The organism is Flavobacterium sp. 103 (assembly GCF_003096795.1).
Taxonomy (GTDB): domain Bacteria; phylum Bacteroidota; class Bacteroidia; order Flavobacteriales; family Flavobacteriaceae; genus Flavobacterium.
The window spans coordinates 2,076,176-2,306,861 of the sequence record NZ_QENX01000001.1; the positions used below are offsets into that span (position 1 = coordinate 2,076,176).

Annotated in this window: 181 protein-coding genes and 2 tRNA genes (1 of these 183 only partly in view); 83 read left to right on the forward strand and 100 right to left on the reverse strand. The window is 34.8% G+C overall.

All coding sequences use genetic code 11. The features are described 5' to 3' along the window. Positions 1-243 precede the first annotated feature (243 nt). Positions 244-1,101 carry an MBL fold metallo-hydrolase gene (locus C8C85_RS08405; RefSeq protein ID WP_116796669.1) on the forward strand — a complete coding sequence of 286 codons (858 nt, stop codon included), beginning with the start codon at positions 244-246 and terminating at the stop codon, positions 1,099-1,101. Positions 1,102-1,167: 66 nt separating this feature from the next. Here C8C85_RS08405 and C8C85_RS08410 read toward each other — a convergent pair whose 3' ends face one another. The 4 genes from C8C85_RS08410 to C8C85_RS08425 form a co-directional block, all read right to left on the reverse strand. Continuing rightward, the gene (locus C8C85_RS08410) at positions 1,168-2,475 is read right to left on the reverse strand and encodes an NCS2 family permease (protein ID WP_116796670.1); all 1,308 of its coding nucleotides are present in this window, start codon (positions 2,473-2,475) and stop codon (positions 1,168-1,170) included. A 130-nt stretch (positions 2,476-2,605) separates the two neighbouring features. Then, on the reverse strand, positions 2,606-6,805 hold the full coding sequence (locus C8C85_RS08415; RefSeq protein ID WP_116796671.1) for a T9SS type A sorting domain-containing protein: 4,200 nt from the start codon (positions 6,803-6,805) through the stop codon (positions 2,606-2,608). A gap of 283 nt (positions 6,806-7,088) precedes the next feature. Then, positions 7,089-7,793, reverse strand: a complete 705-nt coding sequence (locus C8C85_RS08420) for a hypothetical protein (protein WP_116796672.1) — start codon at positions 7,791-7,793, stop codon at positions 7,089-7,091. A 4-nt stretch (positions 7,794-7,797) separates the two neighbouring features. Next, complete coding sequence (locus C8C85_RS08425; protein WP_116796673.1) at positions 7,798-13,632, reverse strand: T9SS type A sorting domain-containing protein; 5,835 nt, start codon at positions 13,630-13,632, stop codon at positions 7,798-7,800. Positions 13,633-13,845: 213 nt separating this feature from the next. Here C8C85_RS08425 and C8C85_RS08430 point away from each other — a divergent pair, with 213 nt between their 5' ends. Further along, entirely contained in the window at positions 13,846-15,441 is a 1,596-nt protein-coding gene (locus C8C85_RS08430) for a S8 family peptidase (protein WP_116796674.1), read from the forward strand. A 62-nt stretch (positions 15,442-15,503) separates the two neighbouring features. Next, positions 15,504-17,378, forward strand: coding sequence for a M1 family metallopeptidase (locus tag C8C85_RS08435; protein ID WP_116796675.1), 1,875 nt, complete (start codon positions 15,504-15,506; stop codon positions 17,376-17,378). 259 nt (positions 17,379-17,637) lie between these two features. Here C8C85_RS08435 and C8C85_RS08440 read toward each other — a convergent pair whose 3' ends face one another. From C8C85_RS08440 to C8C85_RS08470, 7 genes are all read right to left on the reverse strand, one after another. Beyond that, a complete protein-coding gene (locus C8C85_RS08440) occupies positions 17,638-18,852 on the reverse strand; it encodes a DUF418 domain-containing protein (protein WP_116796676.1) in 1,215 nt (404 codons plus the stop codon). Between the two features lie 124 nt (positions 18,853-18,976). Then, the gene (locus C8C85_RS08445; protein WP_116796677.1) at positions 18,977-21,637 is read right to left on the reverse strand and encodes an MGH1-like glycoside hydrolase domain-containing protein; all 2,661 of its coding nucleotides are present in this window, start codon (positions 21,635-21,637) and stop codon (positions 18,977-18,979) included. 282 nt (positions 21,638-21,919) lie between these two features. After that, entirely contained in the window at positions 21,920-22,516 is a 597-nt protein-coding gene (locus C8C85_RS08450) for a hypothetical protein (protein WP_133243378.1), read from the reverse strand. 169 nt (positions 22,517-22,685) lie between these two features. Further along, entirely contained in the window at positions 22,686-23,393 is a 708-nt protein-coding gene (locus C8C85_RS08455; protein WP_116796679.1) for a DUF6090 family protein, read from the reverse strand. Between the two features lie 209 nt (positions 23,394-23,602). Beyond that, a complete protein-coding gene (locus tag C8C85_RS08460; RefSeq protein WP_116796680.1) occupies positions 23,603-24,217 on the reverse strand; it encodes a hypothetical protein in 615 nt (204 codons plus the stop codon). A 185-nt stretch (positions 24,218-24,402) separates the two neighbouring features. Continuing rightward, the gene (locus C8C85_RS08465; RefSeq protein WP_116796681.1) at positions 24,403-25,089 is read right to left on the reverse strand and encodes a hypothetical protein; all 687 of its coding nucleotides are present in this window, start codon (positions 25,087-25,089) and stop codon (positions 24,403-24,405) included. 212 nt (positions 25,090-25,301) lie between these two features. Then, positions 25,302-25,976: a hypothetical protein gene (locus C8C85_RS08470; protein ID WP_116796682.1), complete on the reverse strand. Its 675-nt coding sequence runs from the start codon at positions 25,974-25,976 to the stop codon at positions 25,302-25,304. Positions 25,977-26,154: 178 nt separating this feature from the next. On the opposite strand from C8C85_RS08470, the gene C8C85_RS08475 reads away from it, so the two are divergent. Continuing rightward, positions 26,155-27,225, forward strand: a complete 1,071-nt coding sequence (locus C8C85_RS08475) for an IS110 family transposase (protein ID WP_116795533.1) — start codon at positions 26,155-26,157, stop codon at positions 27,223-27,225. 414 nt (positions 27,226-27,639) lie between these two features. Here the strand turns inward: C8C85_RS08475 and C8C85_RS08480 are convergent, their stop codons facing one another. Then, positions 27,640-28,230 (reverse strand): hypothetical protein, encoded by a 591-nt coding sequence (locus tag C8C85_RS08480; RefSeq protein ID WP_133243379.1) that lies wholly within the window; start codon positions 28,228-28,230, stop codon positions 27,640-27,642. 334 nt (positions 28,231-28,564) lie between these two features. Then, on the reverse strand, positions 28,565-29,527 hold the full coding sequence (locus C8C85_RS08485; RefSeq protein ID WP_116796684.1) for an L-threonine 3-dehydrogenase: 963 nt from the start codon (positions 29,525-29,527) through the stop codon (positions 28,565-28,567). Positions 29,528-29,789: 262 nt separating this feature from the next. Here C8C85_RS08485 and C8C85_RS08490 point away from each other — a divergent pair, with 262 nt between their 5' ends. Both C8C85_RS08490 and mfd read left to right on the forward strand, forming a co-directional pair. Beyond that, positions 29,790-30,503 (forward strand): hypothetical protein, encoded by a 714-nt coding sequence (locus C8C85_RS08490; RefSeq protein ID WP_173503086.1) that lies wholly within the window; start codon positions 29,790-29,792, stop codon positions 30,501-30,503. After that, the gene (gene mfd, locus C8C85_RS08495; RefSeq protein WP_243412092.1) at positions 30,484-33,864 is read left to right on the forward strand and encodes a transcription-repair coupling factor; all 3,381 of its coding nucleotides are present in this window, start codon (positions 30,484-30,486) and stop codon (positions 33,862-33,864) included. The genes C8C85_RS08490 and mfd overlap by 20 nt, the downstream gene beginning before the upstream one ends. Before the next feature lie 160 nt (positions 33,865-34,024). Here mfd and C8C85_RS08500 read toward each other — a convergent pair whose 3' ends face one another. After that, positions 34,025-34,522: a hypothetical protein gene (locus tag C8C85_RS08500; protein WP_116796685.1), complete on the reverse strand. Its 498-nt coding sequence runs from the start codon at positions 34,520-34,522 to the stop codon at positions 34,025-34,027. A 128-nt stretch (positions 34,523-34,650) separates the two neighbouring features. On the opposite strand from C8C85_RS08500, the gene C8C85_RS08505 reads away from it, so the two are divergent. Continuing rightward, a complete protein-coding gene (locus tag C8C85_RS08505) occupies positions 34,651-35,580 on the forward strand; it encodes a helix-turn-helix domain-containing protein (RefSeq protein ID WP_116796686.1) in 930 nt (309 codons plus the stop codon). A 292-nt stretch (positions 35,581-35,872) separates the two neighbouring features. Continuing rightward, entirely contained in the window at positions 35,873-36,640 is a 768-nt protein-coding gene (locus C8C85_RS08510) for an SDR family NAD(P)-dependent oxidoreductase (protein ID WP_116798440.1), read from the forward strand. Between the two features lie 108 nt (positions 36,641-36,748). Here C8C85_RS08510 and C8C85_RS08515 read toward each other — a convergent pair whose 3' ends face one another. From C8C85_RS08515 to C8C85_RS08540, 6 genes are all read right to left on the reverse strand, one after another. Beyond that, positions 36,749-37,465 (reverse strand): (Fe-S)-binding protein, encoded by a 717-nt coding sequence (locus tag C8C85_RS08515; protein WP_116796687.1) that lies wholly within the window; start codon positions 37,463-37,465, stop codon positions 36,749-36,751. Between the two features lie 127 nt (positions 37,466-37,592). Beyond that, entirely contained in the window at positions 37,593-39,698 is a 2,106-nt protein-coding gene (locus tag C8C85_RS08520) for an FAD-binding and (Fe-S)-binding domain-containing protein (RefSeq protein ID WP_116796688.1), read from the reverse strand. 20 nt (positions 39,699-39,718) lie between these two features. Next, positions 39,719-41,233 carry an L-lactate permease gene (locus C8C85_RS08525; protein WP_116796689.1) on the reverse strand — a complete coding sequence of 505 codons (1,515 nt, stop codon included), beginning with the start codon at positions 41,231-41,233 and terminating at the stop codon, positions 39,719-39,721. 157 nt (positions 41,234-41,390) lie between these two features. Next, entirely contained in the window at positions 41,391-42,047 is a 657-nt protein-coding gene (locus tag C8C85_RS08530) for an aspartate kinase (protein ID WP_116796690.1), read from the reverse strand. Between the two features lie 106 nt (positions 42,048-42,153). Further along, positions 42,154-42,513: a YraN family protein gene (locus tag C8C85_RS08535; RefSeq protein WP_116796691.1), complete on the reverse strand. Its 360-nt coding sequence runs from the start codon at positions 42,511-42,513 to the stop codon at positions 42,154-42,156. A gap of 88 nt (positions 42,514-42,601) precedes the next feature. Beyond that, a complete protein-coding gene (locus tag C8C85_RS08540; RefSeq protein ID WP_410501037.1) occupies positions 42,602-43,609 on the reverse strand; it encodes an LD-carboxypeptidase in 1,008 nt (335 codons plus the stop codon). A 131-nt stretch (positions 43,610-43,740) separates the two neighbouring features. Between C8C85_RS08540 and C8C85_RS08545 the strand changes: the two genes are divergently transcribed. After that, the gene (locus C8C85_RS08545) at positions 43,741-44,856 is read left to right on the forward strand and encodes an endonuclease/exonuclease/phosphatase family protein (RefSeq protein ID WP_116796692.1); all 1,116 of its coding nucleotides are present in this window, start codon (positions 43,741-43,743) and stop codon (positions 44,854-44,856) included. Positions 44,857-44,954: 98 nt separating this feature from the next. On the opposite strand, the gene C8C85_RS08550 is transcribed toward C8C85_RS08545, so the two are convergent. Further along, positions 44,955-45,905 (reverse strand): MBL fold metallo-hydrolase, encoded by a 951-nt coding sequence (locus C8C85_RS08550; RefSeq protein ID WP_116796693.1) that lies wholly within the window; start codon positions 45,903-45,905, stop codon positions 44,955-44,957. A 257-nt stretch (positions 45,906-46,162) separates the two neighbouring features. Here C8C85_RS08550 and C8C85_RS08555 point away from each other — a divergent pair, with 257 nt between their 5' ends. Further along, positions 46,163-47,716 carry an aldehyde dehydrogenase family protein gene (locus C8C85_RS08555; protein ID WP_116796694.1) on the forward strand — a complete coding sequence of 518 codons (1,554 nt, stop codon included), beginning with the start codon at positions 46,163-46,165 and terminating at the stop codon, positions 47,714-47,716. 62 nt (positions 47,717-47,778) lie between these two features. On the opposite strand, the gene C8C85_RS08560 is transcribed toward C8C85_RS08555, so the two are convergent. The 4 genes from C8C85_RS08560 to C8C85_RS08575 all read right to left on the reverse strand — a co-directional run bounded on the left by C8C85_RS08560 (position 47,779) and on the right by C8C85_RS08575 (position 51,759). Then, on the reverse strand, positions 47,779-48,303 hold the full coding sequence (locus C8C85_RS08560) for a DUF6646 family protein (protein WP_116796695.1): 525 nt from the start codon (positions 48,301-48,303) through the stop codon (positions 47,779-47,781). 39 nt (positions 48,304-48,342) lie between these two features. Beyond that, the gene (locus C8C85_RS08565) at positions 48,343-49,074 is read right to left on the reverse strand and encodes a metallophosphoesterase family protein (protein ID WP_116796696.1); all 732 of its coding nucleotides are present in this window, start codon (positions 49,072-49,074) and stop codon (positions 48,343-48,345) included. 401 nt (positions 49,075-49,475) lie between these two features. Then, a complete protein-coding gene (locus C8C85_RS08570) occupies positions 49,476-50,615 on the reverse strand; it encodes an ATP-binding protein (protein ID WP_116796697.1) in 1,140 nt (379 codons plus the stop codon). 271 nt (positions 50,616-50,886) lie between these two features. Beyond that, on the reverse strand, positions 50,887-51,759 hold the full coding sequence (locus tag C8C85_RS08575; protein ID WP_116796698.1) for an aldo/keto reductase family oxidoreductase: 873 nt from the start codon (positions 51,757-51,759) through the stop codon (positions 50,887-50,889). A gap of 225 nt (positions 51,760-51,984) precedes the next feature. Here C8C85_RS08575 and C8C85_RS08580 point away from each other — a divergent pair, with 225 nt between their 5' ends. From C8C85_RS08580 to C8C85_RS08620, 9 genes are all read left to right on the forward strand, one after another. Next, on the forward strand, positions 51,985-52,989 hold the full coding sequence (locus tag C8C85_RS08580; protein ID WP_116796699.1) for an AAA family ATPase: 1,005 nt from the start codon (positions 51,985-51,987) through the stop codon (positions 52,987-52,989). Between the two features lie 82 nt (positions 52,990-53,071). After that, on the forward strand, positions 53,072-53,935 hold the full coding sequence (locus C8C85_RS08585) for a DUF58 domain-containing protein (RefSeq protein WP_116796700.1): 864 nt from the start codon (positions 53,072-53,074) through the stop codon (positions 53,933-53,935). 111 nt (positions 53,936-54,046) lie between these two features. Continuing rightward, the gene (locus C8C85_RS08590) at positions 54,047-54,406 is read left to right on the forward strand and encodes a four helix bundle protein (protein WP_116796701.1); all 360 of its coding nucleotides are present in this window, start codon (positions 54,047-54,049) and stop codon (positions 54,404-54,406) included. Between the two features lie 95 nt (positions 54,407-54,501). Next, positions 54,502-56,127 carry a hypothetical protein gene (locus tag C8C85_RS08595; RefSeq protein WP_116796702.1) on the forward strand — a complete coding sequence of 542 codons (1,626 nt, stop codon included), beginning with the start codon at positions 54,502-54,504 and terminating at the stop codon, positions 56,125-56,127. Then, positions 56,127-57,128: a vWA domain-containing protein gene (locus tag C8C85_RS08600; protein WP_116796703.1), complete on the forward strand. Its 1,002-nt coding sequence runs from the start codon at positions 56,127-56,129 to the stop codon at positions 57,126-57,128. The genes C8C85_RS08595 and C8C85_RS08600 overlap by 1 nt, the downstream gene beginning before the upstream one ends. A 90-nt stretch (positions 57,129-57,218) precedes the next feature. Beyond that, positions 57,219-58,253: a VWA domain-containing protein gene (locus C8C85_RS08605; RefSeq protein WP_116796704.1), complete on the forward strand. Its 1,035-nt coding sequence runs from the start codon at positions 57,219-57,221 to the stop codon at positions 58,251-58,253. 70 nt (positions 58,254-58,323) lie between these two features. After that, a complete protein-coding gene (locus C8C85_RS08610; protein ID WP_116798442.1) occupies positions 58,324-59,091 on the forward strand; it encodes a tetratricopeptide repeat protein in 768 nt (255 codons plus the stop codon). 77 nt (positions 59,092-59,168) lie between these two features. Further along, the gene (locus C8C85_RS08615; protein WP_116796705.1) at positions 59,169-60,914 is read left to right on the forward strand and encodes a BatD family protein; all 1,746 of its coding nucleotides are present in this window, start codon (positions 59,169-59,171) and stop codon (positions 60,912-60,914) included. 140 nt (positions 60,915-61,054) lie between these two features. Further along, complete coding sequence (locus C8C85_RS08620; RefSeq protein WP_116796706.1) at positions 61,055-61,801, forward strand: tetratricopeptide repeat protein; 747 nt, start codon at positions 61,055-61,057, stop codon at positions 61,799-61,801. A gap of 215 nt (positions 61,802-62,016) precedes the next feature. Here the strand turns inward: C8C85_RS08620 and C8C85_RS08625 are convergent, their stop codons facing one another. Beyond that, positions 62,017-62,517, reverse strand: a complete 501-nt coding sequence (locus C8C85_RS08625; protein ID WP_116796707.1) for a CvpA family protein — start codon at positions 62,515-62,517, stop codon at positions 62,017-62,019. A gap of 162 nt (positions 62,518-62,679) precedes the next feature. On the opposite strand from C8C85_RS08625, the gene C8C85_RS08630 reads away from it, so the two are divergent. The 3 genes from C8C85_RS08630 to C8C85_RS08640 all read left to right on the forward strand — a co-directional run bounded on the left by C8C85_RS08630 (position 62,680) and on the right by C8C85_RS08640 (position 64,835). Further along, a complete protein-coding gene (locus C8C85_RS08630; protein WP_111408279.1) occupies positions 62,680-63,036 on the forward strand; it encodes a hypothetical protein in 357 nt (118 codons plus the stop codon). A gap of 173 nt (positions 63,037-63,209) precedes the next feature. Then, positions 63,210-64,229, forward strand: coding sequence for a phenylalanine--tRNA ligase subunit alpha (gene pheS / locus C8C85_RS08635; RefSeq protein WP_116796708.1), 1,020 nt, complete (start codon positions 63,210-63,212; stop codon positions 64,227-64,229). 198 nt (positions 64,230-64,427) lie between these two features. Next, positions 64,428-64,835 (forward strand): hypothetical protein, encoded by a 408-nt coding sequence (locus C8C85_RS08640; RefSeq protein WP_116796709.1) that lies wholly within the window; start codon positions 64,428-64,430, stop codon positions 64,833-64,835. Between the two features lie 121 nt (positions 64,836-64,956). On the opposite strand, the gene C8C85_RS08645 is transcribed toward C8C85_RS08640, so the two are convergent. The 3 genes from C8C85_RS08645 to C8C85_RS08655 form a co-directional block, all read right to left on the reverse strand. Continuing rightward, positions 64,957-65,952, reverse strand: coding sequence for an NAD(P)H-dependent glycerol-3-phosphate dehydrogenase (locus tag C8C85_RS08645; RefSeq protein ID WP_116798443.1), 996 nt, complete (start codon positions 65,950-65,952; stop codon positions 64,957-64,959). A 295-nt stretch (positions 65,953-66,247) separates the two neighbouring features. After that, positions 66,248-67,411, reverse strand: coding sequence for an iron-containing alcohol dehydrogenase (locus C8C85_RS08650; RefSeq protein ID WP_116796710.1), 1,164 nt, complete (start codon positions 67,409-67,411; stop codon positions 66,248-66,250). Positions 67,412-67,512: 101 nt separating this feature from the next. Then, a complete protein-coding gene (locus C8C85_RS08655; protein WP_165818107.1) occupies positions 67,513-68,283 on the reverse strand; it encodes a type 1 glutamine amidotransferase domain-containing protein in 771 nt (256 codons plus the stop codon). Between the two features lie 89 nt (positions 68,284-68,372). On the opposite strand from C8C85_RS08655, the gene C8C85_RS08660 reads away from it, so the two are divergent. Next, on the forward strand, positions 68,373-69,269 hold the full coding sequence (locus C8C85_RS08660; RefSeq protein ID WP_116796711.1) for a LysR family transcriptional regulator: 897 nt from the start codon (positions 68,373-68,375) through the stop codon (positions 69,267-69,269). On the opposite strand, the gene nadD is transcribed toward C8C85_RS08660, so the two are convergent. From nadD to C8C85_RS08690, 6 genes are all read right to left on the reverse strand, one after another. Next, positions 69,270-69,851 carry a nicotinate (nicotinamide) nucleotide adenylyltransferase gene (gene nadD, locus C8C85_RS08665; RefSeq protein WP_116796712.1) on the reverse strand — a complete coding sequence of 194 codons (582 nt, stop codon included), beginning with the start codon at positions 69,849-69,851 and terminating at the stop codon, positions 69,270-69,272. Positions 69,852-69,912: 61 nt separating this feature from the next. Further along, entirely contained in the window at positions 69,913-70,497 is a 585-nt protein-coding gene (gene gmk, locus C8C85_RS08670; RefSeq protein ID WP_116796713.1) for a guanylate kinase, read from the reverse strand. A gap of 95 nt (positions 70,498-70,592) precedes the next feature. Further along, positions 70,593-71,453, reverse strand: coding sequence for a YicC/YloC family endoribonuclease (locus tag C8C85_RS08675; protein ID WP_116796714.1), 861 nt, complete (start codon positions 71,451-71,453; stop codon positions 70,593-70,595). A gap of 101 nt (positions 71,454-71,554) precedes the next feature. Further along, positions 71,555-72,223: a potassium channel family protein gene (locus C8C85_RS08680; protein ID WP_116796715.1), complete on the reverse strand. Its 669-nt coding sequence runs from the start codon at positions 72,221-72,223 to the stop codon at positions 71,555-71,557. 75 nt (positions 72,224-72,298) lie between these two features. Beyond that, positions 72,299-73,180, reverse strand: a complete 882-nt coding sequence (locus tag C8C85_RS08685; RefSeq protein WP_116796716.1) for a DMT family transporter — start codon at positions 73,178-73,180, stop codon at positions 72,299-72,301. After that, positions 73,180-73,530 (reverse strand): arsenate reductase family protein, encoded by a 351-nt coding sequence (locus C8C85_RS08690; RefSeq protein ID WP_116796717.1) that lies wholly within the window; start codon positions 73,528-73,530, stop codon positions 73,180-73,182. Before C8C85_RS08690 ends, C8C85_RS08685 begins: the two co-directional genes overlap by 1 nt. 74 nt (positions 73,531-73,604) lie before the next feature. Between C8C85_RS08690 and C8C85_RS08695 the strand changes: the two genes are divergently transcribed. Together C8C85_RS08695 and C8C85_RS08700 are read left to right on the forward strand one after the other, a co-directional pair. Beyond that, a complete protein-coding gene (locus tag C8C85_RS08695; protein WP_116796718.1) occupies positions 73,605-74,060 on the forward strand; it encodes a DinB family protein in 456 nt (151 codons plus the stop codon). 57 nt (positions 74,061-74,117) lie between these two features. After that, positions 74,118-75,263 carry a cystathionine gamma-synthase gene (locus tag C8C85_RS08700; protein ID WP_116796719.1) on the forward strand — a complete coding sequence of 382 codons (1,146 nt, stop codon included), beginning with the start codon at positions 74,118-74,120 and terminating at the stop codon, positions 75,261-75,263. Positions 75,264-75,315: 52 nt separating this feature from the next. Here C8C85_RS08700 and C8C85_RS08705 read toward each other — a convergent pair whose 3' ends face one another. Continuing rightward, a complete protein-coding gene (locus C8C85_RS08705) occupies positions 75,316-76,101 on the reverse strand; it encodes a THC0290_0291 family protein (RefSeq protein WP_116796720.1) in 786 nt (261 codons plus the stop codon). A gap of 278 nt (positions 76,102-76,379) precedes the next feature. On the opposite strand from C8C85_RS08705, the gene gdhA reads away from it, so the two are divergent. From gdhA to C8C85_RS08740, 6 genes are all read left to right on the forward strand, one after another. Then, positions 76,380-77,723 carry an NADP-specific glutamate dehydrogenase gene (gdhA, locus tag C8C85_RS08710; protein ID WP_116796721.1) on the forward strand — a complete coding sequence of 448 codons (1,344 nt, stop codon included), beginning with the start codon at positions 76,380-76,382 and terminating at the stop codon, positions 77,721-77,723. A gap of 1,199 nt (positions 77,724-78,922) precedes the next feature. After that, positions 78,923-79,444 carry a GNAT family N-acetyltransferase gene (locus C8C85_RS08720; protein WP_116796723.1) on the forward strand — a complete coding sequence of 174 codons (522 nt, stop codon included), beginning with the start codon at positions 78,923-78,925 and terminating at the stop codon, positions 79,442-79,444. Between the two features lie 95 nt (positions 79,445-79,539). Continuing rightward, a complete protein-coding gene (locus tag C8C85_RS08725; protein WP_317046336.1) occupies positions 79,540-81,798 on the forward strand; it encodes a T9SS type A sorting domain-containing protein in 2,259 nt (752 codons plus the stop codon). Between the two features lie 72 nt (positions 81,799-81,870). After that, complete coding sequence (gene recO, locus C8C85_RS08730; protein ID WP_116796725.1) at positions 81,871-82,584, forward strand: DNA repair protein RecO; 714 nt, start codon at positions 81,871-81,873, stop codon at positions 82,582-82,584. Between the two features lie 106 nt (positions 82,585-82,690). Next, the gene (locus tag C8C85_RS08735) at positions 82,691-84,577 is read left to right on the forward strand and encodes a PQQ-binding-like beta-propeller repeat protein (protein ID WP_116796726.1); all 1,887 of its coding nucleotides are present in this window, start codon (positions 82,691-82,693) and stop codon (positions 84,575-84,577) included. A gap of 148 nt (positions 84,578-84,725) precedes the next feature. Then, positions 84,726-86,642, forward strand: coding sequence for a hypothetical protein (locus C8C85_RS08740; protein WP_116796727.1), 1,917 nt, complete (start codon positions 84,726-84,728; stop codon positions 86,640-86,642). 70 nt (positions 86,643-86,712) lie between these two features. Here the strand turns inward: C8C85_RS08740 and C8C85_RS08745 are convergent, their stop codons facing one another. The 17 genes from C8C85_RS08745 to C8C85_RS08820 form a co-directional block, all read right to left on the reverse strand. Further along, on the reverse strand, positions 86,713-87,531 hold the full coding sequence (locus C8C85_RS08745) for a peptidoglycan-binding protein (RefSeq protein WP_116796728.1): 819 nt from the start codon (positions 87,529-87,531) through the stop codon (positions 86,713-86,715). 52 nt (positions 87,532-87,583) lie between these two features. After that, a complete protein-coding gene (locus C8C85_RS08750; RefSeq protein WP_116796729.1) occupies positions 87,584-88,891 on the reverse strand; it encodes an ATP-binding protein in 1,308 nt (435 codons plus the stop codon). Positions 88,892-88,927: 36 nt separating this feature from the next. Continuing rightward, entirely contained in the window at positions 88,928-92,248 is a 3,321-nt protein-coding gene (locus C8C85_RS08755) for a DNA/RNA non-specific endonuclease (RefSeq protein WP_116796730.1), read from the reverse strand. 31 nt (positions 92,249-92,279) lie between these two features. Beyond that, positions 92,280-93,743, reverse strand: coding sequence for a contractile injection system tape measure protein (locus C8C85_RS08760; protein ID WP_116796731.1), 1,464 nt, complete (start codon positions 93,741-93,743; stop codon positions 92,280-92,282). 5 nt (positions 93,744-93,748) lie between these two features. Then, a complete protein-coding gene (locus tag C8C85_RS08765) occupies positions 93,749-94,459 on the reverse strand; it encodes a hypothetical protein (RefSeq protein WP_116796732.1) in 711 nt (236 codons plus the stop codon). Between the two features lie 25 nt (positions 94,460-94,484). Continuing rightward, entirely contained in the window at positions 94,485-96,983 is a 2,499-nt protein-coding gene (locus C8C85_RS08770; RefSeq protein ID WP_116796733.1) for a hypothetical protein, read from the reverse strand. 10 nt (positions 96,984-96,993) lie between these two features. Then, complete coding sequence (locus tag C8C85_RS08775; protein WP_116796734.1) at positions 96,994-99,996, reverse strand: hypothetical protein; 3,003 nt, start codon at positions 99,994-99,996, stop codon at positions 96,994-96,996. Positions 99,997-100,001: 5 nt separating this feature from the next. Beyond that, positions 100,002-103,094 (reverse strand): baseplate J/gp47 family protein, encoded by a 3,093-nt coding sequence (locus C8C85_RS08780; RefSeq protein WP_116796735.1) that lies wholly within the window; start codon positions 103,092-103,094, stop codon positions 100,002-100,004. Positions 103,095-103,136: 42 nt separating this feature from the next. Next, positions 103,137-103,547, reverse strand: coding sequence for a GPW/gp25 family protein (locus tag C8C85_RS08785; protein ID WP_116796736.1), 411 nt, complete (start codon positions 103,545-103,547; stop codon positions 103,137-103,139). Positions 103,548-103,551: 4 nt separating this feature from the next. After that, entirely contained in the window at positions 103,552-103,842 is a 291-nt protein-coding gene (locus C8C85_RS08790; protein ID WP_116796737.1) for a PAAR domain-containing protein, read from the reverse strand. A 1-nt stretch (position 103,843) separates the two neighbouring features. After that, on the reverse strand, positions 103,844-105,511 hold the full coding sequence (locus C8C85_RS08795; RefSeq protein WP_116796738.1) for a phage baseplate assembly protein V: 1,668 nt from the start codon (positions 105,509-105,511) through the stop codon (positions 103,844-103,846). A gap of 6 nt (positions 105,512-105,517) precedes the next feature. Beyond that, the gene (locus C8C85_RS08800; RefSeq protein ID WP_116796739.1) at positions 105,518-106,288 is read right to left on the reverse strand and encodes a hypothetical protein; all 771 of its coding nucleotides are present in this window, start codon (positions 106,286-106,288) and stop codon (positions 105,518-105,520) included. Then, entirely contained in the window at positions 106,285-106,458 is a 174-nt protein-coding gene (locus C8C85_RS18450; protein ID WP_165818108.1) for a DUF5908 family protein, read from the reverse strand. Before C8C85_RS18450 ends, C8C85_RS08800 begins: the two co-directional genes overlap by 4 nt. 19 nt (positions 106,459-106,477) lie before the next feature. Then, positions 106,478-106,936 (reverse strand): phage tail protein, encoded by a 459-nt coding sequence (locus tag C8C85_RS08805; RefSeq protein WP_116796740.1) that lies wholly within the window; start codon positions 106,934-106,936, stop codon positions 106,478-106,480. 4 nt (positions 106,937-106,940) lie between these two features. Further along, entirely contained in the window at positions 106,941-107,381 is a 441-nt protein-coding gene (locus tag C8C85_RS08810; protein WP_111408249.1) for a phage tail protein, read from the reverse strand. A 65-nt stretch (positions 107,382-107,446) separates the two neighbouring features. Continuing rightward, a complete protein-coding gene (locus C8C85_RS08815) occupies positions 107,447-109,402 on the reverse strand; it encodes a phage tail sheath C-terminal domain-containing protein (RefSeq protein WP_116796741.1) in 1,956 nt (651 codons plus the stop codon). A 46-nt stretch (positions 109,403-109,448) separates the two neighbouring features. After that, a complete protein-coding gene (locus C8C85_RS08820; RefSeq protein WP_165818109.1) occupies positions 109,449-110,123 on the reverse strand; it encodes a DUF4255 domain-containing protein in 675 nt (224 codons plus the stop codon). 257 nt (positions 110,124-110,380) lie between these two features. Here C8C85_RS08820 and ileS point away from each other — a divergent pair, with 257 nt between their 5' ends. From ileS to C8C85_RS08835, 3 genes are all read left to right on the forward strand, one after another. After that, positions 110,381-113,848 carry an isoleucine--tRNA ligase gene (gene ileS / locus C8C85_RS08825; protein ID WP_116796743.1) on the forward strand — a complete coding sequence of 1,156 codons (3,468 nt, stop codon included), beginning with the start codon at positions 110,381-110,383 and terminating at the stop codon, positions 113,846-113,848. 4 nt (positions 113,849-113,852) lie between these two features. Next, on the forward strand, positions 113,853-114,233 hold the full coding sequence (locus C8C85_RS08830; RefSeq protein WP_077372364.1) for a TraR/DksA family transcriptional regulator: 381 nt from the start codon (positions 113,853-113,855) through the stop codon (positions 114,231-114,233). An 85-nt stretch (positions 114,234-114,318) separates the two neighbouring features. Continuing rightward, on the forward strand, positions 114,319-114,921 hold the full coding sequence (locus C8C85_RS08835) for a lipoprotein signal peptidase (RefSeq protein WP_116796744.1): 603 nt from the start codon (positions 114,319-114,321) through the stop codon (positions 114,919-114,921). Positions 114,922-114,983: 62 nt separating this feature from the next. On the opposite strand, the gene C8C85_RS08840 is transcribed toward C8C85_RS08835, so the two are convergent. From C8C85_RS08840 to C8C85_RS08855, 4 genes are all read right to left on the reverse strand, one after another. After that, complete coding sequence (locus C8C85_RS08840) at positions 114,984-115,178, reverse strand: hypothetical protein (RefSeq protein WP_116796745.1); 195 nt, start codon at positions 115,176-115,178, stop codon at positions 114,984-114,986. Positions 115,179-115,222: 44 nt separating this feature from the next. Further along, positions 115,223-115,786, reverse strand: coding sequence for a 5-formyltetrahydrofolate cyclo-ligase (locus C8C85_RS08845; RefSeq protein WP_116796746.1), 564 nt, complete (start codon positions 115,784-115,786; stop codon positions 115,223-115,225). After that, a complete protein-coding gene (locus tag C8C85_RS08850; RefSeq protein ID WP_116796747.1) occupies positions 115,755-117,017 on the reverse strand; it encodes a pyridoxal-dependent decarboxylase in 1,263 nt (420 codons plus the stop codon). Before C8C85_RS08850 ends, C8C85_RS08845 begins: the two co-directional genes overlap by 32 nt. Before the next feature lie 63 nt (positions 117,018-117,080). Beyond that, a complete protein-coding gene (locus C8C85_RS08855) occupies positions 117,081-118,058 on the reverse strand; it encodes a succinylglutamate desuccinylase/aspartoacylase family protein (RefSeq protein WP_116796748.1) in 978 nt (325 codons plus the stop codon). Between the two features lie 150 nt (positions 118,059-118,208). Here C8C85_RS08855 and uvrC point away from each other — a divergent pair, with 150 nt between their 5' ends. From uvrC to C8C85_RS08915, 12 genes are all read left to right on the forward strand, one after another. Continuing rightward, entirely contained in the window at positions 118,209-120,002 is a 1,794-nt protein-coding gene (gene uvrC, locus C8C85_RS08860) for an excinuclease ABC subunit UvrC (protein ID WP_116796749.1), read from the forward strand. A gap of 10 nt (positions 120,003-120,012) precedes the next feature. Further along, the gene (locus C8C85_RS08865; RefSeq protein WP_116796750.1) at positions 120,013-122,208 is read left to right on the forward strand and encodes a patatin-like phospholipase family protein; all 2,196 of its coding nucleotides are present in this window, start codon (positions 120,013-120,015) and stop codon (positions 122,206-122,208) included. A gap of 242 nt (positions 122,209-122,450) precedes the next feature. Next, entirely contained in the window at positions 122,451-123,608 is a 1,158-nt protein-coding gene (locus tag C8C85_RS08870; protein WP_116796751.1) for a homogentisate 1,2-dioxygenase, read from the forward strand. 225 nt (positions 123,609-123,833) lie between these two features. Then, a complete protein-coding gene (gene hppD / locus C8C85_RS08875) occupies positions 123,834-124,994 on the forward strand; it encodes a 4-hydroxyphenylpyruvate dioxygenase (RefSeq protein WP_116796752.1) in 1,161 nt (386 codons plus the stop codon). Positions 124,995-125,275: 281 nt separating this feature from the next. Further along, positions 125,276-126,049 carry a DUF3108 domain-containing protein gene (locus C8C85_RS08880; protein WP_116796753.1) on the forward strand — a complete coding sequence of 258 codons (774 nt, stop codon included), beginning with the start codon at positions 125,276-125,278 and terminating at the stop codon, positions 126,047-126,049. Then, positions 126,046-126,978, forward strand: a complete 933-nt coding sequence (locus C8C85_RS08885) for a tryptophan 2,3-dioxygenase family protein (RefSeq protein WP_116796754.1) — start codon at positions 126,046-126,048, stop codon at positions 126,976-126,978. The genes C8C85_RS08880 and C8C85_RS08885 overlap by 4 nt, the downstream gene beginning before the upstream one ends. Positions 126,979-126,996: 18 nt before the next feature. Beyond that, positions 126,997-128,214 (forward strand): M23 family metallopeptidase, encoded by a 1,218-nt coding sequence (locus C8C85_RS08890; RefSeq protein WP_116796755.1) that lies wholly within the window; start codon positions 126,997-126,999, stop codon positions 128,212-128,214. A 139-nt stretch (positions 128,215-128,353) separates the two neighbouring features. Beyond that, positions 128,354-129,997 carry a glucose-6-phosphate isomerase gene (gene pgi, locus C8C85_RS08895; protein WP_116796756.1) on the forward strand — a complete coding sequence of 548 codons (1,644 nt, stop codon included), beginning with the start codon at positions 128,354-128,356 and terminating at the stop codon, positions 129,995-129,997. 302 nt (positions 129,998-130,299) lie between these two features. Continuing rightward, positions 130,300-133,650 carry a TonB-dependent receptor gene (locus C8C85_RS08900; RefSeq protein WP_116796757.1) on the forward strand — a complete coding sequence of 1,117 codons (3,351 nt, stop codon included), beginning with the start codon at positions 130,300-130,302 and terminating at the stop codon, positions 133,648-133,650. A 50-nt stretch (positions 133,651-133,700) separates the two neighbouring features. Then, a complete protein-coding gene (locus C8C85_RS08905; RefSeq protein ID WP_116796758.1) occupies positions 133,701-134,735 on the forward strand; it encodes a fasciclin domain-containing protein in 1,035 nt (344 codons plus the stop codon). 165 nt (positions 134,736-134,900) lie between these two features. Beyond that, positions 134,901-135,323: a hypothetical protein gene (locus C8C85_RS08910; protein ID WP_116796759.1), complete on the forward strand. Its 423-nt coding sequence runs from the start codon at positions 134,901-134,903 to the stop codon at positions 135,321-135,323. A gap of 83 nt (positions 135,324-135,406) precedes the next feature. Continuing rightward, the gene (locus C8C85_RS08915; RefSeq protein WP_116796760.1) at positions 135,407-135,901 is read left to right on the forward strand and encodes a septal ring lytic transglycosylase RlpA family protein; all 495 of its coding nucleotides are present in this window, start codon (positions 135,407-135,409) and stop codon (positions 135,899-135,901) included. Between the two features lie 2 nt (positions 135,902-135,903). Here the strand turns inward: C8C85_RS08915 and C8C85_RS08920 are convergent, their stop codons facing one another. After that, positions 135,904-136,371 carry a CYTH domain-containing protein gene (locus C8C85_RS08920; protein ID WP_116796761.1) on the reverse strand — a complete coding sequence of 156 codons (468 nt, stop codon included), beginning with the start codon at positions 136,369-136,371 and terminating at the stop codon, positions 135,904-135,906. A gap of 177 nt (positions 136,372-136,548) precedes the next feature. Here C8C85_RS08920 and dinB point away from each other — a divergent pair, with 177 nt between their 5' ends. Beyond that, entirely contained in the window at positions 136,549-137,631 is a 1,083-nt protein-coding gene (dinB, locus tag C8C85_RS08925) for a DNA polymerase IV (protein ID WP_116796762.1), read from the forward strand. A gap of 94 nt (positions 137,632-137,725) precedes the next feature. Next, positions 137,726-138,241 (forward strand): PAS domain-containing protein, encoded by a 516-nt coding sequence (locus tag C8C85_RS08930; protein ID WP_116796763.1) that lies wholly within the window; start codon positions 137,726-137,728, stop codon positions 138,239-138,241. Between the two features lie 16 nt (positions 138,242-138,257). Here C8C85_RS08930 and C8C85_RS08935 read toward each other — a convergent pair whose 3' ends face one another. From C8C85_RS08935 to rseP, 9 genes are all read right to left on the reverse strand, one after another. Continuing rightward, the gene (locus C8C85_RS08935) at positions 138,258-139,205 is read right to left on the reverse strand and encodes a transglutaminase domain-containing protein (protein WP_116796764.1); all 948 of its coding nucleotides are present in this window, start codon (positions 139,203-139,205) and stop codon (positions 138,258-138,260) included. A gap of 6 nt (positions 139,206-139,211) precedes the next feature. Then, positions 139,212-140,165, reverse strand: a complete 954-nt coding sequence (locus tag C8C85_RS08940; protein WP_116796765.1) for an alpha-E domain-containing protein — start codon at positions 140,163-140,165, stop codon at positions 139,212-139,214. A gap of 273 nt (positions 140,166-140,438) precedes the next feature. Beyond that, positions 140,439-140,567 (reverse strand): hypothetical protein, encoded by a 129-nt coding sequence (locus C8C85_RS18645; RefSeq protein WP_256412695.1) that lies wholly within the window; start codon positions 140,565-140,567, stop codon positions 140,439-140,441. Positions 140,568-140,590: 23 nt separating this feature from the next. After that, positions 140,591-140,914 (reverse strand): hypothetical protein, encoded by a 324-nt coding sequence (locus C8C85_RS08945; protein ID WP_116796766.1) that lies wholly within the window; start codon positions 140,912-140,914, stop codon positions 140,591-140,593. Between the two features lie 29 nt (positions 140,915-140,943). Beyond that, the gene (locus C8C85_RS08950; RefSeq protein WP_116796767.1) at positions 140,944-142,380 is read right to left on the reverse strand and encodes a circularly permuted type 2 ATP-grasp protein; all 1,437 of its coding nucleotides are present in this window, start codon (positions 142,378-142,380) and stop codon (positions 140,944-140,946) included. Positions 142,381-142,796: 416 nt separating this feature from the next. After that, the gene (locus tag C8C85_RS08955; RefSeq protein ID WP_116796768.1) at positions 142,797-144,155 is read right to left on the reverse strand and encodes an alpha-amylase family glycosyl hydrolase; all 1,359 of its coding nucleotides are present in this window, start codon (positions 144,153-144,155) and stop codon (positions 142,797-142,799) included. Between the two features lie 330 nt (positions 144,156-144,485). After that, positions 144,486-144,559 (reverse strand) — tRNA-Asn (locus tag C8C85_RS08960). 38 nt (positions 144,560-144,597) lie between these two features. After that, positions 144,598-144,671, reverse strand: a tRNA-Asn gene (locus C8C85_RS08965). A gap of 82 nt (positions 144,672-144,753) precedes the next feature. Next, positions 144,754-146,097, reverse strand: a complete 1,344-nt coding sequence (gene rseP / locus C8C85_RS08970; protein ID WP_116796769.1) for an RIP metalloprotease RseP — start codon at positions 146,095-146,097, stop codon at positions 144,754-144,756. A 200-nt stretch (positions 146,098-146,297) separates the two neighbouring features. On the opposite strand from rseP, the gene C8C85_RS08975 reads away from it, so the two are divergent. From C8C85_RS08975 to C8C85_RS08995, 5 genes are all read left to right on the forward strand, one after another. After that, positions 146,298-147,368, forward strand: coding sequence for an NADH:flavin oxidoreductase/NADH oxidase (locus tag C8C85_RS08975; RefSeq protein WP_116796770.1), 1,071 nt, complete (start codon positions 146,298-146,300; stop codon positions 147,366-147,368). A 118-nt stretch (positions 147,369-147,486) separates the two neighbouring features. After that, the gene (locus C8C85_RS08980) at positions 147,487-148,527 is read left to right on the forward strand and encodes a Gfo/Idh/MocA family oxidoreductase (RefSeq protein ID WP_116796771.1); all 1,041 of its coding nucleotides are present in this window, start codon (positions 147,487-147,489) and stop codon (positions 148,525-148,527) included. Positions 148,528-148,823: 296 nt separating this feature from the next. Then, on the forward strand, positions 148,824-150,035 hold the full coding sequence (locus tag C8C85_RS08985) for an MFS transporter (protein ID WP_116796772.1): 1,212 nt from the start codon (positions 148,824-148,826) through the stop codon (positions 150,033-150,035). Between the two features lie 234 nt (positions 150,036-150,269). After that, positions 150,270-153,107, forward strand: coding sequence for a carboxypeptidase-like regulatory domain-containing protein (locus C8C85_RS08990; protein WP_116796773.1), 2,838 nt, complete (start codon positions 150,270-150,272; stop codon positions 153,105-153,107). An 18-nt stretch (positions 153,108-153,125) separates the two neighbouring features. Continuing rightward, on the forward strand, positions 153,126-154,475 hold the full coding sequence (locus tag C8C85_RS08995; protein ID WP_116796774.1) for a DUF5689 domain-containing protein: 1,350 nt from the start codon (positions 153,126-153,128) through the stop codon (positions 154,473-154,475). A gap of 96 nt (positions 154,476-154,571) precedes the next feature. On the opposite strand, the gene C8C85_RS09000 is transcribed toward C8C85_RS08995, so the two are convergent. From C8C85_RS09000 to C8C85_RS09030, 7 genes are all read right to left on the reverse strand, one after another. After that, positions 154,572-156,689, reverse strand: coding sequence for a glycoside hydrolase family 97 protein (locus tag C8C85_RS09000; protein WP_116796775.1), 2,118 nt, complete (start codon positions 156,687-156,689; stop codon positions 154,572-154,574). A 289-nt stretch (positions 156,690-156,978) separates the two neighbouring features. Then, positions 156,979-158,625 carry a DUF6377 domain-containing protein gene (locus C8C85_RS09005; RefSeq protein ID WP_116796776.1) on the reverse strand — a complete coding sequence of 549 codons (1,647 nt, stop codon included), beginning with the start codon at positions 158,623-158,625 and terminating at the stop codon, positions 156,979-156,981. Positions 158,626-158,731: 106 nt separating this feature from the next. Next, entirely contained in the window at positions 158,732-160,162 is a 1,431-nt protein-coding gene (pyk, locus tag C8C85_RS09010; protein WP_116796777.1) for a pyruvate kinase, read from the reverse strand. Between the two features lie 5 nt (positions 160,163-160,167). Next, positions 160,168-160,656, reverse strand: coding sequence for an IPExxxVDY family protein (locus C8C85_RS09015; protein ID WP_116796778.1), 489 nt, complete (start codon positions 160,654-160,656; stop codon positions 160,168-160,170). Positions 160,657-160,770: 114 nt separating this feature from the next. Further along, complete coding sequence (gene rnc / locus C8C85_RS09020) at positions 160,771-161,511, reverse strand: ribonuclease III (RefSeq protein ID WP_116796779.1); 741 nt, start codon at positions 161,509-161,511, stop codon at positions 160,771-160,773. Further along, positions 161,512-162,771: a beta-ketoacyl-ACP synthase II gene (gene fabF, locus C8C85_RS09025; protein WP_116796780.1), complete on the reverse strand. Its 1,260-nt coding sequence runs from the start codon at positions 162,769-162,771 to the stop codon at positions 161,512-161,514. Between the two features lie 191 nt (positions 162,772-162,962). Then, positions 162,963-163,199, reverse strand: a complete 237-nt coding sequence (locus C8C85_RS09030) for an acyl carrier protein (protein ID WP_007137004.1) — start codon at positions 163,197-163,199, stop codon at positions 162,963-162,965. Between the two features lie 178 nt (positions 163,200-163,377). On the opposite strand from C8C85_RS09030, the gene C8C85_RS09035 reads away from it, so the two are divergent. The 4 genes from C8C85_RS09035 (at position 163,378) to C8C85_RS09050 (ending at position 167,475) form a co-directional block, all read left to right on the forward strand. Next, a complete protein-coding gene (locus C8C85_RS09035) occupies positions 163,378-163,947 on the forward strand; it encodes a phosphoribosylglycinamide formyltransferase (RefSeq protein ID WP_116796781.1) in 570 nt (189 codons plus the stop codon). Positions 163,948-163,956: 9 nt separating this feature from the next. Further along, positions 163,957-164,436: a ribonuclease HI gene (gene rnhA / locus C8C85_RS09040; RefSeq protein WP_116796782.1), complete on the forward strand. Its 480-nt coding sequence runs from the start codon at positions 163,957-163,959 to the stop codon at positions 164,434-164,436. A gap of 75 nt (positions 164,437-164,511) precedes the next feature. Continuing rightward, positions 164,512-165,435 carry a PfkB family carbohydrate kinase gene (locus C8C85_RS09045; protein WP_116796783.1) on the forward strand — a complete coding sequence of 308 codons (924 nt, stop codon included), beginning with the start codon at positions 164,512-164,514 and terminating at the stop codon, positions 165,433-165,435. 141 nt (positions 165,436-165,576) lie between these two features. Further along, complete coding sequence (locus C8C85_RS09050) at positions 165,577-167,475, forward strand: amidophosphoribosyltransferase (protein ID WP_116796784.1); 1,899 nt, start codon at positions 165,577-165,579, stop codon at positions 167,473-167,475. Between the two features lie 925 nt (positions 167,476-168,400). Here the strand turns inward: C8C85_RS09050 and C8C85_RS09055 are convergent. Further along, complete coding sequence (locus C8C85_RS09055) at positions 168,401-169,009, reverse strand: superoxide dismutase (protein WP_116796785.1); 609 nt, start codon at positions 169,007-169,009, stop codon at positions 168,401-168,403. Positions 169,010-169,298: 289 nt separating this feature from the next. On the opposite strand from C8C85_RS09055, the gene C8C85_RS09060 reads away from it, so the two are divergent. From C8C85_RS09060 to C8C85_RS09085, 5 genes are all read left to right on the forward strand, one after another. Further along, positions 169,299-172,472 carry a UvrD-helicase domain-containing protein gene (locus C8C85_RS09060; protein ID WP_116796786.1) on the forward strand — a complete coding sequence of 1,058 codons (3,174 nt, stop codon included), beginning with the start codon at positions 169,299-169,301 and terminating at the stop codon, positions 172,470-172,472. Positions 172,473-172,547: 75 nt separating this feature from the next. Next, on the forward strand, positions 172,548-173,741 hold the full coding sequence (gene kbl / locus C8C85_RS09065) for a glycine C-acetyltransferase (protein WP_116796787.1): 1,194 nt from the start codon (positions 172,548-172,550) through the stop codon (positions 173,739-173,741). A 111-nt stretch (positions 173,742-173,852) separates the two neighbouring features. Further along, a complete protein-coding gene (locus C8C85_RS09070; RefSeq protein WP_116796788.1) occupies positions 173,853-175,310 on the forward strand; it encodes an OmpA family protein in 1,458 nt (485 codons plus the stop codon). Between the two features lie 63 nt (positions 175,311-175,373). After that, positions 175,374-178,139: a PD-(D/E)XK nuclease family protein gene (locus C8C85_RS09075; protein ID WP_116796789.1), complete on the forward strand. Its 2,766-nt coding sequence runs from the start codon at positions 175,374-175,376 to the stop codon at positions 178,137-178,139. A gap of 296 nt (positions 178,140-178,435) precedes the next feature. Next, positions 178,436-179,128, forward strand: coding sequence for an ATP-binding cassette domain-containing protein (locus tag C8C85_RS09085; RefSeq protein WP_116796791.1), 693 nt, complete (start codon positions 178,436-178,438; stop codon positions 179,126-179,128). Here C8C85_RS09085 and C8C85_RS09090 read toward each other — a convergent pair. From C8C85_RS09090 to aceB, 6 genes are all read right to left on the reverse strand, one after another. After that, complete coding sequence (locus C8C85_RS09090) at positions 179,102-179,884, reverse strand: alpha/beta fold hydrolase (RefSeq protein WP_116796792.1); 783 nt, start codon at positions 179,882-179,884, stop codon at positions 179,102-179,104. The genes C8C85_RS09085 and C8C85_RS09090 overlap by 27 nt on opposite strands. Before the next feature lie 141 nt (positions 179,885-180,025). Next, on the reverse strand, positions 180,026-180,832 hold the full coding sequence (locus C8C85_RS09095; protein ID WP_116796793.1) for a TIGR00266 family protein: 807 nt from the start codon (positions 180,830-180,832) through the stop codon (positions 180,026-180,028). 133 nt (positions 180,833-180,965) lie between these two features. After that, positions 180,966-181,868, reverse strand: a complete 903-nt coding sequence (locus C8C85_RS09100; protein WP_116796794.1) for an alpha/beta fold hydrolase — start codon at positions 181,866-181,868, stop codon at positions 180,966-180,968. 5 nt (positions 181,869-181,873) lie between these two features. Next, positions 181,874-183,166: an aminopeptidase P family protein gene (locus tag C8C85_RS09105; protein WP_116796795.1), complete on the reverse strand. Its 1,293-nt coding sequence runs from the start codon at positions 183,164-183,166 to the stop codon at positions 181,874-181,876. A 537-nt stretch (positions 183,167-183,703) separates the two neighbouring features. Next, a complete protein-coding gene (aceA, locus tag C8C85_RS09110; RefSeq protein WP_116796796.1) occupies positions 183,704-184,984 on the reverse strand; it encodes an isocitrate lyase in 1,281 nt (426 codons plus the stop codon). A gap of 84 nt (positions 184,985-185,068) precedes the next feature. Continuing rightward, positions 185,069-186,670, reverse strand: a complete 1,602-nt coding sequence (gene aceB / locus C8C85_RS09115; protein WP_116796797.1) for a malate synthase A — start codon at positions 186,668-186,670, stop codon at positions 185,069-185,071. A 120-nt stretch (positions 186,671-186,790) separates the two neighbouring features. Between aceB and C8C85_RS09120 the strand changes: the two genes are divergently transcribed. Then, complete coding sequence (locus tag C8C85_RS09120; protein WP_116796798.1) at positions 186,791-188,272, forward strand: helix-turn-helix domain-containing protein; 1,482 nt, start codon at positions 186,791-186,793, stop codon at positions 188,270-188,272. 138 nt (positions 188,273-188,410) lie between these two features. On the opposite strand, the gene C8C85_RS09125 is transcribed toward C8C85_RS09120, so the two are convergent. Further along, a complete protein-coding gene (locus C8C85_RS09125) occupies positions 188,411-189,772 on the reverse strand; it encodes a hydroxymethylglutaryl-CoA synthase family protein (protein WP_116796799.1) in 1,362 nt (453 codons plus the stop codon). A 383-nt stretch (positions 189,773-190,155) separates the two neighbouring features. Here C8C85_RS09125 and C8C85_RS09130 point away from each other — a divergent pair, with 383 nt between their 5' ends. From C8C85_RS09130 to C8C85_RS09145, 4 genes are all read left to right on the forward strand, one after another. Continuing rightward, positions 190,156-190,821 (forward strand): succinate dehydrogenase cytochrome b subunit, encoded by a 666-nt coding sequence (locus tag C8C85_RS09130; RefSeq protein WP_116796800.1) that lies wholly within the window; start codon positions 190,156-190,158, stop codon positions 190,819-190,821. Positions 190,822-190,922: 101 nt separating this feature from the next. After that, positions 190,923-192,932, forward strand: coding sequence for a fumarate reductase/succinate dehydrogenase flavoprotein subunit (locus C8C85_RS09135; RefSeq protein WP_116796801.1), 2,010 nt, complete (start codon positions 190,923-190,925; stop codon positions 192,930-192,932). Between the two features lie 7 nt (positions 192,933-192,939). Continuing rightward, complete coding sequence (locus C8C85_RS09140) at positions 192,940-193,701, forward strand: succinate dehydrogenase/fumarate reductase iron-sulfur subunit (RefSeq protein WP_116796802.1); 762 nt, start codon at positions 192,940-192,942, stop codon at positions 193,699-193,701. A gap of 120 nt (positions 193,702-193,821) precedes the next feature. After that, positions 193,822-194,586, forward strand: a complete 765-nt coding sequence (locus tag C8C85_RS09145) for an amidohydrolase (RefSeq protein WP_116796803.1) — start codon at positions 193,822-193,824, stop codon at positions 194,584-194,586. Here C8C85_RS09145 and C8C85_RS09150 read toward each other — a convergent pair. Beyond that, entirely contained in the window at positions 194,578-196,260 is a 1,683-nt protein-coding gene (locus tag C8C85_RS09150) for an Ig-like domain-containing protein (RefSeq protein WP_116796804.1), read from the reverse strand. The two genes, C8C85_RS09145 and C8C85_RS09150, sit on opposite strands and share 9 nt — an antisense overlap. Before the next feature lie 460 nt (positions 196,261-196,720). Between C8C85_RS09150 and C8C85_RS09155 the strand changes: the two genes are divergently transcribed. Genes C8C85_RS09155 through C8C85_RS09165 form a run of 3 tightly spaced genes read left to right on the forward strand, consistent with a single transcriptional unit; the run spans position 196,721 to position 198,673 of the window. Further along, complete coding sequence (locus C8C85_RS09155; protein WP_116796805.1) at positions 196,721-197,173, forward strand: 6-pyruvoyl trahydropterin synthase family protein; 453 nt, start codon at positions 196,721-196,723, stop codon at positions 197,171-197,173. Positions 197,174-197,187: 14 nt separating this feature from the next. Then, entirely contained in the window at positions 197,188-197,943 is a 756-nt protein-coding gene (locus tag C8C85_RS09160; protein ID WP_116796806.1) for a UDP-2,3-diacylglucosamine diphosphatase, read from the forward strand. A 49-nt stretch (positions 197,944-197,992) separates the two neighbouring features. Continuing rightward, positions 197,993-198,673, forward strand: a complete 681-nt coding sequence (locus tag C8C85_RS09165) for a GNAT family N-acetyltransferase (protein WP_116796807.1) — start codon at positions 197,993-197,995, stop codon at positions 198,671-198,673. 8 nt (positions 198,674-198,681) lie between these two features. Here C8C85_RS09165 and C8C85_RS09170 read toward each other — a convergent pair whose 3' ends face one another. From C8C85_RS09170 to C8C85_RS09195, 6 genes are all read right to left on the reverse strand, one after another. After that, complete coding sequence (locus tag C8C85_RS09170; protein ID WP_116796808.1) at positions 198,682-199,896, reverse strand: cytochrome c3 family protein; 1,215 nt, start codon at positions 199,894-199,896, stop codon at positions 198,682-198,684. A gap of 45 nt (positions 199,897-199,941) precedes the next feature. Then, on the reverse strand, positions 199,942-201,210 hold the full coding sequence (locus tag C8C85_RS09175) for an MFS transporter (RefSeq protein WP_116796809.1): 1,269 nt from the start codon (positions 201,208-201,210) through the stop codon (positions 199,942-199,944). A gap of 12 nt (positions 201,211-201,222) precedes the next feature. After that, the gene (gene recJ / locus C8C85_RS09180) at positions 201,223-202,911 is read right to left on the reverse strand and encodes a single-stranded-DNA-specific exonuclease RecJ (protein WP_116796810.1); all 1,689 of its coding nucleotides are present in this window, start codon (positions 202,909-202,911) and stop codon (positions 201,223-201,225) included. A gap of 37 nt (positions 202,912-202,948) precedes the next feature. Beyond that, positions 202,949-203,293, reverse strand: a complete 345-nt coding sequence (locus C8C85_RS09185) for a HopJ type III effector protein (RefSeq protein ID WP_116796811.1) — start codon at positions 203,291-203,293, stop codon at positions 202,949-202,951. A gap of 4 nt (positions 203,294-203,297) precedes the next feature. After that, complete coding sequence (gene rsmI / locus C8C85_RS09190) at positions 203,298-204,014, reverse strand: 16S rRNA (cytidine(1402)-2'-O)-methyltransferase (RefSeq protein ID WP_116796812.1); 717 nt, start codon at positions 204,012-204,014, stop codon at positions 203,298-203,300. A gap of 63 nt (positions 204,015-204,077) precedes the next feature. After that, entirely contained in the window at positions 204,078-205,106 is a 1,029-nt protein-coding gene (locus C8C85_RS09195; RefSeq protein ID WP_116796813.1) for a hypothetical protein, read from the reverse strand. Positions 205,107-205,500: 394 nt separating this feature from the next. Between C8C85_RS09195 and C8C85_RS09200 the strand changes: the two genes are divergently transcribed. From C8C85_RS09200 to C8C85_RS09245, 9 genes are all read left to right on the forward strand, one after another. Then, positions 205,501-206,091: a thymidine kinase gene (locus tag C8C85_RS09200; protein WP_116796814.1), complete on the forward strand. Its 591-nt coding sequence runs from the start codon at positions 205,501-205,503 to the stop codon at positions 206,089-206,091. A 103-nt stretch (positions 206,092-206,194) separates the two neighbouring features. After that, entirely contained in the window at positions 206,195-206,437 is a 243-nt protein-coding gene (locus C8C85_RS09205) for a hypothetical protein (RefSeq protein ID WP_116796815.1), read from the forward strand. Continuing rightward, positions 206,428-206,745 (forward strand): type II toxin-antitoxin system RelE/ParE family toxin, encoded by a 318-nt coding sequence (locus C8C85_RS09210; protein WP_116796816.1) that lies wholly within the window; start codon positions 206,428-206,430, stop codon positions 206,743-206,745. The genes C8C85_RS09205 and C8C85_RS09210 overlap by 10 nt, the downstream gene beginning before the upstream one ends. Before the next feature lie 31 nt (positions 206,746-206,776). Beyond that, positions 206,777-209,251, forward strand: coding sequence for a bifunctional UDP-N-acetylmuramoyl-tripeptide:D-alanyl-D-alanine ligase/alanine racemase (locus tag C8C85_RS09215; protein WP_116796817.1), 2,475 nt, complete (start codon positions 206,777-206,779; stop codon positions 209,249-209,251). A 65-nt stretch (positions 209,252-209,316) separates the two neighbouring features. After that, on the forward strand, positions 209,317-209,745 hold the full coding sequence (gene mscL / locus C8C85_RS09220) for a large-conductance mechanosensitive channel protein MscL (protein WP_116796818.1): 429 nt from the start codon (positions 209,317-209,319) through the stop codon (positions 209,743-209,745). A 272-nt stretch (positions 209,746-210,017) separates the two neighbouring features. Further along, complete coding sequence (locus C8C85_RS09225; protein ID WP_116796819.1) at positions 210,018-211,007, forward strand: aspartate-semialdehyde dehydrogenase; 990 nt, start codon at positions 210,018-210,020, stop codon at positions 211,005-211,007. An 81-nt stretch (positions 211,008-211,088) separates the two neighbouring features. Next, positions 211,089-211,433, forward strand: a complete 345-nt coding sequence (locus C8C85_RS09230; protein WP_116796820.1) for a hypothetical protein — start codon at positions 211,089-211,091, stop codon at positions 211,431-211,433. Positions 211,434-211,784: 351 nt separating this feature from the next. Further along, positions 211,785-213,992 (forward strand): TonB-dependent receptor, encoded by a 2,208-nt coding sequence (locus C8C85_RS09240; RefSeq protein WP_116796822.1) that lies wholly within the window; start codon positions 211,785-211,787, stop codon positions 213,990-213,992. A 100-nt stretch (positions 213,993-214,092) separates the two neighbouring features. After that, positions 214,093-214,506 carry a hypothetical protein gene (locus tag C8C85_RS09245; RefSeq protein ID WP_116796823.1) on the forward strand — a complete coding sequence of 138 codons (414 nt, stop codon included), beginning with the start codon at positions 214,093-214,095 and terminating at the stop codon, positions 214,504-214,506. Positions 214,507-214,579: 73 nt separating this feature from the next. Here C8C85_RS09245 and mtgA read toward each other — a convergent pair whose 3' ends face one another. Together mtgA and C8C85_RS09255 are read right to left on the reverse strand one after the other, a co-directional pair. Further along, complete coding sequence (gene mtgA, locus C8C85_RS09250) at positions 214,580-215,326, reverse strand: monofunctional biosynthetic peptidoglycan transglycosylase (RefSeq protein WP_116796824.1); 747 nt, start codon at positions 215,324-215,326, stop codon at positions 214,580-214,582. A 3-nt stretch (positions 215,327-215,329) separates the two neighbouring features. Further along, positions 215,330-216,442 carry an NAD(P)/FAD-dependent oxidoreductase gene (locus C8C85_RS09255; protein WP_116796825.1) on the reverse strand — a complete coding sequence of 371 codons (1,113 nt, stop codon included), beginning with the start codon at positions 216,440-216,442 and terminating at the stop codon, positions 215,330-215,332. A gap of 253 nt (positions 216,443-216,695) precedes the next feature. Between C8C85_RS09255 and C8C85_RS09260 the strand changes: the two genes are divergently transcribed. From C8C85_RS09260 to C8C85_RS09270, 3 genes are all read left to right on the forward strand, one after another. Next, a complete protein-coding gene (locus C8C85_RS09260) occupies positions 216,696-217,109 on the forward strand; it encodes a hypothetical protein (RefSeq protein WP_116796826.1) in 414 nt (137 codons plus the stop codon). 125 nt (positions 217,110-217,234) lie between these two features. Continuing rightward, positions 217,235-219,163, forward strand: a complete 1,929-nt coding sequence (locus tag C8C85_RS09265) for an alpha/beta hydrolase family protein (protein WP_116796827.1) — start codon at positions 217,235-217,237, stop codon at positions 219,161-219,163. Between the two features lie 50 nt (positions 219,164-219,213). Beyond that, positions 219,214-220,410 carry an aminopeptidase C gene (locus C8C85_RS09270; RefSeq protein ID WP_116796828.1) on the forward strand — a complete coding sequence of 399 codons (1,197 nt, stop codon included), beginning with the start codon at positions 219,214-219,216 and terminating at the stop codon, positions 220,408-220,410. 492 nt (positions 220,411-220,902) lie between these two features. On the opposite strand, the gene C8C85_RS09275 is transcribed toward C8C85_RS09270, so the two are convergent. From C8C85_RS09275 to C8C85_RS09285, 3 genes are all read right to left on the reverse strand, one after another. Continuing rightward, a complete protein-coding gene (locus C8C85_RS09275) occupies positions 220,903-222,018 on the reverse strand; it encodes an alpha/beta hydrolase family protein (protein ID WP_165818110.1) in 1,116 nt (371 codons plus the stop codon). A 157-nt stretch (positions 222,019-222,175) separates the two neighbouring features. Beyond that, positions 222,176-223,084 carry a helix-turn-helix domain-containing protein gene (locus C8C85_RS09280; RefSeq protein ID WP_243412093.1) on the reverse strand — a complete coding sequence of 303 codons (909 nt, stop codon included), beginning with the start codon at positions 223,082-223,084 and terminating at the stop codon, positions 222,176-222,178. Between the two features lie 494 nt (positions 223,085-223,578). Then, positions 223,579-224,028, reverse strand: a complete 450-nt coding sequence (locus C8C85_RS09285) for an RDD family protein (protein ID WP_243412094.1) — start codon at positions 224,026-224,028, stop codon at positions 223,579-223,581. Between the two features lie 390 nt (positions 224,029-224,418). Here C8C85_RS09285 and C8C85_RS09295 point away from each other — a divergent pair, with 390 nt between their 5' ends. Then, positions 224,419-225,489 (forward strand): IS110 family transposase, encoded by a 1,071-nt coding sequence (locus tag C8C85_RS09295; RefSeq protein ID WP_116795533.1) that lies wholly within the window; start codon positions 224,419-224,421, stop codon positions 225,487-225,489. Between the two features lie 413 nt (positions 225,490-225,902). Here the strand turns inward: C8C85_RS09295 and C8C85_RS09300 are convergent, their stop codons facing one another. From C8C85_RS09300 to C8C85_RS09325, 6 genes are all read right to left on the reverse strand, one after another. Beyond that, complete coding sequence (locus tag C8C85_RS09300) at positions 225,903-226,523, reverse strand: hypothetical protein (protein WP_116796833.1); 621 nt, start codon at positions 226,521-226,523, stop codon at positions 225,903-225,905. 378 nt (positions 226,524-226,901) lie between these two features. After that, positions 226,902-228,248, reverse strand: coding sequence for an acetyl-CoA carboxylase biotin carboxylase subunit (gene accC / locus C8C85_RS09305; protein ID WP_116796834.1), 1,347 nt, complete (start codon positions 228,246-228,248; stop codon positions 226,902-226,904). Between the two features lie 88 nt (positions 228,249-228,336). Then, a complete protein-coding gene (accB, locus tag C8C85_RS09310; protein ID WP_116796835.1) occupies positions 228,337-228,816 on the reverse strand; it encodes an acetyl-CoA carboxylase biotin carboxyl carrier protein in 480 nt (159 codons plus the stop codon). Between the two features lie 22 nt (positions 228,817-228,838). Beyond that, a complete protein-coding gene (locus tag C8C85_RS09315; protein WP_116796836.1) occupies positions 228,839-229,837 on the reverse strand; it encodes a beta-ketoacyl-ACP synthase III in 999 nt (332 codons plus the stop codon). A gap of 172 nt (positions 229,838-230,009) precedes the next feature. After that, positions 230,010-230,207 carry a 50S ribosomal protein L32 gene (rpmF, locus tag C8C85_RS09320; RefSeq protein ID WP_100432852.1) on the reverse strand — a complete coding sequence of 66 codons (198 nt, stop codon included), beginning with the start codon at positions 230,205-230,207 and terminating at the stop codon, positions 230,010-230,012. 9 nt (positions 230,208-230,216) lie between these two features. Further along, positions 230,217-230,686, reverse strand: the 3' portion of a protein-coding gene (locus tag C8C85_RS09325; protein WP_116796837.1) for a YceD family protein. The gene runs 79 nt beyond the window's last position; 470 of the gene's 549 nt are visible here — the last part of the coding sequence; the start codon falls outside the window, past its right edge; it ends in the stop codon at positions 230,217-230,219.

Sequence of the window (230,686 nt, forward strand, 5' to 3'; positions counted from 1 at the left end):
TGTTTTTGACATAAATGGCTTAAAATGAATCTCTAAAAAGAGAACATAATTCTGTAAAGCTCATTTATGCGCTATCTTTATTTCGTCTAAATTAACTGCAAAGATACTATATAAAATGCTTTTTCCCATAAGTGATAACATTTATATAACTAATGCCAAAATAGAAATTTGTTATATATGGTAGAATTAAGCCATTGGATTTTGCTAAATTGCAGGTTCTCTTTAAACATATAAAATATAATAATGAAACTTTATCCAATAGAAACAGGCAATTTTAAACTCGATGGTGGGGCAATGTTTGGTGTAGTACCCAAAACCATTTGGAACAAAACCAATCCTGCCGACGAAAACAATCTGATAGATATTGCCGCCCGCTGTTTGTTGATTGAAGACGGAAACCGATTAATTTTGATTGACACCGGAATGGGAAACAAACAATCCGACAAGTTTTTTGGATATTACTCACTTTGGGGCACTCATTCTATGGACAAATCATTGGCTCAATACGGTTTTCATCGCGATGATATTACCGATGTTTTTATGACGCATTTGCATTTTGATCATTGCGGCGGTAGTGTACAATGGAACAAGGACAAAACAGGTTATGAACCGGCGTTTAAAAATGCTAAATTCTGGAGCAACGAAAATCATTGGGAGTGGGCGACAAAACCGAACGCCAGAGAGAAAGCCTCTTTTTTGTCAGAGAATATTTTGCCAATGCAGGAAAGCGGACAGTTGAATTTTGTTGCTAAACCTGACGGAGATTTTGGGTTTTCAAATGAATTGGGATTTGGCATTTTTTATGCCGATGGTCATACCGAAAAGCAAATGATTCCGCACATTCAGTATCAAGATAAAACTATTGTTTTTTGTGCTGATTTATTGGCGACAGTTGGACACTTGCCTTTGCCCTATGTCATGGGATATGATACGAGACCATTATTGACTATGCCCGAGAAATCAAAATTCTTGAACGCAGCCGCTGATAACAATTACTACTTGTTTCTGGAACACGATGCACATAACGAAATCATAACAGTTCAACATACCGAAAAAGGAGTGAGATTGAAAGAGGTATTTAGTTGTTCGGATATTTTTTAAAATCCAAAATAAGTGAGCCAAAAGAAATCCCCATTTTCAAATCGATAAAAATGGGGATTTCTTTTGTTATTTCATTTGTGCAATTATAATGCTTAGGATTGAAAATATACCAACACCCCACATCATTGGAGTTACTTCTTTGGTGTTTTTAGTAAATAAAGCCAAGATAATATAGCAGGCAAATCCATAAGCTATTCCATTACTGATACTATAAGTGAGAGGCATCATAATCATGGTTAAAAAGGCTGGAACACCTATATGTAAATCAGTAAAATTGATTCTGGATAAATGTTTGGACATATAGATTCCAACCAGAACTAGAGCAGGTGCGGTTGCATAAGCAGGAACGATTGTGATAATAGGAGAGAAAAACAAGGCTAAAAAGAAAAATAACGCCACAAATACCGAACTTAATCCGGTTTTGGCTCCATTGGCAATTCCTGTAGCCGATTCAATAAACACCACTGTGTTGCTTGTGCCCAAAATTCCACTGCACATAGTTGCAATACCATCGGCTTCCAATACTTTTTTGAGATGAGGCATTTTACCATTTTTGCCAACCAGATTTGCCTCATACGAACAGGCTATTGCAGTTCCAATAGAATCAAACAAGCTTACAAAAAGGAAAGAGAAGATGGCTGAGGCAAAACTTAATTTTAAGACTCCCAAAATATTTAATTGCCAAAAAATAGGAGCAATGGATGGTGGTAACGAAAAAACGTGGGTTGGTAAATGTACATTGGGGTCAAATCCAATTCCTAAGCAAGTTCCTATTAGGATTCCAATCAAGATGGCTCCTTTTACTTTGTAAATTTCTAAGATCACAGTGATAAAAAGGGTAAGTAAACCAATTACAACAGCTGGAGTAAATTTGCCTAATGTTACTAAAGTGTCTGGATGAGCCACAATAAGTCCTAATTGTTTGAACCCAATAAAGGCAATAAAAAAACCAACACCACAGCCCATAGCCACCTGCAAGGAGGGAGGAATGGCTTCTACGATTTTATGACGAACTCCAAAAAAGGATATTATTGTAAAAAATACTCCAGATAAGAAAACAACTCCCAAAGCATCTTGCCAGGAAACCCCTTGTCCCAAAACCAGTGTAAAGGCAAACATGGCATTTAGTCCCATACCGGGAGCCATTGCAAAAGGGACTTTGGCCCAAATTCCAACTAACAAAGTTCCAAAAATGGCTGCAATGCAAGTCACCGAAATGAGTGCTTCTTTTGGCATACCGGTCATGGACAGTATGTTTGGGTTTACAAAAATAATGTAAGCCATAGACAAGAAAGTAACCAAACCACCAAGAGCTTCTTGCTTTACTGAAGTTTCACGTTCTTTTATTTTAAAGTAATCTTGTATTTTGCCCATGTGGTCTTGGATTTATTGCTGCTGAAACGTATAATTGTTTTCCCGAAGAACTCAAATTTACAATAAAAAATAAAACCCCCATTTTCAAATGAATGAAAAATGGGGGTTATTGATTACTATAAATGATAAACTATTTCACTATGACTTTTTTGGCAGTATTGGCTCCTTCGCTTTCTAAATAGATATAGTAAATGCCCCTAGGGAGACCCTCTAAATGTATTGTATGGTCTTTGGCCCCTGAAGTAAATGTTGTTGTTTTTATTAATTTCCCTAAAGCATCATAAACGGTTACTTTTTCAAGCACAATATTATCAATGTGTAATTCTCCTTTGGTTGGATTTGGGAAAATTGCAACTTTATCAAAAACTGAATCTTCGATTCCTAATTTGGAACAAGTTGAGGAATAGGTAGCTGTTGCATCTTTTATTTGACTCCAATTTTGATTGGAATAGGCTACATTGTCAACCTTGATACACGAAAGATTTGGGTTGTTTGAAAAGCTGGTGTACACAACCGTTTGGGATATTTTATTAGTAGGTTTTGCTAACACAAAATTAGCATTATTTCCATTTTGTAGATTTAATGATGTCAGTTGATTAAACTCAACATTTAGCGATTTTATTTTTGGATTTTGTGAAATATCAAGCGCGGTCAATTGATTTCCTAGCGCATTTAAAACTGTTAATTCTTTATTTTGAGAAAGATCTATTTGCATTACTTTATTGTTGCTAAAATCCAATTCTGAAAGATTTGTGTTTTTAGAGACATCTAAGCTTGTTAGATTATTTCCACTAATGGAGACATATTGAAGCATCAGGTTTTTGCTAAAATCTACGGACGTTAAGTTAGTACCGTTAGCCGTAAAATACTTTAGAGCTGTGAAGTTTTCAATTCCGGTTAAATCTTTAATATTAGTATTTGAAAGATCTAAAGAGGTAATTGATTCGATGCTAGTAGTAGAAATTTTTCCATTTAAACCATCTGTGTCAATTCCTAAATCAATTAGTTTTTGTTCAAAACTTGAATTTGGAATGAGTGTGTAAACAAGATTACAATCTGTTGAATAATTAGCTGTAATATCTTTTAAATTTGCCCAATTGGTATTTGAATAAGCGATATCATCGACTTGGATACAAGTTAAGTTCGGATTTCCTGTGAAATTCAAAAACCTAGTATCGAAAAGAGCTTTGTTTCCATTATTTTTTAGGTTCAGATTTAATAATTTGTTATTCTGACAAAGTAAAAAGACGACGGAATTATTTTTGGAAATATCCAATGAGGTTATTTGGTTGTCATTACAAAATAAAGAGTTCAATATTAAATTATGAGAAAGATCTAAATTTGTAAGTTGATTTGATTGACAGTTTAAAAATCCAAGCGAACTGTTTTTTGAAACATCGATAGTGGTTATATTATTGGAAGAGAAAGTTAGAGCGCCTAATTTGGAGTTTTTAGAAACATCAATAGAGGATATTTTATTATAATCAAAAAATAGTTCGATAAGTAAAAGGTTTTTGGAGACATCTAAATCAGAAAGTTGATTTGTGTTGCAAGCTAAAGTTTCCAAAGATAGATTATTTGAAATATCTAAAGAAGTTATGTTGTTGGCAGAACATCTTAAACTTTCCAAAGATAAGTTCTTAGACACATCTAGAGTAGATAATTTATTGTTACTGCATTCTAAGCTAATTAGTGCCAGATTTTTAGAAGTATTGAGAGTAGTCAATTCATTTTGAGAACAATTCAAATTAGTCAAAGCGACAAAATCCTGAATACCTGTCAAATCTGAAATTGAATTTGACGAAACATCCAATGAAGTGAGTTTGTCCACGTTTGCGGTCAGAACTTTCCCATCTGCAACACCAGAATCGATACCGAGAGAAATCAACTTGTTCTCAAACTTAACATCGGATATATAAGTATATAGATTTGAGGTGGAGCAGTCTGTATTAAAATTTGCAGTATCGTCTTTAATTGAGCTCCAATTTGCATTAGAATAAATCGCATCATCAACTTGGATGCAAGTTAACTTTGGATTTCCGGTAAAATTCAGATAGTTATTTGCGAAATGAGTTTGGTTTCCATTTTTTAAATTTAAATCTAATAACTTGTTATTCTGACAAAACAAATAACCTAAAGAGCCATTTTTGGAAACATCTAATGAGGTTATTTGATTGTCATTACAATATAAGGTGCCTAATTGCAAATTATGTGAGATATCTAGGTCAGTAAATTGATTTGATTGACAGTTTAAGAAACCAAGACTATTATTATTTGAAACATCTATACCAGTTAAATTATTAAAAGAGAAACCAAGCGTATTTAATGATTTGTTTTTAGAAACATCTATCGTGGTTAACTTATTATAATCAAATATTAAGACTGATAATGCAAGGTTTTTGGAAACATCTAGATCTGTAAGTTGATTCGTGTCACACATTAAAGTCGTTAAGGAAAGATTATTCGAAACATCTAATGAAGTTATATGATTATGAGAGCATTTTAAACTTTCTAATGACAAGTTCTTTGATAGATCTAAAGCAGATAACTTATTGACATTACATTGTAAACTAAGTAGTGCCGAGTTTTTAGAAATATCCAGTGTTGTTAAATAGTTAGCGGTACAAATTAGTTCTTTTAAAGACGTAAAATCTTGAATTCCGGTTAAATCTGCAATTGAACTTAACGAAACATCTAAAGAAGTTAGTTTGTCCACATTGGCGGTAGGTACCTTTCCATCAGTAATTCCTGAGTCGATACCAAGAGCAATTAATTTGTTTTCAAAATTCACATCCGGAATCAATGTATAGGCTGTACAGTCTATATTATAGGTAGCAGTTGCATCTTTTTTGGTTGACCAATTCGCATTAGAATAAATTGGATCATCAACTTGGATGCATTTTAGATTAGGGTTGTTTATAAAACTTATATCGGCAAGTAGTGTGTTTGTCCCATTTTTAATGTTTAAATCGTTTAAAAGATTATCTTGGCAGTACAAAATAGTCAGTGCCTTATTCTTGGAAACATCTAAAGTTGTAAGTTGTCCATTTCCGCAATACAATTCCTTAAGTGCTGTATTTTTAGAAACATCAAGAGTGGAGACATTAATATTTTCGCACAATAGAGATTCCAGTTTGAGATTCTTAGAAATATCCAGATTACTGAATTGATTTCCGGAACAAGCTAAAGATGTTAGATTAGTAAGCATAGAAACATCTAATGATGTCAGCTTATTGTTATGACAATTTAAATAAAAGATAGATAGATTATTGGAAATATCCAAAGATGTCAGTTGATTGAATCCACAGTCTAAATATCGCAGTATTTTGTTTTGTGATACATCTAAAGTTTTTATTTGATTACTATTACAGCCAAACCAATCCAAATACAAATTCTTAGTCACATCAAGATTGGTTAATTTATTATCAACACATAATAATGCCTTAAGAGCGAGTAAGTTAGAGACGTCAAGTGCTGTGATATGATTAAAAATACAGTCTAATGAAGTTAAATTTGTATTTGCTGATACATCTAAAGCTGTTAGGTTATTATACCTGCAAATAAGTTCGTTTAAATTTTTGCTATTTGAAACATTAAGTGTTGAAAGTTTATTATATCCACAATCCAATTTCTTCAAAGAAGTAAAACTTTCTATTCCCGCTAAATTTGTGATATTACTATTGGTGACATCCAAAGACGTAATTGAAGACACATTTGAAGTTAGTACTTTCCCGTCTGCAACACCAGAATCAATACCAAGTGCAATCAACTTGTTCTCAAAATTTACATCTGGAATCAGTGTGTATTGCGCTCCAATTGTCGCTACATCAATCACGGAAACATTGTCAACCAGAATCTCTGAATTTAACGTTCCGGTAGTCCAAATATCTACCTCTATATTTTCGCTTACCGCAGGAGTGTAGTCAAATTCAACTTGTCTCCATTCACTATTAGAAAATGTAGCGTCTGTTTTTTTGATGATTTCCTCTTTAAAAGCACCAGGTTTGTGGTATAAACTAAGGTCAATAGCAGAAAAACTGCCCGAAACTAATTTGTGATACAAAGTAATACGGTAGGTTTTGTTGGCCACAACAGGAAAATATTCACTGTTGATGTAATTAAATGTTCCATCAGCAATCATCATGTTGGTGCTTGATAAACCATTTTGAGCCGAAGTACTTTGTGAGACAAAACCACTGAAATACCGGAACCAATTATCAGGCTGTGAGGAAGAAGTCCAATTTTCGAAATCCCCATTGGGAACCAAATTGGTTTGTGCGTTAATGATCAGTGAGAATAGCGTTAAAAATAAAAGTAATTTTGTTTTCATAGGTTATTTGGCTTTAGTTGTAAGGCAAATACAAGAGTACGAAACTTAATTAACTTTCCTACATTAATTTTTCGGAATATCCTACGTTTTTTATTTTTTTGAAAATATTTCTTTACAAGTTTAAAACTGGAAAACATCAACGACTATAAATCGCTAGGATTATAAAAATAGTAAAGAGAATGGAGAATAGAAATACTATGTTCCAATAAAAACAAAACCCCCATTTTCAAATGAATGAAAAATGGGGGCGTTTTAAGAGTAATTTTTTTGTGCTTTTAAGAAGTTAATTGGTTTTAAACTTCCAAACTTGTCCAACAGTTTCTCCTCCTTTATTGTCTTTGACAACTACTTTCCAAAAATATTCTTTGGCAAGTTCTAATTGAACATCAAGCGTTTTTGAGGTAGCATTTTCTTTTATTTTATCGGTCGGAGGATTACTAGTTCCAAAATATACATCATAAGTCAAAACATCTGTTGCATCTACATCTGTTGCATTCCATTTTAAAGCGGCTGTAGTTGTGCTCAAAACTGTGTTTATAGCCGGTTCTACTATTTCTGGAGAGAAAGGCAAGTGGTTCACTACAGCATCACCCGAAGTATAAAATTTGTATGTAGCCGAATAATCACTCGATAATCCTTTACTGTCGGTTGCTTTAATTCTCCAATAATAGGCTGTGTTCTTTTCTAATGCAATAGTTTGAGCTGCAGTAGATGACTCAGCCGTTTTTACAATTTGTGAAAATGTATTGTCTTTAGCGATTTGAATTTGATAGACTATAGCATCTTTGTTTGCATCGGTAGCAGTATTCCATTGAAAAGCAACTGTATTATCTACACATAATTTGTTATCCGTTGGAGTAACCAATGCAGGTATTGTTGGAGCAACATTTTTAACTTCTGGAGTGGGAGTAGGTGCTGGATCATCCCCACCTCCGCTACAAGAAATAAATAAAAGACCAACGATTGATAGGTATATAAAATTCTTCATTTTTTTAATTTTTTATAATTTTTAGATAGTCTGGAGTGTCTAACTCAATTTTGGCAACATAAATTCCTGTAGCTTGATTTTCAAGAGAAAGTTGCGCTTTACCGTTTTCTACAGTATAGGTTTTAGTTGAAATCATTTGACCATCCAAAGTGTATAAGGTTATAACCACTTCTTTCTTAGCAGTTGGTAATTCAATTTCAAAACTTCCTGAAGTTGGATTTGGATAAGCAGAAATCGCTCCATCTAAACGGGCAATATCTTTGGCATAAATTCCCTCACAGGCTTTTGCGGTTTTTACTTGCAATAAACCTCCCTTTTTGGTATCTACAGTAAAGTTAGAATCAGTGGTTTCAAATTGTTCTACACCATCTACAAAAACAGTATATGGAGCAGTTCCTTCAGTAATTTCTACAGAAACTTTATTAGCGGCAACACTCGATTTTCCAGTAATTGTTGCTCCTTTAGGAATAATTACCGTAAAGCTTTGTTCGAATGTTTCACCAGGAATAGTAATGGAAATAGTATAGGTTCCGGGAGTTAAATTTGGAACTTTTAAACTGTTATTGGTAAAAGAATAAGAGCCTGCATTTATTTTTGCTTTATATCCAAAAGTCGCAGTAGCTGTAATATTTATTTCTCCATTATTAGAGTTAAGGCAGGTTTCGCCTTTTGACTCAACGTTGAAATTGTTTACAGGCAATGACAATGCTTTGCATTCTACACTATTAAAAGAGGCAGTTGCATCTTTATTAGTTGCCCAATTGGTATTAGAATATGCCACATCATCTACCAAAATACAGTATAAGTTTGGATTATTATAAAGAGATAAAGTTGATTTATCGATTAAAGTATTTTTACCATTTTTAAGATTTAAAGCCAAAAGGTTGTTTGAATGACATTGCATTATTATTAAAGCCACATTTTTAGAAACATCCAAAAAGGTTAATTTATTGGTTTGACAAGAGAGAGTAGTCAAAACTGTATTTTTTGAAACGTCTAGAATAGTTAATTTGTTATTACTAATATATAAATTAACTAAAGCCAAATTTTTTGAAACATCTACTGAAGTTAATTGGTTGGCGTAACAATTTAAAGTAATCAAAGCCAGGTTTTTAGACACATCAAGTGCTGTTAATTGGTTGTTGTTACATTTTAAAGTAGTCAAGGACACAAAATCCTGTATTCCTGTCAAATCAGTGATCGAACTTGAAGAAACGTCAAGTGAGCTTACAGATGCTATGCTTCCAGTTAAAACTTTTCCGTTTTTACCATCAGTGTCAATGCCCAATGCAATCAATTTGTCTTCAAACATAGCATCTGGAATTGCCGTAGAGTAGGCACAGTCGAAACTATAACTCGCTGTAGCGTCTTTATAAAAAGACCAGTTTGTATTGGAATAATTGACATCATCAACTTGTATGCAGTTTAAATCTGGATTATTGGTAAAATTTTTGATACTTGGTCCATTATTAACTGTATTGTTTCCATTCTTTAAATTTAGTGAAACTAGTTTGTTGTTTGGGCAATAGATTTCGGTCAAGTTTGTATTCTTAGAAAAATCAAGTGTTCTAAATAAATTGTCATTACAATGAATCAGTTGTAGTTTAGTATTGTACACTAAATTTAACATTGTTAATTTATTAAAAGCAACATTTAAACTCTCTAGATTATGATTATAAGACAGATTTAGCTTTGTTAACTCATTATTGTTACAACTTAAACTCTGTAATGATGTAAAATCTTCAATTCCTGTTAAATCTGAAATCCCAACATTTGATACATCCAAAGAGGTTAAAGTAGTAATATTTGCTGTGAGAACTTTACCGTTTTTTCCATCAGTATCAATGCCTAAGGCAATCAATTTATCTTCAAACTTAGGGTCAGGTATTAAAGTTGAGTTAGCACAATTATTACTGTAATTTGCACTAGAATCTTTGTAATTTTTCCAATTAGAATTTGAAAAAGTAATATCATCTACTTCAATACAACTTAAATAAGGATTATTTTGAAAATTTGAATAGCCTAATTTAAGATTATTTCCGTTTTTAAGATTCAAACTTTTTAATTGATTATAGTCACAAAATAATTGACTTAGTTTAGTGTGTTTTGATAAATCTAAATCTCTCAATTGATTGGCACGACATCCCAAAATATTTAACTGTAGATTTTTAGAAACATCTAATCTTGTTAATTTGTTGCTATCACAACTTAAATAATTTAATAAATTGTTATTTGAAACATCGATATTGGTTAATAGATTAACATCACATTCTAGATTTCCCAGAGAAATGTTATTGGAAACATTTAAGTCTGTTATATAATTTTCCGAACATTTTAAATATTCTAAATTTATGTTTTTGGAAACATCCAATACTTTTATTTTATTTTGCTGACAATAAAGTGTTTTTAAAGCTATGTTTTTTGAAACATCAATCGATTCGAATTTCCCTTTTCCTGACGCCCCTGTATTTTTAGGGAAATAAGAAATTGATAAATATTCTAATGCTGTGTTTTTTGTTACATCTAAACTTGACATTAAGTTTGCACTACAATCTAATTTTTGTAATAAAGTATTATTAGAAACATTAATTTCAGGTAATTTATTTGAATAACATTCTAATACAGTCAAAGATGAATTTTTGGTAACGTCTAGTGTTGTTAATTGATTGTAATAACAATACAAATAAGTCAAAGCTACATTTTTGGAAATATCTAGACTTGTTAATTTATTATTGTAACAATTTAAAGTTTTCAATGCGACAAAATCTTGAATACCTGTTAAGTCAGCAATAGAGCTATTTGATACATCCAAACTTGTTAATTTCGAAATACTTTCAGTAGTCACTTTACCATTTTTACCATCTTTGTCTATTTCTAATGCAATTAGTTTGTCTTCAAACTTAGAGTCAGGAATTAGTGTATAAATAGTACAATCGAGACTGAAATTAGCTGTTGCATCTTTGGTAGTAGCCCAATTGGAAGCAGCTGTAACATCAGCTACTTGTATGCAAACCAATGTTGGATTATTAGAGCAATTTAGGGTTGTAATTGAAGCGTTTTTAGAAAGATCTATTTTGACAAACAAATTTCCGGAACAATTAAGAGTTGTCAATGCAGTAAATCCTTCAATTCCTTTCAAATTGGCAATAGAACCATTAGATACATCCAATGTGCTAATAGATGCTATACTTGAATTTAATACAAAACCGTTTTTGCCATCTGTATCAATACCTGATGCAATTAATTTGTCTTCAAATTTAGCATCTGGAATTGCTGTAATTGTTGAACAGTCATAAGCGGAATAAAATGCAGTAGTATCTTTTTTATTAGCCCAATTGGTATTTGAATAGGAAACATCATCAACAGCAATACACCTTAAATCTGGATTGGATGAAAGAGTTATATCATTCAATAAAGTGTTTTTACCATTTTTTAGATTCAAGTTAGTCAATCTGTTTGAGTAACAATTAAAATAAGTCAAAGCTACATTTTTAGAAATATCTAATGTCGTTAGTTTATTTGTGCTACAACCTAAAGAAGTTAAATCGATGTTTTTAGAAACATCCAAAGAAGTTATTTGATTATTCCAACATTGTAAATTAACTAAAGCAAGATTTTGGGAAACATCTAGAGTCGTCAACTGATTTCTAGAAGGATACAAATTAGTCAAAGCCTTATTTTTTGTAACATCTAAACTGGTTAATTCATTATAATCACAATTTAAAGTTTTCAATGCCACAAAATCCTGAATCCCCGTTAGGTCAGCAATAGAACTATATGAAACATCTAGTGATGTTAAAGAAGCTATGCTTTCAGTAGCTACTTTTCCATTTTTACCATCTCTATCTATACCTAAAGCGATTAGTTTGTCTTCAAATTTGGCGTTAGGGATAAGTGTAAAAATGGTACAATCTAGACTAAAACTTGCTGTTGTATCTTTGGTTGTAGCCCAGTTTGCAGCTGCTGCGATATCAGCCACTTGGATACAGATTAGGTTTGGGTTATTAATACAATTTAAAGTAGCGATTACAGTGTTTTTTGAAACATCTACTTTTTTTAATAAATTTCCGGAACAATTTAAAGTTGTCAAAGCCGTGAATGCTTGTATCCCTGTTAAATCGCCAATGGAACTATTGGATACATCTAGTGAAGTTATAGCTGCAATGCTCGAATTTAATACAATACCATTTTTACCATCGGTATCTATTCCAAGTGCTATAAGTTTGTCTTCAAATTTTGCATCTGGAATTTTTGTAATGGTCGAGCAGACAAAAGGAGAATAAAAAGCAAAAGAATCTTTTTTATTTGCCCAATTGTTGTTTGAATAGGAAACATCATCAACAGTAATGCATCTTAGGTTAGGATTTAATGAAAGATCTATAGATGTTAATAAAGTGTTTTTTCCGTTTTTTAGATTTAAACTGTTTAAAAAATTTGATCTACATGATAGTGATGTTAGATTCACATTTTTGGTAAGATCCAATACAGTAATTGGGTTGTTGTCGCAAATAAATCTTGTTAAAGCTATATTTTGGGACAAATCTATAGATGTTATCTTTCCCATTTCACTGCCACTAGTGAAACTAAGATAATGAGCGATCTCTAAATATTTTAATGCTATATTTTTAGTAACATCAATAGTTGATAATAAGGTTCCTCTACAAATTAATTCGGTAAGAGCAATATTATTGGTAATGTCTAAATTGCTAATTGAATTTGATTGACAATTTAATGATTTTAGATTTACATTTTTAGAAAGATCTATAGCAGTTAATTTTGTAGTTGCACAGGATAAATATGTTAACGCTAAATTCTTGGATAAATCTAATGTTGTAATAGGATTGTTGTCGCAAATAAAACTTGTTAATCCTGTGTTTTGCGATAAATCTATAGAAGTAAACTTTCCTGTTGGACCACCGCCCATTGTGCCATAAGCATACAATGCAATATCTAAAGATTGCAATTGAATGTTTTTAGTAATATCTAGAGTTGGTATTGAATTTGCTCTACAAATAAGAACAGTTAAAGCTACATTTTTAGACACATCTAAACTGGTTAATTTATTGGAGTAACAATAAAGTTCGGTTAAAGTCACATTTTTAGACACATCTAAACTGGTTAATTTGTTATTATCACAATGTAAAATTTTCAAAGCCACAAAATCCTGAATTCCTGTCAAATCACTTATTGTGCTTGAAGAAATATTCAGGGAAGTTAGTTTATTGATGCTGTTGGTTAGTACTTTACCGTCTGCAGCTCCATAATCAATCCCCATTGCAATCAACTTGTTCTCAAAATTCACATCTGGAATAGTTGTATATTGTTCTGTTCCTTGAACGTACACTTGCACATCGTCAATCAAAACATTGAATGCTGCTGCATCAAAAGTATATAACGAAATACTCAAATCATAAGACAGGTTTTGGTCTGGTGTAAAAGTGGTTTCTTTTACGGTCCAATTGTTGTCTGTTGCAAAAGTGCTACTGGATAGTGTTGTTGCACTGCCGTTTTGACTAATGTTTAAACTTATCGGATGTTGACCGCTATAGTTACCACTAACATACTTATACTTAAATTTTACAGTATAAGTAGTTCCTGCGGTCATTGGTACTAGAGCAGTGATTTTTGGTTTAGTGGTGCTGTTTGCGATAGACAGTTGTGCACTCTTACTTCCTTCAATGTAAGAAGAAGTGTTTTGGGTGACATTGTTTTCTATCGTCCAGTTGGATAATGTGGTGCTATTCGTCCAAGTTTCAAATCCACCATTGGGAACCAAATTGGTTTGAGCATAAGTAGATAATGATGCTAAAAATAGCAAAATAAGTAATTTTGTTTTCATAGATTTTGGCTTTAGTTATAAGGCAATGCAAGAGTACAAAATTTAATTTATTTTCTTACAATATTTTTTAAGAATATCCTACGCCTTTTATTTTTTCTAACAAAATTCCTATACAGAGGCATATTATCCTAAAAAACCGTTAATGATTGCTTAATATCTAAATTACTTCCACTATTTTTGAAATAAATTAGTAAAACTGGAAAACTTCTACCTATGAAAAAAATAAATTTAACGTCATTGACATTACTTGCGGCTTTGTCTTTTTGTCTTTCGGCCAATGCGCAAACTGCCACCAACTATATTGGTAAAAAAGGAGAACTAAGTGAACCTGAATTGCAAAGATGGTCACACTTGGATTTGGCCAAAGACAGTATTCCGGGGATGAGCGTGGATAAGGCTTATGCCGAATTGCTTAAAGGTAAAAAAGGAGTCAAAGTGATTGTAGGTGTTGTGGATTCCGGAGTTGATATTGACCACGAAGATTTGAAAGCAGTGATTTGGACCAATAAAAAAGAGATTGCCGGAAACGGAATCGATGACGATAAAAACGGTTATATCGATGATATTCATGGTTGGAATTTTCTAGGGAATGATTTACATGAAACTTTAGAGATGACCCGTATTATAAAAAAGGGTGATGACGGTTCGGCAACCTACAAAAGCGCATTGGCAGCTTATGATGAAAAATACGATAAGGCGATGAAAGACAAGAAGCAGGTAGATTTCTTGATTGCTACTGATAAAGCCATTCAAAAGCATTTGAATAAAGAAAATTATACCATTGAAGATCTGAACGGAATCGTTACTACCGATGCTGATTTGACCAAAAGCAAAATGATCATGACTCGTATTTTAACCAATGCGGGACCTACTTTCAGAGCTGAAATTGAAGATTACTCAAAATACGTTTACGGACAGCTTAACTATAATTTGAACAAAGAGTTAGATGGTAGAAAAGCGGTAGGTGACAATCCAGAAGATATTAAAGATACCAAATACGGAAACAACACTGTTTATGGTCCAGACAAAGAAGAAGCCCTTCATGGGACTCACGTTTCCGGAATCATTGCGCAAGTAAGAGGTAATAATATCGGTGGTGACGGAATTGCCAATAATGTGGAAATTATGGCCGTTAGAGCTGTTCCAGATGGAGATGAATATGACAAAGATATTGCATTGGCGATTCGTTATGCTGTAGATAATGGTGCTAAAGTAATTAATGGAAGTTTTGGAAAGAGTTATTCGCCACACAAACAATGGGTTTTTGATGCTATAAAATATGCCGAAAAGAAAGATGTTTTATTTGTACATGCAGCAGGAAATGACGGAAATAATATTGACTTGGACGAAAATATAAACTTCCCAAATGACTCTGAAGACAATAAAAAAGAATTCGCTTCTAATGTGTTGACTGTTGGCGCTTTGAATAATAAATATGGTGAAAATGTAATTGCAGATTTTTCAAATTATGGCACAATCAACGTTGATGTTTATGCTCCTGGAACTGAAATTTATGCAACGGTTCCAAATAACAAATACAAATACGAACAAGGAACTTCTATGGCTTCACCAAATGCTGCCGGAGTGGCTGCTTTGATACGTTCGTATTACCCAAAATTATCGGCCAAGCAAGTGAAGCAAATCTTGATGGATTCTGGAACACCACTTCCTGCAATGGTTGCTTTGGGTGAAAGTCCAAATCCTAATGAAAAACCTGTACCCGTTTCATCGGCTCAATCATCAAAATCAGCAAAAATGGTAAATGCTTACAACGCATTATTGATGGCCGAAAAAATGTCTAAAAAATAATTTAACTACTATTAATCCAATGGAAGAGTTTTTGGCTCTTCCATTTTTTTATTTCAAATAACATGCGCAAACTCTTTCTATTTGTATTTTTTTCAGTAAGTCTAGGTAATTTATTTGCCCAAAAAGCGGGTTACTGGCAACAACAGGTTGATTACAAAATGGACGTCAATATGGATGTCAAAAATTATCAGTATAAAGGAAAACAAGAACTGGTTTACACCAATAATTCTTCAGATACATTGAAGAAAGTGTATTATCATTTATATACAAACGCTTTTCAACCTGGAAGCGAAATGGATGCCAGACTGCAATCAATCAAAGATCCTGATGGTCGTATGGTAAACAAAATAAAAGTGGACGGTATTGACGTAAAAGAAAGCCGAATCAAAAACCTTAAGCCGAATGAGATTGGGTATTTGAAAATTTCTAATTTCAAGCAGGATGGTGTTACGGCTGTTGCCAAAGAAGTAGGTACTATTTTGGAAGTGACTTTGGCAAAACCTATTTTACCAAATTCAAAAACAACTTTCACACTGGATTTTGACGGTCAAGTGCCTGTGCAAATTCGTCGTACAGGGCGAAATAGTGTGGAAGGTATCGAATTGTCAATGGCACAATGGTACCCAAAAATGGCTGAGTTTGACTTTGAAGGTTGGCACGCCGATCCCTATATTGCCAGAGAATTTCATGGTGTTTGGGGGAATTTTGATGTGAACATCACAATCGACAAAGATTATACTTTGGGAGGTTCAGGATATTTGCAAAACCCTAACGAAATAGGTCATGGTTACCAAGACGAAGGAGTCACTGTAGTTTATCCGAAAAAAGCAAAGACCTTGACTTGGCATTTTATAGCGCCGATGGTACATGATTTCACTTGGGCTGCAGATAAAAATTACCAACACGATATAGTAAAAGGACCAAATAATGTCGATTTGCATTTCTTTTATAAAAACACGCCAGAGGTTGCCGATAATTGGAAAAAATTAGAACCATTGATGGTAAAAGTTATGGATTATTACAATAATACAGTTGGAAATTATCCATACAAGCAATACTCGTTTATACAAGGAGGTGATGGCGGAATGGAGTATGCCATGTGTACTTTAATGCTAGGCAACGGAAAACTAGAAGGACTTTTAGGAACAGCAACACACGAAATGGGACACTCTTGGTTTCAACATATTTTGGCTTCCAACGAATCCAAACACCCTTGGATGGACGAAGGCTTTACCACTTATATTGAAGATTCTGCTCTGAATGAATTGAAAGACAAAAAAGAAGATAACCCATTCAAGGGGAATTATGCCGCTTACTATAAATTAGTGGAATCCGGGAAGGAACAACCACTGTCAACTCATGGAGATCGTTATGATGAAAACCGTTCCTATAGTATTGCGTCTTATGTAAAAGGAAGTATATTCCTTTCCCAATTGGTTTATGTGATTGGTCAGGACAACTTGAACAAAACCTTGAAAAAATACTATCAAGATTTCAAATTCAAGCACCCAACACCAAACGATATTAAGAGAACTGCCGAGCGTGTTTCGGGAGCTAACTTAGACTGGTACTTGGTAGATTGGACCGAAACATTAAACACTATCGATTACGGAATAAAAGACGTTAAAGAAAACGCAGACAAAACAACAGTAACCTTAGAGCGCATCGGTAGAATGCCAATGCCTATTGATTTATTGGTAGAGTATGCAGATGGTACTAAAGAGAGTTTCTACATTCCGTTGCGCATGATGAGTTTCGAAAAAGAAAATCCAACTCCAGCAATTACAAGAACCGTTCTCAATGATTGGGCTTGGGCATATCCTACTTTTGAGTTTAACATTTCAAAATCTAAGGCAACTATCAAGAAAATCACGATTGACCCAAGCGGTTTAATGGCTGATGTTAAACAAAACAATAATGTTTACGAACTGAAATAATTTTTTGAAAATAAACATAAAAGGCTCTTTTAAAATGTAAGGTTTTAAAAGAGCCTTTTTTAGTTAGTATTTTTAGGAGGTGCCCCCGTTGAGTAAAGGGCTAACTTGTTGCATCGATTATAAAGCCCTTTTACTCAACGGGGTCGGGCTATACGCGCTACTTCGGTAGCTTGCTGCTATCCCTCACCCGTCATAACAGCATTAGTATAAACTTAGAAATTTAGTTTTTCAATGAGATTATGGGAGTCTTTGAATTGCCTTAAACCTCAATAACAAGAGCTTCCACTTCTTTTGAGATCAATTCGGATTTGGTTTTCTTGAACGTAAATATTTTTCTGTAACTCAATACTCTCCATAGCCATTCCACAGGGCCATAATTGAATTTGGAAAGCCACCATTTGCTGACAAACAATTGAATAATGAATACCGAAATAGCCAGTATAAAGTAGAACCAAAAAGGCATAGTATTGTATAATTTCAATCCAACGCCCGAGAAAATAAGAAAAGCCAATAGGTTTTGAACGATGTAATTGGTCAAGGTCATTTTGCCCGAAAATCTAAAATAGGCAAAAACGGTTTGTAGTTTATTATGATAATACAGCAAGCAAATTCCTGAAGCAATACAAATCATTGTACTTAATATTAACCAATAGCCAGGTCTGAAATAAGTTGGGAAAACCAAATCTATTGAAAAAACAATTTCAAAAATAGAAATGAGTAGAAGCGTAATTACCAGACTGATGAAGAATGTCTTTTTTAAAGTTTTTTTCATTTCGGGCAGACGATTAAAAAAAGCTGTTTTTTGAGCATAAAACCCCAATAACATACAAGCAAACATCATTATGTGGACTGTTATTGCATAAGTTAAATTTAGTATTTGACCATAATATGTACCCAATAGATTGTACTCAAACACATCGAACCAGTTGGCAGAATGATACAATTGTAAATATTTAGGATCCGAATACACATCTGGAACACTATATTCTAACGTATTAACATAACCGGAAACGAAAGGAATAGTTAGTAAAAGGAACAGACTCACCCTAAGAATTGTTTTTGCAGAACATTTATAAAACAATAATAAAATAAGACCCAGAAAAGCATAATCTTTCAAAATGTCACCCAGCCAAATAGCCGAATTAAGAAAAGCCAGCACAAAAAGAATCAACATTCGCCAAGCAAAAAAGCCAACAGGATTCTTGCCTTTGCTTTCTACATTTTGAATTAAAACAGCAAAACCATAACCAAATAAAACACTTAATAATGTCCAAGATTTGGCTGCAAAAACATATTGATGAATATTTCCAAGAATTGTTGTTACTATATTTTTAGCATTAGAATCTGAAGGTAAGCCAATGAACTTATAATCGACATAATTACCAATGACAACACCAAGTAAAGCCCAGCCTCTCAGAATATCAACAATTGTGGTTCTTTTATTATCTTCAATCGGTTTGTAGGTGTTGTTCATGTTTTAAAATTAAGAAGTGGTTTAGTTTTGGTTTTTAAAAGCACCCAAATGTAGGAAAAATAAAAAATCACCAAGTAAGATTTTTAAATATCTTGTTGGTGATTTTTATGTTGTATGTTAAACGTTATTCTGCTACCTCATGCAAATGCCGGATAATTTCAGAGATAAGTCCAGTCCATCCCGTCTGGTGGTTAGCTCCTAAACCTTTACCGCTATCTCCATCAAAATATTCAAAAAACAAATGGTTTTTATTGAAAAGAGGGTCTTCCTGAAATTTTTTGTATTCGCCATACATTGGGATTTTTTTATTGGCATCGGGAACAAATAGCGCTAATAATCTTTCGGCTACACCTTCGGCGGCTTCTTGTAAATTCACCAATTTACCCGATTCGGTCGGAAATTCGACCTTGAAGTCTTTGCCATAATAGCTGTGGAATTTTTCCAGTGAATCCAAAATCAAATAATTCATAGGAAACCAAATAGGACCTCTCCAATTGGAATTTCCGCCAAACATGTCTCCGGTGGCTTCGGCTGGCGTATAATCTACTTGAATGGTTCCGCCATCATGTTTGAATTTATAAGGTTGGTCTTTATGGTATTTGGATAAAGAGCGAACTCCATAATCGGACAAAAATTCCTTTTCGTCAAACATACGTTTGAGTATCATTTTCATTCTATGTCCTCTAAGCGTAGAAAGTAAACGGGTTTCACCTTTCCCTGGATTGTACCAACTGGAAACTAAACCAGCTAGGTCAGGACGGTTTTTCAAAACCCATTCGACGCGGCGCTTGAAGATGGGCAATTTTTCCAGTAATTCGGGCGTTAAAACTTCGACGGCAAATAGAGGAATTAATCCAACCATTGAACGAATTTTTAGTAGTTGGGCATCACCGTTTTCTTTATGGAGCATGTCATAATAAAACTGATCTTCTTCATCCCAAAGGTTCAATTTATTATCCCCCAAAGATTGCATGGCTCCCGAAATTTGGAGAAAATGCTCAAAGAATTTGGATGCCATATCTTGATAAACAGGATTTTTTAGCGATATTTCACAGGCTATTCGCAGCATGTTCAGGCAGTACATTGCCATCCAACCCGTACCATCGGCTTGTTCGAGATGACCTCCTGTGGGTAAATCGGCGGAGCGGTCAAATACTCCAATATTATCCATTCCGAGGAATCCACCCCCAAAGATGTTATTTCCGTTTTTATCCTTCAAGTTTACCCACCACGTAAAATTGAGCAGCAGTTTGTGAAAAATACGTTCCAAGAAAACAGTGTCACCAACACCATTATTGGCTTCTTTGTCAATTTCATATACTTTCCAGGTTGCCCAGGCATGAACGGGCGGATTGACATCCGAGAACGACCATTCATAAGCCGGGATTTGTCCATTGGGATGCATGTAATATTCCCTAAGAATAACCGATAATTGCCTTTTGGCAAAATCAGGATCCAATCTGGCCAAGGGCAAGGTATGAAAAGCCAGATCCCACGCGGCAAACCAAGGGTATTCCCATTTGTCCGGCATCGAGAGAATATTGGACGTATACATGTGTTTCCATGCACTGTTGCGCCCCTCTTTTCGATTGGCATCGGGTCGGGGAGTTGATGGATCGCCTTTTAACCATTCAAAAACATTATAGTAATACCATTGTTTGGTCCAAAGCATACCTGCGTATGCTTGTCGCTGAATGGATTTTAATTTTTCGTCTTTTACCCCTTTTTGAAGTGGTGCATAAAATTCGTCGGCTTCCTCAAGTCTTTGTTTAAAAACAGCATCAAAATCTTCAAAGGGTTTATCCGGATTGGTATTTGTAAATCGAAGGCGGTATTCTTTTTTGCCAAGTGGCGGAATGTAATCATCATAATGTACCGATGCTTTGGTACCAATGGCTTCTGGATTTATGCTAGTTCGTTTTTGATTGATAATATAATCGTTTATTCCATCTTTGGCATAAGTAGATTGAGCGGGCGATTTATATAATTTTTCAAAATTAGTCTTGTTGTCACAAAACAAAAGATCTTTGGCATTTTCGGCGTACAAATTGAAGTGACCCACCAATCGGTGATTGACTTCTATGTGTGATTTGTCGACTCCAATTAAAGTAGGTTTGTGTTTGTAATTTTCATATCCCCAACTCCATGTATTCCTGAACCAGATAGTAGGTAATACCGTAATGGGAGCCATTATTTTGGAACGATTTTCTACCGTTACCTTGATTAATATGTCTTGTTCATCGGCTTTGGCATATTCAATAGTGATATCAAAATATTCATCTTTGTCAAAAACCCCCGTGTCCAGCAATTCATATTCGGGTTCCAGACGGCTACGCTTTTTACTTTCCTCAATTAATTTTTCATAGGGAAAAACGGCATGAGGATACTTATAAAGCATCTTTTGGTAAGAATGTGTAGGAGTAGAATCTTGATAAAAGTAAATTTCTTTGACATCCTCGCCATGATTTGATTCGGCTGGAGTTAACCCAAAAAAGCGCTCTTTTAAGATACGGTCTTTATGGTTCCAAAATGCAAAAGCAAAGCAGATGTGTTGTTTGTTGTCGGAAATACCCCCAATCCCTTCTTCACCCCAGCGATACGCTTTGGAACGAGCCATGTCATGAGTAGTGCTGCCCCAGGCATAACCACTTTGGGAATAATCTTCTCTCACGGTACCCCATTGTCTTTCGGTTAAATAGGGACCCCATTTTTTCCAGCCTTTATTATCGGTTCTTAGTTGTAAACGTGCTTTTTCGGCGTTTTTTTCTGGATCTCTTTCTGGCATACCCTGTCTAATTTATTTCTAGTCGCAATTTAGACAAAACACGTATAAAAATCGGTATATAATTGGCAAAAATCATCGGAGATAATTAATGAAAAGTTATTTATGAATTGTTTTATTATTTTATTTACAGAATCGGCCTAAAACGGGAATTTGTTTAGCTTTTGTTTTTTGTGAAGAGGTGAATAAATTCTGTTAAAGGGGTTTGATTATTGATTTTTGGAGGAACAACTTTTCATTAAGCTTATTGCCCAAATTTGTTGTAGTAGGTGTTGGGCGGCTTTACTACTTTATTGACTTTTTTTTAATATCTCTTATTAGTTTATTATATGCGCCAATTATTAAACTTCTTGAAGGCTTAGAAAAATGAACATCAGAGTTATCTTTTGGTTTTCCTACAGAAGCTACTACTTTTTGAGTGTAAATAATTTGAGAATTTTTTAAATCGTAGATTTCGATTGTTACTTCATTACTGTTCATGCCTTCTCTGCTCATTCTATGTGGAGTCAAATCAATTGAACCAAAATCATTTCTTGTTTGGGTAGCTTTAATGTTTATGAAAAAGTCATAGTTAGTTCCTTTTTTAATATCTGCAATGATTTGCTTACTTGGATTCAAAGGAATTTTTTTCTGTGTCAAAAGTAAACCAGAAACATCGGTCACATAATTTAATCTTTCGCCGAGAAGAATCTTAAAGTCACGTATTGAAGTTTCTTTAAGATATTTTGTGCAATCTGCCGGCGCATCTACCTCATTAAGAAGCCATTTTCCGTTGGTGAAATCGACACCTGTTGTTTGTCCGGGATTGTAGAAAACATAAGAAGGTAAGTTGCAAGAACTAAGTACTACCATGCAAAAGGCAAGAAATAGAATTTTCTTCATGAATCAATGTTTAAGATTTGTTATGATAATGTCGCCCAAGGTTCTGGTACTACTGCGGATTTGCCACCCGATAGCGAACAGGCGAAACAAATCATTCCAAATACAAAACCATTTTCAAATTAAGCCCAATGCCCAAATTCGTTGTAGTAGGTGTTGTGCGTTCGCTTTTTTATTTATTCTCTTTCTTGTCAATTTCTTTTATAATTTCTCTTGCTTGTTTAATAGCATTTCCATAAGATTTTTGGCTGTATTTGGTAAAATTATCAATACCCGACAAAATAATCTTTGTCTTCTGTTTCAATAAAGCCTTATTGATATCTTCATCTTCTTTTCCATTCATCAATAAATCTATATATCTTGAAGTAAGTTTTTCGTATGACTCTTCGACATGTGCTATCTGTGGAATAGTTTGCTGATAATAACTCAAAACCATATTCCTTAAGTTTTGATTTTCTATGGTATTTATTTTTCCACTAGATTTAAAGCCTTCATATCTACCATTATTTACTACTGTATTAATGATATTTGTACCTGAATTAATCTGTTGATGATTAGCTTTAATACTGTCTATTTTTTTTGGTGTAAGATGTAAAATAAATAAAACTTGTTGTTGAGTTTTATGAAATGTTTTTTTTGAGTCTTCCAGGTTTGAAATGTCACTTTGTAAATCTTCTTTCAACCCAATTAAAAATGTTTGTGCCTCTTTATGCTGATGTCTTTCTTCGCTCCAAGAATGAAGCCAAATTGAAAGTGTAACTGCAAATACAATAATTAAAATTTCAGCAAGTATTTCTTTTGCTTTTTCTTTGAAAGAATGTTTTTTATTGTTCATCTCCGAATATATTTTTTTTGTGTGTTTTATTATTTCGTCTTGCATATTTTAGTTTTGTAATTTTAAATGTTGATTAGTTATTTCTATCGCTCGAAAGTGACGCACAACGTCCCCGCGCTACAAGCAGTTTGGAACTAAATTTAGCTCTATTTTCGGATTTGCCACCCGAGCGATAGCGAACAGGCGAAGCAAATCTTCCAAATACAAAACCAACTTTTCATTAAGCCTATTACCCGAATCCGTTGTACTAGCTGTTAGCCGACGTTTTTATTAAAACCAATTTCTTTTTTATCAAAATTGAACATGGTTTTTAGTTCTTGATATTTTTCATCAAATTCTTGCTTTGAAATAGCCTCAACTCTCCATAACCACTTCAAATTTTCATATTGGTTTTCATAACTAAGATTTTTATCTAAATACATATAATTTTCCCTTAAATATTTGTCTCTAGATGTGAAAATATTCTCTATGAATTCATTTACAACTTGCTCGTTTGGAATTTTTTTATATATAAAAACGGCGGTATTATTTTTTGGAATTTTAATTTTCCACGATTTTTCTTTATTAATTAAAAAGATAACCAATAAAACTGTAGCTATTAAAGAAAAGAATTTCCAAATATCGGGATCGTAATCTTTATCATTTCTACTTATGAAAGATATAAAAGCTAAAAAATATATAAAAACCGAAAATATTATAAAAAGGATGTTTGAATTTTCATGAGAAGCTTTATTATTTGACAAATCTTCAAAAGGGATTAGTGCTTCAAGATTACTTTTTCCTGGTATAATTTCTTTATACGATAATTTTGACTCTAAAATTTCAAATTCTCTTTTGTGAAAAAATCTATTCTGTTTCAATGTTTGCATAATTACTCTATAAATTGTCAGCTAACGTTCTGGAACTACAGCGGGTTTGGGACTAAATTAAGCCCATTATTCGGATTTGCCACCCGAGCGATAGCGAACAGGCGAAGCAAATCTTCCAAATACAAACCAATTTTTCGATTAAGCCTAATACCCAAATTGCTTGTAGCGTGTGTTGGGGATCGTTTTTATTTTCCAAATAGTGAATTCCAAAGACCTCTAGGCTTATCTTCAATTTTAATTTTGGAATTATTTATCTCAGAATTATCATTTGTTAAGTTTCTGATTCCACTATACAATGGTTCTCCTTGTTTTGGAATAGGTGTAATAGTTTCAAGAGGATAGAAGTTATTATAACCATCCATTCCTACTGGAAAATCTGTTCTTTCGGTCCATCTTTTTTCCAATAACTCTGGAATAGGATTCATTTCAATTTTATCATCAAAACTTTTTTTAGCCTTATCAATAAATTGTTGATCAAAATTGGAAGAAACTTTAGAAAAATAATCTAGACCGTTGGCAGGTATATGCAAAAGAAAAATTTGTGTTTTATCCTTTAATTGGTATATATTCAAAACTTTAAAATAGCTATTTGCATTAATGCAACAATGCCCATATTTTTCAACATCTGGATTGATTTCGTGTAATTTTGCAGCTTTAGATGATGCAATAATAAATCGTGTGTTTTTAACAATTCCTGCGCCTTTCCAACTTACATCAAGGAAGTATCCATTTCTTAAAATTTGGCCTTCTTTAAATTGGTTAAGTACATTACTTTTTAAGTCACAATCTTTATAGTACAAAGTTGCACCTGGATAAGTCCAATTGAAAATTTCTTCTGAATTTTCCAAAAACTTTTTATCGTTTTCTATCATTTGTTAAATTATTAATGAATTTTCTTTGGTATTCTATAATTATCGCCAACGTCTTGGCACTACAGGGGGGTTGGGACTAAATTAAGCCCTATTTTCGGATTTGCCACCCGAGCGATAGCGAACAGGCGAAGCAAATCTTCCAAGTATAAAACCATCTTTCCATTAAGCTCAATGCCCAAATTGCTTGTAGTGACTGTTACCTGCTGGCTTTATTAATTAAATCCAAATTCGATAAATTTGGATCCTATTTCATTTATACTATAAATCAGTTTAGGTTGAATATCTTCTCCTTTTCCTCCAATTCTGATTTGCATCTGTTTTTCTCTTTTTATGTCAGAAATTGATTGTTTTATAAGTCCTATTTGGTGTAAGTTTGACTTAACATCATCATCTATTCTTCCAAGATGGTAATTGTTTTCCAATAACTTTAAGTCTTCTATATACGCATTATCAATAATGTGGGTCAGTCTTATAAAATCATTATATTCCAATTTTCCAATAATTGTTTTTTTAAATAGTCTTCCTATGAAGGTCGCTTTTTCATCATCGTTTAATCTATTTAGTGTTATAAGTAGTTTTTCTCCAGCTTTATTTGTTTCCTTTCTGGACTCCAACTCATTAATAAACTTTTCTCGGTGAGTTAGCTCAATATCCTTTAATTCAAACAGGAATTTGAGTAGTTTTTTGGTAAAAAAAGATTCTGTTATCTTTTGGTATAAGCTATAACCTTTAAAGCCTATTCCGAATATAGGAATATCTTTTAAAACTTCTGATTCTGTGATTAAATCTAGACTGGTTTCAAGAATTTCAGGTGTTAATTCAGTTATTGCTTCTGATTTAACAGATTTAAAAATATCAACTTGATTTTTCTCGTTTTTATCTCTCATTTTTGATGCTTGCAGGTAACGTCTTGGCACTACAGCGGGTTTGGGACTAAATTAAGCCCTATTTTCGGATTTGCCAAATCATCCCAAATACAAAACCATTTTTCCATTAAGCCAAATGCCCAAATCCGTTGTAGCATCTATGTAAAAGCATAACTTAGAATTACTAAAAACAAAGATTATGCAATTACAAGATGCCTTAATAAAACCAAAGATATTCATTGGTTTAGATATTCACAAAAAAAGCTGGACAGTTTCCATTCAAACTGATTTGTTCTTTCACAGAACGTACTCGATGCCTTCCGTTGCCGAGGATTTATTTCAATATGTGGAGCAAACATTTCCTGATTACGAAGTGGATTTAGTTTATGAAGCAGGCTGTTGCGGGTTTTGCGCCGCCCGCTATTTTTTAAACTTAGGTTGGAGTGTTTTGGTTGTCAATCCATCCGATGTCAAGACAGGAGACAAGGAACGATATCAAAAAACAGACGCCTTAGATTCGAGAAATCTGTCCAATCAATTAAAGGCGGGTGTTCTGCGGGGAGTTTATATTCCTACTGAAGAACACGAACAGTTTACGACTTTGGCCCGTCATAGAACCCAAGTCACCAAGAAACTCCGACAAAGCAAATTGCATATTAAAAGTATGTTGCTCTTTCATGGCATAACAATACCTCAAGAGTTTGATAATTCAAATTGGAGCAAAGATTTTATTGTCTGGCTAGAAAATATAAAATTCAGCAATACTTGTGGAGAATTGGCTTTGCAGGGCAAAATACGGATGTATAAATTTATCAAGTCAGAGTATTTGGAAATTGCGAATCAAATGCGTGCTCATTGCCGAAAGACCCATAAGAAAGATTATAATCTCTTGAAGAGCATTCCAGGAATTGGGGGTTATCTGGCAAGCGTGATTCTGGCCGAGTGTGGTGATTTGCGCCGATTCAATAACGAGGGACAATTCAGCTCTTACATCGGATTGGTTCCTGGGATTTATAATAGCGGCGGTTCGGAAAAGTGTTTGGGAATAACTCCCAGAAGCCGTTCACAATTACGGAGTTATTTAGTGGAAGCCGCCTGGGTTGCCATTAGAAAAGATACCGAAATGCAAAACTATTACCGCAAACATCAAGGCAAGAACGTAAAGAGTATCATCATTAAAATAGCCCATAAAATGGCACGAAGAATACTCTCGGTCATTAAAACGGAAACACCCTATCAAATCAATAGAAATTTAGTGTTAGAAAAATAAAAACAACCTTCTTAAAAAGCTCAATTATAACAGAAGATAGACTGCAAAACAGCTAAGGTGGTTCTATAAAACGAAGCCACATTTTGTAGCAGGCAGCTATTTTTTATTCTTACAATCATACAGATGCTGGTGGTCTCGTTCTGAAAACGAGAACCACATATAGGAGTGTGAGCCTTAAGAATTTTAAAAAGAAAGACTATGAAATAAAAGAGACATGAATTCCTGGCATTATTGAAAAAGTTAGAATAACTTTTTCAGTCCAAGCCTTCGGCGGACAAAAAGTTGTTTCCAACTTTTTCAACAAGCCGCTGGTATGGAATTCTATACTCGAAAAATAACCGACATATAACCCTCTCAAAAGTTGTGAATAACTTTACGATGCTTTACATAGGAGTGGCTGTTGGCGGTAGTTTTTTAATATACAATACAATCTTTACTTTTCAGATAAAATCCTAAATTTTCTAATTGCTTTAATTTTCCAAGAGAATCTATAGAAACTAAAAATGATTCTTTAGATTCTGGACAACTATTATATTTCATAACTTTTAATTTGTACCCATTCTCTGTTTGAGTATAAGACCTACCTTTTTTGTCATTGGAATCTATATCATATTCATTTATTCTTGCAATTAAGAAAGCTTCTTCTACATTATCTATTTTGTTAATGAACCTTGCTAATTCTTTTTCTTCTTTTATGTAATGCCATTTTCCGTTTTCTAAAAAATTGATGTTATAATTGCAATATCCAGGTTGACAGCCTGTAAAGAAGCCTCCATTGTTTTCTTCAAAATTATATTTTTTCTTTAATTCTTTTTTTCCTTTAGAAAATATTACTTTAGGAGTAAACCCATAAACATAATTGATTTCCCAATACTCATAATTCTTGTTTGGAATAATTTTTTTTAATAAATTTTCAATACCTGTTTTTTCTGAATCTAAAGATTTATATTTTAAATCTTCGCAAGAGAGAAAAATTAAAAAAACAACAAGAATAATTTTTTTCATATGTTTGAAATTGTTCATTTTCGGAGGCAAAATTACCGCCAACTTATTCATATGTGTAACAAAATCACACAAAGCCATCCAAATTTGGTCGGTTTTGAGTGATATGCGTCACGTTTCTCTTTTTTTCAAATGTAGAAAATAATAATTAGAATCCTACACAGTATAATTTGCAACAAAAATATCTTTTGAACACCGAAGCCGCGTGAGGGACAGAAGTTAGCTACCGAAGTAGCGCGGATAGCCCGGCAGCATAAAGAAAAGGGACCGAATCACCGTATAGTGATTTGGTCCCTTTTCTTTATGGTGGCACGCCCAAGAAATATTAATTGGTGTGTTATTGTAAATCGGTGTTGTATTGAGGTGCTAGATTTTTCAGCATATCGACGGTCATCATTTCCAGGTCAAATTCGTGGTTCCAACCCCAGTCTTCTCTGGCGCGGGAGTCATCAATACTGGCAGGCCAGCTGTCGGCAATCTTTTGACGAAAGTCTGGTGCGTATGTTATTTCCAGTTCCGGAATGTGCTTTTTGATTTCGGCAGCAATTTCGGTTGGAGTGAAACTCATGGCGGCCAAATTATAGGAAGAGCGTATCTTAATTTGTTCAACAGGTGCTTTCATGATATTGATGGTGGCGGCAATAGCGTCGTCCATATACATCATTGGCATTTTGGTTTCGGAGTTCAAAAAGCACTCGTATTTTCCATCGCTTAATGCTTTGTGGTAAATGTCTACGGCATAATCGGTGGTTCCTCCGCCGGGTAATGTTGTCCAGCTGATTAATCCTGGGTAACGGACGCTTCTTACATCGACCCCAAAAATGTTGTGGTAGTATTCACACCATCTTTCACCGGCCTGTTTGCTGATTCCATAGACGGTTGAAGGTTCCATAATGGTGTATTGTGGCGTGTTTTCCTTTGGGGTTGTAGGGCCAAAAACGGCGATACTCGAAGGCCAGAATATTTTTTTTATTTTTCCGGCTTTCGCCAAATTCAAAACGTGAAACAATGAATTCATATTTAAATCCCAAGCAAAGGCAGGGTTTTTTTCGGCAGTTGCAGAGAGTAAGGCAGCCATCAAATACACGTCGGTAATTTGGTGAAGTTCTACCAAATGTTCGATTTGGTTAAAATCCAAGGCATTTATTACCTCAAATGGGCCAGAATTCACGACATCGTTATTCAGCTTTCGAATGTCAGAAGCAATAACATTCTCGGTTCCATAAATGGCTCTGAGTTCGTGGGTCAATTCGGTACCGATTTGCCCGCAAGCACCAATAATTAAGATCTTTGGATTCATTGTGTGTTGTTTTGAAATGCAAATATAACGATTTCGTAAATTATCAGGAATAAAGATAATCGTTTTTGTGGATATTGTAAAAAAATAGCTAAAATCAACAAAAGGTCGTAATTGTTGGTGTTAATATTCTGTCATTAAAATTATGATTGATATTGGCATTGAAATTGATATTGCCATTGAATTTTGCCATTGATATTGTCATTGAAATTGAAATTGCCATTGTAAATTTACTTTGTAACTTTGTGACTCAAATAATTTAGAAATGAACAATAAATTAACGCTACTTTTTTTGGTGCTTTTGATGCAGTTTTCGTGTAAAGACGACAATGATGTAAGACTTGCCGATAATTTAAGGGATGCAAAAAAGAAAGAATTAATTTTTAAAACAATAGATAAAGGGTGGAATTTTATTGATACCCCTATCAACACAACTTCAGAAGCTACTATGAAGACTTGGCCAGAGTGGAGAGCTTTTATGGAAGAGTTGTCCGTTAAGCCAAAGAAAACAATTACGGCTTTTCAAAAGAAAGCCAAGGCGCTATCGACCAAAGTGATGGCTTTGAACACCAATATTCCCACTCAATTTGACAACCCACAGATAAGAAGCCGAATTGCAACTTTGATTACCCAAGTTCGAATGTTGGATTTATATATTAATCTTGATAAAGTTTCGGATAAAAAAGTAACCGAACGTCTTGCAGAAATTAATTTGGAGCTGGTTTCATTGCAAAGACAAATGGATAAAATTGTTGAGAAAAGCAAAATTCCATTGGAAGTTGGAGAATCCGAATTATTGATGATGCTTGACACTACAAGAGCGATACAAGCAGGAAATCCAGCAATGCCAGGAAGTACGGCAACGCCCGGAAACCCAACATTACGCGGAAATCCGAAAATGCCAGGGAATCAGACAATACCTGGGAATCCGGGAGGTGCGACCAGTCCAAAAAATTCAAATGAACCACGCGTTGAGTAAAGCAACTATATATTCGGTTTATGATTCTTCTCCAAAAACGGCTCAGATTGTGGCGCGTTTGTTGGAAAACAATCAGGTAAAAATGCAATTGGACGGTTTGTTGGGATCTGCGGCTTCCTTTGTGATTCAGTCTGTTTTCAAGAAATCGGAACTTCCTTTTTTGGTGGTTTTGAACAACAAGGAAGAAGCGGCGTATTATTTGAACGATTTGGAACAAATGATAGGCGAGCAGGATGTATTGTTTTATCCGGGTTCTTTCCGTCGTCCATACCAAATTGAAGAAACGGACAATGCCAATGTTTTGCTTCGCGCTGAGGTACTCAACCGAATCAATTCCCGCAAAAAACCAGCAATCATCATTACCTATCCCGAGGCGCTTTTTGAAAAAGTGGTGACCCGAAAAAACTTGGATCAAAACACTTTAAAAGTAAGTTTAGGCGATAAGATTTCGATTGATTTCTTGAACGAAGTGCTGTTTGAATACGAATTTAAAAGGGTAGATTTTATCACGGAACCCGGCGAATTCTCTGTTCGTGGTGGAATTGTCGATGTGTTTTCGTTTTCCAATGACAATCCGTACCGAATAGAATTTTTTGGGAATGAAGTCGAAAGTATCCGCAGTTTTGATGTTGGCACACAATTGTCATTAGAGAAACAGAAAAAAATTACCATTATTCCGAATGTCGAGAATAAAGTTTTTCAGGAAAACAGAGAGAGTTTTCTAGATTATATAGCTGAAAGAACGGTTTTGTTTTTTCAAAACACCGAGAATCTTTTATACGAATTGGATAAGCAATTTGGCAGAGCCGAAGAAGCTTTTGAGAAATTATCCAAAGATATCAAGCACGCCACGCCAGAACAATTATTTCTGAACCAAAAGGAATTTGTAAAAAGAGCGTTGGATTTTTCGGTTGTCGAATTCAATTCTAAGCCTGTTTTTAAAACGACCAAAAAGTTTGAATTTCACATTCAGCCGCAACCGTCGTTCAATAAGCAGTTTGATTTGTTGTTGAATAATTTGAGCGATAACCATTTTAATGGGTATCAAAATTATTTGCTTTGTTCGAATGAGGCGCAGACAAAGCGTTTTCACGATATATTCGAATCTTTGGATGAAGCTAATTCCGAAAATATTCGCAAGCAATACAAGACGATTGTTTTGCCATTGTACCAAGGTTTCATCGATCAGGAAAATCAAATTACTTGTTATACTGATCATCAGATTTTTGAGCGCTACCATAAATTCAGCATCAAAAACGGTTATTCCAAAAAGCAGAATTTAACCTTAAAAGAACTCACGACTTTGTCCGTTGGTGATTATGTAACGCATATTGACCACGGAATCGGGAAGTTTGGCGGGTTACAAAAAATACAGGTCGAAGGCAAAACACAGGAAGCAATCAAGCTCGTTTATGCCGATAATGACATCGTGTATGTGAGCATTCACTCGCTACACAAAATTTCAAAATACAACGGAAAAGACGGAACACCACCCAAAATTTATAAATTAGGGTCTAGTGCTTGGAAGACTTTAAAACAAAAAACCAAAGCAAGAGTCAAACATATTGCATTCAATTTGATTCAGTTGTATGCCAAACGCCGATTGGAAAAAGGATTCCAGTTTGCTCCCGACAGTTACCTGCAAAACGAGTTGGAAAGTTCGTTTATCTACGAAGACACGCCGGACCAAATCAAATCGACCCAAGAAGTCAAAGCCGATATGCAAAGCGAGCGCCCGATGGATCGTTTGGTTTGCGGGGATGTGGGATTTGGAAAAACCGAGGTGGCGATTCGTGCGGCTTTCAAGGCTGTGGACAATTCAAAACAAGTGGCAATTCTAGTTCCAACGACTATCTTGGCGTATCAGCATTACCGTACTTTTAGCGAAAGGCTGAAAGATATGCCGGTTTCTATTGGTTATTTGAACCGCTTTAGAACCGCCAAACAAAAGGCTGAAACCTTAAAACAACTAGCAGAAGGCAAACTAGATATCGTCATAGGAACACACCAATTGGTTAACAAAAATGTGGTTTTCAAAGACCTTGGATTGTTGATTGTCGATGAGGAACAGAAATTTGGTGTTAACGTAAAAGACAAACTTAAAACCATCGCTGCCAATGTCGATACTTTGACATTGACGGCAACCCCAATCCCGAGAACTTTGCAGTTTTCGTTGATGGCAGCGCGGGATTTATCGGTAATTACAACACCTCCGCCAAACAGATATCCTATAGAAACGAATGTGGTTGGGTTTAATGAAGAGCTGATTCGCGATGCGATTTCGTATGAAATTCAGCGCAACGGACAGGTTTTCTTCATCAATAACCGAATTGAAAATATCAAGGAATTTGCCGGAATGATTCAGCGTCTGGTGCCAAATGCCAGAGTGGGAATTGGACACGGACAAATGGAAGGCGCTAAACTAGAGGAGTTAATGCTCGCCTTTATGAACGGTGAATTCGATGTTTTGGTGGCGACAACAATTATCGAAAGCGGATTGGACGTCCCGAATGCGAATACCATTTTTATCAATAATGCGAATAATTTTGGTTTGTCTGATTTGCATCAAATGCGTGGTCGGGTAGGGCGTAGCAACAAGAAAGCATTTTGCTATTTCATCTGTCCGCCGTATTCACACATGACCGAAGATGCAAGGAAACGAATTCAGGCTTTGGAGCAATTCAGCGAATTGGGAAGCGGTTTGAATATTGCGATGAAAGATCTTGAGATTCGTGGTGCAGGAGATTTATTGGGAGGAGAACAAAGTGGTTTCATCAATGATATTGGTTTTGATACCTACCAAAAAATCATGAACGAGGCCATCGAGGAATTAAAGGAAAACGAATTCAAAGATTTATACCCTGAAGAGAATAATATCGAAACCAAGGAGTATGTAAAAGACCTGCAAATCGACACCGACTTTGAATTGTTGTTTTCAGATGAATATATCAATAATGTCACGGAGCGTTTGAGCTTGTACAACGAATTGGCAGACGTGAAAAACGAGGAAGAACTGGTTGTTTTCCAAAACAAACTAATCGACCGTTTTGGTCCAATGCCTCCAAGAGCCTTAGCCTTAATGAACAGTATCCGCATCAAATGGATTGCCACTCGAGTAGGAATCGAAAAACTGGTAATGAAAAAAGGCAAGATGATTGGCTATTTTGTCTCCGATCAACAATCCGATTTTTATCATTCCAAACGTTTCCATAAAGTGATTCAGTTTGTGCAAACCCACAGCAATATTTGTGTTATGAAAGAAAAGCAAACCCCAAACGGTTTACGACTGTTATTGACTTTTGATAATGTGAAATCTACCAGAAGAGCTTTGGAATTGATGGAGTTGTTGGGCTGGGAGTAGAATAAAAATTTTGTTTAATGTTTGAAAACGAAACGATTAGTTAAACTCCAGCATTTGTTTTTAAAAGCCAATAAAAAAGATTGGTATGACGATTTACTTTTTAGATTAAATAAAATAACCGCTGATATTTCAACGGTTATTTTTATAATGTAAAGGGTTTTTAAGCTTCTGGTTGTTCGTATTGCCAACCTTCCTCAAGGAATTCTTGAACGATTACGCTGTATTCAGCGCCGACTTTTTCAGAAAGAATATCGGTATTAAAAACTATTTTTTCAGTAATATAATTTTTAAGCAAAAAACCGGCAACTAAAACAATTAAAGCAGGTATAATTGCGCTTGTTAAAGTATCCAAACTGAAAGAGAACAACATTGGCAAAACAAGTATTATACCAGCTGCGATAAAAATATATTTTTTGGCCTTTGTTCCCGATTCATCATGTATGGATTTGCAACTTTCACATCTGGGAACACCAATAGATACTTTGTTAAAATTTACTTTTCGTACCACAAGATAATTAGCTCTTTTTTGTTCAAGATAAAGGGTTTGGAAAAAACAGCTGTCCATCAATGACATTTCTTTTTTTCGGCAGAAGCTGCACTTCTTTTCAATAGGTTCAATCCTTTTTAATGTTTGATTAACAACGTATTTTTCTTCCATAATTTATTTGGTTGTAGGTTAATAATTTAAGCTAAAATATGAAAAATGTTTGACTTTATTAATTTTAAAATGGGGAAAGCAGTTAGTTGTAAATAATCGTATATTTGATTTTTACAAATTCATTTTCCATGAAATCAAAATCAATAGAGGATTTCTACCAGGAAATTTCCGGTGACTCCAGTATAGAAACAAGCTCATTATTACCCAAGGATATTCAAAAAGAAATTGGACATTTCAATGTTTTCAATATCAAAGAACTTTATGAAAGGCTAAAGGAAAAGTCTTTTATGCCTTATGACCGAAGAGCCTATTATAAAATAAGCTTGATTCGAGGCAAAAACAGAGTGGAGTATGCCGACCGCATAGTCGAAATAGAAGAAAATGCACTTTTATTTGCTACACCCAAAATTCCTTATAATTATGTTCCGCAGGAGACCCAACAATCCGGACATTTCTGTGTTTTTACCACAGAGTTTTTAACCAAGGACAAAAGCGGGATAGATTTGGATAAACTACCTATTTTTAAAACGGATGGTTATCCCATTTTTCAGTTAACGGAAGAAGATACTGTTGCTGTTGATTTGATTTTCAAAAAAATACATCAAGAAATCAATTCGGATTATGTGTATAAATATGATTTGATTCGGAACTATGTGGCGGAGCTGATTCATTTTGGACAAAAGCTGCAACCTGTGACGGCATTATATTCCAAACATAATTCGGCGGCTAGGGTTTCTTCCTTATTTGCAGAATTACTCGAAAGACAATTCCCTATTGAATCGCCTCGTCAACGCTTGGAATTAAAATCGGCTAAAGATTTTGCAGCTCGTTTGGGCATTCACGTCAATCATCTCAATAAAGTTCTAAAGGAAAATACAGGAAAAACAACCACCGAATTAATAAGCGACCGGTTGATTCATGAGGCCAAAATTTTATTGAAAGAAACGGATTGGAACATTTCGGAAATAGCCTATTCACTAGGTTTTGAAGAGCTGGCACATTTTTCTAATTTTTTCAAAAAGCAAACAGCATTTACTCCTATAGCTTTTAGAGTTTAAACAAATAAGAGATGTAAGGCCAACCCTTTTTTTTACCAGATAAGGAATATAAGTTCGTTTAAGTTGGATGATTATTTAATAAGGAATTCGAAAAATAAAATCTGTCGAATCTGCTTGAAAATAATATAATGGCACGCAGATTTTGCAGATTTAAAAGGATGTTTTTAGCTGTCTTCTTTTTTGGCTAAGGAATTATACTATTTGAATTTTGCAAACTCTCGATTGATATTTGCAATTGGAGAGCTTCACTTCTGAAGTAATTTTGTCCTATCAATTTAAAACAAAATATAAGATGGTAAATTCAAACAATAAAATAGCATTAGTTACAGGAGGAAGCCGCGGTTTAGGAAAAGATATGGCTTTGAATCTTGCCAAAAAAGGGCTTGACCTTGTACTAACTTACAACAGCAAAAAGGAAGAAGCGGACATTGTTGTAAACGAAATCGAAAAACTGGGACAAAAAGCAGTAGCCATTCAATTGAATGTTGCTGAAGTAAACAGTTTTGAGTTATTTTTTCAAAAGGTTGAGACGGCTTTGAAAGACACATTCGCAACCGATAAAATCGATTTTTTAGTCAACAATGCAGGTGTTGGTCTTCACGAAAGTTTTTCGACAACCACCACAAGTCAATTTGATGACTTGGTTAATATTCAGTTCAAAGGACCATTTTTTCTAACTCAAAAAGCATTAGGAGTTATGAACGATGGTGGAGGAATTGTAAACATTTCGTCAGGATTGACCCGTTTTTCATTTCCAGGATATGCTACTTATGCAAGTATGAAAGGAGCTATGGAAACATTGACCAAATATCAGGCAAAAGAATTGGGAGCTAGAAAAATCAGAGTGAATATTGTTGCGCCAGGTGCCATTGAAACTGATTTTGGCGGTGGAGTAGTTCGTGACAACGAGCAATTAAATCAGCAGATTGCTTCAGTAACGGCATTGGGACGAGTAGGTTTACCCGATGATATTGGAAGTGTAGTTGCCTTTTTGTGCACTGATGAAGCCAAATGGGTGAATGGACAACGCATCGAAGTTTCGGGAGGAATGAATTTGTAGAAAAGGAAAAAGGATAAAGAAATCAAAAACTCTTTATCCTTTTTTAATTTATGAAAATTAGTGACCCGAGGGAAAGGGAACAAACGAGGCAAATAGGTATTGAATCTTTTACCGCGTTACTTCCTCAATCAAATAAAAAATCGATTTAAAATCGATGCCACTCATTTTCTCAAAACCTATTTCACAGGTTCTACTGGTGGAATAGCCTTCTTTGCAGTTGGTAGGAATCTGAGCTTTTAATTCACGCAATCCGTGTTCATTCAATTCTGGGATAAGGAAACCTCTGTCTCCGGCAAAACCGCAACAATTGCTGTCAATTAAGGTGACTTTCTCGGCACAAAGTTTAGACAAGGTCACCAATTGTTCTGTTTTTCCAATTTTTTTGACGGAACAAACCGGGAAAACCGCTATCGTATCTTTTTTGTTTTTTACTACTAATTGTGGCATCACATAATCCAACATAAATTCGATAGGATCAACAATTTTTAAGGCTTTCGAAAATTCTTCTTTCGAATGGTAAAAACAAGGGCTCATGTCATACAAAATTGGATATTTTCCGTTTTCTGAAGCGTTCAAAAGGTTGTTTTCCAATGCCTCGGATTGTTCATGGTTGGCTTCGGCAAAACCCTTGCTTGAAAAAGGCATACCACAGCAATGAGTATCTATGGATTCAGGATAAATTATAGTGAATCCGGCACGAACCAATAACTGATGTGTCAGTTCGGTCAATTGAAGATCATCAGAGTCTTGGAAACGATTTTTTCCCATGCTTCTGTTGATGCAGGAAGGGAAGTAAACGACTTTTAAATCAGCGGTTGTATTCATTGCTTTTTCATTAAAGGTTTTGACCGCAGATTGCTGCGCCTATTCGCTATTGCTCGGGTCGCAGATTTTCAATTATAATTTTTCAAATCTTTGACTAAAAATTAAAAAATAATCTGCGAATCTGTGGTTAATTTTTCGTGTTAATTTTATCGGCTCCTTTTGGCATTTCGGGAATCCATTTCGGGATTTTCCCAAAAGTGATAAAATGGGACACATTGGACAATGCCGTCATAATAGTGGTTCCAAGAATAGCGTGAAAAAAGGAAACGATTTTTAATCCCGTTCTCACAATTGATGTAGTTCCTGCCATGTGTGAGCCAATGTATGCTGCGACTTTTTTATTGCCGGAATTCAATTCATTGGCACGCCAGGTTTTCACAAATTTTCCGGTGTCGATATGTACGGGGCATGCCAAGGCGCAAAGACCGTCGGTGGCGCAGGTCTCATCCAGTTGATAGGTAACATCTTTTCGGATGTCGGCCAATCGCTGCAGGTCGTCATTTGTTTCTTCCAATCGACTGATTTCTCTGGCAATCACAATACGTTGACGTGGAGACAAAGTCAAGCCTTCGGATACGCAATGCGGTTCACAAAAACCACACTCCATACATTTGTCAACAATATCGTTGCATTCCGGAAGCGGTTTTAAATTTTTGAGATGTGCTTTTGGATCAGGATTGATCAGTACGTCTGGGTTAATTTTATTATTGGGGTCAAAAATATTTTTGATGCGTTTCATGATTTCGTAGGCCGTAGATCCCCATTCTTTTTCCACAAATGGAGCCATGTTGCGACCCGTTCCGTGTTCGGCTTTTAGGGAACCGTTAAAACGATCAACAACCAAAACTGCCAACTCGGACATTAGTTTTTCGTAACGATCCACTTCGGCTTGGTTCGAAAAGTCTTGTGAGAACACAAAATGCAGGTTTCCTTCCAAGGCGTGGCCAAACAAAACAGCATCGTGGTATTCGAATTTTTTGAACAAATCTTTCAGTTCCAAACAGGCATCGGCCAGTTGTGGCAAAGGGAAAGCGACGTCTTCAATAATTACCGTTGTTCCATTTTTTCGCAGCCCTCCAACTGTTGGTAATAAACCTTTTCGGGCTTTCCAGTTAAAATAATATTGTTTGGGATCGCTCGTAAATTTATACTCTGTATAAGTTGGAATGGATTGAATTTGCAATCGAATTTGTTCTTGTTTTTGTTTTAAAACAACCAAATCATTGTCTCGACATTCCACCAATAAAGCACAAGCAGATTCAGGTAAAGTTTTGAAATAATCAGGCGCATCATCGTCATTCTCGACTGAGCGAATGGATTCTCTGTCCAATAATTCTACTGCTGCAACAGGACTTGATTTCAACAAAATAGTGGCATTACAGGCATCCTGAATCGTGTTGAAAAAAATCAATGAACAGGATTTGTATTTTTCGTCAATGACTGTTTTGAAAGTTACATTCGAAATAAAAGCCAAAGTTCCTTCAGACCCCACCATTAGATGTTTTATGATATCTATTGGCTCCTGATAATCGACCAAGGCATTGATACTATAACCAGTCGTATTTTTTATTTTAAATTTATTTTTGATTTGATTGTAAAGCGTTTCATTGCCTTTAATTTCATCTCTAAGACTTTCGATTTCTTGAATTAAAGCAGTTTGATTTTTCTTGAAAGCTGTAATGCTTTGCGCATCGGCGGTGTCCAAAATAGTTCCGTCATGCAATACAATTCGAATATCCGCTATGGTTTGATAGGAGTTTTGCGCTGTTCCGCAACACATTCCGCTGGCATTATTGGCTACTATACCACCAATCATACAGGCGCCGATCGAAGCTGGATCTGGTCCGATTTTTAAACCATGCGGTGCCAGAAAAATATTGGCTCTGGCACCAATGATTCCAGGTTCTAGTTTTATTTTTTGATTGTTGTCAAAAAGCTCCTGATTTTTCCAGCCGTGAGTTGCAACTACCAAAACTGAATCGGTAATGGCCTGGCCGGACAAACTGGTTCCGGCAGCACGAAATGTCAAAGCAATATCGAGTAATTTAGCCTGTTTTATAATTTCGATTACTTCGGTTTCGTTATGCGCCAGAATCACAATTTTTGGAATCAGTCTGTAAAAACTGGCATCGGTTCCATAAGCAAGTGTTTGTAATGGATTGGTCAAAATACGTTTGGGATCAATAGAGACTGATAAAATGTCTTTTAACTTTTGATAAGAAGGAGCTAACATAGCATTTGTATTTTAAATATTTATTTTCCAAAGAAGTACACCATTAAACTGGCGACAATTATGTAAAATATGGCATAAGGTAGTGCTTTTTTCATAATTTCCCCTTCTTTTCCTTGTTGATTACAGGCTGAAGTGGCGATAGCAATACTTTGTGGAGAGATGATTTTTCCGCCTGTCGCTCCAACTGTATTTGCGGCAGCAAACCAGCTAGGTTCTCCTCCAATTTGTTGGGCAACATGGGCCTGAAGTTTACCAAATAGTATATTGGAAGAAGTGTCGCTACCAGTCAAAAAGGCACCTAGACAGCCAATTGCCGGCGCAAACAGCGGATAAAAAGTACCCGTTGCAGTGGCGATTGCGGTTCCCAACACTACAATCATACCGGATAAATCCATTATGGTGGAAAGTACAATTAGACTGGTTACTGTTATATATGTTTTCTTTAATTGAAGAAACGTTTTTCCAAGAACCCCTAATAGCTCTTTTAACTTTGCTCCCTGCAATAATCCGCCAATTACCGAACCTAAAAACAGCAGGACTCCACCATCTGTCAACCAAAATATCTTGATAGTTTTTACGGATCCATTTATGGTTAGCTCTATTGGAGTTGCTGCTATAGATTGCAGAAAAGTCCTAAAGTTGTTGAACAAAGGACTAGTGCCAATAATGAACAGCAAAATCAAGCCATAGACAGCCCAAGCGTTCATAATCTCTTTGGAACTTTTGCTTTCCAAGATAGTATTATCATCTTTTTTGGCGGTTAATTTTGCCCAAATAACGATTACAATAATCGAGGCTATACTTCCCAAAACGGCTGGAGTTTCTATCCCGATATAGATAACCGAATAGTATTGAACAGCAATCGAAACTGCTCCTACGACCAAACTTAAGGCAATATTTTTCGGTAATGATTTTATGCTGGGATCAGTTAGAAATACAATAATAAAAGGAATAATTATCATTAAGGGAGACAATTGGAACACGACTTCGCTCCCCAAACTTTGTAAATCGGTATGGCCTATTTCTATGGCAACGGCTTTTACGGGTATTCCAACAGCGCCAAAAGCGGTGGGAACACTATTGGACAATAGACTAACTAATGCAGAAAACAAAGGTTTGTATCCTAAACCAATCAGTATCGCTGCCGGTATGGCAACCGCCGTCCCAAAGCCGGCCATTCCTTCGAGCAATCCACCAAAACCCCAAGTCAGCAATAGAACCTGAATGCTCTTATCTGTGGAAATGTTGGAAAATTGAAATTTTAAAACTTCCATTTTCTTGGTATAAACCAATACATTATAGCTGTAAATTGCCATTATGATGATTAAAATTATCGGAAAAATAGCTTTTAGTGTGCCGTAAACTATTGAGAGGCCAATAGAAGATGTTGAAAACTTAAACCCAAATGCTGCCAAAAGAATTGTGACTATCAAAGTATATAAAGCACTTTTGTCACCAGAAATTTTAAGAAAACCTAGTAAAATTATTAAAAGAAAAACAGGAGTTAAGGCAAGGAAAATAGCTAAATAATCCATAGGCGTAAATTTTAACGAAAAAATTAGTCTTATAAAATTAATGAAAAAAGAATCATATAATCAATTCATTTATAATATTTTACTTAAAAAGTATAAATAAAAAAAAGGCAAAACTATGAGTCTCGCCTTTGAACTATTTACCTAAATTAATTAAGATTTAGTTTTTCAAATCTTTAATCACTTTGAAAGCTACGTCTACTTCATTTTCACTAACCATAATCGTAAATTCATTAGAAGTTGAAATTACCTCGTTGATGATAATTCCCTCCCAAGCCAAACGTTGGAAAATGAAATAATAAATTCCAGGAACTACAATATTCTCTTTAGGTAATTTTACTGTTATTGAAGCTAAATTATCCAATTTCTGAATTAATTTTTCAGAAGCAAAATGTTTTTCAACCAAGTGATTGACACTATTGCTCACTACAATATTAGTTTCATTTACTCCTTTGGATGAGGTATAGAAAATATCTGGTAACGAGTTGATGTCAGTAATCAAATCGGCTTGTTTGTTCAAAACAGTATCTGAAACTGCATATGTATAATCCGTCAAAGCAGATCGTACGGTGATTTCACCTATGTTTTTTATTACTTTATTTATTTTATGATTTAGTCTAAAATCTAACTCTTCGGTCAAACGTTTCAAAGCCATCACCACAGCTCCTTGTTTTACTTCTTTTCCAAATTCACTTTCCAATTCGGTCATAATATTTCGTGACAAAGAAGTCAAATTGATAATACCAAGTGACAATGCATTCAGCAAAAAGGGCTTTGTTTTGATGTAATTTTCAACGATTGAGGAAACTGTTTTCATAATGTATAGTGGTTTTTACGTAGTTAGTACTTAGTTTTCGGTTTTAAAACTGATGCAAATATACATAAAAAACAATTTGTTACAAATATAACATTGTTAAATTTCTTTAAAAATGAAAAAAAGCGTCTATAAGGTGTTCAATGGCAAAGGATTTACCTTCTTTGTAGATTGCGATGATATCGAAGCGGACATCAGTATCCAAATCTTTTTCGTTTACGTATGCGTCTACGGCTTTTACCAAAAGTTGAATTTTTTTTGGTTTTACAAAATCTTGTGGTAAACCAAATTCGAGAGATGAACGTGTTTTTACTTCTACAATGGCAAGTGTATTTTCTATTTGAGCAATAATATCAATTTCGGCTTTTTGATAGGTCCAATTGGTTTCAAGTATTGAATAACCATTTTTTTTGAGATACTCTACTGCTAACTCTTCTCCGAGTTTTCCAAGTTCATTGTGTGAAGCCATAGTGATTTTAGATTAGCCCCCCAACCCCCGAAGGGGGTTGTTGTTGTGTAAAATATTTTCAGGTTTCTAGGAATTCCCCCTTCGGGGGTTAGGGGGCTTCAAAAACTACCGTATTACAACTCTCATTAACATCCATACTCACGATATTACCCATAATTAAGGCTCTGTTGTCGTGAACGTGTCCTGCTGGGAAATTATAAAGAATAGGAATGTTATATTTTTGCGTTACATCTTGAACAATTTCATTTGCGTTTTTCCCCCAAGGAATATCATTGTCTTTCATCTTGGTCATCCCGCCCACAATAATTCCTTTGATGCTTTCAAGACAACCATTGCGTTTCAGGTTCATCATCATTCGGTCAATGTGGTAAAGATATTCGTCAAGATCTTCTATGAACAAAATTTTATCGGTACAATCAATAGAAGATTTGGATCCCAATAAACTATATAAAATGGATAAATTTCCACCCACCAATTCACCGGTAGCTTTTCCAAAACGATTCATCGGGAACGGATCGATTTGATATGCCAAAGGATCACCAAACAATGCTGTTCTCAAAGATGAAATCGACTCGGGAGCTGTTCTTTCAACGCTAACAGGCATTGTGCCGTGAATGGATTTGTAGCCCATTGTATTGAGATGATTGTGTAAAACCGTAACATCACTAAAGCCCACAATCCATTTTGGGTGCTGTTTGAATTTGGTAAAATCCAATAAATCAATCATTCGAACCGTACCATATCCGCCACGGGCACACCAAATTGCTTTGATATTTGAATTATCCATTTGATGCTGAAAATCGGCGGCGCGTTGTTCATCGGTTCCTGCCAATTGATTCAAATCCAATCCGATGGTGCTTCCAACAACGACTTCCAAACCCCATGAATGCAATAAATCTATAGTAGGTTTTAGGTTGTCATCAACGTTTTTTCTGGCGGTTGCCACAATGGCAACGGTATCTCCTTTTTGTAAATAAGGTGGTGTGATCATAGTAGTTTGAGCTTGACTGTTTATAGATTGTAAAACAAAAATAAGCAATAGCATTGGATACAAAGCACCTTGTTTTTGGATAAAAGAAAATGGATTGGTATACATGCGGAACTTTTTTTCGAAATGAATTGTTATATGGATTCTGTCTTAAAGCAAAGATATACATTTCTTAAAGACAATAAATAATTGTAATCAAATTACTATATTTACTAAACTAGAATCTATTTAAGAAAATAATGACTATCAAAAAAACCTGTTTCTACCTGATTTTATTTTTTTTAATTTCAAAAAGCAATGCGCAAACCAAAGCTTTTGCGATACATACAGTGGCTTTCTACAATTTTGAAAATTGCTTTGACACCATCAATGATCCGGTTACCAATGACGAGGAATGGACGCCAACAGGAAGTCAACATTGGGACACAAAAAAATATCACCAAAAATTAGAAAATTTAGCTCGGGTTTTATCTGAAATTGGTACAGGTGAAAATCCAAATTCCCCAACATTCATAGGTGGCGCAGAAATTGAAAATCAAGACGTGCTCGAAGATTTAATCAAGCAGCCCAAATTGATTGACAAAGAATATGGAATTATCCATTTTGATTCACCCGACAAAAGAGGAATAGACGTTGCTTTGTTGTACCAAAAGAAACAATTCCAGCCCACGAGTTACATTAATATTCCATTGTATGTGTATAAAGGAGAACAGCCAGTTAAAGAGACTCCAAAAACAGATGCTGTGGAGAATATAGAAACTGAGGATGTCATCCAAGTGAACACCAAAAACTATCGGGTTTATACCAGAGACCAATTGCTGGTAACCGGTTTTTTAAATGGGGAAGAAATTCATATTATTGTCAATCACTGGCCATCACGATCTGGTGGGGAAAAGAAAACAAGTCCATTTCGAGAAGCGGCGGGAGCTTTGAACAGAAAAATTATTGATTCTTTGCAACACATTAATCCTAATGCCAAAGTGATTACGATGGGAGATTTAAACGATAGTCCTTTTAATAATAGTGTAAAAAAAGCGCTTGGAGCCCGAGGAAAAATGCAGGAAGTTGGGGAACTTGGGATTTACAACCCATTCGAAGAAATGGCCAACAAAGGATTGGGAACGATTGCTTTTCGAGATTCTTGGGATATATTTGACCAAGTGATGGTTTCGGGTTCGCTGTTGCAAAAGGATTACAGTTCTTTTCAATATTGGAAAGCGGGAATTTATAACAAACCTTTTTTAATCCAAAAAAGCGGAAAATATAAAGGCTATCCGTTACGCCATTCACTTACCGAAATTGGTTTCAGCGATCACTTTCCTGTTTATATTTATTTGATAAAGGAGAAAAGGTAAAGATTTTAACCGCAAAGGACGCAAAGGTTAATAGTTTGAATGTAAAGTTAAGTACGCAAAGCTTTGCGTACTTCGCGGTTAATTTTTTTCTCTAGGATCTACAATTCAAAACGTTTTCCTTGTTCAGGGAATAAAATTTGTACTCCTAAATCATTTCCTTTTTGTAATTGCTCTTTAATTTTTACAATGTTTTGACTTGGCGGTTTCAAATGGGTGATGATAATTTTGAAGTTTTTCATAGCTCCTTTCCCAGTCAAATCTTCCAATTTGTGGAGTTCTTTCATTAAATGTTTGGGAGTTAAATGTCCGAATAATGAAGAATCTGGCTGTTCATTTGGAAAAGAGACTTCAATAAAAATTCCTCTCAATTGCTTGCTTTTAACCAAAGGAGCGATTGTTTTCCATAATTCGCCTAAATCATTGCTCTTCTCAACGGAATCAGGTCCTGTATCGCCCAAATACAAAACAGCATCTTTTCCGTTTTTGATTAAAAAAGCAGTACTTTCAAAAGGATTCACATGACTTAGCGGAAATGCTTTTACAGTCATTGTGGTATTCGTAATTTTGGTTTCTTCTCCAATAGTAAGAGTTTGGAAGTGATATTTTTTCAATTGAAAACCAGGTCCTTCATCACCAAAATTCACCCAAGTCTCTTCATTAAAATAATGCTTTTCCATTGACTCCATACATTTTTTTGTAGCATAAACAGTTTTGGAAGAATCAGCAGGAGAATTAATAATCAAACCCGAAACGTGATCCAAATGCGCATGGGAAATGCAATATCCTTTGATGTATTTCCTTAAAACTTCACTTGTTGAAACATTGAATACTTTATTCGAAATTGCTTTTTCAATCCCTGCGTTTATAGTTCCCGCATCGAGACAGATATAATCGTGAGTATTTATGGGAGTAACCAAATAGGCCGAAAGATTTTTTTCGTCAATACCGCCTTTTACGCCCAAAGGAACTACATCAAAAGCAGCTTTTTGTGCAAATAGTTGTGCTGATATCAAAAATACAACGATGAAGTATCGATTGAAAGAAGTCATGTTTAAGTGGTTTTTAAAATTTTTATTTCAGATTATAAAATTACTTCCTTCTTTTTTAATGGATGTGTTTTTTTGAAAAAATCGATAGGAACCCATTAAAATGCTATAATTTTACTATTGCATAATTTAAGGTTTGGATGTTTATAAAAAAGTCGATTTTATTCCAATTTTGATTTTAACATCCTGAGAGTATCAAAATTGACCTTAAAATAATATCTTTACGCAAAAATATAACAATTTTAACTAAAAAAGTTACAATGACAACAATAGCAGATCAATTTGGGATGAAAGAGGCATTAGCGCAATTGGGAGTTAAAGCCATAAACGAAGGAACTTCGACAGGTATTAATCATTTTTCAAACGGAGCAATCCTAGAAAGTTTTTCGCCAGTAGATGGTAAATTAATTGCTTCTGTAAAAATGAGCACACCTGCAGATTACGAAAAAGTAATGCAAACTGCTACCGAAGCTTTCAAAACATTTCGATTGATGCCAGCACCACAACGTGGAGAAATTGTGCGTCAGTTTGGAGAGAAATTGCGTCAAAATAAAGAAGCTTTAGGTAAATTGGTTTCTTATGAAATGGGGAAATCATTGCAAGAAGGATACGGTGAAGTTCAAGAGATGATTGATATCTGTGATTTTGCAGTAGGATTATCACGTCAATTGCACGGATTAACGATGCATTCTGAGCGTCCAGGACACAGAATGTATGAGCAATACCATTCTTTGGGAGTTGTGGGAATCATTTCAGCTTTTAACTTTCCGGTAGCTGTTTGGGCTTGGAATACAGCACTGGCTTGGATTTGTGGTGATGTTTGCGTTTGGAAACCATCAGAGAAAACACCGTTGTGTGGAATCGCCTGTCAAAATATTATCGCTGAGGTAATCAGAGAAAATAACCTTCCAGAAGGAATTTCTTGTTTGATTAATGGAGATTATACAATAGGTCAATTAATGACTGCCGACAAACGTGTGCCTTTAATATCGGCTACGGGTTCTACTCGTATGGGTAAAATTGTGGCTCAAACTGTTGCAGGTCGTTTAGGAAGATCATTATTAGAATTGGGTGGAAACAATGCAATCATTGTAACGCCAGATGCCGATATCAAAATGACGGTTATTGGAGCTGTTTTTGGAGCAGTGGGAACTGCAGGACAAAGATGTACTTCTACTCGTCGTTTGATTATTCACGAAAGTATTTACGATAAAGTGAAAGATGCTGTTGTATCAGCTTACGGACAATTGCGAATTGGAAATCCATTGGACGAGAAAAATCACGTTGGGCCATTAATTGATACACACGCAGTTGAAATGTATAATAATGCATTAACCAAAGTTGTTGCCGAAGGCGGAAAAATTCTGGTTGAAGGAGGAGTACTTTCTGGAGAAGGTTACGAAAGCGGTTGTTATGTAAAACCAGCTATTGCCGAAGCGCAAAATTCATTCGAAATCGTACAACACGAAACTTTTGCTCCGGTTTTATATTTGATCAAATATTCTGGAACCGTTGAGAATGCAATCAACGTTCAAAATGGAGTAGCTCAGGGACTGTCATCTGCGATTATGACCAACAATTTGCGTGAAGCGGAACATTTCTTATCTGTTGTAGGATCTGATTGTGGAATTGCCAATGTTAATATTGGAACTTCTGGAGCCGAAATCGGTGGTGCTTTTGGAGGAGAAAAAGAAACAGGTGGAGGTAGAGAATCTGGTTCTGATGCCTGGAAAGTGTATATGCGTCGTCAAACAAATACAATCAATTATACGACCAGTTTGCCTTTGGCACAAGGAATAAAATTTGATTTGTAGGTAATTATAATTCATAAAAAAAGTGGCTTGTTTTTGTTAACAAGCCACTTTTTATTTGGAATTTAATCTAAATTAAACGAAGCTCCTAAACTAAAGGTAACCTGATTGTTTAAATGATCAAATACTTCTTTATCATTGCTGTATTTTGCAATTGGAAAGCCAAGTTCAGTAAAAACACCAAAACCTTCAGTAAAAAAGTAACGACCACCAAGATGACCCCCAAAATTGTGCAATCCTAAACTCAAACCTGGATAGATATCCAATTGTTCAACACCAATTACACTGCTTAAATTAGCATTAATTCTAAATTTTGCATCAAAACGATCTTGAAATTCTGGTTTTACGTTAACATAAGTGTTTTCGCCATAGATCCCTGAAAATTCATCTACTCCTAATAAATAAGTTGCTACAAATCCATAAGAGAAATTTTCACCAAGACCAAAATCAGCAGATGCCTGAATCCCGGAACCTCCGTCTTGAAAGTTTGCACCCACATTAAATTTAGCATCGCCTTTTCCCTTAAAAGCCTGTTGTGCATTTGTTAAACCAAAAGAAGCCAAAAACAAAAGTGTTATAATCTTTTTCATAATATAAAATAGGTAATAAATTTTTGGCAAATATAGTATTTAGATTTTATTCCTCCCTTTTTCAGTAGGATATAAACTAGGCAGGGGTTCGCTTTGCCAAAATTCTTTAGTGTCAACATCCATAATAGTCAGCGGGCCTTTGAAGGCGGCGCTGGTGTCAATGTTCCAGATATTCGCTTTTCGGACAGGAGTGGTTTTTCCGATACGCGAGACAGGGGTATGACCAATATAAATTTCTTTGTACAGCGTAAATCGTTTTGGATAGTATTGATGATCCGTTTTCATGTTTGGATCTAATGCCAATGCAGCCTCCCAAAGTGTTCGATCCCAATAAAACAATTTAGGAAAATACTCAAAATTAACGCCGTTCATATTGGTAAAACCCGCGTGAATAAACATCCGATTTTGTTCATCCAAGTAATAATCCTCTAATGACTCCAAGAATTTTATATGTTTGTTCTTAGTTTCTCCATTTACACTTTGGTAGGCCAAAACAGTAGCTTCTCCACCATGTTGATACCATTGTTCATTGTCTTTGCTGTCTTTTAGCCACTCTCTTAGTAATTCATCATGGTTGCCACGAATGCAGATAACATCATGGGTAGTTTTTAGTTCTATCAAAAAATCAATAACTTGCGGGGATTGACTCCATCCATCTACATAATCTCCCAGAAAAATGAGTTTGTCTTTTGGACTTACCTTAGCTCTTTCAAAAATTTGATGTAGAGCTCTCAAACCACCATGTATGTCACCGATAACTAATGTTCTCATTTATTCTCAATTTATTCTTTTACAAAAATAAGAGAAAAGAAGTGTTGGTTTGTTATTTTTTTGAAAGAGATGATAGAAGTGCCTCAATTAAAATGGTTTTAAGTTTTTATTAAGAATAAAACCGTCGAATAGCTATTTATATCCGTTGAATTCCAAGTTGATGTCGGGTTGTGGTATCGTATTTTTAACTACTTTTGAGTTTCAAAAAAATCATTGTTTTTGGTGATTGTATGCTGTATTGAAACATTGTAATTTTACTTAAAATTTTTAAAATGAATGCACTTCTCACTTTATTGCTTTTAATGACCAATTTTATTTGTCAAATTATAATTGATGTGGTTGTTTGGGTAACAGGTTTGTTTAGCTAATTAAGGCTGAGCAAATTGCAATAAGAAACTTCCTTATTGTACGTCATATTTCATTTTCCTTAAAATTCGTAATGCTTCTTTAAACGAAAGATAGACTTGTGTAAACGGTTTTAATAACGTTTTGGCATCAATCAATTTTTGTTTGGCATCTTCAAAACCATTGAGATAACAAATCATAAAAGTGGAAGGCAAATGATCCAAATCTTTTCTTTCCCGTTCCGATAATTTGATGTTTTTTTCAAGTTTATTTAAAAGAGCCACATTCGAATTATAAATATGGTACAACATTTTCTTATTATATTCGGGTGGTTCAAAAAGCATTTTTCTGTCAATTTTATAATACCCGTTATCATGAAAATGGATTTTTTGTTCCTCCAAAGGATAATAACTGGTTCTGTCATTCAAGCCCAAAGGAACATATTCAATAATCGTAAAACTATCGTCGTCATAGGTAATTTCAACTACATCTTGAGCCGAATAGAATAACTTGATTTGTTCGTTAATCAGTTCAATATCGACTCTTGAAAGAAAGGTTTTGTTTCTGGATTTTTTGGCAATTCCAGCCCAACAAATGACAAACAACTCTTTGAAAACTTTATATTTTGGAGCCATGTCCTTATGGCGATAATTCATAAAATCAATTACACCATCAAGAGTGTATTCGATGCTGTTTCTTGAATTATTTTCGATACCAATTACTGTTTCAGTATTCTGAAAATTTTTCTCTACTTCACCTTCAATTGGCATCGTATTACTGCCCCGACGAATGAAAACACTATTGGCAGGAATCGTATGTATACCTTTTTTGAAAGAAGATATTTTGCTGTTGGGCTTAATGGTTACGAGTCCAATTACTTTGTCTTTTGGCAAATTAGGGAAAGGAACATTTTCGTATTGAATTTTGGGCGGATTTTCAAGAAAAGCGTTTACTAAATTCTGAATTCTGCTGTCATCAAAAAAATCGTCTCCCACAATTTGATTGTTCTCGTCTTCAACCCCTACAACTATATAGGAATTATTGGTTGGATTTGAATTAGATAGCGCGCAAATATGCTTCAAAAATTTAGCTTTTCCTTCTCTGGAATGCAAATTTAGTTGTCGCTTTTTATCATAAAAGCTGGACTCATCATTATGAGCCAAAAGGTTTTTGATAAGAATACGCTTGTTTATCATTTGATTTTAGAATGAAGATTAACGATTTTTGATCTCAGATGTATTACAAGAAACCCTATGAATTTTTGAATTATATTTTTTAAAAAAATAATAGTTAAATACTCTCCTTATGGCAATGATATTAAGGTTTTTGATTTGAGTATCGAAATTTTAGAGAAAAAAAATATGTAAATTATCAATAAAATTGCCGATTTTAATTTACGTCTTACTAAATCTTAAATCAAAAATCGTTAATCTGCAATCAAAAATCATTTAACCTTAATACTGTCAGTTATGGAACAGGATTTCCAGTACTCGCTGTCCAAAGTGAAAACCAATCCTGTAGTTCCATTTCAATAGTGGAGGCATGCATTAAACGGGCAAGTCTGTTTTTGTCTGAAGTGCCACAAACCGGTAAAATTCCAGCAGGATGTTTCAGTATCCAGGCCAATAAAATGAGATCATTGGAGACATCATATTTGGAAGCCAATTCATTTGCAACTTTTTGAATACGTTGTGATTGCTCATCCTCTTTTCTAAAAACAGTTCCAAGAGGTGACCAGCACATGGGAGTGATTCGGTTGGTTTGCATATGATCCAAACTTCCATTAATCATTGGTTCCAAATGCGTAACAGAAAACTCAATTTGGTTGTAGTTTATTTTGGTTTTTGTCTCAATCAAATCGCTTTGGCTTGGAGTAAAATTAGAGACACCAAAATCTAAAATTTTACCTTCAATTTTTAACTTTTCGACTGCTTCTGCAATTTCATCTGCCTGTATCAACGGACTTGGCCGATGCAATAGCAAAAGATCCAAATAATCAGTTTGTAAATTTTTTAAAGACTGCTCGGCGGAGGCTATAATGTAGTCTTTAGAATAAGCATAATGTTTGATGGTATTGTTTCTTTTTTCAGACATCATTTGAATACCGCATTTAGAAATCAACTGAATATCTTTACGGTCAATCTGGCTTTCGCCAAAGGCTTTTCCAAAGGCTTCTTCTGTAGTATAACCTCCATAAATATCGGCATGATCAAAGGTGGAAATACCACTTTCGAGACATGAATTCATTAGTTCTATCATTTGTGGAGTAGAGCAGTTTTTGCCCCAAACACCCCAAGTCATCGTGCCTGCAATTATTTTTGAAAATGGAATTTTACTCATGGTTTTATTTTGTTATTCCCCCCAGTGATTTTTGGGGTAAATCTATGAATTTGATGTTTATTTTTTTTAGTTCTTAAAAATAGGTAAATACTATCATAATTCGTCCTTAAAATTAGGGGATTGGTCGAAGTTTTAACCATTTTTTAACATCTTACTTCTAAAAAAAAATTCAATTTGCACCATCAAATAGAAGAGATAAAAATTTAAGGGAATAAATATATAAAAATGGAAGAAAATACAACGACTTTAGACATTAGAGCAATCAATGAAAAAATCGAAAGAGAGAGTGCTTTTATAGACCTTCTCACTATGGAAATGAACAAAGTTATTGTGGGACAAAAACACATGGTCGAAAGATTGTTAATTGGACTGTTGGGCCAAGGACACATTTTGTTGGAAGGAGTTCCAGGATTGGCAAAAACATTAGCCATCAACACTCTTTCACAAGCCATTCACGGTTCTTTTAGCAGAATCCAGTTTACTCCCGATTTATTGCCTGCGGATGTTATTGGAACCATGATTTATAATATTAAGCAAAATGAATTTTCTATTAAAAAAGGACCAATTTTTGCTAATTTCGTTCTTGCCGATGAGATTAACCGTGCTCCTGCCAAAGTGCAATCGGCTTTATTGGAGGCGATGCAGGAAAAACAAGTGACCATTGGCGATACCACATTCAAATTAGACAGACCATTTTTAGTTTTGGCAACTCAAAACCCTATTGAGCAAGAAGGAACATACCAATTGCCAGAAGCGCAAGTCGATCGTTTTATGTTGAAAACAGTTATCGATTATCCAAAAATGGAAGACGAGCGTTTGGTTATTCGTCAAAACCTTAAAGGAAGTTATGAAAAAGTAAATCAAGTAGTATCTGTAGAACAAATTCTACGTGCTCAAGAAGCGGTTCGTGAGGTTTACATGGATGAAAAAATCGAGAAATACATACTGGATATTATTTTTGCAACTCGTTATCCAGAGAAATATAAATTGGCTGATTTGAAACCTTTAATCAGTTTTGGAGCATCACCACGTGGAAGTATTAATCTTGCTACAGCCGCCAAATGTTATGCTTTTATCAAACGTCGTGGATATGTAATTCCTGAAGATGTTCGTGCCGTAGTTCATGATATTTTACGTCATAGAATCGGAGTTACCTATGAAGCCGAAGCCGAAAATATTACATCGGTTGACATTATCAATAAAATCATAAACGAAATCGAAGTACCTTAAAAATTTGTTTAATGTTTAAAGTTTCAAGTTGTTTGGAAACGGACTTGAAACCTTAAACTTTTAAACTTTAAACAAATTAACAATGGATACAAAAGAGCTTTTAAAAAAAGTACGTAAAATAGAAATCAAGACCCGAAGGTTGAGCGATCATATCTTCTCGGGGGAATATCATACATCGTTCAAAGGACGCGGAATGACTTTCAGTGAGGTGCGTCAATATCAATTTGGCGACGATATACGTTCCATCGATTGGAATGTGACCGCTAGGTACAACGAAGCTCATGTCAAGGTTTTTGAGGAAGAAAGAGAATTGACCATGATGTTAATGGTCGATATTTCGGGTTCAGAAAGCTTTGGTTCCAAGAACCAGTTTAAAAAAGAAATTGTTACCGAAATTGCTGCAACAATGGCATTTTCGGCTACTCAGAATAATGATAAAATAGGATTGATTTTGTTTTCGGACCAAATTGAATTGTATATTCCACCCAAAAAAGGGCGTTCGCACGTGTTGCGTATCATTCGTGAATTGATAGAATTTGAACCAAAGAGTTACAAAACTGATATTGCACAAGCTTTGAAGTTTCTATCGGGAACTCAAAAAAAGAAAGCCATTGTATTTGTCATTTCCGATTTCATGTCGGAAGACTACGAGCAAACTTTGAAGATTGCCTCAAAGAAACACGATATCACAGGTATTCGCGTGTATGACATTCGAGAAGAGAAAATGCCAGACTTAGGAATGGTATCGATGATTGACGCAGAGACTGGTGAAACGCGATTGATTAATACAGGTTCAAAATCAGTGCGAACAAATTATGAGAAGCACTATCATGATAATGTGAACTATTTCAAAGAAACTTTCAGTAAGTCGGGTTCAGGTGTTGTAAACACGAGAGTGGATGAAAGTTATGTGACCAAATTATTAGGCTATTTTAAATCACGATAAAAATTTCAGATTGAGGATTAACGATTTTTGATTTCAGATTTGTTTGAATGAGGTAAAGATTTTTGATTCTTGAATCGTGAAAAAGATTTGTTGATAAACTAAATATATAGAATGAATAAACAAGAACTTGAAAATAGATTAATAGATTTTGCGGCTACTATAATAATTTCAGCTAGTACTTTTAAAGTAAACTACGCTGGGAATCATTTAGGAGGGCAAATTATTAGATCTGGAACTTCTCCCGCATTAAATTATGGAGAGGCTCAAAGTGCAGAAAGCACAAAGGATTTTATTCATAAGATGGGTATTTGTTTAAAAGAATTAAGAGAAACTTTCGTGTGTTTAAAAATAGTAGAAAAAGCAAATTTAAGTTCAGATTTAAATAATTTAAGTATGGCAAAGACAGAAGTAAATGAGTTGATTTCTATTTTCGTATCAAGTATAAAAACTGCAAAAACAAATTTGAAATAATATATTTTCTAGATTGAAAACAATTTTATGTTCGGTGGAAAATCTGAAATCAAAAATCGTTAATCTTCAATCTTCAATCAAATTTCCCAAAATCGATGTTTAAAAAAATATTAATATTCTTACTGCTGTTTTCGACTTCTATTTTTGCACAGCAAAAAGTAGTTACCAGTATCGATACCACAAAAAATAAAATTGGAGCTGAGTTTAAATTGACTTTAAAAACTTCGGTAGATACTTTCTCCAAAGTTGTTTTTCCAAAACTAAAAAACATTGGAGCACTGGAAGTAATTCAATCGTATCCAATTGACACCATCAAAAAAGACGACCGATACGAATTAATTAAAAAGTATGGCTTGACTCAATTTGATTCGGGGAAATATACCATTCCAAGCATAAAGATTCTGATAAATAATAAAGAGTTTTTGACTGACTCCATAAAAGTTGAGGTTGCCAATGTTCAGGTTGATACGTTAAGACAAAAAATGTATGATATCAAAGATATTGTAAAGGCAGAAGATTCTTCAGATTGGTGGAAATATCTTTTGGGAATTTTATTGATTTTAGGAATTGGAGCTTTCGTTTATTGGTACACAAAAATTCGTCAAAAGAAAAAAATTGAAGAAGAAGTTTATAAAACACCAATAGAAAAAGCGACAAGTTTACTTAATACTTTGGAGAAAAAAGAGCTTTGGCAACATGGTGAGGTTAAAGCATATTATAGTGAATTGACGGATATTACCAGAAATTATATCGAAGAAGCGATAGAGATTCCGGCCATGGAAAGTACGACTTCAGAATTGATTGAGGGTCTTAAAGCGGCGTCATTGAAGAAAAAAATGAAGCTTTCACAAGAAACGATTGAGAATTTGTTTACCGTTTTGAAACAAGCCGATTTAGTGAAATTTGCCAAATCAAAACCTTTGGAATTTGAAATCACCGAAGATAGAAATAGAATTCAAAAAGCAATTTTAACATTGGATGAAGCGATTCCAGTTGAAGTGCCAATAGAAGAAGATACTATATTGAACGAAGCCCAAAAGCAAAGACAAATTCAAATTTTGCTTAGAAAAAAGAGAAATCAGCGTATTGCAATTGCAGTTGGATCTGTTGTTTTTTTACTTTTTGCGACAACTACTTTCTTCATAGCAACCAAAGGATTTGACTACGTTAAAGACAATATTCTTGGACATCCAACAAAAGAATTGCTGGAAGGAGAATGGGTTAAGAGCGAGTATGGAAATCCAGGAGTTATTATAGAAACCCCAAAAGTCTTGAAGCGAATAGATTTGACAAAATCATTGCCAAAAGACGGAATGGCTCTTATAAAAGAGATGCAGTCCTTTGGGTATGGAAGTCTTTTGGACAATTTTTACATTATGGTTTCGACCATGAAATATAAAAAGGAAGGAGCACTGGATTTATCTAAGGCAATTGAAGGTTCTTTGAAAGTCTTGGAATCGCAAGGAGCACAAAACATGATAGTTAAAGAAGAGGATTTTCAAACCAATAATGGGGTAACCGGCAAAAAAGGATACGGTACTTTTTCAAGAATAGATGGTAACAGTCAAACTAGTTCCAAAATATATTATGAAATCTTGCTTTTTGGACAAGAAGGCGGATTACAGCAAATTATGATTCTTCACGAAGAAGGAGATAGATATGCCACGGAATTGACAGACCGCATTATGAATTCGGTAGAACTTAAATCAGCTAGTAACTAATGGAAAAAATAACCTTTTTAAATCCAGAATTTTTTTGGTTGTTCCTTTTAATTCCATTAGCAATTGTCTGGCTAGTTTGGAAAAGAAATCAGCAATCGGCTACTTTGAAAATGAGTTCTCTTCAAGGGTTCAAAGGAACAGAATCTTTATTGGCAAAATTAAAACCGGGTTTAGACGTTTTGCGATTATTGTCATTGTCATTATTAATTGTGGCAATGGCTAGACCAAGAACAGTTGACATTAGCAATAAAACAAAAACCACAAAAGGAATTGATATTGTGGTGGCGGTCGATGTATCCGGGAGTATGCTTGCCAAGGATTTTAAGCCAAATAGAATGGAAGCGCTAAAAAGAGTGGCTTCAGTTTTTGTTGACGAAAGACCCAACGACAGAATTGGACTTGTGGTTTATGCTTCTGAAGCGTATACCAAATCACCGGTAACGAGTGACAAAGCAGTTATTCAAGAAGCCATTGCCAGTATTAAATACGATAATGTTTTACAGGACGGAACTGGAATTGGAATGGGATTGGCGACAGCCGTAAACCGACTTAAAGACAGTAAGGCCAAAAGTAAAGTGATTATTTTAATGACAGATGGTGTCAATAATGCAGGATTTATCGAACCGGAAACTGCTTCGGATATTGCACAACAATACGGTATAAAAGTTTACACGATTGGTATTGGTACCAATGGAATGGCTGAATCGCCTTATGCGCTTGGACCAAACGGACAATTGATTTTCCGAATGATGAAGGTTGAGATTGATGAACAATTGATGAGAAATATCGCCAGAAAAACGGGAGGAAAGTATTTTAGAGCGACTAGTAATGACAAATTAGCTCAAATTTATAGTGAAATCAATAAATTGGAAACTACTGAAATCGAAGAATTGAAATTCTATGATTATGACGAAAAGTTCAGACCTTTTGTATTGTTGGCTGGGTTTTTATTGTTACTGGAAATAGGTTTGCGAAATACAGTGTATAGAAGTTTTATATAAAAAGATTGATGAATGAAGATTAACGATTTGTGATTTCTGATTTATTGCTATCTGCATTCAAAAATCGTTAATCCAAAATCAAAAATTATTATGGAATTAGACGAACAAAAATATTTATACTTACTTTTTTTACTGCCAGTTGTGGCGGTACTTTTTCTATTTAATTTATATTGGAAAAGAAAGAAGCAACGCGAATTTGGGGATTTGGAAGTTATCAAAAGACTAAGTCCAGAACGTTCTATTTTCAAACCATTTTTGAAATTGGGCGTTTTGCTTTTGGCACTAATTGCCTTGATTTTTGGATTGGTAAACCCTAAAATTGGAACCAAAGTTGAAACTGTAAAAAGAGAAGGAATAGACATTGTTTTTGCGATGGACGTTTCCAAAAGTATGCTTTGCGAAGATGTTGCTCCTAGTCGTTTGGAAAAAAGCAAGCAAATTGTATCTCAAATTATCAATCAATTAGGAAGTGACAGAATAGGAATTGTGGCTTATGCCGGAAGCGCGTTTCCAGTGCTGCCGATAACTACGGATTATAGCGTAGCAAAAATGTTCTTGCAAAGTATGGGACCAGGAATGGTTTCGTCCCAAGGAACATCGCTGGATGAGGCGATAAAATTATCTGGAACTTATTTTGACGATAAAAGTAAGACCAGCAAACTGATGATCATGATTTCGGATGGGGAAGACCATTCTGAAGGAGCAGAATCCGCAGCGGAGGAAGCGAAGAAGCTAGGAATGAAAATTGTCACCATTGGACTGGGTACGGAGAAAGGTGGAACTATCCCTCTGAAAAAAAATGGAATCGTCGAAAGCTACCAAAGGGATAATAATGGTGAAATAGTGATAACCAAATTAAACCCAAACAGTCTGGCGACTATAGCAAAAATTACCGGTGGCGGTTATGTAAACGGAAACAATACCAAAGAAGTTTTGGAATACATAAAAGCAACATTGGATAAAATTCAAAAAACAGAATTTGAAGCCACCCAAATGGCCGATTTTCAATCACAATTTCAATGGTTTTTAGGAATTGGGTTTGTGTTGTTGTTTTTGGATGTTTTCTTTTTGGAAAGAAAAACTAGCTGGGTAAATAAGTTGAATTTATTTAACGAGAATAAATAAAGTATTAAAATCAAGGTAAACTAAGGACGCAATTATTCGCAAATACTTTGAAAGGAACATTTAAATGAAAATGAAAAATAGAATTATATACTTACTACTATTGCTTTTAACTTTTGTGGCCAACGCCCAAGAGAAAGACAAAGTTTTGCCTAAAGCAAATGAGGAATATGTGGCAAAGAATTTTGTGGATGCCGAAGCCAACTATAGAATTTCACATTCTAAATTCCCTAGCAGAACAGTTGCTACGTATAATTTAGGAAATTCTATTTACAGACAAAATCAATTTTCGGAATCCAAATTTGTGTATGCGAATGCGTTGAAAAGTTTGAAAACAAGATCCCAAAAGCACAAAGCTTTTCATAATTTGGGAAATGTTTTTATGAAAGAGAAGGATTATACCCAAGCTGTGGAAGCCTATAAAAATGCCTTAAGAAACGATCCTAAAGATGAAGAAACACGATACAACTATGCTTTGGCTAAAAAAATGCTAAAAGACAATCCACCTCCAAAAGACGATAAAAATAAAGATAAGAATAAAGACAAAGACAAAAATAAGGACAAAGATAAAGACAAGGACAAGGATAAAAATAAAAAGGACGACAAGAAAGACGGCGATAAAGACAAAAAGGACGACAAGAAAGACGGTGACAAAGATAAAAAAGATGATGGTAAACCCAAAGACGACAAAGGGCAACCAAAACCAAAACCGGGAGGTATTTCGAAACAACGAACCGAAAATCTTTTGGATGCCGTAAACAATGAGGAAAAGAAAATTCAGGATAAGGTAAATGCCAATAAAGAAAAAGGCTCGCCTAGAAGAACTGAGAAAGATTGGTAGAATTTTAAACGGTCAATAAGAAATTAAAGTTTTTAAATTTTCGATTAAACGTTAAATACAAAAAGATTAAACAAGTAATGAAAAGATATTTAATTCTATTCCTATTAAGTTTTCAGGGACTTTTGGCTCAAGTACAATTTGAGGCAAGAGTAAGCAAAACGACGCTTGGACTCAACGAGAGACTGCGTATCGATTTTGTGATGAATATTGATGGAGATAATTTTGTGCAACCTTCTTTTGACGGCTTTAGAATTATTGCAGGGCCCAGTCAGCAGGTAAGCCAATCTTGGATAAATGGAAAAACATCTTTCGAGAAAAGCTATTCTTATTTTTTGCTGCCAAATCAAAAAGGAGCTTTGGTCATCAAACAGGCAATGATTGAGTATAATGGACAGATTTACAAAACGCAACCCATCAAGATCAATGTAACAGCAGCTACGGAACAACCAAGAGACCCTAATGATTCACAAGTTTCTGCTGATAGTAATTTATATCTGGTTGCTGATATCTCGAACACAAATCCATACATTAATCAACCTATTACGGTAGTATATAAATTGTATTTCAACAACATAGGGATTAATGGTTTTGAAGAAGTAAGCAAGCCAAAATATAATGATTTTTGGAATCAGAACATTGATATCAAACGATTGGTTCCTGAAGAGGGAATGTTCAAAGGTGAGCAATACCGTTATGTTGTTTTGCGAAAAACAGTTTTATACCCTCAAAAATCAGGAAAACTGGTTATAGAACCACTTTCGTTAAATATTGGAGTTCAATTACCAACGAATCGTAGAGATATATTCGGTCGAGTTATATTGGTTGAAGATAGCAAAAGAGTTTCTGCCGGAGCCAAAACCATTAATGTAAAACCTTTGCCGGAAGCTGGTAAACCACTAGATTTTACTGGTGCAGTAGGAAAATTTGATTTCAAGGCAATTCCATCTAAAACTACATTGAAGAATGGAGAAAGTTTGGATTTAGTTTTGAGTGTGGTTGGAACTGGAAATCTTAAATTGTTTACTTTGCCTAAGCCTGAAGTGCCTAATGCATTAGAAATGTATGATGCAGTGCATGACGAAAAAGTAAACACACCACTATCTGGAATGACCGGTAAAATATCGGATTCTTATACTATTATACCACAATACAAGGGAGACTATGTCATAAAACCGTTGCATTTTTCGTATTTTGATTTAGGGACTGGAACCTACAAAACAATAAGTTCTTCTGAAATTAAAATCAATGTTCTTGACGGACCTACGCAAACAGCAGAGGCATCTGCAACGGCCAGTGTTGGGAAAAATAAAATAGATGGAGTTGAGCAATTTAAATATATTGACTTAAAAACAAAATTGGTCACAAGAGATGAACCTGTGTTTTTTGGTTCTGATAAATTCTATGGATTATTGTTTTTGCCATTTTTGTTGCTTCCTATAATTGTGTTGTTCAAAAAGAAAAAAGAAGCAATTGACAGTGATGTTTTTGGAAACCGAATCAAAATGAACAACAAATTGGCTAAGAAATATTTATCGGAAGCCAAAAAACAAATCAACAACAAAGAACCTTTCTACGTTGCCTTGGAGAAAGCGATGCATAATTTCTTAAAAGCCAAGTTGCATATCGAGACTTCAGAAATGAGTAAAGATAATATTAAGGAACTGTTGTTGTCCAGAAAAGCCAAACCGGAAGTGGTCAATGATTTTATTGCACTTACTGAGAATTGCGAGATTGCGAGATATGCACCGTCATCAAGTGCAACGATACAACATGATTTTGATAAAGCGGTAGCCATCATTTCTGAATTGGAAAAACAAATCTAAGTTACTAAGCTGCTAAGCCTCTTAGATACTTAGATAAAGCTGATGATTTTAAAAAAGAATATAGTTTTCTAAAATTCTTTAGATACAAACAAAACTTAGAATCTTAGTCACTTAGATTCTTAGAAACTAAAAAAAGGGAAATGAAAAAGATTTTTTACATACTATTATTAATCTCACAAGTTTTCTATGCCCAAACGGGTTTTGAAAAAGGAAATATTTTGTACCAAAACGGGAAGTATGAAGAGGCTGCCAAAGCCTATGAATCTGTTTTGGCCGCCAACAAAGAGTCTGTCGAAGTATATTTTAATTTAGGGAATTGTTATTATAAGTTGCACCAAATAGCTCCAGCAATTTATAATTATGAGAAAGCTTTGGTTTTGAACCCTTCCGACAAAGATGCTTTAAACAATATAAAATTTGCCCAAAAACAAACTATAGACGAAATCAAAGAAGTTCCAAAAGTAGGTTTCGGGAAAATGCTGCGCGACTTTACGGGGATTTATCCTTTCGATACTTGGGCCTGGATTACCATTAGTTTTGCTTTCTTGTTCTTGTTGTTTTTTATGGGGTATTATTTTTATCAAACAGTAGTTGTAAAAAGAGTTTTCTTTGTGGGAATGTTTGTAATATTATTGCTTCTAGTAATGAGTATCTCGGCAGCTTTTTTCGAAAAAAGCCATTTCGACAATGAAAGACCAGCCATCGTTTTTGCTGAAGTTGCAGATGTAAGAAGCGAACCCCAAAACGCAAGCGCAACTACTTTTGTCCTGCACGCAGGGACTAAAGTTTATGTGGAGGAAACATTAGGATACTGGAAAAAAATTCAATTGACCGATGGAACCGAAGGGTGGATTGATGCCAGGTCGATTAAAGAAGTGAAGGATTAGTGTTCAGATTTCAGAAAGCAGATTCAAGTTCTATTAATATTTTGATTTCAAAATAAATAAACAATAACTAGATTTATAAAATAAAAATAGAGTAGTCCACAGTTTTCAACTGTCGGCTACTCTATTTTTTGGTATTAGGTATTATTCGTTAAAAAATAATCTTATGGGATTAAAGAAATCTAAAATCCGCAGTCTAAAATCTGCTATCTCAAAAACTACTTCCTTGCTTTATCGTACCATTTTTCAATAGAAGGAAAAACAAACGCAGCAACTTTTTGAATGGGGTTAAAGAAAATAGATTTATCAAGTGTTTCTTTTTTGGCCAAATAGTTATGGTAGTTCATTTTTTCAAAAAGCGTAAAAAATATGCTGATGATCAAAATGGTTTTCAATACCCTGAAAAAACCGCCACCAAGACTGTTTATCCAGCCTAAAAAGGCAAAATCGGCTATATTGGTCAAGAGCTTTCCAAGCATATAAACACCAATAACCACGACAATAAAAGTTAGGATAAATGCAAACACCTGAATAGTATAAGGATTCCAATGCAGCGATCCCGATATAACACTTTTCAGTACGTCAGAAAATTTTATGGCAATGTAAATTCCCAAAATAAGAGAAATTAGGGAAGCCAATTCAACAAAAAGTCCATTTCTGATTCCTTTATAAAAAGAGAAGCACAAGAAACCACCTATGATAATATCAAAAAAACTCATTTATTTATTTTAAATATTAAAGGCGCAAAGATAAAAGAATTGTTCGGTAACCATTGTCAATTTTCAAGTTCTTATCTTTGTCAAAATAACTCGATTTCATTTTTGAAAATGTGCGGAATAAATCTGCAATCAAAAATCGTTAATCTACAATCAAAAATAATAATGTCAAGAGACACACAATTAAAAGAACGCTGGGAACGGCTTGTCGATATACTTTCCAATCAATTTTCACAAGGAGAAGATTTGGATTTGGATGCTATTATTTATCTAATAGGAGTACAGGAATTGGGAAAAGTACATCGCGAATACAAAAAAGACGAGAAACTAAATTTGATGCATATCGCCATTTGCCGATTGTTGGAACCCTATGGATTCTACGAATTCGAATTTTTTGATGAAGAAGGCTGGCCACATTATAAAGTAAAGGAGCAATTACCGCCTCTAAAAGCAGGAGAACAATCCGTTTTAATGAAAGAAGCAATCGTCAATTATTTTCTGGAAAGAGAAGTGATAGATTAGTATTCAGTAAGCAGTTTTTAGTATTCAGTTTATTAAAATGGCTACAAATTTTTAGTTTTTAAAATAAAGTAAATATTTTTCTCTATAAACCCGAATTTATAAGGGAAACTTTAAACTTTTAAACCTTAAACTTTAAACAAATTTCTTAAATTTGCACCCTTAGTAAAAGACAGATGATAGACAAGATAAAAGAATATATTGGTGAAGCTCAGGCGTTCTCCACACAAAATACAGCAGAATTAGAAGCATTTAGAATAAAATTTCTAGGAACCAAAGGTTTATTGAAAGATCTTTTTGCTGAATTCAAAAACGTGCCCAATGACCAAAAAAAGGAATTTGGACAAGTAATCAATTTACTTAAAACTTCTGCTGAAGAGAAAGTAAAATCCATTCAGGAAGCTTTGGCTGATAAAGAAGAATCCAAAGGAATTTACGGCGATTTGACTCGTACGGCCGAACCAACAATTATTGGTTCCCGTCATCCTATTTCGTTGGTAAAAAACCAAATTATAGATGTCTTTTCAAACATCGGGTTCAACGTTTCCGAAGGTCCGGAAATTGAGGACGATTGGCACAATTTTACAGCATTGAATCTACCGGAATACCACCCGGCTCGTGATATGCAGGATACCTTTTTCATTCAGACGAATCCTGATATTTTGTTGCGTACGCACACTTCATCTGTCCAGGTGCGTTATATGGAGAACAACAAACCGCCAATTAGAACTATTTCTCCTGGTAGAGTTTTCCGTAACGAGGCCGTTTCGTCGCGCTCGCACTGTATCTTTCACCAAGTGGAAGGATTGTATATCGACAAGGACGTTTCTTTTGCTGACCTGAAACAAACCCTTTTGTATTTCACCAAAGAGATGTTCGGGAAATCAAAAATTCGTTTGAGACCTTCATACTTTCCTTTTACGGAACCAAGCGCCGAGGTTGATATTTATTGGGGTTTAAAAACCGAAACCGATTACCGTATCACCAAAGGAACCGGTTGGTTGGAAATTATGGGTTGCGGAATGGTAGATCCAAACGTACTTAAAAACTGCGACATCAATCCAGACGAATACAATGGTTTTGCTTTCGGAATGGGAATCGAGCGTATCGCGATGTTACTGTACCAAATTGGCGACATCCGTATGTTTTATGAAAATGACGTGCGTTTCTTGGAACAATTTAAATCAAGCATATAAATTATAAGGAGCTATTTCCAGCTGTCCACTATATCTTTTTCTTTTTAAAGGAAAAAGAAAAAGGATGCCGTTTCCATCTGGGCTAGGGCATTCCGTATTCAAGATATTTAGTTTAATACAACAATAAATAATTAACGATTTTTAATTTTAGAAGTTAAATCTGCAATCAACAATCGTTAATCAAGAATCAACAATCAAATGAAATCCGACATCACCATCCCCGAAGTAGAAAACGTATTCCTTGCTGCCGTCCAAGAATGGAGCGACGATTTTATGGAAAAAGTGTGGTATGCCTATTTAATAAACGATAGTGATTTCCAACTTGACAGCGTTATGGTAGTTTCTAAAGCTTTTGGAACCATCGACGGAGAAATGAAAAAAACCTCTCTTTTGCGTCATGCTTTTATGGAGGTTCCAGCTGTTTCAGTTGTGAAAATCGAAATGATGGAAAAAAGTGTATTGGCACTTAACAATGAGTTTATGGTAACCTATTTCATCGGAAACACATTATACGATAAAAAATTTATTTTCAAAGCCAACAGCATCAATGAAACCAACGTGGAAGAAGTGCCACTCTTGTTTGTTGATGGAGTAATGGTAAAATAAAAGATTTTATAATAACAACAAAAAAGGCATTTTCTTAAATTAGAAAATGCCTTTTTTGTTGTTTTTTCTCAATCTGAATTGCTCCGCCAGTTCGCTTTCGCTCGGGTCTGCAGACTGAAATTTAATCAAGTTCTTCAGTCAGTTTTTTGAACACGGCTTTAGCTTCTTTTCCTTCATACAAAATGGCATAAACAGCATCAATAATAGGAGTTTTGGCACCATAACCTTGGTTGAGTTTGTAGGCACTTTTTACGGCATAATAACCCTCGGCAACCATGCTCATCTCCATTTGTGCAGCTTGTACTGTATAACCTTTTCCAATCATATTGCCGAACATTCTGTTTCTCGAAAAAACAGAATAACCCGTAACCAATAAATCGCCCAAATAGGCCGAATCATTGATGTTACGCTTCATTTTGTGCACTTTCTTGATGAATTTCTTCATCTCGCGAATGGCATTACTCATTATAACCGATTGGAAATTATCGCCATAACCCAATCCATGTGCAATTCCTGCGGCAATAGAATAAATGTTTTTAAGCATTGCGGCATATTCAGTTCCAATAATGTCGTCTGATATTTTTGCTTTGATATAATTTCCGGATAAATTTTTGGCTACTATTGAGGCTTTGTCCGGATCACCACAGGCAATGGTTAAGTACGAAAGTCTTTCCAATGCTACTTCTTCAGCGTGACAAGGCCCTGTAATTACACCAATATTATAATAAGGGATGTCGTATTTGTAATGAAAATGTTCTCCCACAATCAAACTGGTTTCAGGAACAATTCCTTTTATGGCAGAAAAAATTATTTTGTCTTTAAGAGAAACCGTTAGTTTTTCGAGCTCGCTATTCAAAAAAGCGGAAGGAATTGCAAATATGATATAATCTGCATAAGCAACGGCTTCGTTGATATCGTTGGTAAGTTTTAGTTTTTTGTTGTCAAACTCAACAGAGCTTAAGTAATTGGGATTGTGTTTGTGGGTTTTAATGTGTTCTATAGCAGCATCATTTCGCATATACCATGAAATCTCGGGAAGATTTACGCACAACATCTTAGCGATAGCAGTAGCCCAGCTTCCGCCGCCAATCACTGCAAATTTTAAATTATCGGCCATTTTTTTATTAAATTTCATCAAAAGTACTTAAAAATATACCAATAACACAAATTAATTTTTTAAACAAGGCTTGAATTTATAGGGCCTTATAAAGTTTTTAATAAAAAAATAAATTATTTGCAATATTTTTTGATTTTACACAATATAAATACAATACTTGCGTTGTAAGTCATTATAAATAAATTGTTTAGAATTTAAATATGAAGATTGAGTTAGTTAGTTTTGTTTTAGTATTTTAAAAAGGCGTTCTTATTGGTTAAGTGAACGCCTTTTTTATGCAGTATTTTTACTAAAATCAATAACTCATTAAAACAATCTCTTTCACTTTTTCTAAAGTAATATTTTGTTTTTCTCCCAAAGCTTTCCAACCTCTTTTTTCAAAACGGTCTACTATAAAATCAGCTGTTTTTTCAAAATTTTCAGCATTTTCAGAAAGCAAGGTTTTCATTCCCATAGTATGAAAGAAGGCTACTGTTTTTTCTATGGCTGCCGAAGCAATTTCTTCCTCTGTTCCTGTTAAATTAAACACGCGTTTTCCGTATTGTGCCAATTTTTCTTTTTTGGTTTCAAACATTACTTTGTATAAGTTTGGTCCAATAATTGCCAACGTTCGGGCATGGTCAATTCCGTAAAGCGCTGTCAATTCGTGCCCAATCATATGAGTTGCCCAGTCACTTGGAACTCCTTTTTGGATTAACCCGTTTAAAGCCATGGTACAGCTCCACATAAAATTGGAAGCTAGAGCATAATCGGTTGGGTTTTCTACCACATCTGGTCCTATTTGAATTAGGGTTTGCAAAATGCTTTCGGCAATTCTATCTTGCAAATAACCTTCGTGCACATAGGTTAGGTATTGCTCCAAAACGTGAGTGTAAGCATCTACAACTCCATTTTGCAATTGTCTTTTTGGTAGTGAAGCAATTACGGTAGGATCACAAATTGAAAACTTAGGAAATAAAGCAGATCCACCAAAATCTAATTTTTCCTGAGTCGCTGCAATAGTCACCACCGAACCGGAATTCATTTCACTTCCCGTTGCAGGCAAAGTTAAAACAGTACCAAACGGAATCACATTTGATCCTTCTTTGAAAAGAATTCGCTTTTTAAGAATGTCAATTGGGTCACCTTCAAAAGGAACAGCTGCCGAAATAAATTTCACACCATCGATAACGCTTCCGCCACCAACAGCCAGAATAAAATCAATTTTTTGCTCTCTGATGACAGCAACGGCTTTCATCAAAGTTTCAAAATGCGGATTGGCTTCAATTCCTCCAAATTCGACAATTTCGAATCCTTCCAGACTTTTGCGAACTTGCTCATGGATTCCATTTTTAAAAATACTTCCGCCACCGTAAGCGAGAAGGATTTTCGCATTGGCAGGAATCAAGGTTGATAATTTTTCTATTTGTCCTTTCCCAAAAACTAATTTGGTAGGATTGTATAATTCGAAATTTAACATAGTGTTTGTTTTTTAAAAGAGAAACTAAGTTACTAAGAAACTAAGTCGCTAAGTTTTGAACACTTAGAATCTTAGTTTCTCAGAATCTTAGCAACTTCAAGTTATTTTTTTGAATTCAATTGAACTAATAATTTTTCAGCCACCAGTTTGGATGAAGCTGGGTTTTGACCTGTAATCAATAATCCATCTTCCACAGCATAAGGATGCCAATCGGCTACTTTGCTATAAGTTGCTCCATTGGCTTGCAATGCATCTTCCAATAAAAAAGGAACGATTTTGGTTAATCCAACTGCTTCTTCTTCGGAATTGGCAAATCCAGTTACTTTTTTCCCTTTTACCAAAAATTCTCCATTTACTTTTACGTTTTTCAAAGCAGCTGGTGCGTGACACACAAAAGCAACTGGTTTTTTATGGGTATAAAAAGATTCAATCAAAGCAATAGAATTTTTATCTTCTACCAGATCCCAAAGGGGACCGTGACCTCCTGGGTAAAAAACCGCATCATAATCAGCTTGATTCACATCGGATAATTTTTTGGTATTTTTTAGTTTTTCCAATAAAACGGTATCGGCGTCAAAACGTTTAGTGTCTTCGGTTGCTGATGAAGGATCAGCACTTTTTGGGTCAATAGGAGGTTGTCCTCCCTTTGGGGTGGCAATGTCAATAATCACGCCTTGGTCAAGCAAAGCATAATAAGGTGCAGCCAATTCTTCTGTCCAAAATCCTGTTTTTTCTCCTGTGTTACCCAATTGATCGTGACTGGTAACTACGAATAATACTTTTTTCATCTTCTTGTTATTTTGTTTTTGTGCAGTTGCCATAAAGCAACCCACGGTTAATGCTAGAATAGTTAATACAGTTATTTTTTTCATCACTAATTTTTTTGATACCGCAAATTTATGTGGAATATGGTATTAGTAAAAATAATTTAAATTATGTTTGTGATAAATATATTTATATCATGGTTAATTTAGAATGGTATCGGACATTTAAATCTGTTTATAAAAATGGAAATTTTTCTTTGGCAGCCAAAGAATTATTTATAAGTCAACCAGCTGTAAGTCAGCAAATAGTTATGTTGGAGGCACATGTTGGCTACAAGCTTTTCAATCGAAAGTCCAAGGGGGTTGAACCAACAGAATATGCTAAGTTACTCAATAATTTAATCATTGATGCTTTAGACCGATTGGAAAATGTCGAGAATGGTTTTAGAGCCAAGGCTTTCAATGCCAATCGGTTATTGTCCGTTGGAATTTCGAGACATTTGATGAGCAGTATTGGGAGCGCTTTGGTAGCCAAATTTGATTTTATAGATTTTACGTTCCATAATAATGATGCACTATTTGATTTGGTAAATTCCAAAAAATTAGATTTTGCCATAGTAACCAAGAAGTTTGACACTTTTGATACAATTCAGAAAAAAGTGGGTGATATCAAACAAGTAGTTGTGGGATCTACAGATATTGATATTTCAGTTTTAAAGGCAAAAATTAAAAGTAAAGATTTTTTAGGCATCGAAAACTGGTTGAACGAACAAAAATGGTACAGCCATGACGCAGGAATTCCGCATATAAAATTATTTTGGCTACATGTTTTTGCTAAAAAAAGACCTTCGATGGTGGCTAATTATATTATTCCATCAGAATATGAGATGCTGGAAATCCTCAGTAAAAATGCAGGAGTTGCGGTTACTTGGAATGTTAATGCTAAAAATTTCATTCAAGAAAAGAAACTGCTATTAATCTGGAACAGCAAAGAAATGCCAAGTACTGATGTTTTTTTACTGTCGGGTAAAAATGAAAATTTGAGTCCGATTTTTCAGGAAATTGAAACGGAATTAAAAGAACTTTTGGGCTAACTATTTCTTATAAAAATTATTATGGTCAATATAATCCCAAACTTTATGGGGCAATAAAGGCTGAACGTTTTTGCTTTTTTTGATATTGTGACGAATGTCGGTCGAAGATATTTCTACAACAGGAGCATCAATCAAGTGAATTTTTGGATGGTTTTTGAAAGTTAAATTTTCATTTTCGGCGGAAATTCTCGGATAGACATAAATATCATGGTGTTCTAAAATCACTTCATAATTTTTCCATTTGTGCAATGATTTTAAATTGTCTTCACCCATAATCAACGAGAATTCATGATCAGGATATTTTTCCTGTAAGTGAGCCAATGTATTTACAGTATAATTAGGTTGGGATAATTTGAACTCAATATCCGAAGGTTTTATTTTTGGAAAATCTTCGGTGGCAAGATACACCATTTGCAAACGATGGTAATCGTCTAGCAAAGTTGCCTTCTTTTTGAGAGGATTGTGTGGCGTAACGACCATCCAGACCTGATCCAAATCGGCATGTTCCGCCATGTGATTGGCAATGATGAGATGCCCAATATGAATGGGATTAAACGTTCCGAAATAAAGTCCGATTTTCATAGAAACTAATTATTTGAAATAACACAGATGTCACAAATTTTCACAAATTCAAAAATCTGTGCTAATTTGTGGAATCTGTGTTTACAAAATCCTTCACCAATTGATAGGCTTCTTCAAGGGCAATAGGCAAATCATAGTTTTTTATAATTACATCAAATTGAGGTGCAGTCGCCAGTTCTACAGAAGCTTTTGCTATACGCATATTGATTTTGTCATCACTTTCTGTTGAGCGTTCTTTGAGTCTTCTTTTGAGTTCATCTACGCTTGGTGGTTTTACAAAAACAGCCAAAGTTTCCTCAGGAAATTTATGTTTGATGCGCAATCCTCCGGCTACGTCAATATCAAAAATCACGTTTTTACCTTTGGCCCAAATGCGTTCTACTTCGCTTTTTAACGTGCCATAGAAATTGTCGCGATAGACTTCTTCCCATTCCACAAAATCTTCTGCTTTGATGTGTTTTTTAAACTCTTCCAAAGACATAAAGTAATAATCCTTTCCACTTACTTCTTCACCACGTGCTTCACGCGTAGCTGCCGAAATAGAAAATTCCAAATTCAAATCTTCCTTTCCTAATAAATGTCTAACTATAGTGGTTTTCCCAGATCCCGATGGTGCCGAGAATACAATTAATTTTCCCTTTTTCATTGTTTTATGCTTTTCCTGCAAGGTTTTTTTTGAACCTTGTAGGTATGGTTTTAAAATAAGAAACCTACAAGGATTGAAAAAAACCTTGCAGGTTGTTATAGTACATTAAGCACCTGTTCTTTAATTTTTTCCAATTCGTCTTTCATCTGAACCACTAATTTTTGCATTTGCGCGTGATTCGATTTGGATCCCATAGTATTGATTTCACGTCCCATTTCTTGAGTAATGAACCCTAGTTTTCTTCCGTTGGCTTCCGTTCCGTTTATGGTTTCCAAGAAATAATCCAAATGGTTGGTCAAGCGTACTTTTTCCTCGGTAATATCAAGTTTCTCTAGGTAATAAATTAATTCCTGTTCAAAACGATTTTCATCTACGTTTACCTTTAATTCTGAAATGGCAGTTTGCAAACGGTCTTTTATCGCTTGAACGCGCTCTGGGTCTAGTGCCAAAGCTTCATTCATATATTGACGAATGTTTCCGATACGCAATTGAAATTCATTTTCCAGAGATTGTCCTTCGTCTTTTCTGAAATTCAAAATATTTTGTAACGCTTCTTCGATTACGGTTTGGATTTGAATCCAGTCATTTTCGTCTATTTCCTCACGTTCTATTTTCATGGTGTCGGGCATACGCACTGCCATTTTCATCAATTCGGTTTCATCTGCATCAGCATATACTTCTCTTAGTTGATTGATGTAGGCTCGCACGATAGGTACGTTAACCTTCGTAGATGTTTGTTCTGCGGTACTTTCGATAAAAATAGAAAAATCTACTTTACCTCTTTCTAGTTTCAGTGCAATTTGGTTGCGTAAACCCAGCTCCATTTCGCGATATAGAGAAGGCATTCGTACATTTAAATCTAAACCTTTACTGTTTAAAGATTTTACTTCTACTGTAATTTTTTTGGATGGTAATTGCAAAGTGGCTTTACCAAAGCCAGTCATCGATTGTATCATATTTTTGTCTAAAAGTGTTCAAAGATAAGGAAAAAGTTTCAGAGGCCTATATTCTGTAATGAGTTACAGGATTCTTAGGTTTATTAGGAAATCGATTTTTTTTATTTTTTATAGGAGGAAAATTTACTAATCAAAATTCCAACGAGGACTACAGAATAAAATTGTCCTATCATACCTAATAGTGAGGTGAATAATTTGGTTTGTTGACTATTGGGTGTGATATCTCCAAAACCGATACTCGAAAAAGTAATGCAACAAAAATAAACCAAGTCCGTGAAGGAGGCATAGGGCGTGGAAGTATCTATCCCTTTAAAGGCATTTGGATTTTGATAAAAATGGGTTTGCATGATAAAAACACTAATTTCAATCAGTAGAAAATAACCACAAGCGGCGGCAGAAATCACATCTTTGTTGATATAGCTGGGGCTAATTAAAAATTTCAAAACCTCCCAAAAGATGAAAATAAAAAACAGTATATAGATCACATTAACGGCAATCAAAAAAAACAAATTTTCATTGTTAAATGGGATTCCTAACGTTATCAAAACGACCAAGAATAAAAGTATATTCCGAATCTGATTCTTCCTTTTTCCTTTTTGGATAAAAATTCCAACTGTGGTAAAACCAAGTATAATGATATTCATTACCCAAACTATTTTGAGAGCTCCTGATAAATCGGAAAATAAAACACCAATAAATAAGTGTTGAATCAATCCGAATAGCAAAATCTCATATTTGTTGAGGTAGAGAAAATCTTTGAGTTTATCCATATTACCTGTTTTTATGTAAATGTAATAAAAATAAATGGCCGTTTTGAATGTTCAAATAATATCAAGAAACCGGAATTAAGGCTTCTTCATGGTAACCAAATATACTCCTGAAAAGATTAATAGGGCCGACCCAATTTTAATCAGACTCAATGCGTCTTTTCCTAAACTAATCGCAAAAACAGAAGCAAATAAAGGTTGCAGATAAATAAAAACGGCTACCGTAGTTGGTTTTAATTCTTTCATCGAAAGCAAGTTTAACAAATAAGTCAAAAAGGTCGAAATTACCACCACAAAACCTATTTTCCAGTAAATATCTGTTGGAACAATTATCCAATCAACAGCAGTAAATTCGCTCCAACCAAAAGGCAAAACCATTATAAAACCAAACAAATAAATCCATTTTACAAACGTAAAAGCATTGTATTTATTCATTAATTTCTTGACGATAATCAGGTAAAATCCATACGAAATGGCGTTAACCAAAACCAGAAAATTACCCAGTCCGGATTGAGAGCTGTCGCCTATTGATTTTCCGTAAAGAATTAAGGAAGCCGTTCCGATCAAACCTAGAATAATTCCGAATACCATTCTTTTTTTCATCCGTTCTTTCATGATTATGGCAGAAAGAACTAATACAATCATAGGGGTCGAAACCATTATCACCGCTGCCGAAATAGGAGAAGTCAGACTCAAACCTTTGAAAAAAGTCAGCATATTGAATGCTACCCCAAAAAAAGCAGCAGCTATAATTCGAAGGAAATCATTGAGTGCAATTTTTTCTTTGGGCATAAAAAGCCAAACCAACCAAAACAGGAGCATAGAACCACCGGCACGCAAAAGGATGAACCCATAAGCATCGATGTATTTTGGCATCACATCTTTGGCAATGGTAAAAGTGACACCGTAAATTATGGAAACGATGGTAGCGCCAATTAAGGCGAGATTTCTTTTTGACATTAACCCAACGCTTTCATTACTTGAAGAATATTTTGTTGCGTATTGCCAATGTATATTTTATCATTTATGATAAAAACAGGACGACTAAGGAAAGTATAATGCTCCAAGATGTATTTTTTGTAATCATCTTCGGTGAGGGATTTGTTTTTTAAATCCATCGATTTATATAATTGTGCCTTTTTGCTGAACAGCGCTTCGTAACTTCCCGAAAGGCGATACATTTCCTCTAGTTCTTCAACAGTAATTGGGTTTTGCTTGATGTCATGAAAAACCAAATCATGGTCTTTTGGAAGTGATTTTATTATTTTTCGACAAGTGTCACAAGATGCGAGATAGTATATTTTGTTCATTATTTTCTATTTTCTAATTGCAAAGAAAATCATTTGATACTTAAAATGTTTAATTTTATGCAAAAATTACAATCATGCAAGATACATTTGAAATAAGCAGAACTAGCAGAAAATGGGTGGCTCAATTTTTAGAGAATCATACACTCGAACAATTGAATAAAATTCCGGAAGGATTCAGTAATAATTTAATATGGAATATTGGTCATATCGTAGTGACACAACAATTATTGGTATATAAATTATCGGGTTTACCAATATTGGTGTCTGATGAAATGATTGAAAAGTATCGAAAAGGGACCAAACCTGAGAGTGATGTTACCCAAGAAGAGGTAGATGAAATAAAGTCTTTATTGTTTAAGGCAATTGAGCAGGCAGAAAAAGATTATAACAATGGCGTTTTTGTAAACTATCAGGAGTATCCAACTTCGACGGGATTTGTTTTGCAAAGCGCAAAAGGAGCTATACAATTCAATAATTTCCATGAAGGATTGCATATTGGAATTATGATGAACATAAGAAAGTTTATATAACTTTTGGGGAAATAAAAAGTCAGAGAGTTACTGATAGAAAAATCAAAAAAATAAACAATGAAATTCAATACCAAAGTGATTCATGGTGGACAACATCATGACCCTAGTACAGGAGCAGTAATGCCTCCCGTTTATCAAACGTCAACCTTTGTGCAGACAAGCCCTGGAAAGCCGTTAAATCCAGATTACGAATACAGTAGAGCTGCAAATCCAACACGAACTGCTTTGGAAATGGCATTGGCCAGTATTGAAAATGGAACTCGTGGATTGGCTTTTTCATCAGGACTGGCAGCTACGGATTGTCTTTTAAGATCGTTTAAAGCGGGTGATGAAATTATCGCTATGGATGATTTATATGGTGGAACCTACAGAATGTTTACGCGTATTTATAAAGATAGCGGAATTGTGTTTCATTTTGTGGATATGAATAATTTGGATAAATTCCAGTCACTAATTAATGAAAACACCAAATTAGTTTGGGTAGAAACGCCAACCAATCCTTTGATGAAATTGGCAGACATTCAAGAAATTGCCAAAATAACTAAAGCGAATAATATCCTTTTTGCTGTGGATAATACTTTTGCAACACCTTATTTGCAAAAACCGTTGGACTTAGGAGCGGATATCGTTATGCACTCGGCTACCAAATATTTGGGAGGGCACTCAGATGTAATTGCGGGTGCTTTGATTGTAAAAGACGAAGCGTTGGGTAATCAATTGCATTTTCAACAGTTTGCTACAGGAGCAACCTTGGGGCCAATGGATAGTTTTTTGGTACTAAGAGGAATAAAAACACTACATTTGAGAGTACAAAGACATTGTGAAAATGGAACTAAAGTAGTTGAATTCTTAAGCAATCACCCCAAAATAAAAACTGTTTATTATCCTGGATTACCGAGTCATCCGTATCACGAAATTGCCAAAAAGCAAATGAGCGGATTTGGAGGAATGGTCTCTTTTACGTTTTTATCAGGTAAGAAAGAAGAAGCGGTACAGTTTTTGGAAAAACTAAAAGTGTTTACACTGGCAGAATCTCTAGGTGGTGTAGAATCGTTGGCGAATCACCCGGCATTGATGACACATGCATCCATTCCAGAGGATAAACGAAAAGAAGTTGGAATTACAGATGATTTGGTTCGTTTAAGCGTTGGCATAGAAGACGCTGATGACTTGATTGCAGATTTGAAGCAGGCATTGGCATAAAACAAAAAATCCCAACTTTAAAGAGTTGGGATTTTTTTTGAATAAATATTTTTTAATTGTCTAAATAAAGGATATAACCTAAGCCGACAAAAGTGAGCCAATCATTTTGTTTGTTTTCCTTGAATAAATCTTTATTTGGATTAAGGCCATCAACCCAATCAGAAGCAAAATATTGAGCTCTCATGTCAAGAATAAGATCAGACATTGATGTCAACTTGTAACGAGTTCCAAGATTAAGAGTTGCAGAAAATACCGCTTTACTTTCATTGGAATATCCATGAGGATGACCATCTGATGGGATTAAATATTTTGCAGGAGTAACACTAGGATCGCCCATTTCCCCCAAAGTAGAAGTAGCAGTTGCGGTATAGTAACTGATTTGTGGTCCCAAACCGATGTAGGGATTAAAACTGCCTATTGTGTTTTCAAAATCATGGATGTGTATTAAATTATACTCAAGTTGCATTCCTAAATTTAACAATTCAGTTGAGCCTCTCATTGCTTTGAGACGATTGGATCCCGGAGTACCTCGTTCAACCCATTCACCATAGTGTTTTAAATTGGCTTGACTATACGAAAGTTCAGATCTTACTTTGAAATGCTCTTTAAAATAGTCATTCAAGTTGTCAGTATACGAAAAGTTCATGTAATCAACAACGGCAACTCCAAACCCCTGATTTTCTAAATTGTTTCTGGTGTTATCTCGTTGTCCATAGTCAGATCGAAACTCAACTCGACCTGCAATTACACCAATTTCATGTGTAATTCCAAATTGAGAAAAGGAATTATGAGGTAGACCAATTAATAGGAATAATACAAATATTTTAAGTTTGATCATAGATAGATTGTATTTTCGAATACGCAACAAAGATATAAAAACTAGGAGTACTGATAATAATAATATTAAAATAAAAAATAAGTGGATATTATTCTATTCTTTACGAAAACTACATCGATTTCGTAAAAACAGTATGCCATGTTTTGAATTTTTTATAAATGATTAATAAAAAGATAATTTTATGGTAATCATGCGTAAAAAAAGTTAAAATATTTGAATAAGATGTATATTTGCAAAACTAACGGAAACGTTTTTGAAACGTTTATAATTTTATGATCATGTCACAAAGTATTACAGATTTTATCGAATTGGTTGCCAAAAAAAATCCGAACGAGCCGGAATTTATGCAAGCTGTTACTGAAGTTGCTGAAACAGTAATTCCTTTCATCGAACAAAATAAAAAATACCAAAATAAAATGATTTTGGAAAGAATGGTCGAGTCAGATCGTATCATTATGTTCCGAGTAGTTTGGGTAGATGACAAAGGTGATACACAGGTAAATAGAGGATACCGTATTCAAATGAATTCGGCTATCGGACCATATAAAGGAGGAATTCGTTTCCATCCTTCTGTAAATTTAAGTATTTTGAAATTCTTGGCTTTCGAGCAAACTTTCAAAAACAGTTTGACTACATTGCCAATGGGTGGTGGGAAAGGTGGAGCTGATTTTGATCCAAAAGGAAAATCAGACAACGAGGTAATGCGTTTTTGTCAAGCTTTCATGACTGAATTATCTAAACATATTGGTGCCGATACTGACGTACCAGCTGGAGATATTGGTGTTGGTGGAAGAGAAGTTGGATATATGTTTGGTCAATACAAAAGATTAGTTAATGAATTTACCGGAGTTTTAACTGGTAAAGGAATTTCTTTCGGAGGTTCATTAATCCGTCCTGAAGCTACTGGATATGGAGATGTATATTTTGCACAAAGTATGTTGGCTACCAGAGGAGAAAGCTTTACAGGAAAAACTGTAGTTATCTCTGGATCTGGAAACGTAGCTCAATATGCTGCAGAAAAAGTAATCCAATTAGGAGGTAAAGTAGTGACTATGTCTGATTCTGCTGGATATATTTATGATGCAGATGGAATTGATACAGATAAATTAGCTCATGTAATGGAAATCAAAAATGAGTTAAGAGGAAGAATCAGCGATTATGTTGCAAAATATCCAAATGCAAAATATGTAGCTGGGAAACGACCTTGGGAAGTAAAATGTGATGTAGCCTTGCCTTGTGCAACTCAAAACGAATTGAATGAAGAAGAAGCAAAACAACTTGTTGCCAACGGATGTATCTGTGTTGCCGAAGGAGCAAACATGCCTTCTACGCCAGAAGCGGTTCACGTTTTCCAAAAAGCTAAAATTTTATTCGCTCCAGGAAAAGCTTCAAATGCTGGTGGAGTAGCGACTTCAGGACTTGAAATGTCTCAAAACTCATTGCGTTTAAGCTGGACTTCAGAAGAAGTGGATGAAAGATTAAAAATGATCATGAAAGATATTCACGCTTCATGTGTGAAATACGGTACTGATGCAACAGGTTATGTTGACTACGTAAGAGGAGCTAACATCGCAGGATTTGTAAAAGTTGCCGATGCTATGCTTGCTCAAGGAGTAGTATAAGAATTTAGATTGCAGATCACAGAGTTCAGATTTTAGAACTCAGAATAATATTAAAAATGCCTTTTTTCTGTAAAGATTAAAGGCATTTTTTTGTGCTTAAAATTAATTGGAGGATAACAAAAAAGTACATTTAATCTGTAATCTAAACACAGTTTGATGGTCTGCAATCTAAATTCTGTATTCTGCAATCTAAAATCATCTTGGGCGAAACCCCATTATAGTAAGTGGGCTACTTTAGATGCCGTTTATTCGCCCACTTTCCATAATGCGGTCGGGCTATACGCGCTACTTCGGTAGCTTGCTGCTATCCCTTTCGCAGACATAACAACTTTAAGGAAAACGAGAAATTTATGTTCTTTCAAGATCAAAAACAAAATCACACATTAAAAAAAACTCTTAGTAAATTGTAAGCATTATTCAATATATTTGGGAACAATACAAGAAGGTTATAGAGCAGTTTATGTTCATCCAGTTTTGAGATGGTTAGTATACTTTGCAGCGTGTATATGTAAGTTAGTTGCCATTTTACAACCCACGTAGTAAAAAATATTTGCGACTTGGCATAGTTGAGAAAATTAATGTCAGCAATTCAATTTGTATTGAAGATGTAAAATTTAATACTTAATAATTAAATAATTTGTAATGTATATTTGTCTTGTTCCATTAGTTTTAGTTCTAAATTATTTTATTTTTTCTATTTTAAAAGCACTGAATGAAACAAAAAAATTGCTTTTATATGTAATACTTTTTTTCTTTCTAAGTGTAGTGCTTACTAAATTTTACAATTATTTGAAGATAGGTGGTTTGCCAGATGGTTTTGGCTTTTTTATTTTATTAAATTTTAGTTGGGGAATATTATTGTTATACTTAATGAAAAAAGTCATTAACAAAAAAGTTAATATTGCCCAAAGTTTAAAAGTTGATAATTATCTTCCCCCTTTCACTTATCTTAAAATTTTGACAATAATAATAACAGTCTTTCAGTTGTACTTAATTTTATCTAAAACTATTTATATTTTTAGAAGTTAGTCAAGCTTAATGTAATCAAATTTTTTAAAATTATTACTAACTGACGCCACAAATCATTTGCAAGATTATTGGAATTACCGTTTTGTGAAACCGAAAATACTTTGCTTCAAACTTCTAAAACTTTTTATAACAAGAAAACATTAATACAATTAAATAAAAGCTAAATCACAATGATAGATTATCACTTTAGAAAAGCTACAATTTCTGAAATTCCTCAAATATGGGATATTTTACAATTGGCTATAGTAAGGAGAAAAGAAGAAGGAAGTGAACAATGGCAAGATGGTTATCCCAACCCCGAAGTGGTGCAAAAAGACATTGAAAAAGGGGCAGGGTTTGTTTTGACAGATGGAGAAACAATCGTTGGATATTGTGCGATATTGATCAATGACGAACCTGAATATGCAAAAATTGAAGGCAAGTGGTTAACTAATGAAGACTTTGTCGTTTTCCACCGAGTAGCTGTTTCCGAAAAATATTTGGGAAAAGGTTGTGCCCAAAAAATGATTGGCTGTATAGAAGATTTTGCAATCCAGAACAACATATACAGCGTAAAAGCAGATACCAATTTTGATAATAGTGCAATGATGAAAGTTTTTGAAAAATTGGGCTACAGTTTCTGTGGTCATGTGTATTTTAGAGGTGGACAAAGAAAAGCATACGAGAAAGTGCTACAAAAATCTGCAATCTAAAGTCTGCAATCTAAAATCTCTTTTCCTTTGTGCTATATTTGTGAACCAATATTGATTCAATGCAAAAAAGGCTTTTATATCTATTTTTTTTATTTGTGCTACAAATCACTTTTGCCCAAACCAATTTGTCTTGGCAAGGATATTTCTCGTACACACAAATCAAAGCCGTTTCTGAATCGCCAACGACTATTTATGCCGCTTCTGAAAATGCGTTGTTTTCCAGAAACAACAATACAAACATTGTAAAAACCACCACAACAGTAGATGGACTTTCGGGCGAAACCATTACGGCGCTTTATTACAGTCCAACGTTCAATAAAACTATTGTCGGCTATCAAAACGGTCTTTTAATCGTTATCAACGAAGCTGATGGTTCGATGCTCAAAGTGGTCGATATCATCAATAAAAATTTGCCAAGTAGCATAAAACGAATCAATAATTTCATGGAATTTGGCGGAATAGTATATGTCTCCACCGATTTTGGGATTGTTCAATTCAATCTGGCCACTTCCAAGTTTGGTGATACCTATTTCATAGGCGACAATGGCGCCGAAATCAAAGTTTCTCAAACTGCCATTTTCAACGGATTTATTTATGCATCCACTTCAAGCGGAATTAGAAAAGGAGATACAACCAATCCCAATTTAATCGATTTCAAACAATGGCAAGTGATAAACGCGGGCGATTGGTCAGGAATCACATCTTTTGGCACCGAATTATATGCAGTAAATACAGTAGGCTACGTTCACAAATACGATTTGGGTTCCAATACTTTTAATGGGTTTTTGCCATTATCGGAAGCAACCACAAATTTTCGTTCCACCACAGATTATTTCATTATAACGACAGCCAATACCATTTTTATTTACAATAAACAGCTGGTGTTGCTACGTCAAATAAACAGAAATGAAATCCCAGAGATAAATTCAACATTTAGCTGTGCGACTATTATAAGTGATGCAATTTATATTGGTACTGCCGAAAATGGATTAATTACTACCTCACTTTCTCCCGGTTCAACGTATGAAAACATAACACCGATTGGACCTTCCCGAAACAGTATTTTCTCTATGCAAGTTACTCCAACACAGCTTTGGACTGTTTATGGGGACTATGATACTTTTTACAATCCATATCCATTGGATGATTTTGGCATAAGTAAATTCACAGCATCGGGATGGTTGAACATTCCTTTTAATACTGTTTTTGGAGCCAAATCGATGTCCCGAATCACTGTAAATCCAACCAATGAAAATGAAGTTTATGCCAGTTCTTTTTTCTCAGGCTTGTTGAAAATAGAAAAGGATATTCCAACAATTTTGTACAATCAAACCAATAGTGCTTTAGAATCACTAACCGTTAGCCCGCCAGATCCCAATTATATTGACATAAGAATCAATGGTTCGGCATTTGATAAATCTGGAAATTTATGGGTAACCAATTGTAGGGTTGTAAATGGTTTGAAAATGCTAAGTCCAAGCGGGCAATGGAAAAGTTATGCCATGGATAAAATTCTTTCGGCACCAACAGAAAATGATTTTGCGACAATGGTTATCGATAAGTATGGTACCAAATGGATGGCAACCAGTAAAAATGGGGTAATAGGTTTTAACGAAAGCAGTAATACCTTCAAAAAAATTACTTTCGGGGCAGATCAAGGAAATTTACCCATTCAAGACGTTAGAACAGTTGCAGTAGATACTAAGAATCAACTTTGGATAGGAACAACTAAAGGATTGAGGGTTTTGTCTAATGTGAACAATTTTCAAACCGAGAGTCAGTTGACCACAGAAAGTATCATTATTTTGGAGGATAATCTGGCGCAGGAATTACTGTATGAGCAATTTATAAGCGATATAGAAGTAGACGGAGCCAACAATAAATGGATAGCTACTGCCGATGCCGGTCTATTTATGGTGTCTCCAAACGGACAAGAAACCAAGTATCATTTTACAACAGATAATTCTCCATTGCCGAGTAATGTGGTAAACGATATTAGTATCAACAGTAGTACTGGGGAGGTTTTTATTGCGACATCCAAAGGGTTGATTTCTTTCAAAGGAATTGCAACTTCTGCCAGTGAAAACTTGAGTAATGTATACGTATATCCCAATCCCGTTCGCCCAGAATATCAGGGAACGGTAAAAATAAATGGATTGCTCAACAAAGCCAATGTAAAAATTACAGATGTTGCTGGCAATCTGGTTTTCGAAGCCACAACTGAGGGAGGAACTCTAGAATGGGATACCACCGCTTTCGGGAAATACAGAGTGGCATCGGGTGTCTATATGATTTTTGTATCCGCTCAAGATGGAGGCGAAACCAAAGTCAAAAAAGTAATGATAATTAGATAGTCGAAAGTTCAAAAGTCCAAAAAAGCGTAAATTCGAAGAGGTCAAACAATCCAATAATCAAACAATCCAATTTTGCTGGTCAAAACTAAAGCCATCGTAATTTCAACATTAAAATTTCAAGAGAAAAGCTTGATTGTAAAATGCTTTACCTTATCGAGCGGACTGAAATCCTATTTTGTTCGGGATGCTTTTTCGTCTCGAAAAGCGAGTCAAAAAATGGCCTATTTTCAACCTTTGACAATTATAGAAATTGAAGCCGTTCACAAAAACAAAGGCACTTTAGAAAATTTCAAAGAAGTAAAAATTTCATCTCCTTTTCATTCGATACATTCGGATATTTTTAAAAGCACCATCGTTTTGTTTCTTTCCGAAATTTTGCACCATTCGATACATGAGGAAGAAAAAAACGAATCGTTGTTTACTTTTCTCGAAACGGCTTTGCATTGGTTGGACCAACACGATGAAATTTCCAATTTTCATTTGATTCTAATGTTGGAAACCACAAAATACCTTGGGTTTTACCCCGATACTTCGGATATGGACATGCCTTTCTTCGAAATGATCGAAGGTGTTTTTACTCCTTTTAATGCCATTAGTTCGCTCACAGAACACGAAACTGAGTTGTTCAAAAAATTAATTCAATTGAAATTTGATAACGATCAAAAAACGTTTCATGTCATTGAAAGACAATTGCTTTTAAAGATTTTAATTGATTATTACAGTTTTCATCTCGACGGATTCAAAAGACCTAAATCTTTGGATGTTTTGAAAGAAGTTTTTTCTTAAAATAAATATAAATTTTTATATTTGCCGCAACCAAAAACGTACTAATTTTTTGCATAAAAGAGGTGCGTTTTTTTTAACCAAATCAAGAATCACTAACCCCCACAAAATGAAAAAAATTAAGTTTTCAATGCTGTTACTTTTATTAGTAAGTATATCAGCATTCGCACAAAGAAATTACGATGAAGTAATTAAAACAGACGGCACTATCAAAGATTTAGTGCAAAACGAGATTACCGGAATAATTGTCTTTATTGGAAATGGTAAAATCAGCGGAATAGATGCTGAGACCAAAAAAATTGTATGGACTTTAACCAAAGAAGATTATGGTAATGCAACAACAATGGAACTCTTAGGAGATGGCGATTTGGACAAAATGTTTGCAGAAAAAAAAGAATTGAAAAGCGTCCCTAATAGTCCTTATGTGGAAGCTTATGTCAATTCTAAATTCATAATAATTAAAACTGATACAGGGAAAATAGTTTACAATTCTTCCAAAGAATCTTTTTGGGTTGTACAATCGGATTTCCTTGCTGAAACCAACGAATATTTACTTACCTTAAGAGAAAAAGGGGAGATGCATATTGCCTTAATTGATTTGGAAAGTGGAAACATCAAATGGAAAACCCCTGTAGATAAATCAAAATCTTTTTTTAGTTTATCTCTAAAATCTCTTATCAATAAAGCTCAGGTAAATGGTGCTACAATTTATTACCTACTTTATGGAAAACTATATTCTTTCAATAGAGAAACTGGAAAATTAAATTGGAAAGCTGAGGAAGAGTATACAAAATTTTTCCCAACTCAAAACGATAATAATATTGTTGTAATTAATTCAGCGGGAACTTTTTCATCAAAAGAATACATAAATGTTTTAAGCACTGATACAGGAAAAAGCATCTGGAAAGAGTCAATAAAAACAAAATATGTAGTTTATCTTGAAGATTGGGGAACCAAATTGTTGATTGCCCATTACAGTGGCTTTAATTTTTTCGACCTAAAAACTGGAGAAAAAATCTGGAAGAAAGATGCTCGTGGAGATGGATTGAAAAAAGTAATTCCTATCGATAAAGACTTTTTGTATGTAGCCGAAAACGAAATGATGCTGATCAATAAGGACGGAGAAAAACTTTGGAAAAATTTTATTGAGATTGCAGATGACAAAGAAGATCCTATTTTTTACTTAGGGAAAGTTGGAGAAAAGGTAATGTATCTTACAGGAACTTATGGTAATATGGTAGATTATAAATCGGGTAAAAAATTATGGAAACGTAATATAAAGTTTAATAAAGATCGTCCTGTATTGCCAACTTTCGATGAGGCAACAAATTCTTACTTAGTATACAATGATGAAAAATTATACAAATTTAATCCTTCAATTGACGACAAACCGGAACCATTTGCAGAAGTAAACATCAAAAGAGAGAAAGAGTTAAACAGCATCGAAATGTTCCCTTGGGGAGTTGCTCTTTCTGGACCTGTTGAAGTAATGGGAGTTGCACTTGATGGTACTGTAAAATATCACAATACTTACAATCAACCAGGTGAAACAGGAAGACAGTTTTTAAAAGGTGCTGCAATGGTTGGTAGTTTTGCATTGGGCGCTACTTCTGTAGCAAAAGGAATTCAAGGTTCTGAATGGACTATGACTACTCGTGATGCAGACGGAAACGAGACAACTTCTGTTGTAAAATCAAAAAATAAAGCACAATTAAATCAGTCTATGGCTGCTGCTGCGGGAGCAGATGCATTGGCGATGGTTGCGGCAAGATTCGGTTCTCGTTTTAATGCAATGAAACAAAACAGAGATTTTTCGTATATTTTTGCAAAAACAGAAACTGGTGAAAAAATGCTTGTAAAAGTTAGAAAAGCAGACGGAGTTGAGGTTGATAAAGTAACATTTAAAAACAATCATCCAGTTTATGAAATTGATCCAGCTACACAAAACATATTTTACGTGTTAGATGATTCGATAGAAATTTTTAATAAAAAGTAAAACATAAAAACTCAAAAGCCATCAAAATTTATTTTGATGGCTTTTTTTTTGAATATGAAATCGCCATTAGCAGCAAGTTTGTGCAAGCAAACACCATTACATAAAAGGCGTTAACATATATGACAGCTGAAAAATATATTTTACATATATGAAAAAAATAATACTTCTCCTTTTTATTTTTGGATTTAATACAATCCATTCACAAGACAAAGTCACTTATAAAAAAGGCAAATTTTTCGTGCCAACAATTTTGTACTCTCAATATCCTTGTTTGGATAATGTGATTACCCAAACTACATTTTATCAAATGGATCCTGAGTTAAAAAGCGAGGAACAAGTTTTGAAAAAGAGCTATTTCAATATTGATGGCTATATAAAAGACCCTTCAAATGGAAAGTTAAAAATTTATATCACTATACCTTTTCCAAGATACACGACTACTCAAATGGATAGTGTTTACAATAGCAAAACCAAAGTATGGATCTATCATCCGTATTCTGGTTATGATGTAAAAGTAAATATAGAGGTGAAGTGTGCCGATAAATTGATTTACTCAGATGTATTTGTCAGTTCCGAGAAGAATGTTTTTCAGGGTGGTTACAATAAAGAAAGTGCCAGAGAAGCAGTGGCTTACAACCGGGAAAAAATGAAGAACTCTGACATAAAAGAGAACCTTACAATTGAAGAGTTAGGAATAGACACGGTTATTTATTCTACGATGGATCGAATCCAGCGTTTACTCAATTATAAATTGGGATATTATAATGATCTGGTAAAAGACAAATTTGAGTTTATGACTTCCAAGGCACATCCGGAATATCAGCAAATGTTTGCCTTTGAAAATGCCATAACGGAACAAATGGGAAAAGTGACATTAGAAAAAGGTTTGGATGCAAAGACGTTAATACCTCATTTACTGTACTTGGAGAGTCTTTTGACGAAGTATCCACAAGCACCAGAAAACGAAAATATTCGTTTCATAACCGCTTATGATTTGGCATTGACGTATTTGCTTTTAGAAAATAAAGAAAAAGCGTTGTATTTTGCTGATCTAGTGATTAAAAATGACAAGCAAAGTTCTAAAGGAACAGATATTATAGCACGTGTCAACAAAGCTTATTTTGTTGATAAAATGACAAGAACGCATACGAATCGGTTTGTTGAATTAAAAAAATTAGGTTTCAAAATAAAGGAAGAAAAGGAAGAAGAGAGACTTGCTTTTTTTGAAAGAATAATTCAGGAAGATGCCGATTGGGAACAAGAGAAAATAAACAGAACTAACGCTATTGAAAAAAGCATTAATGAGAGGAAGAATATATTAGACTCTGTATTTTTTCAAAAAAATTCAGATTTATTAGGCAAAATACTAAACAGCTTGGGAGGTAGTGAAGCCATTAAGAAAATAGAAAAAACACATATTCTGTCGAAACTTAAATTGGAGGACAACAATATGCCTCAAATGGAAGAAAAGTGGGCAACCGAGAAAAATTATCTTTTAAAGAAAAAAACACCCAATAATTATTTCGAAATCGTAAATGGTCCAGAATCATGGGTTCATGACGATATGGATAACAGCACCGAAAAATGGAAAAAAATAAACAATTCTGATTATTCCGATATTGTGACCAATCTAGATCCATTGAATTTGTTGACTTCATTCCGAATTGATCTATGGAATAAGTTTGATTTAGTGTCAGATGATATATCAGATGGAAGATTGTGTTACCATCTTACTTACTTTGAAAAAACACTCAATTCCAGTAACCGAACGGTTCCTAAAACCGAATACAATCTCTATGTCGACAAAGAAAATTTCACTATTGTTTCTTTTGAAAAAACTGAATATTTCAAGGGAAATAAATCTTCCTTCGAAAGAAAAATTTTTCAAGATTACCGAGAGATACTAGCATTAAACAATGGTAAAATTCCACATAAAGTCTTAAACGAAATAGAAGATTATTATGGGGAAACTTCTTATCAAGAGCTTAGAGAAAAAGTGGAGGTTAATCCCGTTTTTGGCAATAGAATATTTATGAAAGAAGTTTATTTTGGAAGCTTTAAGTAAAATTAGATTTTTAAAAACCTGATTAAATGAAAACTTTAATCGGGTTTTTTATATAAATAGATTTTCCTTTTCAGACCAAAGGCTCAATAGAGAAAAAGTCAATTTTGGATTGTTTAAAGTTTCGGATTCGGTTCATGACGGCGTTGCCATTATGGGAACCATCTGCATTTGTATTTCCTTCAATAGTTTCAATTACATCACCATGAATAGCAGTTACAATTCCGGTATGAAACCAATCGTTTGGTGTTTTTTGTAATAAAAACACATCCGCTGGTTGTATAACACTTGGATTTGTTCTCGCTACTTGGTAACGGGTTAGCAATTTTTTTTGAAGTCCAGTGGTGCCGACAGTATCACAACTATAAGTTAGCGGCATTAACATTTTGAAGTTTTTTCCTTGAATGGATGCGGCTTGGTCGAGTACTGATTGTACAAATCCCATACACCAAAACCAATCGGTTCCCTCATTTCCATCCATATAACTTCGTACCCAAGGTCCCGAATTACTTTGATTATTGATAACAAGTTCAAAAGGATGATTTTTGAGATGATTTTTGGCAACATTCAGCACCAATTCTCTCAGGTTATTACCCGCAATGGGGTCTTCAAAAGCTTTTTTTAAGGGTGTTGTAAACAAGTTAAATAAAGTTTGATCAACAATTCCTGTTTGGGATAAGCTATTGAATTTTTGAAAATTCAATACTGCTTTTTCGGTTGCCGGTCCAAAATCACCGTCAATACCTGTGGCAGTTCCTGAGCTTGGATTTTGCATAGCAAATAAATTGAGCCAAGATTGAATTTTTTCAATATCTTTTTTGTTGTTGGTAGTGCCACTTCTTTGTTGTGTTGCTTTGATGAGTAACTCCTTTTTGTAGAATGTTTTTTGCATGGTATTTTGTTTTTAAGATTTTCTAAAATTATTATACAAAGTCCCTCCGTTTTTATCCTGCTTTGGAGACCAAAGTTGCCATAATAAAAAGTTTTTCGTCTTTGCTGTATTCCAATTCGATTCCTTTCAAAATATGTCGAGAATCGATAACAGTAGTGTTTTCATCAAGTGTCTGTAAACAGGCAAAAGCCATTGCCGAGACTATTTGAGCACCATTGAGTTCATAATTTTTGGCCACTATTTCGAGTATATTGTGGTCTTTTAATTTTGTTTTTTTCGGCATGCAATTTTTCCATAATTGCAAACGTTCTTCGGCCGTTGGTTTGTTAAAAGGAATAATTGAATTGAATCTCCTTAAAAAAGCATCATCAATATTGTTTTTAAAGTTGGAAGTTAAGATGACCAATCCATTAAAATTTTCGACTCTTTGCAATAAATAACTCACTTCTTGGTTGGCGTATTTATCGTTTGAAGATTTGGTTTGTGTTCGTTTTCCAAACAATGCATCGGCTTCATCAAAAAGGAGAATCCAATTTTTGTTTTCGGCCTGAACGAATATTTTTTCCAGGTTTTTTTCGGTTTCACCTATGTATTTAGAAACTACTTGAGATAAGCTGATGCGATAGACTTCTTTACCAAATTCTTTTCCCAGCAAAGTGGCGGTAAGCGTCTTCCCGGTCCCCGATGGACCATAAAACAAACTTCGATAACCGGGAGCAATTTGTTTGGCCATTCCCCAATCGTTTCGCAATTGATTATGGTGTTTCAACCAAAGTTTGATTTGTTTGATATGATCCTGTGTATTTTCATTTACCACTAAATCTTGCCATTCCATTTGAGTGGTAATTTCCTGTGCTGGAAAGCTGGTGCCGAATTTTGGTTTTAATTTTTCGCCAAAAAACAAAAGATGAACGATTTCGGGAGGCAAAATAATACGGCCACTCATCAAAGGTTCGCCTTCTTTTACCTCTTCCAGGAATAAAATATTTTCTTTGGAAAACCAATGTGAAGGCGCAAATAATTGTTGTATTTCCAATCGATGATCGACATCTTCTTTTGCCAAAACATATTGTGCAGTTTCACCCGTAGGTAGCATTCCCCTGTGATTGTCCAGACGGATTCCGCCCAATTCGGGGAGTTCACCGCCATCTGGATAAACTTCTTTTATAATTTCATCAAAAAAATGAGGTAGAATATTAGGAACCAATGCCAATAGTAAAATTACGGCTTCATCATGAGTCGTTTTTCGATCTAAAACTTCAAGGAAAGAATTCTCGAAGTTATAAGATGCTGATTTTTCTTCGTTCTCTGTCACGCGAAGGGACTGAATGAGAAATGATTTTAGAATTTGAAATGGCATGTGTTATTTCGTTTAATTTAAATTTATATTCTCGTGCTATTCTATATAATCGCCATGAGTATAGTCCAATCCATTATTAAAATGATCACTTTTTGTAACTTTGGTATTTGGATCGTCTTTTTTCCAGGAAGAGAATTCGTAATTTATTATTGAGGGGGTTTTCTCTTCCATTTCTATAATTTTTTTTCTTTTTGCCAATAAATTTTGCGGTTGGTTTTTTACAGAATTTCCACCATAAATTGGTGTCACCTTATAATTTATTACTTTGTCGTCGGCTAAATCCTTTTTTACCGTTTCTTCAATGTCTGCATTGTGATCCTTGTTCCCTTTTCGGGTGAGAGGAGTAAGATTTCTAAAATCATTACCGCTTCCTCCTAAATTATGATTTAATAAGTGACCCAAGATGTAATAAGTCGAACTGCCATTTCGTTTTTTCTTAAGCGTTTCATAACCAGCGTTGGTAACGCCCGGAACTGATCCCGTGGGTGGTTTGGTTGTTTTATGAAGGTTTTTCACCTCCATGCTTGTCCCAAAACCATTCTGTAATGAACCAAATGTAAGTTCAAACTTTCCGATGCTTTCCATATTAAAAAGCGGAATCATGTGATTACTCAGTTTATTGACATGATCTGTAACTACCTCATATTTTTCGGTTTGTTCCGTTTGATATTTTTCCGATCCTTTGGCAGATTTATTTTTCTTAGAAATAGCCACTTTTAGCAAATTAAACTCAGCTTGTGCATTTTTTTTGGATTCCGCTTTTTTGGCATCTGTTTTTCCTAACTTGCTTATAAATTTTGCAAAAGTTGTCGGAGTACTGGCTACCATCAATTCAGCATTTTCTTCGGTACCTTCAAAATAAAGACTATGTGAATGCCCATCCTCCGTTTTGAATTTCTTTTTAATGCTAAAAAAGCTTATCAGTTTTTTTACACCAGCTTTTCCCGCTTTGAACAAAGTTTTTACCACATTTCCAGCTTTTTCAAGCACCCAATCGATGGCTTTATTGATAGGTGCTTGAATCTTATCAAGTAATGCCTGAACTTTTTTGCTTAAATCCCCAAGACCCAATAACCCCGCCAAAAAGCCAATGGCTATTGGAACCAATTTGGCTAATGAATTTTCGACAAATGTGGCGGCTTGGGTTATTTTTCCTGCTACGATAAGTGCTGTACTGTCAACAATACTGTTTATTAAATCCAATATTCTTCTGGCGTTGTTGATAAACCAACTAACGACGTCGTAAATGAGTTTGCACGCTTTTATAAAAGCACCAACAGGATTAAATAAACTGATTACCCAAGTGATTCCTGCCTTGATTACCGTTTCGATAAGCATGTTTTGTATGGCATCAACGACCATGACTTTAAGGTCGCCAATTTTTTCTTTGATGTAGTTCCACAATCCTCCGAGTCCTTCTTTTCGAATTATTTGAAAAATTTCAAAGCCAGTTTCTAGCGCTGCGACAACCGTTGCTCCGTACATCTTTGTGGCTCGAGCCTTAATATTTTCCCAAGTCAAACCAAAAACGGACATTATAAATTCAAAAATTCCGGTTAAGTCCCACTGCTTCGGAAATTTAATCGATGGAGGCATATTGCCCATTAGCCATTCAAAAAAGCCTTTTTTGAGGTGTTCTAAAGCATTTTTGCCAAAATTCTGAAAGCCTAAAACAATTGCGTCCAGCAAATTGGACAAGAAACCAATAGGATCCAGAATTATTTTTCCAACAACGTCTGCTACTTTTGCCAATATAGTAAGCAACAGATTTTTCATTTCAATAATAGCTTTGATGACTCCAACAACTGCATCATAAGCACGTTCTAACCAACTTTTGTTTTCTTCTTGTATCTTATCAAAAGTTTCTTCCAGTTTGGCAACGGCCGCATTAAATTTGGTGGTAATACTTTGTTTTAAACCTTCGTTGGCTTCATCAACTTTCGAATCCAATTCAGAAAAACGCTCGGTGGCATGGGCAAATACATCACCTGCAATTTTTTGGGTGTCTTTATCTTGATTTTTCCAGTAGTTTTGAGTTTTGAGTTTTCCGTCGTCAATATCTTTTGTCGCTTGGCTCAATTCTTTTTCGACAAAATCGCCAATTTTACGAACGACGGGAGCCAACGAATTGATAAAATTATCTTGTTCTTCGATGAAAACTTTCTTGATATCATTTGGAATTCCCGCTGCCCAATTGGCCAAATCTTCCAGCCAGTTGGTATCCGTTCTTTCTTTTACATTTTTTTCAAATGCTTTATTGGCAATATCGAGAGCTTCATCAAAATCTTTGTTTACTTTTTCGATAAGGTTTTTAAGTCTGGTTTCTACCAAAAGTTTGGTGTCATCATAAATCTTATTCAAATCGGTTGCGACTTTGGTTCGAACCTCTTCTTCTTTTTGTTTTTTAAGTTCTTTGTTTTTATCTACTTGACTTAATTGTTTGTTTCTGGTTGCATTCATTTTGGCAAGTCCGCCAGTAGTAAGGGCATTGGTACTATTTTTTGTAGCACCGGCAATTGGGTTGGCCGATTTTAAATATTGCTGATGGGTACCTTCTGCTTTTTTCTGACTTTCTTTTTTTTCTGTCAATGAATGATCAAATGCGGCTTCGTTTCCATTTTGAAGCTGTTCTTCCGACACATTATTATTGGCCAATTCACTATCAATTTTTTTGGAATCAGCTGAAAGATCGTTGTCTTGAGCAGTTTTAAGTGGAGGTGCAAATCCTGGATTGGAAACAACAGGATAAGCTCCAATGTCTTCTTTTGGCAATGGAGTAGCTACTTTTGTGACCACACTCGCTTGATCTGGAGCTGCACTTACAGCATTGGATAAATCGCCGTTTGTATTTTGTTTTTCCTTTTCTAAAGTATCTGTAATGCCTTGTTGTGCAGCACCCATTTTTTCAGAAGAGGTTTGGTCTTTCTCCATTTCCTCTTTGTTTTTTGGGATTACTTTTTTGATATTATCTAAAATAGCATCGGAAAATTTTTTGGAATCAAATTTTTTGGTTTTTTGATTCGACATGTCTTCCACCTGATTCGATTTGGCTACACTTGATTTTTCTAATGCGGGAGATATTGCAACCGATTTTTGCATTTCCGATTTTTTCTCTTCAGCAGTACCGTGTTTCTTTTGTGCTTTTGCAGTTTTTACAATTTTAGCCTTCTGAATGTCTAGTATGGATGCCTTTTTTGGATCAAGTACAGGATCTAGCGCTTCTTTTTTAGTAGTTTTTGCTGCAACAGGCACAAGAGCAGTTTCTTTCTTTTTCTTCTTGGCTGCAGAAGGAAAGAAAGGTGCCAGTTTTCGCTGTGGTTTTTTAACCGGTTTAAATTGAAGTCCTGTTTTAGACATTTTTATTCAATGGTTAAGAGGTTAATTTGATTTAATTCCAATAACACTGCAAAAAATCTTCCATCCATGGGGTTTTTATCATTTCGATTCCCCAGGGTAATTGAGCCAATAAAATATCCACACCTTCCTGTTTTACCCAGAGTTCTAATTTTTCATTCTCAGTAAATAGGATTTTCCCTTCTCTTTGCAAAAAAGTCTCCCGTAAACCTGCAACGGAGGTGTCGCCTAGAATTTTCCAATGTTCAATCACGGCATTTAATAAACTTTCGCATTTTTCTATTTCTTTAGGAGTAATTTCCAGTTGCGTATTGACCACATTTTCTATGGGAAAACCGCATAAAATCTTATTAAGCACCAGTTCATTTTCGCCTATTTTTGTTTCTCCGCTAATTAAAAATTGAGTTAACAAAATCGCTTTGTGTTGGCTCATTTTACTGGTCCAAATGTCATTTTTGGTTAGTTCTAATTGCTCAAACAACGATTTGAAGAAAGGATGGAATAGTATCAAACCAGCATTTTTAACATAAATCATATTCTGTGTTTTTGAATCGGGAGTTTCTAATTTTGTTTTTTTCTTAATTTCTGAAGTATTTATTTCTTCACTTACGGATTCCTCTTTTGAATTTAAAGAATCTAGGGTATTCAAAAAGATGTTCCAAAAAGCAATAAAATCATTTTTTTGTAACAAAATGTATTTTTTATGAAGACCTTTTTCTGTGATTAATAATTCTTTTAAAATCAACAAATAATCCGATTCTATGTCCCAATATTGGGAAGTAATGGTTTTAACAGTATTATAAAGGGTCGAATTCGAAATCATTTTTTCTTTAAAAAAATAAAATTGCCAAGCCATAAATTCAATCCAACTTTCTATTGTTGCACTAGAAAAAGAATTTGCTTTTGGAGTCAATGCAAATTGTAATAATGCAACAAATTCAGAATGGGAGCTGTCGATTCGAGTCACAATTTTTGATTTAAATTCTTCTGGGAAAGAATATATAAATCGGATTATAGCTTTCGGATTTTCTATAAATAAATCTTTTAATTTTTGAATAAAAGATTCATTTACTTCTACACTTGCAATTAATTCTTCAAGGTTTTTAATCAATCCATTTTCGGAAAGAATTCCTTTTTGTAAAAAATCAAAAAATAAACTTTCAAGAATGCTATTTTTTGTAAATACGATTTCCGAATTTTCAATTATGCTGGGGTTTTGTTCAAAATTTTCAAAATGCATTTTTAGATAAAATTCAATTTGTTCCAATGAATGTGTCACAATTTCTTCTTTCCATTTTTTTTTGGAAAGCGGAGGAAGTGTTATTTCCAGTTTGTCAATTTTCCAAGTATAATTTTGAAAAGAATAGAGATTTAATAATAGTTCAAGCTTTGGATACAATTCTTTCTCTAGTAATGCAGCAACAACATTTTGTACTTCTTTCCCAAAATCGGTCGAAGCACAGCTGATATCCATTGTATGTTGTTGTATTAAATGCATTGTTTTTAATCAATAATTAAATCATTGTCTTCAAGAATACTATTCAATGCTTTTTCTAAATTCTCTTGCATTTCTTTTGTGAATAGGCCAAATTCAAATTTGTTTGGTTTGTACAAAAGCGCCATAGAGGTTGAAATATGACCTGCTTCCGGCAATATAATGTGAACGCCTTTCTGTTTCTTTTTGTCTTCAAGTAAGCCAATGCCAATAATTGTCATCGGAAAATCAGATCGACTTACTGTTGCTCTTGTATCAGTATTGAAACCTCCTGCTGTACTTGGAGTAGTACCTTCTTTATCCTCTGCTTTATAGAAGGGAACCATGAAAGTGAGATACATTTGTTTCTCATTGATGTTGGGCAAAAAGGACTGTAGAATTTTATATTCTTCTTCCTTTAAAGGTATAAACAACCATTCGGGATTGTTTTTTTGGTCAGTGTTTGCAGGGTCTTTCAATCGTGCTTCAGTACATATATATAATGAACACGAAAGTTCCTGTATTCCTGTAAAATTCACTTTTACCGTTGCAAGTTGTTTGGTACTTAAGGGCTTATTGATATTCCCAAAATCAAAGCCAGCGATTGGAGTTGGAGTTACAGGTTTGTCTGAAAACTCCAGAATGTCTTTAAGGATTTTGTTGGTGTCAACAGCAGTTATATTTCCTTTTGCAATAATTTTGCCGTCAATTGCTGTAATTATTTCTTGTTTGGTTGCCATAACTTTATTTTTTAAGGATTAGTTGCTAAGTGTTAAAATCGTCATTATTGAAATCTGTTTTTTCGAAATCGCCAACTTTTGTTTCCGGATTTCCTATAATGATATTGATGTTATTTCCTTCGGGATTTTGAATATAAGGCAAGAAGAAATCGGCCAGCACCACTTTTTGTGGAGCACTATTTTCAGCCAAAATCAGCGGTTCAAATTGAAATAGGGTTGTAATATTAGACAAGAAAAATTCTTGTAAATGCACGGGATAATTATTGGCCATATTTTGTTGTGCCACTTTTATCAAATTGGCTTTGATGTTCTCTGTTTGATTTTTACAATCTTTTAGCGCAGCTTCATCATAGGAATCGGCATGTGAAAATTTAGTTTTTTTGTATAATACACTTTTGGTGAGATCTTCTTTGATTGTTTTTGTTTGCTCAACCGTTCCAAAAGTGAAACTATCCGTATAACTTTTAATAGAATCTAATAACACGAGATATTTTGGAGGTATTTGTTGTGGTTTAAAAATGGAGGTATCCGAGTAAACCAGAATAAATGTACCTCCTACCGAAACACCTGCGTGGTGTTCCATTCCTTTGTTTTTTTGTAAAAAAGTAGAAAGAAACAAATCTTTGAAACTGGCATTCCATCTTTTTACGGCTTCATCAAATAATACAGTGAAGGAATCTTCAAGAAACAACTCATTGATTTGATCCAAATGATCAATTAAGTCTTCAACCAAAATGCTTAAATCTTTTTTGCCCCATAAAAGACAAAAACGATGGAATAAAAAGAGGACATTTAAGTTTTTGAAAATTTCGTAAAAGCTTTTATAATTGGGTAAAAATTCACTTAAATCTTCTGTTAGCAACGTTTTTACTTCGTTCAAAATGTTTTTGAGAGAAGTAATTGTGGCATCGGTCATGAAGGTTTGCGCGATGATCTCCGTTTTGTTTGAAGTAATCCAATTAATGACAAACTCGGTGATATTGTACACTTTTTTTCGGGCCAAATCATAATCAACTTCCAGATCTGACCAATCCCCTTGATGTTTGGTGATGTCCACCTCTTTGCCTACATAATCAACTGCATTAAGTGCAATTGTTTTGAATGGTAGATTATAAGTGTCTTTCAAGGAAGACAATTCAGTAAGTACCTCCAAATAATTTTTACCAATATGGCCTTCAATTCTTAGAAAGTTATACGGTTCTAAATCATACAAAAGGGGTTTTTTGACCCACTGTAAATCGGTATAATTTGGTTTTTCGGACTGATACGAAAGGATTTCGTTGGTTTTGTTTTTTACAGTTTTATCGGGATTCCATTTTTTATTTAGATCCAAAAAGTTCGAATAATAATAAGGAATCGATTTTTTGGACAAAGGAGTTTTTCCATAAATGGTGGGTGTTATTCGGATAACAGTATCTGTAATAGACCACGATTTTATCAAAAGCACCAATCGTTCAAACAAGATGTTGAGTTTGTTTCTTAGTAGAATTTCTTTATCGGTATTACCGGTCTTTATATACGGCGTTCTAAAATTATTCTCTATAGTAATGTTACCTAAAATGATATGAAAAGGAAACTGACTTTCGTCAAAACAACAAAAAGTGGGATTTTGATTTTCGAAATCTACAATTTCATTATATGCGGAAACGATATCACTAATCCAATCGCACACATATTGAATTTGCAATTTGTCTTTGTTGGCGGTGATGGTTTGCGTTAATTGAGTTTTGCAATTGTTCAACGAAGAAAAGTCAGAAGTTGATTTTAGTACATTTTTGTTGGTGTTATAAATCGCATTTATTTGATTGGAAAGCGTGGTTAGAAAAGCATCATCATACCAATTTTTGAAACCGTCAAGCACTTGTTGTCCCGTTACCAAATTTTTGAAAGGCACATTATATCTGGGAGTAACCAGTTTTTGAGATGCTTTTTTGATATCAAAACCGCTGAGCAATAAAGGAGCAATATCCGAATTATTGATAACCAAAGGCCTTACGGTAAATTCCAGTCTTTTGCCTTTGTCATCACAATTGGTATTCACGCAGTTTTTCTCATCAATCAAGGCTGTTTCAAGAATAAATACGACCGCTTTATCATTAAAAAAACCATTGGGAATAGCTGTTTTAACTACTTCCGTAGTTGTGGGTTCCAGCAATTCAACAGCATTTTTGAAAGGCGAATATTTAGATCCGTATTTTAACATGGGTTCCAAAAAAGGTTCTTTGCTGTAATTGGCTCCCAGAAAATTGGCCGAAAGTTCTAAATTATGATAGAATGTAAACAGTTTTTCTTCCCAGTTAATTTCATACCCCAATGAAGTAACAGCCGTTCCGCAACCTATTTTAATTTGGTTGGGCTGTGGATGCGAAATTTCTAATCCACATACAATTCCCATCCCTAAGAGCCCTGTTCGAGACAAGCGGTCTTGTTCTTCAAGATAACTTACAACACTGTTGAGATGTTTTTGGCTTAGAACTTGATCTGCCTCAAAAACGGGATATTTGGAGTTGTTAAATGCTTTCATGTTACTATTTTTAAAGTGTTCCTAATGCTGTATTTCCTAATAATATGGGGTTGGTAATTTCACTCAAATGACAATCGAATAAATTGCCCTCGGGGTACATTGTATTCAATTCATTTAGAGCAGTAATCATTTCTTTATGATGAAGCAAGAAGCTGTTTTCGTCTTTTGATAGTAATGTTTTAGAACAGTATTTTATTCTAAAGTAGCGGTAGTTTTCGAGCCAGTTTTTATAGGCAAATTGAAACTGTTTCATGTCGTTTGCATTCACCCAACAAATTTTTAATAATACATGTGCAGGCGCTTCTTGTCTGAAAATTTTCTCCGCATATTTTCTAAAAGTCAAGTTTCTAAAACGAGTTAAATACCCTGGCAAAACGATGGTGGCTTTGAAAGAATAGGGATCATTATTGGCTTCATCCTTACAATCGTCCTGTAAACAAACCGTTAGTAAGTCACTGTCTTTGTTGGAAGTCAATAAAGGTCTCAGTAGTAAATGTTCTATGGAATAAAAGTTTTCAAAAGCTTCATTCAGCGTTTGGAGTAAAGAATTGTAATAATCGTGCGCGGCTTCAAAAGTGGCAAACGCTTTATCGACTTTGGCAATTTTAGTACCGTCTTTTTCGAGATAGAGATAATATTTGGCACCCGATTTATGAATGGTATAAACATTGGGATCAAAAATATGTTCTTGAAGCCAGTTCCACTTAATAGCCAAATCGGTTGCGGGACTTTGTATTTTAAAATGAATAACCCCCAATTTTGTTGGGATTGACAATTGCGATTGCGGACTATCGTCATTGGCAATATCTCTTAAACTAGTGTCATTAATACCTAATAATTTGGCAACCCTTTGCTCATAACCTCCTCTAGAATTAGAACCCCAAAAATTAGGTGGAGTAAGGGTGTTCGGATTTATGTAATCCATTCCGATTCCTCTTTTACTGCTTATTTCAGGATAGTCATTGATAAAATTTTGCTTGTCTTGTATTAAATCTTCGTATTGAAAACTAAGTTCTCCCAACCCTTTTGCATCTTGATTGACTTGATACATCATAAAAACGTAATCGTTGAAACTTTCTCCAAACCGCGACATTAAATGGTCTAATGCTCGGTTGCGTCGTTCGTAGAACTCCGTTTTGTTTTCGTAAATAGTAATCTGATCGTCGCTTGGAATCCACAAATTATTCTCAAAGGATTTAGTGTAAAGCTCGTTGGAATAAAATTCACCCCCAGTCCAATCGTTTTTGGAAAGAAACTTGGGGAAGTACGTTCTGTCAATGGTTGCAGTGTCCAAAATATTTTTGGAGTTGTATAATTGATTGAAAAAATCGGCCAAAATTTGATCGTAAAAATGCAAATAGCCTTTTAGTTGATTGACCTGCGCTTTTCGCAAATCGGATTCTTTATCCGATAATTTGTTTTTTCCCAAACCATAGTTTTGAGGAAACTCGTCCTGAATGCTGTAATACTCATCCAGCTGGTAAAAAGTTCCCGATGGAAATGGCAATTCATTATTGGTGTTGAGTAATTTGTAGTTTTTTTGTTGGGACTTATAAATTTCTATTCTTTGATCCACCAACATTTGATTGTTTTCTGAAAGCAGAAAAGGAATCTTTTTTTGGAACAAAAGTATTTTGGATTTCTTAGGCGTAAAAATCGGATTCACTTCTCCAGAAAGAGTCAAATTCCAAGGTTGACTGGAACTTCCGGGAATAGGTTTTCCATTTTTGTCATAAGCGGTAAGCAAAAGATTATTGACCGAAATCACTCCTTTTATCCCCATTAACACAGCAATAATATCCGAAGAATGAATTGCGGTGGGCAAGTCACAATTACTCAGTTCTTCCTCTTTCAGGAAACCGTGATTGAGTTTTGGCCCCAGAAATAAATCTTCCGAATGATAACCTTGATCGAGTAATTGTGCCAATGTATAAAACCGAATAGGAGGGTTTATAACATCAAATAGGGCGATCTGAATTTGAGCCATAACATCAACTACATTGCTTTGGGGTTCCATTTCGATATCGACACAAATTCCAATTTCGATGCTTTCTATAGTTGAAAGGCATAAATAGTCCTCAGTGAAATTTCTGTTTTGATGTAGTTTCGTATGCACTTTTTGAAAAGTGGCGTCGACTTTGCTTTTTTTATCTTTAAAAAGAGTAACCAATTCAAGATAATTTTTTGGAACCGAAAAATGAGCCAATACAATATCTATTTCGCTTGGGTCATAACAGCTAATGGTAAAAGTCAAAAATTCAACACCACTTGGAGTTTTAAAAAGAGTAAGAACGACTGAGTTGTCAACTTTCTCAATTTTTTTGCTTTTTATTTTAGCCGGTTTGCTCAATGCTTCCAGTAAATTGGCTTTTGGATGGTTCCAAGAATCAAACATCGGATTGATGTTTACCTGAATCCATTGGTCTTTGTCTAGAAATTCAAAGTCCAAAAGAGTGGAATTCAAATCACCTAAAATTGGATCATCTTCCAGTTCCAATACCACTTTGTTCAAACCCCTAAGCGGTAATTTTTGCAGTTCGATATTGTTTTTATCAGTGGATTTTATACTTAATTTGTCCTCTACAGGATTTATATAAATGGGAATCTCATTTTCGTGAGGAGCAAGAAAACCGGAGGAATCAAGTGTTTTTTTGGTAGCCAAAAACCAAGCATTCGAAATACCGTCAATATCAATGAGTAGTTTTCTATAATCAATTTCGGTAAGCGGAGCATTAGAAAAAATAGTACTGGCAGGAAAAAAAGTATGGTTTGAAATTTTCCCATATCGGTCGCATAAAATGTTTTTAATGTCAAAACTGCTTCGATACCCCAACTCGGTAATAGCATAAGACAAAACTTCGAGAATGGTTATCCCTGGATCGTGTGCATTGTAATCGGTCCAAAGTTTGTTTCCCAGTTTTTCTATATACTTCATTCCTTCTTTTCTCAAGAAATCATAATCTTGAGAAGGAAGTAGTTTTCGGTCTTTTGCTATAAAATAATCGGTTTTCATATTGATCAATTATTTATTTCTTCTATAAAATGAGACTCGTTGGGTACAAACAAAGTGAAATCGGTCATCGGAATAATTTCTTTTACTTTATAAAAGATTGTTTTTACGCTGTCGTTGGTGTCATTGAGAATGATTTGATTGACTTCAAAATCAGTTATATAATCCACAAAAATCTGGTTGTCGATCAATTGGATCAATGCTGAGATTTCTATGGCATTGGCAAAAACCACTTCATTGTTTTCAAAAGCCCACGGACTTAGATAGGTGTTAATTATTTTTATTAACTCGGAGGCATATAAGCGAGTATCGGCACCCGGAATTTCATGGTATTTGACTTTAAATTTGACTTCTATTTTTTCCAGAGTGGGTGTTTTAACCGAAATCCTAGCGTGAGGTGAAGCTATTTTGGTAATATACTGCTGTATTTTTTTCATAGTTCCCAAACTCAAAAGAGGTTTCCAGGAAACAGGATTTTGATAATTATTGGATTTTGCGATTGGAATCAAAGTGATATAGCCCGCCGAAACATTGGATATCGTGGTAGCATTATAACGGTAATGATTTAGACATTTTAGCCGATGCACTTCTGGAAATTCATCGAGGATCAATCGTTCATAATCCCATGAAGTGATGGCTCTTTTTTTGTGTCTTAACCTTTCGCTAGAGCGTTGGTAAAGCAATACGTCGTCTTCTTTTTTCTTGCCCGAAAAAGATGCATACGGTTGAGTGACTTTTTTTATAAAATCAATAGGTTCATGAAATTTTGAGATGGTTTCTTTGGGTGTATTTTCGGTGAAAACAGTTCCGTTTTGCTCAAAATCAGTTAGCACTGCTTTCAATGCTTGAGTGTGAACACCAATAAAATGGCAAATGGCATCGGTTCGATCTACTGCTATTTTTATCCAAAAAAGCGATTTTTCCAGTATGGTAGTTTGACTGGTGTCAAAATCCGGAATTGTTAATTGCACTAAACCTGATTGTGTGAGCCCATTAGTCTCGTCACCCATTTCGTGTGGATCAATTGGCGTCCAAGAATTTTGATTTAGATAAGACCATTCGACTGTAGCTGGTTCTTGTCTTGGGTTGGCGGTTCCTTCTGCAAGCTGAATTAAAAGTGACAATCCGTTTTCTGGAATCACTTTATCAAATCCTAAATAAAGCTCACCACCAACGGGACCATCATGAGGAAATTTGGAATCATATAGTTGATCCTTTTTGTATCCAAAAGGCAAAATGTGATACACTTCGATTGGGTTATTTGATGCGCCATTGACATAGGTATCCGAAACAGAATATTGCAAACTAATTTCATTAATAGTAGGGGCTACAGGCAGAGTAACGCTGTCTGCTTTACTTTGAGTAATAAAAGTTTCAAGAAATTTTTCCCCTGCAAAATCGGTGTCGTTTAGAATAACTTTCGCATAACCTGAAACGCTGGAAGCGTTTGGCAATGTGTTTTTTTCCTGATATTCCAATATTGGGTTTGTATTTTCAATTTCATAATTAAAAGTTTGAGTATTGCTCCACAATCCATCTATTAGTTTTTCTGTTTGCAAATCAAGGCCACTGGTGAAATAAGGATTGATATTGAGAGACAGATTGGCGCCTTTTTTGACAAAAAATTCGTTACAGCCAATGACAAAACCATTGCCGTTTTTTGGAAAATCGCCAAAAGGCTTGAACGATTTGCTGGAATCAACCAATCCTGTGTCGGTGCCTAAAACAAAATTTTTTAAACCTGAAACATAAATGTAGATATCTAGCTGAGTGATGTCGATTTGTTTGGCTCCATTTAGAGATACGATTTTGAGAACGGGATAATTGGTTTTTATATTTATACTGCCGTGTATTTTGGGGTCATGAGCAATTATTTTTTTTTCTGAGGCTAAGATCTCCAGATAGATATAATTGCCATAGTAATAAGTAGCATTAATTTCGATTACTTTTTTTTCGCCAGTGATAAAAAATTTATAGTGGGATAAATCTAAATTTTCATCGTTTATTTTGAGAAAAATCACTCTATAACCGCCACTCAAGAAGAATAACGGACTGGCAATAAGCAAACCAGTTTCTACCATTGTTGCCGAATCTGAAAACACAGTGAAAGATTTATTTTGAGCATTCGATTTTATAAAATCCGATTGATTCCAAAGGGAAGTTGTAGTTTTATAATGGCTTAAAAAAGAATGTAACGTTCCGTCATTAATGGCTTGGTCTGCTGTTGCAGTGTAGAATTTGTTTTTGCCCAATGAATTTTTGCCTGCGGGAAAAACACGACCTTTGGGGACTAGTACTGCTTTTTCAGGAGTAGGTTCAAGAACAAGATGTACATAGTCAGGTCGTGCATTTGCAGGTTGTATTTGTAAAATGTCTCTGTAATAAAAATCAAGATGTCTTTTTGTAAACTCATTGAGTTGGCTTTGTGCAATTCCTAAAAGTTTTAAAAAGGAAAGATATAATGTAAAATGAGGTTTGTGATTGGAGTAGCTTTCCAATTGATTTGAGATGTTTTCTCCAGCAACTTGTTTCCAATTGTGCATTAATCCATAAAGCTGTTGTACGTTTTTGTCAAATTGAGAATTAGAAATCAATGCCACTGGATTGGTACTTGCCGTTATTTTGTCATTTAATTCTTTTATTTTTTGAATGAAATAAGGACTTGTTCCTTGCAAGGTTTCTTTGGCAGAAAGGGTTGAATCCAGAACATTTATTTTTCGATTAAAATCTAAGAATTGACTGTTTAGGGTTTCAAAATAGGATAAAAGTGTTTTTTTTTGATCTGCAACTACTGTTGAAGTTTTGACTTCAATTTTACAGATTTTGTACTGTTCTTGTAATTTTTGCACATCCCATAAATACAGTTGAACAAGAATAGCGGTCGATTCCCACTGAAAAAAATTAGACCAATTGCCATCCTCTACATTGGAGTCATTATAGAATTTTATATGGGCAGCCAATTTTTGGGCAAAAGCAATAAAATCAACTTCTTTTCTTTCATCAACAAGAAAATAATCGGGTTTGAGAGCCATCAAAAATCGCTCTTCTTGGGTAGTTCCCATTCCTTGATGAATTGATATGTTTGATGAGCAATTGTCCATTTTTATATTTTTAGTATAACAGTTCAATAACAGAAGACAGTCTTATTTTATGTATGTTCCTTCTTCCAGATAAAAAGGATATACGTAATTCTGTCTCGAGTTGGTGGTTCTTACAGTGTATTCTATTTCTAATTTTATCAGTCCCTGTGACGCTTCTTCGGAACTAAAAGAAACATTGTTGAGGTCTATTCGGGGTTCATACTTGAGTATCGCCATTTTCACAATCCCTTTTATCTTGGTTAGCAGTGTTACGGTTATGTTTTCAAATAATAAGGGTGTCAGATTGCACCCAAAATCAGATCTTAAAATGCGTTCCCCGAGCTGCGTTTCCAAAAGAATTTGCAAACTTTGGTTGATGTCCGTCACTCCATCTACCGTTTCCACTGACCCGGAAATGGAATTGAATGTCGGTGGAAAACTCCAGCCTGTACCTATAAATTTTTCGTCATTCATGTTTTTAACCTCCTATTAAAACTGTTGGACATCCTAGTATTATTGTTCCTCCATGTGCTGTTGAATCACCCATTCTTGCAGCTGCTTTTCCGCCAATGGTAACGGTTGCAGAGCCTTTTGAAATGGAATCAGGCGGACCCGTACATATACAATTGTCTCCGACCACGGCTGCGGGCATTCCACCTATTAGTACAGTAGTATTGCCTCCCGGCAAAATAGGTCCGCCCACATGAGGAACTGTCCCAGTTGCGGATGGACAAACGTGCATATCCGTTGCTCTTGCTGCTGCTGGCATATTAGTTTATTTTTATGATACTCCCTTTCAATTCCATATTTCCGGAGGCATTGACAGTGCAACCTGTCCCGTCAATTTTTACATCTCCAGATGCTTTTACGATAAAGTCTTTGCTGCTTTCTATCGTAACTCCATCTTTGTTCATCGTTATTTTATTTTTGTTTTCGTCTTCTAGGACAAATCCTTTTTCATCATCGCTTATGAGGAGTTTATTTCCTTTTTTGGTACTGAGTTCAATTGATTTTTTCTCGTCGTCTAGTAGTATTTTGGTGCCTTCTTTGGTAACAAACCCTTTTATATAATTTTCTTTTTTGATGGGGTTGGGCATTGGTTTTGCACTGCTGTACAAACTTCCCAAAATAATAGGAGTGTCTGGATTATTTCCCAAGCAACCCAATATAACTTCATCATCTACACTTGGTATAAAGTAACTTCCCATTTCTTTTGAGGCATTGAGAGTGGCAAGTCTGGCCCAAACGCCTTCTCCTTTTTCGGACAGTGTAGGGATGCGAACTTTAATCCGGAATTCCTTATTGGGGTCTTCCTCAATTTGTACCACAACGCCTATTTGCAAACCGCTTATAGCATTCGTCTGACCCATTTGTGCTTGTGGACTCGCTGTTTGTTTACTTGCGTTTTCTGCAAATGAAGGTTCTCCCTCAAATCCTAAAGTGTATTCGGTTTTCCAATTTCCATTCTCAATAGTGTGTTCTATGGCACTAATGATGATGGCTTTATCATCTATTTTTTCGTTTACCTTGTTGCATTTTATAAAATCACCCGTATGCGCTTCCAGATTGCCAAAAGTTTGCACTTTTCCATTAATGGTTTGTAGTTCGCTTTTTTTAAGAATCGCTTTGAGCATTCGTTTTACAGTCGCTTCACTAAATCTATTTTCATTGAGTTTTATTAATTTTTCAAAAGGGTTTATGGCTTCTTGTGTTTCTTCGGTTTTTACTATTTTTTGAGTAGCAGAATCCCAATGCTCAATGATTGCTTTTTTTAATTTTTTGGTTTCATCTGATTTTCCCGTAAAAGAGAAAACATTAATACCATTTTCGGCTAAATATTTTTCTGTAGGAGGCGTTTTTAGTAAATCGACGCCATTAAATTCACCATTTTTTATAGAGACAAAAACCCCAACCGAATCCAAATAGCCTAGTACAAAATCCCAAGGCAACGTGGCCGAGTTGTGTGTTATTTTTTCTTTCCCCCAATCTTTCCCAGACAATTCATCATTGAGTTTTAGTTTTTTGGTAAATAATTTTAGTTTGTCTTCAAAAGTTTGATTATTGGTTTCCGGTTCTGTACTGGGCAATGTCATATCAAAAGCAATGTCTTTGCATTCAATTTTTATATTGATAAAGTTGCCGTCCTGTACTTTTTCAGTAGCTTTTATGACTCCTTTGAAAAGTGTTTTTTTTTCTTTTTTAATAGTGGCATTAAAAGTGATTTCATCATTTTCCTTTAAGGCATCACTCGGAAAAGTTTCTTTTTTATCTATATCCTTATTTGAAGCAATAAAAGTGAATTTTGCCGATGGTATTTTATTCAGCTCAAAATGAACGTGTGCTTCTTTGAGCAAGGTATCCAATCCATCGTTTTTATCCTTCACCAGAATTTCCAGTTTCAAGACTTCATCTTCATCGATATAGGGTTTTATAGGCATACTCGATTATTTTATTGGTGGAAAAATCAATTTTTGACCAAAACGGATATTTCTAAAACTCAATAACGAGTTAGATTGGGCTACATCTATATAATAGTTTGGATTTTCATATATGTTTTCAGCGATGAGAGTAAGCTTATCATTCATTTCAAATTCGCGTTCATGAGTCAAATCTGGAGAACTTTTCTTTTGCTCGGCGAGCATGGTTTTGTACGAAACTGTTCCTTTGAAAGTGCATTTGGCTTTGGCTCTAATGGGTCTTCCGTCTTTTCGAAACAAATAATATTCAATTTCCATGTTTTTCAAACGACATTGCAGGCTATAACCTCCCCACAAAAGTTGTAAATAGGCCGTATGATGCGTTTTTCCATTGTAGCCTAACAATAGATTTTTAAAGGCTTCCAAATCTTCTTCTACCGATTTAACCTCGTCAAAAGGATTGACTATGGCGGGTTTCAATGCATCAAAAACATCGCCTGCTTTGTCCAGAAATGACATTTTACCTTTTCCATCTTTTATTTTCCCGGGAGGAACGACACCCGAACTGTCAAATAGAAATTCGAAAGTTACTTCTTCACCTTCTATTTTGTTAAATTTCAAATCATTGCCAGTAGCACCCATAGGCTGACCTTCAGAAAAAACAACATTGTGTTTCATGGTGTATTTCTCTGGATTGAGTTGTACAAAAATGGTTTTCTTCGGGTCTTTATCGTACTCATTTGTCTCAAAAACCTCAATCCTCATTTTGTCTATAATGCCTAAAGCCGCTTGTATCATCGTTCGGATTTTTCTTTTATTTTTTCTAAAACTTTATTGGTGCATTCTCGAATAAGATCCGATTTTATAGATTCTAGTTGCACTTTGTCCAAAGGAGAATGGGATTGAAAAGATGGTTTATCCTCTTCAATTTTTACTACAATGCGCAGTTCTTTAATTTCTATTGGCATAATTTTGTGCGTTAGTTATTTAAAAACTCGGAATCGGAATTTCTTTAAAGAAATTGTATTTTAAAGCAATGGATTCAATGACAATTTTGTTTTCTTCGGCATTAAAATCCCCGTAATCTATCGATAATGGAATGGCATGAGATACATACCAAGCTTTTACGGGATTTCCGTTTTCGTTCAATAAAGAAACCAACAGATTGGCTGGACTGAAATTGAAATTTTCGATAGCATTCAGACACCACATCGACACGCCTGACATATCCGAAGTGAGTCCTCTTTTGAGCACTAAATCCTGATATCCCGATCGAATGGGTAATTGATGGGTGAATCGGTTCTGTCCGCCTTCTTTTACCGATTCCATTTCTAGAGTTCCTTTTAAACCGCCCACACTTTGAAACTTGGTATCGATACTAAACTGAGGTAACAGCTCGAAAATGACCGAGAAATGGAAACCTACTATGGGATTTGAACTCGCCATGCTATTAAGCTACATGTTCCATCGTAAATCCGTGGTTGGCAATCTCGACTGTATCTATTGCAGCTTCGTTTGCATCAGCTTTCATGTCTGAGCATTTTAAGGAAACAATGAAGCAATCTTTTACTTTCCAAACTACCACGGGAGTATGATTTTCGTTCAAAAGCGAAATGGTGATATTACGTCTCTCGACAGTGTTCATCGCTACGGTATTGTACCATTGATAAAATTCATTGTCGCCTGCAAAAACACCTCTTTTGAGTGAAATGTTGCTTAATTTTTGCAAACCGGGCATTTTTTTCTTGAAAAACTCTGGACTGGAACCTACACGGTGCTCTATAACATCCATTTCTTTATTTAGACCGGAAACCTCGGTGAAAGCTATTTTTGTACCGCCCCATTCTACGCTAAAATGGAACTTTGGGATAGGAAAATCTGTATTAGGCATAACTTTATATTTTTAAATGTTAGTTACTAAATATTATTTTTTCGAATCATGCTCTTTATGGGAGCTTACGATTTTTGTTGCATTTGTTTGAATTCAAGAATAATGAACTCAGCGGGTCTGGATGGAGCATATCCTATTTTTACAATCAATCTTCCTTCCAGAATATCTTGGGCAGTCATCGTTTGATTGATTCCCACCGCCACAAAAAAGGCATGCTCTGGTTTGGCTCCAGCCAATGCACCATCATTCCAGATAGAAGTCAGGTAATTTTCGATCATTCCTTTTACGTTTACCCAAGTTTGAGAAACATTAGGTTCAAACACATAACGCATACAGGCTTTTTTTACTGACTCTTCAATCATATTGGCAAGGCGTCTCACGTTGACATAGCGCCAATCATTACTGTTTCCATCGAGTGTGCGTGCTCCCCAAACCAAAAATCCTTTGCCTGTAAATTTGCGAATTGCGTTGATCGATTTTCCGGTTTCATGAATATTCATGGGCTCTTGGTCAAGGTCATTGATGTCTCTGGTTAGTCCAATGATTCCGTTGATGCTCACATTGGCGGGTGCTTTCCAAACGCCTCTTGTGCCGTCGGTTTGGGCATAAATACCCGCTATGGCACCACTTGGAGGAACGGTATTCATGCTTTGGGACAATTTTGAAACGATGCTTCCATAAATTGGCATTTGTGCGATGAGGTTATTTTCCTGAACCAATTCGTATTTGTAAACAGCATTTACGGCAGTGTCTAATGTGTTTACCACTAAAGTGTGTAATTTGTTGAGTTCGGCTTGAATTTTTACAAAATCGGGTTCATTATGGGCAGGAACTGGACCGGCAACAGGAATTAAATTACTTAATTTGCCATCGTATTCGTTTACTGGGGATTCTGTAATTGCAGAAATGGCACCCCAATTACCATTAAAATCGCCATCATTTATGGTTAATGCTAATGCAGTAACTAAAGTTAGGCCATCAGGTTTTATTAATTTCTCATATGCTTTTCTAAAATCAATTAATTTTTGAACCACCGGTTTCAAAGAAATAGATACTAAATCGTCATTGGTATAGGTTACTAATTTTGGGTTTGAAAAATCGTTTGGTTTTGCAAACACTTTGATGAGATTCCAGCTTTTTGTTAAATTGGAATTTAGTTTTGTTGCGTTTACTGTTGGTGTCCAATCTAATAATTTGTTGGCATTAATTGCATTTGTGCTACTTGTTTTTAAACCAGAAACATCTGTATGAAGGCTTTCAAAAGAAGTGATGTTTGCTTTAAGATCGTTGTCGTTCGGGTAAAATTGTTTGAAACCGCCAGATGGTGCCAATGCCGTATTGATGTCCGACAATCTAAAAGCTTGTGGGAAATTGCAATTCAGATATGGATAATAAGCCGCTCCATATTTTAGATTATTGGTTCCAATGCCATCTCTAAAATCTTCGTTGTCTTTAATTGGAGTTTTTGCTTTATCATATTTTACATCCATAATGACAAATCGATCCATTAGTTTTTGACACTGCATTAAGGCTTGTTTTTGGACTTCACCAAGATCTGTAAAGGCAAGATTCACAGCATCTGGAAACAGGAGCAAGGTAGGTTCGTCGAATTTTTCAATAGCCGCAACACCTGTAATGAATTTGGTTTTTGTACCAGCATCAAAAGCGGGTGCATCTGTATACAAACCAATGGATTGAATGTAGCATTCTCCTCCACCATTAGCATAAAAAAGTTGCAAACTATTGTAGAGTTTGAATTTACTTTCAGCGACAGTACAGTTATCGGTAGGCAAGGAATTCGCATCTAAGTCGACTGTAATTCCCGTAGGTTGAGGTGCCCCTCCATAAAGTTGTTGAAATTCTAAAAAGGAAGATACCCTAGTGACAATATTAGGGGTTGGAGCATTTTCGGTAAAGCCCACAAATGCAGGTACGGCAGTCGCTACTTGAGCAACAGAAGGCGGGAATGCATCAATCTCATTGATGTATACCCCAGGTGTTTTAATAGAGCTAATATTCATGACTTAATATTTATTGGTTCTTAATTTGCTGGAATGCTAAGTTTTTTTATTCTAACAGGAATGAACTGGCTTCTATTTCTCCCGCTATATCACTTTTATCATTAGTCCAAAGTTGAACTTTTGCCTTATCGATGACGGGATCTGTTGGTAGGTTATTTTCGTTTTGAACACGTATCATTCGCATGGAGTACAATACAGAGGGCATGTATTTGCTTCCTAAATAAGACCACATTTGGTTGAGTTGCTCCGACTTTAAACTGACTAAGTCGAGAATAATTTTATTCATTGATTTAGCTTGATTTTCGGAGACTTCGGTCTGTTCAAAAAAATTGGTATTATCATAATAAAACACGTTGTTGTTTTGCAGGCATTTAACAATGTATTCTAATTTATCTAACCCTTCGGCATATTTGTTTTGGTTTTTATTGTAAGAAGTAAACAATAGTGACAAAATCAAGTTTTGGGTAGGCTTTTTATATTTCTCAATGGAGTTGCCATTTCCTGGATATTCTTTGTATAAAGTTTGATTTTTTAGCGTTTTATCTTCTTCAATATTTACTATGGAAAGAATCATCGAAGATTTTTCTTGTAAAAATTCATCACCATCATTCAAAGTGGCAACATTTGTTAGCTCGATACTTACTATAACTCCATTATTTGATGCAGTAATTTCAGAAGTTATTTTCTTGGAAAGTTTGTCAAGTATTTTAGCTAAATTCATTCTGTTTAAATTTATTAACTTACTGATTAAGAGCATCAAACGTACAAATATTTTAAAAATCAAATGCGCGTATAATTACCTGTTTTTAATCTCTAAACTGCTTTGCATGAATTTATTGGACTTATTTTTTTAATAATTTAAGGGCTTAAATAATGGCTTGATAAACAAAAAATAACTAAGAGTAACTTTTACTTATGCTCATTGCCTTTTTATTTTAAAATTTCTTACTTTCGCACCACGATTAAGAAAAGGATAAAATGAGTACAAAATTTACTGAATACAAAGGACTTGACTTGCCAACAGTGGCGTCAGAAGTGCTGGATTTTTGGAAGGAAAAAAACATTTTTGAGAAAAGTGTGACCACTCGAGAAGGAAATGAGCCTTTCGTATTTTTTGAAGGACCACCTTCGGCTAATGGATTGCCTGGAATTCACCACGTAATGGCACGTGCGATTAAAGATATTTTTTGCAGATATAAAACCCAAAAAGGATTTCAAGTAAAGCGTAAAGCCGGTTGGGATACCCACGGTTTACCCGTGGAATTGGGTACGGAAAAAGAACTTGGGATCACCAAAGAAGATATTGGAAAAAAAATAACCGTAGAGGAATATAACGAAGCATGCAAGAAAACCGTAATGCGTTATACCGATGTATGGAATGACCTGACCGAAAAAATGGGGTATTGGGTAGATATGGAAGATCCGTATGTGACTTACAAATCCAAATACATGGAATCCGTTTGGTGGTTGTTAAAGCAAATCTACAACAAGGATTTGATGTACAAAGGGTACACTATTCAGCCGTATTCTCCAAAAGCGGGAACAGGTTTGAGCTCACATGAGGTGAACCAGCCAGGAAGTTATAGAGACGTTACCGACACAACGGTTGTGGCTCAGTTTAAAGTTTTGGAAGACCAAAAAGAGTTGGTTTTTAATACTTTTTATGATTACATCAGTTCTAATAATTTAAAGCATTATAAGTTCGAAAGACTGGATTTGGACGAAATTCATTTCCTAGCTTGGACGACTACACCTTGGACTTTGCCAAGTAACACTGCCTTGACAGTTGGACCTAGAATTGACTATGTTCTGGTGAAAACATTCAATCAATATACTTTCCGTCCATCGAATGTGATTTTGGCTAAAAATTTGGTTGGCAAACAATTTGGAAAAGGATTTTTTGAAAGTACCGATGCTTCTGATTTTGAAAATTTCAAAGAAGGAGACAAAAAAATACCGTTTCATATACTTGCAGAATGTAAAGGTGCCGATTTAGTTGGTATTCGTTACGAACAATTATTGCCTTTTGTTTTGCCATACCAAAATCCAGAAAATGCTTTTAGAGTAATTTCAGGTGATTTTGTAACTACAGAAGACGGAACCGGAATTGTACATACTGCACCAACTTTTGGAGCTGATGATGCCAAGGTTGCCAAAGAAGCTACTCCCGAAGTTCCTCCAATGTTAGTGTTGGATGAAAATGAAAACCCAGTTCCATTAGTGAATTTACAAGGGAAATTTATCCAAGGATTAGGGCAATATTCTGGCAAATATGTTAAAAACGAATATTATATAGCTGCAGATGGAGCTGCTCCAGAACGTTCTATTGATGTAGAGATTGCCATTCAATTAAAAGAAGAAAATAAAGCATTCAAAGTAGAGAAATATGTGCACAGTTACCCACATTGCTGGAGAACCGACACGCCTATTTTATACTATCCTTTGGATTCTTGGTTTATAAAAATCACCGAGGTTAGAGACCGTATGTTTGACTTGAACGAAACCATCAACTGGAAGCCAAAAGCTACAGGTGAAGGACGTTTTGGGAATTGGTTGAAAAACGCCAACGACTGGAATTTATCTCGTTCTCGTTTTTGGGGAATTCCATTGCCTATTTGGAGATCCGAAGACGGAACCGAAGAAATACTGGTTGGATCGGTTGAGGAATTATACAACGAAATTGAAAAAGCAGTTCAGGCTGGTGTTCAAGTTGAAAATCCATTCAAAGGATTCGAGATTGGAAACATGTCTGAGGAAAATTATGATTTGATTGATTTGCATAAAAATGTGGTTGATCAAATTACGTTAGTTTCTGCTTCAGGGAAAGCGATGAAGCGTGAGGCCGATTTGATAGACGTTTGGTTTGATTCAGGAGCGATGCCTTATGCTCAATGGCATTATCCATTTGAAAACAAAGAAAAAATAGACGAAAACAAAGATTTTCCTGCGAATTTTATTGCTGAAGGTGTAGATCAAACTCGTGGTTGGTTCTATACGTTACACGCTATTGGAACTTTGGTTTTTGATAAAATTGCCTATAAAAATGTAGTCTCAAACGGATTAGTTCTAGACAAAAATGGACAAAAAATGTCCAAACGTTTGGGTAATGCAGCCGATCCTTTTGAAACCTTAAAAGAATACGGACCTGATGCTACGCGTTGGTATATGATTTCCAATGCCAATCCTTGGGATAACTTAAAATTTGATTTAGAAGGAATTGCTGAGGTACGTCGTAAGTTCTTTGGAACGTTGTACAATACGTATTCGTTCTTCAGTTTATATGCCAATATTGATGGGTTCAAATATGAAGAGGCTGAAATTCCAGTAAACGAAAGACCTGAAATAGACCAATGGATTATTTCGGAATTGAATACTTTAATTGCTGAGGTAGACGGTTATTATGATGATTATGAGCCTACAAAAGCGGCTCGTGCGATATCCGAATTTGTTCAGGAAAATTTAAGTAACTGGTACGTTCGTTTATGTCGTCGTCGATTCTGGAAAGGTGAATATGCACAAGACAAAATCGCTGCTTATCAAACGCTTTATACTTGTTTGCTAACGATCAGCAAATTAAGTGCTCCAATCGCTCCGTTCTTTATGGACTCCCTTTACAGAGACCTGACAAAAGCAACACAAACAGAAAATTTTGAGTCTGTACATTTGGCTCAATTCCCTGTTTCAGTTGAAAAGTATGTTAATAAAATGTTAGAGAGCAAAATGCAGAAAGCGCAGACCATTTCATCACTTGTCTTATCACTAAGAAAAAAGGAGATGATAAAGGTGCGTCAGCCGTTGCAAAAGGTAATGATTCCGGTACTTGACGAGAATCAAAGACTCGAAATCGAAGCGGTTTCAGACTTAATAAAAGCGGAAGTAAACGTGAAAGAAATCGTACTTTTGGACGATGCTTCCGGGATTTTGATTAAACAAATAAAACCAAATTTTAAAGCTCTAGGACCTCGCTTCGGAAAAGATATGGGATTGATTTCCAAAGAGATACAAAAATTGACTACAGAACAAATCTCACAATTTGACAAGGAAGGTTCGTTAACCATTGTAATTGCGGGAAATAGTGTAATTTTATCACTAGAAGATGTAGAAATATCATCACAAGATATCGAAGGATGGTTGGTTGCCAATTCAAACGGAATAACAGTTGCGTTGGATATTACAATTTCTCCCGAGCTGAAACAAGAAGGAATTGCAAGAGAATTGGTGAACAGAATTCAAAATATCCGAAAAGATACAGGATTTGAAGTGACTGATAAAATTAAAGTTCATTTGCAAAATAATGATACTTTGGAAACAGCAGTAAAGGCCAATGAGGACTATATTAAATCAGAAACTTTGACAGAAACCCTTGTTTTTGAGGAAATTATAGAGTTTGGCACGGAAATTGACTTTGATGGAATAACAACAAAAATAACAATTACAAAAAATTAGTATTATGGTAGATGAAGTTGCAAGATACTCTGACGCTGATTTAGCAGAGTTTAAGGAAATCATTCAGATTAAAATCGTAAAGGCTCAAGCCGATTTAGATTTGATTAAAAGCGCCTACATGAATGACCTTAACAATGGTACGGATGATACATCTCCAACGTTTAAAGCATTTGAAGAAGGTAGCGAAATCATGTCTAAAGAAGCAAACTCACAATTGGCGATTCGTCAAGAAAAGTTTATACGAGATTTAAAGAATGCATTATTCCGTGTAGAAAACAAAACCTACGGGGTTTGTAGAATCACAGGAAAATTAATCGGAAAAGAAAGACTAAAAATCGTTCCTCATGCCACAATGAGCATCGAGGCAAAAAACTTACAAAGATAAATGTCTTATCATTCAATAATTAACGCTCCTTTGGGAGCGTTTTTTTTGGTTAATTTATTACTTTTACGCCTTTAAAAATTTAAAAATGTCATTACTCAAAGCTTATTTTCTCATCACTCTTATATTATTGGTCGATCAAGTTTCTAAAATATATATAAAAACAAATTTTGTTTTAGGTGAAGAGGTTCATGTATTCAATTGGTTTCAGATTCATTTTATCGAAAATGAAGGAATGGCCTGGGGTACCAAAATTCCTGGAGCCTATGGAAAATTAATCTTAACTGTTTTTAGGCTTTTTGCCGTAACAGGAATCGGTTATTGGTTGTGGGATGCTGTTGAACGAAAAAAGAGTTCCAATTATCTGATTGTCGCTATTGCTTTGATATTGGCCGGTGCAGTTGGAAACATTATTGATTCTGTTTTTTACGGTGTTATTTTTGACGATAGCCACCAACAATTGGCTACAATATTTACAGACAAACCCTATGGGACTTGGCTAAATGGACAAGTTGTCGATATGTTTTATTTTCCTTTCATAAAAGATTATCCTATGCCAGAATGGATTCCTTATTTTGGTGGACGCAATTTTACTTTTTTCAATGCTATTTTCAATGTTGCCGATGTGGCCATTTCAACAGGTGTCGGAATTTTGATCGTGTTCAACAAAAAAGCATTTCATAAACATTAATTATTTTGCTTTTTTGAAAAAATAAAAGAGGCTGATCTTTATGAGATTGCCTCTTTTTCGTTTTATTTATTATGACCAGGAGCGTGATTTTTGGCACTTTTTTCTCCAGTCATTTTTTTGGCTTGCCCTGGAGGAACCTGTTTTGTTTTGGTTGAACTATGGGTTGATCCTATTCCAACACTGCAGTTTGTTAATGTAACAGCAAATAGAATAATCAGAATTTGTGTTGTAAATCTTGGGGTTTTAAAGATTTTCATAATTTAAGTATAGGTTTTAAAAACGCAAAATTACTGTTTCTAAACTAGAATTCATAAACCCCATTTGGAGTCACACAATAATCCAATAACACGTCACTCTCAAAAACATCTGAAATGAGTTCTTCAGGTTCAAAGAAGGACAGGCCAATTTTAATAGTTTCTGGTTTGCATTGTGACAGAAATTTATCATAAAATCCTTTGCCATAACCTACGCGGTTTCCTTTTTTGTCGAAAGCCAAAAGCGGAACAAAAACAACTTGAATTTTTGTGGCAGGAACTTCAAGACCGTCTAAAGGTTCGGGGATGTTGTATTCGTTTTTTTGTATTCGGGTATTGTCTGTCAAAAGAAAATGAGTCATATTTCTGGTCTCAAAATCGCTTTTTGAAATCACAATTTCTTTGTCCTTTCCGGACAAGAGGTGCAGTATAAATTCGGTATTGACTTCTTTCTGCTCTTCAATGGGTAAAAAAACATGAAAATAGGTTTTATCCCAAATAGGCAGTTTCAATATTTCATTGGCAATAGCCAAACTCTTTTCCTCGATCTCAATCTCGGAGAGTTCTTTTCGTAATGCTTTATACTTGGTTCGTAATGCTTTTTTCAACATAAAGTGATTCTTTTAGATCGTGTATAAAAGTACTCAAATGATCTACTTCTACATGATCCATAATCACAATTTTATACCATGAATTATCACCATTGTGTTTTTGGGGTACCAAATCAAATTTTTTGACCAATGCTTTTTCAATGTATTGAGCTTGAATGGTAACAATATTCATAAAAGGTTCTCTAAAATAGGCTACTTTCAATTCGTCTAATCGGTCGCAAAGCCACTGCGTTCTCATTTGTAAAATACGCACTTTTTCGCACCAACCGAAAGGACCATAGGTGAATAAAATCATCCAAACTGCTACAGCATTGGAACCTGATCGGCTACCACAAAGGGTTAAATCCATTCCTTCTATATATTCAGCCTCTTTGGTCAAAACGTTTTCAATTAAACCTTTTCGGCAAAGAAAAATACCCGTGCCATAAGGGGCTTGTAGCATTTTGTGAGCATCGATGGTTATGGAGCTGATTTTTGGATTTTCAAAATTAAGTTCCGATTCTTTGTTACTTAACGGATAGATAAAACCACCATAAGCACCATCAATATGTATTTTATAAGTCAAATGATGTTTTTCTAAAACCTCGATATAATCGTTGGGATTGTCAATAGCTCCAAACATGGTAGTTCCCATATTGGAGATTACGATGAAATATTTTTTGCCTTTTTCTTTGGCCTTAATAATGATGTTTTCCAATTGGAAAGTGTCAATTTCTCGGGTATTGAAATCAACCGGAACTTTCAGCCAATCAAGCATCAGGATATTGGCCGCTTTTGGGATAGAGTAATGAGTGTCTTCTGAGGCTAAAATCGCAATTTCATACGGATTGGCACCAAGTTTATAGCTGAAATAATTGCGATACATCCAAATGGCTTGAATGTTGGCTTCGGTTCCACCTGGAGAAATGTATCCGTCATACGATTTGGGTTGTGCTTTGAAAAGATCAACTGCCAGTACATCCAAAACTTCACGTTCCATTTCTTGAGTACCTTTAAATGCTTTTTCGGAAGTACCCAGAGTATGACAGCCAATATGGTTGGGATTGGCCACATAAGTTTTCAAAGTGGGCGCATCTGTCAAAAAAGAGGCATCCTCATAATATACTTTACTGTCTAGTTTTGAGGCTGGGTATCCTAAAGAAGTGTCCAAAGTAAAATTGACATTTTCCTCTAATGCTTTCTCAATTCGGGCCTGTCTCTCTTTTTGGGATAACTTTTTCCAATATAACATAATCTCAAATTTTATTCAAAAATAAGAGTATTGGTTGGGAGAAAACATGATAATTGTTAGGTTTTACTCGCTATCTTCTTCGGCAGTATTTGAAAGGTGGTAAATCGCATCTCCTTGATATACAATGGGAGAGTGGTTGGCGTTGAGTACATATCCGTCATTTGGAGCTTTTATTTTTCGTTCAAATTTCCCAAAAGGATCTGTTATCATTCCTAATATTGTTCCTTTTTTTACAAACTGTCCAACTAAGTTATTGTCGATTAATAAACCCGAACATTTGGCACGTAACCAGCCCGATTTTTCAATGTAAATTGTTGGCTTTTTTTGAGCTGGAACGTAATGTTTAGGGTCCAACATATCCAAATGTTTTAAAAGGCGTTTGACTCCATTGATGCCTTCCTGTGCTACTTCGTGATTAATGTCTAAAGATTTTCCTCCTTCAAAAAGAAGCATTTTTACATTTATTTTTTCACTGGAACTTCTGAAAGAGCCCGCTATATTTTTTGAAAATAAGGTGAATGGTGCATTAAAAGCATCGGCCAATAGTTTTACAGCAGGGTTATTTGGCGTAAGCCTAATTTGTGGAGCATTAAATCGGCTGGCACCTCCAGCGTGAAAATCAACAGCATAATCTACCAGAGGCATGATGTCGGTTATGATATGATAAGCAAATCGGCTGGCCAACGAACCTTTTTTGCTTCCTGGAAATACTCGATTTAAGTCTCTTCCATCTGGAAAATCTCGGGATCTATTTATAAATCCATAAATATTTATAATGGGAATACAAATGATAGTGCCTTTTTTGGGTTTGTTTATTTTTTTGCTGATGAGTTGCCTCACGATTTCGATACCGTTAAATTCATCGCCATGAATCCCTCCCGAAAAAAGGACAACCGGACCTTCAATTTTGGAACGTTTTACAATAATCGGAATCGTTAGTTTAGTAGTGGTATGTAATCTGGCAATTTCTAGTTGAATTGTTTTACTTTCTCCAGGCAAAACACTTTCGCCAAAAATCACTAATGGTCTTGAGTTTTTCATGTTATAAAATAAAAATCTAAATATAGAAATTATTTATTTGGTATTAAGAAAATCATATTGGTTTGCGTGATTGTTATTTGTAAATTTGAAAAAATGAAGAATTGGGACTTTTTTACCACAACGAATTAATTCTCAGAAGCTTTTAAAAAAATGACCAACCCTAATTTAGCTCTGCAAATACAAACCTTACCTGATGGTCCTGGTGTATATCAATATTACGACAAGGAAGGGAAGATTTTATATGTAGGTAAAGCCAAGAATCTTAAAAAAAGAGTCTCGTCTTATTTCAATAAAATACACGAAACTGCTAAAACGAATGTTCTGGTTAAGAAAATTGTAACGATCAAGCACATCGTTGTTCCCACCGAAACAGATGCCCTTTTATTGGAAAACAATCTGATAAAAACCTTGCAACCCAGATACAATGTGCTGCTGCGGGATGACAAAAGCTATCCATGGCTGTGTATTAAGAAAGAACCATTTTCCCGAATTTTTGCCACCCGCAGAATGGTCAAAGACGGATCGGAATATTTTGGCCCTTATACCAATTTTAAGACGGTTCATACAATTTTGGATTTAATAAAAGAACTCTATCCGTTACGAACCTGTAACTATGATTTGAGTAAAAGCAATATTGATAGCGGAAAATTCAAAGTGTGTTTGGAGTATCATATAGGCAATTGTAAAGGGCCATGTGAAGGCTTTGAAACATTAGAACATTATCAAAAGCAAGTTGATGCTATTCGAGAAATCCTGAAGGGAAATTTCAAGGAAAGCATGAAAGATTTCAAGCGACTCATGATTAGTTTGGCGCAGGATATGCATTTTGAAGAGGCACAAAAAATAAAAGAAAAGATTGAAGTTTTAGAAAATTACCAATCGCGTTCTACGATTGTAAATCCGAAGATTACGAATATCGATGTCTTCTCAATTGTTTCTGACGAAACTGCCGCTTTTATCAATTTTCTGCAAATTTCGCACGGATCGATTATTCGTTCGCACACCATGGAAATAAAGAAAAAGCTTGAGGAAACCGATGAAGAACTGCTGGAATTGGCCATAATAGAATTGCGGGAGCGTTTTCAGTTAATGTCCAAGGAAGTGATTGTTCCTTTTGATGTGGATTTGGGGCCAACGATAAAAATTACGGTACCACAACTGGGGGATAAAAAACAAATATTGGATTTGTCGGTTCGCAACGCTAAGTTTTACAGAATCGAACAGCTGAAACAATTGCAGATAGTAGACCCAGACCGCCATACCAATAGAATCATGGCTCAAATGAAAAGTGATTTGCGATTACCGGTAGAACCTAGACATATAGAATGCTTTGATAACTCAAACATTCAAGGAACCAATCCTGTAGCTGCTTGCGTGGTATTCAAAGACGGAAAAGCGAGCAAGAAGGATTACAGGCATTTTAATGTCAAAACGGTAGTTGGCCCGGACGATTTTGCTTCGATGGAAGAAATAGTCTATCGTCGTTATAAAAGGTTACTGGACGAAAACGAACCTTTGCCTAATTTGATTATTATCGATGGAGGAAAAGGACAATTGTCATCGGCATTAAAAAGTATTGATGCTTTGGGATTACGAGGTAAAATTGCAATTATAGGAATTGCCAAAAGGCTGGAAGAATTATTTTATCCTGGTGATTCTATCCCGCTGTATTTGGATAAAAAGTCAGAAACATTGAAGGTTATTCAGCAATTGCGAAATGAAGCACACCGTTTTGGAATTACTTTCCATCGTGATAAAAGAAGTAAGGCAGCGCTGAATTCTTCTATAGAAAGTATTCCCGGAATTGGAGAAAAAACAATGCAAACGTTAATTCAACATTTTAAAAGTGTTAAAAGATTGAAATTGGCAACCGAAAAAGAAATTTCTGACGTTATAGGTATGTCAAAAGCCAAAAAAATTACCGACTTTTACAAAACAAAGTAATTTGCCCTTTATGTATAGAATACTGATTTTTATTCTTTTGTTTTTTACTTGTTTGAATTCATTTTCCCAAGACACACCAAAGAGGCCTAAGATAGGTTTGGTGTTGAGTGGAGGTGGAGCCAAGGGTTTTGCACATATCGGTGTCCTAAATGTATTGGAAGATGCCGGAATAAAGATAGATTACATTGGCGGAACTAGCATGGGAGCTGTTATTGGTGGGCTTTATGCGATGGGATATAATGCCAAACAAATCGATTCTATTATTAATGTAACCAACTTCAGCAATGTCCTGAACGATTATATTCCCCGATCTTCTAAGAATTTTTATGAAAAGAGAAATGATGAATTGTATGCCTTGACACTTCCTTTCAATAAATTCAGTATTGGTGCTCCCGAGGCATTGTCAAAAGGGATGTATAATTTCAATTTATTGAGTCGATTGACATTGCCAGTTCGACATGTTCGTGATTTTAATGAACTGCCAATTCCTTTTTTGTGTGTTGGTACCAATATTGCACTTGGGGAACAAGTGGTTTTTGACAAAGGAATTTTAGCCCAGGCAATAACAGGGAGTTCTTCTTTGCCCTCTATATTTTCGCCGGTCGTAATTGATAATAACCTCATTGTAGATGGAGGAGTAATCAATAATTATCCTATTGAAGAAGTTCGGAAAATGGGAGCTGATATAATAATAGGAGTTGATGTGCAATCGGGTTTACTCAGTAAGGACGAATTAAGAAGCGCTTCAAAAATTTTCTTTCAGATTACCAATCTGCAAATGATTGAAAGAATGAAAGTAAATGCAAATCTCACTGAAGTTTATATCAAACCAGACGTAAAAAATTACGGAGTGGTAACCTTTGACAAGGCCGCAGAAATTATCAAAAAAGGAGAAGATGCCACTTTTGCAGTATATGAAAAAATTGACATTTTGGTAGATAAAGCGAATCCTTACCATAAACCTAAATTAAAAGTAGAGACTGATAGTTTGACGATTGTTGATATTAAAACAAATGAACTGCAAAATTATTCCAGAGATTATATTATCGGGAAATTAAACTTTAAGCCAGGATCCAAAATAAGTTTTAGAAACTTGGAAACGGGAATTAATAATCTTAATGCAACCCAAAATTTCAGTGCTGTGAGCTATTATTTTGAGAAAAATGGAGCCTATGATGATTTGATTCTCACGTTAACCGAAAGTCCCGTGAAAACACAATTAAAATTTGGATTGCATTACGATGGGTTGTATAAAAGTGCTATTTTGGCCAATGTGACCAACAAAAAAACGTTTTTCAAAAATGATTTTTTATCAGCCGATTTGGTTTTGGGAGACAATATAAGGTATTCTTTTGACTACTATATTGACAATGGATTTCAGTTGAGTTATGGTTTTAAGTCTCAATTACATCAATTTAACAAAAACATTCCAGTTAGTGTGATTACCTATAATAGTGACGGGACAAATTCTATAAATATAGATTATCTTGATTTGTCCAATCAGGTGTATCTTCAATCCATATTTGCCCAAAAATTCCTTATCGGTGTTGGCGCAGAATTTGAATATCTTGACATTACTTCCGAAACACTTGAATTAGAGCCAACGATTACCAAAAGCAATTATTTCAGCCTTTTTGGGTATATAAAATACGATTCCTACGACAATAAATATTTCCCCAAAAAAGGGTGGTATTTTTCGGGAAATCCACAGTTTTATATGTTTTCATCTGAAAGTTCAGCTAATTTTGAGCCATTCTCCATTATAAGTGGCGAAGCCGGTATCGCAAGAACAATTTTTAAGAACACAACAATAAAGTTTCAGGCCGAAGCAGGTGCCTCAATTGGAAATAAAAGTTTGCCTTATTTTGACTTTATTTTGGGAGGTTATGGATTTAATAGTACAAATAATTTCAAGTATTTTTATGGCTATGATTATTTAAGTATTGCGGGCAATAGTTATTTGGAAAGCACAATTACACTTGACTTTGAAATTTTCAAAAAGAATCATCTTAATTTTTCGGCCAATTATGCCAATTTAGAAGACGATTTATACGATTCCTTGGATTGGATTTCGTGGCCCAAGTATTCAGGATATGCCTTGGGTTACGGATTGGAAACCGTGATTGGTCCAGTCGAAATAAAATATTCCTGGTCTCCGGAAACCTCAAACTCATACCTTTGGTTTAGTATTGGATTTATATTTTAATTTGTATTTTTTTAAATAAAAATTACGATATTTGTAATTATGAAAACAAATTGGACGGGTTTATTAGAGTATCTTCAATTCCTAATCAAAAGAAATCCAGAGTGATTTTATTGGTGCAATTAGCCTATTAGTATTGTCAAAGAATTGAATACTTGATTGTGTATATCAAAGTTGTGCTTAAAAAAGCAAACTATTTGACGCTACGATTTTTACGAATTGTTTACTATCTAATTTAAATTGTTATGCCAATATATCATAAACTAGGAAATATTCCTCCTAAAAGACACACCCAGTTTGAAAAACCGAATGGAGGTTTGTATTACGAACAACTATTTGGTACAGAAGGTTTTCATGGGCATTCTTCCTTGTCCTACCATATTCATCGGCCGACTCAGGTCAAAGAAATACTAAAATCGTATTCGGTTGAACCCAAAATTGCAATTGGGAAAAACATAAAATCATTATTGTTGAAAGGTTTTGAATTGAAACCCGAAGATGATTTTTTGGACAGCCGAAAAGCCATGTTGGTCAATAGAGATTGCATTATCGGATTGGCAGCACCCAGAAAATCATTGACTTCTTATTTCTATAAAAATGCCGATGCTGATGAAATGATTTTCATTCACAAAGGCAAAGGAAAACTTCGAACCATGCTTGGGAATATCCCATTTGAGTATGGGGATTATTTGATTATTCCACGCGGAATCATTTATCAAATCGAGTTTGAAACCGAAGATAATCGTTTGTTTTATGTAGAATCCTATTCGCCGTTTTATACACCAAAACGCTATAAAAACGAATCAGGACAACACTTGGAACATTCCCCATTTTGTGAGCGTGATTTTATTTTGCCAAACGAATTAGAATCGCATGATGAAAAAGGGGATTTTGTCATCAAAATGAAAAAAGAAGGGATGATGCACGAAGTAGTTTATGCAACACATCCTTTTGACGTTGTGGGTTGGGACGGTTACAACTTTCCATATGGATTTTCAATTCACAATTTTGAACCTATAACAGGGCGCGTACATCAACCGCCGCCTGTGCATCAAACATTCGAGACAGGTACTTTTGTAGTTTGTTCTTTCGTGCCAAGACTTTACGATTACCACCCGAAATCCATTCCGGCGCCATACAATCACAGTAATATTGATAGTGACGAGGTGTTATATTATGTAGATGGAGATTTCATGAGCCGTAACAATATCGAGCAAGGACACATCACATTACACCCAAAAGGAATTCCGCACGGTCCCGCTCCAGGGGCTATGGAACGCAGTATTGGGCATACAGAAACGCATGAATTGGCCGTAATGGTCGATACCTTTCGACCACTTATGGTAACTGAAGAAGCTATGGGAATAGACGATGGACAGTACTATAAATCTTGGGTAGAGTAGTCATTGCGAGGAACGAAGTAATCTCACTAAGTATATCACGTTTAGGACATCAGTTTAAAACAATCACATTTAAAAAATAATTAGGAGCTATTTCCTGCTATCCGTTGCAATCTCCTGAAAAAAAACCGGGAGGATTTCCACTACTATCAGGGCTAGGGCCTTAGAACAATAAACAACATTTCGGTACATCAGTTTAACGATTAACCGATTAAACAAATAAACATCATGGCAAAAGAAGTAAAATCAGTAGAATACGGATTAGAGAAAATATTTGAAGGAGCACAAGATTTCCTTCCATTATTAGGAACCGATTATGTAGAATTCTACGTAGGTAACGCAAAACAATCGGCACATTATTATAAAACCGCTTTTGGTTATCAATCATTGGCGTATGCCGGACTGGAAACAGGGGTAAAAGACAGAACGTCTTATGTGTTGAAACAAGACAAAATCCGAATTGTTTTAACCACTCCATTAACGCAGGATTCTCCCCTTCATGACCATTTGAAAAAACATGGTGACGGAGTAAAAGTAGCTGCACTTTGGGTAGAAGACGCAAGAAGTGCTTATGAGGAGACTATGAAACGTGGAGCTCGTTCTTTTATGGAGCCAACTGTTGAAAAAGATGAGTTTGGGGAAGTAGTGCGTTCAGGTATCTACACTTATGGTGAAACCGTTCATATTTTTGTCGAAAGAAAAAACTACAACGGTATTTTCTTGCCAGGGTACAAAGAATGGAAATCCGATTACAATCCAGAACCAACAGGACTGAAATACATTGACCACATGGTAGGAAATGTGGGTTGGAACGAAATGAATACTTGGGTGAAATTCTATGAAGACGTGATGGGATTTGTAAACTTCCTTTCTTTTGATGACAAACAAATCAACACCGAATATTCGGCTTTGATGAGTAAAGTAATGTCAAACGGAAATGGAAGAATCAAATTCCCAATCAATGAACCAGCCGAAGGAAAGAAAAAATCGCAAATCGAAGAATACTTGGATTTTTATGGAGGGCCTGGAATTCAGCACATCGCCATCGCCACCGATGATATCATAAAAACAGTTTCACAATTAAAAGCAAGAGGAGTAGAATTTTTATCGGCACCACCACATACCTATTATGAGGCCATTCCAGAACGATTGGGAGTGCATATGGATATGATGAAAGAGGATTTGGCCGAAATAGAAAAATTGGCCATTATGGTAGATGCCGACGAAGATGGTTATTTATTACAAATTTTCACCAAACCAGTTCAAGATCGTCCAACTTTGTTTTTTGAAATTATTCAAAGAATGGGAGCAAAAGGATTTGGTGCGGGGAACTTTAAGGCGCTTTTTGAATCAATAGAGCGTGAACAGCAATTGCGAGGAACTCTGTAAAATTTCATTTTTATTGCATTATCAAAAAAAATAATAGTTAAATAACCCTTAAAGTTGCAAATGTTGTGTTAAACTTGACTTTTTGCTAAGAAAACGTCGATTGATGATGTACTTTTGCACTCGCAAATCAGGAAGGGGTGGTTTCCTTCTTAGTTTCATATAAATTTTCATAATTTATAGTTTTTTGGTTAGTTAATAGCATAAAAACTCAGTCATTAATTTGACTGAGTTTTTTTGTTTTAATACATTTGAGGTTATTTTAGTTGTAATGTATCGAATCCATGAAAAAAATTATAATTTTCTTGATAGTGGTCATCACTTTAGGTTTCGATACTCAAAAAGATGAGGCTTTTGCAGGGGGGGAATATCTAAAGTTTAGAGTACATTATGGTATCATAAATGCTGGTTATGCAACAATCGAAGTCAAAGATGAGATGCTAAACGACCAGCCTGTTTATCATGTAATTGGAAAAGGATTTTCTACAGGGATGACCAAATTCTTTTTTAATGTAGAAGATGTTTATGAAAGTTATATAGATAAGGATACTAGAAATCCGTATAAGTTTGTTCGAAAAATCAACGAGGGCGGGTATACTAAAAATCAAGAAGGCTTCTTTAATAAAAAGACCAATAAGATCTTGGTGAAAGATTACAAGCACAATACTGAAAAATCATTTAACTTTTCCAAAAACACTCAGGATATATTGTCTTCCTTTTATTATTTGCGGAATTATCCCAATATCAATAAAATTAAAACAGGAGAATCAATAATTATCGATATGTTTTTTGATAATGAGACTACAAAATTTAAGTTAAAATTCATAGGTAGAGAAGATATTACAACTAAATTTGGCATTGTTTCTACCATGATTTTTAGACCTTTAGTGCAGTCTGGGCGTATATTCAAGGAAGAGGAAAGTTTAACGCTTTGGATTTCAGATGACTACAATAAGATACCGGTTCGTATAAAAGCGACCCTTTTGGTAGGGTCTATCAAAGCCGATTTGGAAGAATACAAGGGGTTGAATAATCCGTTTAAATTAAAATCAAAATGACAATAAATGATACCACTGCATCAATTTTAGATGGAATTGATCATAAATTCCAGGCCATAAATCAAAAAACCGAAACCCATCTTGAGGGATTGCTTTGGTCAAAACCGATAACTTATTGGGATTACATTCAAACGGATGCATTATTGAATTTGCAAATTCAAAGAACAACGCTTCCAGATGAAATGGTTTTTATCATGTATCATCAAGTCAATGAATTGCTTTTCAAAATGATACTTTGGGAAATGCATCAAATTTCATATGCTGAAAAGCTGACAACTGATTTTTTCACCGAGAGATTAATGAGAATTAGTCGTTACTTTGATATGCTTACCACTTCTTTTGATATTATGGGAGACGGAATGGAAGTCGAACAATATATGAAATTTAGAAATACCCTAACTCCGGCTAGTGGATTTCAAAGTGCACAATATAGAATGATTGAAATAGCTTCGACTGATTTAATCAATCTTATAGATTATCGTTTTAGAGCAACTATTGATAGAAATACACCTTATGAACATGCTTTGGATCATATGTATTGGCAAGCTGCCGGTAAAGATCATCAAACGGGAGAGAAGTCTTATTTGTTATTAGAGTTTGAACGCAAATACAAAGGGGCATTTTTGACTCAAATGGAGGAATACAATACAATAAACCTTTGGCAGAAATTTAAGCAATTACCAGATTCCGATCGCGAAAATCCGGAATTGGTGAAAGCCATGCGTCATTATGATCATACGGTAAATATTACTTGGGTAATGGGACACTTAAATGCTGCCAGAAAATATATTGACAATGGCAAAGGAGATGGTGAGGCAACAGGAGGGAGTGATTGGAAAAAATACATGCATCCAAGATACCAGAGAAGAATTTTCTTCCCGGAATTGTGGAGTGAAGAGGAATTGGCCAATTGGGGAGTAGAAAACTAAAGATTAAAAAGAGATAACTTGAAGCAGGTAATTGTAATTCTAGTAGTGCTGTTTTCCCTGATATCCTGTAATAGGAGTGAGGATGTTGTGGAAAATCAAGTAGTTCCAAAGTCCAAAAAAAGTGATTTTGGATTTAAATTTTCTGATTTTAATGTCGTACAAGATTCTGTAAAGATAGGAGATACTTTTGGGAGTATTTTGCAAAATCAAAACATTGGAGACAAAAAAGTATTTGACATTGTTGCTCAAGTTAAAGATACTTTTGATGTACGTAGTATTAGAATTAATAAACATTACACATTACTTCGTTCTAAGAATAAAACCAATACACTGGATGTTTTTATATACCAGCCAGATGCTTTGAATTATTATGTAGTGGATTTGCGGGATTCAATCGCAAAGGCATATAAAAAGACAAAACCTTTAACCTTAAAACGCCGAACTATTGGCGGAGTACTAAAAGGGTCATTATCGGAGACATTGGAGTCTGCTAACGTTGAAGGAGCTTTGGCAACGAGGATTTCAAAGATTTTTGCTTGGTCTATAGATTTCTTTAAAGTTAAAAAGGGAGACCGATTTGGACTGACTTTTACCGAAAGATATATCAATGATTCTATTTATGATGGAGTGGATAGTCTTGAAGCCGCTTTTTTTGAATATAAAGGAAAGATTATTTATGCTTTTCCATTTGAACAAAATCTAGGTTCGGGTAAAGTTGATTATTATGATGAAGATGGAAAAACGTTGAAGAATTTCTTTCTGAAAACGCCAATTAAATTTAGTCGCATTACCTCTCATTTTAGTTCTAATCGTTTTCATCCCGTACAGCAAATATGGAAGGCCCACAAAGGAACCGATTATGCTGCGCCATATGGTACGCCAATTTCTACAACGGCTGCCGGAATAGTGGAACAAACGGGCTATACTGCTGGGAATGGTAACTTTGTGAAAGTAAAACACAACAAGGTTTACTCTACTCAATATTTGCACATGTCCCGAATACTGGTAAGACGTGGGCAGCATGTTAATCAAGGACAGACTATCGGATTGGTTGGAAGTACTGGATTGGCAACCGGACCACATGTGTGCTATCGTTTTTGGAAAAATGGAGTTCAAGTCGATGCATTGCGTTTGAAATTGCCAAACGGAGAACCGATGAACCTAAAAAACAAAGAACGTTTCTTAAAGAAAATCGAACCATTGAAATTTGAATTGGATAGCGTTTCCAATTTATAGAAAATACGATTTTTAAGCTTATTTAAACCAAGTTAATTTATTCTTTTAATTTGAATTTAATTGTTATATAATGTACTGATTTTAGTCCAATCAAACTTATTTCAGTAAATTTGCACAATTATAAAAAACTAGAATTAAAATGGCTTTAAATACAATAAACCCAACTGAAACTTCTGCTTGGAAAAAACTTCAGGCACACTATAATGAAATGCAAAAGGCTTCGATGACAGCAATGTTTCAAGCCGATGCTGAAAGAACCGAAAAGTTCCATTTGAAATGGAATGATTTTTTGGTTGATTACTCCAAAAACAGAATTACTCAGGAAACAATTGATTTGTTACTTGAGCTAGCAAACGAAACAGGTTTGAAAAATGCTATTTCCGATTATTTTGGAGGAGTAATTATCAATCAAACTGAGAATAGAGCTGTTTTGCATACTGCTTTGCGTGCGAAAGAATCTGCAGTAATTAATGTGGATGGAATCAATGTGATGCCAGAAGTGTATGCAGTAAAAAACAAAGTAAAATCATTTACAAACGAAATAACTTCTGGACAAAGAACTGGATACACAGGAAAACCATTTACAGATATTGTAAATATAGGTATTGGTGGTTCTGATTTGGGACCTGTTATGGCTGTTGAAGCTTTACAATATTACAAAAATCATTTAAATGTGCATTTTGCATCCAATGTTGATGGTGATCACGTAAATGAAATTATTAAAAAGCTAAATCCTGAAACTACTTTATTTGTGATTGTTTCCAAAACATTTACAACTCAAGAGACTTTAACTAATTCTGAAACCATTAAAGCTTGGTTTTTAAAATCGGCTAGTCAAGAAGATGTTGCCAAACATTTCGTGGCGGTTTCAACAAACATTCAAAAAGTAACCGAGTTTGGGATCAATCCTGACAATGTATTCCCAATGTGGGACTGGGTAGGAGGACGTTTTTCTTTATGGAGTGCTGTAGGACTTTCTATAAGTTTGGCGGTTGGTTTTGATAATTTCAATGATTTGTTAAGTGGTGCCAATGAAATGGACGAACATTTCAAAACAGCTGATTTTGATAAAAATATTCCGGTAACATTGGCATTATTGAGCGTTTGGTACAATAATTTCTTTGGTGCCGAAAGTGAAGCTTTGATTCCTTATACGCAATATTTGCAAAAACTAGCTCCTTATTTGCAACAAGGAACGATGGAAAGTAATGGTAAGAGCGTAGGGCGTGATGGGAAACCGGTAAATTATGAAACTGGAACTATTATTTGGGGAGAGCCAGGTACTAATGCGCAACATGCCTTTTTTCAGTTAATTCATCAAGGAACCAAATTGATTCCTTCTGATTTTATTGGATTCGTAAAACCATTATACGGAGATGAGGATCATCACGATAAATTGATGTCGAACTTTTTTGCCCAAACAGAAGCTTTGATGAATGGAAAATCAGAAGAGCAAGTTCAGGCAGAATTTGACAAACAAGGTCTAAGTGCTGATAAAGCAAGTGTTCTTTTGCCGTTTAAAGTATTTACGGGAAATAAACCAACCAATACAATTTTGATTCAAAAATTAACGCCAAAATCATTAGGTTCTTTGATTGCTATGTATGAGCATAAAATTTTCGTGCAAGGTATTATTTGGAATATCTTTAGTTTTGACCAATGGGGAGTTGAGCTTGGAAAACAATTGGCTAATTCGATATTGGACGAGATAAATACGAAACAAGTTAAAAATCACGATAGTTCTACTAAATTTTTATTGAATCATTTTTTAGAAAACAAGTAGATCCTTTTTGTAGTACAAAAAATTAAAAAAGCCCTGATATTTGAAAATCAGGGCTTTTTTTATGAATAAAAAATGCGTAAATTTTTGGATAATCCAAATCAAAACTGTTATTCAGGAATTTTATATTATTATATTCTTATTATTTATGTTTAAATATAGAAAAAAACGTAAAATATTAATTAATTAATATAAATATGCTTATTTAGTATGCATGTATGGTAAAAAGTTCAATTTCTTAAAGTATTGTTAACATTTATTGATTCAAATGTTATAATTTTGCCAAACTAAACAAACAAAATAATATGAAAAAAATCACCTTTATTTTTATTTTTTTTCTGTCGGTTATCGGTTATTCTCAGGTAACTACTTCAGGGATTTCAGGAACAGTGAGATCTGTTACTGGCGAGAGCATTGCAGGAGCGTCAGTACAAGTGATTCACTTGCCTACTGGAACAAAGTATAATGCAATTACAAATTACACAGGAGGATACTCTGTACAGGCAATACGACCAGGAGGACCTTATACTGTTAAGGTTTCTTATATTGGTTCAAGAGCAAGCGAGACTACAGAAATTACAGCTCCATTAGGAAGCACAGTTACTGTAAATGTAGTTCTTGAAGATGAAACTAGCCAACTAAAAGAGGTTGTTGTCTCTAAATCAAAAAACGGTGCATTTTCTAAAGGGAAAACGGGAGCTTCTCAGCAATTCTCTAATAGACAGATCAATGCAGTTCCAGTTATAGGGGCTCGATCTATGAATGCTATCACAAAATATAATGCTAATGCTGGAAGTGGCGGAACCTTTGGGGGACAAGATTCAAGATTAAACAACTTTACTATTGATGGATCTGTTTTTAATAATGGTTTTGGTCTTGGTAGCGATGCTCAAGCGGGAGGTAGAACAGGTTCTACAGCCATTTCACTAGATGCGATAGAGCAATTGCAAGTAAATATTGCTCCTTTTGATGTTCGCCAAACAGGATTTACAGGATCTGGTATTAATGGTGTTACTCGAAGCGGAACAAATGAAGTGGAGGGATCAGTGTATAATTCTTTCAGAAGTAATAATGAAAATTTTGTAGGGACAAAGGCAGGTGATGTTAGAATTGTACCAGCAAAATTTAATGAAACAATTTGGGGAGCTAGAATTGGGGCTCCAATTATAAAAGATAAATTATTCTTTTTTGGAAACTTTGAGACTATTGATAATACAAGTCCTGCATCGAATTGGACATCTACCAATTCCCCAAATGGGAGTGCTCAAGTTTCGGCTCCAACATATGATCAGATGCAAACTCTTTCTGATTTCATGCAAAAAAACTTCAATTACACAACTGGACCTTGGGAGAATTTTGACTCTAAAAAGGAATCTAAAAAGTTTCTTGCAAAAGTAGATTGGAATATCAATGACGATAATAAATTCTCGATTCGTTATGTACACAGTGATTCTTCTTCTGATCAACTTATTTCAAATTCAAGCTCTTTAGGGTTTGGTAATAGATCTGGAAATGTGAATTCTATGTCTTATAAAAACAGTGGATATGTTATTGAGGATAATACAAGATCTATTGTTGTGCAATTGGACTCAAAGTTATCAGAAACATGGAGTAACAACTTTATTGCAGGTTATGACAAGCAAATAGAAGATAGAGCACTTCAAGGAGGTGGTTTGTTTCCAACGATAGATATTAAAAATGGAGTTCCATTACCAGCACCTGCAACAGGATATAGTGCAGGAAATACGAATTTTATCTCTGTAGGATTAGATCCTTTTACACAAGGAAATAAATTGAATTATTCTACTCTGCATTTTACAGATAACGTTACTAAATATTTAGGAAAACATACTTTATTATTTGGTGCTAATTATGAAAATTTTAAATCAGAAAATCTTTTCTATTCTGGTTCAAACGGAGTTTTTATTTTTAACTCTTTAGATGAATTTTATAATGCAGCGAATGAATCTATAGCTTTAGGTGGAGCTCCATCAAAAACTAATTTGCCAGTTAGAACTCAATTTAGATATTCTGCTTTACCTGGTGGTGCAGATCCATGGCAATTATTAGAGTCTAATAAAATTGATTTATATTTACAAGATGACTTTAAAGTAAACGATCAGTTTAAAATTATATTTGGTTTAAGAGCTACAACTGTTTTCTTTAAAAACACTGCTATTGAAAATACGGCTGTAACAGCAATGACTTTCGCAGATGGTGAAAAATTCAACACTGGTGAAATGCCAAATACTCAATACTTATTTGAACCAAGAGTTGGATTCAATTTAGATGTTACGGGAGATTCTAAAACGCTAGTAAGAGGAGGAACAGGTATATTTACAGGAAGACCACCATACGTGTATTTGTCTAATGCTATTGGAAACAATGGAGTATTAACAGGTTTTGTGGATGCTAGCAATGCTTCAGTAGGCGCTGGTGGATATGGTTTTACTGCAAATCCAGCTCAGTATTTTACACCAGCTACGCCAACTTTACCATCTACTTTTGACTTAGCTTTTACAGATAAGGATTATAAGTTTCCACAAGTTTGGAAAACTACAGTTGCTGTAGATCAAAAATTACCATTTGGTTTTGTTGGAAGTATCGAAGGAATCTTTAGTAAAAACATCAATGAAGTAGGGTATTATAATGCGAATTTAGCTAATCCAGTTGGGTCTATTAACGGGCCTGATAACAGACCGTTATTTGCTGGTACTGATAATGGAACTCGAATTAATAATAATGTTTCGAACGCTATTGTACTGACAAACACTAATCAAGGATATTTTTATTCTACTACCTTTAAATTAGAATACCCATTTAACAATGGACTTTGGGGATCATTTGCTTATACGCATTCTGGAGCTTATGATTTGATTTCTCCAGGATCAACAGCTTCGGGTACTTGGCAAACAGGAACGAAGTCTGTTTATGGGAACAATGTTCAGGATTTAAGCATTTCTAATAATAACACACCAAATCGATATGTTGGTATTATTGGGTATAAAATTGATTATGGTACTAAATACGGAGGAGCAACATCTATCAACTTAGGATATATCGGAGAACAAGCAAATCCATTCTCTTATTCTTACGGAGGTGATTTGAATGGAGATTTAGTTACTGGAAATGATTTGCTTTTTGTTCCAGTAAAAGCAACTGATATAAGATTTAACCCAATTTCTCAAAACTTAGGAGGCTCTTCAATTGTACTTTATACTGAAGCACAACAACAAGAAGCTTTTGATAAATTTATTGATCAAGATCCTTATTTGTCTAAAAGAAGAGGACAGTATGTGGAGAGAAATTCAAACATATTACCAATGTTACATAGAGTTGATTTGTCAATTACACAAGATTTCTACGTGAATATTGCAGGTAAAAGAAACAGCTTCCAGTTTAGAGCTGATATCTTAAACTTTACAAACTTGGTGAACAGAGACTGGGGTGTTTCGCAACGTGCCACTGCTCCAAATATTTTGTCTGTTGCACAAGCACCAAGTGTAGCTAATAATTTCACTCCTTTTTACACTATGGCTTTTCAAACGGATAATCAAGGTAAAAGATTTTTAGCTACAGATACTTTCCAGAAAAATGCGTCTGTGTCTGATGTTTGGCAAGCTCAATTTACTTTAAGATATACTTTCGGAAAATAAAAATTTATTTAAAACTAGACGAATACTTTATAAACATAAAAATAACAATTATGAAATTTAAAAATCAAATCCTATATTTTGTTTCCATTTTAACGGTTGCATTAATGACATTTTCTTGTTCTAATGATGATACCAAAGATGTAGTGAAACTTCCTTCTATTGTTGATATTGCTAAAGCTGATCCTGCAAATTTTAGTATTCTTGTAGATGCTTTGAAGAAAACAGGTTTGGATATAACATTGGGTAACCCAGGATCTTATACAGTTTTTGCTCCAACTAATGCTGCTTTTACTACTGCTGGAATTACAAGCGCTTCTATAAATGCATTGAATCCTCTTGTTCCTGCTGATGCAACAGTAATTGCTAATTTAAAATTAGTATTGCAAAATCACGTTATTGGTGTTGGAACTAGAACTTCTGATTTATTAGCTGTTGGTTACTATAAAACTTTTGGTTATTATAAAGCTACAGCTGCAGCCACTTCAGGTGCTAATTTGAGTATATTTTTTAATAAACCAGCAACAGATATCTTAATTAATGGTGGTGCTGCAAATGGTGGAGCTAAAATTACAACTGCAGATATTGACGCAAGTAATGGTGTTGTACATGTTATAGATGCTGTTTTAGCATTGCCAACAATCGTAAATCAAATTGCTGCAAATCCAAGCTTGACATCTTTGTTAGGTTTAGTAAAAAGCCCTGCCCAAGCTACTGTTTTAGCAACTTTGAATGCTGCAACTGGGACTGCTCCAGTTAGCGTTTTTGCTCCAACTAATGATGCTTTTGCAACAGCTTTAGGAACTGGTGGTTATTTAGTAGGTAAAACAGATGCTGATATCACTAAAATTTTAAACTATCATTTAGAAAAAAGTAATAGAGTTGCCGCTTCTACAACGGCTTTTTCAGCTACTGCTGATATAACTGTTACAACTTTGTTTCCTACTTATACATTTGTAATAACTAAAGCAACCTTAAAAATTGTTGACAAGTCTGCACCAGCAGTCAATGCTAATGTAAAAGTTCTTAACATTCAAGGTTCAAATGGTTCAATTCAAATAACTGATAAAGTTTTGCAATCATTGTAATATAATATTTTTTTTCAGCAAAAACCCAGATATTATTTCTGGGTTTTTTTTATGCCTTATATTTTTTGAAGACACTAAAACGCAATTTTTTGATCTCATTTGATTTTAAGTTGGGGTTTTTTTATGACTTTTTTGCTTATATTTGTTTAAATTAAAAAATTATTTATGTACACGATTTTACAAAAATTTCACTCAGGTTGGGCTTATATTGCATTGTTAGTTCTTGTTATCGCGGTTATTAATGCCATAATAGGAATGTCTTCTAAAAAAGAATTTACTCCAAAAGACAGAAAAATTGCTTTGTTTGGATTAATTGGAATACACGTTCAATTATTGGTTGGTATAATCTTGTATTTTGTTTCTGCAAAAGGGTTAGCTTCTTTGGGACAAATGTCAAATCCAGAATTACGTTTAACTTCATTGGAACATCCATTAATCAATATCATTGCTATCGTTTTAATTACGATTGGTTGGTCAAAACATAAAAAATTAACGACTAGTGAATCAAAATTTAAAACCTTCTCTATATTTTACGGTTTAGGATTAGTACTTGTTTTAAGTAGAATCCCTTGGTCCTTGTGGTTTTAAACCCATTTTTAAAAGTCCTGAAAAGGACTTTTTTTTACCCATAATTTTTTTGCAATTCACAAGTTTCACCTAATAAACTATAAATGAAAAAAATAATCACGCTTTTATTTATACTTGCCAATTTTGGTTTGGTAAGTGGTCAAAGTGCCATTATAAACAGCAAAAAATTTTCCATCAATAAAGACACTGTAAAAAAAACAACTAAAGTTGTCGAAAAAGAGTTTGCACCAGTAACAATCGCCCCAGATTCTGTAATTGTTGAAACCGGAAAGTTTGTATTCTTCAAAAAAAATGCCCACGCTTCTTATTATCACGACAAGTTTAATGGTAAAAGGACAGCGAGCGGAAAACGATTTGATAATCAAAAATTAACTGCAGCCCATAGAAAATTCCCCTTTGGCACTAAACTCAGAATTACCAATGAAGCCAATGGAAAGTCGGTAATAGTAGAAGTAATAGATCGTGGCCCTTTTGCAAGAGGAAGAGAAATTGATTTGAGCAAAAAAGCATTTATGGATATTACTTCCAGTAGAAGCAGCGGTGCGGTAATTGTAAAAATAGAGGAATTACAAAAATAAAATTACCAATTCTTAAAAGGATTGTTGCTCAGGTAGGCATTGTAATATCTTTTGTCATTCGTGACTTCTTCGCCTAGCCAGATTGGTTTTTCAAAAGAATCTGTTTCAGACTTTAGTTCGATTTCAGCCATAATCAGTCCTTGATTTTCACCATAGAACTCATCTATTTCAATAATATGACGACCCGTTTTGACTTCAAATCGGGTTTTGTCAATTACGCCGGATTCACATAAGAGCAATAATTTTTCGGCTTCGTCAATTGGAATTTCCTTTTCCCATTCAAAACGCGACATACCCGATTCGTTTGAGATTCCTTTTATGGTCAAAAAACCCTTGTTGCCTTTCACACGGACTCTTACGGTTCTTTCAGGAACGGAGCTTAAATAGCCTTGCTTTATTCTGTTTTGGGTAAAAGATTCTTGTTTGAATGCATCCGAAGTAACCAAAAATTTTCTTTCTATTTCTAGCATTTTTATGTTGTTTTTTAGGAGCTTTATCCCGCTATTTGTTTCAACCTTATGAGGTGAACCCCGGCTCATAAGGATTTCCACTTCTATTAGGGCTAGTTGCGTTCATCAAAGATATTCATTTATTTTTTTAACAGTTCTGTCGTTCTATTTTTTTCAAAACGTTTCTAAATTTGTAATATGTCCGAACCGCTTACACATAGAAAAATCATACACATCGACATGGATGCTTTCTATGCTTCGGTGGAGCAAATGGACAATCCTGAGTTACGCGGAAAGCCCATTGCAGTAGGAGGTGCCGAAAATCGGGGAGTTGTTTCGGCAGCAAGTTACGAAGCCAGAAAATTTGGCGTCCGTTCTGCCATAAGTGGTGTTTTGGCCAAGAAAAACTGCCCAGAACTTATTTTTGTCCGACCTCGTTTTGATCGTTATAAAGAAATCTCAAAGAAGATCCATAAAATATTTCGTGATTATACGGATTTGGTTGAGCCTCTTTCACTTGATGAAGCCTATTTGGATGTTACCAAAAACAAAAAAGGAAATCCGAGTGCTAGTTTATTGGCACAGGAAATTCGAGAAAGAATATTTAATGAAGTTGGACTAACGGCATCGGCGGGGATTTCGGTCAATAAATTTGTTGCCAAAATTGCCAGTGATTACAATAAACCCAACGGTCAAAAGACAGTCAATCCAGATGAAGTCATTTCTTTTTTGGAACAATTACCCATTCAAAAATTCTACGGAGTAGGTAAGGTTACTGCCGAAAAAATGTTTCAACTCGGAATTTTCACGGGTTTGGATCTAAAAAGTAAATCAGTCGAATTTTTGGAAAAACATTTCGGAAAGTCGGGTGGTTTTTATTACAATGTAGTTCGTGGAATTCACAATAGTGAGGTGAAATCTAACCGGATTACAAAATCGGTAGCGGCTGAGCACACTTTTGACATCAATCTTTCCTCTGAAATATTTATGTTGGAAAAGCTTGAAAGAATTGCATTGGAATTGGAACGCCGTCTAAAAAAACATCAGATTTCGGGCAAAACGATTACGCTAAAAATAAAGTACAGCGATTTTACCCAACAGACGCGAAGCAAAACAATGCCTTATTTTATTTCAGATAAAGCGTTGATTTTTGAAACGGTTAAAGAACTATTATATCAGGAGAAAATGAAAGATTCGGTGCGGCTATTAGGAATTTCGTTAAGCAACCTAAATACGGAAATCAAAAAGACAGTTGTAGTACAGCTCAAATTTGAGTTTTGATTTTGTAAAAAACAGGTTCAACAATAGTTAAAACCTTACAATCGAGACTGTATTCTTTGGATTGTTTTTATCTTTGAATTTTAAAAACAAAATTATGACAACTCTAAAGCAAGTCAATAATCCGAAAGCAAAGTATTTCGCCTCTTTAAAAGGAAATTCAATTCCATTAATTTCTTGGGGATTCAGTGCGATTTTTCAAACTGAAATCAAAAAGATTGTTTTAGATACCAATAAAATATCGAATCTTGCCCAAGATAAAAAATGGAAAAATGTAAATTGGAATTTTAGAAATAAGTTAGAAGAAAAAGTAATACTCATTACCGATTCTAAACTGAATATTGTTTTTGCTTCTTATAACATGCATAAAATGAATGGTTATGTTGAAAATGAAGTTCTTGGTAAAACACCAAAAATGTTTCAAGGAAAGGAAACCGTTTTAAATACTTCCAGTGAAATTAGAGAAGCTATTGCATTGCAAAAACCATTTGTTAAACAAGTTTTGAATTATAAAAAAAATGGAGAACTCTATTATTGTAATATTGAAGGTTTTCCAATTTTTAATAAAAAAGGGGAATTGGTAAACTTCATAGCATTTGAAGAAGCGGCTTAAGTTTTAGCAGCGAATATTATTGTTGTTGCTGATGTTGTTGCTCAATATAATTTATTTGTTCGTTAATTTCCTGAGGGATTTCTTCAAGTAGGACATCATTTATTTCTTCATAATGCCGACCGTCTTCATAGCCTATAGAAACGCATACAGAGAGTGTTTGTCTTGCTAGTCCCTTGAAGGTTCCTTTAATTGGGGTGCAATCATAAAAATTTCTACCTACAGCCAGTTTTACGTGATTATCCATCGTCCAGATATTATTTGTTGGATCGAGACCCAGCCAGCCTTGAGTAGGCGTGTAAATTTCGACCCAGGCATGGGTTGCTCCTTCCCCGCGTAGTCCGCTTTCGTAAGGGCAAATGTATCCACTTACATATCTGCCAGGAATGCCTACCGTGCGGACCAACTGCAATAATACATGTGCAAAATCTTGGCAAACGCCCTTTTTAATTTCTAAAATTTCATCAATGGTGGTTTCTATATTCGTAATTCCTTTGGTATAGGTAAAATTATCGAATATGTATTGATTGCATAATTTCGCAATTTCGATGATGGGTTTGTCAGCTACATCTATTGCTGCCAAAATAGCTTCTATCTCCTGTTGTTTTTGAATAACTTCAGGATAACTCAGTCTCAATAAGGTTATGTTTTCGCTTTTTTCTTTCCCTATATCTTTAACAGTGGTGTTGTCAATTGCTGGTATTTTTAGCGAATGATTTACTCGAACCGTCATTCGGGATTCAATTACCATTTCTTCATGTGACTCCAGATTATTAAAATTGGCAACTCGATTGCCGTAATAGTCTTGGTAAAATTCTACGTCTGGATTATGGGTAATTAACAGTTGGTAATCGAGTACGTCTTGATTGCTAAAATTATGGGGAAATAGCCGAACCTCGTTTATGCTTTCTTTTATGGGCCAGTTGTATTGGTATTTTGTAATGTGAACTATCTTGAATATTGCCATAGTTATCTAAGTGTAGGAGAAAAATAATTTTGAAAAATCGATGGAAAATTGATTCAGTTGTGTTTTTGTAGTTTCCAGCATTTCTTCCAGTTGTTTGTTCGTCAAGTGGTGATAATCGGTAAAGTCAACATAGCTTTTTAATCTTCCAAATTGATTGTACAGTTTTCTCGCTTCACTTATTTCGCTGTCTTTGAACAGACAATCCAAATATTTATTTATTAATTCGAGTGTAAAGATCACAGAATGGGCAAAATCTTGATTAAAAATAACGTGTTGTACCACTTTTCGATTGTGCTTGATGTTGCTGTAACTCTTAAGGTACAATTCGTAACCCGATAGCGAAAGTAATAATCTTCGCCAGTACATTACGTCTTCATTTCCGTCTAGATTATAATTGATAGGCGCATAATAGGCTTGAGTCATTGAGATGGTTTGCAAGCATCGTTCTATCAGTTTTCCAATATTCGAAAAGCTCCATCCGAGTCCTCTTGGCATGGTTACATGCAATATGCCGTTATAAAGTAAGAGATCTTTATTGAGTTTGTTTACAATTTGCAAAGCATCGGAGGTTTCCAGTTTTTTGGGAAGATCTGGGGAGTTCATGAAATGATACAATGAATTGATGTGTTCCCAAAGTTCTTTTGTTATTTTATCTTGCGAACCTCTGGCATTTTCACGCGCTTTTACAACCAAATTTTTGACCGAATTATGGTTCAAACTATCGCAAATAATGTATTTCAACACAAAGTTGGTGTCGTATTGCACATCATTTATTTGGTCGTGTGTTAAGTCGGTATAATATTTCAATAATGGTTTGTAACCTTGACAATCATCGGTTTCTTTGTCAAATGATAGTATGTAACTAGTATTAAGAGTTAATAACATGCCATCGGTTCTTTCCATATATCTGTTGAGCCAAAACATCCCGTCTGCAACTCGACTTAGCATATTTGCCTTCATCTGATTCGATTTATAAATTATAAAAAAACTGTAACTTTTTCAACCAAAATTATTTACTGCGTCAGTTCGCAAAAGCTCGTGTGGGCGTGACCCTGTTGAGCAAAGGGGCTTACTTTTAGTACCGCTTATACAGCCCCTTTGCTCAACAGCGTCGGGCTATCCGCGCTACTTCGGTAGCTAGCTTCTATCCCTCACGCAATCCCATAAATCGCCTTCTCGTAATGCTTACAAGTTCACAATGATTGACAACTATGGCCTAAATAATGCCCTATTTTAGCATTTGAAAATTATAGGTTCTACAATGGTTTCTATTATTGACTCTATGATAGGAGCCTGAGAATCTGTGTAATTGTAGAGTAAAAACATCCCGTTTGTAACTCCACTTTGCATAGTTGTTTTCATTTGAATTGGTTTTAAAATTAAGATTAATAGATTTTGATTTTATTTATAAATCGTTTGATTAAATTTTCTTCTGCTTCACTTTTTGCTGTTTCCAAATCGGATTCCTCTACAGTTTCAATGGGTTTTATTTCTTCTTTTTTTGAAACACTTTCAGGAACTGGAATTGAATCTAAATTTGGTATATCTGGATCTGCTGTTATTGTTATTTTTTTAACTTCAGGCTCATTTGAATTTTCTACTGTTGTTTCAGTTGGTTTCGCGTCGTTTAAATGTTCTAAAACCATTTCGGGTAAAAAGGCAAACTTTTTGCTTTCGTTTTTTTCTGTGTTTAAGGCAGTTGTTTTCATTTTGATTCATTTTAAAAATTAAAATGAAATTACTTTATGATCCAAGTGTCTTTGCTTCCTCCTCCTTGCGAAGAGTTGACGACCAATGAACCTTCTGTCAATGCGACTCGAGTTAATCCTCCAGGCACAATCTCTACTCCATTGGGTCCACATAAAGCATACGGTCTTAGATCTACATGGCGTAATTTCAATTGGCCATCTATTAAACAGGGAACGGTACTGAGTTGAATGATCGGTTGTGCGATAAAATTTCTGGGATTGGCCAAAATGGCTGTTTTACCATTTTCTAGTTCTTCTTGCGTAGCTTTGTTTCCCATTATCATTCCATATCCGCCGCTTCCATTGGTTTCTTTGATTACCATATTTTCCATATCGGCAAATACCAACTCTCTTTCCTCTCTGTTTTCCATTTGGTATGTTGGAACATTTTTAAGTATAGGTTCTTCGTTAAGGTAATATTTTATCATATCTGGGACGTAAGCATAGACGGCTTTGTCATCGGCAACACCATTACCGACAGCATTCACCAAGGCTACATTTCCGTGACGGTAAGCACTAATCAGTCCTGGTACGCCCAGTGTACTTTCGGGTTTAAAAACCAATGGATCGAGATACTCATCGTCCAAACGGCGGTAAATAACATCTACTTGCTGTAATCCCGAAGTGGTTTTCATGTATACTTTATTATTATTAACCACCAAGTCTCTTCCTTCTACAAGTGGAATTCCCATTTGACGGGCTAAAAAAGTATGTTCATAATAAGCCGAATTATAGACACCAGGTGTAAGTAAAACCACGTTAGGATTGGATACATTTCGTGGGGACAGCGAAACCAATATGTTATGAAATATCATCGGATAGTTTCCTACCATGCTTACTTTATTGGAGGTAAGCATATCTGGGAAAATTCGTTTGGTAATTTCACGGTTTTCCAACATGTAACTCACGCCGCTGGGACATCGCAGGTTGTCTTCAAGTACGTAAAATTCGCCCTTTGCTCCCCTGATTAAATCAATTCCGGCGATATGCACATGAATATTATGCGGCACTTTTATTCCGTGAACTTCTTGTATATAATGCGGGCAAGATGCTATTAATGAAGCGGGGATTATACCATCTTTTACAATGTGTTGTCCATTATAAACATCTTCCAAAAATAAATTAAGGGCTTTTAATCGTTGTTTGATTCCAGTTTCCACTTCGCTCCATTCAGCTTTTGTGATGATTCTGGGAATGATGTCAAACGGGAAAATTCTTTCTATTCCTTGATTGTTGTCGCTATAAACTGTAAATGTTATACCTTGATTCATGAACAAATCCGAAGCCTGAATTTGTTTATCGTTTAGACTTTCCGGATTTAGATTTTGTAACGTTTGAAGAACTTGAGCATAGGAATCTCTAACGCCTTCATTTGAGAACATCTCGTCCCACCCTTTTGGGTTTAGCTGTGGTACCAATTTCATCATATTTCTCAGTATTAAATAATTAATATTTCAGTTTAATATGAGCTTTTAAGGCTGAATTTTGAACTAATTTATTAAATTATTATCACTGAAATAAGTAATGATGTGATTATTTGATAATTTATATGACTTTCTTTTTTAGCCAAACTTTTTTTATCAATTCTAATTTTTTTGATTCAATTTTTTTTTGATTTCGCATTCGCTAAATTGAGTTTTTAAGACTGTAGCAATTTAAATAGTGGGTATTTTGTAGTTTGATTTTAAAATGCGTTTCGTTTTTTAATAGGGAGTGATGATAAAGATTTTAATACTTTGAATTAAAGAAAGAAAGATTAAAGCAAAAAAAAGACCATCACAATGATGGTCTTTTTTGAAAGTTGTATTTCTTAACTGAATCTGCTGTTTATTTGTTTTACAAATCAATATTCATAAACTTCATAACCCCAAGGTTTCATTTTCCATTCTTTGGAGCTTAAAGTTTCTTCATTTTCTTTGAAGACATTATGTGCTTTTCCTGTCAAAGAATTGTCTTTTATGGATACAGCTTGTTCGTTTGCGGAAAAATTAAGAATTACTAAAACTTTTTTGTTTCCTTTTTCTCTTACATAGGCGTAAATCGCTTTATCGTCTCCCAAGTGTACTTTTTTGAAGGAGGCATTAGCGGAAAGTGCTTCGTTGTTCTTTCTTAGATTCAGCAATGTCGTGTAGAATTTTTCTCTTTGAAAATTTTTAAACGTTATAGGATCTTTGTCGAAAAACTTCAATGCCCTTAAAACGGGTTCTTCCTGTCCACTGTAAATTAATGGAATGCTGTTTTTCATGGTTTGAGTAAATACCGCAAACGGCTCATGAATAATTCCTGGAAAAGTTCCAAAATCGGCATGATTCCAGCTATTTTCATCGTGATTACTGGTAAAATACATTTGAATCGTATTTTTAGGATACAAGGTTTCATTTTCCTTGTTGATGCTGTCCAAAGCAAGGGCTGATTTTTCGCCTTTGGCTACTTTTTCCATCATTTTGAACATGTGCCAAGGGTAAACGGCATCAAAACCGCTTTTTGGGAGGTAAGTGCTGTCTCCTTCGGCGAGCATAAAGATATTCTTCATTTTTTTCAGTTCCGGAATGGACTTACGCCAAAAAGAAGCCGGAACGTTCCAGGCAACGTCACATCGGAATCCGTCTATATTGGTGTCTTCAATCCAGTATTTCATTGCGCGAATCATACTGTCCTGCAATACAGGATTTTTATAATTTAATTGTCTTGTGTCTGCCCAATCAAATGCTACTGCCGGTTTGCCGGAGCTGTCTTTTACGAAGAAATCGGGATGCCCCGTAATCCATCGATGGTCTGCTCCGGTGTGATTGGGTACCCAATCAATTAATACTTTCATTCCTTTCTCGTGAATAGCCTCTACAAGTTTCTTAAAGTCATCCATTGTGCCAAATTCAGGATTAACCGCGGTATAGTCGGAAACGGCATAATAACTTCCTAAAGACCCTTTTCTGTCCAATTTACTGATAGGATTAATCGGCATGAACCAAATCGTTTGGACTCCCATCGCTTTTAGCCGGTCAAGATGTTTTGCAAATGAATTGAAAGTCCCTTCAGGCGTGTACTGGCGAACGTTGACCTCATAAATATTGCCTTGCATGATCCAAGCGGGATGACCGTCGATTTGACTGTTGTCGTCGTTATTTGATAACTTGTTGTTTTGACAGCATATCAAAGAAAAAATCAATGCAATAAGCACAAATGAAATAGAGAGTTTTTTCATAACGGAGAAAATTAATGATTGAAATAAGTTTACGTTTTGAAGTGCTTTAGTTTATGGAAATATTGGGAAAACGTTTTTCTATAATTGCACAAACTAGAGAAGTACCAATTTAGTGATTTATTAAACAAACTTCAAATGAAATGGGAGATAATATCATAATTATCAGGTCATTTTGATAATTGAAGATATAAGTATCTTGATGGAAGATAAGCTTAATTTGTGGAATTAGGCTTGAATCAACTTAGATCTTGAATCATTTTTTTTGGATAAAAAAGAGTTGAGTTTTGAGCAAAAAAAAAGACCATCATCGCTGATAGTCTTTTTAATAAGCTCCCTCTCTTGGGCTCGAACCAAGGACCCTCTGATTAACAGTCAGATGCTCTAACCAACTGAGCTAAGAAGGAATCACCTTAAAGGTAAATATGTTTGCTAAAAAAAGTTGCTCCCCCTCTTGGGCTCGAACCAAGGACCCTCTGATTAACAGTCAGATGCTCTAACCAACTGAGCTAAGGAGGAAGTTGTTGCTCTTTTTAGCGAGTGCAAATATAGGATTAAATTTAAATGTAGCAAACAAAAAAAGCAAAAATAACATTCTTTTTTATTTACCTACAATCGCTTTATAAATATCATTTCCATTCGCAAAAAGCAATAGACTGATAAGTAGTACAAAACCAACCATTTGGGCATTTTCAAGGAATTTGTCGCTTGGTTTTTTACCGCTTACGATTTCAAACAATAAAAACATCACATGTCCTCCGTCAAGTGCTGGAATAGGCAATAAGTTCATAACACCAAGCATAATCGATAAAATCGCCGTGATGCCCCAGAAAACTTCCCAGCTCCAAGAACTTGGGAAAATATTATAAATAGCATGGAAGCCTCCCACTTGTTTGTATGCTTTGGTTTCTGGATTGAAAATCATTTTTAATTGTTTTCCGTACCCTACCAATTGATCTTTTCCTTTTTCAATTCCAAAAGGGATTGATTCAAGGAAACTGTATTTTTGATGCGTAATTTTGTAGTAACCCAGTTTTTCAAGTGTTTCAAGTCCTAAAGCGCCTATTGAAACTCCCATTTTTCCAACATTAGAAACAACTACGTTAATAGCTACTTCTTTTTGATTACGTAAAACGACAGCAGGAATGGTTTTGTTTTTGTTTTTTTCTAAAACAGATTGTACTTCATCAAGATATTTTGTTTTTTGACCATTTAAAGACACAATAATATCTTTTGCTTTAAGCTCTTTGTTTAAAGATTCTGTTGGAACTTCTGTGATTGCAAATGGAACTCGTATTGCTACCAAAGGAGCTTTCTCGAATTTAGATAATTGATCTATAAAATCATTTGGCATTTTTATTGTTTGTTCGATGCCGTTTCTTTCAATAACCACATCTTTAGCCAAGATAATTTTAGAACTGATTTCCTTGTCAAAACGTACAATTTTTTCTCCATCAACAGCAACGATTTTATCACCCGATTTGAATCCCGCATTTATCATCGCTTGATTTTCGATCAAAAGACCGTCTTTCATATCGGCATTTGAAATATAGGAATCTCCATAAGCATAAGCCATACCAATATAGATAATGAAAGCAAGTATAAAGTTTACCGTTACACCACCCAACATTATTATCAAACGTTGCCAAGCTGGTTTGGATCTAAATTCCCAGGGTTGTGCAGGCAAAGCCATTTGTTCCTTGTCCATGCTTTCGTCGATCATACCGGATATTTTTACATAACCGCCAAGAGGCAACCAGCCAATTCCGTATTCGGTTTCGCCAATTTTCTTTTTTAGAAGGGAATATTTTACGTCAAAAAATAAATAAAATTTCTCGACTCTGGTTTTGAATAATTTTGCAGGAATGAAATGCCCTAATTCGTGAAGTATAATAAGTAATGATAAGCTCAATAAAAATTGAGAAAGCTTGATAACTATTTCCATTTTTTAATTTTCGGTTCTTTAATGACGGACAAAAGTACTATTTTCTATTTTATTATTTGCGCTATATTTTTTTGGATCGTTTTAAATGTTTGTTAATTAATGCATTTTTCATTTTTATTTTAAAGTTAGTGCAATAACTTTACTACATAAAAATCTTGTTTTAATGCTGTTTGGCTTAAAACATTAATATACTTGTATTTATGTCTTCACAATTATTTTCTCCATTACAAATAAAAAGTATCACATTCAAAAACAGAATTACAGTTTCACCAATGTGCCAATATTCGGCAGAGGATGGGTTTGCTAATGATTGGCATTTGGTACACCTTGGCAGTCGTGCTACGGGAGGCTCAGGTTTAATCATTCAGGAAGCCACATCCGTTTCACCTGAAGGGAGAATTTCTCCTAGCGATTTAGGTGTTTGGAGCGATGATCACATTAAAAAATTACAGTCTATCACCAAGTTTGTCATCAGTCAGGATTCAGTTCCAGGAATACAATTGGCTCACGCCGGCAGGAAAGCCAGTGTTTCGTCACCTTGGTACGGTAATAAAAAATTGACCCAAAATCAAGGTGGATGGGAAACTTTTGCACCAAGTGCAATTGGTTATCACGATAATGAGCAAACTCCTACTGTATTGGATAAAGCGGGAATCCAAAAAGTAATTGCCGATTTTAAATTGGCCACCAGAAGAGCCGAGAAAGCAGGATATCAAGTCCTTGAAATTCACGCAGCACACGGTTATTTGTTGCACCAATTTTTGTCGCCTTTGTCCAATTCGAGAACGGATGAGTATGGGGGGTCTTTCGAAAATCGTATTCGATTACTTCTGGAAGTGCTCCAGGCGGTTCAGTCTGAATGGTCCAAAGAACTTCCTTTAATGGTGAGAATCTCAGCTACAGATTGGGCTGATGGAGGTTGGAACGCTGAAGAATCAGTGCGACTTTCTAAAATTTTGAAGGAGAAAGGAGTCGATATAATTGATGTTTCTTCAGGTGGCTTGGTGTCTCATCAACAAATTCCTTTAGGGCCTAATTATCAAGTTCATTTTGCCGAAAAAATTAAAAAGGAAACAGGGATTTTGACCGGAGCGGTTGGTTTGATTACTACTTCTCAACAAGCGGAAGCGATTGTAGCGAGCGGTAAAGCGGATCTCGTTTTATTTGCGAGAGAGTCGCTTAGAAATCCGAATTTAGGATTTACTTTTGCTCAGGAATTGGGTGTTGATGTTCAATGGCCGAAACAATATGACAGAGCTAAAATGAGATAAGTTCTTGTTTAAACGTTTTCCTGCAAGATCTTTTTTTTTCCTTGTAGGTATTAAATTTAAAATCATACCTACAAGGTTTTTGGAAACCTTGCAGGATTGTAAACTACCATAAAAAGATATGCAAAAAATAAAAACCGCACTACTGTCTTATGGAATGTCTGGAAAAGTTTTCCATGCTCCTTTTTTGGATTTTCATCCAGGATTTGAATTGGTTGGTTCTTGGGAAAGAAGTAAACAATTAATTCAATTGGATTATCCAAATGTAAAAAGTTATCCAACTCTAGAAGAAGTGCTTCAGGATGATATTGATTTGGTTATTGTAAATACGCCGGTTGGAACTCATTTTGAATATGCCAAGCAAGTTTTGCTTGCCGGGAAAAATGCGGTGGTGGAAAAAGCCTTTACTACTACAGTTGCCGAAGCTCAGGAATTAGTGAATTTGGCCAAAGAAAAAGGATTGAAACTTTCGGTTTTCCAAAATCGAAGATGGGACAGTGATTTTAAAACCGTACAAAAAGTGGTTGCCGATAAAGTATTGGGCGAATTGGTGGAAGCCGAATTTCATTTTGATCGTTATAATCCACTTTTGAGTCCAAAAGGACATAAGGAAACTGTTAATTCTGGTGCTGGAATTCTGAAGGATTTAGGGCCACATTTAATTGACCAAGCATTGTTTTTATTTGGGTTTCCCCAAAGTGTTTTTGCCGATATTCGAGTAACACGAGAACATTCTTTGGTAGATGATTGGATTGATATTTTGCTATATTATGCAGATTTTAGAGTGCGATTAAAAGCTGGCTTTTTTGTTCGAGAAGCTAATCCTGCGTATGTTATTCACGGAAAAAAAGGTTCTTTCCTGAAACCACGTGGTGATGTTCAGGAAGATGATTTAAAACTAGGGAAGAAACCAAATCTTACCACGTGGGGTACTGAAGCTCCGGGTAACGAAGGATTGTTGCATACAGAGATAGACGGAAGAATTATTAAGGAGAAAGTCGAAACATTACAGGGAAATTATTATGATTTTTTTGAAGGTGTTTATCAGTCGATAGTTAATGATTCCAAAGAGCCTGTTACCGCTAAAGAAGGATTGCAGGTAATGCAAATTATTGAAGCTGCTATTGAAAGTAATGCTCAAGGGAAAGTCATTATGTTGTAATGAATGATGTTTTTTAGCACTCAATATCTCGTTTTATAGCTTGGGTGAGGGATAAAAGCTAGCTACCGAAGTAGCGCGGATAGCCCGACAGCATTAGGGAAATGGGCCGACTAAGCGATATGCTAAGTTGGCCCATTTTTCTAATGGTGGCACCCCCAGACTATTTTTATTTTGGATAAAATTGGTTTGTTTTTCTAACAATAACGTTGTAATTTATTGTTGAGGAAGGGTTTGTGTCTTTGGATTGTTTCTTTTCGTACTTTTGACACAAAGGATTCCCAAAAAAAACAACTATTTTGATAGATTTAAATTTTTTAGGTCGGTTTAAGGCCAAGGGCAAATACAAGAAAAACTATCGAGATGCGAAAGCGTCTTATTTGGTTAGAATTCGATGGGCAGTATCAATGTTCTATTTTGCTATGGGATTGTGTTTTGCTACTTGGGCAAGTCGTATTCCAACCATAAAAGCAGCCTTGAACTTAAGCGATGGTCAATTAGGAAGTATTCTTTTTGCTTTGCCTGTTGGACAATTAACGATGATGTATTTTTCAGGTAAATTGGTTACTCGTTATGGAAGTCATCGGATTTTGCCTTTTGCAATTGTGATGTATGCGGTGAGTTTAACGAATATTGGACTGGCGCAAAATGCGTGGCAATTGGCGCTTGGATTATATGCTTTCGGAATCTTTGGTAACCTGACTAATATTTCTGTAAACACTCAAGGGGTTTATACAGAAGGACTTTTTAGAAGAACAATTATGTCTTCATTCCACGGGATGTGGAGTTTGGCAGGATTTACTGGTGCATTGGTAGGATTGGGAATGTTGGCATTGCAACTCAGTACATATACCCATTTCCTAATTGTTGCTTTTATTGCATTTTTGTTGATTGCATCAAATTTTAAATTTTTGATTAAGGCCAAAGAAACCATTAAAACAGAGAAGAAAAAAGGATTCAGTAAACCAGATGCTACGTTAGTTTTGCTTGGAGTTATTGGATTTTGTTGTATGGCCAGTGAAGGAATTATGTTTGATTGGAGTGGTGTTTTTTTTAAAGACATAGTCAAAGCGCCTGGCGCTTTAATAATTTTAGGTTACACTTCATTTATGATTATGATGGCGAGTGGTCGTTTTTTCGGAGATAAATTAATCAATAGATTTGGGCGAAAAACGGTAATCAAAATTAGTGGAATTATGATTTCATCCGGTTTCTTTACCGCAGTTGCTTTTCCTTATATAATACCCTCAATGATTGCTTTTATGATTATTGGATTGGGAGTTTCTACAGTTGTGCCTACTTTGTATAGCATTGCAGGTAAACATCCAACAATACCAACTGGCGAAGCTTTGACCACTGTTTCAAGTGTGAGTTTTCTTGGGTTTTTGATGGGTCCACCTGTTATAGGCTACATTGCCGAACTTTTTAGTTTACGATTTTCATTCGCCTTTATTGGGATTTTTGGTTTTTTTATCGCTTTTATGGTCAGCCGAATTAAAGTTATTGATTAAATATTAAGAAAATATTTCTATTTACCATATTGCTTAATAGTTTTTTTCTTAATTTTATCACTTGAAATTTAATTGAATACTTTTTTCATTCGATTGAAAATTAAGATGCCACACCTAATTTAGGTCTTTACAATTCTTTTTTCCAAAACTATTTTATCCTTTTTTTAAACAAATCTAATTTTTGGAGGCGTTGTATTTTGCATGCAATGTGTTCCATATGTTTACAAAATAAGTATGGGTAAATTTTTGTTAGGAATACTTTTATTATTGAAAATGTCTTTTGTATTTGCCCAAAAACCAACAGGAATTAAGGGAAAAATAATTGATGCTAAAACTCAAAAGCCATTAGAAAATATAGTGGTTACGATTTCAAACACACAGTTGATGCAACTCACGTCAAGTGATGGTGTTTTTAGTTTTTATGCTGTGGTTCCTGGAAATCAATTGTTGCTTTTGCATAGTCAAGGATTTAAGGACGTAATACTTCCTGTTGTAATTACACAAGACCAAATGTTGGATTTGGGTGCTGTTCCATTAGAGGATAATCAAACTTCGGAGCAACAGGCGGGGACAATCACGCTTCTCGAAAGTGATTTAAGCGATGATAATAGTGGTTCCGAGAGCACTTCGGGACTTCTACAATCTTCCAGAGATGCTTTTCAACAAGCGGCGGCTTTCAATTGGGGTCAGGCTCGATTTAGGATTCGTGGGTTAGACAGTCAATATGCAACAACGATGATCAATGGTGTTACGATGAACAAATTATTTGACGGGAGGCCGCAATGGGGCAATTGGGGCGGATTGAATAATGTGGTTCGGAATCAGGAATTCACGGTAGGTTCTTTTCCTTCAGATTATGCTTTTGGCGGGATTTTGGGAACACAAGAAATAAATACTCGAGCATCGATTTATAAACCTGGAATGATTTTATCTTTTTCGGGAACCAATACCAATTACGATTGGCGAATGATGGGAACTTATGCTTCTGGAATGAATAATAAAGGTTGGGCATTTGTGGTTTCGGCAGGAACTAGATGGGCAACCGAAGGATATTTTGAAGGAACTAATTATAATGCCATAGCTGGTTTTATTAGTGTCGAAAAGAAAATAAACGACCGCAACTCCTTGAATTTTTCTGGATTTTACACACCCAATTCTAGAGCCAAAAATTCGCCAAATACAGCCGAAGTAACCGAATTAACAAGTGAAAAATACAATTCCTACTGGGGATGGCAGGACGGCAAAAAGCGTAATGCCAGAATTAAAACTATTGAGGAACCTGTCTTGATGCTGAATCATTTTTATACCATTAATGAATATTCGACGCTGAATTCAAGTTTGACCTATCAATTTGGAAAAATCACCAATAGCAATATTGATTATCAAAACGGCAACAGCCCGGATCCAGCGTATTACAGAAAAATGCCGAGCTATTACAGTTCGATGTATGCGCCTGATAACGGAGAGTTTTCTGGAGAATTTACTCCCGATTATGAGAATGCTGGGAAAAGCAGGGAACAGTTTCTAGCAAATAGCCAAATCGATTGGAATGCTTTGTACTATGCCAATCAAGCTCCGGTTTTAGATTCCAATGGAAAAATAACAGGCTATATTCCCGCCAAAAGCAATTATGTTTTGTATGAAGACTGCACGGATGACCAAACGTTAACGGGGACTTCCAACTTCAATACACAAATAAGCGACAACCTTTTCTTCACGGCTGGGGGTTTTTACAGTCATCTAAAATCTCATAATTACCAACAATTAACCGATTTATTGGGAGGTTTGTATTTTGATGATATCGATGTTTTTTACAATGGAAATCAAGCACAATCAGACTTGAATCATCCTGACAGGCAGGTTGTGGAGGGTGATACGTATGGTTACAATTTTGATTATGTTGCAAATACTTTGAACCTTTTTACCAACTTTAAATTTACCTACGACAAAGTCGATTTTTATTTGGCGCAAAATTTCATAAGTACTAATTATCAACGTGAAGGTTTGTATCAAAACGGAATTTATCCGACGAATTCTTTTGGGAAAAGTGAGAAAGTTCAATTTGAAAATTTTGGTTTTAAAGGCGGAATTCTTTTCAAAATTTCGGGTAGGCAACAGTTGAGTTTTAATGGAGCGTATATTTCAAACCCACCAACAATCAGGAATACATTTCCCAATGCGAGATTAAACAATTCGGTAGTTGCGGGTATCCAAAATGAAAACATAAATAGTTTCGATGCGAGTTATTTTTACAGAACTCCAAGATGGCAAACCCGTCTCACTCTTTTTTATGCCAAAATAAAGAACGTTACACAAACTTCTTTCTTTTATGCTGAAGGAATATTTGATGATGGAGCAGGATATGCAAATACAGATGCTTTTGTAAGCCAGACATTAACGCATTTGGATAAGAAGAATGTTGGTGCCGAGTTCAGTTTTCAATACCAATTAAGCTCAACGTTAATGACTAATTTTTCGGCAGCTTACGGTCAATTTACGTTTGATAGTAATCCGAATGTCACCATAACCAATGATGCTCAAGCCACTGCTGTAAATCCCAATCCCGTATTTGATTTTGGAACTTCATCAATGAAAAACTATAATCAGGCTGGAATGCCGCAAAAGGCTTTTGCTTTAGGAATCGAATATAGGGATCCTAAATATTGGTGGATTGGTGCCAATATCAATTATTTAGCAAATAGTTTTATAGATATTTCGCCTATCTCAAGAACGGCTACATTTTATAAAAATCCTGCAAGCGGTTTCAATTTTCCTGAAGCTTCAGAGGAAAGAGCGAGGGAGTTATTGAGTCAAGAAGAGTTTGAGCCCATTACTTTGTTGAACATTTCAGGAGGGAAATCATGGAAAGTTAAAGGAAAGAATATCGGACTTTTTGCAACGTTAAATAATGTTTTGGATTTGAAATACAAAACAGGAGGATATGAGCAAGCTAGAAATGCCAATTTCAGACAACTCAACCAAGATGTTTCCAGTGGGACTCCCAATTTTGGCAACAAATATTTTTATGGTTACGGGCGGACGTATTTTGTAAACCTGTACATCAATTTATAAATTTTAAAATAGAAGAAGATGAGTTTAAAATTCTACACTGTTTTTTTAGGAATTGCAATAACTTTTGCTAGCTGTGCAAGGGAAGAATTTGATGTGCCAAAACTAACCTGCACTCAACCCGATTTGAAAGTAAACCGCACTGTTGAAGAAGTGCGAGCTGCGACAAGTTCCATAGTGACTCAATACACCTACGATGATGTTATTGAAGCATATGTGGTTTCCAGTGATGAGGCTGGGAATTTTTTCAAAACGATATCGTTTCAAACATTGGCAACCGCCACAACTCCAGCGATGGGTTTTAGTGTTCCCGTGGATGCTTCGAATACCTATATTGATTTTCGATTAGGGAATAAAGTATATATCAAAATGAAAAACCAATATACTGATATTTACTTTGGAGGAATGCGTATCGGGAGTATTTATGTCAACACGCACAACGAAGGAGGTGTTGGCCGAATTTCTCCAAACGATTATAAGAATGTATTGAATGCTTCTTGTACAATAGTGGATGAGGAACTTTTGGTTCGGCCTATTTCCATAACCGATTTGTTACAGGATTCTAATATCAATACGTTGGTGGAATTGACTGAGGTGCAATTCACAAAAGAGGCTATCGGTCGCCATTATTATGAAGAATCTAATGATGTTGGTGGAGGAACCAATTGGAGCTTAATGGATAAATTAGGGAATCAGGTGTTGTTTCGCACCAGTAGTTTTGCCGATTTTGCTGATAAAATTGTTCCAGATGGAAGCGGAAAAGTAAGAGGGGTTTTGACTAAGTTTGGTTCAGACTATCAATTGTTGGCTCGATCCGAAAAAGATGTGGCACTTACAGGTACTGCTGTAGTCCCGTTCTTTTCCGAAAACTTTCAAAGTGTCGAAACCAATACCAAACTCAATCTTCCGGGCTGGACAAACATGGTACAAAAAGGAACAAAGTTTTGGCTTGGGACAATGTATGCAGGAAATGGATATGCGGAGTTTAATACAACAGGAACAAAAGTAGCGTCCAATATAGCTTGGTTGATTTCTCCAAAAATTGATATGGATGTACATACCAATGAAGTGCTTACTTTTAGATCGGCGCAGCATCACCTGGATGTGGATTCACCTTTAAATTCGCTAGAAGTGTATGTCTCCAAAAACTTTGACGGCTTGAATATTGACAAAGCCACGTGGATTCCGCTCAAAGTTACATTGCCTAAACAAGCGACACCTTGGTATCAGTTTGTGGGTTCTGGCGGAGTGGATTTATCAAGTTATACTGGGAAAATAAACATTGCTTTCAAGTACACGGGTTCGGGTAAAAACCTTGCTTTGGATGGTGCTTTTCAAGTGGACGATGTTCAGATTTATGGGGATAAGTAATTAAACACAAATTCCACAGATTTTCACAAAATACTTTGTGAAAATCTGTGGAATCTGAGTTCAGAAAGCCAATCTTAATCTGTCTATGGCGATTTCTTATTTTTTGTTTTCAATAATACTTATCGCGTAACCACCACCTGAGGCACTCAGTTGAGAAAGTTTAGAGGTATTGGTTACCTGTATTTTTCGAACCGTATATGCTTGTGGGTTTGTTTTGTAATTGGCATCTTTTCCATCGGCATAAATTGTGGCGGTGTATTTTTTTCCTTTTTCCAAGAAAGAAAAATTAATGTTCGAAGTACGAGGTTCGTACCCATTTACATTCCCAATAAACCAGTTATTTGTTCCTTTTGCTTTTCTGGCTGCGGTTATATATTGTCCAGGTTCTGCTTCTAGATAGTTGCTTTCACTCCAATCTACCGCTACATCTTTAATGAACTGGAATGCATCAGGAAATTTATTGTAGTGTTCCGGAAAATCTGCAGCCATTTGCAATGGACTGTAAAGCGTTACGTATAATGCCAATTGATTGGCGATAGTACTGTTTACGTGCGACTTATTGTTGGGGCTAAATTTGCTCAAATCCATTTCAAAAATACCAGGAGTATAATCCATTGGTCCACCAATTAATCTAGTAAAAGGCAATAATGTAACGTGGTTTGGTTTTGATCCGCCAAAAGCTTGATATTCTGTTCCTCTCGCAGCTTCGTTACCAATTAAGTTTGGATAGGTTCTGCAAATACCTGTTGGTCTAACCGCTTCATGGGCATTAACCATAATTTTATATTCAGCTGCTTTTTCTATGGCATATTGATAATGGTTTATCATAAATTGGTTGTAATGATTATCGCCATTCGATATGATACTGCCTACATAGCCACTTTTTACGGCATCATATCCATTATCTTTCATGAATTGATACGCTTTATCCATATGACGCTCATAGTTGCGAACCGACCCAGATGTCTCGTGGTGCATAATCATTTTTACACCTTTGGATTTTGCATATTCATGCAAGGCTTTTACATCAAAATCTGGATAAGGAGTTACAAAGTCAAAAACATAGTCTTTGTAATGACCAAACCAATCTTCCCAACCTTCATTCCAGCCTTCAACCAATACTCCCCCAAAACCATTTGCGGCAGCAAAATCAATATATTTCTTCACATTTGCATTGTTTGCGCCATGTGTTCCGTTTGGTTTTGCTTTAGAAAAATCAGTAACACCAAGTTGTACTGATGGAAATTCATCTGTATAAGACCATGAACTTTTTCCAGAAATCATTTCCCACCATACACCAACGTATTTTATCGGTTTAATCCAAGAGGTATCTTCGATTTTACAAGGGTCATTCAAATTTAAAGTCATTTTTGAAGCCAGAATTTCTCTAGCGTCGTCACTTACAATAATGGTGCGCCAAGGCGAATGTGCAGGAGCTTGAATATATCCTTTGGCGCCTTTTTCATCGGGAGTTAACCAAGACTCAAATACCATATTTTTGTCATCCAAATTCAAGTGCATACAAGAATAATTAATCAATGCAGCTTCGTGTAAATTGATATACAATCCGTCAGCTGTTTTCAGCATAAGGGAAGTTTGTACACCAGTTGGTGAAAAGGAAGTTTGGGATAAATTATCAGTTTTCGCCTTTTCGGTTAGGCCTCTTATTTCTGATAATTTAGAAGTGGTGTAATCGTATTCTTGTGTGTCATAATCTCCCGGAATCCAAAAAGCAGTATGATCTCCAGTCATTGCAAATTGAGTTCTTTCCTCTTTTATGACAAAATAAACTAAGTTTTTTTGTGTTGGAAATTCATATCGAAATCCTAAACCGTCATTAAACAGACGAAAACGAATAATGATTTGTCTGTCTGTTTCCTTCTGTTTTAGCGTAACGGCTAATTCGTTATATTGATTTCTGATGTTTTCTACTTCGCCCCAAACAGGTTTCCAAGTTTCATCAAAGGAGCTTGTTTTGGTATCAATTATTGTAAAATCATTCAATAACGATTTTTTGTCGTCTTTAAGTTCAAGGCCTAATTTACTTGGCTTTATGACAGTTTTGTCTTTGTAGTTTAAGCTATAACTTGGAGTTCCGTCTTTTTGTAGAGTAAATTCCATAATGAATTTTCCATTAGGGGATTTCAACTGTTGGGAATTGACAGACTGCAAAACCAAAAAACAGAACAGAGCTGTATAAAGTAAATGTTTCATTGTTTTTAATATAAATTAGAGATTGATTTTTTTGAATGGCTTTCGGTAAAAATGATTTATTCATTGTTAAAAACAATATATAGTTTTCGTGAAAGTAAAAGTAAATGCTTTGGCGTTCAAAAATTTCAATTGTTTTAAAAAAGTAGATTGTAACTTCAAAAATACAATTTAAGACACTTATAATCAATAAGTTGATTATTTTTTAATTAAAAAAAAAGTGGCAAAAAAGTGAATCCAAATTTTAAAAGGAAGTAGATTTGATTCGAAAAAATCCCTGAAACGAGAAATTTTATTTATTGCTCGTTCCAATTTGCATCACTTTTTCTTCAAATTCATCTCTAGGTCCAGCCGATTTGTTTTTGAGTTGCGAACGATAATTGTAAATAGTGGAAATAGAATATCTCAGGAATACAGCAATTTTGGCACTGTCTTTTATCCCCAAACGGATGAGTGCGAAAATCCTTAATTCAGTATTGAGCTGTTCACCTTCTTTTGGCTGAATGGTGTCTGTTGGGATTAATAAAGTATTAAAATCATGAATAAAATTAGGGAAGAGTTGCAAGAAGGTTTTGTCAAAATTGGCATAAAACTCTTTTAATTCATTTTCGATATATTCTTTTGATTTTACTGCGCTGACCAAATCATTTAGTTTCCCAGTAGTTGCCAATACATTCAGTTTTCGTTGGTATTCATCCAGCTTCCCCAAATAATCTGAGCATTGATCCATATAACGCCCAATATATATTTCCTTTAAATAATTGGCTTCGCTCAAAGTGTTATTGGAGAGATTTAGTTTCTCATTAAAAGTGTTTAATTCAACATTCAATTCGGAAAGTTTATCATTGGCGGAGCTTAAATCGCTTTTTGCTTTTGATAATTTTTTCATTTGTCTAAAGAGTAAAAACAGAAGGCCAAGTAATACGAGTACTAGAAAACCTGCACTAATTAAAAACACCATCAATTGATACCTGTTGGTTTCGTTTTGTTGCTGATACGATTCGCTGATAATGGGTAACATCTTCGATATTTCATAGGTTCTCAAGCGTGCATTGCAGATAACTGCATCGTCTAGAGAACGTTTTATGTAGGTATAAGCTCGCTCAATATCACCATCTTCATAAAGTAGAAAGGCCAATGATCGAAGCGAAATGTATTCTTTTTTTGCCAACTGTAAATCAGATAGCGCCGAGATACTTAGCCATTTTTTTTCTTGATTTCTATCTTTTTTCTGTTTGTATGCTTGTGAAATGATATAGGATATTATAGCTCTATTAGGATCACTTTGTTTAATTTTAGAAAAAAAAGGAAGTAATAAGTCAAGAGTTTCTTCGGGGTTTTTATTATCTAAATACCAATCGGCCTTAGCAATAATGAATGGAGTGGAATTATGGGGGTAAAAATTCACACAGGAATCTCGGTATTTTTTTGAAAACAAAAGGTACTTCTCTTTTTCTTGTTGGGAAGAAGCGTTGTCGGCCATTTGTCCATAGATTACTCTACTAACGCCATAAAAAGAACCTTTTAAGTTAGGGGTTGAAACAATGGGAATGGCATTCAGTACATCTATTCCTTCTTTGTACATGCCTAATGTTCCCATAATGGAAACGAGGTTAAATTTAGCCTGATTTAATTTTTCAAGCTTATTCAGATTTTCCGCTATTTGAAAATTCTTTCGAGCATAAACCAAAGCAGAATCAGATTGATACGATTGGTAGTCATTATATAGTTTTTGTGTAATCTTATATTTTTGCTCAGGATCATTGGTGCGTTTTAATTGTACTTTAAGCTGCGTAATTCCGTGTTCTTTCTTTTGTGTATAATAGGAATTGTTTTCAATAGTCTTGTCTATTTCAAGCAATAGATTATTTGAATTATTTTGAGCAAATAAAGGAAATGATAGAAGTGAAATAATAAGAAACAGTGAAAAGCGATTCATTAAAGTTGGATTTGTTTCCTGTAAAAATAATTAAAAATTTAAACCAAAAAACCGTCTTGAATCTTTAAAAGATTTAAGACGGTTTTATATTTTGATATGCTAAAAGTTATTCTATTTCAGAAACTCTTAAGGTATTAACCATTCCTTTATCGGAAATTGGCATTGCAGCTAAGTTGATTAAGAAATCACCTTTTTTCACAAATCCTTTTTCTTTTACGATGTTATTTACATCCGTAACAGTATCATCTGTACTAACTGATTTTTCGTAATAGAATGATTTTACTCCCCATAATAAATTAAGCTGAGTTAAAATTCTTTTATTAGAAGTGAAAACCAAAATGTGTGCAGAAGGTCTCCATGCTGAAATTTGAAACGCTGTATAACCGCTGTTGGTTAAGGTACAAATTGCTTTTGCTTTGATTGCATTGGCCATAATGGCTGCATGTTGACAAATAGTTTTAGTGATAAAACGGTTTGTTCTTACTTGAGGGGAGTTTTGAGGAACTTGGATAAGCGGTGAATCTTCAACTGCTTCAAGTATTTGAGTCATTTTTTGGATTACCTGGACCGGATAGTTTCCAGTGGCAGTTTCTCCAGAAAGCATTACTGCATCTGCACCATCCATTACAGAGTTGGCTACGTCATTTACTTCAGCACGAGTTGGAGTCAAACTAGTAATCATAGTCTCCATCATTTGAGTGGCAACAATAACTGGAATTCTAGCTGTTTTAGCTCTACGAATCAATTCTTTTTGTACCAATGGTACTTCATGAGCTGGTAACTCAACACCTAAATCACCTCTGGCAACCATCAAAGCATCACAATAAGCTACAATTCTATCCATATTTTCTAATGCCTCTGGCATTTCGATTTTGGCTATAATTGGAATTTTATATTCAGAATGTTTAGCGATCAATTCTTGTAGGTCTTGTAAATCTCTCGGTGTTTTAACAAATGAAAGAGCAATCCAGTCTAATTTCATTTCTATTGCAAAAATGGCATCAGCGATGTCTTTTTCGGTCATTGCAGGTAATGAAATTTTAGTGTTAGGTAAATTTACCCCTTTCTTTGATTTCAATTCGCCTCCTTGAATAACACGAGCAACAACCTCTGATTTTTTATCAGTTGAAACAATTTCAAAGATTAATTTACCATCGTCCAATAATATTCTTTCACCAGGATTTACGTCATTAGGAAAATTTTGGTATTTCATGAATACTTTCTTTGAAGTACCGATTATATCTTCTGCAGTTGTAAAAGTGATTAAATCACCATCATTTACAACAACTCCATCTTCCATTACTCCAACACGTAGTTTAGGTCCTTGTAAATCTCCTAGAATTCCGGTAGTATATCCAAATTCTTCGTTTATACTGCGGATAATGCTTATCTTATTTTTTACGTCTTCGTAATCAGCATGGGAAAAATTTACTCTAAATACATTTACACCTGCTTCAATCATGTCTTTTATGATTTCTCGTGTGCTACATGCAGGCCCAAGTGTGGCTACAATTTTGGTCTTTTTGTTAGTATGCATTGGTATTAAAAAATTAAATTGTTTTTAGATTTTATTTTATTTATGTCAACAATATAGACCGTTGCTATATTGTCTATTGTATTCAGTTCATTCTGTATTTTCAAAAGATTTAAATTCTCATCGCTGTTTTCTATTTTCAAAAAGTAATCTACTTTTTTAAATTCCGGAAGCATATACACTTTTGTGACAACTTCTAAATTTACATTCGAAAACAAACTCTGATTTTCCTCGTTTTGTTGTTGAATGACTTCGTTTTTATTCTGTATCAAATCCCAGGAAATCTCTTTTTTCTTTTCATAATAATGAAATCTAGAAAAATGAGCTTCCCCTTCCTTAACTGTAATTTGAATTTCTTTTATAGATTTATTCAGATTAACATGAAGTTTTTGATTGATAAAATAAGCCAATCGGTAATCTTCTAATGAAGTGTGAATAGCAATAAGACTATAATCTATTTCGTCAAATTCGCCAAAATCCAGTTTATGAATTGCCATTTCATTAAAAAATAAGATGTAAATATAGTATTTCTATTGTCGCAAAAGGTTGCTAGGCGGCTATGATTTTGATATTTTATTAACGAAAACGATGTAGTATTGATAATAGAATAGTTATTTTCTGTCAATTTTCTCTTGAAATGCAAAGTAGGCACGTTGAGATGCCTTTTCTTCTGCTTTCTTTTTTGAAGTAGCTCTGGCTTTTGCAATTACTTTGTCATCAATACTAAGTTTTACACCAAATAGGCGTTGGCCATCAATAGCATTGTCTTCAAATATGTCATAGTGAAACTGTTTTTTCTCTTTTTGGCACCATTCGATAACAAGGCTTTTGTAGCTAATTACTTTTCCTTCAAGTCGAGCAATGTCAACATAAGGAATGATTACTCTCTTTTGGATGAATTTTTCACAATATTCATATCCTCTATCTAAGTAAATGGCCCCAATCAAAGATTCGAATATATTCCCATGTATGTTTTCGCCAAAATGATGAACAGGCACTTTGCTTTCTACAAATTGGATTAAATTTAAATCTTTACCTAACTCATTTAAATGTTCTCTGCTGACTATTTTAGAACGCATTTTGGTTAGATAACCTTCGTCTCCAAGCGGAGCTTCATTAAATAAGTAGGCTGCAATTACGGCACTTAGCATTGCATCTCCTAAAAATTCAAGTCTTTCGTAATTAACAGGATTTCCTTTTAAATCGATACGATTGGATGAGCGATGGGTAAATGCCTTTTTGTAACATTCTAGATTTACAGGATCGAAACCGAGAATCGGTTGAATAGCATCAAAAAAAATCCCGTCTTCTAGAGAACGGGATTTTGAGAATATTTTTTTAAGTATACGCATTTATGATTTGTAATCTAATTTTTTTACCAAAACGCAAGCATTGTGGCCGCCAAAACCAAATGTATTACTCATGACAACGTTCATTTCTCTTTTTTGAGCAACGTTAAAAGTAAAGTTTAATTTTGGGTCAATGTTTTCATCATCTGTAAAATGATTGATTGTTGGAGGAACAATACCATGTTTTAATGAAAGAATACAAGATATAGCTTCAATTGCTCCAGTAGCACCAAGTAAGTGACCAGTCATTGATTTTGTTGAATTCAAATTCATTGTGTAAGCATGTTCACCAAAAACGTGTAGAATTGCTTTTGATTCTCCAATATCACCAAGCGGAGTTGAAGTTCCATGCATATTTACACCATCTACGTCAGTCGGTTCTAAACCGGCGTCTCTCAAACAGTTTAACATTACATTTTTAGCTCCCAATCCTTCAGGATGTGGTGCAGTAATGTGATAAGCATCTGCCGACATTCCGCCTCCACCAATTTCACAGTATATTTTTGCGCCACGAGCCACAGCATGTTCGTATTCTTCTAAGATTAGTGCTCCGGCACCTTCACCTAACACAAATCCATCTCTGTCTTTGTCCATAGGTCTAGAAGCTGTTTTTGGATCGTCATTTCTGGTAGATAAGGCATGCATAGCATTAAAACCGCCCATTCCTGCAATTGTTACAGCAGCTTCTGAACCACCGGTTACTATTGCATCGGCATGACCCAATCTAATGTAATTGAAAGCGTCAATGATTGCGTTTGTTGAGGATGCACAAGCCGAAACTGTTGTGAAATTTGGTCCTCTAAATCCATATTTCATTGAAATTAGACCGCCAGCAATATCTGCAATCATTTTTGGTATGAAGAAAGGATTAAATTTTGGAGTACCATCTCCGGCTGCAAAATTAAGAACTTCTATTTGAAAAGTTTCTAATCCTCCAATTCCTGAACCCCAAATAACACCTACTCTGTCTTTGTTTATTTTGTCAAAATCGAAACCGGCATCTTTTACAGCTTCTTCCGATGCAACCATAGCGTATTGTGCGTAACGGTCCATTTTTCTTGCCTCTTTTCTGTCTATGAAGTCTTCAACATTGAAGTTTTTAACTTCACAAGCAAACTTAGTTCTAAACTTTGAAGCATCGAAATAGGTTATTGGAGCAGCTCCGCTAACACCATTGATTAGACCATTCCAAAATTCCTCAATATTATTACCAATGGGAGTAAGAGCACCAAGGCCTGTTACAACAACTCTTCTTAAAACCATAACGTTTTTATTTTTGTTATCTTTCAACAAATAAAGCCCATGCTTTCTATACTATAAGAAGTAACTAAAAGAGACATGGGTATTATAATGTAAATATAATTTGATTGAAGTTCAATCGAAAAATTTATTTAATCAAATAATAACACCCGATTCTTAAAACTTTAAAATTTTAGAAATCGGGTGTGTCATTATTATTTTTTAGCTTCCTCGATGTAAGAGATAGCTTGACCTACAGTAGCGATGTTTTCTGCTTGATCGTCTGGAATTTGGATATCAAATTCTTTTTCGAATTCCATAATAAGCTCAACAGTGTCTAATGAGTCAGCTCCCAAATCATTAGTGAAGCTTGCTTCTGTTACAACTTCGTTTTCGTCAACACCTAATTTGTCTACGATAATCGCTTTTACTCTTGATGCAATGTCTGACATAATCTTTTAATTTTAGAATTTAATTTGTTGGCAAAAATAAAACAACTTTATTTTAAAACAACTATTTAGTGAATAAATGTGTGTACTAATTTATAAAATTTATTTCAACAAAGATTTCTTAAATCTATTTATTTTCGTTTTTTATTCCTTTTTTTGCATAAATTTTAAATAACGAATTATGAAAAGAATACTGATATTTGCTTCTGGATCGGGGACTAACGCTGAAAATATTATAAAATATTTTGGCAATAGATCTACCGGAACTGTGGTAGCGGTTTTTTCAAATAATTCGAATGCAACAGTTCTTGATAAAGCAAAAAAATTAGCTGTTCCAACTGTTATTTTTTCAAAAGAAGAATTAAATTCAGGAAAAACACTACAAAAAGTTAATGATTTTCAACCTGATTTGATAGTCTTGGCTGGCTTTTTATTAAAATTTCCCGAAAATTTGATTGAAGCCTATCCAAATCGCATAGTAAATATACATCCTGCACTGTTGCCAAAATTTGGAGGTAAAGGAATGTATGGTATTTACATTCATAAAGCGGTAGTGGAAAATAATGAAAAAGAAACAGGGATTACCATTCATTATGTAAATGAAAACTATGATGAAGGTAATATTATATTTCAACAAAGTGTTGCTCTTTCTGAAACCGATACCCCAGAATCGGTAGCGGTCAAAATCCACGCATTGGAACAAGAATATTTTCCGGTTATTATTGAAAAACTACTAACTTCTAACCTTTAATATCATACTTTGGAATACGACGTACATATATATACGGATGGTGCTGCCAAAGGCAATCCCGGTAATGGTGGTTATGGTGTGGTAATGGAATGGGTTGGAAAACCTTATAAAAAAGAATTTTATGAGGGCTTTCGATATACAACCAATAATAGGATGGAATTGTTGGGTGTAATTGTTGGTTTAGAAAAATTGAAAAAAGAGAATACTGCTGTTTTGGTCATCTCAGATTCAAAATATGTTGTGGATTCGGTACAAAAAAAATGGGTTTTTGGTTGGGAGAAGAAAGGATTCGCAGGTAAAAAAAATCCTGACTTATGGAAGCGCTTCTTAGTTGTTTACAGGAAACATCAGGTAGATTTCAAATGGATTAAAGGACACAATAATCACCCCCAAAACGAAAGATGCGACGAATTGGCCGTTATGGCTTCCATGCAAAAGCAACTATCTATTGATGCTTTTTATGAAAAAGAAGAGGGTAAACTTTTATGAAAACTTTGATAGTCTGACCCTTTGCAATATTGCAACTTATGGACTATCTTTGCACCCTAATTCGAAACATACCTAATGAATAAATTATTGATTGTCGGAACAGTAGCTTTCGACGCAATTGAAACTCCTTTTGGAAAAACAGATAAAATTTTAGGGGGAGCAGCAACATATATAGGGTTATCAGCTTCTTTTTTCAATGTTCAATCAGCTATAGTTTCTGTAGTTGGTGACGATTTTGCACAAGAATATCTAGATTTGTTAACAGATAGAAATATTGATATTTCAGGTATCGAAGTTGTTAAAGGAGGGAAAACCTTTTTCTGGAGCGGATTGTACCACAACGATTTAAATTCAAGAGATACTTTGGTTACAGAACTTAATGTTTTGGCAGATTTTCAACCAAAAGTTCCTCAAGACTATAAAAATGCCGAAATTGTGATGTTGGGTAACTTGCATCCACTAGTTCAAAGCAGTGTTTTGGACCAAATGGAAACAAAACCAAAATTAGTGGTTTTGGATACCATGAACTTTTGGATGGATTGTGCTTTACCGGAATTATTGGCAATCATCAAAAGAGTAGATGTTATCACTATAAATGATGAAGAAGCCCGTCAGCTTTCAGGAGAGTATTCTTTGGTAAAGGCAGCTGCAAAAATTCATGAAATGGGACCAAAATATGTGGTAATCAAAAAAGGAGAACATGGTGCGTTATTGTTTCATGGTGAAGAAATTTTCTTTGCTCCGGCATTACCGTTAGAAGAAGTTTTTGACCCAACAGGAGCAGGAGATACTTTTGCAGGAGGTTTTTCAGGATATATTACACAAAGTGAAAATGTTTCTTTCGATAATATGAAGAATGCAATAATCCATGGTTCTAATTTAGCTTCTTTCAGTGTAGAGAAATTTGGAACAGAACGAATGGTTGATTTGGATAAAGAAGAAGTGGTCTCAAGGCTGAAACAGTTCAAGTCTCTGACCCAGTTTGAAATAGAATTATAAAGTTCTTAAGCCTCTATATGAGGCTTTTTTTAATTAGTACAGTCAATATTTATAAGAAAGAGTACGAATTTGCGTCGTATTTGATTAAAATAATAATAATTGAAACACCATTAAATACCAATAACTACAAACAATAAAACAATGAGCGACGCTTTAAAACACGAATGTGGAATAGCTTTAGTTAGACTTTTAAAACCCCTTGAATTCTATAAAGAAAAGTACGGAACTGCTTTCTATGGTATCCAAAAAATGTACTTAATGATGGAGAAACAGCACAATCGAGGTCAAGACGGTGCTGGTTTTGCAAGTATTAAAATGGATGTAGAGCCTGGTGAGAGATACATCAGTCGTGTGCGTTCCAATCATGCACAGCCGATTCAAGATGTTTTCAAGCAAATAAATGAAAGAATAAACGAAGAAATGGTTGCCCATCCAGAATACGCGGATGATATGTCCCAATTAAAAGCGAATATTCCTTATATAGGGGAATTATTTTTAGGACACGTACGTTATGGGACTTTTGGTAAAAACAGTATCGAAAGTGTTCACCCATTTTTGCGTCAGAGCAATTGGATGCACAGAAACTTAATTTTAGCAGGTAATTTTAACATGACCAACGTTAAAGAACTTTTTGAGAACCTGGTTGAATTGGGGCAACATCCAAAAGAAATGGCTGATACGGTTACGGTAATGGAAAAAATTGGTCACTTTTTAGATAAGGAAGTGATGCAATTGTACCAAGATTGCAAAGCTGAGGGTTATTCTAAAAGAGAAGCTTCACCAGTTATTGCAGATCGTTTAGATATTGCAAAAATACTTTCACGTTCAGCAAAAAATCTTGATGGTGGATATGCTATGGCTGGTTTATTGGGTCATGGAGATGCATTTGTCTTTAGAGATCCTGCAGGAATTCGCCCAGCTTATTATTACCAAGATGATGAGATTGTTGTTGTTGCATCGGAACGACCTGTTATTCAAACTGTTTTTAATGTGCCATTCGAAAGTGTTCAAGAAATTGACCCAGGAAGTGCGTTAATCATTAAGAAAAACGGAAATATTTCTATGAAGGAGATACTTACGCCAACTGTTAAAAAAGCATGTTCTTTTGAGCGTATTTATTTTTCAAGAGGTAGTGATGCCGAAATCTATCAAGAAAGAAAGAATTTAGGAAAATTAATTCTTCCAGCAGTATTAGAATCTATTGATAATGATACTGATAATACTGTGTTTTCATATATTCCAAATACTGCCGAAACTTCCTTCTACGGATTGGTGGAGGCGGCTCAAGACTTTTTGAATCAAAGAAAGAAAAATTACATTCTCGAAAACAAAGACACGTTAACAGTTGATTCTTTGGAGAAATTACTTTCTGTAAAAATCAGAACAGAAAAAGTGGCTATAAAAGACGCTAAATTGAGAACCTTTATTACCGAAGACAGTAGTAGAGATGATTTAGTGGCTCACGTTTATGATGTTACTTATGGTGTAATAAAGCCAACCGACAATCTTGTAATAATTGATGACAGTATTGTAAGAGGTACAACTCTTAAAATGAGTATTATCAAAATGATGGATCGTTTGAATCCAAAAAGAATTGTTATTGTATCCTCTGCACCACAAATAAGATTCCCGGATTGTTATGGAATTGATATGGCAAAACTGGAAGGACTTGTTGCTTTTAGAGCTGCATTGGAGTTGTTGAAAGAAAGAAACTTATATCATATAGTTGATGAAGTTTATTCGAAGTGTAAAGCTCAGGAAAACTATCACGACAATGATGTTGTAAATTATGTTACCGCTATATATGAACCATTTGCACCTCAAGAGATTTCAGATAAAATAGCAGAAATGTTAAGTTCACCAGAAATTAATGCAGAAGTAAAAATTATTTTCCAAACGGTAGAGGATTTACATGTAGCTTGTCCAAAAAATTTAGGGGATTGGTATTTTACTGGTGATTATCCTACTCCAGGAGGTAATCGTGTGGTTAACAGGGCTTTCATGAATTTTTATGAAGGAAAAGACGCAAGAGCATATTAATTTACTTTACCGATAAACGGGTTTGTGTGTGTTTTGTCGACTTTATTTTCAAAGTTGTAAATCTCAAAGTATATTCGCCTACCATAATTTTAGTAGGTTAAGTTTATGGTAGATTTGGGGCAAAAAGGGTGAAAGTAACATTTCACCTTTTTTATTGGAATAAAGTCAAGGTTTCTTTTTTTACGGATAAATTGAAACCAAAATAATAAGTTAAATATATTGAAAATCAATAAATTATCCAATTAACGAGTATTTAGGGAATTTATCGAATATATTTTAAAAGTAACAAATGTCAAAGTATATTTGACTACCATAATTTTTAGTAGGTTAAGTTTATGGTAGATTTGGGGCAAAAAGGGTGAAAGTAACATTTCACCTTTTTTATTGGAATAAAATCAAGTTTTACTTGGATAAATTAAGAGTAAAATAACAAGTTAAATATTCTGAAAATCAATAAATTAGCTAATAATCGTTTATTTGTGGCATTCATCGAAAATATTTTCAATAAAGTGATTATCGACGTACATTTGAGTACCATAATTTTAGTAGGTTAAGTTTATGGTAGATTTGGGGCAAAAAGGGTGAAAGTAAAATTTCACCTTTTTTATTGGAATAAAATCAATTTAAAATACTGAAAATCAATTAATTAGTAATTTATCGAATATTTAGGGTTTTCATCGAAAATAATTTTATACTAGTTAAGTTCAAAGTATATTTGAGTACCATAATTTTTAGTAGGTTAAGTTTATGGTAGATTTGGGGCAAAAAGGGCGAAAGTAAAATTTCGCCTTTTTTATTGGAATAAAGTCCCAAAAACAAAATAGTAGTTGCGAAATAGAAAAATGATAAACGTATAGATCAAAAAAAATAGACGAATAAACTTTTCAGTCTATTCGTCTATCATATATGAATTTTATCTTTATTCTTATTTTTCTAAAGCAAAACGTCTAGATACTTCTGTCCAGTTAATCACATTGAAGAAAGCTTCAATATAATCTGGTCTTCTGTTTTGGTAATGTAAGTAATAAGCATGTTCCCAAACATCCATTCCTAAAATTGGAGTTCCACCACAACCTACTTCCGGCATCAATGGATTGTCTTGATTTGGAGTTCCGCAAATGTCAAGTTTCCCACCTTTTTGTACACATAACCAAGCCCATCCAGAACCAAATTGTGTAGCTCCGGCTTTAGCAAATTTTGCTTTAAATTCTTCAAAAGTCCCAAAAGAACTTTCAATAGCTTCTAGCAATTCACCAGTTGGTAATCCACCTCCATTTGGAGACATAACAGTCCAGAACAAGTTGTGATTGTAAAAGCCACCACCATTATTGCGAACCGCAGCATTCGTTTTATCTAGGTTAATTAAGATATTCTCAATAGTTTTTCCTTCCAAATCAGTTCCAGCGATAGCTGCATTCAAATTTGTCGTATAAGCATTGTGATGCTTTGAATGGTGAATTTCCATTGTACGAGCATCAATATGAGGTTCTAATGCGTCATACGCATAAGGTAATTGTGGTAATTCAAAAGCCATAATATAGTTGTTTAATGATTTATAAATATTTTATTCAAAATTAAACATTTAACTTTGGAATTGAAAATTCTATTTCGTTATAATTTCATCAAATAAAATGATAATACAATTCTTATTTTTTAAATCCGAGTAATCAGGAGCTCTTTCCTGCTATCCGCTTGTATCTTTTTCTTGCTAAAGGAGCAAGAAAAAGGATACCGCTTCTATCAGGGCTAGGGCATTAGGCATTTTAAGAAGCATTAGTGAAAATCAGAAATCAATAATCGTTAATCAGAAATCAAAAATCGAAATGGAAAGACCTTCTTTCGCTATATATGACGCTTCCGCTGGTTCAGGAAAAACATATGCTCTTGTAAAAGAATACCTCAAAATCATTCTCACAGCACACAAGAATGATGCTTACCGTAATATACTTGCCATTACGTTTACCAACAAAGCGGTACACGAAATGAAAAGCCGAATAGTAGGCAGTTTGTCTGAATTTGCCAAAGACGAACCAAATGCAAAAGCTTCGGATTTAATGCAGGACTTATCCGTAGATACAAGACTTTCCGTAATTCAGATTAAAACCAAATCGCAACAAATCATCAAGCATATTATTCATAATTATGCTGCTTTTGATATATCCACTATTGATAAATTCACCCACAAAGTAATTCGCGCTTTTGCACATGATTTGGGATTGCCCATGACTTTCGAAGTGACTTTGGATACTGAAAATTTGCTAATCGAAGCGGTTGATGCAATCATTGCACAAGCCGGAGAAGATGAAACGTTGACTAAATTACTCATCGATTTCACGATGGAAAAAACCGATGATGATAAGTCTTGGGACATCTCGCGTGAAATTTTGGAAACCGGTAAATTAGTGCTGAATGAAAATAACCGAAATGAAATCACTCATTTTCACGACAAATCAATCGGTGATTTCATAGTTGTAAAAGAAAAATTAGTTCAAGTCTGTGAAGCTTTAGAAAAAGAAAATGCAAATCTTGCAAGTGAATTATTATTGCTAATTGATAAAAATGTAATTGATCTAAAATCATTTTCCAGAGGAACTTTCCCCAATCATCTTCAAAGTATAGCTGATGGAAAATTCAATCCAAAAAATAAAATGTTTCGCGAGTTCGAAGATATTGCTATCAATAAAACGGCAAAAGATCGAGCTTTAATAGAAAACATTATACCGGATTTATTAAAAACTCTTGTCGAAATTTACAAAAACTTCGAAAAACGAAATTTCTACAAAGCGTTCTTAAAAAATATTACGCCTTTATCGCTATTAAACACAGTTAGTAATGAACTGACAAAAATTCAAAATGAGCAAAACGTACTTTCGATAACCGAGTTCAACGCGATTATTCACCGCGAAATCCAAAATCAGCCGGCTCCTTTTATATATGAAAGGTTAGGCGAACGGTATCGTCATTTTTTTATTGACGAATTTCAGGATACTTCCGAAATGCAATGGCAAAATCTGATTCCGCTTATTGATAATGCGCTTTCAGGTCAGGATGATTCGGGGCAAAAAGGAACTTTGATGATTGTGGGCGATCCAAAGCAATCCATTTACCGCTGGCGTGGCGGAAAAGCAGAGCAGTTTATTGAATTGAGTAAAGACCAAAACCCATTTAATAATCCCGATAAAAAACTCGAACATTTAGATAAAAATTATAGAAGTTATTCTCAAGTGATTGAATTCAATAATGACTTTTTTCAATTATTGTCAAATGAATTCAGCAATGCAGATTATAAAGATTTATATGAGAATCATAGCCGTCAAAAGATAAATAATAAAGTAGGAGGTTATGTGAATATTTCTTTTTTGCCCGAAATTACATCTTCTGAAGACGATGAAGAGACATTGGACAAAACGGATTTGTATGTTTTGGCGACATTAAATACTATTCAAAAAGTAGTTAAAGAAGGTTTTGAATATAAAGATATTGTAATTCTGACTCGGAAAAGAAGTCAGGGAATTGCTGTAGCTAATTATTTGACGGAACAAAGTGTTCCGCTTTTGTCTTCCGAAACATTGATGATTCAAAATGCGACCGAAGTCCGATTGATTATTCACATTTTAAAATATTTGAAGAATAGCTCCGATTTAGAGTCAAAAGCCAATTTTTTGCAATATTTGGCGCAAAACAAACAAGATGAATTGCCTGTTCACGATTTCATAGCCAAAGGAATGGAATTTAAAGAAGAAGTGTCTTTCGAGAAATGGCTTGAAAACTGTAACATTGAACTCTCTTTTCAAAACATTAGAAAAAAATCATTGTATGAAGCTGTTGAAATAATTATTTCGAAGTTTCTAAAGAGAGATGAAAATTCAAAAATTCAATCATCGGCAACGGCTTATGTTCAGTATTTTCTAGACATTGTTTTAGAAAGAGATGTTCGTAATCAAGCCGGAATTTCAGATTTTCTGAATTATTGGAATAAAAACTCGGAGAAATTCAGCATTCCTTCTCCCGAAGGGACGAATGCAGTTCGGATTATGACTATTCATAAATCAAAGGGATTAGAATTTCCAATAGTTATTATGCCTTTTGCTGAAGAAGATTATAATAGAAAACCGAAAGATAAGTTATGGCTTAATTCGGAAGAGCAAGATTTTGACATGCCGAAAGTGTTGGTGGATAACAGTAGTGCTATTGAAGAATTTGGAGAAGAAGCTTCGGCAGTTTATAATTTAAAGAAACAAGAAGAATTGTTGGATAATATTAACGTACTGTATGTGGCTTTAACCAGAGCAGAGGAACAACTGTATGTTATTTCTCAAAATGTAAAACCCAGAAAAGACGGTGAATATCCGAGCAATATGGCTTCATTTTTTATAAAATATTTGATTCAACAAGGGCTTTATGATGAAAACCAACTCGAATATAAATTTGGAGATCAAACTAAATTATCTGAAAAAACGAAACACATTGATACTTCCAAAAATATCCCTGTTGTTTCAGATGTGTTGAATCCTAAAAATATAAAAATTGCCCAAAGGGAAGCATTGATGTGGGGAACGCATCAACAAGAAGCTATTGAGTTTGGTAATGTGATACACGAAATTCTTTCTTTTGTAGCTACCAAAAGCGATGTGGAATTGGCAATTAATAAAGCAATTGAAAACGGATTAATTACGATATTTCAAAAAGACATTGTTCATAATGCTATTATTGAAATAGTTAACCATCGAGATTTATTGGATCATTTTGCGGAAGGGAATGAGGTCTTGAACGAAAAAACGATTATTCAAAAAGAGGGCGGTACAGTCAAGCCAGACCGAATAGTAATAAATAGGGCGAAAGAAGTTTTTTTGTTGGACTATAAAACAGGTTTTCCTAATCCAAAATATAAATATCAATTGGAAAACTATCAAATGGCTATCGAAAAGATGGGATTCAAAGTACTAAAAAAAGCACTTGTGTACATAGGAGTCGAAATCGATGTAGTACATTTGTAAAAAAATAAAGAATTGTCAAATAGCAAAGTTTATAGCCTATTTGCCTTTAATTGTTAAGATTTAAAAACTAATAAAATGTACGGTAAAATTCAACAACACTTACAATCAGAACTTCAAACTATTGAAGAAAACGGAATTTTCAAAAAGGAAAGAATAATAACTTCTCCACAAGGAGCGGAAATCACTATTTCTACTGGTGAAAAAGTTTTAAATTTTTGTGCGAATAATTATTTAGGATTGTCTTCTCATCCAGAAGTTGTTCAGGCTGCGAAAGATGCAATGGATACTCATGGTTTCGGAATGTCATCTGTGCGTTTTATTTGTGGAACGCAAGATATTCATAAAACATTGGAAAAAAAGATAGCCGATTTTTATGGAACGGAAGACACGATATTATATGCTGCGGCTTTTGATGCAAATGGAGGTGTTTTTGAGCCTTTATTTGGGGAAAATGACGCCATTATATCGGACAGCTTAAATCATGCCTCTATAATTGATGGAGTGCGTTTGTGTAAAGCGGCTCGTTTTCGATATGAAAACAGTAATATGGAAGATTTAGAGCAACAATTGATTAAAGCTAATGAAGGGGGCGCTCGATTTAAAATAATAGTTACCGATGGTGTTTTTTCTATGGATGGCGTTGTGGCCCCATTAGATAAGATTTGTGACCTAGCCGATAAGTATGACGCTTTGGTTATGGTGGATGAATGTCATGCTGCAGGATTTATTGGAGCAACGGGAAAAGGAACGCTTGAAGCCAAAGGCGTAATGGGACGTGTAGATATTATTACAGGTACATTGGGGAAAGCTCTAGGAGGAGCGATGGGGGGTTATACGACTGCAAAGAAAGAAATAATTGAATTACTCCGTCAACGTTCCAGACCTTATTTGTTTTCAAATTCATTGGCTCCGGCTATTGTGGGGGCATCGATCAAGGTTTTTGAGTTATTAGAAAGAGATACTACGCTTAGAGATAAATTGGAATGGAATACCAATTACTTTAAAGCAGGAATGAAAAAAGCTGGTTTTGACATAGTAGAAGGAGATTCTGCTATAGTTCCAGTGATGCTTTATGATGCAAAATTAGCACAAAATATGGCTAATGAACTTTTAAAAGAAGGTGTGTATGTTATAGGTTTCTTTTTTCCAGTGGTGCCTAAAGATAAAGCTAGGATAAGAGTGCAATTATCAGCAGCTCATACAAAAGAACATTTGGATAAAGCAATTGATGCTTTTGTGGTTGTGGGTAAGAGACTTGCTGTAATATAATTGTTAAATTTTGTGTTTACGAAGTGTTTTATTTAACATTTTATTTTGTTGTTACAGAAAATCGTCCTACTTTTGTTTGAAATTAACTAATTGTAATTAAAAATAACAAGTATGAAACATCTTAACAAACTTTTAGTTGCTGTAACGATGGTGATGGGATTAAGTTCTCAAGCACAAGACAGTAACAATAAATGGGCTATCGGTTTTGGAGTAAACGCGATTGACTACAGATCTAGTGCTGGTGGAGACTTTATGAGTCATTTTGATCAGCCTTTTATGGTAAGTGATAACTGGAATATTCTTCCTTCAGTTTCTTATATCAACGTTTCAAGATACGTAGGAAGTGGTTTTATTGTAGGACTTACAGGATCTATCAATCAAATTGATAAATTTGTTGTGCCTGTAGCTGGAAGAACTCCAGGAGGACCTAATGATTACCTAGCTGTGAATCCAGGGGATTTGATGTACTATGGTATTGATGCTACAGTTACATACAGTTTCATGGAATTATTAAAATCTAAGGTAGTTGAGCCTACATTAAGTGTTGGTGGAGGTTATACTTTCTTAGGAGATGAAAGTTACGGAACAGTAAATCCTGGAGTTGGATTAAACTTTTGGTTTACTGAAAACGTAGGTCTTTCTTTATTAGGTGTTTATAAGAAATCTTTTGGAGATAGAGTATATGCTGGTACAAGTACTCCAGATGCACCTTCTTACACTCAATATTCTGCAGGTTTAACTTTTAAGTTTGGTGCTAAAGATACTGATGGAGACGGAATCTATGATAAAGATGATGCTTGTCCAGAAGTGGCAGGTTTAAAACAATTCAATGGTTGTCCTGATACAGATGCTGATGGTATCGAAGATTCTAAAGACAAATGTCCTACTGTTGCTGGTCCAGCTGAATTCCAAGGATGTCCTGATACAGACGGTGACGGTGTAGCAGATCCTGATGATGCTTGTCCTTCAGTAGCTGGATTGAAACAATTCCAAGGATGTCCTGATACAGACGGTGACGGTATTACTGACGCTTCAGACAAATGTCCTACAGTTGCAGGTCCTGCTTCAAATGGCGGATGTCCTGATTTGGATGCTGATAAAGATGGTGTGTTAGATAAAGATGATGCTTGTCCTACAGTACCTGGTCCTGCAAGTAACAAAGGTTGTCCAGAAGTAACTGAGCAAGTGTTACAAGAACTTAAAGTACAAGCTAGAGCAGTTTACTTCGTAACTGGTAAAGCTATACTTGAGACTGCTGATAAAGGAGCTACAGATGGTAGATTAGAAGCGATTAAAGAAATCCTTAAAAACTACCCTAACGCTAAATTTGCTATCGAAGGTCACACAGATAACACAGGTAGCGCTAAATTAAACCAAAAACTTTCTGAAGCTAGAGCTAAAGTTGTTATGGATAAATTAATTGAAAAAGGTGTTAATCCTGCTAACTTAACTTCTGCTGGTTATGGTTCATCTAAACCAGTTGCTACTAACAAAACTAAAGAAGGTAGAGCATTAAACAGAAGAACTGAAATTAGACACATAGGTACAATATACGAAGGTAAATTGTAATCAATTCTCTAAATAATTTTAAAAAGCCATTCTTAATTGAATGGCTTTTTTTATATTTATAAAATGACAAATAATTCTTTTTTAGATAAAATTGCTGCCGTAATAATATTGGAGTATCATAATATAATTGCCGATACTATAGTGGTTTTACCCAACAAACGCGCCAAAATATTTCTTGTTGAAGCATTAAAAAAGCAAACAGCGGAAAATATGTTTTCGCCAGAAATCATCAGTATTGAAGATTTTGTCCAAAATATCGCAGGGATAAGAACTATTGATCCCATAGAATTGCTATTTGAATTTTATGAGATCTATTTATCTATCACAGAAAGAAACAATCAGCAATCATTTGAACTTTTTGCCAATTGGGCAAAAACATTACTTCAGGATTTTAATGAAATTGATCGTTATTTGTTAGATCCAAATTATGTCTTATCGTACTTAAAAGACATTGAGGATATCAAGAAATGGGGAATTGAAGTTGAGAACAAAACGCAGTTAATCGAAAATTATATTGATTTTTGGAAGTTGTTACCAAAATATTACCAATCTCTTTATGAGCATTTGCTTAAAAATGGAATCGGATATCAAGGGTTAATTTATCGTGAAGCAGTTAAGAACTTAGATGGTTTTTCAAAATCAATTCAAGGAAAACATTTTGTTTTTGCAGGTTTTAATGCTTTGAACGCTTCTGAGGAAAAAATAATTCAACATCTTATTGCTTCAGAGCAGGCCAAAATATATTGGGATGCAGACCAAACGTTTCTAAATGATCCTTACCATGATGCAGGCTTATTTGTGCGTCGTTTTAAAGAAAGTTGGAAACATTATAAGTCAAATCCTTTCGAATGGATAGTAGATGATTTTTCGGCAAGCAAAAATATTCAAGTTATAGGTACTCCAAAAACGATTGGTCAAGCAAAAATTGCTGGGAGTATTATTGAAAAAATCAACATTGAAAATCCAACTACTTCATTGGACAAGGTGGCTATTGTCTTGGCGGAAGAGAATTTGCTAATTCCGCTGTTGTATTCTTTACCCAATACGGTAGGAGCTTTGAATATTACCATGGGCTATTCCAGTAAAAATAATCCGGCACAAATTCTTATTGCCAAATTGTTTAAAATGCACACCAATGCATTGTCCAGAAGCAATAGCAGTTATGTTTTTTATTATAAAGATGTATTGGATATATTAACCCATCCGTTAATTGAACCTTATGCCAATACAAGTGCTTTGGTTAGCATTATCAATAAAAACAATTATACGTTTATCAGTCATCATAAATTATTAGAATTAAATGATAATTCGAGTGATTTATTTTTGCTTGTATTTCAAAAATGGGAGAAAGGTTCTATTACCGTTTTAGAAATAATATCTAGTTTACTACTACAGGTTAAGAATAATTTAAGCAATGAAAACGAAGAGGAAAAAATAGCAAAAACTTTTGTTTATGCTATTTTTAAAGTGATCAATAAACTCATTAATTATTATTCACAGCACCAAGAAATTGACACCATTGATACCTTGTATGCCATTTATAAGCAAGTAATTGATTTGGCGGAAGTTTCTTTTGAAGGAGAGCCTTTAAATGGTTTGCAAATCATGGGTGTCTTGGAAAGTAGAGTGTTGGATTTTGAAACTGTAATTATCACTTCTATGAATGAAGGTAAATTTCCGGCCGGTAAATCACAAAACTCTTTTATTCCTTATGATGTAAAGCGTGAATTGGGATTGCCAACTTTTAAAGAGAAAGATGCTATCTATACCTATCACTTTTATCATTTGCTGCAACGTGCAAAAAATATTTATTTGCTGTATAATACCGAAAGCGAAGGTCTGGACGCAGGTGAAAAGAGCCGTTTCATTACCCAATTGGAAGTAGAGAAACAACGTAACCACACTTTAACACACGAAATTTACAATGCAGTTTTACCTGACACGGCATATCGGCCAATGGTAATTCCAAAATCGGAGAAGGTGATGTTGCGCCTGAAAGAAATAGCCGAAAAAGGATTTTCTCCTTCAGCATTGACGAGTTATATACGGAATCCAATTCAGTTTTATTTTCAAAAGATTTTGAGGATCAGTGAAGTTGAAGAGGTTGAGGAAAATATTGCCTTGAATACTTTGGGAACCATTATTCACGAGACTTTAAAGGTTTTGTATGAACCGTTTATTGGTAAGTTTATTTCAGAAACAGATATTCAAAATTGCATCAAACAAATTGAGTCCGAAGTATTGGTTCAATTTAAAGTAGTTTACAAAGAAGGAGAAATAAAAAAGGGGCGAAATCTATTGGCTTTTGAAGTAGCAAAGCGTAATGTTTTTAACTTCCTTAAAGTAGAATTGGAGAGTATTAAAAACGGTGATGCGATAAAGATTCTGGAGCTTGAAAAGACTTTTGAAAGAATAGTTGAAGATTCAAGTCTGCCTTTTCCTGTTTTAATTAAGGGAAATGTGGATAGGATTGAAGAACGCAACGGAACAATTAGAATTATTGATTACAAAACGGGTAAAGTCGAAAAAACCAATGTCACTCTTAAATCGTGGAGAGGGCTGACGGATGATATCAAAAATGACAAAATCATTCAGGTTTTGGCGTATGCCTATATGTATGAGAAAAACGCAAATGGAAAACCTATCGAGGCTGGAATTATTTCTTTTAAAAACCTGAAATCAGGTTTTCTACCTTTTAATTTTAAAGAAGAAAAAGAGAGTGTAGCCATTATTGACAATGAAATTCAATCTAATTATTTGGAACAAATTGTTTTGTTGCTGAATGAAATATTGGATGTGACAATTCCTTTTGAGGAGAAAATTATATAACGAATGAGTAGAAAGTTGAACAATTTATTTGAGTTTTTCAAAAGCACTCTTGCAATTAACTTTGCAGCTAGTTTTTTTGTTTTTCTTTTTGGTGGATTGATAGCCTTTAATTATTCGGTTGTTACTTTTGGTTTTGGTTTGAGTTTGCTTTTCAAAGAAGTAAATGCTAAAAACGAGTATGTGTTTTATTTCAATAATAAAATTTCCAAAATACAGCTTTGGGTTTATTCATGGTGTTTTACTTTTGTTTTTCTAGCGGTTTGTTCTTTTGTTTTTAATTTGATAAAGAAGGTATTTTGAAAAATCATTTACTAGAGATTGATACCGTTCAGAAATCTTTTGACAATAAAAATATATTGTCGGATGTTTATTTAAATTGTGAAACAAAAGATGTTATTGGGCTTCTTGGCAGAAATGGTTCAGGCAAGTCGACTTTTCTAAAAATTATTTTTGGGATTACTTCTGCCGATTTTAAGTTTGTTAGAATTGACGGGATTGTAAAAACCAAGACAAAGGATTTACTTGATGAAATTAGTTATTTGCCTCAGGATAATTGTATTCCCAAAGTGTTTTCAGTCAAAAAAGCGATACAATTATCAGTTCCAGAGGAGAGGATTCTGGAGTTCTGTTCAGATGAAATCATTGCTACAATGTTAGGCAAGAAAGTTTCGCATTTGTCCGGGGGAGAATTACGGTATTTGGAAATAAAAATCATTCTCAATAATTCTTCAAAATTTGCTTTGTTAGACGAACCTTATAATGGTCTGTCTCCTTTGATGGTGGAAAAAGTAAACGAATTAATAGTTGCCAATTCAGAAACTAAGGGGATTATCATTTCCGATCATAATTATGAAAATGTAATTAAAGTGTCAAACAAATTGATTTTATTGAAAGAGGGTAAGGCACATCATCTGCTTTGTAAAGATGAGCTAGTAGAGAAAGGATATTTGAAAAGTGGTATGTTAGATATTCTTGAAAAAAGAAGTTAAAACAGTAGTTAATTCAACTTGATTTTCAATAGAACTCATGTGACCATCTGCAAAGGTGACCAATACAACATCGGAGTTTTTTATTTGTTCCAAGTTTTCTTCGTAATTGAGAACAGGGTCTTTTTTTCCTAAAATCAATAATTTTGGATAAGTTGTAGTGTGTAAAAGAAATTCTCTGTCTTTTCTAGCTTTCATTCCCTCAAGTGAGGCAACAATCCCTTGCAACGGAGTTTTCAACGCTTGAATTTTTACTTCTTCTATCTCTTTGATAAGGATTTCTCGGTTCTCTTCACTGAACAAATTGGCGATAGAAAGTCTGATGAAGGTTTCGTAATCTTTCTTAACGGCTTTGATGGCTCGGTCTCTGTTTTTCTTTCTTTCGGAGCTGTCTTCTTTGGATGTAGAGTTAAGCAATACCAATCCTTTCATTTTTTCAGGATATAATTCGGCGAAAGCCAAAGCAACATATCCTCCCATGGAATGTCCCACAAGAATAGCTTTTCGAATTCGCAGTTTGGATAAGACCTCGTGAACCACATCGGCGTTTTCCTCCATAGTTTGGATATATCCCAAACTTTCGGTTTCGCCGTGACCCAATAAATCTATAGTTATGATTCGATTCTTTTTACTTAATTCAGGAACAAATGCATCCCACATAGTTTTGTTTTCCAAAAAACCATGCAACAAAACTACTGCGGTTCCTTTTCCGGTATCTGAGTATGAAATTTGTGTGTTTTTGTAGAGAAGTGTTTCCAATGGGATAAGTATTTGTTGATAGTTTACAAATGCAAAATTAATTTTTTAAATTCCGAAATGCTACATTTGGAGAAAGCATTTTATAAAATAAAAACGGCTCCCATCTCTGAAAGCCGTTAGCAATTACAATTTATAAAAAAATTAAAAACGATTATCCCCATCCAAAAGATTACCCAGTCCACCTAGTAAACTTCCTTCATCACGGCTGTTACCACCTGATCTTGGTGCCGATGCGATGATTCTGTCCGCCAATCTGCTGAAAGGCAATGATTGTATGTAAACAGTTCCAGGACCTTTCAAAGTGGCATAAAACAAACCTTCTCCTCCAAAAATAGAGTTCTTGATTCCGCCTATAAATTCAATGTCATAATCAACATCTTTTGTAAAACCAATGATACAGCCGGTGTCCACTTTCAGGACTTCACCGGGAGCCAATTCTTTTTTAGCCATCGTTCCTCCCGAATGAACAAACGCCATTCCGTCTCCTTCTATTTTTTGCATAATGAAACCTTCACCACCAAATAAACCGCGACCTAGTTTTTGGGAGAACTCGATTCCAACCGAAACGCCTTTGGCAGCACATAGGAAAGAACTTTTTTGGCAGATAAATTTCCCTTGAAATTGCGTTAAATCAATTGGAAGAATTTTTCCAGGATAGGGCGAGGCAAACGAAACTTTGCTTTTGGTATTTCCTTGATTCAGGAATGCTGTCATGAATAAGCTTTCGCCTGTGAGAACTCTTTTTCCGGCATTCAAAAGTTTGCCAAATAAACCAGAACCTGATTGTTGCTCAGAGCCATCTCCAAATATGGTTTCCATCTGGATGTTATTTTCCATCATCATAAAACTGCCCGCTTCTGCAATTACAATTTCCTGCGGATCTAATTCTATTTCCACATACTGCATTTCTTCTCCAAAAATCTGATAATCTATTTCGTGTGCTTGCATGATTTCTAGTGTTTTATTTTTTTAAATGAGTCGGATGATGGTTTGGAATGTTACAAATGCAAAGAAATTTTATTGGCAACAAAAAAACGGCTCTCATTGCTGAAAGCCGTTTCTGAAATCTAAAACCGGTTGTTTAACTTTTTAAAAAAGATTCAATTGTGCTGAAATACTTTTCTTTTGCGTCAAGCCAGCCATAGTGTTTGCAATTTTCAAGCAGCACCATTTTTGAATTGGGAAATGCTTTTAAACTAATTTCCCCAATTTCCTTGCTAATGATATCTTGCTTTCCTTGAATGATTAAAACAGGATTTTTGAAATTGGAAAGCTTGTTTTTGCAGTCGAAATTTGTTTTTTGCATATCACCCCATAACAATGAATTTATGGTCGAATTGCCTTGTGTCAATCTTTCGGCAATGATAGGGACAAATTTTCTATCGTAAACATAAGCAGGCGCCATGGCTCTTCCTCTGCCAATTCTTGCAGTGTAAGTCGTGTCGCCTTTTTCGATTTTATCATTCCAATAGTTCAAAGAATCTTTTTCGGTTTTGCTCAAGCCAGCCTCAATTAGGTTTTCACCTTTTAACAAACTCAAATCTACTCCGCCAGAAGATGACAAAATTAATTTATCAATACTGTTTGGGTAAATTGTGGCATAATAAGAGGCCAACATTCCGCCAAAAGAATGACCAAGAATTGTCCACTTTTGGATTTTCAAATGTTTTCTTAATGACTCAATATCATCGGCCATTAATTTCATCGAAACCGTTTTGTCGTTTAATTCTTTTAAGGTTGATTTTCCAGTACCTCTTTGGTCATAAACAATGGTTTGATACTTCTCGGCCAATGTTTTTGCCATAGGTTCAAACCCATTGCTATTCATTCCGGGGCCACCATTTATTATTAAAATTGGTGTACCCTTGCCAAATATTTTATAATAGGTTTGACTGGAATCTTCGTTTTTTGCAAAACCCTCGGTTTGGGCAAATGTGTGCCCAAAAAAAGATAGAAAGACAAATAGGAATATTTTTTTTGCCATCTGAACTAAGAATTCATTAAATTTTCGATTTCATCCACTTCAATCGGGATGTTTCGCATTAAGTTGAAAGGCTCTCCTTTTTCCTGAACAACAACATTGTCTTCCAAACGAATTCCAAAACCTTCAGCTGGGATGTAAATTCCAGGCTCAACGGTAAAAACCATATTGGCTTTCATTGGCTCGTGCAATAATCCGTAATCGTGTGTATCCAATCCCATGTGGTGTGATGTTCCGTGCATGAAATATTTTTTGTAAGCTGGCCATTCCGGGTTTTCGTTTTGAACATCGGCTTTGTCAATTAATTTTAAACCAAGTAATTCAGAAGTCATTATTTTACCCACTTCTATATGGTATTGTTTCCAAAGAGTTCCTGGAGTAAGCATTTTGGTTGCTTCGTTTTTAACTCTCAAAACAGCATTGTAAACCTCTTTTTGTCTGTCTGTGAATCTTCCCGAAACTGGAATCATACGTGTCATATCACTAGAATAGTTAGCGTATTCTGCGGCAACGTCCAGTAATACTAGATCACCCGCTTTACATTGTTGATTGTTTTCGATGTAATGCAAAACGTTGGCGTTATTTCCAGAAGCTATAATTGGCGTGTATGCAAAACCTTTGGAACGGTTGCGAATGAATTCGTGAACCAATTCAGCTTCGATTTCGTACTCAGTTACGTTTGGTTTAACGAAAGACAATAATCTTCGGAAACCTTTTTCGGTGATGTTACAGGCGTTCTGGATTAAATCAATTTCTTCTGTTTCTTTTACAGAACGTAAGCGTTGCAAAATAGGATTGCTTTTGGCCACTTGATGCGCCGGATATTTGTCTTTCCACCATTTGATGAAACGAGCTTCACGAGTTTCGGTTTCAATAGAAGCACGATAATGTTCGTTGGTATTGATGTACATAATATCAGAATATGTCATCATTTCGTTTAAGATTTTCTCGAAATCTTGTAACCAATAAACGGTTTTAATTCCAGAAACTTCAAAAGCGCGGTCTTTGGTCAGTTTTTCACCTTCCCAAATAGCAATATGCGCACTGGTTTCTTTTAGGAATAACATTTCTCTCTGATTTTCGTAAGGAGCATCCGGAAAAAGTAATAAGATACTTTCCTCTTGATCTACACCAGATAAATAAAAGATATCGCGGTGTTGTGCAAATGGCAATGTACTATCTGCAGAAACGGGATAAATATCATTAGAATTAAATACTGCTACACTATTAGGCTTCATTTGAGCCATGAATTTTGCTCTGTTTTTTATAAAAAGGGCGCGGTCAATTTGGTGGTATTTCATACGTATTTGTATTTATTAATTTTTTATTGGAATATGGTATTGCCACTTTTCTATTGATTTTATGATTTTAAATTGTGGCAACTTCATTTTAAAATGATTTTGGGTATTGAATCATCAAAAATAGTAACTTTAAGAATGTAATTAGTATATGTATAGTTTTTTTTAAGATTTTAATAATGGCTTTGAATAGACGGGAGTTTATTATTGTTTTTTGAAGCAGAAAGATTAGGTATTTTTAACAGGCATTGGTCCCGCTATTCGTTGCAATCTTATAAGCCGAACCCCGGCTTATAAGGATTTCCACTGCTATCGGGGCTAAAGGACAATATCATTAAGTTAAGGGGAAAATTTTAAAAAAAACAGCATGCAGATTCAGCAGATTTTCACTTTTTTTCTGCGTAAATCTGCGTGAAAATAAAAACACTAATTATTTGCACTAAAGTTCTTGTTTTGACTGCGCGCCCAAATAAAGGTTATAAACGAAAAAGCACGAAGAAATGAGGGTTTCTCCGTGCTTTTTAGAAAAAGTAGTTAAAGTTAAAACTGCGCTACTTCGGTAGAATCTTTCATAGCTGTTGTAGAAGATTTTCCTGTGGTAACGGTATTTTGTACGGCATCAAAATAAGATGTACCAACAAAATTTTGGTGTTTTACGGCTTTAAAACCGTGTTGTTGTAAAGCGAATTCTCTTTCCTGCAATTCAGAATAGCCGGCCATTCCTCTTTCTTTGTAGGCTTTGGATAATTCAAACATACTGGTGTTTAAGGCGTGGAATCCAGCCAAAGTGATGAACTGGAATTTGTAGCCCATTGCAGCCAAGTCTTCCCTGAAAGTTTCCATTTCTGCAACGGATAATTTGGCCGCCCAGTTGAATGAAGGCGAACAGTTGTAAGCCAGCATTTTTCCAGGGAATTTTTTGTGGATGGCTTCTGCAAATTGTTTAGCGTAGGCCAAATCCGGATTGCTGGTTTCCATCCAAATCAAATCGGCGTAAGGTGCATAACTCAATCCGCGGTCAATTCCTTGCTCTACACCGCAGTTTACATAGAAGAATCCTTCGGCTGTTTTTTCTCCCGTAATGAATTTGGCATCTCTCGGATCGATATCGCTGGTCAATAAATTGGCAGCATCAGCATCAGTTCGCGCAACGATGAGCGTTGGTGTTCCCATTACATCGGCAGCCAGTCTAGCAGCGATTAGTTTATTGATGGCTTCTTGAGTAGGTACCAAAACTTTCCCTCCAAGATGTCCGCATTTTTTGGCAGAGCTCAATTGGTCTTCAAAGTGAACTCCAGAAGCTCCCGATTCGATCATCGATTTCATCAACTCGAACGCATTTAGGTTACCTCCAAAACCGGCTTCGGCATCGGCAACTATTGGAACCAAATAGTCCTTTTTATCTGTTGTTCCGTTTACTACTTGTATTTGATCGGCACGCAAAAGTGCATTGTTGATTCTTTTCACAACCAAAGGAACACTGTTGGCAGGATACAAGGATTGGTCAGGGTACATTTCGCCCGCCACATTGGCATCGGCAGCTACTTGCCAGCCACTTAGGTAAATGGCTTCCAGTCCAGCTTCCACTTCTTGAATGGCTTGGTTTCCTGTAAGTGCGCCCAATCCTGCCACAAAATCTTGCGAATTGAGCTTGTTCCATAATTTGGTAGCTCCCATTCTGGCAATGCTGTGCTCAATTTGGTAAGACCCTTGAAGATTTACAACTTCTTCGGCGGTGTACGGTCGTTCGATTCCTTTCCATCTTGGGTTTGTAATCCAGTCGGTAACTAATTCTTGAATTCTTGTCTCGGTTGTTTTCATGGTCGTTGTTTAATAGCGTTTGTTGGTTATTTGTTGGTTGATTTTTTTATTTTGACATTGACATTGCAATTGACATTGCAATTTTTACAGGTGTTTGTATCCGATTAAGGTTAGAAATTCTATAAAATTTTCATTGACTACTAAAGTATCGAGCAGTTGTTCTGCCAAATGATAGTTTTGTTTCTCGTGGTTTTCATCACCGACAATCTTTTTGATTTTCTCAAATTCTTCCATTGCCAAGCGGTGGTAATAGTCTTCGGTAAGTGTTTTGTTGTTGTCCAAAATCACTTCGTTTTGAAGCCATTGCCACAATTGTGATCTTGAGATTTCGGCAGTAGCGGCGTCTTCCATTAAATGGTGTAAAGCGGCAGCACCTTGTCCGTTGAGCCATGAGGCGATATATAGAACCGAAATGCTGATGTTTTTTCGGACACCTTCTTCGGTAATGGTTCCTTTTGGGACGGCGAGTAAATCTTCTTCGACTACATTTACATCGTCTCTTTTTATATGAATTTGATTTTGTGTAGGCATGTATTTATCAAAAACAGATTGAGCCAAGGGAACCAAATCAGGATGGGCTACCCAAGTTCCGTCATGTCCGTTTTGAACTTCTCTTCGTTTGTCTGTTACTACTTTATCAAAAGCAATGTTATTGGCTTCTTCATCATTTTTGATTGGAATTTGCGCAGCCATTCCACCAATTGCATGTATATTTCGCTTGTGACATCTTTGAATAACCAATTGTGAATAAGCGCTCATAAAAGGCGAAGTCATGGTTACCTGATCACGGTTTGGAACAATAAAGGTTTTGTTTTTTCTTAATTTTTTGATGAATGAAAAAATGTAATCCCATCGTCCACAATTCAATCCTACGATATGATCTCTTAATTCGAAGATGATTTCATCCAGCTGAAAACTTGCGGTTATTGTCTCTATCAAAACGGTTGCTTTGAAAGTCCCGTTTTGTTCTCCCAGATATTCTTGTGCAAATTCGAAAACTTCATTCCACCATCTTGCTTCGAGATAATGTTCCAATTTTGGTAAATAGAAATAAGGTGCAGTTCCGTTTTTGGATAATTGTTCGTGATTATGGAAAGCATATAAGCCAAAATCAACTAGAGAACCCGAAGTTTCTTGGCCGTCGATTAGAATGTTTTTTTCATTCAAATGCAATCCTCGGGGTCTTACAATTAAAACTGCTGTTTTTTCTTTTAGTGCGTATTTTTTATTTTTTATCTGATCTTCAAGAGTTATGGTTTTGTTTACGGCATCAATCAGGTTTTGTTGCCCTTCCATTAGATTGCTCCAAGTAGGGGAAGTGCTGTCTTCAAAATCGGCCATGAATGTTTTGGCTCCAGAATTGAGTGCGTTGATGACCATTTTACGATCCACAGGACCTGTTATTTCGACTCTTCTGTCTAGTAAATCTCTTGGAGTAGTTGCGGCTACCCAATTGCTTTCTCTAATCATTCTTGTTTCCGGTTGGAAACAAGGCAAAGCTCCTGCATCAAATAAGACCTGTTGTTTTTTGCGGTCTTCTAATAACGAAAGTCTTTTGTTATTAAATTTTTGATGTAATTCAGTTAAGAATTCAATGGCGCTATCCGTCAATATTTCAGGATACTGCTGTGTGATTCCATTTGTTATTTGGAATTTTTTTTCGATGGTTTCTGTCTGGTTTTTCATAACTAGTTCATTTTGATACTGCAATACTACAAAAAGTTTTTTACAAAACAAGCGAACGTTCGCTAAAAATGAAAAATATTTTTTTTGAGGTTTTTCTTTTTTTAGTTTATCTTTGATTTTATGAACGTAGAAAAGGAATATATCAAGTTGATTTTTGGGCTTAAACTCAAGCAGGCTCGAACAAATAAAGATTTGTCATTATTTGGCTTGGCCAAAATAACGGAGCTGTCAAAATCGTATTTGAATGAGATTGAAAAAGGAAAAAAATATCCCAAAACGGAAAAAATTATTCTTTTGGCGGAGAAATTGGACGTAACCTACGACCATATGGTGTCATTAAAACTCGATAATAATCTTGCGCCGATTGGGGAAATATTAAAATCGGGAATTTTGAAGGAGATTCCGTTGGATCTTTTCGGGATTCAGGAAGCTGATCTAATTGATATTATTGCCAATGCTCCTGCCAAAGTCAATGCCTTTATCAGTACCATTATTGAAATAGCGCAGCATTATAACTTAACAAGAGAAAGTTTTTTCTTGGCCTCATTGCGTTCTTATCAAGAAGCACACAATAATTACTTCGAGGATCTTGAGGAAAAAGTACTGTCGTTCTGCAAAGCATTTCACATTAATATTGATGCCAATATTTCTATAGAGGAGTTGTCGGCTATATTGATTGAGGAATATGGCTATACCATAGAAGAAATTGTTTTCTCAGAGCAGGATGAGTTGGGGGATTTGCGTTCCATTTTTGTTCCAAAAAGTAAGACATTGTTGCTTTCAAAGGGAATTGATTCTTCTCAGAGAGCTTTTATTTTGGCTAAGGAAATAGCGTATAATTATCTTGAAATTACCGAAAGATTATACACCTTCAGTTGGATAAAATTTGACAACTTTGACCAGGTTCTCAATAATTTTTACGCCTCTTATTTTGCTGGAGCATTGTTGTTGCCAAGACAACATTTGATAGATGAATTGAATGTATTTTTATCCAACAGCAATCCAAAACCTCAAGAAATGGTTCAATTGATGAGTAAATTCAATGTTTCTCCTGAATCATTCTATCAGCGTTTGACCAATATTTTGCCAAAGGATTTTCAGATAAAGAACTTATTTTTTCTTCGTTTGTCCCATGAAATTGGCTCAGATACTTATCAAATAAAAAAGGAATTACATATTACCAATCAGCAAGAGCCTCATGCCAACGAAATGAATGAGCATTATTGCAGAAGATGGGTTTCTATAAAAACAATTGTGGAGTCTTTGAAACAAAAGAAAGAACATTTTTTTGACGCGCAGATTTCACGCTATGAAAACAGTAATAATGAGTATCTTGTTTTTTCATCGGCGACTCCGGATCCTTTTAAGAAAAACTGTTTGCGAAGTATTTCGGTTGGAATTTTGATAACGCCTTCCATTAAGAAAAAGTTTAAATTCATTGAGGGTGATTCGGTGCAAAGACAATTAGTTGGGGTGACTTGTGAAACTTGCTCGGTACAAAATTGTTTAGAGAGAGCTTCGCCTCCAATTCATTTGGAACAAAAAGTTAGAAATGAAAAGACCGATGCAACGGTTCAAGAATATATAGCTAAGTTTAGTTAAATGATAAAAAATTGCTGATTTTTGATTAACGATTTTTGATTTCGGATATGTTAGATCAGGAAAACATAAAGGTCTTTATTTGCTATTACAAAATCTAAAGTCAAAATTCGTTAATCTACAATCTAAAATCACTCAACATTAATCAACCCATTTGTAATAACGGGCCCCGATTAAATTGGGTATTTCGGTTTCTATTCGATCCAAAATCCATTCGTTTTTAGGTTCTTGGATGCTTTGTTTTTGTTCCTTTTTGTGTAATTTTTCATAAGTTTCAAAATCAATTTCAAAACTGTTTTCAAGCGTTTCAAAAAGAACAACATTGCTTATGGCTGATTTCCATTCGGGTTGAATGGTGCCTTCAAAAACCTTAGATTTGGAACCACTTCCGTAAGCTAGAAAACCGAATTTTTCAGACGTAATTTCTTTTTTGTTGTCATAGAAATGTGCCAGAGTAGAAAGCAATCCCATAAAAATGGAACCAGTATATAAATTTCCGATTAGAGAAGAAGCCAATTCTGCAGGCTGTAATTTTTCAGAAACAAATGTTTTGTAATCTTCAGATTTGCTGATTTCTTTTAATTTATTCTGATATTCGGATGCAGTTTCTTCTCCAGAAAGAATTGGAGTAGAAGCGTCTAAAGCGTAAATTTCAGACAACATTCTTCGACCTTGAAATGCATAAGGCAAATGCATTACAATGCTTGTCCAATTATTATATACAGTTTCAGTTGTGTTTTTTGTTTTTTTGAAGGAAAAATAAGCTTCTCTTGTTCGATCCATATAACATTGGTTCGAATATTGACCATCAAAAACGGGTTGGTCTTTGTGGATTTCAATTTCGCTTTCTAAATTATCAAACCAAGATTCGTTATTTGTATTTCCTGTGATTTCCTTTTTCGAAACCGTTCTGTAAGGTTTGAAGAAATCAAAAACTCCTTTTGTACTTACTCCCCAATGATTTTCAAAAGTTATAATTCTTGGATTTGAAGTAATCAGCATGGCAACTGCACCAGCTCCTTGAGTATATTCTCCAGTTGAATTCAAGTCGTATTTAGCAAAATCGGTAGTGACAACAATTGCTTTTTTGTCTGGATTGAGTTGAACAAAATCAAGGCAGTTTTGTAGTGCATCCACACCGCCAATACAGGCAAAAGTGAAATCCACAACATCACATTCGGATAAAGAGTTCTCTCCAAATTTTTGTTCCATTAAAGAAATCAAGAACGAACTTATAGGTTTTGAGTTATCAATAGCACTCTCGGTTCCAACATATATCCGGGCAATATCGTCTAATTTGATGTTATTGATTTGGATTAGTTTTGTCAAAGAATTGGCACCAAAAACTACTGTATCTTGATAAGTATCTGGTAAAGTCATTTTTAACAAACCCAGTCCTTTTTCTAGTTTTTCGGGTTCTATGTTTCTAGCGATTGCTAATGTTTTTATAGGTAAGTGTAATTTGGCAACATCAAAAGCTATTGCATCAATTCCGATTTTCATTGTTGATTATTTTTTTGCAAAATTAAAACTCCACATTTGAATAACAATTACATTGGTATGATAAAAAGCAATGTTTTTATTGTTTTTATTTATTTGAAGCATAAAGACATGTTTTTTGAATTTATTGATAATTTTTCTTGGCTTCAGAAAGTTTTTATTGAGTAATCGATATAAGAGTCGTTTGTGTTTTATTAAGCTTTGTTTAAGTAACATTCGGATTTGTAAAGTGTTAAGTTTTTATTTTTTTATACATGAAAAATTGAAGGTTAAACACTTTAAAATGATTATAAATAGAGCAGCAAAATTGTGTAAAATGTTGTAATTCTTTATTAAAAAGCCTAAATTTGTTCGACTTTTTAAAAAAATAAAACATTTATATTATTATGGCAAAATCTGCAATATTGAAGTCGTCTATAGCTAAAAAAGTGGCTATGGCGCTTTCAGGACTTTTCTTGATTATGTTTCTATCGCTGCATTTCTTTATTAATTTCGTATCGGTTTTTAGTGCCGATTCATTTAATGCGATGTCACATTTTATGGGTTACAATCCGTTAATCCAATTTGTAATGCAACCTGTTCTGGTTGTAGGTGTGGTTTTTCACTTCGTTATGGGGTTTGTATTGGAGTTGAAAAATAGAAATGCTAGGCCTGTTGCCTATGTAAAATACGATGGTGCTGCAAATGCATCTTGGGCATCCAGAAATATGATTATTTCAGGTTTGGTCGTATTGGCATTCTTAGGATTGCATTTTTATGATTTCTGGGTTCATGAAATGATTTACAAATATGTGGAATCAAATGTAATTGATGAAACTAGATATTATCCTGAATTGGTGGCTAAATTTGAAAGTCCAGTTCGTACAGGATTGTATTGTGTAGCATTTGTATTATTGGCTTTACACCTTTGGCATGGTTTCACATCCTCTTTGCAATCAGTGGGATTCGACAATAAAATAGGAAAGTCATTGCATAAAATTTGTTATGCATTTGCAATTATAGTTCCTTTTGGATTTATTTTCATTGCGCTATTTCATCATTTTAATAATTAATATCAATCTATAATGAAATGAGCACAAACGATTTGGTTTGTTAAAATCAGATTATTTATGCGAATTACATAAGACCGATTAAAAAAAATAAAGATCAACTTATGAAACTAGATTCTAAAATACCAGAAGGTCACATTTCACAAAAATGGACTGATTATAAAGACCACTTAAAGTTAGTTGCACCAAACAACCGACCAAAAATAGATATTATTGTTGTAGGAACTGGATTAGCTGGTGCTTCGGCGGCTGCGTCTTTTGCCGAAATGGGTTATAATGTAAAAGCATTTTGTTACCAAGATTCTCCACGTCGTGCGCACTCAATCGCTGCACAAGGAGGAATCAATGCTGCAAAAAATTATCAAAATGATGGGGACAGTACTTTCCGTTTGTTTTATGATACAATAAAAGGTGGAGATTACAGAGCACGAGAAGCAAACGTTCACCGTTTAGCTGAAGTTTCTGGAAACATCATTGACCAATGTGTGGCTCAGGGTGTTCCTTTTGCCCGTGATTATGGAGGAATGTTGGACAACCGTTCTTTTGGTGGTACACAGGTACAACGTACTTTTTACGCTGCTGGACAAACAGGACAACAATTATTATTAGGAGCTTATTCTTCTTTATCAAGACAAATCGGTTTAGGGAAAGTTGAGATGTACAACCGTCACGAAATGTTGGAATTGGTAAAGGTTGATGGAAAAGCTCGTGGAATCATTGCCCGTAACTTGATTACCGGAGAATTAGAAAGACATTCTGCTCACGCCGTAATTATTGCAACAGGAGGATATGGAAACGTTTATTTCCTATCTACCAATGCAATGGGATCAAATGTAACTGCTGGCTGGAAAATTCACAAACAAGGCGCTTTGTTCGCAAATCCTTGTTACGTACAAATTCACCCAACTTGTATTCCAGTTCACGGAACCAATCAATCTAAATTGACGTTGATGTCTGAGTCATTAAGAAACTCTGGACGTATTTGGGTTCCAAAGAAAAAAGAAGATGCTGAAGCTATTCGTGCAGGTAAATTAAAACCAGTCCAAATTGCTGAAGAAGATAGAGATTACTACTTAGAAAGAAAATATCCAGCATTTGGAAATTTAGTTCCTCGTGATGTTGCTTCAAGAGCAGGAAAAGAAGTTTGTGACGAAGGTCGCGGAATTGAGGCTAATGATACTAACGAAGGAGTTTATTTGGATTTCGCTACAGAGATTCAATCTAAAGGAAAACAAACGGCTTACGCAAAAGGAAATCACAATCCTTCTCAAGAAGAAATACTTACATTAGGAAAAAAATGGTTGGAGGAAAAATATGGTAACTTGTTTACAATGTACCAAAAAATCACGGATGAGAATCCATATGAAACTCCAATGAAAATCTATCCTGCTGTTCACTACACAATGGGTGGAGTTTGGGTTGATTATAACTTACAATCTACTATTCCAGGTTGTTTCGTTGCAGGAGAGGCTAACTTCTCTGACCATGGCGCGAACCGTTTGGGAGCTTCAGCTTTGATGCAAGGTTTAGCTGATGGATATTTTGTATTGCCTTACACTGTTTCTAATTATTTGGCAGATGATATTCGTACTGGAAAAATCTCTACAGATTTGCCAGAATTCGTAGCTGCTGAAAATAGTGTGAAAGAGCAAATCAACAAATTCTTGTCTAATAATGGAACTAAAACGGTGGATCATTTCCACAAACGTTTAGGTTTGATTATGTGGAATAAAGTTGGAATGGGGCGTAATGAGAAAGGTTTAACAGAGGCTATATCAGAAATCGCAGCTTTAAAAGAAGAGTTCTTCAAAGATGTTTATGTTCCAGGCAGTGCAGATGAATTGAATCCTGAATTAGAAAAAGCACTTCGTGTTGCCGATTTCATCGAATTAGGACAATTGATGGCTATGGATGCTTTGCAACGTAAAGAATCTTGTGGAGGCCACTTCCGTGAAGAATATCAGGATTCTGAAGGGGAAACGCTTCGTGATGACGAAAACTTCTCGTTTGTAGGAGCTTGGGAAAACAAAGGATACGATGTTACAAAATCGGAACTTCACAAAGAAGAATTGAAATACGAGTTTATCAAAATCGCAGCTAGAAATTACAAATAATAGAATTATGAGCGCAGCAAAAAATATCAATATAACTCTTCAGATTTGGCGTCAAAAAAACTCCAAAGAAAAGGGGAAAATGGAATCATACAAACTAAATGATGTTTCTACAGCCAGTTCGTTTTTGGAAATGTTAGACCAATTGAACGAACAATTAGTAAACGAAAGAAAAGAACCAATTGCATTTGACCACGACTGTCGTGAAGGAATTTGCGGAATGTGTTCTTTATATATCAATGGACGTGCACACGGACCAGATACTGGAATTACAACTTGTCAATTGCATATGAGAATGTTTAATGACGGGGATACAATTGTAGTTGAGCCATGGAGAAGTGTCGCTTTCCCAGTGATTAAAGATTTAATTGTGGACAGAACAGCTTTTGATAGAATTCAGCAAGCAGGAGGATTTGTTTCGGTGAATACTTCTGGAAATACTATCGATGCTAATACAATTCCAGTTCCTAAAGATGACGCTGATAAAGCTTTTGAAGCAGCGGCATGTATTGGTTGTGGTGCTTGTGTGGCTACTTGTAAGAACGGTTCTGCAATGTTATTTGTTGGAGCAAAAGTTTCGCAATATGCATTGTTACCGCAAGGAAAAGTGGAAGCTACAAACCGTGTGTTGAACATGGTGCGTCAAATGGACGAAGAAGGTTTTGGTAATTGTACCAATACTGGAGCTTGCGAAATCGAATGTCCAAAAGGAATTTCACTTGAAAACATTGCTCGTATGAACAGAGAATATCTTTCTGCAAGTTTGAAATAAGATTTTAAAATAGTTTATATCAAAAACGTCCCGATTATCGGGACGTTTTTTTGTTTAATAAAACCTTTGTGAATCTCTTTTTATCTTTGTGTATCTTTGTAAAACAGCAAATTATTCAAAATGAAACTTGCACTTATCCAATCATCCTTATTCTGGGAAAACCCGGAAAAAAACAGAAAAAAACTCGGAGAAAAAATCAATGCCATTTCTGAAAGTGTTGATTTAATCATTCTCCCTGAAATGTTTACTTCTGGATTTACCATGAAGCCCAATGATGTTGCCGAAACTATGCATGGCGAAACAATTACTTGGTTAAAACATTTGGCTAAAGTTAAAAACGTAGCAATTACAGGAAGTTTAGTTATTGTCGAAAAAGAAAATTTCTACAACCGATTGGTTTTTGTTTTTCCTTCGGGCGAAATTCAATTTTATGACAAAAGGCATTTGTTTAGTCTGGCTGGAGAAGACGAAGTTTATACAGAAGGCAACAAAAAATTAATTATTGAATATAAAGGGTGGAAAATTTGCCCGCTGATTTGTTATGATTTACGTTTCCCTGTTTTTTCCAGAAATGTGGAAGAATATGATGTGTTGATTTATGTTGCTAATTGGCCAAAGATAAGGATAAACGCTTGGGATGCTTTGCTAAAAGCACGTGCCATAGAAAACATGAGTTATACCATTGGGGTCAATAGAATTGGGGAAGACGATAACAATTTTCAATATAATGGACATTCCCAAGTTGTCAATTTCTTGGGAGATTACATTATGGAACCCATAGAGACAAAAGGGGTTTTTATTATCGAATTAAATAAAGCCGAACTGCTCTTAGCCAGAAAAAAGTTTAATTTTTTAAGTGATCAAGATTCTTTTGTGTTAAAATGAGCTACTTTTTTTGCCTTTTTCTTTGTCCTTTGGGATTTTCTTCTTGGGTTCTGGAACATATGGAAGGCTTAAGTCAAAAGTCTCTTCCCAATCAAAATTAGCATGAAGATTTATTTCTTTGGAAGAATAGATTACTTCTTCAGCTTGTCGTTTTTCAAGATAGTTTCCGGTATCCCATTCCTTGTTTTTATTGTCATCATAAATCGCTCTAACCGTGTATACGCTTGGTTCTAGTAAATTAAATTCAATTTCCGTTTTGCCATCCGTATATTCGCTTGCCTTGACAATATCACCTTTTTCATTTGTTAATTCAATAATAACTGGAAAACGTTTTACATTTTTTAGTTTCATTATGATATTTCCGTAGTCTGCAAGATTTCGGGTACTCGTTTTAAATGATAGAGTGTCATTTGTTTTTTCAAAAAAATCCGTAACGGCACCAGGCATAAATTTTAAATGGTATTTCTGGGCTTCTTCTATTTTAAAATCGATAAATAATTGTTGGGTGTATTCATCGTATGCTGTAGTAAATGCAACGGCAGTCGAATCTTTGTCAACAAGTTTCATTTTTGATTTGTCAAAATTCACCAATGGAGTGCTGGATTCCAAAGTAAATCGATCTCTAAAATTCAAAACACCTGATTGAATAGCCTTAATACTCAAAGTGTCACTTTTTTGATTTTTGATCTTAAAAGTAAAGTCTTTTTGGTACTTGTTTTTTACAATATTTAGCGAAAGCGAATCCACTTTCAAAGGCTTATACCAGACTTGCAAAGAGTCTTTTTTATTTATTTTTGTAACTATTGAAGGTATAATTTCACCATTGTTTTTCAAAGTGATTTTGGCTATTTCACCATTGCTTTTCGGATTTCCTTCATAACCTACAATTAATCTATTTCCAGAAATTTGGCTTGGCTTAATGGCTTTAAAAGGCAATACTTCTTTGAATAATTCCAATTCAAAAACAGTATCATTCGGAATTGTTACAAGTTGTTTGCTAAACCCAATTCGGTCTGATTTGGGATTGAATTTGTTATTGCTATTATTGTCTTTCATAGCAACCAAATGGTATTTCCCCGCTTTCAAATTCTCCAATCGGAATGTTTTCAAACTGTCCAAAGTATTGGTAATATATCTAGGATTCTCTTTATAAATGGTAGAATCGGTAAATTTTTCATTTGCTTCATAAAGCATAATCGAAACAAAAGAAGCAACTTCTTTATCATAAGCATCTTTTACCCTTCCGCCAAGTGCCAAAGAATCGATATAATCTCCTGTAGAAAACACATATTTAAACTGATTGTATGGATTTCCCTCGTTATTATCGGCAATACTTTGTCCAAAATTTAGGCTATATGTTGTGTTTGGTTGTAGCGTATCATTTATAGTGATGGTCAATACTTTTGTGGCTGTTGTAGGAGTAATTAACGGTTCGTTTTTCATTGGAGGAGAAATAATCAATTGCTTGTTTAGGTTTTTAAGCTTGATATTTTCGTCAAAAACAAGTTTGATTTTATTGCCTTGAAATTTAACCGAATAATTTTCAGGGAAACTATATTTTAATGTTGGAGCAATGGTGTCTTTCGCACCACCAGTAATGGCGCCTCTTTTGGCACAACTAATAAAAAAAAGTAGAACTAAAAAAGGAATATATTTAAAATGTTTTTTGAACATAATGAACTAAAATTTGATTCTACAAAATAACAATTATATTTACTGTAATCGAAATATTTCACGAATTATTAGGAGCTTTTTCCTGCTGTACACTATATCTTTTTATGAGGTGAAGAAAAATCACCCCATAAAAAGGATGCCGTTTCCATCAGGGCTAGGGCTTCACGGTAAAAACATGTTTTTAATTCAATTAACCATATAAGAAATATAAGTTCATTTAAGTTTTCTTCTATGAATTTATATTTCTTATATGGTTAATAACACATTCACCTTTTTTATAATTCTATTTAGGTAAAACATAAATAATTTATTCAAGTTAAGCACAATCATAAAAATCTTTGCGATTCTCTGCGAGTTCTTCGGGAATCTTTGCGTAATAATTAGGCAAATATGTTTGCCCGACATTTACGGGCTATTTCTCATGCGAATTCCTTAAATTTGCAACCAAAATAGATCTTCAATGAGCAATATTAGAATTACCAAACAATTTAATTTTGAAACCGGTCATGCTTTATACGGATATGATGGGAAATGTAAAAATGTGCACGGTCATAGTTATAAGTTATCGGTTACCGTAATTGGGAAACCTATTACGGATCGAAACAATGTGAAGTTTGGTATGGTCATTGATTTTTCGGATCTAAAAAAAATTGTCAAAGAAGAGATTGTCGATCAATTCGATCACGCTACTGTTTTCAATGAAACAACTCCGCATATTGAGTTGGCCAATGAGCTAAAAAACCGCGGGCATCATGTGATTTTAGTGGATTATCAGCCAACTAGCGAGAATATGGTCGTCGATTTTTCCCAAAGAATCATTCGCAGATTACCTCAAGACATTGAACTTTTTTCTCTTAAATTGCAGGAAACGGAATCTTCATTCGCCGAATGGTTTGCAAGCGACAATCAATAATTTATAAGTAGTTCATGCAATTATCCAACAATAAAAAAATCTATTTCGCCTCCGATCAGCATTTTGGCGCACCAACTCCAGAGTTGAGTTTTCCAAGAGAGCAAAAGTTTGTCGCTTGGCTAAACGAGGTAAAAGACGATGCCGAAGCAATATTTCTTTTGGGTGATTTATTTGATTTTTGGTTCGAATACAAAACGGTTGTTCCAAAAGGCTTTGTTCGTATTTTAGGAAAGCTGGCCGAGATTCGCGACAGCGGAGTTCCTATTTATTTCTTTGTGGGAAACCATGATTTATGGATGGCCGATTACTTTGAAACCGAGTTGAACATTCCCGTTTATCACGATAACAAAGAATTTACTTTTGGGGATAAAACCTTTTTGATTGGTCATGGTGACGGAAAAGGTCCCGGGGATCTAGGCTATAAACGCATGAAAAAAGTATTTACCAATCCGTTTTCTAAATGGCTTTTTAGATGGCTTCATCCCGATCTTGGAGTTAAATTGGCTCAATATCTTTCTGTTAAAAATAAATTGATTTCCGGTGCCGAAGACGTTAAATTCTTGGGAGAGGAAAACGAATGGCTTATTATTTATGCCAAACGAAAATTGGAAACCAAACATTATAATTATTTTGTTTTTGGTCACCGTCATTTGCCAATGATTAAGACTGTTGGCGAAAATTCGGAATATGTAAATCTGGGTGATTGGATTACGTATTTTACTTATGGAGTTTTTGATGGTGAAACATTCGAGGTTAAAAAGTTTGAATAAATTCTACAATTAATACAACTCACTTTCGGTATTTCATAAATAAATAAAGATGGTAACTGGTAATCATAAATTAGACAATCCCGTTTGGTATTCAGTGTCAGAAACGCATAAAAGTTTTGGAATTGATTTTGGGAATATAAAATTTTATCATCCCGATTATTGTCCTTTTGGAGGTTTTATTGCTCTTGATAACATGGAGCAATCTATTTCTGAATACTCTAAATTAGCCAGTAATTTTTTTATTATTGGCCAGAAACCAAATGTGCCTGACAGCCTAAAGTTAAACAATGAATTAATCTGTTTACAAATGATTATTCATGATAAAATTGAGGGAAACATTGAAGATCAGATTGTAAAATTAGAGGAGGAACACTTAGACGATTTATTGGGATTGGTCAAAATTGTTTATCCCGAGTATTTTAAAAAGAAGACTGCTGAATTGGGCAATTATTATGGCATTTACAAAAATAATCAACTTGTTGCTGTAACTGGTGAACGAATGCAAATGGATGAATATACCGAAGTAAGTGCTGTAATTACGCATCCGGAACACACTGGGAAAGGATACGCAAAGCAATTAGTTGCTCATACTGTAAATGCTATTTTAGCAAAAAACAAAACACCATTTTTACATGTTGCAGAGTCCAATATTGGAGCAATAAAGCTATATGAAAAATTAGGTTTTCAAATCAGAACTAAAATAAGTGTTTGGAATATTGTCCAAAAATAACAGAGAAATTATTTGTTTTCCGTTTTTGGATAGATTGCAATTTTATGTGTTCTTAAAATATAATTAGACATTTCGGCATTATTCGAAAGCTGAAAACGAATGGCATTCGATGACTTTTTTGTCATATGACATTCCACACAATTATTAGCCAATAATGAGACAGGCATCGTTTTAAGAGTAGCCGCACTATGTTTAATTTCTTGATGGCAAGACAGGCAAATTTTAGAATAGGAAGCTAGATTTTGAGATGCATTTTCATGTGGATTATGACAGGTAATACAATCCATTTTCTCGCTTTTGATAAAACATTTGCTTTGTGCCAATAATCGATATTGATTTCCGTGAACATCAAATTCAGCGGTGCCGCTAGGATCGCTCATACTTCTCATATATTCCGAAAGATTATCTCCTGGTTTAAATTCGAAACGCGATTTTACTTTGATACCGTCATTTCCAGAGTGACAAAGAGCACATGCGTCTAATTTTTGCTGTCTGCTAAGAGATTGGTAGCTAACGATACTATTGGCAACTTTTACATTTGGATTTTTAAGATGAAATTCGGCGTGCTGTTTCGCTGGCCCATGACAACGCTCGCAGTCAATTCCATAAACAATTGTTTTCTTATTGATGATATCTTCGGCGTCCATGGTAAGAAAGCTGTTTTCTCTAGAGCTTTGATCGACTGTTCGACTACTGATGTTAGAGCTGTGGCAGGAATAACAATCTTTAACTACTTTTCGATCAAAATAAGGCTTGTCTGATGGAAAACCAGGGCTTGTTGCCCAACTGTGAACTGATGTGTAATAAGAAAGAGGTAGCTCGTAAGTATTATTATTGTGCCAATAAACAGAAGTTTGTGCATGCTTGGTTCCAAAAACAATTTCAAATCGATGGGCTTCCATTTCTTTGCCATTTTTGTATAGAACCTGATAAAGGCTGTCGTTGCGTTCCTCTACTACTAATTTGGTGTTTTTGTCATAAACAAAAACAGGATTCCCTTTGCTGAAATCACCCAAAACATTCTCCGGAATAGCAGGTGCTGTCGCTTTGGAATGCGAACTGTGAAAAGCTGATTCGTACTGCGTTTGATGACATTGGATACAGCTTTCGGATCCAGCATAATCGGTTCCGCGAGGATCAATATATTCGTCTGATTTGTTGTTGCAACTAGTCAAAAAAGTTACCAAGGCTGCAATCGTAAAAAGTATTTTTGTTTTTGCCATTGCAGTAAATATACTTTTTATTTGAATAAATTAGAAAGAAAATAATTATTCATGTTTTTCATGATCATCCATATCTTTTTGCAAATCCAATTTTCTAAATTCAGGAGATACCAATCCTGTGAAAACGACAATAAGAAGTGTCATACTTCCGCCAAATACAACAGCAGTAACGGTTCCCATCAGTTTTGCGGTTAGTCCACTTTCAAAAGCACCCAACTCGTTTGAAGAACCTACAAATATTGAATTTACAGAGGCTACACGACCGCGCATGTGATCAGGAGTTTTAAGCTGTAAAATGGTTTGTCGAATAACCATGGAGATTCCATCAACAACTCCACTGAAAAATAGAGCTAAAAGCGAAATCCAAAAACTTGTAGAAAGACCAAATATGATGATACATACACCAAATAGGAAGATGGCGGTCAATAATTTCATTCCGGCATTTTTATTCACAGGAACGTAGGCCGTAAAAAACATGGTTAAAATGGCACCAACAGCTGGTGCGGCTCTTAGAAACCCAAATCCTTCAGGGCCTACTTTTAAAATGTCTAAAGCAAAAATAGGTAGTAACGCTACCGCTCCTCCAAACAAAACCGCAGCCATGTCAAGGGTTAAAGCACTTAAGATAGATTTGTTGTTATAAACAAATTTGATTCCTTCTTTCAAACTGTCCATAACAGGTTCGCCAATTTTTGGATTCAAAATAGGCTTTTTTTCAATTTGAGTTAGTATTATTAAAGCAAAAAGAGAACACGCAAGAACCAAACACATAGACCAGTGAACTCCGATTAAATGAATAGCGAAACCTGCCACGGCTGGTCCCACAACAGAACCCACTTGCCAAACAGAACTACTCCAAGTAGCTGCGTTTGAATAGGCTTTTTTAGGAACAATTAATGCCAAAAGCGAGAAAACAGTTGGCCCTAAAAACGAACGGACAATTCCCCCAAAGAAGACTAGACCATAAATAGTATATAGAATAGTAGTTGTAGGCAAACCAACATTTACCTTTGGCCAAGTGATTAAAAACAATCCCAAACTAATTACTGAAAATCCTAGAATACATTTGGATAAAAGGCCCTTTTTTTCATTTTGATCGACAAAATGTCCTGCGAATAATGACACAGAGATGGCAGGAATGATTTCCATTAAACCAATAATACCAAGTGAAAGTGCACTTTTTGTAATTCTATATACTTCCCATTCGATGATGATAAACTGCATTGACCAGGCAAAAACCATGGCAAAACGAATCAACAAAAAGGTGTTGAATTCTTTGAATCTCAGGGCTGCGTATGGATCGTTTTTTTTCATTTTAATCTTGAATTATTTAATATCTTTTAATCGTAATTGAATGCTCACTTTGTCATTCCACTCATTTTCATCGATGCAATATACAGCATCAAATTCTTTTTGATTAGAGGTTAACTCTTTTTTATTTCCTAGTCCAAAACCAATAGCGGTAAAGCCTTCGGAGTTATTTTGTTTTACAAATAGTTTTAAGTGTTCATCCTCAGAGCCTAGTGTTTTGGCATAACCCGTATCTTTTATTTTTTTGGTCAAAAAAACAGGAGTCATATTTAATGGACCAAAAGGCTCAAATTGTTTCAGGATCCGAATTAATTTTGGTGAAATGTCTTCAAAATTAATTTCGGCATCAATAGATATCTCTGGAGTCAATTGATCGGGATGGATGGTTTCTTGCACTGTTTTTTCAAATGCATTTTTGAAGGTTTGATAGTTTTCTTCCTTTAAAGTCATTCCCGCAGCATACATGTGTCCTCCAAATTGTTCCAAATGTTCCGAACAGGCTTCGAGTGCATTGTACACATCAAATCCTTTTACCGATCGTGCTGAAGCTGCATATTTATCACCACTTTTTGTAAAAACCAATGTGGGACGATAATAGGTTTCAATTAGTCGTGAAGCCACAATTCCAATAACTCCTTTGTGCCAATCTTCTTGAAAAACCACCGAAGTAAAGTTTTTCTCTTCCTGGTTTTGGGCAATTTGCTGGAGCGCTTCCTTGGTGATTTGTTTGTCCAAATCTTTTCGATCTGTATTGTATTGTTCAATTTCGGAAGCAAATTGTTGTGCTTGTTCAAAATCAAATTCAGTCAATAATTCGACGGCATGATTGCCGTGTTTGATTCGGCCTGCGGCATTGATTCGAGGTGCAATTATAAATACAACATCAGTAATGTCTAGTGTTTTCTTTTTTATTTGATGTATTAATGCTTTGATTCCAGGTCTTGGTTCCGCATTAATTACCTGTAATCCGAAATAAGCAAGTACACGGTTTTCACCAGTCATGGGCACAATATCGGCTGCAATTGCTGTGGCGACCAAATCAAGATACAAAACCAAATCTTCAATGGTTTGATTTCTATTGGCACCTAAAGCTTGAATAAGTTTGAAACCTACCCCACAACCACACAATTCATCGTAAGGATAATTGCAGTCTTCACGTTTTGGATCTAAAACAGCAACGGCTTCGGGTAGAAATGTTCCTGGCCTGTGGTGATCACAAATGATGAAATCAATGTTTCGATCTTTTGCGTAAGCGACATGATCTATGGATTTTATACCGCAATCCAGAGCGATGATGAGCGAAAAACCATTGTCATCGGCAAAATCAATTCCTGCATAAGAGATTCCGTAGCCTTCGTTATAGCGGTCTGGAATATAAGTGGCAATATTAGGGTAATAGCTCTTCAAGTAAGAAGAAACAAGTGATACTGCGGTGGTTCCATCGACATCGTAATCGCCGAATATAAGTATATTTTCTTGATTTTCGATGGCTTTCTCAATGCGTTCGACAGCTTTGTCCATATCCTTCATTAGATAAGGATCGTGTAAATCGTCTAAACTTGGACGGAAAAAAAGTTTGGCTTGTTCAAAAGTTTCAATGCCTCTTTGTATCAATAAAGCAGCGACAAATTCTTCTACATTCAAAGCTTGGGCTAGATGCTTTATTTTTTCTTCAGCAGGTTTTGGCTTAAGTGTCCAACGCATTTTTTGGAGGTTTTAGTGTCTAATTTTTTAAATAAAACTATTTCAAAACTAATGCTTCTCCTTCAAATTGAATTCCGTCCCAACCAGTTTTTATGAAATTGCGAATGTTTTGGTGATTGGTTCCATTTGCATCTCCCAATACTTCTTCAAAATAATAAGCTCCAAAACAAGCTAAAGTTTCGGCAATGGATAATTTTTGCAATAGCGCAAAAGCAAATAATTTGCAAGATCCCGAGTTTTCTCCAGCTGCATTGTGTTGTTCTCCGTTTTTAAAAGCAGTCGGCGTAAAAGTGTAGTTTTCTTCTATTGTTGCAATCGTTTCTGCAAATGTTATGGCAGTTGGAGTTTGTTTTAGTTTGTCTAAAAAGGTATTGATATTCATATATTTATTCTTCTTCTTTTTGAAATTTACTTTTCTTGGCTTCTTTTACAATTGTTTTTCCTGCAACCACTACGACAATCTCACCACGAGGAGCTGTTTTTTCAAAATGTGTGAGTACTTCTCGAGCAGTTCCCCGAACATTTTCTTCGTGTAGTTTTGATAATTCTCTGCAAACACAAATGGTACGGTCTTCGCCAAAATAGGTAATAAATTCGGCTAAGGTTTTAACCAATTTATGTGGAGAAACATATAGAATCATCGTGCGGGTTTCCTCGGCAAGTTCCAGATATCGGGTTTGTCTTCCTTTTTTTTCGGGAAGAAAACCTTCAAAAACAAATTTATCATTGGGTAAACCACTGTTGACAAGAGCTGGTACAAAAGCCGTTGCTCCAGGCAAACATTCTACTGCAATTCCGTTTTCGATACAAGCGCGAGTGAGCAAAAATCCGGGATCGGAAATCGCTGGTGTTCCCGCATCAGAAATTAAGGCTATGTTTTCACCAGCTTTTAATCTGGAAATTACATTTTCGATTGTTTTGTGTTCGTTATGCATATGATGACTGTGCATGTGTGTGCCGATCTCAAAATGCTTGAGCAGTTTGCCGCTTGTTCTAGTGTCTTCGGCAAGGATTAAATCTACTTCTTTAAGAATCCTAATGGCACGAAAAGTCATGTCTTCGAGGTTGCCAATAGGAGTAGGGACTATATATAATTTTGACATTTTTCTTGCTTAAAGAGAGGATTTAATAAAATATAAAATGGGAAATGAGTAAAGTTGAAACCCTTAAAACGACAAGAATTTTTTCTCTATGATTTCCATAAAACGATGTTCGTAATCTTCTTTTCCTTCCCAATTATTGTAATCTGGTTTTACCATTTCGTCAATAAAAGCTTTGGTTTCGATAAAAGTATCAAATGTGATGAGTTGATTCACTACGCGGTTGTAATCTTCATTATTGCCGCCAAATAAATGTTTAACAAAAGCAATTCGGTCGTTCAGTCCAATGTTAATTTCTTTTGCTAATTTGTCATTCAGGGTAATTGTTTTAGGTTCTGCTTTTTCGAATGTTGTTTGTGGAGCATTTGAAATAGGTTCATTTGGAAAATCAAAATCAGGAGTTGGTTGAATAGAATCCGTTTCTTGTTTTTTATCCGAAGGAGAAACTTTTACAAAATCAGGGGCAGTGTATTTACCGCCAAGCAAGTCATCAAAAGATATTTGGACTATTTCCTTTTTCTTAGGAGATTCTGGTTTTACAGTTTCTATTGGCTCAACAATTGTAGTGGCTATTGGTTCAATTTCTGTTTCTTCTAAAAGGAATATTGGCTTTTCAATTGGCGTCTCTTCTTCTATTTTTTCGGCAATAATGTCTTCAGATACTTTTGTTTCTTCTAATAAAGGTTCAGGAATATCGGATGTAGGAACTTCATCGCTTGTAGCAATGATTTCTTCGAGTTTAACTTTGTTGTCTTCTTCCTTTATTACTTCTTCAACTTTAATAGGGCTGATAGATTTGTCCTCAATAATTTCAGCCACAGGAGCTTCCTCTATATCGGCTTTGATAATTGAAGGAGGTCTTTGAAATTCGGGAACCGATATGTTTTCGAAAAACTCTTTCATTTTTTCTACTACTTCAGCTTGGCCAATTGTTGGTTTAGCATCCGAAAAATGCTCTTCCACGAATCGTAAAACTGCTAATTTTTCGTACAATTTTTGCGTTTCCAAAAAAAGCTGATTGATGTCAGATTTATTTTTAAGTTGCAAAATTCTATGAGCAATGCTGATTAAGTCGGCTTCCAATTTTTTTTTCATGGCTTCTGAAATTATAATGAATATGGCTTTATATAAAATTGTTCTTTGTTTGTAATAGCTGGCGAGGTATAAATTTCTTTTTTACTATTTATTATCTAAATAAGACCTCTCAAATTTTCGATTTGATAAAAATTATCTACTTTTGAAACCAAGTAAATGTTTCAAAATAAATTATCTGTTTTGTCTTGTTCTTTTGCCCTTTTTCGGTGTTAAAAAAAATTCAAGAGCCCTGCTATTTAAATTTTTTTTGCCTAGAAAAAGAACAAAATAACTTCATCAAATTCGAACACTTTATTTCAAAACGTTTACTAGGTAAAAATAAGTTTACCCATGCGATTTATTACCGTTACAAAGTAATAAAAACTATTCATTTTTTAAGCTAGAAAAATACAAAATGTTTCTCGAAAACACAGTAAATCATAAAGAACAGTTTGGTTGGATTGAAGTCATTTGTGGCTCAATGTTTTCGGGAAAAACCGAAGAACTCATCCGTAGGTTGAAAAGAGCACAATTTGCCAAGCAAAAAGTAGAGATTTTCAAACCCGCAATTGATACCCGTTACCATGAGGAAATGGTTGTTTCGCACGACAGCAACGAAATTCGATCCACTCCCGTTCCCGCTGCTGCCAATATTGCGATTTTGGCACAAGGCTGTGATGTGGTTGGGATTGATGAAGCCCAGTTTTTTGATGACGAAATTGTAACGGTTTGCAATGACCTTGCCAATCAGGGGATTCGTGTGATTGTTGCTGGTTTGGATATGGATTTCAAGGGCAATCCTTTTGGGCCAATGCCCGCACTTATGGCTACAGCCGAGTACGTTACCAAAGTGCATGCCGTGTGTACCCGAACAGGAAATCTAGCCAATTACAGTTTCCGTAAAACTGATAACGATAAACTTGTAATGCTAGGTGAAACTGAGGAATATGAACCATTGAGTCGCGCTGCCTATTATCACGCGATGAGGAAAGATGAAGGGAAGTAATGGAATAAAAGCTATTATTAATGTTTTTTTAGTTTCAATAAAAAGGTGAAATAAACAAAAATGCATTTCGTTTTTTTATAACTTTGATGTAAAATTAATTGCAATGGACTTACACACTAGGAAAATAGCGTTTATTCAAGAATTTCTTTCTATACAGAACGAAGAGATTGTAGCTCGTCTAGAAAATTTTCTAAAAAAAGAAAAGAAAAACTACAGTGATAAAGAGTTTCACCCGATGACTATGGAAGAGTTTGAAAACAGAATCGACCAATCAATGGATGATTCGAAAAACGGACGGGTTATTGAAGCAAACGAGTTATTGAAAGAGATTGAAAAATGGAGTTAACATTAAATTGGACAGAATATTCCAAAAATGAATTGCAAAAAATATTTTTATATTATAAAAGCAAATCCAATTTAAAAACAGCAAAAAACAAGGTAAAAGAAATTTCAAAAGAAGTACTTATACTTCAGAAGTATCCATTTATAGGTCAAAAAGAAGAGCTGTTGGTTGATAGAAAACAAGAATTTCGTTATTTTTTATATGCCAACTATAAGATAATTTATTATGTGAATTTAGAAATAAATTTAATCGAAATTGTCGATATCTTTGATTGCCGGCAAGAACCTTTAAAAATTAAAAGAACAAAATAATGTGTTTTACAATTTTTAAATCTTCTCCAAAATGAATTTATCCCTAAAAAAAATCGCGTCAATTCTGAATACTGAAGAAATTGGAAACACCAATAATTTAGAAATTGACTCCATTTCCATTGACAGTCGTTCTTTGCAAAACAATGAAAAAACACTTTTTTTTGCATTAGTTGGAACCAATAACGACGCTCATATATACCTAAAAGATTTAATTGATAAAGGCGTTCGGAATTTTGTCGTGACCCATATTCCCGATGGTCTTAAGGCAAAAGCCAATTTTTTGGTTGTCAAAAATACATTGGAAGCTTTACAACACATTGCCGCTCATTATCGCAGTCTTTTTTCGTTTCCAATTATAGGAGTGACAGGAAGCAATGGCAAAACAATCGTAAAGGAATGGCTCAATTTTTTATTGAGTCCCGATTATAATATTATCCGAAGTCCTAAAAGTTATAATTCTCAAGTTGGTGTTCCGTTGTCGGTACTTGCTATTAATGAAAAACACAATCTAGGTATTTTTGAAGCCGGAATTTCAACTGTTTCAGAAATGGAGAAACTGGAGAAAATCATTCAACCAACAATTGGAATCTTAACCAATATAGGTTCTGCCCACGATGAAGGCTTTAAAAATCTTGAAGAAAAAGTCAAAGAAAAAATGCTGCTTTTCCAACAATCGAAGGTTTTGATTTATCAAAAAAGCAAATTGGTTGATAACTGTTTATCTTATTTGAGTGAGCATATTCCCCCTTCGGGGGCTAGGGGGCTTTTTTCTTGGTCTTTTACAGATACAACTGCGACTGTTTTTGTTTCCAAGAAAGAACATACTCACGATCATACACTCATTGAATATACTTATAAAGGAAATATTTCAACCTTGAAAATTCCTTTTGTGGATGATGCTTCGGTCGAAAATGTGATTACTTGTTTATCAGTTTTACTGCATTTGGAATACGATGCCAAAACCATTCAAAGCCGAATCGAATTATTGTATCCCATTGAAATGCGTTTGAAAGTAAAAAAAGGAAACAATAATTGCAGTCTTATCGATGACAGTTATAGTTCTGATTTTCAATCTTTAAAAATAGCGTTGGATTTCCTAGAAAGTCAAAAGCAACATCAGAAGAAAACTGTCGTGCTTTCGGATATTTTTCAAAGCGGATTGTCTAATGAAATATTATATTCTAAAGTGGCCGAGTTAATCGTTTCCAATAACATCAGCCGTGTAATTGGAATTGGCGAAACGATTTCAACATTGAAAACAAAACTTCCAAATGCCATTTTTTTTAAAGATACTAATGAGTTTTTATTGCATTTGGAGCAATTGAATTTTGAAAATGAAACCATTCTAATTAAAGGAGCGCGATCTTTTCAGTTTGAAGAAATCGTGGCAGCATTTGCAGAGAAAACACACGAAACAGTTCTTGAGATTAATTTGAATGCAATAAGTTATAATTTTAATTTCTTTAAATCAAAGCTAAAACCCGCTACTAAAATGATGGCAATGGTAAAAGCTTTTGGTTACGGAAGCGGAGGATTTGAAATTGCAAAATTACTGGAACATCACAAAGTAGATTATTTGGGAGTGGCTTTCGCCGATGAAGGGATTTCATTAAAAACTGCAGGCATCAAATTGCCAATTATGGTTTTGAACCCAGAAAATACTAGCTTCCCAGCTATAATTCAGCATCAATTGGAACCTGAGATTTATAGCTTGAAAGGATTGAATGCTTTCTTGAAAATTGCAGAGCAAAAGAAATTAAAAGATTTTCCGATTCATATAAAGTTGGACACCGGAATGCATCGTTTGGGTTTTGAGGCGAATACAATTGATGATTTAATAGCTACTCTGAAAGGAAACTCAACAGTCAAAGTGCAGAGTGTCTTATCACATTTGGCTACAAGTGATGATTTGCAACACAAAGATTTTGTACAGTATCAAATTAATTTATTCGAGAAATTATCGTCGAAATTGATGAACGAATTGGCTATTACTCCTATTCGCCATATTTTGAACACATCTGGGATTAGTAATTTTCCAGAAGCACAATATGATATGGTTCGATTGGGGATTGGTCTTTATGGCGTTTCCAATGATTCAGAAGAACAAAAATATCTTGAAAATGTAGGGACTTTAAAATCCATTATTTCCCAAATCAGAACAATTCAAACAGGAGAAAGTGTTGGCTACGGCAGACGATTTATGGCAAACAGAGAATCGAAAATCGCGACAATTCCTATTGGTTATGCTGATGGTATTGCCAGAAGTTGGGGAAATGGGGTTGGTTTTGTAACTATAAAAAATAAAAAAGCATCCATTCTTGGAAGCGTTTGCATGGATATGTTAATGGTTGATGTGACCGAGATTGAATGTAAAGAAGGAGATGCAGTAGTGATTTTTGGCGAAAGCCCAACTGTAACTTATATGGCTGAACAATTGAAAACGATTCCGTATGAAATCCTTACGAGTATTTCACAAAGAGTGAAACGTGTTTTTTATAGAGAATAATAGTAATTTATTTCCCAAAAATAATTATATTCGTTACATTATAAACTAACCAAAATCAATACATTATGGGATTTATTAGTGATTTTAAAGCTTTCTTGATGAAAGGCGAAATAGTGAATTTGGCAACAGCGGTAATCGTTGGTGGGGCTTTTGGAAAAATTGTCACCTCTTTTACAAATGACGTTTTGATGCCGCCAATTGGACTACTATTAGGAAAGGTAGATTTTAAAAACCTGAAAGTTGTTCTCCAGGACGGTGTTCCTGCCGTTATGGAAAATGGTGCGGAAAAAGCTCCGGCAATTGCAGAAGTTGCCATAAATTATGGTGCTTTTATTCAGACTGTTTTTGATTTTGTAATCATTGGTTTTTGCATTTTTATGGTACTGAAAGCTTATGAAAAAACCAAAAAACAAGAAGCTCAGGTTGAAGCTCCACCTGCAGGACCAACACAGGAAGAATTGCTTACCCAAATTAGAGATTTGTTAAAAAAATAGATTCTAAGCGACTGAGTTGCAAAGATTCTAAGTTTAATAAAATAGAGTTATTTCAAATCTCAGAAACTTAGAGCCTCAGAAACTTAGAAACTATAAAAAAAAACCGCTCTACACTATATATTCTAACTAAACCACTCTGTAAAAGGGTGGTTTTTCTATTTTGTTTAATTTATAACAATTTGTTAATTTTTGTGAAGACGCTTGTTATGTTTTGAATATTACATACTTTTGTACTTCAAAAATAAATATACACATATAATAATATAGTTACGATGAGAATAGCAGTTGTAGGAGCTACCGGAATGGTTGGCGAGATAATGTTGAAAGTATTGGCAGAAAGAAATTTTCCTGTAACCGAATTAATTCCAGTTGCTTCTGAGAAATCAGTTGGAAAAGAAATTGAATTTCAAGGAAAAAAATACAAGGTCGTTGGTATGCAAACAGCCGTTGATATGAAAGCGGATATTGCGTTATTTTCTGCTGGTGGAGGAACATCATTAGAATGGGCTCCTAAATTTGCCGAAGCAGGAACTACAGTTATTGATAATTCATCAGCTTGGAGAATGGATCCAACCAAAAAATTGGTGGTACCGGAAATCAATGCAAATCAATTGACAAAAGAAGATAAAATCATTGCAAACCCAAACTGTTCTACTATTCAAATGGTACTGGCTTTGGCTCCATTGCATAAAAAATACAACATCAAACGTGTGATTGTTTCTACTTACCAATCCATTACAGGAACTGGTGTGAAAGCAGTTCAACAATTTGAAAATGAAGTGGCGGGAATAAAAGGCGATATGGTTTACAAATACGAAATCAATCGTAACTGTATTCCTCAATGTGATGTTTTTGAAGATAATGGATACACAAAAGAAGAGATGAAATTGGTTAAAGAAACCAAAAAAATCTTAAGTGATGATTCAATCAAAGTAACGGCTACTGCTGTTCGTGTACCAGTTGTTGGTGGACATAGTGAAGCGGTAAATGTTGAATTCAGCAATGATTTTGATGTAAACGAAGTAAGAACTATTTTGAGCCAAACGGATGGTGTGACGGTTCAAGACAACTTGGATACTTTTACTTATCCAATGCCAAAATATGCTGAAGGTAAAAATGATGTATTCGTTGGACGTATTCGTCGTGACGAAAGCCAAGCAAACACGTTGAATATGTGGATTGTTGCCGATAACTTGAGAAAAGGAGCAGCAACCAATACCATTCAAATTGCAGAATACTTAATTGCTGCAAAATTGGTTTAATCCATTTTATAGATATTTAATTCATAGGAAAACTACAATTTTAATCGGTTGTAGTTTTTTTGTTTTCTTACCTTTGCGTTGATGAAAAGGAAACAGCTCATATTAAATTTTTCTTTGGTTGTTGCGGTATTGTTCTCCATACTGTTTCAATCGGTTGACAGTATCGGCCATTTAAAAGAAAAATTTTCTGAGAAAACCTGTAATCATACCTATAATTCCAGTTCAGAGTTTACCCACCAGCACCACAGTTTTGACCATTGTTATGTTTGTCAATTTGGGTTCAGCAGTTTTGTAACGCCAATAAATTATTCCTACGCATTCTTTGCTGGGAACTGGAAAATACCTTATTTCTTTGCAACTGCACAAAACGTTTTTTCGTTTTCGGGTAGTTTGTATTCCCATCGTGGTCCCCCAAATTGTATCTAAGCGACCCAGTTTATCGCTCACTTCACAACATTCCACAGATAAATTTATCTAGGAGCGAAAGAATAGGCTTTATCAGTAAACATTGTTCCTGCTGTCCGCTATATTCCATCTCGTAGAAAAAACGAGCTGGGATGCCGCTTCCATCAGGGCTAAAGAGCCAGCATAGGCCATTTTTTGGAAATAATTTCAATATGAGTCTGGTTTTATTCGGGTTGTTCGTTTTTAAATCAAACATATTTAGAGCTTGCTTTCAAAAGAGATTTTGTCAGTAGTTCTATTATTCACAAAACATTTTCAATCATTAGTTGCCTTTTTGTAAAGGGCTTTGATTGGAACAATACAAACATTCAAATGAAAAGATATATAGTGGCTCTATTACTAGGGCTTACCACATTTTTACACGCACAAAACTCGATAAGTGGAAAGGTAACAGATTCCAAAAATAATCCTTTGGCAGGAGTTGTCGTTGATGCATCCGAATTGCATAAATCAACCAAAACTGATCAAAACGGTAAGTATACTTTAACCGAACTCCCAAGTGGAGATTTAACACTTGTGTTTTCATACGTAGGATTTTCAACCCAAGATAAAAAGATTGAAAAAGTTCAAAATGCCCCAACGCTTGATGTCGTTATGGACGAATTGGCTTTTCAGATGGATGAGGTTATTGTTTCAACTCCTTTTTCCAAATTGCAATCCCAAAATGTAATGAAAGTTGATCGCGAAAGTGTCAAATCAATGCAAGAAAAGGGGAGTGCTACTTTGATTGAAGGCTTGGCGACTATTCCAGGAGTTTCACAAGTTTCAACTGGGACGTCAATCGGGAAACCGGTAATTAGGGGATTGAGTGGCAACCGAGTTTTGGTCTATACACAAGGCGTTCGATTAGAAAATCAACAGTTTGGAGACGAACACGGCTTAGGATTGAACGATTCTGGGGTGGATAATGTTGAGGTCATTAAAGGTCCCGCATCTTTGCTTTATGGTTCGGATGCATTGGGAGGCGTTTTGTTTTTTAATCCCGAAAAATTTGCTTTGGCAAATACTTTTCAAGGGGATTTTGGGCAACGATTGTTTTCAAATACGCTTGGAGCGAGCACAACTTTAGGCTTGAAAACATCTACCGATAATTGGAAATATTTAATACGTGGCGCTTACAACACCCAATCCGATTATAAAATTCCAGATGGTGACCGTGTTACAAATACACGTTTTCAGGAAATGGATTTCAAGGCCGGAATAGGGTATAGCAATGCTAAGTTTTCTAGTATTTTCAGATACAATTACAATAATCTCGATGTTGGAATTCCCGAAGATGGAATTGCTGAGCAAACCACAACCAAGAAAACTACCTTTCCAAAACAAGGTGTTTTCAATAATTTGCTTTCTTTGAATAACACGCTGTTTTTTAGCGATTCAAAATTGGATGTAAATTTAGGTTATATCAAGAATGACCGAAGCGAATTTGAAGACAGTAACGTAGCGATTTTGCATATGATTTTAAACACATTTGATTATAATATCAAATACTATTTGCCAAAAATTGGAAAAGTAGAAAGCATTTTTGGTATCCAAGGAATGTCTCAGGAAAATAAAAATTTGGCTGATGAATTTTTAATTCCAAATGCAACAACAAATGATTTTGGAGTTTTTGGAACCGGGATTTACAATTGGGGTGTGAATTCATTGCAGGGAGGTCTTCGCTTTGATTACCGACACTTAGTTTCCGAAGAACACGGTATTGTTGGTGAGGAAGGATATTTTGAGGCACTCGATAAAAACTATGATAGCTTCAACGCTTCATTGGGTTACAAAACCAATTTTGCCAAGGATTTGTCTTTCCGATTGAATGCTGCAACAGGATTCAGGGCTCCAAATTTGGCGGAGCTATCTTCGAATGGAGTACACGAAGGAACTTTTCGTTATGAAATAGGGAATCCTAGTTTAAAAACCGAGCAAAACCTTCAAACCGATTTGGATTTGGAATATAAAAGCACCCATTTTGAGTTTAGTGTGAGTGGTTTTTACAATCACATAAACGATTACATTTATTCGTCACCGTCTGGAGCAGAAATTGACGGGTTCAATGTATATAACTATATCCAAAATAATGCCAATTTATATGGAGGAGAAGTCGCTTTGCATATTCATCCGCACCCTTTGGATTGGTTGCATATTGAATCCAGTTTTGAAACCGTTACGGGGAAACTGCAAGATGGAGGTTACTTACCTCAAATTCCGGCAAACAATTGGGACAACACCATAAAAACCGATTTTAAACTTGGAAATTGGATTGAAGATGCTTTTGCTACGTTCAATGTTTCGACCACTTTCAGCCAGGATAAAGTAAGTGGTTATGATATTTCTTCGGATGGTTATACTTTGGTGAATATGGGTTTTGGAGGAAAAGTAAAGTTGGGTGAAATGGCATTTGACTTAAATCTAAACGGGAATAATTTGTTCAACAAAACTTACATTCCACATTTATCTCGTTTAGCCACTTCGGGAATACCCAATCTGGGAAGAAACTTTGTTTTAGGAGTTGCTTTTAAGTTTTAAAAGGTTTAAATCTTATGAAATAAAAAACTGCGTTATATCTGTGTAATGCAGTGTTGGGAGTTGTAAAACAGGCTTTTTCAGCTGCAAATAATTATAATAAATGAGAAATTTAATTTTACTGACTATGTTATTATTTTACTGGAATAGTAATGCTCAAAATAAACAAGAAAGGCAGATTGTAATTATAAGAACAGCATCTTATAACGGATGTTTACTGTCTCCCAAATGTATTATTAATAAAAAAGATACCGTAGAGGTAAAATCTAAATCGTTTATAGTAAAAAAAAATGAATCAGATTCTTTGACTATAGAAATACCGTATTTAAATGGTTTACTTAAAAATGAAATAGCATCATACTCGTTTTCAACAAAAGGCCCTATTAACTATTTTGTGTTTAAATACGAATTCCTTCATTCAAAGCCTAGCTTACAAAAGGTTGAGGGAGACGATCTAGTTAAATTAAAAAAGACACCCTACGTAAGGGATAAAATACAGGAATTTAATTTGGAGTAATGATGATTTTAAGCCCTTAATTTTTTAAGTCAAAAAACAACCCCCAATAGTAAATTGCTAATGGGGGTTGTTTTTAATATTCAATCTTTCCGATGTGCCTCATAATCCGAACAATTTTTGTTTTTCTATTGTTGATGTAGGAGGAGGAACTAGTTGCCTTATATTTTCTGGGATTGGGCAGAATGGCTGCGATTCCCGCAGCTTGAACCATTGTCAAGCTTGAAGCATCTTTTCGATACCAATGTTCGGTTGCAGCATAAGCTCCATAAACACCGTCACCCATTTCGATACTGTTGAGGTAAACTTCCATAATTCGTTTTTTGCCCCAAATAGCTTCAATTAAAACTGTGAAATAAGCTTCCAAACCTTTTCGGAGGTAGCTACGGCCTTGCCAAAGAAAAACATTTTTGGCTGTTTGTTGTGATATGGTGCTTCCGCCTTTTATCTTTCTACCTCTTTCATTGCTTTTGTATGCTTTTTGCATAGCAATAAAATCAAAGCCATTATGAGTCAGAAAAGTTCCATCTTCACTGGCAATCACAGCTTTTTGTAAATTCACGGAAATCTTTTCGATTGGTTCCCAATTATGGCTGAAATATATTTCTTTTCCAGCTGCTTTATTTTCAAAATAACGGATCACCATTAATGGGGTGAAAGGAACAGGTACAAATTTAAAAAGCACCACAAAAGAAATTGAAATCCCAAAAAACCACAACAAAGCTTTTAGTAGAAACCATTTTATTTTGGTCATAAAACTTTTGTTATGTTTTTTGGCAGGTGTTTTTTTTGTTGTTTTTTTGGGTGTTATTTTGGTTGCCATTTTTTATGTTAAATCTGCTAGTTCGGTTCCTATTAAACTGCCTATTGCCACTCCCATTCCGCCTAGTCTAACGCCACAATACACGTTTTCAGAGAGTTGGGAAACAATAGGGTTTTTGCTGTTTCCAATGCCCATAATTCCACTCCAGCGGTGTTCAATTCGGACATCTTGATTGGGCAAAATTACTTTTTTTAATAAGTCTTCCAATTTTTTTTGTACAATTTCTGTTTGTCCAAATTCTGTAGTGGTTTCGGTTTCAAAATCCAGATTTCTACCGCCTCCAAGCAGTATGCGATTGCCAATATTCCTGAAATAGTAGTAGCCTCTGTCCAAATGGAAAGTTCCTTTTATGTCTAAATTAGGAATTGGTTCTGTGATTAAAACCTGTGCTCTTGCTGGTTTTACTCCGCCTTTGGTTAGTTCATTGGCAAAACCGTTGGTGGCAAACAATAATTTTTTGGTAGTGAAACTAAAATCTCCAAGTGCAACTTCAACACTATTTTCTTTATCCAAAAAGGAGGTAACGGTTTGTTGGTTCAAAATTAAAATATCTTGCTCAACAGCTTGTTTTAACAAGGCCTGCATCATATTCCCAGTATCAATTTGAGCTTCAAAAGGATTAAAAATCAAATATTCATTGATGTCTCCAAAACCAAATCGGTCAACTTCTTTAGCAAATACATCAGATTTGAAAAGGGGTTTTAAGATTTGATTTATGAACGACAACTTATTAGAACATTCGCTGAAACTGCTTTCATCATCCTTTAAAAACAACTCATAACCACCATAAGGTTTGAAATCTATTGTATTGTCACCAAGACGTTTTCTCAATAATTGTAAGCCGCTCCATCTTTTTTGGATGAGTTGGATAACTTCTTCCTCGGTATGTGTTTTTAAATCTTCTATAATTTCTGAAATACTTCCAAAGCAGGCAAATCCAGCATTTTTGGTACTGGCTCCTTGCGGTAACATTCCTTTTTCGAGTATCAATATTTTGCTTTCAGGGTATTTTTCACGCAAACGTAAGCCTGTATGTAAACCTACAATGCCACTACCCACAATTGTGAAGTCTACATTAGTAAACCAATTTTTTAATTCCCAATAGCTTAGTTGCATTTGACTTTTTTTTATAAAATTAAATAAATTTTCTAGTTTTTGAATACTACTCTTTTGAATATGTTAGTCAATATGGATTATTTTTTTGAAATATTATTTTTAAGGTTAGCAATGTGTTAAGATTTCAAACAATAGGGGTTTGGCATCATAATTGTGTTGTAAAATTAGATATTAAAAAGGGGCATATTCTCTAGATTGCTAGAATAAACTATTGGCTAAGTCAAAATATAATAATAAAATTAAATAATTGGTTATGTTTGAAAATATAGATGAACTTATAGAAGTAAACTTGAAACTGCTATATACATCGAAATCTCAATTTATGATGCGGATCAATTTTAAGGACGAATGCGGTTTTAACTTAAAAAATTCCAAAGTCTTTGCAGAAATTTTAGACCATAAAGGCCTTGTCGTATTAGAAAAAGATCAAGGATTCCGCTGTGATTTAACAGATTTCGGTAAACAGATTTATGAGAGTGGGGGATGGAATAAATATCTGGAAACTGTTGAATCGTTTGCAAAATTCAAGAACATTGTCAATATGGATTCCCAAGTCAAAAAAATTGAACAGTCATTTCTGAAAAAAATAATGATTGCCAGTATCATCGTATTAGTGTTGTGTTTTTTTATCACGCTATTAACGGTTGAAATTTTTAAAACCACTTAGTTTTTTACAACTTTTTTCGGCACTAAAAGGAATCATTTTTTTAAGTTTTTTTTATGTGTCGCCATTTATTCTAATTGATGATTATAATGTTATATTTGAAAACTGAATATGTATTTTAAATAATTATGAGAAAAACAATCCTTTTAATGCTAACTATGATGAGTTTAACTGCAAGTGCTCAAAATGTAATGACTCCAGAATTACTGTGGAAATTAGGACGAATTACTCCTTTAGGAATTTCAAAAGACGGTAAAAATGTTGTTTACAAAGTGTCGACACCTTCAGTCGAAGAAAACAAATCTAGCTCCAAATATTATACTGTTGCAATTAGTGGTGGAACAGCTGTAGAAATTAGGGATACAAAAGATGTTTTGGTTGATAAAAATATTTCTCCTGATGGGAAATACGTAGTTTACAATCAGGAAGTGAAAATTGATAATGTCTTAGGTAAAGACTATTACCCTAATTTAGATAAATCCAACGTTCAAATTTATAATGGCCTTGATTATCGCCATTGGGATACTTGGAACGAAGGTAAATTCAATCACGTTTTTTACAAAGAAAATAAAGAAGGTGCAGAAGGGATTGATATTTTGAAGGGAGAAAACTTTGATAGCCCTCAAAAACCTTTCGGTGGTGATGAAGATTATAATTGGTCTACAGATGGGAAAAGTATAGTATATGTGTGCAAGAAAAAAGCGGGAACTCAATATGCGCTTTCTACAGATACCAATATATATGAGTATAATCTTGAAACTGGAAAAACGAGCAATAGAACTGAAGGGAATTTTGGATATGATACAGCTCCACAATTTTCTCCTTCGGGCGATTTGACTTGGTTGCAAATGAAACGCGATGGCTATGAGGCCGATAAAAACGATTTAATTGTTAGTTTCAAAGGAATGAAAATGAACCTTACTGCCAATTGGGACGGAACAGTAAGTAGTTTCAAATGGAGTAATGATGGAAAAAAAATATATTTTATTGCCCCAATCGATGGAACATTACAGCTTTTTGAAGTTAATTTTCCTGGCTTGACAAAAATTGCAATTACTGTAAAACAAATTACAAAAGGTGATTTTGATGTGCACGATTTGGTTGGTTTCTCAGGAGATGATATAATCGTTACTAGAACCGATATGAATCACGCAGCTGAAATTTTCTCGTATAATTTGAAGAAAAATACTTGGAAACAATTGACTAATGTAAATACTGCGACTTATTCAACATTGGCATTAAGCAAAACCGAAAGACGTTACGTAACAACAACCGATGGGAAAAAAATGTTGGTTTGGGTTATTTTACCACCAAATTTTGATGCCACTAAAAAATACCCAACGCTGTTATATTGCCAAGGTGGACCACAATCTCCTTTAACTCAATCTTATTCGTTTCGTTGGAATTTCCAATTAATGGCTGCCAACGGATATGTAGTAGTAGCTCCAAACCGTCGTGGTATGCAAGGTCACGGGGTAGAATGGAATGAGCAAATTAGTAAAGACTGGGGTGGACAAGTGATGGACGATTATCTTTCGGCTATTGATGATGTTGCCAAAGAAAGTTATGTTGACAAAGCTCGTTTGGGTTGTGTTGGTGCTAGTTATGGTGGATATTCTGTGTTTTATTTGGCAGGAATCCACAACAATAGATTCAAAACATTTATTGCCCACGATGGGGTTTTCAACACTCAAAGTATGTTTGGAACTACCGAAGAAGTTTTCTTCAACAACTGGGATTTTGGTGGACCTTACTGGGAAAAAGACAATGCAGCTGCACAAAAAGCGTACACAAAATTCAATCCTATAAACAATGTTCAAAACTGGAACACACCAATTTTGATTATTCAGGGTGGAATTGATTACAGAGTACCAATCGGACAAGGTCAAGAAGCTTTTCAAGCGGCACAGATACGCGGAATAAAAAGTAGATTCCTTTATTTTCCAGAAGAAAACCACTGGGTTTTAAAGCCTCAAAACGCTTTGGTTTGGCAAAAAGAGTTTTATAAATGGCTTAAAGAAACCTTATTAATTAATAATTCAGTAACAGAAATGTAACAAAATATGCTTTTTTGTTACATATTACAAAACCTTAACCAATTTTAAAGATGTATAAATTACCAATCAAATCGTTTCTTATCGCAACTACTTTAGTTGTTGGTATGAATACGATGACTGCTCAAGATGGATTAGTCAATTCATTGAAAGTAAATGTTAGCGAAAAAAGCGCAGAAAGTTTCAAGTTTACAGATGTAATTAATCTGGCTAATACTTCCATTAAAAACCAAGGGTCTTCAGGGACTTGTTGGAGTTATTCTACCAATTCCTTTTTAGAATCTGAAATGATTAGAATGGGAAAACAGCCCGTAGAATTATCACAAGTTTTCTCTGCTCGAAATGCTTATGTTGAAAAAGGAAAAAATTACGTACGTATGCATGGAGCTGTTACGTTAGGTGACGGTGGAGAATTGCACGACGTGACTAATATGTACAAAAAATACGGTGCTGTACCTCAAGAAGTGTATACTGGTTTGAACTATGGTACTTCAAAAAATAAGTTTGCTGAAATGGCTTCTTTGACCGAAGCTATGTTGGCTGCTGTTGTAAAGAATCCAAACGGGGAATTAACTCCTAATTGGGAAAAAGCATACGCTGCAGTTATTGATTCTTATTTAGGGCAAGTTCCAGAGAATTTTACATACAAAGGAAAAAGCTATACACCACAAACATTTGCTAAGGAAGTAGTGGGAATCAATCCAGATGAATATGTTGAATTTGCATCTTATGCTAACGTTCCGTTGTATACAAAAACAATGATGATGGTTCCTGATAACTGGTCATTTGATTTGGTTTACAATGTAAAAATGAATGATATGACGACTATCATCGATAATGCATTGAAAAACGGTTATACAGTAGCTTGGGCTTCGGATGTGAGTGAGAAAAGCTTTAGTTGGAAAAATGGCGTAGCTTATGTTCCAACCAAAAAGTATGATGAAATGACTGCTGAAGAAAAAGAAAATATGTTCAATGGTCCAAAACAAGAATTGGAAATCACTGAAGAAATTCGTCAAAAAGCATTCGATAATTATCAAACTACAGATGATCACGCGATGCATATTGTAGGTATTGCCAAAGATCAAATGGGGAAAGAGTACTATATTGTAAAAAACTCTTGGGGAGCGACCAATGACTATAAAGGTTATTTGTATGTAACTAAGAATTTTGTAAAATACAAAACGACTTCATTGATGGTTAATAAAGGTGCTGTTCCATCTGATATTGCTAAGAAAATAGGAGCATAATTTTTGCCTCTTTCAATATGAAAAGCCTGTCTTGATTAATTTCACGACAGGCTTTTTTATTGGAATACACGGAGTTTTATTATTGATTTGGAGCAGAAAGATTAGGATTTTTTGGAAGCATAGGTCCCGCTTTTCGTTTCAATCCCCGCCCAAAAGCGGGGGATTTCCACTGCAATCGGGACTAAGGGGAGAGATTTCGCTTTTTTTGCAATGAATACTACTGCACAAACTAAGTCATTGCGAGGTACGAAGCAAACTCATTTCGGATATACGTCCCAATAATGATTTATTATAGGTTTTTGTTAGTGGGATTGCTTCGTTCCTCGCAAAGACACAAAGTTGATAGCGTGGATTTGCCACCGGAGTCCTGCTAAAAAGCGGGACGAACAGACAAAGCAAATCATCCTAATACAAAGTCAACTTTCCTTTAAACCAAATGCCAAAATCTTGCTAAACCGCTATTGTATCCAGTACTTGATTTTTATTTTTAATTTACAAAGTTTTTATACTTTTAAATATTTTATATTGTGCTTCTACAACTGATTGATTAAAACCATGAGCCGCTTTTGGTAACAAATAATATTCTTTTTTAGGTGCTTGAATTTTGTCAAAATATTTTTTTGAGTTTTCTTTTGGCGTCATAATATCTTCATTGCCTTGTATTAGATATACCGGAATTTTAAATTCTAAATTGTCTCTCATTAAGTTAATGGTTGCAATTATTGATTGAACTCCTAATTTATCATCGCCAACATAATTTACAAACGAATAATCGTCTCCATCTTCTCTGTTTTTATTATCTATGTCGTTGTTGTAATCAGGAGAAAGTTGAAACCAATTGTCTGGAGCAGGAGTTGAATTTGCTCTTTCATATTTCTTTAAAATTCTAAATAATAAGCCTGCATTTTTTGCTCTGCTATAAGGCGGTTTGCCTATAGAATTTAATATGTCAAGAGCTTCTTTGTCATTTCTGTCTTCAGCCATTTTATAAATTTTAGAGTAAAATTCTATATCAATACTAGGATTGACAATTTGAGAATGTCCAACATAAGCATAAAAAAGATCTGGTTGTTTTGTAACTATTTTTACTCCAAGAGCAGAACCCCATGATGTTCCGGCAAGAATGATTTTTTGTTTTCCTAAATGTTTCAAAAGATATTTTGAGACTTCAACTCCATCGCTAGTCATTTGTTCAAGCGTTAAAGGATTAGCTTTTAAATATTCCGGGGTTAATTCCTCAGGAGGTGTGTTGCGGCCATAAGTTCTTCCAGCTCCTCGTTGATCCCATTGGACAATGATAAAATCCTTTTCTAAATCTTTATATAAAACATCAATGTAAGGACTTATTGTACTTCCTGGCCCTCCGTGAATAAACAAAATAATAGGTTTTGAACGGTTCCCTTTTATGGTAACCCATTGTTCTATTCCATTTATTAAAACGTATTTTTCTTCAGAAATTTGATTTTTTAGGTCAGAATCTTTTAAGATAATTTCAGTTTGTGGGTTTGCAGATGCCAACTGAGTGTTATTGCCTTTTGAGTTTTCTTTTAATTGTGCTAAAGACAAAAAAGGGACAAGGAATAAAATAAATAAGGATGTAATTTTCATGAGTTCAAATTTTTTAATTGTTTGTATTAATTTGAAACAAAATTGCATTATAAGCTGAACGTTGGCGACCGAATGAAAAAAGTCGAACCAATTTGCAGTAATTAAATTGGTTCGACTTTATTTTAGTAACGTTCGCCTTTTTACAAAGCCTTTATAATTAGGAGTTTCTGAACTCTGTAGGTGTTTGATTGGTGTACTTTTTGAAAGCAGTATTAAAAGACGATTTCGAATTAAAACCCACTTCATAAAGAATTTCTAAAATAGTAAGCTTATTTTTAGACGGGTCTTTTAAAATTCGCATCGCCTTTTGTATTCGATATTCATTTATAAAATCAAAAAAATGTTGATTCATATGATGATTAATCAAAACAGATAGATCACGAACAGGAATGTTAACTTGTTTAGCTAATTCTTGTATCGTTAATGAGGGCTCGAGAAACGGTTCGTTTTCTAAAACATACTTTTTTACAAGTTCGATTTGAGAAGCAATTTCTGCCGATTTTGGAGTCTCTACTAATTCTTTTTCTGTTGAAATAACTACTTCATTTACCAATAGCATATTTGAGTCAACACCTTTAAAAAGATCAGGATTGTTTAGGGCCTTTAATACAAACCAACAACTTATAAGTAGTGCAATAGTTCCAATAATTACATTTGATGAGTTAAGAAAGACATTGTAATCTGTATACCTTATTGCCGATTTGAATAAAACAATACAATGGGCAATTAGAAAAAACATAGTCATTTGAAACAACCATTTGTACGATGAGTTATTTGTATTGGTATAATTCTCTAAGTAAATTTCTTTGTATTTTTTTAAAATTACAAATACCAAAACAATATAAAAAGCATATTGTAGTTCCCCTAATATATAAAAAAAACGTATTTCTAACATTTGCTTAAAGTGCTCATAAATGTAGATGCTTTCGATGGAAGTTGCTAAATAAAGCCTTGGAATAAAGACCAAATTTGCAATTACAAACGGAATTAATAGCGTTAAATGTTTTGGTTTTAATCGAAAATCTGAATGACAAACTGCTTTTACATACAAGTAGAATATTGGCATAATTAGCAAACTAATTGTCATTCTAAAAAGCTCAAAATTTAAATTGGTCTCAAAATATTTTTCGGTAAAAAAGCTACTTAAATCAAATGCTGTAAGCAGAAGAAAACTAGCAAAAAGCCTATTTGAAAGTTTATTTTTTGTGTTTACGGTTAACAAAAAAAAGGCAAGAAGTAACATTATAAAAATGGTAATCGTACTAATATTGTTTAAAAAGGTGGGTTTATCCATTTAGTTTTTTTGTTGTGCCTATCATCACAATCTATAATTAAATTCGAAAATTGTTTCTGTAATAAAAATTTGTTATTCCTCTCATTTCGTATTGCCTACGTTCTCTGGTAATCAGCGGGTTTGGGACTAAATTAAGCCCATTATTCGGATTTTCCACCCGAGCGATAGCGAACAGGCGAAGCAAATCATTCAAAACACAAAACCAACTTTCCCTTAAGCCTAATGCCCAAATCCGTTGTAGCATCTGTTAACTGTAGCTTGTTTTACTAAGGTCTTATTCTTTGGTCAAATAAAAGTATAAATACAATTACCCAAACTATAGAAATCAAAAGTGTTAATTTTGCCTCCTTGTCAAATTTCGTATTTTTTATTTCTACTAATATTAATTCTGGGTCTGTTGATTCAATTTCAATTAAACTTGTCCCTGCTATTATATCTCCAAGCCTTCTTTTAGGATTTACTAATAAAAAAATTATTTCTATCATCCATATTGGAGCTGTAATATTTCTTAACATACATTTCAGTTTACTTGCTTGTTCATTTGTCTTTACATCAACTACTTTAAAACCTAAAAGTCTGTGAACAGCACTTTGTCCTCCAAAGAAATCTTTATTAATTAAAGCTATCATCATTAAGCTGAATGATATTGAAAAAATAATGTCTATCCATACAAAATTAGCTTGATTTGGATTACCGAAACTAATTTTCGGAATCATTGAGATAATTAATATTGGAAAAAATATTACAGGTATATTCCACATTTCAAGAATTAACGATTTAAATCGTTTGTTCCATTCTAGAAGCGAAAAATTACTTTGCAAATACATTTTCACAAATCGATTAAACATTAAAAACTTCAATATCCTCATTATTTTAAAAATTTTCTTTGATGTCTATTGGTGGTTTCGTTGTTGTCGGCGGTTTCGGCGGTTTCAAGTTACAGTTAACGTCTTGGCACTACAGCGGGTTTGGGACTAAATTAAGCCCTATTTTCGGATTTGCCAAAACATCGCAAATACAAAACCATTTTTCCATTAAGCCAAATGCCCAAATCCGTTGTAGCATCTATGTAAAAGCATAACTTAGAATTACTAAAAACAAAGATTATGCAATTACAAGATGCCTTAATAAAACCAAAGATATTCATTGGTTTAGATATTCACAAAAAAAGCTGGACAGTTTCCATTCAAACTGATTTGTTCTTTCACAGAACGTACTCGATGCCTTCCGTTGCCGAGGATTTATTTCAATATGTGGAGCAAACATTTCCTGATTACGAAGTGGATTTAGTTTATGAAGCAGGCTGTTGCGGGTTTTGCGCCGCCCGCTATTTTTTAAACTTAGGTTGGAGTGTTTTGGTTGTCAATCCATCCGATGTCAAGACAGGAGACAAGGAACGATATCAAAAAACAGACGCCTTAGATTCGAGAAATCTGTCCAATCAATTAAAGGCGGGTGTTCTGCGGGGAGTTTATATTCCTACTGAAGAACACGAACAGTTTACGACTTTGGCCCGTCATAGAACCCAAGTCACCAAGAAACTCCGACAAAGCAAATTGCATATTAAAAGTATGTTGCTCTTTCATGGCATAACAATACCTCAAGAGTTTGATAATTCAAATTGGAGCAAAGATTTTATTGTCTGGCTAGAAAATATAAAATTCAGCAATACTTGTGGAGAATTGGCTTTGCAGGGCAAAATACGGATGTATAAATTTATCAAGTCAGAGTATTTGGAAATTGCGAATCAAATGCGTGCTCATTGCCGAAAGACCCATAAGAAAGATTATAATCTCTTGAAGAGCATTCCAGGAATTGGGGGTTATCTGGCAAGCGTGATTCTGGCCGAGTGTGGTGATTTGCGCCGATTCAATAACGAGGGACAATTCAGCTCTTACATCGGATTGGTTCCTGGGATTTATAATAGCGGCGGTTCGGAAAAGTGTTTGGGAATAACTCCCAGAAGCCGTTCACAATTACGGAGTTATTTAGTGGAAGCCGCCTGGGTTGCCATTAGAAAAGATACCGAAATGCAAAACTATTACCGCAAACATCAAGGCAAGAACGTAAAGAGTATCATCATTAAAATAGCCCATAAAATGGCACGAAGAATACTCTCGGTCATTAAAACGGAAACACCCTATCAAATCAATAGAAATTTAGTGTTAGAAAAATAAAAACAACCTTCTTAAAAAGCTCAATTATAACAGAAGATAGACTGCAAAACAGCTAAGGTGGTTCTATAAAACGAAGCCACATTTTGTAGCAGGCAGCTATTTTTTATTCTTACAATCATACAGATGCTGGTGGTCTCGTTCTGAAAACGAGAACCACATATAGGAGTGTGAGCCTTAAGAATTTTAAAAAGAAAGACTATGAAATAAAAGAGACATGAATTCCTGGCATTATTGAAAAAGTTAGAATAACTTTTTCAGTCCAAGCCTTCGGCGGACAAAAAGTTGTTTCCAACTTTTTCAACAAGCCGCTGGTATGGAATTCTATACTCGAAAAATAACCGACATATAACCCTCTCAAAAGTTGTGAATAACTTTACGATGCTTTACATAGGAGTGGCTGTTAGCAGATGGCTTTATTTCTTCAGTTCCACTTCGCCTTTAAAATACTTCGATTCAGAATATATTTTCAAGCCTAAAATTTTCCATTCTAAAGTTCCTGAAACATTATAAAAGCATTTATTATCTGTTTTAGATTTTTCGATACTAACATTTTCAACATTCCAATTAGTTCCACTAACAAATCCGCTTCTATTAGTTTGTGCGGAAATTGGTTTGTTTTCATTTTCGCCAAACATTATAGACATTCCAATTGTAGTTGCTAGATTTTCTTCAAGTATAATTCTAGTCGAAAATGTATTTCCTTTAAACGTATTTTGCTTAATAGTTGGATTTTGTAAGTCAAAAATTTTGCTTTTACTCTCTTCATCGCTAGGTTTTGCAATAAAAGATAGTAATCCCAAAACAAAAATTAAAGAGGCAAATATTCCTAATTTTTCTTTAATAACTTTAGTTGATTTAAAGCAAATAATTACAAAATAAATTAAGATTGCAATATTTATTAATCCCCAAATTAGTTCTAGCATAATTTCTATGTTGTAATTAGTGTTCAGTTTTTTCAAGCTATCTGCTAACTTATTTATATGTGTGACAAAATTACTCCAATCCACCCTAATTTTGGTAGCTTTGTCTGACAAACATACCGTTTATTTTTTAAATAGAATGGATTTCAAATCAATTCTGGTGTAATTTATTGCTTCCGTTCGTGCCTTTTCTGTTTGGCATTAAAACCTTTCTTAATAATTGGCAAATCATACCTAACAGGTTAAAGAAAACGGGTTAGAATAACTAAACATCTAGTGTTTCGGTAATGCCGCGTGAAGGATAGTAGCAAGCTACCGAAGTACCGCGGATAGCCTGACAGCAGCTAGAAAAAGGGCAATGACGACAAAGTATATAGCCCTTTTTCTAGATGGTGGCACGCCATAATACTTTTTAAAGAGAATTGTTCTGGTTGGTATAAGGCCAAAAAAAATCCCATTCTGTTGAGAATGGGATTGAATATTTGAATTAATTTATTCGGGGTCATTCATTTTGAAATCGTCCATGAAGGCAGTGGTGTAATCCCCTGCGATGTATCTGGCATCATCCATCAACTGTCTGTGGAATGGAATGGTAGTTTTGATACCTTCGATTACGAATTCGTCTAATGCTCTTCTCATTTTACTGATAGCTTCTTCACGAGTTTGGGCTGTAGTAATTAATTTGGCAATCATCGAATCGTAATTTGGCGGAATCGTATAGCCTGAATACACGTGTGTATCAAGACGTACTCCATGACCACCTGGCATATGTAGCGTAGTGATTTTTCCTGGAGACGGTCTGAAGTCGTTATAAGGATCTTCAGCATTGATACGGCATTCGATAGCATGCAATTGTGGAAGATAGTTTCTACCGGAAATTGGCACACCGGCAGCTACTAGGATTTGCTCACGGATTAAGTCATAATCAACAACTTGTTCTGTAATAGGGTGCTCTACTTGGATACGAGTGTTCATTTCCATGAAGTAAAAGTTTCTGTGTTTGTCAACCAAAAATTCTACAGTTCCAGCACCTTCGTATTTTATGTATTCTGCTGCTTTTACAGCTGCTTCGCCCATTTTTGTACGCAATTCGTCGGTCATGAAAGGAGAAGGAGTTTCCTCGGTCAATTTTTGATGACGACGTTGAACAGAGCAGTCTCTTTCTGAAAGGTGACATGCTTTACCGTATGAATCACCAACAACTTGGATTTCGATATGACGTGGCTCTTCAATTAATTTTTCAAGATACATTCCGTCGTTTCCGAAAGCGGCTGCTGATTCTTGACGCGCACCTTCCCATGCTTTTAGTAAATCTTCTGGAGCCCAAACAGCTCTCATTCCTTTACCTCCACCACCGGCAGTTGCTTTTAACATTACAGGATATCCAAATTTATTGGCTAATTCTGCTGCTTGTTCAAAAGATTCTAAGATTCCAACTGAACCTGGTACACAAGGAACTCCAGCTTCGATCATCGTGGCTTTTGCAGAAGCTTTATCACCCATTCTGTCAATCATTTCTGGAGATGCACCGATGAATTTTATATTGTGTTCTTGACAAATTTTAGAAAACTTTGCGTTCTCAGAAAGGAATCCGTAACCAGGGTGAATTGCATCTGCGTTTGTGATTTCGGCAGCGGCAATAATATTGGACATCTTTAAATAAGATAGGTTACTTGGAGGTGGTCCGATACAAACGGCCTCATCAGCAAATTTCACGTGCAAGCTTTCGGCATCTGCAGTAGAATAAACAGCTACCGTTTTGATACCCATTTCTCTACAAGTTCGAATGACACGTAGTGCTATCTCTCCTCTATTTGCTATTAGTATTTTTTTAAACATCTTCTTGAAATTGTAAATTATAATTTATAAATTTTAAATTATTTGAATGAGATAAATTCATCATTCAAAATTCATCATTCAAAATTTCTTATGATGGATCTACTAAGAATAAAGGTTGGTCAAATTCTACTGGAGACATATCGTCTACCAATATTTTTACAATTTTACCAGATATTTCAGATTCAATTTCATTGAATAATTTCATCGCTTCAATAACACAAAGAACATCACCTTTAGCAATTGTTTTACCCACTTCAACAAACATTGGTTTGTCAGGAGAAGGCTTTCTGTAAAAAGTACCAATAATTGGTGATTTTATAGTAACATAATGTGCGTTTTCTACTACTGGAGCTTCTGGGGCAGCAGCAACAGGAGCTATTTGTTGTGGAGCGGCAGCTTGAGGAAGAGCGTTTTGTACAGGTAATTGTTGTACATAAGTTGCTTCGGTAACGTTTCCTTCTAAAGTAGTTCTGATGGTGATTTTAACATCATCCATTTCTAATTTTACTTCTGCAACACCTGAATTTGCTACAAATTTGATTAGATTTTGAATTTCTTTTAAATCCATAATTATTTCTTTTTAGTTTATTTTATTTTTTATCGTAAGCCCAAGTTAGGTAAATGGATCCCCAAGTAAAACCGCCGCCAAAAGCAGCGAAAATGATAGTGTCTCCTTTTTTGAAAACATGTTCAAAATCGTATAGTACTAAAGGTAATGTAGCCGAAGTTGTATTTCCATATTTTTCAATATTCATCAATACTTTGGCATCTTCTAAGTTCATTCGATGAGCTGTAGCGTCAATAATACGTTTGTTAGCTTGGTGTGGTACTAACCAATTCACATCTTCATTAGTCAAATTGTTTCTTTTAAGAATCAATTCACTTGCATCTGCCATATTGGTAACCGCATATTTAAAAACGGTTTTTCCATCTTGAATGATATTGTGCTTGTTGTCATTTACGGTTTCCATAGTTGTTGGAAGAAGGGAACCTCCAGCTGGAATTTTCAAGAAATCACGACCAACACCATCACTTCGTAAGTATTCATCTTGTAAGCCGTAACCTTCATAATTTGGTTCAAACAAAACAGCTCCTGCGCCATCTCCAAAAATAATGCAAGTTGCTCTGTCTTTATAATCTACAATTGAAGACATTTTATCGGCACCTATAAGTAGCACTTTTTTGTATCTTCCAGATTGGATATAAGCAGCTGCTGTTGACATTCCGTAAAGGAAGCTAGAACAAGCGGCTTGTAAGTCATAAGCGAATGCATTTGTTGCTCCAATTGCGGTTGCTACATATACACCTGTAGAGGCTACTGGCATGTCTGCAGTTGCAGTTGCCATTAAAATTAAATCTATCTCGAGAGGGTCAATGTTTGCTTTTGCTATTAAATCTTCTGCAGCTTTTATAGCAAGAAAAGAAGTTCCTTTATCGGCATCTTTCAGTATTCTTCTTTCTTTAATTCCGGTGCGTGTGGTTATCCATTCATCATTTGTATCGACCATAGTTTCGAGAACTTTGTTTGAAAGAACAAAGTCCGGAACATAACCACCAACTGCGGTAATTGCGGCTGTAATTGTACTCATTATATGCGATTATTTATTGCCAAATGTTGCCATTTGCAAAATTTTTAAAAGTCTCTAAAATTACAATAAAAAAACTAAACTAATAGTTTTAAGTTTTCTTATTTAAGGAAATTATAAACAACAAAAAAAACTCTCACGAAGTGAGAGTTCCAGTATTATTTACAAAAACGTATTAAGCAAGAGCTACGACAGATTTATCGATAACAACTTGTCCTCTGTAGTACATTTTTCCTTCATGCCAGTAAGCTCTGTGGTATAAATGTGCTTCTCCAGTAATTGGACATGTGGCGATTTGAGCTACAGTAGCTTTGTAATGTGTTCTTCTTTTGTCTCTTCTAGTTTTCGAGATTTTTCTCTTTGGATGTGCCATTTTACTATATTATTTATCCGTTAATAGTTGCTTTAATTTGTCCCAACGTGGGTCTATATTCTCTTCTTTTTCTTCTTCTTTTTCTTTCTTCTGCTCTTTAATTGTCAATTCTTTCAGTTTCGTCAAAGCTTCTGTGTTTAAACTGCCATCCTTTATTCCTGGATGCACCCTTCTTAAGGGTATTGAAAGTACAATCATCTCATATATATATTGAGTGATGTCTATTTCAAATTCTCCGAAAGGCAATATTAACAACTCTTCATTGTCATTATTATAACTATCTCCAAATCGAACAATTAATTTTATTTTACCTTTAATTGGTAAATCAAAATCTTCGCTTGTAAGATCGCAAGGTACGTTGACGGTTCCTTGATGTTTGAAGCTAATCTCTAATAAGTTGCTTTTTTTGTCTAAAACTACATTTACTTTGATGTCTGAATTTTGAAATTCGTTATAATCAAAGATTTCAAAGAACGCAT

Bases quoted from the DNA above. Each gene is read 5' to 3' on its own strand.
- rpmF (WP_100432852.1), bottom strand. From the start codon at position 230,207: ATGGCACATCCAAAGAGAAAAATCTCGAAAACTAGAAGAGACAAAAGA.
- C8C85_RS08500 (WP_116796685.1), bottom strand. From the start codon at position 34,522: ATGGAAGAAAAATACGTTGTTAATCAAACATTAAAAAGGATTGAACCT.
- C8C85_RS08760 (WP_116796731.1), bottom strand. From the start codon at position 93,743: ATGCATTTAATACAACAACATACAATGGATATCAGCTGTGCTTCGACC.
- C8C85_RS08575 (WP_116796698.1), bottom strand. From the start codon at position 51,759: ATGAGTAAAATTCCATTTTCAAAAATAATTGCAGGCACGATGACTTGG.
- C8C85_RS09260 (WP_116796826.1), top strand. From the start codon at position 216,696: ATGTTTGAAAATATAGATGAACTTATAGAAGTAAACTTGAAACTGCTA.
- C8C85_RS18645 (WP_256412695.1), bottom strand. From the start codon at position 140,567: ATGAAAACAACTATGCAAAGTGGAGTTACAAACGGGATGTTTTTACTC.
- C8C85_RS18450 (WP_165818108.1), bottom strand. From the start codon at position 106,458: ATGCCAATAGAAATTAAAGAACTGCGCATTGTAGTAAAAATTGAAGAG.
- C8C85_RS09150 (WP_116796804.1), bottom strand. From the start codon at position 196,260: ATGTTCAAAAAACATTTTAAATATATTCCTTTTTTAGTTCTACTTTTT.
- C8C85_RS08750 (WP_116796729.1), bottom strand. From the start codon at position 88,891: ATGCCATTTCAAATTCTAAAATCATTTCTCATTCAGTCCCTTCGCGTG.
- C8C85_RS08595 (WP_116796702.1), top strand. From the start codon at position 54,502: ATGTTTAAAAAAATATTAATATTCTTACTGCTGTTTTCGACTTCTATT.
- C8C85_RS08915 (WP_116796760.1), top strand. From the start codon at position 135,407: ATGAAAAAAATAATCACGCTTTTATTTATACTTGCCAATTTTGGTTTG.
- C8C85_RS08600 (WP_116796703.1), top strand. From the start codon at position 56,127: ATGGAAAAAATAACCTTTTTAAATCCAGAATTTTTTTGGTTGTTCCTT.
- C8C85_RS08470 (WP_116796682.1), bottom strand. From the start codon at position 25,976: ATGAGAGATAAAAACGAGAAAAATCAAGTTGATATTTTTAAATCTGTT.
- C8C85_RS08870 (WP_116796751.1), top strand. From the start codon at position 122,451: ATGCCAATATATCATAAACTAGGAAATATTCCTCCTAAAAGACACACC.
- aceA (WP_116796796.1), bottom strand. From the start codon at position 184,984: ATGAAAACAACCGAGACAAGAATTCAAGAATTAGTTACCGACTGGATT.
- C8C85_RS08535 (WP_116796691.1), bottom strand. From the start codon at position 42,513: ATGGCTTCACACAATGAACTTGGAAAACTCGGAGAAGAGTTAGCAGTA.
- C8C85_RS09070 (WP_116796788.1), top strand. From the start codon at position 173,853: ATGAAACATCTTAACAAACTTTTAGTTGCTGTAACGATGGTGATGGGA.
- C8C85_RS08950 (WP_116796767.1), bottom strand. From the start codon at position 142,380: ATGATGAAATTGGTACCACAGCTAAACCCAAAAGGGTGGGACGAGATG.
- C8C85_RS08465 (WP_116796681.1), bottom strand. From the start codon at position 25,089: ATGATAGAAAACGATAAAAAGTTTTTGGAAAATTCAGAAGAAATTTTC.
- hppD (WP_116796752.1), top strand. From the start codon at position 123,834: ATGGCAAAAGAAGTAAAATCAGTAGAATACGGATTAGAGAAAATATTT.
- C8C85_RS09200 (WP_116796814.1), top strand. From the start codon at position 205,501: ATGTTTCTCGAAAACACAGTAAATCATAAAGAACAGTTTGGTTGGATT.
- C8C85_RS08705 (WP_116796720.1), bottom strand. From the start codon at position 76,101: ATGATCAAACTTAAAATATTTGTATTATTCCTATTAATTGGTCTACCT.
- C8C85_RS08775 (WP_116796734.1), bottom strand. From the start codon at position 99,996: ATGAAAACCGATTATTTTATAGCAAAAGACCGAAAACTACTTCCTTCT.
- C8C85_RS08480 (WP_133243379.1), bottom strand. From the start codon at position 28,230: ATGAAAAAAATTATTCTTGTTGTTTTTTTAATTTTTCTCTCTTGCGAA.
- C8C85_RS09145 (WP_116796803.1), top strand. From the start codon at position 193,822: ATGAAACTTGCACTTATCCAATCATCCTTATTCTGGGAAAACCCGGAA.
- C8C85_RS09045 (WP_116796783.1), top strand. From the start codon at position 164,512: ATGAATAAATTATTGATTGTCGGAACAGTAGCTTTCGACGCAATTGAA.
- C8C85_RS09015 (WP_116796778.1), bottom strand. From the start codon at position 160,656: ATGGCAATTCATAAACTGGATTTTGGCGAATTTGACGAAATAGATTAT.
- C8C85_RS09210 (WP_116796816.1), top strand. From the start codon at position 206,428: ATGGAGTTAACATTAAATTGGACAGAATATTCCAAAAATGAATTGCAA.
- C8C85_RS09105 (WP_116796795.1), bottom strand. From the start codon at position 183,166: ATGAAATACCACCAAATTGACCGCGCCCTTTTTATAAAAAACAGAGCA.
- C8C85_RS09215 (WP_116796817.1), top strand. From the start codon at position 206,777: ATGAATTTATCCCTAAAAAAAATCGCGTCAATTCTGAATACTGAAGAA.
- uvrC (WP_116796749.1), top strand. From the start codon at position 118,209: ATGACCAACCCTAATTTAGCTCTGCAAATACAAACCTTACCTGATGGT.
- C8C85_RS08620 (WP_116796706.1), top strand. From the start codon at position 61,055: ATGAAAAAGATTTTTTACATACTATTATTAATCTCACAAGTTTTCTAT.
- kbl (WP_116796787.1), top strand. From the start codon at position 172,548: ATGTACGGTAAAATTCAACAACACTTACAATCAGAACTTCAAACTATT.
- C8C85_RS08655 (WP_165818107.1), bottom strand. From the start codon at position 68,283: ATGAAAAAAATAACTGTATTAACTATTCTAGCATTAACCGTGGGTTGC.
- pheS (WP_116796708.1), top strand. From the start codon at position 63,210: ATGATAGACAAGATAAAAGAATATATTGGTGAAGCTCAGGCGTTCTCC.
- C8C85_RS08510 (WP_116798440.1), top strand. From the start codon at position 35,873: ATGGTAAATTCAAACAATAAAATAGCATTAGTTACAGGAGGAAGCCGC.
- C8C85_RS08630 (WP_111408279.1), top strand. From the start codon at position 62,680: ATGTCAAGAGACACACAATTAAAAGAACGCTGGGAACGGCTTGTCGAT.
- C8C85_RS08765 (WP_116796732.1), bottom strand. From the start codon at position 94,459: ATGGCAACCAAACAAGAAATAATTACAGCAATTGACGGCAAAATTATT.
- C8C85_RS09315 (WP_116796836.1), bottom strand. From the start codon at position 229,837: ATGAGTACAATTACAGCCGCAATTACCGCAGTTGGTGGTTATGTTCCG.
- C8C85_RS09005 (WP_116796776.1), bottom strand. From the start codon at position 158,625: ATGAATCGCTTTTCACTGTTTCTTATTATTTCACTTCTATCATTTCCT.
- C8C85_RS09000 (WP_116796775.1), bottom strand. From the start codon at position 156,689: ATGAAACATTTACTTTATACAGCTCTGTTCTGTTTTTTGGTTTTGCAG.
- gdhA (WP_116796721.1), top strand. From the start codon at position 76,380: ATGTCACAAAGTATTACAGATTTTATCGAATTGGTTGCCAAAAAAAAT.
- C8C85_RS09050 (WP_116796784.1), top strand. From the start codon at position 165,577: ATGAGCGACGCTTTAAAACACGAATGTGGAATAGCTTTAGTTAGACTT.
- C8C85_RS09295 (WP_116795533.1), top strand. From the start codon at position 224,419: ATGCAATTACAAGATGCCTTAATAAAACCAAAGATATTCATTGGTTTA.
- C8C85_RS09140 (WP_116796802.1), top strand. From the start codon at position 192,940: ATGAGCGCAGCAAAAAATATCAATATAACTCTTCAGATTTGGCGTCAA.
- C8C85_RS09265 (WP_116796827.1), top strand. From the start codon at position 217,235: ATGAGAAAAACAATCCTTTTAATGCTAACTATGATGAGTTTAACTGCA.
- C8C85_RS08455 (WP_116796679.1), bottom strand. From the start codon at position 23,393: ATGCAAGACGAAATAATAAAACACACAAAAAAAATATATTCGGAGATG.
- C8C85_RS08640 (WP_116796709.1), top strand. From the start codon at position 64,428: ATGAAATCCGACATCACCATCCCCGAAGTAGAAAACGTATTCCTTGCT.
- C8C85_RS08485 (WP_116796684.1), bottom strand. From the start codon at position 29,527: ATGAATCCAAAGATCTTAATTATTGGTGCTTGCGGGCAAATCGGTACC.
- C8C85_RS08545 (WP_116796692.1), top strand. From the start codon at position 43,741: ATGACTATCAAAAAAACCTGTTTCTACCTGATTTTATTTTTTTTAATT.
- C8C85_RS08490 (WP_173503086.1), top strand. From the start codon at position 29,790: ATGAACAATAAATTAACGCTACTTTTTTTGGTGCTTTTGATGCAGTTT.
- C8C85_RS08550 (WP_116796693.1), bottom strand. From the start codon at position 45,905: ATGACTTCTTTCAATCGATACTTCATCGTTGTATTTTTGATATCAGCA.
- C8C85_RS08515 (WP_116796687.1), bottom strand. From the start codon at position 37,465: ATGAATACAACCGCTGATTTAAAAGTCGTTTACTTCCCTTCCTGCATC.
- C8C85_RS09075 (WP_116796789.1), top strand. From the start codon at position 175,374: ATGACAAATAATTCTTTTTTAGATAAAATTGCTGCCGTAATAATATTG.
- C8C85_RS08585 (WP_116796700.1), top strand. From the start codon at position 53,072: ATGGATACAAAAGAGCTTTTAAAAAAAGTACGTAAAATAGAAATCAAG.
- C8C85_RS09270 (WP_116796828.1), top strand. From the start codon at position 219,214: ATGTATAAATTACCAATCAAATCGTTTCTTATCGCAACTACTTTAGTT.
- C8C85_RS08420 (WP_116796672.1), bottom strand. From the start codon at position 7,793: ATGAAGAATTTTATATACCTATCAATCGTTGGTCTTTTATTTATTTCT.
- C8C85_RS09135 (WP_116796801.1), top strand. From the start codon at position 190,923: ATGAAACTAGATTCTAAAATACCAGAAGGTCACATTTCACAAAAATGG.
- C8C85_RS08855 (WP_116796748.1), bottom strand. From the start codon at position 118,058: ATGAAAAACTCAAGACCATTAGTGATTTTTGGCGAAAGTGTTTTGCCT.
- C8C85_RS09175 (WP_116796809.1), bottom strand. From the start codon at position 201,210: ATGAAAAAAAACGATCCATACGCAGCCCTGAGATTCAAAGAATTCAAC.
- C8C85_RS09240 (WP_116796822.1), top strand. From the start codon at position 211,785: ATGAAAAGATATATAGTGGCTCTATTACTAGGGCTTACCACATTTTTA.
- C8C85_RS09245 (WP_116796823.1), top strand. From the start codon at position 214,093: ATGAGAAATTTAATTTTACTGACTATGTTATTATTTTACTGGAATAGT.
- C8C85_RS08695 (WP_116796718.1), top strand. From the start codon at position 73,605: ATGCAAGATACATTTGAAATAAGCAGAACTAGCAGAAAATGGGTGGCT.
- C8C85_RS09130 (WP_116796800.1), top strand. From the start codon at position 190,156: ATGGCAAAATCTGCAATATTGAAGTCGTCTATAGCTAAAAAAGTGGCT.
- C8C85_RS08990 (WP_116796773.1), top strand. From the start codon at position 150,270: ATGGGTAAATTTTTGTTAGGAATACTTTTATTATTGAAAATGTCTTTT.
- C8C85_RS08800 (WP_116796739.1), bottom strand. From the start codon at position 106,288: ATGATACAAGCGGCTTTAGGCATTATAGACAAAATGAGGATTGAGGTT.
- C8C85_RS09255 (WP_116796825.1), bottom strand. From the start codon at position 216,442: ATGCAACTAAGCTATTGGGAATTAAAAAATTGGTTTACTAATGTAGAC.
- C8C85_RS09170 (WP_116796808.1), bottom strand. From the start codon at position 199,896: ATGGCAAAAACAAAAATACTTTTTACGATTGCAGCCTTGGTAACTTTT.
- C8C85_RS08885 (WP_116796754.1), top strand. From the start codon at position 126,046: ATGACAATAAATGATACCACTGCATCAATTTTAGATGGAATTGATCAT.
- C8C85_RS08785 (WP_116796736.1), bottom strand. From the start codon at position 103,547: ATGAATGACGAAAAATTTATAGGTACAGGCTGGAGTTTTCCACCGACA.
- C8C85_RS08865 (WP_116796750.1), top strand. From the start codon at position 120,013: ATGTATAGAATACTGATTTTTATTCTTTTGTTTTTTACTTGTTTGAAT.
- C8C85_RS08780 (WP_116796735.1), bottom strand. From the start codon at position 103,094: ATGGACAATTGCTCATCAAACATATCAATTCATCAAGGAATGGGAACT.
- dinB (WP_116796762.1), top strand. From the start codon at position 136,549: ATGTCCGAACCGCTTACACATAGAAAAATCATACACATCGACATGGAT.
- C8C85_RS08995 (WP_116796774.1), top strand. From the start codon at position 153,126: ATGAGTTTAAAATTCTACACTGTTTTTTTAGGAATTGCAATAACTTTT.
- C8C85_RS08940 (WP_116796765.1), bottom strand. From the start codon at position 140,165: ATGAAGGCAAATATGCTAAGTCGAGTTGCAGACGGGATGTTTTGGCTC.
- C8C85_RS08650 (WP_116796710.1), bottom strand. From the start codon at position 67,411: ATGTTAAATTTCGAATTATACAATCCTACCAAATTAGTTTTTGGGAAA.
- C8C85_RS08905 (WP_116796758.1), top strand. From the start codon at position 133,701: ATGAAATTTAAAAATCAAATCCTATATTTTGTTTCCATTTTAACGGTT.
- C8C85_RS09280 (WP_243412093.1), bottom strand. From the start codon at position 223,084: ATGCCAATATTCTACTTGTATGTAAAAGCAGTTTGTCATTCAGATTTT.
- accC (WP_116796834.1), bottom strand. From the start codon at position 228,248: ATGTTTAAAAAAATACTAATAGCAAATAGAGGAGAGATAGCACTACGT.
- C8C85_RS09205 (WP_116796815.1), top strand. From the start codon at position 206,195: ATGGACTTACACACTAGGAAAATAGCGTTTATTCAAGAATTTCTTTCT.
- C8C85_RS09060 (WP_116796786.1), top strand. From the start codon at position 169,299: ATGGAAAGACCTTCTTTCGCTATATATGACGCTTCCGCTGGTTCAGGA.
- C8C85_RS08525 (WP_116796689.1), bottom strand. From the start codon at position 41,233: ATGGATTATTTAGCTATTTTCCTTGCCTTAACTCCTGTTTTTCTTTTA.
- C8C85_RS09195 (WP_116796813.1), bottom strand. From the start codon at position 205,106: ATGAAAAAAAAATTGGAAGCCGACTTAATCAGCATTGCTCATAGAATT.
- fabF (WP_116796780.1), bottom strand. From the start codon at position 162,771: ATGGTTTTAAGAAGAGTTGTTGTAACAGGCCTTGGTGCTCTTACTCCC.
- C8C85_RS08570 (WP_116796697.1), bottom strand. From the start codon at position 50,615: ATGATAAACAAGCGTATTCTTATCAAAAACCTTTTGGCTCATAATGAT.
- C8C85_RS09035 (WP_116796781.1), top strand. From the start codon at position 163,378: ATGAAAAGAATACTGATATTTGCTTCTGGATCGGGGACTAACGCTGAA.
- mscL (WP_116796818.1), top strand. From the start codon at position 209,317: ATGGGATTTATTAGTGATTTTAAAGCTTTCTTGATGAAAGGCGAAATA.
- C8C85_RS08740 (WP_116796727.1), top strand. From the start codon at position 84,726: ATGAAAAAAATAATACTTCTCCTTTTTATTTTTGGATTTAATACAATC.
- C8C85_RS08565 (WP_116796696.1), bottom strand. From the start codon at position 49,074: ATGAGAACATTAGTTATCGGTGACATACATGGTGGTTTGAGAGCTCTA.
- aceB (WP_116796797.1), bottom strand. From the start codon at position 186,670: ATGAAAAACCAGACAGAAACCATCGAAAAAAAATTCCAAATAACAAAT.
- C8C85_RS09230 (WP_116796820.1), top strand. From the start codon at position 211,089: ATGAAAAGGAAACAGCTCATATTAAATTTTTCTTTGGTTGTTGCGGTA.
- C8C85_RS08505 (WP_116796686.1), top strand. From the start codon at position 34,651: ATGAAATCAAAATCAATAGAGGATTTCTACCAGGAAATTTCCGGTGAC.
- C8C85_RS08795 (WP_116796738.1), bottom strand. From the start codon at position 105,511: ATGCCTATAAAACCCTATATCGATGAAGATGAAGTCTTGAAACTGGAA.
- C8C85_RS08685 (WP_116796716.1), bottom strand. From the start codon at position 73,180: ATGTCAAAAAGAAATCTCGCCTTAATTGGCGCTACCATCGTTTCCATA.
- C8C85_RS08930 (WP_116796763.1), top strand. From the start codon at position 137,726: ATGACAACTCTAAAGCAAGTCAATAATCCGAAAGCAAAGTATTTCGCC.
- C8C85_RS09030 (WP_007137004.1), bottom strand. From the start codon at position 163,199: ATGTCAGACATTGCATCAAGAGTAAAAGCGATTATCGTAGACAAATTA.
- C8C85_RS08530 (WP_116796690.1), bottom strand. From the start codon at position 42,047: ATGAAAACAGTTTCCTCAATCGTTGAAAATTACATCAAAACAAAGCCC.
- C8C85_RS08675 (WP_116796714.1), bottom strand. From the start codon at position 71,453: ATGATACAATCGATGACTGGCTTTGGTAAAGCCACTTTGCAATTACCA.
- C8C85_RS08910 (WP_116796759.1), top strand. From the start codon at position 134,901: ATGTACACGATTTTACAAAAATTTCACTCAGGTTGGGCTTATATTGCA.
- C8C85_RS08845 (WP_116796746.1), bottom strand. From the start codon at position 115,786: ATGTTGAAAAAAGCATTACGAACCAAGTATAAAGCATTACGAAAAGAA.
- C8C85_RS08770 (WP_116796733.1), bottom strand. From the start codon at position 96,983: ATGAAAGCATTTAACAACTCCAAATATCCCGTTTTTGAGGCAGATCAA.
- C8C85_RS08755 (WP_116796730.1), bottom strand. From the start codon at position 92,248: ATGTCTAAAACAGGACTTCAATTTAAACCGGTTAAAAAACCACAGCGA.
- C8C85_RS08830 (WP_077372364.1), top strand. From the start codon at position 113,853: ATGGTAGATGAAGTTGCAAGATACTCTGACGCTGATTTAGCAGAGTTT.
- C8C85_RS08880 (WP_116796753.1), top strand. From the start codon at position 125,276: ATGAAAAAAATTATAATTTTCTTGATAGTGGTCATCACTTTAGGTTTC.
- C8C85_RS08820 (WP_165818109.1), bottom strand. From the start codon at position 110,123: ATGAATTTAGCTAAAATACTTGACAAACTTTCCAAGAAAATAACTTCT.
- C8C85_RS09185 (WP_116796811.1), bottom strand. From the start codon at position 203,293: ATGAATATCAATACCTTTTTAGACAAACTAAAACAAACTCCAACTGCC.
- C8C85_RS08920 (WP_116796761.1), bottom strand. From the start codon at position 136,371: ATGCTAGAAATAGAAAGAAAATTTTTGGTTACTTCGGATGCATTCAAA.
- C8C85_RS08405 (WP_116796669.1), top strand. From the start codon at position 244: ATGAAACTTTATCCAATAGAAACAGGCAATTTTAAACTCGATGGTGGG.
- C8C85_RS08605 (WP_116796704.1), top strand. From the start codon at position 57,219: ATGGAATTAGACGAACAAAAATATTTATACTTACTTTTTTTACTGCCA.
- C8C85_RS08660 (WP_116796711.1), top strand. From the start codon at position 68,373: ATGGTTAATTTAGAATGGTATCGGACATTTAAATCTGTTTATAAAAAT.
- C8C85_RS08560 (WP_116796695.1), bottom strand. From the start codon at position 48,303: ATGAAAAAGATTATAACACTTTTGTTTTTGGCTTCTTTTGGTTTAACA.
- C8C85_RS08540 (WP_410501037.1), bottom strand. From the start codon at position 43,609: ATGTATACCAATCCATTTTCTTTTATCCAAAAACAAGGTGCTTTGTAT.
- C8C85_RS08680 (WP_116796715.1), bottom strand. From the start codon at position 72,223: ATGGATAAACTCAAAGATTTTCTCTACCTCAACAAATATGAGATTTTG.
- C8C85_RS09120 (WP_116796798.1), top strand. From the start codon at position 186,791: ATGAACGTAGAAAAGGAATATATCAAGTTGATTTTTGGGCTTAAACTC.
- C8C85_RS08580 (WP_116796699.1), top strand. From the start codon at position 51,985: ATGGAAGAAAATACAACGACTTTAGACATTAGAGCAATCAATGAAAAA.
- mfd (WP_243412092.1), top strand. From the start codon at position 30,484: ATGAACCACGCGTTGAGTAAAGCAACTATATATTCGGTTTATGATTCT.
- C8C85_RS08690 (WP_116796717.1), bottom strand. From the start codon at position 73,530: ATGAACAAAATATACTATCTCGCATCTTGTGACACTTGTCGAAAAATA.
- rseP (WP_116796769.1), bottom strand. From the start codon at position 146,097: ATGGAAATAGTTATCAAGCTTTCTCAATTTTTATTGAGCTTATCATTA.
- C8C85_RS08615 (WP_116796705.1), top strand. From the start codon at position 59,169: ATGAAAAGATATTTAATTCTATTCCTATTAAGTTTTCAGGGACTTTTG.
- C8C85_RS08975 (WP_116796770.1), top strand. From the start codon at position 146,298: ATGTCTTCACAATTATTTTCTCCATTACAAATAAAAAGTATCACATTC.
- C8C85_RS08810 (WP_111408249.1), bottom strand. From the start codon at position 107,381: ATGCCTAATACAGATTTTCCTATCCCAAAGTTCCATTTTAGCGTAGAA.
- C8C85_RS08475 (WP_116795533.1), top strand. From the start codon at position 26,155: ATGCAATTACAAGATGCCTTAATAAAACCAAAGATATTCATTGGTTTA.
- C8C85_RS08425 (WP_116796673.1), bottom strand. From the start codon at position 13,632: ATGAAAACAAAATTACTTATTTTGCTATTTTTAGCATCATTATCTACT.
- C8C85_RS08900 (WP_116796757.1), top strand. From the start codon at position 130,300: ATGAAAAAAATCACCTTTATTTTTATTTTTTTTCTGTCGGTTATCGGT.
- rsmI (WP_116796812.1), bottom strand. From the start codon at position 204,014: ATGTCAAAATTATATATAGTCCCTACTCCTATTGGCAACCTCGAAGAC.
- C8C85_RS08520 (WP_116796688.1), bottom strand. From the start codon at position 39,698: ATGTTAGCTCCTTCTTATCAAAAGTTAAAAGACATTTTATCAGTCTCT.
- C8C85_RS08435 (WP_116796675.1), top strand. From the start codon at position 15,504: ATGCGCAAACTCTTTCTATTTGTATTTTTTTCAGTAAGTCTAGGTAAT.
- C8C85_RS08430 (WP_116796674.1), top strand. From the start codon at position 13,846: ATGAAAAAAATAAATTTAACGTCATTGACATTACTTGCGGCTTTGTCT.
- C8C85_RS09165 (WP_116796807.1), top strand. From the start codon at position 197,993: ATGGTAACTGGTAATCATAAATTAGACAATCCCGTTTGGTATTCAGTG.
- C8C85_RS08840 (WP_116796745.1), bottom strand. From the start codon at position 115,178: ATGAAAATCTTTAAAACCCCAAGATTTACAACACAAATTCTGATTATT.
- pyk (WP_116796777.1), bottom strand. From the start codon at position 160,162: ATGCATACTAACAAAAAGACCAAAATTGTAGCCACACTTGGGCCTGCA.
- C8C85_RS08945 (WP_116796766.1), bottom strand. From the start codon at position 140,914: ATGAAAACAACTGCCTTAAACACAGAAAAAAACGAAAGCAAAAAGTTT.
- C8C85_RS08720 (WP_116796723.1), top strand. From the start codon at position 78,923: ATGATAGATTATCACTTTAGAAAAGCTACAATTTCTGAAATTCCTCAA.
- C8C85_RS08745 (WP_116796728.1), bottom strand. From the start codon at position 87,531: ATGCAAAAAACATTCTACAAAAAGGAGTTACTCATCAAAGCAACACAA.
- nadD (WP_116796712.1), bottom strand. From the start codon at position 69,851: ATGAAAATCGGACTTTATTTCGGAACGTTTAATCCCATTCATATTGGG.
- C8C85_RS08625 (WP_116796707.1), bottom strand. From the start codon at position 62,517: ATGAGTTTTTTTGATATTATCATAGGTGGTTTCTTGTGCTTCTCTTTT.
- C8C85_RS08805 (WP_116796740.1), bottom strand. From the start codon at position 106,936: ATGGCGAGTTCAAATCCCATAGTAGGTTTCCATTTCTCGGTCATTTTC.
- C8C85_RS09095 (WP_116796793.1), bottom strand. From the start codon at position 180,832: ATGCAAGCACACGAAATAGATTATCAGATTTTTGGAGAAGAAATGCAG.
- C8C85_RS08450 (WP_133243378.1), bottom strand. From the start codon at position 22,516: ATGAAGAAAATTCTATTTCTTGCCTTTTGCATGGTAGTACTTAGTTCT.
- C8C85_RS08700 (WP_116796719.1), top strand. From the start codon at position 74,118: ATGAAATTCAATACCAAAGTGATTCATGGTGGACAACATCATGACCCT.
- C8C85_RS09125 (WP_116796799.1), bottom strand. From the start codon at position 189,772: ATGAAAATCGGAATTGATGCAATAGCTTTTGATGTTGCCAAATTACAC.
- C8C85_RS09160 (WP_116796806.1), top strand. From the start codon at position 197,188: ATGCAATTATCCAACAATAAAAAAATCTATTTCGCCTCCGATCAGCAT.
- C8C85_RS09275 (WP_165818110.1), bottom strand. From the start codon at position 222,018: ATGAAAATTACATCCTTATTTATTTTATTCCTTGTCCCTTTTTTGTCT.
- C8C85_RS09155 (WP_116796805.1), top strand. From the start codon at position 196,721: ATGAGCAATATTAGAATTACCAAACAATTTAATTTTGAAACCGGTCAT.
- C8C85_RS08415 (WP_116796671.1), bottom strand. From the start codon at position 6,805: ATGAAAACAAAATTACTTTTATTTTTAACGCTATTCTCACTGATCATT.
- accB (WP_116796835.1), bottom strand. From the start codon at position 228,816: ATGGATTTAAAAGAAATTCAAAATCTAATCAAATTTGTAGCAAATTCA.
- C8C85_RS08835 (WP_116796744.1), top strand. From the start codon at position 114,319: ATGTCATTACTCAAAGCTTATTTTCTCATCACTCTTATATTATTGGTC.
- C8C85_RS08555 (WP_116796694.1), top strand. From the start codon at position 46,163: ATGACAACAATAGCAGATCAATTTGGGATGAAAGAGGCATTAGCGCAA.
- rnc (WP_116796779.1), bottom strand. From the start codon at position 161,511: ATGCGTATACTTAAAAAAATATTCTCAAAATCCCGTTCTCTAGAAGAC.
- C8C85_RS08440 (WP_116796676.1), bottom strand. From the start codon at position 18,852: ATGAACAACACCTACAAACCGATTGAAGATAATAAAAGAACCACAATT.
- C8C85_RS08850 (WP_116796747.1), bottom strand. From the start codon at position 117,017: ATGTTATATTGGAAAAAGTTATCCCAAAAAGAGAGACAGGCCCGAATT.
- C8C85_RS08645 (WP_116798443.1), bottom strand. From the start codon at position 65,952: ATGGCCGATAATTTAAAATTTGCAGTGATTGGCGGCGGAAGCTGGGCT.
- C8C85_RS08790 (WP_116796737.1), bottom strand. From the start codon at position 103,842: ATGCCAGCAGCAGCAAGAGCAACGGATATGCACGTTTGTCCATCCGCA.
- pgi (WP_116796756.1), top strand. From the start codon at position 128,354: ATGGCTTTAAATACAATAAACCCAACTGAAACTTCTGCTTGGAAAAAA.
- C8C85_RS08460 (WP_116796680.1), bottom strand. From the start codon at position 24,217: ATGCAAACATTGAAACAGAATAGATTTTTTCACAAAAGAGAATTTGAA.
- C8C85_RS09225 (WP_116796819.1), top strand. From the start codon at position 210,018: ATGAGAATAGCAGTTGTAGGAGCTACCGGAATGGTTGGCGAGATAATG.
- C8C85_RS09100 (WP_116796794.1), bottom strand. From the start codon at position 181,868: ATGGCAAAAAAAATATTCCTATTTGTCTTTCTATCTTTTTTTGGGCAC.
- C8C85_RS08410 (WP_116796670.1), bottom strand. From the start codon at position 2,475: ATGGGCAAAATACAAGATTACTTTAAAATAAAAGAACGTGAAACTTCA.
- gmk (WP_116796713.1), bottom strand. From the start codon at position 70,497: ATGAAAAAGGGAAAATTAATTGTATTCTCGGCACCATCGGGATCTGGG.
- C8C85_RS08590 (WP_116796701.1), top strand. From the start codon at position 54,047: ATGAATAAACAAGAACTTGAAAATAGATTAATAGATTTTGCGGCTACT.
- C8C85_RS08445 (WP_116796677.1), bottom strand. From the start codon at position 21,637: ATGCCAGAAAGAGATCCAGAAAAAAACGCCGAAAAAGCACGTTTACAA.
- ileS (WP_116796743.1), top strand. From the start codon at position 110,381: ATGAGTACAAAATTTACTGAATACAAAGGACTTGACTTGCCAACAGTG.
- C8C85_RS08935 (WP_116796764.1), bottom strand. From the start codon at position 139,205: ATGGCAATATTCAAGATAGTTCACATTACAAAATACCAATACAACTGG.
- C8C85_RS08955 (WP_116796768.1), bottom strand. From the start codon at position 144,155: ATGAAAAAACTCTCTATTTCATTTGTGCTTATTGCATTGATTTTTTCT.
- mtgA (WP_116796824.1), bottom strand. From the start codon at position 215,326: ATGGCAACCAAAATAACACCCAAAAAAACAACAAAAAAAACACCTGCC.
- C8C85_RS09055 (WP_116796785.1), bottom strand. From the start codon at position 169,009: ATGGCTTTTGAATTACCACAATTACCTTATGCGTATGACGCATTAGAA.
- C8C85_RS08735 (WP_116796726.1), top strand. From the start codon at position 82,691: ATGAAAAAAATTAAGTTTTCAATGCTGTTACTTTTATTAGTAAGTATA.
- C8C85_RS08980 (WP_116796771.1), top strand. From the start codon at position 147,487: ATGCAAAAAATAAAAACCGCACTACTGTCTTATGGAATGTCTGGAAAA.
- C8C85_RS08815 (WP_116796741.1), bottom strand. From the start codon at position 109,402: ATGAATATTAGCTCTATTAAAACACCTGGGGTATACATCAATGAGATT.
- C8C85_RS08610 (WP_116798442.1), top strand. From the start codon at position 58,324: ATGAAAAATAGAATTATATACTTACTACTATTGCTTTTAACTTTTGTG.
- recJ (WP_116796810.1), bottom strand. From the start codon at position 202,911: ATGCGTTGGACACTTAAGCCAAAACCTGCTGAAGAAAAAATAAAGCAT.
- C8C85_RS09285 (WP_243412094.1), bottom strand. From the start codon at position 224,028: ATGATTCCGAAAATTAGTTTCGGTAATCCAAATCAAGCTAATTTTGTA.